Source organism: Comamonas squillarum, assembly GCF_025309455.1.
GTDB classification, from domain to species: Bacteria; Pseudomonadota; Gammaproteobacteria; order Burkholderiales; family Burkholderiaceae_C; genus Comamonas; species Comamonas squillarum.
In genome coordinates this window covers 1,982,688-2,207,543 of the sequence record NZ_CP104377.1, presented here as the reverse complement: position 1 = coordinate 2,207,543, position 224,856 = coordinate 1,982,688, and the positions used below count along the sequence as shown (strand labels likewise).

General features: G+C 64.4%; 215 protein-coding genes, 1 tRNA gene, 3 pseudogenes and 1 riboswitch (2 of these 220 running past the window's edge). Of the genes and pseudogenes, 116 read left to right on the top strand and 103 right to left on the bottom strand.

Annotated features, from left to right (window positions below):
* The 7 genes from N4T19_RS10345 to N4T19_RS10315 all read right to left on the bottom strand — a co-directional run.
* Positions 1-312 carry the 5' end (the start) of a sensor histidine kinase gene (locus N4T19_RS10345; protein WP_243419420.1) on the bottom strand. 537 nt of this gene lie to the left of the window's left edge, so the window shows 312 of its 849 coding nt (coding positions 1-312); its start codon is at positions 310-312; its stop codon lies beyond the left edge, outside the window.
* Positions 313-406: 94 nt separating this feature from the next.
* A complete protein-coding gene (locus N4T19_RS10340; RefSeq protein WP_116927133.1) occupies positions 407-1,423 on the bottom strand; it encodes an ATP-binding protein in 1,017 nt (338 codons plus the stop codon).
* Complete coding sequence (locus tag N4T19_RS10335; RefSeq protein WP_207788097.1) at positions 1,414-1,818, bottom strand: anti-sigma regulatory factor; 405 nt, start codon at positions 1,816-1,818, stop codon at positions 1,414-1,416. The genes N4T19_RS10340 and N4T19_RS10335 overlap by 10 nt, the downstream gene beginning before the upstream one ends.
* Positions 1,808-2,182 (bottom strand): STAS domain-containing protein, encoded by a 375-nt coding sequence (locus N4T19_RS10330; RefSeq protein WP_116927135.1) that lies wholly within the window; start codon positions 2,180-2,182, stop codon positions 1,808-1,810. Before N4T19_RS10330 ends, N4T19_RS10335 begins: the two co-directional genes overlap by 11 nt.
* Before the next feature lie 2 nt (positions 2,183-2,184).
* Positions 2,185-3,030 carry an STAS domain-containing protein gene (locus tag N4T19_RS10325; RefSeq protein WP_116927136.1) on the bottom strand — a complete coding sequence of 282 codons (846 nt, stop codon included), beginning with the start codon at positions 3,028-3,030 and terminating at the stop codon, positions 2,185-2,187.
* Between the two features lie 403 nt (positions 3,031-3,433).
* On the bottom strand, positions 3,434-4,066 hold the full coding sequence (locus tag N4T19_RS10320; RefSeq protein ID WP_260720141.1) for a LysE family translocator: 633 nt from the start codon (positions 4,064-4,066) through the stop codon (positions 3,434-3,436).
* Between the two features lie 92 nt (positions 4,067-4,158).
* Positions 4,159-4,995, bottom strand: coding sequence for a helix-turn-helix transcriptional regulator (locus N4T19_RS10315; RefSeq protein ID WP_260720140.1), 837 nt, complete (start codon positions 4,993-4,995; stop codon positions 4,159-4,161).
* Between the two features lie 305 nt (positions 4,996-5,300).
* Between N4T19_RS10315 and N4T19_RS10310 the strand changes: the two are divergent.
* From N4T19_RS10310 to N4T19_RS10280, 7 genes and pseudogenes are all read left to right on the top strand, one after another.
* A pseudogene (locus N4T19_RS10310) lies at positions 5,301-7,660 on the top strand (catecholate siderophore receptor Fiu).
* Positions 7,661-7,723: 63 nt separating this feature from the next.
* Positions 7,724-8,404 carry a Fe2+-dependent dioxygenase gene (locus N4T19_RS10305; RefSeq protein ID WP_260720139.1) on the top strand — a complete coding sequence of 227 codons (681 nt, stop codon included), beginning with the start codon at positions 7,724-7,726 and terminating at the stop codon, positions 8,402-8,404.
* Positions 8,405-8,535: 131 nt separating this feature from the next.
* On the top strand, positions 8,536-9,183 hold the full coding sequence (locus N4T19_RS10300) for a PepSY-associated TM helix domain-containing protein (protein ID WP_116927141.1): 648 nt from the start codon (positions 8,536-8,538) through the stop codon (positions 9,181-9,183).
* A 34-nt stretch (positions 9,184-9,217) separates the two neighbouring features.
* Positions 9,218-9,739 carry a DUF2271 domain-containing protein gene (locus N4T19_RS10295; RefSeq protein ID WP_116927142.1) on the top strand — a complete coding sequence of 174 codons (522 nt, stop codon included), beginning with the start codon at positions 9,218-9,220 and terminating at the stop codon, positions 9,737-9,739.
* A 33-nt stretch (positions 9,740-9,772) separates the two neighbouring features.
* The gene (locus N4T19_RS10290) at positions 9,773-10,573 is read left to right on the top strand and encodes a DUF4198 domain-containing protein (protein WP_116927143.1); all 801 of its coding nucleotides are present in this window, start codon (positions 9,773-9,775) and stop codon (positions 10,571-10,573) included.
* A gap of 201 nt (positions 10,574-10,774) precedes the next feature.
* A complete protein-coding gene (locus N4T19_RS10285; protein WP_116927219.1) occupies positions 10,775-11,761 on the top strand; it encodes an FAD:protein FMN transferase in 987 nt (328 codons plus the stop codon).
* Entirely contained in the window at positions 11,758-13,146 is a 1,389-nt protein-coding gene (locus N4T19_RS10280; protein ID WP_116927144.1) for a sulfite reductase subunit alpha, read from the top strand. The genes N4T19_RS10285 and N4T19_RS10280 overlap by 4 nt, the downstream gene beginning before the upstream one ends.
* Before the next feature lie 21 nt (positions 13,147-13,167).
* Here the strand turns inward: N4T19_RS10280 and N4T19_RS10275 are convergent, their stop codons facing one another.
* The gene (locus tag N4T19_RS10275) at positions 13,168-13,959 is read right to left on the bottom strand and encodes a VOC family protein (protein ID WP_116927145.1); all 792 of its coding nucleotides are present in this window, start codon (positions 13,957-13,959) and stop codon (positions 13,168-13,170) included.
* 31 nt (positions 13,960-13,990) lie between these two features.
* Entirely contained in the window at positions 13,991-14,557 is a 567-nt protein-coding gene (locus tag N4T19_RS10270) for an OsmC family protein (protein WP_260720138.1), read from the bottom strand.
* A 347-nt stretch (positions 14,558-14,904) separates the two neighbouring features.
* On the opposite strand from N4T19_RS10270, the gene N4T19_RS10265 reads away from it, so the two are divergent.
* The 12 genes from N4T19_RS10265 (at position 14,905) to N4T19_RS10210 (ending at position 29,003) form a co-directional block, all read left to right on the top strand.
* Positions 14,905-16,569, top strand: coding sequence for a TIGR04028 family ABC transporter substrate-binding protein (locus N4T19_RS10265; protein WP_409935173.1), 1,665 nt, complete (start codon positions 14,905-14,907; stop codon positions 16,567-16,569).
* Between the two features lie 34 nt (positions 16,570-16,603).
* Positions 16,604-17,548: an ABC transporter permease gene (locus N4T19_RS10260; protein ID WP_260720136.1), complete on the top strand. Its 945-nt coding sequence runs from the start codon at positions 16,604-16,606 to the stop codon at positions 17,546-17,548.
* A 2-nt stretch (positions 17,549-17,550) separates the two neighbouring features.
* Entirely contained in the window at positions 17,551-18,510 is a 960-nt protein-coding gene (locus N4T19_RS10255) for an ABC transporter permease (RefSeq protein ID WP_260720135.1), read from the top strand.
* Positions 18,507-20,150 (top strand): dipeptide ABC transporter ATP-binding protein, encoded by a 1,644-nt coding sequence (locus N4T19_RS10250; protein ID WP_260720134.1) that lies wholly within the window; start codon positions 18,507-18,509, stop codon positions 20,148-20,150. Before N4T19_RS10255 ends, N4T19_RS10250 begins: the two co-directional genes overlap by 4 nt.
* Positions 20,116-21,216 carry a putative FMN-dependent luciferase-like monooxygenase gene (locus N4T19_RS10245; RefSeq protein WP_260720133.1) on the top strand — a complete coding sequence of 367 codons (1,101 nt, stop codon included), beginning with the start codon at positions 20,116-20,118 and terminating at the stop codon, positions 21,214-21,216. The genes N4T19_RS10250 and N4T19_RS10245 overlap by 35 nt, the downstream gene beginning before the upstream one ends.
* A 20-nt stretch (positions 21,217-21,236) precedes the next feature.
* Complete coding sequence (locus N4T19_RS10240) at positions 21,237-21,905, top strand: CMD domain protein (RefSeq protein ID WP_260720284.1); 669 nt, start codon at positions 21,237-21,239, stop codon at positions 21,903-21,905.
* Positions 21,902-22,513: an alkylhydroperoxidase domain protein gene (locus N4T19_RS10235; protein ID WP_409935172.1), complete on the top strand. Its 612-nt coding sequence runs from the start codon at positions 21,902-21,904 to the stop codon at positions 22,511-22,513. The genes N4T19_RS10240 and N4T19_RS10235 overlap by 4 nt, the downstream gene beginning before the upstream one ends.
* Before the next feature lie 215 nt (positions 22,514-22,728).
* Positions 22,729-24,873, top strand: coding sequence for a tripartite tricarboxylate transporter substrate-binding protein (locus tag N4T19_RS10230; protein WP_260720132.1), 2,145 nt, complete (start codon positions 22,729-22,731; stop codon positions 24,871-24,873).
* Positions 24,874-25,078: 205 nt separating this feature from the next.
* Complete coding sequence (locus tag N4T19_RS10225) at positions 25,079-26,164, top strand: acyl-CoA dehydrogenase family protein (RefSeq protein ID WP_260720131.1); 1,086 nt, start codon at positions 25,079-25,081, stop codon at positions 26,162-26,164.
* A complete protein-coding gene (locus N4T19_RS10220) occupies positions 26,161-26,967 on the top strand; it encodes an ABC transporter ATP-binding protein (protein ID WP_260720130.1) in 807 nt (268 codons plus the stop codon). Before N4T19_RS10225 ends, N4T19_RS10220 begins: the two co-directional genes overlap by 4 nt.
* A gap of 39 nt (positions 26,968-27,006) precedes the next feature.
* Positions 27,007-28,227 carry an ABC transporter substrate-binding protein gene (locus N4T19_RS10215; protein ID WP_116927155.1) on the top strand — a complete coding sequence of 407 codons (1,221 nt, stop codon included), beginning with the start codon at positions 27,007-27,009 and terminating at the stop codon, positions 28,225-28,227.
* Positions 28,224-29,003, top strand: a complete 780-nt coding sequence (locus tag N4T19_RS10210; protein ID WP_232539415.1) for an ABC transporter permease — start codon at positions 28,224-28,226, stop codon at positions 29,001-29,003. Before N4T19_RS10215 ends, N4T19_RS10210 begins: the two co-directional genes overlap by 4 nt.
* Positions 29,004-29,038: 35 nt before the next feature.
* On the opposite strand, the gene N4T19_RS10205 is transcribed toward N4T19_RS10210, so the two are convergent.
* The 8 genes and pseudogenes from N4T19_RS10205 to N4T19_RS10170 form a co-directional block, all read right to left on the bottom strand.
* Complete coding sequence (locus N4T19_RS10205; protein WP_409935202.1) at positions 29,039-29,797, bottom strand: ATP-binding protein; 759 nt, start codon at positions 29,795-29,797, stop codon at positions 29,039-29,041.
* Positions 29,798-29,824: 27 nt separating this feature from the next.
* A pseudogene (locus N4T19_RS10200) lies at positions 29,825-31,132 on the bottom strand (histidine kinase dimerization/phospho-acceptor domain-containing protein); the annotation flags it as partial.
* Between the two features lie 151 nt (positions 31,133-31,283).
* Positions 31,284-32,120 carry a response regulator transcription factor gene (locus tag N4T19_RS10195; RefSeq protein WP_116927157.1) on the bottom strand — a complete coding sequence of 279 codons (837 nt, stop codon included), beginning with the start codon at positions 32,118-32,120 and terminating at the stop codon, positions 31,284-31,286.
* A 502-nt stretch (positions 32,121-32,622) separates the two neighbouring features.
* On the bottom strand, positions 32,623-32,787 hold the full coding sequence (locus N4T19_RS10190) for a hypothetical protein (protein ID WP_165841228.1): 165 nt from the start codon (positions 32,785-32,787) through the stop codon (positions 32,623-32,625).
* A gap of 62 nt (positions 32,788-32,849) precedes the next feature.
* The gene (locus tag N4T19_RS10185) at positions 32,850-34,055 is read right to left on the bottom strand and encodes a low temperature requirement protein A (RefSeq protein ID WP_260720129.1); all 1,206 of its coding nucleotides are present in this window, start codon (positions 34,053-34,055) and stop codon (positions 32,850-32,852) included.
* 27 nt (positions 34,056-34,082) lie between these two features.
* Positions 34,083-34,352 carry a hypothetical protein gene (locus N4T19_RS10180; protein ID WP_116927159.1) on the bottom strand — a complete coding sequence of 90 codons (270 nt, stop codon included), beginning with the start codon at positions 34,350-34,352 and terminating at the stop codon, positions 34,083-34,085.
* 238 nt (positions 34,353-34,590) lie between these two features.
* The gene (locus N4T19_RS10175; RefSeq protein WP_116927160.1) at positions 34,591-35,367 is read right to left on the bottom strand and encodes an SDR family oxidoreductase; all 777 of its coding nucleotides are present in this window, start codon (positions 35,365-35,367) and stop codon (positions 34,591-34,593) included.
* Positions 35,368-35,568: 201 nt separating this feature from the next.
* A complete protein-coding gene (locus tag N4T19_RS10170) occupies positions 35,569-36,492 on the bottom strand; it encodes a LysR family transcriptional regulator (RefSeq protein ID WP_260720128.1) in 924 nt (307 codons plus the stop codon).
* 65 nt (positions 36,493-36,557) lie between these two features.
* Here N4T19_RS10170 and N4T19_RS10165 point away from each other — a divergent pair, with 65 nt between their 5' ends.
* The gene (locus N4T19_RS10165; protein WP_182343090.1) at positions 36,558-37,175 is read left to right on the top strand and encodes a LysE family translocator; all 618 of its coding nucleotides are present in this window, start codon (positions 36,558-36,560) and stop codon (positions 37,173-37,175) included.
* 16 nt (positions 37,176-37,191) lie between these two features.
* Here the strand turns inward: N4T19_RS10165 and N4T19_RS10160 are convergent, their stop codons facing one another.
* The 3 genes from N4T19_RS10160 to N4T19_RS10150 form a co-directional block, all read right to left on the bottom strand.
* Entirely contained in the window at positions 37,192-38,085 is an 894-nt protein-coding gene (locus N4T19_RS10160; protein WP_260720127.1) for an IPTL-CTERM sorting domain-containing protein, read from the bottom strand.
* Entirely contained in the window at positions 38,010-38,771 is a 762-nt protein-coding gene (locus tag N4T19_RS10155) for a hypothetical protein (RefSeq protein ID WP_260720126.1), read from the bottom strand. The genes N4T19_RS10160 and N4T19_RS10155 overlap by 76 nt, the downstream gene beginning before the upstream one ends.
* Before the next feature lie 179 nt (positions 38,772-38,950).
* A complete protein-coding gene (locus N4T19_RS10150; RefSeq protein ID WP_116927164.1) occupies positions 38,951-39,271 on the bottom strand; it encodes an FHA domain-containing protein in 321 nt (106 codons plus the stop codon).
* 287 nt (positions 39,272-39,558) lie between these two features.
* Between N4T19_RS10150 and N4T19_RS10145 the strand changes: the two genes are divergently transcribed.
* Positions 39,559-39,732, top strand: coding sequence for a hypothetical protein (locus tag N4T19_RS10145; protein ID WP_021026347.1), 174 nt, complete (start codon positions 39,559-39,561; stop codon positions 39,730-39,732).
* Positions 39,733-40,073: 341 nt separating this feature from the next.
* Here the strand turns inward: N4T19_RS10145 and N4T19_RS10140 are convergent, their stop codons facing one another.
* From N4T19_RS10140 to N4T19_RS10120, 5 genes are all read right to left on the bottom strand, one after another.
* A complete protein-coding gene (locus N4T19_RS10140; RefSeq protein ID WP_260720125.1) occupies positions 40,074-40,943 on the bottom strand; it encodes an anti-sigma factor family protein in 870 nt (289 codons plus the stop codon).
* Between the two features lie 2 nt (positions 40,944-40,945).
* The gene (locus tag N4T19_RS10135; protein WP_116927166.1) at positions 40,946-41,488 is read right to left on the bottom strand and encodes an RNA polymerase sigma factor; all 543 of its coding nucleotides are present in this window, start codon (positions 41,486-41,488) and stop codon (positions 40,946-40,948) included.
* 49 nt (positions 41,489-41,537) lie between these two features.
* On the bottom strand, positions 41,538-41,912 hold the full coding sequence (locus tag N4T19_RS10130) for a COG4315 family predicted lipoprotein (protein WP_116927223.1): 375 nt from the start codon (positions 41,910-41,912) through the stop codon (positions 41,538-41,540).
* A 153-nt stretch (positions 41,913-42,065) separates the two neighbouring features.
* Positions 42,066-43,613 carry an IPTL-CTERM sorting domain-containing protein gene (locus tag N4T19_RS10125; protein ID WP_182343082.1) on the bottom strand — a complete coding sequence of 516 codons (1,548 nt, stop codon included), beginning with the start codon at positions 43,611-43,613 and terminating at the stop codon, positions 42,066-42,068.
* 86 nt (positions 43,614-43,699) lie between these two features.
* Positions 43,700-45,568: an IPTL-CTERM sorting domain-containing protein gene (locus N4T19_RS10120; protein ID WP_260720124.1), complete on the bottom strand. Its 1,869-nt coding sequence runs from the start codon at positions 45,566-45,568 to the stop codon at positions 43,700-43,702.
* Between the two features lie 237 nt (positions 45,569-45,805).
* On the opposite strand from N4T19_RS10120, the gene N4T19_RS10115 reads away from it, so the two are divergent.
* From N4T19_RS10115 to greB, 5 genes are all read left to right on the top strand, one after another.
* Entirely contained in the window at positions 45,806-46,003 is a 198-nt protein-coding gene (locus tag N4T19_RS10115; RefSeq protein ID WP_260720123.1) for a hypothetical protein, read from the top strand.
* 183 nt (positions 46,004-46,186) lie between these two features.
* Positions 46,187-46,786 carry a TetR/AcrR family transcriptional regulator gene (locus tag N4T19_RS10110; RefSeq protein WP_116927170.1) on the top strand — a complete coding sequence of 200 codons (600 nt, stop codon included), beginning with the start codon at positions 46,187-46,189 and terminating at the stop codon, positions 46,784-46,786.
* On the top strand, positions 46,783-47,736 hold the full coding sequence (locus tag N4T19_RS10105; protein WP_260720122.1) for a Bug family tripartite tricarboxylate transporter substrate binding protein: 954 nt from the start codon (positions 46,783-46,785) through the stop codon (positions 47,734-47,736). Before N4T19_RS10110 ends, N4T19_RS10105 begins: the two co-directional genes overlap by 4 nt.
* The gene (locus N4T19_RS10100) at positions 47,733-49,244 is read left to right on the top strand and encodes an amidase (protein ID WP_182343078.1); all 1,512 of its coding nucleotides are present in this window, start codon (positions 47,733-47,735) and stop codon (positions 49,242-49,244) included. The genes N4T19_RS10105 and N4T19_RS10100 overlap by 4 nt, the downstream gene beginning before the upstream one ends.
* 98 nt (positions 49,245-49,342) lie before the next feature.
* Complete coding sequence (gene greB, locus N4T19_RS10095) at positions 49,343-49,903, top strand: transcription elongation factor GreB (RefSeq protein ID WP_116927172.1); 561 nt, start codon at positions 49,343-49,345, stop codon at positions 49,901-49,903.
* 81 nt (positions 49,904-49,984) lie between these two features.
* Here greB and N4T19_RS10090 read toward each other — a convergent pair whose 3' ends face one another.
* The 4 genes from N4T19_RS10090 to N4T19_RS10075 all read right to left on the bottom strand — a co-directional run bounded on the left by N4T19_RS10090 (position 49,985) and on the right by N4T19_RS10075 (position 54,099).
* Complete coding sequence (locus N4T19_RS10090) at positions 49,985-52,162, bottom strand: RelA/SpoT family protein (protein WP_260720282.1); 2,178 nt, start codon at positions 52,160-52,162, stop codon at positions 49,985-49,987.
* 166 nt (positions 52,163-52,328) lie between these two features.
* A complete protein-coding gene (gene rpoZ, locus N4T19_RS10085; protein WP_021026333.1) occupies positions 52,329-52,532 on the bottom strand; it encodes a DNA-directed RNA polymerase subunit omega in 204 nt (67 codons plus the stop codon).
* Positions 52,532-53,170: a guanylate kinase gene (gene gmk / locus N4T19_RS10080; protein ID WP_116927173.1), complete on the bottom strand. Its 639-nt coding sequence runs from the start codon at positions 53,168-53,170 to the stop codon at positions 52,532-52,534. The genes rpoZ and gmk overlap by 1 nt, the downstream gene beginning before the upstream one ends.
* A gap of 17 nt (positions 53,171-53,187) precedes the next feature.
* Positions 53,188-54,099: a YicC/YloC family endoribonuclease gene (locus N4T19_RS10075; RefSeq protein ID WP_116927174.1), complete on the bottom strand. Its 912-nt coding sequence runs from the start codon at positions 54,097-54,099 to the stop codon at positions 53,188-53,190.
* Between the two features lie 72 nt (positions 54,100-54,171).
* Here N4T19_RS10075 and N4T19_RS10070 point away from each other — a divergent pair, with 72 nt between their 5' ends.
* From N4T19_RS10070 to N4T19_RS10050, 5 genes are all read left to right on the top strand, one after another.
* Positions 54,172-55,164 carry a serine/threonine protein kinase gene (locus N4T19_RS10070; protein WP_021026330.1) on the top strand — a complete coding sequence of 331 codons (993 nt, stop codon included), beginning with the start codon at positions 54,172-54,174 and terminating at the stop codon, positions 55,162-55,164.
* Positions 55,161-56,000, top strand: coding sequence for a PP2C family protein-serine/threonine phosphatase (locus tag N4T19_RS10065; RefSeq protein WP_116927175.1), 840 nt, complete (start codon positions 55,161-55,163; stop codon positions 55,998-56,000). Before N4T19_RS10070 ends, N4T19_RS10065 begins: the two co-directional genes overlap by 4 nt.
* A gap of 145 nt (positions 56,001-56,145) precedes the next feature.
* Positions 56,146-56,781, top strand: coding sequence for a non-canonical purine NTP pyrophosphatase (locus N4T19_RS10060; protein WP_260720121.1), 636 nt, complete (start codon positions 56,146-56,148; stop codon positions 56,779-56,781).
* Between the two features lies 1 nt (position 56,782).
* Entirely contained in the window at positions 56,783-58,024 is a 1,242-nt protein-coding gene (hemW, locus tag N4T19_RS10055) for a radical SAM family heme chaperone HemW (protein ID WP_260720120.1), read from the top strand.
* Positions 58,025-58,312: 288 nt separating this feature from the next.
* On the top strand, positions 58,313-59,455 hold the full coding sequence (locus N4T19_RS10050) for an MFS transporter (RefSeq protein ID WP_409935201.1): 1,143 nt from the start codon (positions 58,313-58,315) through the stop codon (positions 59,453-59,455).
* 30 nt (positions 59,456-59,485) lie between these two features.
* On the opposite strand, the gene N4T19_RS10045 is transcribed toward N4T19_RS10050, so the two are convergent.
* The 7 genes from N4T19_RS10045 to N4T19_RS10015 form a co-directional block, all read right to left on the bottom strand.
* A complete protein-coding gene (locus N4T19_RS10045; RefSeq protein WP_260720119.1) occupies positions 59,486-61,831 on the bottom strand; it encodes a CHASE2 and HATPase_c domain-containing protein in 2,346 nt (781 codons plus the stop codon).
* 62 nt (positions 61,832-61,893) lie between these two features.
* Positions 61,894-63,597, bottom strand: coding sequence for a FecR family protein (locus tag N4T19_RS10040; protein ID WP_260720118.1), 1,704 nt, complete (start codon positions 63,595-63,597; stop codon positions 61,894-61,896).
* Between the two features lie 120 nt (positions 63,598-63,717).
* Complete coding sequence (locus N4T19_RS10035; RefSeq protein ID WP_116927181.1) at positions 63,718-64,425, bottom strand: response regulator transcription factor; 708 nt, start codon at positions 64,423-64,425, stop codon at positions 63,718-63,720.
* A gap of 157 nt (positions 64,426-64,582) precedes the next feature.
* On the bottom strand, positions 64,583-65,875 hold the full coding sequence (locus N4T19_RS10030) for a tryptophan--tRNA ligase (RefSeq protein ID WP_116927182.1): 1,293 nt from the start codon (positions 65,873-65,875) through the stop codon (positions 64,583-64,585).
* 51 nt (positions 65,876-65,926) lie between these two features.
* Entirely contained in the window at positions 65,927-66,580 is a 654-nt protein-coding gene (locus N4T19_RS10025) for a site-2 protease family protein (RefSeq protein WP_043339503.1), read from the bottom strand.
* 173 nt (positions 66,581-66,753) lie between these two features.
* On the bottom strand, positions 66,754-67,389 hold the full coding sequence (locus N4T19_RS10020) for an L-threonylcarbamoyladenylate synthase (RefSeq protein ID WP_182343066.1): 636 nt from the start codon (positions 67,387-67,389) through the stop codon (positions 66,754-66,756).
* Positions 67,390-67,446: 57 nt separating this feature from the next.
* Positions 67,447-68,334, bottom strand: coding sequence for a 3',5'-nucleoside bisphosphate phosphatase (locus tag N4T19_RS10015; protein WP_260720117.1), 888 nt, complete (start codon positions 68,332-68,334; stop codon positions 67,447-67,449).
* 275 nt (positions 68,335-68,609) lie between these two features.
* On the opposite strand from N4T19_RS10015, the gene N4T19_RS10010 reads away from it, so the two are divergent.
* The 5 genes from N4T19_RS10010 (at position 68,610) to N4T19_RS09990 (ending at position 72,165) form a co-directional block, all read left to right on the top strand.
* Complete coding sequence (locus N4T19_RS10010) at positions 68,610-69,449, top strand: transporter substrate-binding domain-containing protein (protein WP_243419416.1); 840 nt, start codon at positions 68,610-68,612, stop codon at positions 69,447-69,449.
* Between the two features lie 94 nt (positions 69,450-69,543).
* A complete protein-coding gene (locus N4T19_RS10005; protein ID WP_116927185.1) occupies positions 69,544-70,212 on the top strand; it encodes an amino acid ABC transporter permease in 669 nt (222 codons plus the stop codon).
* A gap of 1 nt (position 70,213) precedes the next feature.
* Positions 70,214-70,987 carry an amino acid ABC transporter ATP-binding protein gene (locus N4T19_RS10000; RefSeq protein WP_116927186.1) on the top strand — a complete coding sequence of 258 codons (774 nt, stop codon included), beginning with the start codon at positions 70,214-70,216 and terminating at the stop codon, positions 70,985-70,987.
* A gap of 18 nt (positions 70,988-71,005) precedes the next feature.
* Positions 71,006-71,476, top strand: coding sequence for an Lrp/AsnC family transcriptional regulator (locus N4T19_RS09995; protein ID WP_021026316.1), 471 nt, complete (start codon positions 71,006-71,008; stop codon positions 71,474-71,476).
* A gap of 8 nt (positions 71,477-71,484) precedes the next feature.
* Positions 71,485-72,165 (top strand): aspartate/glutamate racemase family protein, encoded by a 681-nt coding sequence (locus N4T19_RS09990; RefSeq protein ID WP_116927187.1) that lies wholly within the window; start codon positions 71,485-71,487, stop codon positions 72,163-72,165.
* 57 nt (positions 72,166-72,222) lie between these two features.
* Here N4T19_RS09990 and N4T19_RS09985 read toward each other — a convergent pair whose 3' ends face one another.
* From N4T19_RS09985 to N4T19_RS09975, 3 genes are all read right to left on the bottom strand, one after another.
* Positions 72,223-73,482, bottom strand: coding sequence for an NAD(P)/FAD-dependent oxidoreductase (locus N4T19_RS09985; RefSeq protein WP_116927188.1), 1,260 nt, complete (start codon positions 73,480-73,482; stop codon positions 72,223-72,225).
* 294 nt (positions 73,483-73,776) lie between these two features.
* Positions 73,777-75,492, bottom strand: coding sequence for a single-stranded-DNA-specific exonuclease RecJ (gene recJ / locus N4T19_RS09980; protein ID WP_116927189.1), 1,716 nt, complete (start codon positions 75,490-75,492; stop codon positions 73,777-73,779).
* Positions 75,489-76,409, bottom strand: a complete 921-nt coding sequence (locus N4T19_RS09975; protein WP_116927190.1) for a phosphoglycerate mutase — start codon at positions 76,407-76,409, stop codon at positions 75,489-75,491. The genes recJ and N4T19_RS09975 overlap by 4 nt, the downstream gene beginning before the upstream one ends.
* A 100-nt stretch (positions 76,410-76,509) precedes the next feature.
* On the opposite strand from N4T19_RS09975, the gene N4T19_RS09970 reads away from it, so the two are divergent.
* Genes N4T19_RS09970 through N4T19_RS09955 form a run of 4 tightly spaced genes read left to right on the top strand, consistent with a single transcriptional unit; the run spans position 76,510 to position 79,832 of the window.
* Positions 76,510-77,766, top strand: a complete 1,257-nt coding sequence (locus N4T19_RS09970) for a lipoprotein-releasing ABC transporter permease subunit (protein ID WP_182343055.1) — start codon at positions 76,510-76,512, stop codon at positions 77,764-77,766.
* The gene (gene lolD, locus N4T19_RS09965) at positions 77,759-78,442 is read left to right on the top strand and encodes a lipoprotein-releasing ABC transporter ATP-binding protein LolD (protein WP_116927192.1); all 684 of its coding nucleotides are present in this window, start codon (positions 77,759-77,761) and stop codon (positions 78,440-78,442) included. The genes N4T19_RS09970 and lolD overlap by 8 nt, the downstream gene beginning before the upstream one ends.
* 18 nt (positions 78,443-78,460) lie before the next feature.
* Positions 78,461-79,333 carry a TatD family hydrolase gene (locus N4T19_RS09960; RefSeq protein ID WP_260720116.1) on the top strand — a complete coding sequence of 291 codons (873 nt, stop codon included), beginning with the start codon at positions 78,461-78,463 and terminating at the stop codon, positions 79,331-79,333.
* Positions 79,326-79,832 carry a DNA-deoxyinosine glycosylase gene (locus N4T19_RS09955; protein WP_260720115.1) on the top strand — a complete coding sequence of 169 codons (507 nt, stop codon included), beginning with the start codon at positions 79,326-79,328 and terminating at the stop codon, positions 79,830-79,832. Before N4T19_RS09960 ends, N4T19_RS09955 begins: the two co-directional genes overlap by 8 nt.
* On the opposite strand, the gene N4T19_RS09950 is transcribed toward N4T19_RS09955, so the two are convergent.
* Complete coding sequence (locus N4T19_RS09950; protein ID WP_116927195.1) at positions 79,811-80,104, bottom strand: DUF2798 domain-containing protein; 294 nt, start codon at positions 80,102-80,104, stop codon at positions 79,811-79,813. The two genes, N4T19_RS09955 and N4T19_RS09950, sit on opposite strands and share 22 nt — an antisense overlap.
* Positions 80,105-80,330: 226 nt before the next feature.
* On the opposite strand from N4T19_RS09950, the gene N4T19_RS09945 reads away from it, so the two are divergent.
* The 11 genes from N4T19_RS09945 to N4T19_RS09895 all read left to right on the top strand — a co-directional run bounded on the left by N4T19_RS09945 (position 80,331) and on the right by N4T19_RS09895 (position 94,158).
* Positions 80,331-81,116: a spermine/spermidine synthase domain-containing protein gene (locus N4T19_RS09945; RefSeq protein ID WP_182343047.1), complete on the top strand. Its 786-nt coding sequence runs from the start codon at positions 80,331-80,333 to the stop codon at positions 81,114-81,116.
* Positions 81,117-81,460: 344 nt separating this feature from the next.
* Positions 81,461-83,224, top strand: a complete 1,764-nt coding sequence (locus N4T19_RS09940) for a GspE/PulE family protein (RefSeq protein ID WP_116927227.1) — start codon at positions 81,461-81,463, stop codon at positions 83,222-83,224.
* A gap of 255 nt (positions 83,225-83,479) precedes the next feature.
* The gene (locus tag N4T19_RS09935) at positions 83,480-83,968 is read left to right on the top strand and encodes a tripartite tricarboxylate transporter TctB family protein (protein ID WP_116927197.1); all 489 of its coding nucleotides are present in this window, start codon (positions 83,480-83,482) and stop codon (positions 83,966-83,968) included.
* 14 nt (positions 83,969-83,982) lie between these two features.
* Positions 83,983-85,497, top strand: coding sequence for a tripartite tricarboxylate transporter permease (locus N4T19_RS09930; protein WP_116927198.1), 1,515 nt, complete (start codon positions 83,983-83,985; stop codon positions 85,495-85,497).
* A 172-nt stretch (positions 85,498-85,669) separates the two neighbouring features.
* Positions 85,670-86,167 (top strand): sigma-70 family RNA polymerase sigma factor, encoded by a 498-nt coding sequence (locus N4T19_RS09925; protein WP_260720114.1) that lies wholly within the window; start codon positions 85,670-85,672, stop codon positions 86,165-86,167.
* Between the two features lie 60 nt (positions 86,168-86,227).
* Entirely contained in the window at positions 86,228-87,382 is a 1,155-nt protein-coding gene (locus N4T19_RS09920) for a FecR family protein (RefSeq protein WP_260720113.1), read from the top strand.
* Positions 87,383-87,469: 87 nt separating this feature from the next.
* Complete coding sequence (locus tag N4T19_RS09915; protein WP_260720112.1) at positions 87,470-89,947, top strand: TonB-dependent siderophore receptor; 2,478 nt, start codon at positions 87,470-87,472, stop codon at positions 89,945-89,947.
* Positions 89,948-90,224: 277 nt separating this feature from the next.
* Positions 90,225-90,875 carry a DUF4198 domain-containing protein gene (locus N4T19_RS09910; protein WP_260720111.1) on the top strand — a complete coding sequence of 217 codons (651 nt, stop codon included), beginning with the start codon at positions 90,225-90,227 and terminating at the stop codon, positions 90,873-90,875.
* A gap of 125 nt (positions 90,876-91,000) precedes the next feature.
* A complete protein-coding gene (locus tag N4T19_RS09905) occupies positions 91,001-92,308 on the top strand; it encodes a DUF3422 family protein (protein WP_260720110.1) in 1,308 nt (435 codons plus the stop codon).
* A 77-nt stretch (positions 92,309-92,385) separates the two neighbouring features.
* Positions 92,386-93,258: a DMT family transporter gene (locus N4T19_RS09900; protein ID WP_260720281.1), complete on the top strand. Its 873-nt coding sequence runs from the start codon at positions 92,386-92,388 to the stop codon at positions 93,256-93,258.
* 72 nt (positions 93,259-93,330) lie between these two features.
* On the top strand, positions 93,331-94,158 hold the full coding sequence (locus N4T19_RS09895; protein WP_260720109.1) for an SDR family oxidoreductase: 828 nt from the start codon (positions 93,331-93,333) through the stop codon (positions 94,156-94,158).
* Between the two features lie 359 nt (positions 94,159-94,517).
* Here the strand turns inward: N4T19_RS09895 and N4T19_RS09890 are convergent, their stop codons facing one another.
* Both N4T19_RS09890 and N4T19_RS09885 read right to left on the bottom strand, forming a co-directional pair.
* Positions 94,518-95,381 (bottom strand): DUF2076 family protein, encoded by an 864-nt coding sequence (locus tag N4T19_RS09890; protein ID WP_133248199.1) that lies wholly within the window; start codon positions 95,379-95,381, stop codon positions 94,518-94,520.
* 123 nt (positions 95,382-95,504) lie between these two features.
* Entirely contained in the window at positions 95,505-96,407 is a 903-nt protein-coding gene (locus tag N4T19_RS09885) for a DMT family transporter (RefSeq protein ID WP_260720108.1), read from the bottom strand.
* A gap of 113 nt (positions 96,408-96,520) precedes the next feature.
* Between N4T19_RS09885 and N4T19_RS09880 the strand changes: the two genes are divergently transcribed.
* From N4T19_RS09880 to N4T19_RS09870, 3 genes are all read left to right on the top strand, one after another.
* Positions 96,521-97,501 (top strand): quinone oxidoreductase family protein, encoded by a 981-nt coding sequence (locus tag N4T19_RS09880; protein ID WP_260720107.1) that lies wholly within the window; start codon positions 96,521-96,523, stop codon positions 97,499-97,501.
* A gap of 101 nt (positions 97,502-97,602) precedes the next feature.
* Entirely contained in the window at positions 97,603-98,454 is an 852-nt protein-coding gene (locus N4T19_RS09875) for an NUDIX hydrolase (protein ID WP_260720106.1), read from the top strand.
* Positions 98,451-99,728, top strand: a complete 1,278-nt coding sequence (locus N4T19_RS09870; protein WP_260720105.1) for an NAD(P)/FAD-dependent oxidoreductase — start codon at positions 98,451-98,453, stop codon at positions 99,726-99,728. Before N4T19_RS09875 ends, N4T19_RS09870 begins: the two co-directional genes overlap by 4 nt.
* A 3-nt stretch (positions 99,729-99,731) precedes the next feature.
* Here the strand turns inward: N4T19_RS09870 and N4T19_RS09865 are convergent, their stop codons facing one another.
* Entirely contained in the window at positions 99,732-100,379 is a 648-nt protein-coding gene (locus N4T19_RS09865) for an aspartate/glutamate racemase family protein (RefSeq protein ID WP_260720104.1), read from the bottom strand.
* A 9-nt stretch (positions 100,380-100,388) separates the two neighbouring features.
* Positions 100,389-101,816, bottom strand: a complete 1,428-nt coding sequence (locus tag N4T19_RS09860; RefSeq protein WP_021027198.1) for an MFS transporter — start codon at positions 101,814-101,816, stop codon at positions 100,389-100,391.
* A gap of 26 nt (positions 101,817-101,842) precedes the next feature.
* Between N4T19_RS09860 and N4T19_RS09855 the strand changes: the two genes are divergently transcribed.
* Complete coding sequence (locus N4T19_RS09855) at positions 101,843-102,052, top strand: hypothetical protein (protein ID WP_182343031.1); 210 nt, start codon at positions 101,843-101,845, stop codon at positions 102,050-102,052.
* 178 nt (positions 102,053-102,230) lie between these two features.
* Here N4T19_RS09855 and N4T19_RS09850 read toward each other — a convergent pair whose 3' ends face one another.
* The 20 genes from N4T19_RS09850 to N4T19_RS09755 all read right to left on the bottom strand — a co-directional run bounded on the left by N4T19_RS09850 (position 102,231) and on the right by N4T19_RS09755 (position 124,854).
* Complete coding sequence (locus N4T19_RS09850; protein WP_133248201.1) at positions 102,231-102,467, bottom strand: hypothetical protein; 237 nt, start codon at positions 102,465-102,467, stop codon at positions 102,231-102,233.
* Positions 102,468-102,688: 221 nt separating this feature from the next.
* Positions 102,689-103,120, bottom strand: coding sequence for a GNAT family N-acetyltransferase (locus tag N4T19_RS09845; RefSeq protein ID WP_116927212.1), 432 nt, complete (start codon positions 103,118-103,120; stop codon positions 102,689-102,691).
* 150 nt (positions 103,121-103,270) lie between these two features.
* On the bottom strand, positions 103,271-103,975 hold the full coding sequence (locus N4T19_RS09840; RefSeq protein WP_116927213.1) for an NYN domain-containing protein: 705 nt from the start codon (positions 103,973-103,975) through the stop codon (positions 103,271-103,273).
* Between the two features lie 51 nt (positions 103,976-104,026).
* The gene (locus tag N4T19_RS09835; RefSeq protein ID WP_133248202.1) at positions 104,027-104,284 is read right to left on the bottom strand and encodes a hypothetical protein; all 258 of its coding nucleotides are present in this window, start codon (positions 104,282-104,284) and stop codon (positions 104,027-104,029) included.
* A gap of 128 nt (positions 104,285-104,412) precedes the next feature.
* Positions 104,413-105,258: a MurR/RpiR family transcriptional regulator gene (locus tag N4T19_RS09830; RefSeq protein ID WP_182343029.1), complete on the bottom strand. Its 846-nt coding sequence runs from the start codon at positions 105,256-105,258 to the stop codon at positions 104,413-104,415.
* Between the two features lie 89 nt (positions 105,259-105,347).
* Complete coding sequence (otnI, locus tag N4T19_RS09825; protein ID WP_260720103.1) at positions 105,348-106,157, bottom strand: 2-oxo-tetronate isomerase; 810 nt, start codon at positions 106,155-106,157, stop codon at positions 105,348-105,350.
* Positions 106,158-106,223: 66 nt separating this feature from the next.
* Positions 106,224-106,910 carry a class II aldolase/adducin family protein gene (locus N4T19_RS09820; protein ID WP_260720102.1) on the bottom strand — a complete coding sequence of 229 codons (687 nt, stop codon included), beginning with the start codon at positions 106,908-106,910 and terminating at the stop codon, positions 106,224-106,226.
* A 20-nt stretch (positions 106,911-106,930) separates the two neighbouring features.
* Positions 106,931-108,202, bottom strand: coding sequence for a 3-oxo-tetronate kinase (gene otnK / locus N4T19_RS09815; RefSeq protein WP_260720101.1), 1,272 nt, complete (start codon positions 108,200-108,202; stop codon positions 106,931-106,933).
* Positions 108,199-109,122, bottom strand: a complete 924-nt coding sequence (ltnD, locus tag N4T19_RS09810; protein WP_260720099.1) for an L-threonate dehydrogenase — start codon at positions 109,120-109,122, stop codon at positions 108,199-108,201. The genes otnK and ltnD overlap by 4 nt, the downstream gene beginning before the upstream one ends.
* A gap of 100 nt (positions 109,123-109,222) precedes the next feature.
* On the bottom strand, positions 109,223-110,587 hold the full coding sequence (locus N4T19_RS09805; RefSeq protein ID WP_182343021.1) for a GntP family transporter: 1,365 nt from the start codon (positions 110,585-110,587) through the stop codon (positions 109,223-109,225).
* Positions 110,588-110,880: 293 nt separating this feature from the next.
* On the bottom strand, positions 110,881-112,959 hold the full coding sequence (locus N4T19_RS09800; protein ID WP_260720097.1) for a catalase: 2,079 nt from the start codon (positions 112,957-112,959) through the stop codon (positions 110,881-110,883).
* 338 nt (positions 112,960-113,297) lie between these two features.
* Entirely contained in the window at positions 113,298-114,338 is a 1,041-nt protein-coding gene (locus N4T19_RS09795) for a hypothetical protein (RefSeq protein WP_232539410.1), read from the bottom strand.
* A gap of 248 nt (positions 114,339-114,586) precedes the next feature.
* On the bottom strand, positions 114,587-115,291 hold the full coding sequence (gene pdeM / locus N4T19_RS09790) for a ligase-associated DNA damage response endonuclease PdeM (protein WP_116925787.1): 705 nt from the start codon (positions 115,289-115,291) through the stop codon (positions 114,587-114,589).
* Between the two features lie 11 nt (positions 115,292-115,302).
* Entirely contained in the window at positions 115,303-117,921 is a 2,619-nt protein-coding gene (locus tag N4T19_RS09785) for a ligase-associated DNA damage response DEXH box helicase (protein ID WP_260720095.1), read from the bottom strand.
* Entirely contained in the window at positions 117,914-119,629 is a 1,716-nt protein-coding gene (locus N4T19_RS09780) for an ATP-dependent DNA ligase (protein ID WP_260720093.1), read from the bottom strand. The genes N4T19_RS09785 and N4T19_RS09780 overlap by 8 nt, the downstream gene beginning before the upstream one ends.
* Complete coding sequence (locus tag N4T19_RS09775; protein ID WP_260720091.1) at positions 119,626-120,660, bottom strand: ligase-associated DNA damage response exonuclease; 1,035 nt, start codon at positions 120,658-120,660, stop codon at positions 119,626-119,628. Before N4T19_RS09775 ends, N4T19_RS09780 begins: the two co-directional genes overlap by 4 nt.
* A gap of 202 nt (positions 120,661-120,862) precedes the next feature.
* The gene (locus tag N4T19_RS09770) at positions 120,863-121,462 is read right to left on the bottom strand and encodes an SLATT domain-containing protein (protein WP_260720089.1); all 600 of its coding nucleotides are present in this window, start codon (positions 121,460-121,462) and stop codon (positions 120,863-120,865) included.
* Complete coding sequence (locus N4T19_RS09765) at positions 121,463-122,770, bottom strand: SMODS domain-containing nucleotidyltransferase (RefSeq protein WP_260720087.1); 1,308 nt, start codon at positions 122,768-122,770, stop codon at positions 121,463-121,465. It abuts the gene before it with no gap.
* A gap of 425 nt (positions 122,771-123,195) precedes the next feature.
* Positions 123,196-123,963 (bottom strand): FadR/GntR family transcriptional regulator, encoded by a 768-nt coding sequence (locus N4T19_RS09760; protein ID WP_260720086.1) that lies wholly within the window; start codon positions 123,961-123,963, stop codon positions 123,196-123,198.
* Positions 123,964-124,287: 324 nt separating this feature from the next.
* Positions 124,288-124,854, bottom strand: coding sequence for a fasciclin domain-containing protein (locus N4T19_RS09755; RefSeq protein ID WP_260720084.1), 567 nt, complete (start codon positions 124,852-124,854; stop codon positions 124,288-124,290).
* A gap of 258 nt (positions 124,855-125,112) precedes the next feature.
* Between N4T19_RS09755 and N4T19_RS09750 the strand changes: the two genes are divergently transcribed.
* From N4T19_RS09750 to N4T19_RS09740, 3 genes are all read left to right on the top strand, one after another.
* Complete coding sequence (locus N4T19_RS09750; protein ID WP_260720082.1) at positions 125,113-125,685, top strand: DUF3455 domain-containing protein; 573 nt, start codon at positions 125,113-125,115, stop codon at positions 125,683-125,685.
* Between the two features lie 64 nt (positions 125,686-125,749).
* Complete coding sequence (locus N4T19_RS09745; RefSeq protein WP_260720081.1) at positions 125,750-126,328, top strand: sigma-70 family RNA polymerase sigma factor; 579 nt, start codon at positions 125,750-125,752, stop codon at positions 126,326-126,328.
* The gene (locus N4T19_RS09740) at positions 126,325-127,074 is read left to right on the top strand and encodes an anti-sigma factor (RefSeq protein ID WP_260720079.1); all 750 of its coding nucleotides are present in this window, start codon (positions 126,325-126,327) and stop codon (positions 127,072-127,074) included. Before N4T19_RS09745 ends, N4T19_RS09740 begins: the two co-directional genes overlap by 4 nt.
* A 105-nt stretch (positions 127,075-127,179) precedes the next feature.
* Here N4T19_RS09740 and N4T19_RS09735 read toward each other — a convergent pair whose 3' ends face one another.
* The 4 genes from N4T19_RS09735 to N4T19_RS09720 form a co-directional block, all read right to left on the bottom strand.
* Complete coding sequence (locus N4T19_RS09735; RefSeq protein ID WP_260720077.1) at positions 127,180-127,956, bottom strand: ABC transporter permease; 777 nt, start codon at positions 127,954-127,956, stop codon at positions 127,180-127,182.
* 20 nt (positions 127,957-127,976) lie between these two features.
* On the bottom strand, positions 127,977-128,807 hold the full coding sequence (locus N4T19_RS09730; RefSeq protein WP_260720076.1) for an ABC transporter ATP-binding protein: 831 nt from the start codon (positions 128,805-128,807) through the stop codon (positions 127,977-127,979).
* A 57-nt stretch (positions 128,808-128,864) separates the two neighbouring features.
* Positions 128,865-129,893 (bottom strand): ABC transporter substrate-binding protein, encoded by a 1,029-nt coding sequence (locus N4T19_RS09725; RefSeq protein WP_260720074.1) that lies wholly within the window; start codon positions 129,891-129,893, stop codon positions 128,865-128,867.
* A gap of 75 nt (positions 129,894-129,968) precedes the next feature.
* Positions 129,969-130,994, bottom strand: a complete 1,026-nt coding sequence (locus N4T19_RS09720) for an ABC transporter substrate-binding protein (protein ID WP_260720072.1) — start codon at positions 130,992-130,994, stop codon at positions 129,969-129,971.
* Positions 130,995-131,248: 254 nt separating this feature from the next.
* Here N4T19_RS09720 and N4T19_RS09715 point away from each other — a divergent pair, with 254 nt between their 5' ends.
* The gene (locus N4T19_RS09715; protein WP_116925799.1) at positions 131,249-131,902 is read left to right on the top strand and encodes a flavin reductase family protein; all 654 of its coding nucleotides are present in this window, start codon (positions 131,249-131,251) and stop codon (positions 131,900-131,902) included.
* 51 nt (positions 131,903-131,953) lie between these two features.
* Here the strand turns inward: N4T19_RS09715 and N4T19_RS09710 are convergent, their stop codons facing one another.
* Both N4T19_RS09710 and N4T19_RS09705 read right to left on the bottom strand, forming a co-directional pair.
* Positions 131,954-132,268, bottom strand: a complete 315-nt coding sequence (locus N4T19_RS09710) for a hypothetical protein (RefSeq protein WP_133248133.1) — start codon at positions 132,266-132,268, stop codon at positions 131,954-131,956.
* Positions 132,269-132,394: 126 nt separating this feature from the next.
* A complete protein-coding gene (locus N4T19_RS09705) occupies positions 132,395-133,450 on the bottom strand; it encodes a LacI family DNA-binding transcriptional regulator (RefSeq protein ID WP_260720071.1) in 1,056 nt (351 codons plus the stop codon).
* A gap of 116 nt (positions 133,451-133,566) precedes the next feature.
* Between N4T19_RS09705 and N4T19_RS09700 the strand changes: the two genes are divergently transcribed.
* The 5 genes from N4T19_RS09700 to N4T19_RS09680 all read left to right on the top strand — a co-directional run bounded on the left by N4T19_RS09700 (position 133,567) and on the right by N4T19_RS09680 (position 139,853).
* Entirely contained in the window at positions 133,567-134,586 is a 1,020-nt protein-coding gene (locus N4T19_RS09700; RefSeq protein ID WP_116925802.1) for a TRAP transporter substrate-binding protein, read from the top strand.
* 36 nt (positions 134,587-134,622) lie between these two features.
* Positions 134,623-136,509 (top strand): TRAP transporter large permease, encoded by a 1,887-nt coding sequence (locus tag N4T19_RS09695; protein WP_116925803.1) that lies wholly within the window; start codon positions 134,623-134,625, stop codon positions 136,507-136,509.
* Between the two features lie 126 nt (positions 136,510-136,635).
* The gene (locus N4T19_RS09690; protein WP_182342991.1) at positions 136,636-137,175 is read left to right on the top strand and encodes a VOC family protein; all 540 of its coding nucleotides are present in this window, start codon (positions 136,636-136,638) and stop codon (positions 137,173-137,175) included.
* Between the two features lie 30 nt (positions 137,176-137,205).
* Positions 137,206-138,483, top strand: a complete 1,278-nt coding sequence (locus N4T19_RS09685) for a ribulose-bisphosphate carboxylase large subunit family protein (protein ID WP_260720067.1) — start codon at positions 137,206-137,208, stop codon at positions 138,481-138,483.
* Between the two features lie 5 nt (positions 138,484-138,488).
* Positions 138,489-139,853, top strand: a complete 1,365-nt coding sequence (locus N4T19_RS09680) for a four-carbon acid sugar kinase family protein (protein ID WP_260720065.1) — start codon at positions 138,489-138,491, stop codon at positions 139,851-139,853.
* A gap of 113 nt (positions 139,854-139,966) precedes the next feature.
* On the opposite strand, the gene N4T19_RS09675 is transcribed toward N4T19_RS09680, so the two are convergent.
* The 6 genes from N4T19_RS09675 to N4T19_RS09650 form a co-directional block, all read right to left on the bottom strand.
* Positions 139,967-142,270: an NADP-dependent malic enzyme gene (locus tag N4T19_RS09675; RefSeq protein ID WP_260720064.1), complete on the bottom strand. Its 2,304-nt coding sequence runs from the start codon at positions 142,268-142,270 to the stop codon at positions 139,967-139,969.
* A 103-nt stretch (positions 142,271-142,373) separates the two neighbouring features.
* Positions 142,374-143,861: a nucleobase:cation symporter-2 family protein gene (locus tag N4T19_RS09670; protein ID WP_260720062.1), complete on the bottom strand. Its 1,488-nt coding sequence runs from the start codon at positions 143,859-143,861 to the stop codon at positions 142,374-142,376.
* A 270-nt stretch (positions 143,862-144,131) separates the two neighbouring features.
* Entirely contained in the window at positions 144,132-145,403 is a 1,272-nt protein-coding gene (locus tag N4T19_RS09665; protein WP_260720060.1) for a M20/M25/M40 family metallo-hydrolase, read from the bottom strand.
* Positions 145,400-147,175: a 2-oxo-4-hydroxy-4-carboxy-5-ureidoimidazoline decarboxylase gene (uraD, locus tag N4T19_RS09660; protein WP_260720058.1), complete on the bottom strand. Its 1,776-nt coding sequence runs from the start codon at positions 147,173-147,175 to the stop codon at positions 145,400-145,402. The genes N4T19_RS09665 and uraD overlap by 4 nt, the downstream gene beginning before the upstream one ends.
* A gap of 67 nt (positions 147,176-147,242) precedes the next feature.
* The gene (gene puuE, locus N4T19_RS09655) at positions 147,243-148,202 is read right to left on the bottom strand and encodes an allantoinase PuuE (RefSeq protein ID WP_116925810.1); all 960 of its coding nucleotides are present in this window, start codon (positions 148,200-148,202) and stop codon (positions 147,243-147,245) included.
* The gene (locus tag N4T19_RS09650; protein ID WP_182342983.1) at positions 148,199-148,876 is read right to left on the bottom strand and encodes a GntR family transcriptional regulator; all 678 of its coding nucleotides are present in this window, start codon (positions 148,874-148,876) and stop codon (positions 148,199-148,201) included. The genes puuE and N4T19_RS09650 overlap by 4 nt, the downstream gene beginning before the upstream one ends.
* 92 nt (positions 148,877-148,968) lie before the next feature.
* On the opposite strand from N4T19_RS09650, the gene uraH reads away from it, so the two are divergent.
* Together uraH and N4T19_RS09640 are read left to right on the top strand one after the other, a co-directional pair.
* A complete protein-coding gene (gene uraH / locus N4T19_RS09645) occupies positions 148,969-149,319 on the top strand; it encodes a hydroxyisourate hydrolase (RefSeq protein WP_021027040.1) in 351 nt (116 codons plus the stop codon).
* Between the two features lie 211 nt (positions 149,320-149,530).
* Entirely contained in the window at positions 149,531-150,115 is a 585-nt protein-coding gene (locus N4T19_RS09640) for a BPSL1445 family SYLF domain-containing lipoprotein (protein ID WP_116925812.1), read from the top strand.
* Between the two features lie 85 nt (positions 150,116-150,200).
* Here N4T19_RS09640 and N4T19_RS09635 read toward each other — a convergent pair whose 3' ends face one another.
* The gene (locus N4T19_RS09635; protein ID WP_232539408.1) at positions 150,201-150,773 is read right to left on the bottom strand and encodes a hypothetical protein; all 573 of its coding nucleotides are present in this window, start codon (positions 150,771-150,773) and stop codon (positions 150,201-150,203) included.
* A 63-nt stretch (positions 150,774-150,836) separates the two neighbouring features.
* On the opposite strand from N4T19_RS09635, the gene xdhC reads away from it, so the two are divergent.
* From xdhC to N4T19_RS09620, 3 genes are all read left to right on the top strand, one after another.
* Positions 150,837-151,652, top strand: coding sequence for a xanthine dehydrogenase accessory protein XdhC (gene xdhC, locus N4T19_RS09630; RefSeq protein ID WP_260720053.1), 816 nt, complete (start codon positions 150,837-150,839; stop codon positions 151,650-151,652).
* Between the two features lie 339 nt (positions 151,653-151,991).
* Positions 151,992-153,230: a urate hydroxylase PuuD gene (locus tag N4T19_RS09625; protein WP_260720052.1), complete on the top strand. Its 1,239-nt coding sequence runs from the start codon at positions 151,992-151,994 to the stop codon at positions 153,228-153,230.
* A 158-nt stretch (positions 153,231-153,388) separates the two neighbouring features.
* Complete coding sequence (locus N4T19_RS09620) at positions 153,389-154,777, top strand: GntP family permease (RefSeq protein WP_116925814.1); 1,389 nt, start codon at positions 153,389-153,391, stop codon at positions 154,775-154,777.
* Positions 154,778-154,852: 75 nt separating this feature from the next.
* On the opposite strand, the gene N4T19_RS09615 is transcribed toward N4T19_RS09620, so the two are convergent.
* Positions 154,853-155,053: a hypothetical protein gene (locus N4T19_RS09615; protein WP_116925815.1), complete on the bottom strand. Its 201-nt coding sequence runs from the start codon at positions 155,051-155,053 to the stop codon at positions 154,853-154,855.
* Positions 155,054-155,273: 220 nt separating this feature from the next.
* Positions 155,274-156,827: a fumarate hydratase gene (locus N4T19_RS09610; protein ID WP_021024731.1), complete on the bottom strand. Its 1,554-nt coding sequence runs from the start codon at positions 156,825-156,827 to the stop codon at positions 155,274-155,276.
* A gap of 341 nt (positions 156,828-157,168) precedes the next feature.
* Between N4T19_RS09610 and fumC the strand changes: the two genes are divergently transcribed.
* Together fumC and N4T19_RS09600 are read left to right on the top strand one after the other, a co-directional pair.
* A complete protein-coding gene (gene fumC / locus N4T19_RS09605) occupies positions 157,169-158,560 on the top strand; it encodes a class II fumarate hydratase (protein WP_116925816.1) in 1,392 nt (463 codons plus the stop codon).
* A 97-nt stretch (positions 158,561-158,657) separates the two neighbouring features.
* The gene (locus tag N4T19_RS09600) at positions 158,658-159,512 is read left to right on the top strand and encodes a hypothetical protein (protein WP_260720048.1); all 855 of its coding nucleotides are present in this window, start codon (positions 158,658-158,660) and stop codon (positions 159,510-159,512) included.
* A gap of 1 nt (position 159,513) precedes the next feature.
* Here N4T19_RS09600 and N4T19_RS09595 read toward each other — a convergent pair whose 3' ends face one another.
* Positions 159,514-160,698 (bottom strand): MFS transporter, encoded by a 1,185-nt coding sequence (locus N4T19_RS09595; protein WP_260720046.1) that lies wholly within the window; start codon positions 160,696-160,698, stop codon positions 159,514-159,516.
* A 109-nt stretch (positions 160,699-160,807) separates the two neighbouring features.
* Positions 160,808-161,839, bottom strand: coding sequence for a GlxA family transcriptional regulator (locus N4T19_RS23270; RefSeq protein WP_182342975.1), 1,032 nt, complete (start codon positions 161,837-161,839; stop codon positions 160,808-160,810).
* Between the two features lie 204 nt (positions 161,840-162,043).
* Here N4T19_RS23270 and N4T19_RS09580 point away from each other — a divergent pair, with 204 nt between their 5' ends.
* Positions 162,044-162,961 (top strand): Dyp-type peroxidase, encoded by a 918-nt coding sequence (locus tag N4T19_RS09580; RefSeq protein ID WP_116925817.1) that lies wholly within the window; start codon positions 162,044-162,046, stop codon positions 162,959-162,961.
* A gap of 4 nt (positions 162,962-162,965) precedes the next feature.
* Here N4T19_RS09580 and N4T19_RS09575 read toward each other — a convergent pair whose 3' ends face one another.
* The 6 genes from N4T19_RS09575 to N4T19_RS09550 form a co-directional block, all read right to left on the bottom strand.
* A complete protein-coding gene (locus N4T19_RS09575) occupies positions 162,966-163,442 on the bottom strand; it encodes a DUF2269 family protein (RefSeq protein ID WP_260720043.1) in 477 nt (158 codons plus the stop codon).
* On the bottom strand, positions 163,442-163,849 hold the full coding sequence (locus tag N4T19_RS09570; protein ID WP_182342971.1) for a DoxX-like family protein: 408 nt from the start codon (positions 163,847-163,849) through the stop codon (positions 163,442-163,444). Before N4T19_RS09570 ends, N4T19_RS09575 begins: the two co-directional genes overlap by 1 nt.
* Positions 163,846-164,775: an NAD-dependent epimerase/dehydratase family protein gene (locus N4T19_RS09565; protein WP_260720041.1), complete on the bottom strand. Its 930-nt coding sequence runs from the start codon at positions 164,773-164,775 to the stop codon at positions 163,846-163,848. Before N4T19_RS09565 ends, N4T19_RS09570 begins: the two co-directional genes overlap by 4 nt.
* Positions 164,776-164,817: 42 nt before the next feature.
* Complete coding sequence (locus N4T19_RS09560; RefSeq protein WP_182342967.1) at positions 164,818-165,309, bottom strand: thiol-disulfide oxidoreductase DCC family protein; 492 nt, start codon at positions 165,307-165,309, stop codon at positions 164,818-164,820.
* A gap of 84 nt (positions 165,310-165,393) precedes the next feature.
* The gene (locus tag N4T19_RS09555; RefSeq protein WP_116925821.1) at positions 165,394-165,954 is read right to left on the bottom strand and encodes a GbsR/MarR family transcriptional regulator; all 561 of its coding nucleotides are present in this window, start codon (positions 165,952-165,954) and stop codon (positions 165,394-165,396) included.
* A 134-nt stretch (positions 165,955-166,088) separates the two neighbouring features.
* Positions 166,089-166,613, bottom strand: coding sequence for an FKBP-type peptidyl-prolyl cis-trans isomerase (locus N4T19_RS09550; RefSeq protein WP_021027081.1), 525 nt, complete (start codon positions 166,611-166,613; stop codon positions 166,089-166,091).
* Positions 166,614-166,666: 53 nt separating this feature from the next.
* Here N4T19_RS09550 and N4T19_RS09545 point away from each other — a divergent pair, with 53 nt between their 5' ends.
* The 3 genes and pseudogenes from N4T19_RS09545 to N4T19_RS23345 form a co-directional block, all read left to right on the top strand.
* Positions 166,667-167,815, top strand: a complete 1,149-nt coding sequence (locus tag N4T19_RS09545; protein WP_260720038.1) for a cupin domain-containing protein — start codon at positions 166,667-166,669, stop codon at positions 167,813-167,815.
* Positions 167,815-168,339 carry a hypothetical protein gene (locus N4T19_RS09540; protein ID WP_260720036.1) on the top strand — a complete coding sequence of 175 codons (525 nt, stop codon included), beginning with the start codon at positions 167,815-167,817 and terminating at the stop codon, positions 168,337-168,339. The genes N4T19_RS09545 and N4T19_RS09540 overlap by 1 nt, the downstream gene beginning before the upstream one ends.
* A 200-nt stretch (positions 168,340-168,539) precedes the next feature.
* A pseudogene (locus N4T19_RS23345) lies at positions 168,540-168,753 on the top strand (hypothetical protein); the annotation flags it as partial.
* Between the two features lie 433 nt (positions 168,754-169,186).
* Here the strand turns inward: N4T19_RS23345 and bamC are convergent.
* Positions 169,187-170,293, bottom strand: a complete 1,107-nt coding sequence (gene bamC / locus N4T19_RS09530; RefSeq protein WP_116925991.1) for an outer membrane protein assembly factor BamC — start codon at positions 170,291-170,293, stop codon at positions 169,187-169,189.
* 38 nt (positions 170,294-170,331) lie between these two features.
* Positions 170,332-171,228: a 4-hydroxy-tetrahydrodipicolinate synthase gene (dapA, locus tag N4T19_RS09525; protein WP_116925824.1), complete on the bottom strand. Its 897-nt coding sequence runs from the start codon at positions 171,226-171,228 to the stop codon at positions 170,332-170,334.
* Positions 171,229-171,503: 275 nt separating this feature from the next.
* On the opposite strand from dapA, the gene lgt reads away from it, so the two are divergent.
* The 7 genes from lgt to N4T19_RS09490 all read left to right on the top strand — a co-directional run bounded on the left by lgt (position 171,504) and on the right by N4T19_RS09490 (position 179,310).
* Positions 171,504-172,334, top strand: coding sequence for a prolipoprotein diacylglyceryl transferase (gene lgt, locus N4T19_RS09520; RefSeq protein ID WP_116925992.1), 831 nt, complete (start codon positions 171,504-171,506; stop codon positions 172,332-172,334).
* A 102-nt stretch (positions 172,335-172,436) separates the two neighbouring features.
* The gene (locus N4T19_RS09515) at positions 172,437-173,225 is read left to right on the top strand and encodes a transporter substrate-binding domain-containing protein (protein ID WP_182342961.1); all 789 of its coding nucleotides are present in this window, start codon (positions 172,437-172,439) and stop codon (positions 173,223-173,225) included.
* 300 nt (positions 173,226-173,525) lie between these two features.
* Positions 173,526-174,194, top strand: a complete 669-nt coding sequence (locus N4T19_RS09510; RefSeq protein ID WP_116925826.1) for a GntR family transcriptional regulator — start codon at positions 173,526-173,528, stop codon at positions 174,192-174,194.
* Complete coding sequence (locus N4T19_RS09505; protein ID WP_260720032.1) at positions 174,191-175,669, top strand: malonyl-CoA decarboxylase; 1,479 nt, start codon at positions 174,191-174,193, stop codon at positions 175,667-175,669. The genes N4T19_RS09510 and N4T19_RS09505 overlap by 4 nt, the downstream gene beginning before the upstream one ends.
* Before the next feature lie 193 nt (positions 175,670-175,862).
* The gene (locus N4T19_RS09500; RefSeq protein WP_116925828.1) at positions 175,863-176,879 is read left to right on the top strand and encodes a Bug family tripartite tricarboxylate transporter substrate binding protein; all 1,017 of its coding nucleotides are present in this window, start codon (positions 175,863-175,865) and stop codon (positions 176,877-176,879) included.
* A 16-nt stretch (positions 176,880-176,895) separates the two neighbouring features.
* Complete coding sequence (locus N4T19_RS09495; RefSeq protein ID WP_116925993.1) at positions 176,896-177,687, top strand: enoyl-CoA hydratase/isomerase family protein; 792 nt, start codon at positions 176,896-176,898, stop codon at positions 177,685-177,687.
* A gap of 66 nt (positions 177,688-177,753) precedes the next feature.
* Positions 177,754-179,310 carry a malonate--CoA ligase gene (locus tag N4T19_RS09490; protein ID WP_116925829.1) on the top strand — a complete coding sequence of 519 codons (1,557 nt, stop codon included), beginning with the start codon at positions 177,754-177,756 and terminating at the stop codon, positions 179,308-179,310.
* 110 nt (positions 179,311-179,420) lie between these two features.
* Here the strand turns inward: N4T19_RS09490 and N4T19_RS09485 are convergent, their stop codons facing one another.
* Both N4T19_RS09485 and fnr read right to left on the bottom strand, forming a co-directional pair.
* The gene (locus tag N4T19_RS09485) at positions 179,421-179,864 is read right to left on the bottom strand and encodes a universal stress protein (RefSeq protein WP_021027068.1); all 444 of its coding nucleotides are present in this window, start codon (positions 179,862-179,864) and stop codon (positions 179,421-179,423) included.
* A 149-nt stretch (positions 179,865-180,013) separates the two neighbouring features.
* A complete protein-coding gene (fnr, locus tag N4T19_RS09480; RefSeq protein ID WP_116925830.1) occupies positions 180,014-180,736 on the bottom strand; it encodes a fumarate/nitrate reduction transcriptional regulator Fnr in 723 nt (240 codons plus the stop codon).
* A 151-nt stretch (positions 180,737-180,887) separates the two neighbouring features.
* Between fnr and hemN the strand changes: the two genes are divergently transcribed.
* Positions 180,888-182,270 (top strand): oxygen-independent coproporphyrinogen III oxidase, encoded by a 1,383-nt coding sequence (hemN, locus tag N4T19_RS09475; protein WP_260720030.1) that lies wholly within the window; start codon positions 180,888-180,890, stop codon positions 182,268-182,270.
* Positions 182,271-182,290: 20 nt separating this feature from the next.
* Here the strand turns inward: hemN and N4T19_RS09470 are convergent, their stop codons facing one another.
* The 3 genes from N4T19_RS09470 to N4T19_RS09460 all read right to left on the bottom strand — a co-directional run bounded on the left by N4T19_RS09470 (position 182,291) and on the right by N4T19_RS09460 (position 184,196).
* Positions 182,291-183,112 (bottom strand): sulfite exporter TauE/SafE family protein, encoded by an 822-nt coding sequence (locus N4T19_RS09470; protein WP_116925832.1) that lies wholly within the window; start codon positions 183,110-183,112, stop codon positions 182,291-182,293.
* A 449-nt stretch (positions 183,113-183,561) separates the two neighbouring features.
* The gene (locus N4T19_RS09465) at positions 183,562-183,981 is read right to left on the bottom strand and encodes a cell division protein ZapA (RefSeq protein ID WP_116925833.1); all 420 of its coding nucleotides are present in this window, start codon (positions 183,979-183,981) and stop codon (positions 183,562-183,564) included.
* Complete coding sequence (locus tag N4T19_RS09460) at positions 183,981-184,196, bottom strand: PspA/IM30 family protein (protein ID WP_021027064.1); 216 nt, start codon at positions 184,194-184,196, stop codon at positions 183,981-183,983. Before N4T19_RS09460 ends, N4T19_RS09465 begins: the two co-directional genes overlap by 1 nt.
* Before the next feature lie 39 nt (positions 184,197-184,235).
* Positions 184,236-184,480: riboswitch (cobalamin riboswitch) on the top strand.
* An 84-nt stretch (positions 184,481-184,564) separates the two neighbouring features.
* On the opposite strand from N4T19_RS09460, the gene N4T19_RS09455 reads away from it, so the two are divergent.
* The 15 genes from N4T19_RS09455 (at position 184,565) to cobT (ending at position 199,292) form a co-directional block, all read left to right on the top strand.
* Complete coding sequence (locus N4T19_RS09455; RefSeq protein WP_409935170.1) at positions 184,565-186,463, top strand: TonB-dependent receptor domain-containing protein; 1,899 nt, start codon at positions 184,565-184,567, stop codon at positions 186,461-186,463.
* A gap of 22 nt (positions 186,464-186,485) precedes the next feature.
* Positions 186,486-187,907, top strand: a complete 1,422-nt coding sequence (locus tag N4T19_RS09450; RefSeq protein ID WP_260720027.1) for a cobyrinate a,c-diamide synthase — start codon at positions 186,486-186,488, stop codon at positions 187,905-187,907.
* 10 nt (positions 187,908-187,917) lie between these two features.
* Complete coding sequence (locus N4T19_RS09445) at positions 187,918-188,505, top strand: bifunctional adenosylcobinamide kinase/adenosylcobinamide-phosphate guanylyltransferase (protein ID WP_260720025.1); 588 nt, start codon at positions 187,918-187,920, stop codon at positions 188,503-188,505.
* A gap of 11 nt (positions 188,506-188,516) precedes the next feature.
* The gene (locus N4T19_RS09440) at positions 188,517-189,503 is read left to right on the top strand and encodes an ABC transporter substrate-binding protein (protein WP_260720023.1); all 987 of its coding nucleotides are present in this window, start codon (positions 188,517-188,519) and stop codon (positions 189,501-189,503) included.
* A gap of 77 nt (positions 189,504-189,580) precedes the next feature.
* Entirely contained in the window at positions 189,581-190,558 is a 978-nt protein-coding gene (locus N4T19_RS09435; RefSeq protein ID WP_313900091.1) for a FecCD family ABC transporter permease, read from the top strand.
* On the top strand, positions 190,558-191,376 hold the full coding sequence (locus N4T19_RS09430; RefSeq protein WP_260720020.1) for an ABC transporter ATP-binding protein: 819 nt from the start codon (positions 190,558-190,560) through the stop codon (positions 191,374-191,376). Before N4T19_RS09435 ends, N4T19_RS09430 begins: the two co-directional genes overlap by 1 nt.
* A gap of 63 nt (positions 191,377-191,439) precedes the next feature.
* Positions 191,440-192,009, top strand: coding sequence for a cob(I)yrinic acid a,c-diamide adenosyltransferase (cobO, locus tag N4T19_RS09425; protein WP_260720018.1), 570 nt, complete (start codon positions 191,440-191,442; stop codon positions 192,007-192,009).
* A gap of 22 nt (positions 192,010-192,031) precedes the next feature.
* Complete coding sequence (gene bluB / locus N4T19_RS09420; protein ID WP_260720016.1) at positions 192,032-192,733, top strand: 5,6-dimethylbenzimidazole synthase; 702 nt, start codon at positions 192,032-192,034, stop codon at positions 192,731-192,733.
* Positions 192,730-193,824, top strand: a complete 1,095-nt coding sequence (gene cbiB, locus N4T19_RS09415) for an adenosylcobinamide-phosphate synthase CbiB (protein ID WP_260720015.1) — start codon at positions 192,730-192,732, stop codon at positions 193,822-193,824. Before bluB ends, cbiB begins: the two co-directional genes overlap by 4 nt.
* Positions 193,817-194,818: an aminotransferase class I/II-fold pyridoxal phosphate-dependent enzyme gene (locus N4T19_RS09410; RefSeq protein WP_260720013.1), complete on the top strand. Its 1,002-nt coding sequence runs from the start codon at positions 193,817-193,819 to the stop codon at positions 194,816-194,818. Before cbiB ends, N4T19_RS09410 begins: the two co-directional genes overlap by 8 nt.
* 52 nt (positions 194,819-194,870) lie before the next feature.
* Positions 194,871-195,656, top strand: a complete 786-nt coding sequence (locus N4T19_RS09405) for a HipA family kinase (RefSeq protein WP_116925996.1) — start codon at positions 194,871-194,873, stop codon at positions 195,654-195,656.
* Entirely contained in the window at positions 195,643-196,047 is a 405-nt protein-coding gene (locus tag N4T19_RS09400) for a DUF3037 domain-containing protein (protein ID WP_116925842.1), read from the top strand. Before N4T19_RS09405 ends, N4T19_RS09400 begins: the two co-directional genes overlap by 14 nt.
* Complete coding sequence (locus tag N4T19_RS09395; protein ID WP_260720011.1) at positions 196,044-197,498, top strand: cobyric acid synthase; 1,455 nt, start codon at positions 196,044-196,046, stop codon at positions 197,496-197,498. Before N4T19_RS09400 ends, N4T19_RS09395 begins: the two co-directional genes overlap by 4 nt.
* A gap of 124 nt (positions 197,499-197,622) precedes the next feature.
* Positions 197,623-198,060 carry a hypothetical protein gene (locus tag N4T19_RS09390; protein ID WP_021025181.1) on the top strand — a complete coding sequence of 146 codons (438 nt, stop codon included), beginning with the start codon at positions 197,623-197,625 and terminating at the stop codon, positions 198,058-198,060.
* A 149-nt stretch (positions 198,061-198,209) separates the two neighbouring features.
* Positions 198,210-199,292 (top strand): nicotinate-nucleotide--dimethylbenzimidazole phosphoribosyltransferase, encoded by a 1,083-nt coding sequence (gene cobT / locus N4T19_RS09385; protein WP_260720009.1) that lies wholly within the window; start codon positions 198,210-198,212, stop codon positions 199,290-199,292.
* A 16-nt stretch (positions 199,293-199,308) separates the two neighbouring features.
* Here cobT and nth read toward each other — a convergent pair whose 3' ends face one another.
* Both nth and N4T19_RS09375 read right to left on the bottom strand, forming a co-directional pair.
* Positions 199,309-199,962 carry an endonuclease III gene (nth, locus tag N4T19_RS09380; RefSeq protein WP_116925845.1) on the bottom strand — a complete coding sequence of 218 codons (654 nt, stop codon included), beginning with the start codon at positions 199,960-199,962 and terminating at the stop codon, positions 199,309-199,311.
* A gap of 60 nt (positions 199,963-200,022) precedes the next feature.
* Positions 200,023-201,060 carry a lipoprotein N-acyltransferase Lnb domain-containing protein gene (locus N4T19_RS09375; protein WP_116925846.1) on the bottom strand — a complete coding sequence of 346 codons (1,038 nt, stop codon included), beginning with the start codon at positions 201,058-201,060 and terminating at the stop codon, positions 200,023-200,025.
* 160 nt (positions 201,061-201,220) lie between these two features.
* Here N4T19_RS09375 and N4T19_RS09370 point away from each other — a divergent pair, with 160 nt between their 5' ends.
* From N4T19_RS09370 to N4T19_RS09360, 3 genes are all read left to right on the top strand, one after another.
* A complete protein-coding gene (locus tag N4T19_RS09370) occupies positions 201,221-202,417 on the top strand; it encodes an aminotransferase-like domain-containing protein (RefSeq protein WP_116925847.1) in 1,197 nt (398 codons plus the stop codon).
* Positions 202,418-202,508: 91 nt separating this feature from the next.
* Positions 202,509-202,724, top strand: coding sequence for a SlyX family protein (locus tag N4T19_RS09365; RefSeq protein ID WP_116925848.1), 216 nt, complete (start codon positions 202,509-202,511; stop codon positions 202,722-202,724).
* Positions 202,725-202,896: 172 nt separating this feature from the next.
* Positions 202,897-203,460 (top strand): DUF2721 domain-containing protein, encoded by a 564-nt coding sequence (locus N4T19_RS09360; RefSeq protein WP_116925849.1) that lies wholly within the window; start codon positions 202,897-202,899, stop codon positions 203,458-203,460.
* A gap of 40 nt (positions 203,461-203,500) precedes the next feature.
* Here N4T19_RS09360 and N4T19_RS09355 read toward each other — a convergent pair whose 3' ends face one another.
* The 3 genes from N4T19_RS09355 to N4T19_RS09345 form a co-directional block, all read right to left on the bottom strand.
* The gene (locus N4T19_RS09355; protein ID WP_116925850.1) at positions 203,501-204,868 is read right to left on the bottom strand and encodes a hypothetical protein; all 1,368 of its coding nucleotides are present in this window, start codon (positions 204,866-204,868) and stop codon (positions 203,501-203,503) included.
* Positions 204,865-205,851 carry an ABC transporter ATP-binding protein gene (locus tag N4T19_RS09350; protein WP_260720005.1) on the bottom strand — a complete coding sequence of 329 codons (987 nt, stop codon included), beginning with the start codon at positions 205,849-205,851 and terminating at the stop codon, positions 204,865-204,867. Before N4T19_RS09350 ends, N4T19_RS09355 begins: the two co-directional genes overlap by 4 nt.
* A 130-nt stretch (positions 205,852-205,981) precedes the next feature.
* Complete coding sequence (locus N4T19_RS09345) at positions 205,982-206,884, bottom strand: HTH-type transcriptional regulator ArgP (RefSeq protein WP_116925851.1); 903 nt, start codon at positions 206,882-206,884, stop codon at positions 205,982-205,984.
* Positions 206,885-206,954: 70 nt separating this feature from the next.
* Here N4T19_RS09345 and N4T19_RS09340 point away from each other — a divergent pair, with 70 nt between their 5' ends.
* The gene (locus N4T19_RS09340; RefSeq protein WP_182342947.1) at positions 206,955-207,617 is read left to right on the top strand and encodes a LysE/ArgO family amino acid transporter; all 663 of its coding nucleotides are present in this window, start codon (positions 206,955-206,957) and stop codon (positions 207,615-207,617) included.
* Between the two features lie 269 nt (positions 207,618-207,886).
* Entirely contained in the window at positions 207,887-208,318 is a 432-nt protein-coding gene (locus N4T19_RS09335) for a hypothetical protein (RefSeq protein WP_260720003.1), read from the top strand.
* A 56-nt stretch (positions 208,319-208,374) separates the two neighbouring features.
* Here N4T19_RS09335 and N4T19_RS09330 read toward each other — a convergent pair whose 3' ends face one another.
* Positions 208,375-208,641, bottom strand: coding sequence for a DUF3820 family protein (locus N4T19_RS09330; RefSeq protein WP_116925997.1), 267 nt, complete (start codon positions 208,639-208,641; stop codon positions 208,375-208,377).
* 206 nt (positions 208,642-208,847) lie between these two features.
* On the opposite strand from N4T19_RS09330, the gene N4T19_RS09325 reads away from it, so the two are divergent.
* Positions 208,848-209,636, top strand: coding sequence for a MetQ/NlpA family ABC transporter substrate-binding protein (locus N4T19_RS09325; RefSeq protein ID WP_021025165.1), 789 nt, complete (start codon positions 208,848-208,850; stop codon positions 209,634-209,636).
* A 180-nt stretch (positions 209,637-209,816) separates the two neighbouring features.
* Complete coding sequence (locus N4T19_RS09320; RefSeq protein ID WP_260720001.1) at positions 209,817-211,118, top strand: UDP-N-acetylglucosamine 1-carboxyvinyltransferase; 1,302 nt, start codon at positions 209,817-209,819, stop codon at positions 211,116-211,118.
* 77 nt (positions 211,119-211,195) lie between these two features.
* Here N4T19_RS09320 and N4T19_RS09315 read toward each other — a convergent pair whose 3' ends face one another.
* On the bottom strand, positions 211,196-212,107 hold the full coding sequence (locus tag N4T19_RS09315) for an EamA family transporter (protein ID WP_260719999.1): 912 nt from the start codon (positions 212,105-212,107) through the stop codon (positions 211,196-211,198).
* Between the two features lie 101 nt (positions 212,108-212,208).
* Here N4T19_RS09315 and N4T19_RS09310 point away from each other — a divergent pair, with 101 nt between their 5' ends.
* Positions 212,209-212,682: an Lrp/AsnC family transcriptional regulator gene (locus N4T19_RS09310; RefSeq protein ID WP_260719997.1), complete on the top strand. Its 474-nt coding sequence runs from the start codon at positions 212,209-212,211 to the stop codon at positions 212,680-212,682.
* Positions 212,683-212,721: 39 nt separating this feature from the next.
* Here N4T19_RS09310 and N4T19_RS09305 read toward each other — a convergent pair whose 3' ends face one another.
* A complete protein-coding gene (locus N4T19_RS09305) occupies positions 212,722-213,474 on the bottom strand; it encodes a hypothetical protein (RefSeq protein ID WP_232539404.1) in 753 nt (250 codons plus the stop codon).
* 320 nt (positions 213,475-213,794) lie between these two features.
* Between N4T19_RS09305 and thrS the strand changes: the two genes are divergently transcribed.
* The 10 genes from thrS (at position 213,795) to N4T19_RS09255 (ending at position 224,697) form a co-directional block, all read left to right on the top strand.
* Positions 213,795-215,726 carry a threonine--tRNA ligase gene (gene thrS / locus N4T19_RS09300; RefSeq protein ID WP_116925857.1) on the top strand — a complete coding sequence of 644 codons (1,932 nt, stop codon included), beginning with the start codon at positions 213,795-213,797 and terminating at the stop codon, positions 215,724-215,726.
* An 86-nt stretch (positions 215,727-215,812) separates the two neighbouring features.
* On the top strand, positions 215,813-216,430 hold the full coding sequence (gene infC / locus N4T19_RS09295; protein WP_021025159.1) for a translation initiation factor IF-3: 618 nt from the start codon (positions 215,813-215,815) through the stop codon (positions 216,428-216,430).
* A 245-nt stretch (positions 216,431-216,675) separates the two neighbouring features.
* Positions 216,676-216,879, top strand: coding sequence for a 50S ribosomal protein L35 (gene rpmI, locus N4T19_RS09290; RefSeq protein ID WP_021025158.1), 204 nt, complete (start codon positions 216,676-216,678; stop codon positions 216,877-216,879).
* A gap of 26 nt (positions 216,880-216,905) precedes the next feature.
* Positions 216,906-217,265: a 50S ribosomal protein L20 gene (gene rplT, locus N4T19_RS09285; protein ID WP_021025157.1), complete on the top strand. Its 360-nt coding sequence runs from the start codon at positions 216,906-216,908 to the stop codon at positions 217,263-217,265.
* 143 nt (positions 217,266-217,408) lie between these two features.
* Positions 217,409-218,464, top strand: coding sequence for a phenylalanine--tRNA ligase subunit alpha (pheS, locus tag N4T19_RS09280; RefSeq protein WP_021025156.1), 1,056 nt, complete (start codon positions 217,409-217,411; stop codon positions 218,462-218,464).
* 150 nt (positions 218,465-218,614) lie between these two features.
* Positions 218,615-221,068 (top strand): phenylalanine--tRNA ligase subunit beta, encoded by a 2,454-nt coding sequence (gene pheT / locus N4T19_RS09275; protein ID WP_260719994.1) that lies wholly within the window; start codon positions 218,615-218,617, stop codon positions 221,066-221,068.
* Between the two features lie 22 nt (positions 221,069-221,090).
* Complete coding sequence (locus tag N4T19_RS09270; protein ID WP_021025154.1) at positions 221,091-221,417, top strand: integration host factor subunit alpha; 327 nt, start codon at positions 221,091-221,093, stop codon at positions 221,415-221,417.
* 112 nt (positions 221,418-221,529) lie between these two features.
* Positions 221,530-221,961, top strand: coding sequence for a MerR family transcriptional regulator (locus N4T19_RS09265; protein WP_116925859.1), 432 nt, complete (start codon positions 221,530-221,532; stop codon positions 221,959-221,961).
* An 18-nt stretch (positions 221,962-221,979) separates the two neighbouring features.
* A tRNA-Pro gene (locus N4T19_RS09260) sits at positions 221,980-222,056 on the top strand.
* 205 nt (positions 222,057-222,261) lie between these two features.
* Positions 222,262-224,697, top strand: coding sequence for a DNA polymerase II (locus N4T19_RS09255; protein WP_260719992.1), 2,436 nt, complete (start codon positions 222,262-222,264; stop codon positions 224,695-224,697).
* An 87-nt stretch (positions 224,698-224,784) separates the two neighbouring features.
* Here the strand turns inward: N4T19_RS09255 and N4T19_RS09250 are convergent, their stop codons facing one another.
* Positions 224,785-224,856, bottom strand: partial view of a bifunctional aspartate transaminase/aspartate 4-decarboxylase gene (locus tag N4T19_RS09250; RefSeq protein ID WP_116925861.1) — the end only. Its footprint extends 1,530 nt past the window's final position; only the last 72 of its 1,602 coding nucleotides appear in the window; its start codon lies off the right edge, out of view; its stop codon occupies positions 224,785-224,787.

The following is a 224,856-nucleotide window of genomic DNA, read 5'->3' as shown; positions in this document are numbered from 1 at the left end:
CAGGTCCAGCAGGTCGTTGACCATATCGGCAAACTCGGCCGAGGTCGTCTGGATGAAGCGGACCTGTTTTTGCTGCTCTTCCGTCAGGGGCCCGTCGACCTGGTCTTGCAAAATGCGTGCAATGCTCTGGATCGCCCCGATGGGGGTGCGGAACTCGTGGCTCATATAGGCCAGGAAGCGGCTTTTCAGCTCGGTCGCCTGGCGCAGATTGTCGGCCTGGGCATCGAGTTCGGCATACAGCGCCAGCACCCCCCGGTTGGTCTCATCGAGCTCGGCGCGCAACGCTTCCACCTCGGCCTGGGTGGCTGCCATCGCGTGTGCAAGCTCGCTCTCGGGCGCCGGCGCAGCGGAGGTGGCGCCATGCGGTGCGCTGTCTTGTCGGCTTATGTCATTCATTCGTGCCCTCTCAGTCTGCACGGCGCACGATCAGCACGGTCACATCGTCCCGGCCACGGCCATAGTCACGCAGCAGCACCGCCGCTGCCAAAGCCGGGTCACGCCCGAGCAAGGCGGTGATGGCATCCGGGGACCAGCGGGACTGCAAGCCATCGCTGTGACACACCACGATCGCGTGTTCGGGCCAGGCCATCGTCGTCACCTCCACCTGCCGCATCTGCACGCCCACAGTGCCGTTCTGTACCAGCACCGAGCGGTTGTAAATGCCGCTCATCACCCGAATGGCGACATTGCCCGCCCCAGCCGCCAACAAGCTGTTGGCAGCCGCATCCAGCTGCAGACAGCTGATCGCTGCGCCGCGCGTCATGCGCAGAACCTGGTGGGCTTGTTCCAGGCCAGCCTTCATCTCGGCAAAGGGTTGCCTGGCAAACAAATCAACGGCAGCCTCAGAGGCCTCTGCAGCGAGCACGCCGTGCCCCAGGCCATCAGCCACCAACAAGGCGGCACGCTGTCCATCCAGGGCTATCGCCCAGGCATCGCCGCAGACCACCTCGCCCGGCGCCGGCAGCGCCATCGCTGCCACCCGGAACGCGCGCGCGCTCGGGGGCTGGCTCGAAGGCGGCCGAAAGCGCGCCAGCACCACCGTGCCCTTGTCCATGTCTGAATGGATGTCAAAGTCCGTGGCCAGCCGCTGCACGGCGCCCAGGCCTGTGCCGGGCGTGCCTCCGGTCGAATAGCCGTCGCTCATCGCCAAAGGCAGGTTGCCGATGCCCGGCCCGCTGTCTACCGACACGATCTCCAGCTCCGGCTGCGCGCCCTTGCGCGTGGCAATCCATAACTGGCCCTGGCGTGCGTGCTTGCAAAGATTGCTGCCCAGCTCGTTGACCACAATCGCAGCCTGGCCCGCCAGAACCTCGTCAAAACCCAGATCCTGGCACAAGGCGGCTGCATGGCGTCTGGCTTCACCCACGCAGCTGGGGTCGTCGATCGGAAACGACCGGTGGCTGGTGCCTCTGATTATTTCCATCGGGTCACGCTCACACAGGTGCCAACACCGACGGCCGATTCCAACTCGAACTCATGCACCAGTCTTTTGCTGCCCGACAGGCCCAGGCCCATGCCGTTGCCCGAGGTCCAGCCGTCTTTGAGCGCCAGATCCAGGTCGGCAATGCCTGGGCCCTGGTCGCGGAAGCGCAGGCGCAGCCCTTGTTTGATGCCATCGGTCAGCAACTCCCATTCCATCTCGCCGCCGCCGCCATAGACCACGGTGTTGCGTGACAGCTCACTGGCTGCGGTGATCATCTTGGTCTGGTCCACCAGCGAGAACTTCAGCTGTACGGCCAATTTGCGCACCACTTGGCGGCTGGCGACGATGTCGGCTTCTACACGCAAAGGCACTGAGCCCTGTGTTTCATTCGACACGGTGGTCTCCATCGGAGGCCGCTTCCAGCAGCGCCATGCCCCGGCTGACGTTGAGCGCGGTTCTGACGCCGTCCAGCGACATGCCCAGCTCCACCAGCGTGATTGCGACGGCTGGCTTCATGCCGACGACCACGGTGGTGGCATCCAGGATCTGGCCAATGCCCGAGATGGCGGCCAGCATGCGCCCGACAAACGAATCCACGATCTCCAGCGCCGAGATATCGATCAGCACGCCATTGGCGCCCGTCTTGGAGATCTGTTCGGCCAGGTCATCCTGCAGCGCCATGGCGGTCTGGTCTTCCATGTCGATCTGGATGGTGACCAGCAGGGTCCGCCCCATGCGCAAAATAGGAATGCGATACATGGTCAAACGCCTATCTTGGTCTTGGCAACGGTATAGCCATTGCGCTTGAGCGCCAGCGACAAGGCGTCAGCCAAGGTGGCCTTGGTGGTGACCGATTGCAGATCAATGCCCAGGTGAACGATGGTTTGCGCGATTTGCGGACGGATGCCGCAGATGATGCAGTCGGCGCCCATCAGGCGGATGGCCGACACCGTTTTGAGCAGGTGCTGTGCCACCAGCGTGTCCACGGTGGGCACGCCGGTGATGTCGATGATGGCCAGCGACGATTCGGTCTCGACGATGCGCTCCAGCAGCGATTCCATCACCAGCTGGGTTCTGCTTGAATCGAGCGTGCCAATCATGGGCACTGCCAGCACGCCCTCCCAGAGCTTGATGACCGGCGTCGACAGCTCCAACAGGTCTGCCTGCTGGCGCGAGATCAACTGCTCGCGCGTGCGCTGGTAGGCATCCACGGTCCACTGCGCCATGCCATCGACATGGAGCGACACGCTGGAGATGGCATCGAGCAAGCCTTGTGAGTCGGCAGACAGTGCGCGCTGCAGGGCGTCGAACACCGGCTGCTTGAGCCCCAGCACAAAGGCGCTGGTATTTCCTGCCGTGCTGCCTTGGGCAGCGCGAGAGGCAGACAGGCTCTCCAACACGTTCTTGAGTGCCTGCCAAGCACTGGAGCCCGAGTTTTGTGCGTCGTTGGATTGGAGGGCGGGCAAGAAGGCGGTGAAAATCTCGGTCGCCTCGGCTCGCACCTTGGCCGAGGCCTGGGGCCCGTTGGTTGCCAGAACCCAGTTGTCAAGAATGGAGGATTTCTCCCGCTCCAACAACCCAACCAAAAACTGCTGATTTGTACTCACGGAAACCCCCTAGCGTATGTGAAGTGCGTTTATATCTGTAACAATTATGAGGGACTGTGCCAGCCTGCAAAGCCTGCGCGGCGCACGCGGATGCATGTCGGCGCTTTGGCTTACAAGCGCTAGGGGTGCCCAATAGCGCGGGGCCCACAAGAAACATTCCGGGGAGTGCTTACAGCGCGCATATTCCCGGTGGACGGACACGGGCCAGCCACCGGTCATCGCGCGAAGGCCATCAGCGCAGCCCTGCGTGCGCGGCCTGCCTGGCAAGCCCAAGTTCCGTTCGGCGGCGATTCCCGCCGGTGTAGCCGCTCTAGGAATGCCGCATTGCGCGATCAACGCCGTATGCGCGAATTCATTGTTCGGTGGCCGGACCCATGTCAGCGCTTGGATGGCCGAGTGGCCATCAACGCAGCCACAGCGCCGCGATCACCCCCAGGGCCAGCACGATCAGCACCCCACCCGAGATGCACTCCAACCACGGCAGCGCCCGCGCAAAGCGCCGCAGCACCGCCGGGTTGCCGATCAGCGCGGCAATCAGCAGATCCCAGAGCAGCACGATGCTGAACATCCAGCTGCCATACGCCAGCTTCCAGCCCACGCTGGCATGCGGGCCCGTCAGCATGGCCGCCAGACTGGCGTAGAACAGCGCGTTCTTGGGGTTGAGGATGCCTGAGAGAAACCCCATGCAGGCAGCGCGGCGCCAGGTGGTGGCAGCTGAGGCCGCCCGGCCCGGGCTGGCCACGACGCCCAGCGCACTTTTGCCCGCATGGCGGATAAACAGCAGGCCCAGGTAGAGCAGATAGCCGCAGCCGGCCATCTGCAGCAGGGTGAACAGCCGGCTGCCCGGCTGGAGCACGGCGACACCGGCAAAGGCGGTGGCGATAAACACGCCATTGGCCAAGGCGATACCGAGGCAGGCGGCGCCAGCGCTGCGGCAACCGCTGGCCAGCGAGGTGCGGGCGATCAAAAAGAAATCAGGACCGGGGGAGAGCAGCGCCAGAAAATGGACGGCGGCGATCAGGAAAAACTGTTGCATGCAAAGGGGCCAGGCGGGTGATGGCCTTGCATGGTGGCGGCTGCCGACTGCCTTGTATTGAACGAAATTGCAGCGGTTGCTATGGGCTACGACTAATGAGCCTTACGAAAGCAGCCCGGCGTGACGCCCGTATGCGCCTTGAACACCCGCTGAAAATGCGCCTGGTCGGCAAAGCCCAGTTGCTGCGCCACCGCGGCGATACCGTCCGGCCCGCGCAGCTGCTGCTTGGCCAGATTGATGCGGTGGTTGAGCTGCCAGGCATGGGGCGCCATGCCTGTTACTTTGCGAAAGGCGCGGATGGTCTGGTAGCGGCCCATGCCTGCCAGATCGGCCAGCTGGTCCAGCGGGATGCTGGCGCAGGGACTGGTACGCAGGCAGTCTAGCGCCGGGCGGATCTGCCGCGCCAATTGCGTTGGCACCGCTGGGGCGCAGATGTGCAGGCCTTGCTGGCTGTCGAGGTCGCCGATGAACGCGATCAAGCTGGCCTCCTTGTCGGCCGCTTCTGCCTGTGAAAACAGCAGGGCATTGAGCTGGCAAAAGCGCGCGTAGCGGGCCGGGTCATTGACGATGCGCACTGGCTCGTTGGCCATGCTGGCCGGGTCGACGTATTCCTCGCGCAGCGCCTGCAGCCAGCTGGCATCGAGGTGCAGAATCTGGTAGCTCCAGGCGGCATCGGGCGCAGGGTTGCAGGCATGCACGCGCTCGGCCGGCACAAAGACCAGCGCGCCAGGTGATAGCCGGACGGGGCCGGCCTCGGCCCCTGTAAAGACGCTGTGGCCGCCATCGACCGCGCCAATGGAAAAGCTCGGGTGGTGGTGCGGCTTGTAGCAGGCCCGGCTCTGGCTGGCGCGGCGGCTTTCCACAAAGGGCAGGGCCGGGTCGCGCCAGAACGCCTGGGGTGCATTGCTGACTGGCGTTGTGGAGGACATGCAAGGGCTTTGACAGGGTCAGGGGGCAGTCAGCCGGGATTCTCGCATGGCCGCGCCCAGCCCCACCGCAGCGCCTGCCGCCCCCGTGCGATGGAACGACTGACGTCGTCAGCAGCGATGTCGGGTCAGCGGCCTGTTGCCACTTCGCGACAGAAGACGGGGTTTGCCGAAAGCAAAGTGAAATTAGTAACGAGAATCGTTATCATTGCGAGTTAGCGCTTGCTCATCTTCTGCGGTGTGGACGGGTATTTCCGATCCAAGCCGATGGATCTGCAAGCGTTTTGTTTACTTTGCTTTCCTCGTTTATGACAACACAAACCTATATCAAAAGTCGCAAACATGGTGCTCCCGTTCCTGCCCCCAAGGCCGGTCTGGTGGCAGCGACTGCCATCGCGGTACTGGGCATGCCGGCTTTGGCGCAGAACGCACCCGCACCGACCGTGACGCTGAAAGAAGTGACCGTGGAGGCACCGCGGGAGACCGGCTATGAGCCCAGCCAGCTGTCCTCGCCCAAGTTCACCCAGCCGCTGGTGAACACCACGCAGACGATCTCGGTGGTCAAGGAACAGGTCATGAAGGAGCAGGGCGCCACCACCCTGACCGAAGCGCTGCGCAATGTGCCGGGTGTTGGCACTTTCTACGCGGGCGAGAACGGCAACACCAGCACGGGTGATGCCATCTACATGCGCGGCTTTGACACCTCGAGCAGCATCTATGTGGACGGTGTGCGCGACGTCGGCGCGCTGTCGCGCGATGTGTTCAACACCGACCAGGTCGAAGTGACCAAGGGCCCCGCCGGCACCGATTACGGCCGCAGCGCGCCCACTGGCGCGATCAATATGGTCACCAAACAGCCCAACATGACCGACAGCTTTGGCGGCTCGCTGGGCTTTGGCAGCGGCAGCTACAAGCGCAGCACCATCGATCTGAACCGCAGCCTGAGCCACGAGAATGGCACGGCATTCCGCCTCAATGCGATGGTGCAGGATGCCGGGGTCGCCGGCCGCGACCAGGTCAAGAACGACCGCTGGGGCCTGGCGCCATCGTTCGCCTTTGGTCTGAACACCGATACGCGCGTCTTCCTGAACCTGCTGCACGTCAAGCAAAGCAATGTGCCCGACGGCGGTGTACTGACCATGGGCCTGCCCGGCTACAGTGCGCCCGACCGCAGCAACTATCCCGGCTATCGCAGCTTCCTGAACAGCGCATCGCGCGTGGATTCGAGCAATTTCTACGGCACGGCCTCGGACCACGACGATGTGACCGCCGACATGGTCACCTTGCGCCTGGAGCATGACATTGCACCGGGCAGCACCTTGCGCAACACCACGCGCTGGGGGCAGACCAAGCAGGATTACCTGCTGTCGGCCTTCATGGCGACCGGCTATTCGCAGAACGCCACCACCGGCGCCTGGACGCCGGGCTCCTTGCTGACGCCCAATCCTGCGGATCCCTCCACCTGGACGATGTCGCGCAACATCAATACAAGGACCAGGTCAACCGCATCCTGACCAACCAGACCAACCTGACCACGGCTTTTGCGACCGGCTCGGTCAAGCACAGCCTGAGCACCGGCCTGGAGCTGACGCGCGAGGAGCAAACCAATTACGGCCTGGCGACGACGGGCGTGGTGCCCACCGTCAGCATCTACCACCCGGATTCCAGCGTGTCGCTGCCGTCCTATACGCGCAACGGTGCGGACAGCAAGGGCACGACCGACACCGTCGCGCTGTATGCCTTTGACACCTTGCAGTTCAATGACCAGTGGCAAGCCAACATGGGCCTGCGCTGGGACCACTACAAGACCAAGTACAACGCAATGGCCGTGTGCACGGCGACCTCCACCACCCAGCCTTGCGGCGCGAACCCGGCTGGCACCGTGGTGCCCACCACGTCGGATGGCCTGCAGGCTTCGGGCAATCTGCTGAGCTGGAAGGCCGGCCTGCTGTACAAGCCCGCACCCAATGGCAGCGTGTATGTGAACTATGCGCTGTCCCAGCAACCACCGGGCGGCAGCAACTTCACGCTGTCTGCGGTGGGCAACAATGCCGGCAATCCCAACCTGGCCCCACAAAAGGCCAAGACGGCGGAAGTGGGCACCAAGTGGGAGCTGCTTGACAAGCGGGTGCTGCTGACCGGCGCACTGTTCCGTACCGAGATCACCAACGAGATCGTGACCGACTCGGACGGCTCGGTGAACCAGACCGGCAAGAAGACGGTACAAGGCCTGGAGCTGGGCGCCACCGGCCAGATCACCCCCGCCTGGGGCGTGACTGCGGGCTACACCATCCAGAACACCAAGGTGGCCACGGGCGCCAACGTGGCGCAGGACGGTTCCAGCGGCCTGACCTACACGCCCAAGAATGCGCTGTCGCTGTGGAGCAGCTACCAGTTCTCCTCGGGCCTGACCATCGGCGGTGGTGCACGCTATTCCAGCGGCCTCAAGCGCGGCACCGATGGCGCCGTGGGCACGCCCAACTTCACCGAGTCCTACTGGGTGTTTGACGCACTTGCCAGCTACCGCATCAACAAGAACGTGGACATCCAGCTGAACGTCTACAACCTGTTTGACAAGCGCTATGTGGCAGCCATCAACAAGAGCGGCTACCGCTACTTCCCCGGTATTCCACGCTCGGCGCGCGTGACGGCGAACTTTAGTTTCTAATTCGTCTTTTTGGGTACCAGCCCCGCGTCTGCCGGGGCTTTTTTTCATGGAGGAGCTCTAACCATGATGCTGCACATTCCCCATGTACTCACGCGCGACGAGGTGGCCGCCATGCGCGCTGCCATCGATGCGGCCGACTGGATAGACGGCCGAGCCACCGTTGGCAGCCAGGGCGCGCAGGTCAAGCGCAACCGGCAACTGCCCGAGACCTCACCGGTGGCGCTGGAGCAGGGGCGCATCATCGAACGCGCGCTGGCGGCCAATACGCTGTTCTTTCAGGCCGCTTTGCCGGCGCGCACGATGGCGCCGCTGTTCAACCACTATGCCGAAAGCGAAACCTATGGCCTGCATGTGGACGGCGCTGCGCGCCGGGAGGCCGGACAGGCGCAGTGGCTGCGCACCGATGTGTCCTCGACCTTGTTCCTGTCGGACCCCGAGGACTACGACGGCGGCGAGCTGGTGGTGGTCGATACCTACGGCACGCACGAAGTCAAGCTGCCTGCCGGCGACCTGATCCTCTACCCCTCATCCAGCCTGCACCGGGTCGAGCCGGTTACGCGAGGTGAGCGGGTCAGCTCGTTCTTCTGGACCCAGAGCCTCGTGCGCGATGATGCGCGGCGCACGATGCTGTTCGAACTGGACCAGAGCATCCAGCGGCTGCGCAACCAGCTGGGCGAGACGGAAGACACCGTCGCCCTGACGGGCCACTACCACAACCTGCTGCGCATGTGGGCAGAGACCTGAGCTCTGCCCATGTCTCCACTGGGTAAAGTATTTGAAAATGAGAGTCATTAGCATTTATTTTCCTTAAAATCCCTGCTTTTGCCCGGCGCAGGCATTCCCCTCTGCCGGGTCCGAAACCTGCCTCTCTCCGCATGAAAGCCAACGCGTCTTCCTCCTCGCAGCGGGCCTACTGGCTCAAGACCTTGCATGAATGGCACTGGGTCAGCTCCGCCATCTGCCTGGTGGGCATGCTGCTGTTTGCGGTGACGGGCTTTACGCTCAACCATGCCGGACAGATAGAGGCCAAGCCGACCGTGGTATTGCGCGAGGGCAGCTTGCCCGCGCCGCTGCTGCAGGGCCTGCAGCAGGCTGCAACGCGCCACAAAGAGGGCGCAGACGCAGCCCAGGCGCTGCCCGCCGACGTGCAAGGCTGGCTGCGCGCCGAGCTGGGCGCCGACACCCGGCAGCGCGCGGTGGAGTGGAATGAGGATGAGGTCTATGTGGCCTTGCCCCGGCCAGGCGGTGATGCCTGGGTGCGCATTGCGCTGGGCGATGGGCAGGCCGAGCATGAATCCACCGACCGGGGCTGGATCTCCTACTTCAACGATTTGCACAAGGGCCGCCATGCCGGCCTGGCCTGGACCTGGTTCATCGACATTTTTGCGGGCGCCTGCCTGGTGTTCTGCATCACGGGTTTGTTCATCTTGCAGATGCATGCCGGCCGCCGCCCGATGACCTGGCCCATGGTGGGCCTGGGGCTGCTGGTCCCGGCGCTGCTGGCGCTGCTGTTGGTGCACTGACCCCACCCACACCGACTTTTTCTGAGGAGAGCACATGACAAGCACTGTTTCGCGTTTCACCGTGGCCTTGACGGCGGTGGCTGGGCTGCCGGCCGTTGCCGGTGGGCTGAATCTGGGGGTGGAGCTGCCACGCCTGGAGGTGGCCGAATACCACCGCCCCTATGTGGCCGTCTGGCTGGAGCGCGCCGATGGAACAGTGGCGGCCAACCTGTCGGTCTGGTACGAAGTGAAAAAGCGCGATGCCGAAGGCGCCAAATGGCTCAAGGACATGCGCCAGTGGTGGCGCCGCACAGGCCGCGAGCTGAGCGTGCCCATCGATGGCGTGACCCAGCCGACCAAGCCGGCAGGCAAGCATGCGCTGTCGTTCTCCGAAGGCAGCAACCCGCTGCCCAAGCTGGAGCCGGGCCAGTACAAGCTGCAGATCGAGGCCGCACGCGAAGTCGGTGGCCGCGAGCTGCTGAGCATTCCTTTTGAGTGGCCCGCCAAGCAGGCCACCAGCCTGTCGGCCCAGGGCAAGACGGAGCTGGGCGAGATCAAGCTCGAACTCAAGCCCTGATCCACCACACCTACATTTTTGAGGAGAGTCCCCATGTTTTCTGCCACCCGTATTGCCGCCGCGCTGGCGCTCGGCTGCGCCGCCATCGGCGCCCAGGCCCACAGCGTCTGGATGAAGCCTTCGAGCACCGTGCTGTCCAAGGCGGACTGGGTCACGGTCGATGCCGCCGTGTCCAATGACATGTTCTTCTTCAACCACCGCCCGCTGGGCCTGGACAAACTGGTGATCACGGCGCCCGATGGCAGCACGGTGGAGCCCAAGAATGCGCACAAGGGCGAGCTGCGCAGCGTGTTTGACCTCAAACCCGAGCAAGCGGGAACCTACCAGCTGGCCATCGTCAACAGCGGCGTCATGGGTTCCTACAAGGATTCGGCCGGCCAGATGAAGCGGCTGCGCGGCAGCGCCGACGAGATCGCCAAGCAGATCCCCGCCGATGCCAAGGAAGTGCGCGTCGCAGAAAGCATCAGCCGCATCGAGACCTTTGTGACCATGGGCAAGCCCAGCCCGCTGCGTTTGAGCGGCAAGGGCCTGGAGCTGGTGCCTGTGACCCACCCCAACGATCTGGTCACCGGTGAGGAAGCCACCTTTGCCTTCCACGTCGATGGCAAGCCGGCTGCCGATGTCGAAGTGGTGCTGGTGCCCGATGGCAAGCGCTATCGCGATGCCGTCAACGAGATCAAGCTCAAGACCGATGCCCAGGGCCAGGTCAAGGTCAAGTTCCCGACGGCCGGCATGTACTGGCTGGACGCCGACGTCAAGGACGACAAGACCTCGACCCCCATCGCCAAGGAACGCCGCCTGGCCTATGTCGCGACCTTGGAAGTGCTGCCTTAAGGCGCAGTGGCCGGTGACTGCACAACGGGCATGCGCCAGGCTGAACGCGGAGCCGCTGTGAGCACGGCACCGCGCATCCACTATGGCGCCGGCATCTGGCAGATCCCCCAGGCCCAGGCCAGGGGGGAAGGCCAGCTGGCCCCGGCAAGCCCTGCGCTGGCCGGCCACTCCTTTGCATCCCCCGCCTGGAGGGCGCCTGCGATGCACCATGCGCAGGATGCCAGCCTGCACCGCCTGCAGGGCGCGACGATGGGCACCACCTGGTCGCTGCGCCTGGCCAACCCCGACTACGCCCCGCTGGCGCCGGTACAGGCGCTTGTGCAGCAAACGCTGGAGGCCGTCATCGCGCAGATGAGCAACTGGGAGGCGGACTCCTGCCTCTCGCGCTTCAATGGCGCCGCTGCAGATACCTGGCACGCGCTGCCCCTCGAGTTGGCACAGGTGCTGGATGCGGCCCTTTACTGGGCCCGCGCCTGCGATGGCGCCTATGACCCGACCGTCGGCGCGCTGGTGTCGCTCTGGGGCTTTGGCCCGCGTGCAGACCCGCACGCGCCGCACAGCGGCCAGCCACCTGCGCAGGCCGCTATTGACCGCGCGCTGCAGGTCTGCGGCCACCAGCGCCTGCAGTGGCAGCCGCAGCTGCGGCGATTGCTGCAGCCCGGTGGCCTGCAGCTGGACCTGAGCGGCATCGCCAAGGGCTATGCCGTCGACTGGGTCGCCGAGCGCTTGCGCGCCGCGGGCTGGCAGCATGCGCTGCTGGAGATTGGCGGAGAGATTCGGACCTGGGGGCACAAGCCCGGCGGACAGCCTTGGCGCGTGGCCGTGGCGGGTGTGGCCGGCGATGAGCCGCTGGCGGTGCCGCTGGTCGATGGCGCGCTGGCCAGCTCGGGCGACCACTGGCATGTGTTCATGCATGGGGGCCGGCGCTTTTCGCACAGCTTGGATCCGCGCACCGGCCAAGCAGTGGCCCATGCACTGACCAGCGTGACCGTCTACCACGACGAATGCATGCATGCCGATGCGCTGGCCACCGTGCTCACGGTGCTGGGGCCCGAGGACGGCTGGCAGTTTGCGCTGCAGCAGCAGCTGGCGGCCGTCTTTCACAGCCATCCCGATGCCGGGCAGCCGCAAGGCCTGCGCCGGATGACGCCGGCCTGGCAGCAGCGTTTTGCAGGCAGCATGCAGTGATGATCGATTGGATAGCAAGCCCTGCGCGGGTGGCAGGTGCCGCCGCCTTGGTGGCTGGATATACGCTCTTGTGCGCCGCTGTGGCCGGGCGCTTGTGGCGCCAGCGCCGGGCCGAGCGCCAGGAGCAGCTCGCGCTGCAAGCGGGTACGCAGCAGGGCGCGCCGGTGCTGGTGGCCTATGCCAGCCAGACCGGCCGGGCCGAGGCCCTGGCGCATGAGACCGCGCGCGTGCTGCATGCCGGCGGCTGCGCGGTGCAACTGCGGCCGGTGCAGGCGCTGCGCCTGGCCGACCTGCAGGCCTGCGCGCAGAGCCTGTGGCTGCTGTCCACCACCGGCGAGGGCGATGCGCCCGACGACGCGCTGCCATTTGTGCGCCAGGTGCTGGAGCAGGCGCTGCCGCTGCCCGGGCACAACGCCCATGTGCTGGCGCTGGGCGACAGCGAATACGCCGCCTTCTGCGCCTTTGGCCTGCGCGTGCAGCAGTGGCTGCAGCAGCAAGGCGCCAAGGCCGATGTGCTGTGCATGGACAACGGGGATGAGGCCAGCTTGATGGCCTGGCAGGGCCAGACGGCCGAGTTGCTGCAGTCGCTGACCGGCCAGGCCGGCGATGGCTGGAGCCAGCCGGAAGCCGCCCAGCCCTGGGTGCTGCGCCGCCGCCAGTTGCTCAACCCCGGCAGCCAGGGCGGCCCGGTGTACCTGCTCGACTGGCAGCCGCAGTCGGGCTCGTTGCCGCTTTGGGAATCCGGCGACCTGGTATCGCTGGCGGTGCCGGCCGATCCGCAGCGCAGCCGCGATTACTCCATCGCCTCGGTGCCCGAAGATGGCTGCCTGCAATTGCTGGTGCGCCAAAGCAGGCGTGCCGATGGCACACCGGGCCTGGCATCGGGCTGGTTGTGCGAGGGCATGGCCGTGGGTGATGTGCTGCCGATGCGGCTGCGTGCGCACAGTGGATTCAGGTTGGGTGACAACGCCGAGCGCCCTTTGCTGCTGATCGGCAATGGCACCGGCTTGGCAGGGCTGTGCAGCCATATCCGCGCGCGCATGGTGCAAGGGCGCTCTGACCAGTGGCTGGTGTTTGGCGAGCGCCGTGCTGATGAGGATGCGCTGCTGGACGCACAACTGCAGCAGTGGCTGGCCGCTGGCCAGCTGGAGCGCCTGGACCGCGCCTGGTCCCGCGATGCCACCGACCCTTGCTATGTGCAGCAGTTGCTGGAGCGCCAAGCGCAGCGCCTGCGCGACTGGGTCGCGTGCGGCGCTGCGATCTATGTCTGCGGCAGCCAGCAGGGCATGGCGCAGGGCGTGGATGCGGTGCTGCGCCAGGTTCTGGGTGCCGCGGAGGTGGATGCGCTGGCGCTGGCCGGGCGCTACCGGCGTGATGTGTATTGAGAGCTCGTCTGGCTTGACAGCTTAGGCGGTGGCCAGGCTGCTGTTGGCCTTGCTCGCCGGCTCCGTTTTCTCAAACGCAATGGCTGCCCCATGCGCCAGCTTGGCAGCAGCCTGGTCCCAGCTGCCCGTGCCACCCTTGAGCGCAATCACGAACGGCCCTTCGCCCTTGCTCTGCAGTTGCGGCGCCGTCTGCGTCAGCTCCAGCACGCTGTTGCCCAGCGCAATCGTGGCGCTGCTGCCGCCGTCAGCCGCGTGGATGTGCGCGCCATCGCCCAGCAAGGCGCGGTAGCGCTCCAGGCTTTGCAGCAGGTCGCTGACGGCGACGGTCAGGCGCGCCACACCGGTGGCGCCGTTGGCATGCTGGCGCACTTCACCTTCGGGCACGCGCAGCTTGCGTGGTGTGATGTCGCCGCAGAGGAAGGGCAGGTCATGCGTGTGCGGGCGGCCGGTCTGCCATTGCAGCTTTTCGCCATCGGGGCGCAGGCGGCCGCCATCCAGCGGGCCTTGCAACTCCAGGCCGCGCGCCTTGGCCGCAATAATCACCTCGGCGGTGCTGGTGGGCAGCAGCGCAAAGTCGATGATGCCTTCGCCATGCTGGTCCAGCAGCTGCCACCAGCGGTCCTGCGGCGCGGGGCTGCGCCAGGCGATCAGCTCGAAATAGGCGCCGTCCTCAAACACCACCAGCGCATTGTGGGTGGGGCGGCCGGGGTGTTCACCGCCGCGCACAACGGTAAAGCCAAGGGCCGCGTAGTCGTCAATGGTTTTGTCGAGGTCGTGGACCGCGATCACGATGTGGTCAAGTGTCAGTGCCATGGGAGATATCCGTAAAAGGGGAGGAGGGGAATCAGGCCGCTTGCTTGTGTGTCTGGGCCAGCGAATCGCTGTGCTCGACGGTGGCGCGGATGGTCTGCGGCTGGCGCAGCAGGTTCAGGATTGGGCAGGTCTGCTCGACGGCGGCAAACAGCGCATCGATGTCGGCGCGCGGCGCGGGCGAGTCGATATGCACGGTGTAGGCAATGTCGTGGGGCCATACCGGCGTGGCCTCGTGGCCGGGCTTGCCCGCGCGCGGGTCGATCACGCCGCTCACCTCCACCTCCAGGCTGGTCAGCGGCACCTGCTGCGCCGATGCCTGGATCAGAGGGATATGGGTGACGCAGCTGCCCAGCACACCCAGCTGCAGCTCGGGCGAACTGGGCCCCAGGTTGTAGCCGGCAAAGCTCGGCGGGCTGTCGCTGATGACCTGGTGCTCGCGGATACGGATGCGGCGCACGCCGCTGCGCCCTTCGGCGCTCACGGTGGCACGCTGGGCCGTGGCCTGGGCCGTGCCGGCATCGATCTGGGCATCGCGGGCCAACACGGCGCCGCGCTTTTCAGCCAGGTAGTCATTCAAGGTAGCAGGGCTTGCACTCATGGAGTCTCTTGGAAATGTGCTGCATCGGCGGGAGGTGATGCATGCCGAAGACCATTGTTGGTGTTGAGAGCCTGCGCGTGAACTGCGCAGATCGCATGTGCATATGCAGCCGCTGCGCATGTGCTTATGCGCAAACCCTCTATGCGGCGGCGGGCCTGGTGGCCGCGCGCTTCCTTGGTTTGCGCATATCGATGCTCCGAAAAATACCTTCTCGCCACGCGCCAAATGCCTAGCATGACAAACCCAGATGGCGGCATTTCCAACAAAGGTGCTGCTGGCCGGTGGCCGCGGTTGGCGCGCCGGAGCAGGCAAGGTTGCCCGATGGTTAGCGAGGGTGGTGTGTGGTGGTGAAAGCAAATAAATTCAAAAAATTGGCGCTATGGAGTGCGGCGCTGCTGGCGCTGGGCGGGCTGCTGTCGGCCTGCTCCAAGAACGAGGGCGTGGCCGAGGCCAAGACCGATACCGGCCCTGCCAGCGGTGGCGCGCTGGTGTACCTGGAGCAGCAGGCGCATACCAACCTCTACCCGCCAGCCGGTGGCTTCTATCCCAATGGCGGCGTGCTCAACCAGATAACAGACAAGCTCACCTACCAGGACCCCAAGACGCTGGAGATCCAGCCCTGGATTGCCAAGAGCTGGACCATCAACGACACGGCCACCGAGTTCACGTTCGAGCTGCGCCCGGGCGTGACTTTCTCCGACGGCACGCCGCTCGATGCAGCAGCGGTGGCCAAGAACTTTGACACCTATGGGCGCGGCAATAAGGCGCTCAAGCTGCCGGTGTCTGAGGTCATCAACAACTACGAGCGCAGCGAGGTGCTGGGCCCGCTGACGGTGAAGTTCTATTTCAGCAAGCCCTCGCCGGGCTTCCTGCAGGGCACCTCGGTGATCGGCTCGGGCCTGGTTGCTTTGCAGACGCTGGAGCGCCCGTTTGACGAGCTGGGTGACGCCACCAAGATCATTGGCTCGGGCCCCTTTGTGGTGGCGAGCGAAACGCTGGGCAAGGAGCTGCTGCTGTCGGCCCGCAAGGACTACAGCTGGGGCCCTGCGCAGCTGGCGCACCAGGGCCGCGCGCGGCTCGATGAAGTGCGCTTTATCGTGACGCCGGAAGACAGCGTGCGCATTGGCGCGCTGCTGTCGGGCCAGGCCGGCGTGATCCGCCAGGTGCAGGCCTATGACGAAAAGCGGGTCGAGGAGCAGAAGTTCGTCATCTACGCGCCGTCCACGAGGGGCGTGAACAACAGCATTGTTTTCCGCCCCGACAACGCGCTGGTGGCAGATCTGAAAGTGCGCCAGGCGCTGCTGCACGCCACCAATACCCAGGAGGTTGTGCAGACCCTGTTCTCGCACAACTACCCGCAGGCCACCTCGGTGATCGCGGCCAGCGCGCAGGGCTATGTCAACCTGGCGGGCAAGCTGGCCTACGACCCGCAAAAGGCCCAGCAGCTGCTGGACAGCGCGGGCTGGACGCCCGGGCCCGATGGCATCCGCCAAAAGGACGGCCGCGCGCTGGTGCTGGCCGCCTACGATTCGCTGCCCCAGCCGCAGAACAAGGAAACCCTGCAACTGGTGGCCCAGCAGTGGGGCAAGGTGGGGGTCAAACTGCAGGTGCTGAGTGGCGATGCCGGCGTGCGCGTTGTCGACAACCTGGACCCGGAAAAAACCCCGGTCGCCCCCGGCATGGTGGGCCGCGCCGATCCCGATGTGATCAAGAGCAACTACTACCCGACCAACCGCAACGTGCTGCTGCAGCAAGGCGGCGTGAGCCAGAAGGTCAAGGGCTTTGTCGATCCGCAGCTCAATGGCTTGCTGGAGGCGATTGCCGCGCAGACCGATACGCAAAAGCGCCTGGCGCTGACGGCCGAGGTGCAGAACTACCTGATCGACCAGGCCTATGTGATCCCCATTTTTGAAGAGCCGCAGGCCTTTGCCGCAGCCCCCTGGGTGCGCGAGGTGGGCTTTGAGGCGGTGGGGCGCCCGAGCTTTTACAGCACCTGGCTGGCCAAGCGCTAAGGCGCAGCCCCGCTGAGCGGCAAGGAGCATCCCGATGTCCTTCTATCCCTACCTGGCCCGGCGCAGTGCCCAGGCGCTCTTGGTGCTGTGGGCGGCGTTCACCGCGTCCTTCGTGCTGCTGCAGCTGCTGCCGGGCGATGCGCTGCTGATCAAGTTCTTGAGCCCCGAGCTGGGCCTGGGCCCGCAGGAGGTGGCCGACATCCGCGCCGCCTATGGCGCGGACCAGCCCGTGTGGCAGCAGTACTGGCACAGCCTGACGGGCTTTGTCAGCGGCAACTTTGGTTACTCGCTGCAGGCGGGCGTGCCGGTCAGCCAGGGGCTGGCCACCAGCCTGCCGCCCACCTTGCGGCTGGCGGGCCTGGGCTTTGCCTTGGCGCTGGTGCTGGCCCTGGTGCTGGCGCTGCTGGCCCAGTTGGCACCCTGGCGCTGGCTGCGCGGCGCGCTCTATGCGCTGCCTTCGGTGTTTGTCTCGGTGCCCGTGTTCTGGCTGGGCATTGTGCTGATCCAGCTGGTCTCGTTCCGCCTGGGCTGGATCCCCGTGATCAACCCCGGTAAATGGCAGGGCCTGGTGCTGCCGACCTTGACCTTGGCGATCCCCATTGCCGCGCCGCTGGCGCAGATCCTGCTGCGCAATGTGGACGAGGTGCTGACCCAGCCCTTTGTGGCCGTGGCCCGCGCCAAGGGCGCGCCGCGCCTGTGGGTGCTGCTGCGCCATGTGGCCGGCAACGCTGCACTGCCGATGCTGACGATGGCCGGCGTGCTGTTTGGCGAGCTGCTGGGCGGCGCCGTCGTGACCGAGGCCGTCTTTGGGCTCAATGGCCTGGGGAGCCTCACGCAGCAGGCTGTCGGCAACCAGGACAGCGCCGTGCTGCAGGCGGTCGTGGTCATCTCGGCCACCGCCTTTGTTTTGATCAATCTGGTGGTGGACTTGCTCTACCCGCTGTTCGATCCGCGTTTGCGCAACCGTTTGGGAGTTTGACCATGTCTGCAAGCACTTCATCACCCGCCGGCCTGGGGGCCCTGGCCGCCGAGCCGGCCCTGTTGGGCGCAGCCCGTGGCGCTGCCAGTGCGGCGGTGCAGGCGCCGCCGCAGCGGCTTGCCGCGCCGCGCCGCGCTGCGATCTTTGCTGCCGCCTTGCAGCGCCTGCGCGCCGCACCGCTGGGCCTGTTGCTGGCCTGGGGCGTGCTGGCGCTGGTGGCCTTGTGGGCCATCGCACCGGGCCTGTTTACCAGCCACAACCCGGTGCTGGGCATGGCCGGCCAGCAGCTGCAGGCGCCCAGTGCCGCCCACTGGCTGGGGACGGACGCGCTGGGCCGCGACAGCTATGCCCGCCTGGTCTATGGCGCGGTGCATTCGCTCAGCGGCGCCTTTGTGGCCGTCAGCGTGGGCCTGGTGCTGGGCAGCTTGCTGGGCCTGGTCGCAGGCGCTACGGGCGGCTGGGTGGAGGATGTGGTGATGCGCATCGTCGATGTGCTGCTGTCGGTGCCCTCGCTGCTGTTGTCGCTGTCGGTGATCATCATCCTGGGCTTTGGCACGGTGAACGCGGCGCTGGCCGTGGGGGTCGTATCGGTGGCCAGCTTTGCGCGCCTGCTGCGCTCGGAAGTGGTGCGGGTGCGCCGCTCAGACTACGTGGAGGCAGCGCTGGGCAGTGGCGGGCGCTTTGCGGCTGTGCTCTGGCGCCATGTGCTGCCCAATTCACTGACCTCGGTGATCGCGCTGGCGGCGCTGCAGTTTGGCTCGGCCATTCTGGCCATCTCCACCCTGGGCTTTCTCGGCTATGGCGCGCCACCGCCCACGCCCGAATGGGGCTTGCTGATTGCCGAAGGCCGCAACTATATCTCCACCGCCTGGTGGCTGACGGCAGCGCCCGGCCTGCTGGTGGCAGCGGTGGTGCTGGCGGCCAACCATATCAGCGCCGATCTGACCCGGAGGCGCGCATGACGGACACTGCCATTCCCGTTTTGCAGGTGGAGAACCTGTCGATCGCCTACCACGATGGCCAGGCCGAGCAGCGCACCGTGCACGAGGTCTCGTTCTCCATCGCCGCCGGTGAGGTGCTGGCCCTGGTGGGCGAGTCCGGCTCGGGCAAGACGACCACCGCCCAGTCCATCATGGGCCTGCTGGCCGACAACGGCCGGCTGCAGGCCGGCAGCATCCGTATCAACGGCCAGGACGTGGCAGGCTGGTCGCAGCGCCAGCTGCAGGCGCTGCGTGGCAAGGTGGTTAGCTTGATTCCGCAGGACCCGACCACCTCGCTGAACCCGGTGCGCACCGTGGGCGACCAGGTGGGCGAGATGCTGCGCCTGCATGGCTGGCGCGACAAAAAGCAGATTGCCCAGCGCGTGCTGGAGCTGCTGCACAAGGTAGGGCTGTCGCAGCCCGAGCTGCGCGCGCGCCAGTTTCCGCATGAGCTCTCGGGCGGCATGAAGCAGCGCGTGCTGATCGCCATTGCGATTGCGCTGCAGCCAGCGCTGATCATTGCCGATGAACCGACCAGCGCGCTCGATGTGACGGTGCAGCGCCGCATTCTGGACCTGATCGACGACCTGCGCCGTGAGTTTGGCACTGCTGTGCTGCTGGTCACGCACGACCTGGGTGTGGCTGCCGACCGTGCCAACCGCCTGGTCGTTCTGCAGGCCGGCCGCATCCAGGAGCAGGGGCCCACGGCCGATGTGCTGCGCAATCCGCAAAGCCGCTATACGCGCCAGTTGCTGGCCGATGCGCCATCGCTGGGCCATGTGCCGGTACGCGCGCCCCGGGCCGTGGATGCCGAGCCGGCGATTGTGGTGCGCGATCTGGTGCATGAGTTTGCGGTGGCGGGCCAGCGCGGTCTGTTCCGCGCGGTCGATGGCATCTCGTTCGAGGTGCCCCGGGGCAGCACGCATGCGATCGTTGGCGAGTCCGGCTCGGGCAAGACCACGACCATCCGCGACGTGGTCGGCTTTGGCAAGCCCACATCGGGCAGCATCATGGTGGAGGGCGTGGATGTGACGGCCTTGCGCGGAGAGGCTTTGCGCCAGTTCCGGAAAACCGTGCAGCTGGTCTACCAGAACCCGTTCAGCTCGCTCGATCCGCGCCAGAGCATCTACGCGATCATCGAAGAGCCACTGCTGAACTTTGAGCGCCTGGCGCCTGCCGAGCGCGAGCGCCGCGTGCACGACATGCTGGCGCGCGTCGGCTTGCCGCAAGCGGTGCTGACGCGCCGGCCACGTGCGCTCTCGGGCGGCCAGCGCCAGCGCGTGGCCATTGCCCGGGCGCTGATTCTGCAGCCCCGCGTGCTGGTGCTCGATGAGGCCGTGTCCGCCCTCGATGTGACGGTGCAGGCGCAGATTCTGGCCTTGCTCGACCAGCTCCAGCGCGAGCTGCAACTGACCTATCTCTTTATCTCGCACGACCTGGCCGTGGTGCGCCAGATTGCCGACACCGTCTCGGTGCTGCAGGGCGGCCGCCAGGTCGATGCCGGGCCGGTGGACGAGGTGTTCTCGCGCCCCGGCAGTGCCTATACGCGCGAGTTGATCGCCGCCATTCCCGGAAAAAAACACCAGCATGAACCCGAGCCCCTCTCACAACTCGCCGCCTAGAAAACGTCTGGGCTTTTTCAGCCGCCTGCTGGACCAGGCCAGCGCGGCCGAGCGCTACCGCCTGGTGACCGCGCAGATCCAGCATGCCGAAGCCCATGGCTTTGACACGGCCTGGGTCGCGCAGCACCACTTTCATGAAGCCGAAGGCGGCCTGCCTGCACCGCTGGTGTTTCTGAGCCATGTGGCCGCGCGCACGCAGCGCATCCGCCTGGGCACCGGCATTGTCACCTTGCCGATGGAAAACCCGATCCGTGTTGCCGAAGATGCGGTAGTGCTCGATCTGCTCTCGGGCGGCCGGCTGGAGTTTGGCGTGGGCACCGGTGGCACGCCGGAATCCTTTAGCGCCTTTGGCTTGCGCAGCGAAGACCGCGCCCGCATCTATGCGCAGCACCTGGCCGTGCTGCGCAATGCCTGGGCAGGGCTGCCGCTGCCCGGGGGTGATCGTCTTTACCCCGCCGGGCCCCAGCTTTTGTCACGCATCTGGCAGGCCACGTTCTCGGCCGCCGGGGCCGAGCGCGCTGGCCTGGCTGGCGACGGGCTGATGCTCTCGCGCACCCAACCGCGCAGCGCCGAGGCACCGCATGCCAGCTTGGCCGATATCCAGAACCCCTTGATCGACACCTACCTGGCGGCATTGCCGGCAGGTGCCGCGCCGCGCATCCTGGGATCGCGCACCCTGTTTGTGGCCGAGGACCGCCAGCGTGCCTTGCAGCTGGCCGAGCTGGGCCTGCGCCGCAGCCTGGCGCGTGCAGCGGCTGCCAACCCGGGCGGCCCGGCCAGCCAGTGGGGCCCGGATGCACCGCTGGCGCAGCTGCTGGCCGCCTACGACGTACATGTGGGTACGCCCGATGAGGTGATTGCCTCGCTGCGCGCCGACACGGCGCTGGCGCGGGCGACCGATATCTCGTTCCAGGTGCATTCGATCGACCCGCCGCATGCCGACATCCTGCGCTCGATCGCGCTGACCGCGCAGTATGTGGCGCCTGCACTGGGCTGGCAGCGCGAAGACGCACTGGTGCCACCTGCGGCCGCCTCTTATCCCCTGCCAATACCGGCGCTGGCCTGATTTTTTGGAGTGATGACTTGATGACTTCTGCATGGAACCCATCGCCTGGCGATGATGTGATTGACCAGCTCGCCGGCATAGCGCCGGGCAGCCACCTGGATGCCGTGCGCCGCCACCGCCTGCAGGCGCGCGAGCAGGCCCAGCAAAGCTTTCTGGCGCTGTTGGCGCCGCGTGCGCCGCTCAGCAGCGATTGGCCGTTGGCCGAGCGCCTGGCCGTCGCCGCCTTTGTGGCCGGCCTGCACCAGCAGCCGCAGGTGCAGCGCTTTTACCGCGATGCGCTGGCGGCCCAGGCCAGCCTGGCGCTGGGCAAAGCCATTGACGCCGAAGTGGCGCAAGGCCTGGCCCGTGGGCCTTACGGCCAGTACCCGCAAGGCCCTTTGAGCGCCGAAGACCAGGCCGGCCCGGTCTATGCGGTAGGCGCAGAGGCACGCGCGGTGCTGGGCGAGCGGCTGTCCGCTGGCCTGGCGCATGCGCATCTGCTGGTCTTCCACCCCGGCGACGCCCAGCCCGCGCATCTGCAGGCCTTGCTCGATGCCGGCTGGAGCGAGAACGACATCGTGGTGCTGTCGCAGCTGGTGTCGTTCCTGGCCTTTCAGATCCGCGTGGTGGCGGGCCTGCGCCTGTTGCAGGCGCATCCTGCTCCAGCGGCTTCTGCCCAACAACCCACCGCCGAGGAGAGCGCGGTATGAGCAAGCACACATTGAACTACCCGAACAGCACCGCGCCCCAGGTCTTTACCCAGGCCCAACTGGACTGGCTGCCCTGGATCGAGCCGCTGCCCGAAGCCGAGCTGACCCCACGCCATATCGAAGGCCTGGTCGATGCATCGCGCGCCAAATCGCCGTACTTTCGGCTGCTGGCGCGCGATCCCGACACCCTGGGCGCGCGCACCCGCACCGACAAGGACATCTTCTACAACCCCGAGGCAGGCTTGCCCCGCGCCGAGCGCGAGCTGGCCGCTGCCGCCACCTCTCGCCTCAACGGCTGCATTTACTGCGCATCGGTGCATGCACGCTTTGCCTCGCATTTCTCGCGCCGCGAAGACGATGTGCAAAAGCTGCTGGATGACGGCGTACAGGCCGATCTGGGGCCGCGCTGGAACGCGATTGTTGCCGCCTCGGTTGCGTTGACCGAGACGCCGCTGGCGCTGGATGCTTCGCATATCGATGGCCTGCGCCAGGCCGGGCTGGATGACTATGCGATTGCCGATGCCTTGCAAGGCGCCGCCTTCTTCAACTGGGCCAACCGGCTGATGCTGAGCCTGGGCGAGCCAGCGCTGGAGACGGCGCCGGCCTAGAGCGGCCAAGCAGCTTGAAAAGCCCTGGGAGGAGGCGCAGCGCCACCCAGGGTTTTTTCTTGGGACGGTTGCCGCCGGGCGGCAGAAGAAAAAGCGCATACTTTGGCGCTGTATCCCTTTTAGTCCATGGCTGCCATGCTCTTTCCTCTGCATCCTTCCAGCGGCGGCATACCGCAGCAGCGACCCGTGCCCAGGCGGCGGGCCAGGGGCTCGGTATGAGCGCCTTGCAAGTCTTGCGTGCCTGGCTGGGGTTGCTGGCACTCAGCCTGGGCCTCGCTTGCGCCCAGGCTGCGCCGCCCGACTACCAGGATCTGTATGCCCACCCCGAGCGCGCCATGCCGATGCAGCAGCACTGGCAGATGCAGCCGGTGTCGTCGTCTGCGCCACCCTGGGCAGAGATCTTCATGTTCCAGATCCGCTTTGATCCCCGCCTGGTCGATCGCCTGCGCTGGCTCAGCCTGAACCCCGACCCCGACATGGCACTGGCCCCCGCCTTGTTCGATGCCCTGGACGGCCGCACGCTGTTTCTGGCACCGTCCGCGCGCAGCCTGTGCGATGGCCGCTGGCAGGTGGTGCGGGTCGAATCCATCAGCAACTCCAGCGTCAACAAGGTGCTGCAGCCCGCTACCAAGGTCTGGCTGGTGCAGCACAAGCCAGGGGGCACACTGGAGGCCACAACCGCCTATGGGCGCCTGGATGCGCAGGGCCATTGGGCCGTGCCGCCGCTCACCTGCGACGGCAGCACCACCAATGTGGTGTTCTCCGCCGATGCGCTCGCCTATCTGAGGCCGGACGATGCCCAGCCCCTGCCCTCGGACCTCCAGCTGGACCTGGTGTATGCGCAGCCGGGCCTGCGCGATGCCCGGGGCCGCTGGCTGGCGCCGGTGCCGCCCAGCGATATAACGACCGCGCATTGGATGGACTACAAAAAGCAGATCATCACGCCCGGCTCGGGCGGCTCAGGCCTGATCGATCCGCAAGGGCGCATGGTGATTCCGTTCATCTTTGGCGACCTGCCCGATGCGACGGCGCAGCGCCGCATCCACCTGTGCAGCAACGCCGGGCTGCGCCTGCTGCGCGACGCCCGAACGCCCCGGGTGTGCCGCTGGCAGCGCCTGCAGCGCAGCCAGGGCGGTGAGGCGCTGCGCCCCGTGTTGGATGCTGCGAGCGGTCGCTGGGGCTACCAGAATGCGCGCGGCCAGTGGGCGATTGCGCCGCAGTTCCACGAGGCACGCCGGTTTCGCCATGGCTACGCGGTGGTGGCGGCGCCGTTTGCCGATGACTGGCGGCCGCCCGGCTGGCAAGACGCGTGGCCGATGGTCCGGCAGTACTGGCGCATGGGCCGCTACTGGGTGGCTGAGGCACTGGTGCGCAATCCATCGACTGCCGGGCAGTGGGCCATCCGCTATGGCCTGATGAACGATGCCGGCCAATGGCTCGCGCCGCAGGCGCAACTGCCGCTGCAGATCACCGTGCCATCGCCCGCCGGTGGCCGCAATGGCCACTATGCCCAGATGCTGGCCGCCCATTTGCCGGCGCTGCTGGGCCGCCAGGTCGAGGTGACACATCTGCCCGATGCCAGCGTGGCCGACTACGAACGGCTGGCTGCCCAAGGCGGCAACCGCCAGCTGCTGTTTACGGCCATGACCCTTCCGCGCGGCGGCATCCCGGGCCTGCACCAGGGGCCTCCCATCGATACGGCGCTGCGATCGCTGCAGCCGGTGACCTTGGTCGCGTCGCAGCCCATGGTGCTGGCCATCGACAGCACCCAGGCCGATGCGCTGGGCATCCATAGCACCGATGATCTGCTGGCCTACGCCCGTGCCCACCCGGGCCGGTTGCGGGTGGGCACGGGTGAGGATGGCTGGATCGGGCAGCTGGCGTTGGCCCAGCTGCTGGCGCGCAGCGGCGTGGACCTGCAGCGCGTGGTCTTCCCCGGCAGGTACCCCGACTCCGATGTGGTGACGAAGGCGCATGCGGTGGAGCTGGTGTTGGCGCCTGTGAATGGCGTAGCCACCGCAGTGCGGCGCGGCCAGCTGCGGGTGCTGGGCACCACGGCCTACCCGGCCCATCCGCAAAGCCTCGATGGCATTACCTGGCCCACGCTGGGCGCCCATGCCTTGCTGGCCGGTTTGGCGGTCTACGACCACTTCATACTCTGGGCCGCTGCCAACTCTGATCCCGCCACCAACCGCGAACTGCAGCAGGCCATCGCCCAGCTGCTGGCCAAGCCCGAGGTTCAGCAGCAGCTGCAAGAGATCCAGGCCGTGGGCGGCGGCGGCTCGCCCGAGAGCCTGCTGGCGCTGGAGGCGCAGATGCGCGAGCAATGGCTGCGCGCCCAGGCCTTGACGGCGCCGTGAGTGTGATGCAGCTGCGATTGGTCAAATAAGCCTATAAGGCAGTTGCGTTAGACTGCAGCATCCTCGCGCGGGGCCTGCCCGCGCTCCCACCATGACTTTTTGCCGGTCCGGCGACTGACCATGCGACGGATGCTCTCCAACCGCTCTCCTGGGCGGGCTGCGGCAGCCGGTGTGTCTGAGACGACCGTGCGGGCCTCCCAACACGATGAGCACTTCCTCCCCCTTGCTGACCGACAGCGCAAGAACCGATATCGCACAGCGCGCCTATGTGCTCGATACCCAGGCCGAGCTGGCCAGCACCGTGCTGCCGATGCTGGCCCACCATGACCTGCTGCGTACCGGCCTGCCGGTCGCACAAGGAGGGCTTGGTGGTGATGTGCGCGATGCCATTGCCGCGATCGCGGAGGTGGCCAGCCTGTCGCTGACGACGGCCTTTGTGTTCTGGAGCCAGCGCGCCTTTATCCATTACCTGCAAGCCAGCGGCAATGAGGCCGCGCGCGAGCGCTGGTGGGATGCCTTGCTGCGCGGCGATATCGCCGGGGCGGTGGGCCTCTCCAATGTGATCAAGTTCCTCTCGCGCATCGAGGCCTTGCAGGTGCAGGCCAAGCCACAGGCGCAAGGCTGGTGCCTCGATGGCGTCCTGCCTTGGGTCTCCAACGTGCGCAGCCAGGGTTTTGTCGTGGCTGTCGCCGTGCAGCCCGAAGGTGGCGGCCTGCCGATGGTGATGGCGCTGGAGAGCGGGCTGCCTGGCCTGGTGCGCTCGCCCGATCTGGACCTGCTGGGCATGCGCGCCAGCAATACCGCAGCGCTGCAGCTGAACCAGGTGACGGTGCCAGCGCATGCGCTGCTGGCCCAGGCCGGGCCGCCCTACCTGAAGGCCGCGCGCCCAGGTTTCTTGGGCATGCAATGCGCGCTGTCGATCGGCCTGGCGCGGGCCGCGCTGCAGGCCGCTGCCCAGGGGGGTGGCGCGCGTGGCCCCTTGCACGGACGGGTGGTGGAGGCGCAGAAGCTGCTGGGCCAGATCGAGGCCGAGCTGCTGGACGGTGTGCTGGGTGACCGCTGGGTTGCTGATGTCAGTCCCTTGTTTGCATTGCGCATGCGCCTGGCGGGCCTGGTGCAACAAGCGCTGCAGCTGGAGCTGCAAGCCACCGGCGGCCGCGCCTATCTGCAGGACCAGCAGCCCGATTTTGGCCGCCGCTGGCGCGAGTCGGCCTTTATCCCGATCGTCACGCCCAGCCTGACGCAGCTGGAGGGCGAGCTGGCCCAGCATGCCGCGCAGGTGTCGGCATGACGGCAGCCCTTGCACACCGCCAGGCCTTGCAGGGCCGGGGCCTGGCCTATGGCTACCGGGCCGGTCAGCCGGTGTTTGCCGGTATCGATATCGATATCGACAGCCAGGAGATTGTGGCGCTGCTGGGCGGCAGTGGCTGCGGCAAATCGACCTTGCTGCGCACGCTGGCGGGGCTGCAGCCGCCCGATGCGGGAACCCTGCAGTTTCTCGATGCGCCTTTGCGGGCGCCGCACCCGCGCGCGGCCGTGGTGTTCCAGCAGGCCAGCCTGCTGCCCTGGCTGAATGTGCAGGACAACGTGGCCTTTGGCCTGGACTTCAAGCACCAGCCCCAGGCCACGCAACCGGTGATTGCGCAGCGCGTGCAGGCCAGCATCGAGGCCGTGGGCCTGCGCGGCAAGGAAAAGCTTTTTCCGGCCCAGCTCTCGGGCGGCATGGCCCAGCGGGCGGCGCTGGCCCGGGCGCTGGCGCGCGAGCCGCGCCTGCTGCTGGCCGATGAGCCTTTCTCGGCGCTCGATGTGCTCACCCGCAGCGACATGCAGGCGCTCTTGGTGGAGGTCGTGCACCGCTGGCATACCGCCGCGCTCCTGGTCACCCACGATATCGACGAGGCCCTGCTGGTGGCAGACCGGGTGCTGCTGATGGGCAGCACACCCGATGTGCAAGCCGGCGCTGGCCGCATTGTGCAGAGCTGGCGCATCGACATTCCGCACCCACGGCGCATGGACGACGAGCGCGTCGCTGCGATGCGGCTGGAGATCTTGCATGCATTGCAAAGCCTGCGCGGGCAGGCCACGGCCGTCTGACAGACCTGAGACACCCCCCAACGACGAGGAGAGAGAACCATGACTTACCAACACATTTGCGCCTCCAGCCACTGCGACTGCGGCATCAGCCGGCGCGACTGGCTGCGCATTGCCGCCATCAGCGGCGCAGCGGCCACGCCTTGGCTGCGCGCGGGCGATGCCTTCGCACAAAAGTTCAAGGGCGACGATGTGCCCGTGCGCATCGGCTACCTGGCCATTACCGATGCCACCCCGTTCTTTGTGGCGCACAGCCGCAAGCTGTTTGAGGCCGAGGGCCTGCAGACGGAAAAGCCGCGCCTGTTTCGCAGCTGGGCGCAGCTGATCGAGGCCTTTATTGCCGGCCAGGTGAACGTGGTGCACTTGCTGTCGCCCACCACCTTGTCCGTGCGCTACGGCTCCAAGTTTGGTGCCAAGGTGGTGGCCTGGAACCATATGAGCGGCTCGGCCATCACGGTGGCCCCCCACATCAACAATGTGGCCGATCTGGCGGGCACCACGTTTGCGATTCCGTTCTGGTACTCGATCCACAACATCCTCATCCAGCAGGTGCTGCGCAAGAACGGGCTCACGCCGGTCAGCAAGCCCAAGGGCACGGCGCTGGGCGCCAAGGAGGTGAACCTGGTGATCGTGCCGCCCGCCGAGATGGTGGCCGCGCTGGCCTCCAAATCGGTGTCCGGCTTTATCGTGGCCGACCCGTTCAACGCGGTGGCCGAGACCATGGGCGTGGGCAAGGTGGCGCGCTTTTTGGGCGATATCTGGAAGGACCATGCCTGCTGCCTGGTGACCTTGTCCGAGCGCGACATTGCCGAGCGCCCCGAATGGGCCCAGCGCGTGACCACGGCCATCGTCAAGGCGCAGCTGTGGACGCGCGACCACATGGGCGAGACGGCCGAGCTGATGTCCAAGGACGGTGCCAACAAGTACACGCCGCACCCGCTGCCGGTGCTGCAAAAGGTGTTTGACCTGAAGGACTTCGAGCAGTACCGCGCCAAGGGCGTGCTGCAGCACCCCGAGTGGAACCAGCGCCGCATCGATTTCCAGCCCTATCCCTTCCCCAGCTACACGCAGGAGCTGGTCAAGGCCATGCAGGGCACCTTGATGGAAGGCAATGTGGACTTTATCCGCGAGCTGGATCCGGCCTTTGCTGCCAAGGACCTGGTCGATGACCGCTTTGTGAAGCAGGCGCTCAGCCAGGTGGGTGGGCTGAAGGCCTTTGGCCATGCCGATGACTTCAGCCGCAAGGAAGTGATCGCCGCATGATGCAGGCTGGCAAACGCTGGGCGGCGCGCCTGGCCTGGCCGCTGCTGGGCATGGCCATCACGCTGGCGCTGTGGGCGGTGGCGGCCCGGCATCTGTCCGATGTGGAGGCCATCCGCGCCGCCTTTGCGCCGCAGGCAGGGCTCCAGGCGCTGGTGCATCTGCTGGGCAGTGGCGAGCTGTGGCCGCATATCCGCATGAGCCTGGAGCGCATTGCCATTGCGCTGGCCCTGGCGCTGGCCATCGGTGTGCCGCTGGGGCTGTGTCTGGGGCTGTCGCCGCTCTTTGCGCGCATCAGCGGGCCCACTTTTCAGTTCTTGCGCATGGTCTCACCGCTGTCGTGGATGCCGCTGGCGGTGATGGCGCTGGGCGTGGGCGAGGCACCGGTGATTTTCTTGCTCAGCTTTGCCACCGTCTGGCCCATCATGCTCAACACCGCCGCTGGTGTGGCTGCGCTGGACCCGGCGTGGATGCGGCTGGCGCACAGCCTGTCGGCCACGCGCTGGGAGACCATTGCCCGCGTGGTGCTGCCCGGCTGCATCAGCCATATCCTCACCGGCTTTCGGCTGGCGGTGGGCATTGGCTGGATTGTGCTGGTGCCCGCCGAGATGCTGGGCGTCTCCAGCGGCATGGGCTATTTTGTGCTGGACACGCGCGATCGCCTGGCCTACGACGAGCTGATGGCCGGCATTGTAGTCATCGGCTGCCTGGGCTTTGTGCTCGACTGGCTGGCCCGGGCCCTCAGCAGCCGCTGGACGCAGCGCGGCCAGCAGGGCTGAGCGCCTGCCCAGCCGCTGCCAGCCGCAGCTCCTAATCAGTGCGGCGCGCTGCTGGCGACGCGCTTGCTGCGCAGCGCCAGTTGGTGGATGCCGGCAAAGTCAAATTGCTCGAGCCGGTCCAGCAGCTGGGCGGTGAACAGCGCATGGGCTGTGTGGTCGGTGTGGCGGTTGATCCAGCCTTCGATATCGGTGAGGCGCCCATGCAGGGCCAGCTCGGCGAGCTCATCGAGCGCTGCATCGCCAGGGGTGGCTATCGCAGCGACGGGCGCCAGCGCTGCGCGGGCCGGCTGCCCCGGCTGCGCGGTGGCCGCTGCGCCGCCGCCGTCGATGATCGGCACGGACAGCTCAAAGGAAAAAGTGGTGCCCTGGCCGGCGGCGCTGCTCACCTCCAGGCTGCCGCCCATCGCCATCAGAATGCGCTGCGAGATGAACAGGCCCAGGCCCGTGCTGCCGCCCTCGGCCTGGATTTGCTGGAAGGCATCAAAGATATCGGGCTTTTGGGCCAGGTCGATGCCGATGCCGGTGTCGGCCACGGCCACATGGAGCACGCAGAACTCGCCCTCCTGGCGGGCGTTGACCGACAAGGTCACGACGCCATCGCGGGTGAATTTGGCGGCGTTGGACACCAGGTTCAGCAGCACCTGCTGCAGGCGCTTGCCGTCCATCGCCATGCGCCGGGGCAGGGCGCCGCTGACATGGCTGTGGAAGTGGTTGTTCTGCTGCGAGCACAGTGAGACGGCGTAGTCGGAGATGTCGTCCAACAGCGCCTGCAAATCGAGGGGCGCGGGGCGCACGGCCAGCGGTTGCAGCTCGGACTTGGCATATTCCAGCAGCTCGTCGATCAGGTCCAACTGGTACTTGACACTGCGCTGGATGGTCTTGACCAGGCCCTGCTGCTTGTCCGGGGCCTCTGTCAGTAGCAGATCCGAATAGCCCTTGATCGTTGCGAGCGGCGCGCGCAGGTCATGGCCGATATAGCCCAGCACTTCCACCTTCTGGCGCTCCTTGGTTTGGGCATCGCTCAGCGCCGTGCTCAGGTCGGCATTCAGGGCCGACGTGACCATGGCCGCGTACTTCTCATCCTGGCGGCGCACCACCATCTGGCCCAGGATATGGCAGGACAGCAGGATCAATACCGTACCGACAGCGGCGACCAAAATGGCGGTCCACAGGTGCTGCTCGCGGATGGCCGCCAGGGGCTCCAGCGACGCCAGGGTCAGCAGCTGGTATTGCCGGTTGTTCAGCGGCTGGCGCTTCATCACATAAGGCGTGCCGTCGATCAGCCATTGACCCTCCATGCCTTTGGCCGCGATGGGCTGGATGTCCATGGCATCACCGAGTTCTTCGCCGTCCTCATCGTCCGAGGGGTGCAGCACGCCGGCGGGCAGCATGGCCGCCACATTGCGCAGCATGAAGGGCTCGGACGAGCTGGTGGTCACGCGCCCCTGGCGGTTGACGATCAGCGCAATATGCCGGCCGGTCAGGTAGTGCGCCATATCGGGCGCATCGAACTTGACGGTGACGGAGCCCTGCACGACATCCTGGGCATCGTCGATGCGGCTGGCGACAAAGTAGGATGGGGTCTTGTTGATGCGCGCAATACCAAAGGAATGGCCGCTGCCATCGCGCAAGGCATTGTTCAGGTAGATGCGGCCCGAGTAGATCATGCCGACGATGCTGTCGGGTGCAGCCCAGTTGCTGGCCGTGATCGTGTCGTCGGACAGGTTGTTCTGGTAGATGCGGGCATAGCGCAGGTCGGCCCCCAGCGCGTCCATGAAGTCGCCTACCTTGCGCACCAGCGGGTCGGTGGTGAACTGGGCCGCGCGCTGCTGGCGGGTCAGCGCTTCGAGGCCTGGCGGGTCCTCGCGGTAGCGCGTGGCCAGCTCAATCACCTGGCTTTGGCTGGCCACCATATTGGCCACGCTCACCATCTGGGTAAAAAGCCGGTCGACCACGCGCGCCGTGGTCTCGGCTTCGTAGGCGGCGCTGGAGGCCTGGCTCTGGGTCCACTGCGTGGCCACGCGCTGCGATAGCCACCAGCCCAGACCTGCCACCAGGCAGAGCCAGAAAAGCACGAGCGCAACGGTGGCGCGGCGCACCAGGGGCAGCATCTCCCGGCCGCGTTTCATCGCAGCGGGTGGATTGCTGGCAGCAGCGCTGCTTGGGTCAGCGAATGGCGAAGGCGGGGCAGGTATGTCCATGGTTTTGATGATGCGCAGAGTCAGGTAGCACAGGCCACGGGTGCAGGTCACCGATGCCGAGGTGGGTAGGGCCCAGGCCTCAACGGAACTTGGAAGCGACCAGGTTTTGCAGCACCTGGGGATCGGCCTGGCATTCGCTGCGCAATTGGGTGGGCGATTTTTGCCAGAACTTCTTGAACTCGGTGGAGAAGTTGGCCGAGTTCAGATAGCCCACTTCCAGCGCCACATCGGCAATGCTCAAGGTGCTTTGGGCCAGCATCAGCGCAGCTCGGCGCATGCGCTCCTGGCGGATGAATTCAAAGGCCGACAGGCCGTCGCTGGACTCGAACACCATGTTCAGGCGCCGCATGGACAGGCCCAGGCTGGCGGCGACGTCCGAGCTTTTCAACTCGGGGTTCTGGATATTGCCCAAAATGTATTCGGTCGCCACCTGCTTGAGCGTGAGGTTGGCCGGAGACTGGCTTGGCGGCGCGGCGGCTCCGTCTGCCTGCCCGTCCGGCCCATCCTGGCCTGGCGGCAGGTTGTGCCGGGCCAGCATCAGGTGGATGCGCACGCGCTCCTGGATCTCTTCGACGAAAAAGGGCTTGGTGATGTAGTCCACGCCACCGGCGCGCAGGCCCGAGAGCCGGTCGTCCTGCTCGATGAGGGCCGACAGAAAAATGATCGGAATGTGCTGGGTCGCCGGGTTGGTCTTGAGCAGGCGCGCGATCGTGATGCCGTTGCGCCCAGGCATGCGCACATCGAGCAAGATCAAATCGGGCAGCAGCACCGCAGCCCGCGCATAGCCTTGGTCGCCATTGAGCGCGACGCTGACCCGGTAGGAGGTATTGCGCAATGCGGCGACCAGCAAACGTAGCTGGTCTGGATCATCGTCCACGATCAACACATGTGGAGACTGGATATCTGCATTGCTCATAGCTTCTGTAGAACCTTGATACACCTTTAACGGTTGTCAATTGTCACACATGGGGTCTGGTGTCTTGCTTGTTTGTTTTAAATCAATGTTAACTCCAGCATCCATGATAGGAGCTTCACAACGCCTGCGAAAACGGGGTTTGGCTCTATGAGTACGCCTGTTTTGGTCGCTTTTCGCTGGTTTTTTTTAAATGTCTTTGGTATGTTTTAAATTTCTTGAGCTTTATAGATCAATTGGATAACAAAAAATGTTACCTATTTCCAGTCCTGAGGGGGCCGTGCCGATCTCAGCGCTGGCCGAGGCGCGGGTGGGCTGCTTGCAACGGGGCAGACGCTGCAAAACCGCTGACGAGCAGTTGGGCAGGGGGCGGCATCCCACCCCCAACGCATCCTTTGCTGGCGAGCCTGTGTGCTTGGCCCAGCGAGGGCTTGCACGATCGGGCGCATGCCACTGTCGCCCGCTCCCGTGCCCAGGTCAATGCGGGGGCTTTTGCACAGGGCCCCTAGTGGTGGCCATGCTCGGCGACCGTGCCAAGGCGCTGGCGACGCTTGGCCGCATGGGTGTCCCACAGCGCCACGCCCAGGATGAGCAGTGTCGTCAGCCAGCCCAGCACCAACAGATTGCAGACTTGGCCTAGAGTCACCAGCACCAGCACCAGCAGCATCAAGGCGCCCCGCCAGTGCGACGCGGGGGGCGCGCTATAGACCGTCTTCTTATAGATGGCACTGCCTAGTGGTAGCCATGCTCGGTGACCGTACCAAGGCGCTGGCGACGCTTGGCCGCAAGGGTGTCCCACAGCGCCACAGCCAGGACGAGCAGCGTTGTCAGCCAGCCCAGCACCAACAGATTGCAGACCTGACTCAGAGGCACCAGCACCAGCAGCATCAATGCGCCCAGCCAGTGCGATGCGGGCAGCGCGCCATAGACCGTCTTCTTGTAGATCGCACTGCCCAGCAGGTAGATGGCGGGACCGGCGAGCAAGATGGCGATCTGCGGCGCCGCAGCGAGCGCATGGGGGTGTGCCAGCACCAGGTCGTTGCCCACCGCAGAGGCAATCACCCCGGCGATCAAAATGGCGTGCACATAGTGGAAGTAGGCGCCAATGCGGCCCGGATCAGCGGCGCGGGTGATGGCCTCGGTGGCATCCTTGCTGGAGGTGCCAAAGTACAGCCACCACATCGCCAAGGTGCCGATAAAGGTGGCGCCCAGCGCCATCAGCACATCCCACTGCCAGGTCTTGGTATCGGCCAGCGTGGCGCCGCTGGCCAGCAGCGTCTCGCCCAGTGCCACGATCACGAACAGCTGGCAGCGCTCGGCCATGTGGCCGCCCTCGATGGTCCAGTCCTGCGTCTGGCTGCGGCCCAGGCCCGGCAGCGCAAAGCCGAACATCGGTGACACATACTCGCACAGTACGGCCACCAACCACAAAAGCAGGCGCAGTTGCGGGTCCGCCAGCCCTCCCGCAATCCAGAACACGGCAGAAATACAGACCCAGCCGAGCATGCGGCGGAAGTTGTGTGCCAGCGGGTGCCAGGCCGGCAGCTGCGACCAGATGAACGCGGTGCGTCCCACCTGCATGGCCACATAGGCCAGCGCAAAGACCAGCCCGCGCTCGGCAAAGGCTTCGGGAATGCTGGAGGCCATCAGCAAGCCCAGCAGCATGGTGGAGAACAGCATGCCGCGGATGCGGGTTTTCTGCGGGTCGAACCAGTTGGTGACCCAGCAGGTGTACTGCCAGCCCAGCCAGACGGCAAACCAGAGCACCAAGGTCTGTGCCACGCCCATGAAGCTCAGATGGTGCAGCAGCTCATGGCTCAGCTGGGTGACGGCAAACACATAGACCAGGTCAAAGAAGAGCTCTTCATAGGTCACGCGGGCGTGGTGACCGTCACGCTGGCGCAGCAAGGGATGGGAAAAGGCGGGAGTTATCGGCATGGCAGATCTGCAGTGGCTGGCAGGCCCTCAGGCCTGCGAGAGGATGCGGGTGACAAAGGCGGCCAGCAGCACTGGCACCATCAGCACGATGAGCAGGATCAGCGCTTCGTCGCGTACGCTGTAGCCCGCCTGGGTGACGCCGACCCACATATTGGTGCAGGCAATGAGCAGCCACACCGGCATGAACAGCTTGGCCGCCACCACCATGCCTGCCGTGCTGGCCGACCACAGCCAGCCAAACAGCACAAACACGGCGAGCAGCAGCAGGCCCCCGCCCGTGACCATCAGTACATGCATATAGAAGCTCTCAAAGATTTAGGAATCATGGCGGCGCTGGTGCACAGCAAGACTGGCGCTGCAAACCCATTGCCCGTGGAGGTACAGGGATAGGCATCAGCGACACCGCGTTTTGTGGCGGGCCATAGCCCTAGCCTCAGCCCCGCAAGACCAAGCCCGCGTTGCGACCCAGGCCGGCGCCAGCGCTGCTCTTGGGCGCCTGCCATGCAGCGCGCGGCAGGCACCCAGCCAGCATCTTTTACTTCGTGGTGTAGCCGCCGTTGATCAGGATCGTCTGGCCGGTGATCCACCAGCCATCGGTGACCAGATGGCGGATAAAGGGCACGACATCCTCGATATCGGTGAGGCCCGTATTGCTGAAGCCCGACAGCGCAGCGGCTGTCTTGTGGTAGGCCACCGCATCGGCCCCTTCTGCGGGGTAGAAGAAGTTGGTGTCCATGGGGCCGGGGCCGACGGCAGTGACCGAGATCCCGCGTGCGCCAAACTCCTTGGCCGCTGCACGGGTGTAGTGCTCGACAGGTGCCTTGGTGCCGGCATAGGACGAGTAGAACGGGGTGAAGGCCCCCAGCAGCGAGGTCACCAGCGTGACGATCTTGCCGTTGTCATTGAGGTGCAGGCCCGCTTCCTTCAAAAAGAAAAACGCCGCCTTGCTGTTGGCATTGGACATCTCGTCGAACTCGGCCTCGGAGATATCGACCATCGGCTTTTTGAGCACCTTGCCGACGGTGTTGATGGCGATATCGGGGCGGCCCAGTGCCGCCACCGTGTCTGCAAACAGCTTTTGTACGGCAGCTGCACTGTTCAGGTTGCCTTGCAGTGCGATGGCCTTGGCGCCCAGCTTCTCCACCGCTGCCACGGTGGCCAGTGCTTCATCACGGCTGGCGGCGCTGTTGTAGTGGATGGCTACAGCTTTGGCGCCTTGGCCGGCCAGATCGCGGGCAATCAGGCCACCGAGGTTTTTGCCTCCCCCTGCAATCAGAACGACTTTGTCTTTAACGGTGTGGGCTTTGCGCATGCTGCATCTCCAAATGAGTGATGGGAATCGATGGGTATCACAGTGGAGATTTTTATTGCCTTATTCAATCGTCTGAATTTGCAAAACGGATGAAGCTTTTGCTAAAACAGCGATTGGTCATTGATTTTTTGTATGCAAGGACCATGGCGTTCATCCGGGGCTTGCCGGCAATGCGCGCTGAATGGCCATGGCCCGAACGGGCTAGGCCATGGATCGCAGCCACGCCAGCAGGTGGTGCTGCACACTGCCTGGCAGCAAGGCATGGGGCGAGAGCAGGCAATACTGCGAGCCGTCCTCGACAAAGCCCAGTGGGGCGACGAGCAGACCGTGGTTAATGTCGTCCTGCACCAGATGCCAGGGGCCAATGGCGACCCCGAGCCCGGCAATGGCCGCTTGCAGGCTGAAGTAGAAATGCTCCAAGCTTTGCCCAGTGGCTGCGGGCAGCGGCCGGCCCGTGGCCGCGCACCAGTCCCGCCAGGCGCCAGGGCGTGTGCGGGTATGCAAGGGCACGGCCTTGGCTTGGAGTGCCGCGCTGCGCGGGCCCGTACGGAACCAGGCCGCTTGCTTGTCCGGGCGGCAAACCGGGCCGATACGTTCTGCAAACAGGGGCTCGGCATGGCAGCCTGGGGGCCAGGCAAAGTCATCCCGGCGAATAGCGAGGTCGATACCGCTGGCAAAGGAGAAGGGGCCGCCACCGGCGACCAGGTGCAGCTCCAGCCTGGGATGGCGCGCCTGGAAATCCGGCCAGCGCGGAATCAGCCAGCGCATCAGCAAGGTGGGCTCGCAGGACAGCACCCAGCGCCGCTGCTGGCGCGCGCGGGCGCGCAGACCGGCAATGCCCTGGCGCATCAGATCCAGCCCCTGGCTCACGGCCTGGGCCAGTGCCCGGCCCTCCGCCGTGAGAAAGACGCGCCGGCTGCGCCGCTCGAACAGCGCCAGGCCCAGGTCGTCTTCGAGCAGCCGCACGGCGCGGCTGACGGCGCCATGGGTGAGGTGCAGCTCGTCTGCAGCGCGGCTGAAGTTCTCCAGCCGGGCGGCGGCTTCAAAGCAGCGCAGCGCCAGCAAGGAGGGCAGGCGGCTGTCAGTGAATGGTGAGTCTGGCTCACCATGGCTGTCAGAAATCATCGTTTTTCATGGCGCAGTATTGCAGGCACCATGCGTGCAGTTGTTACTGTTGCACAGGATACGCGATGACCGAATTGTTAGCTGTTATCACCATCACTTTGCTCGCTGTCATCAGCCCGGGGCCCGATTTTGCGATGGTCACGCGCAACAGCCTGCTGCTGTCGCGCCGCGCCGGCGTGCTGACCGCTGTGGGCATTGGCTTGGGCGTGCTGGTCCATGTGGCCTACACCTTGCTGGGTCTGGGCCTGCTGATCCAGCAGTCGCTGTGGCTCTTCAACGCGATCAAGCTGCTTGGCGCGGCCTATCTGGTCTACCTAGGGGTAAAGATGCTGCGCAGCCAGCCTGCGAATGCTTCGGCCGAGGAGGCCCTCGCGCCGCTGTCCGATAGGGCGGCGCTGCGCACAGGTTTTCTCACCAACGCGCTCAATCCCAAGACTACCGTTTTCATGGTGAGCCTGTTTTTGCAGGTGGTGCAGCCCCAGACGCCACTGGCGCTGCAGCTGGGCTATGGCCTCTTTATTTCGGTCGCGCACATGGCCTGGTTCAGCCTGGTGGCGCTGTGCTTCTCGGCGGGCGCTGTGCGCAGCCGCCTATTGGCGACGCGCCACTGGATCGACCGCGCGTTTGGTGGATTGCTGGTCGGCTTTGGCGTGTTGCTGGCGCTGTCGCGCGGCACGCGCTGAGCACGCGACCTGGCCATCAACGCGTGTAGCGGTGGCGGCGCTGGCGTATTCCGAACCATCCCAGCAGCACTGCCAGCAACGAGAGACTGTATGCGCCCAGCGTTGGTACTGGTGTGGGCGTTGCCGCCACGGCATTGGGCGGCGCGGACACGCGCACGGTGGCCGTCGCGCAGACCGCCTGGTTGGGCGCTGCCAGGCAGATGTTGTACTGGTAGCTCACCGGGCTGGTCAGCCCACCCGCAGGCGGCACATAGGTGCAAACGCCGGCTGTGCAGCTGACGGTGCCCGCCGTGGGTGGCGTGACGAGGGTGACGGAGGCCGGTTCCACCACCCCACCGGTGCTGCTGTCGTTGGTGGCCACCGGCGTTGCAGCGCTGGCGGTGTTGCTGGTCAAGGTCACCCCATCGTCCTGCGCTGTGATGGAAGGGGGGACCAGCGAGAGATCTGCCGTGTTGTTGGTGCTGATCGGATCGGCAGGGCTGCCTGCTTGGGGCTGTGCGGTCACGGTATGCGTGCTGGCTGCCGTGATGCCCGGGCTAGTCCAGGTCACGGTATAGACGGCAGTCTCGCCAGAATTCAAAGCTTGAACCACGGCGCTGATGGGACCACTGCCCGAAGCGGTGGTGCAAGGCGTGCCAGAAGGCTGCAATGTGCAGGACCAGTTCGCGGTTGCGCCATTGGCCGTCGTTGGCAAGGGGTCCGACACGACGGCGCGGGTCGCGTCGGGGCCGTTGTTGTAGACGTTGAAGCTGTAGCCGTAGTTGTTCTGGGCGCCCGCGGGCACGGCGGCGACGGCGCTGGCACTGACGATGATTTCTGCCAAGGTCTGGCGGCTCATCGTGAACAAGGTGTCGTCCCAGGATGCGCGCCCATCGGTATTGGCTGACGTGCGGTACAGGTAAAAGCGCAAGGCGTAGGGGGTGCCGGGTTGCAGCGTGATGCCGGGGCCAGGGCCGTCCGGCGGGGGGGGACCAGTTGGAAATCACCACCGGACACCGTGCTGACATCGTCTATCTGCTGCACCAGCGTGCCGACCGGACTGCCGCCAGCGTCGACGACGTAAGCGGCATAGCCAAAGGCGCGCGGATGCGCGTTGTTGTTTAGGTTCCAGCGCTTGGCCGTGACGACCGTATTGACATAAAACAACGCCGCAGATGCTGTCGCATCCGCATACTGCATCGTGCCGGTGGTGAACGGGAACTCGATGTACTGCTGGGCGGCTATTGCCGCAGCGGCCGTATTGTTCGCAAGGCCGGAGTTGACCTGAAAATCGGGGTAGATGGGGTCGGGGCTGGCGCTCAAGCCTGCGCCAAAGCGCTGCGGGCCCGTGCTCGACAGGAATGTGCTGTCATGCGTGGGGCCCGAAACCGGCGTGGCGCCCGTACTGCCTTCTGCCGAACCTGGATACCAGTCCTGGGTCAGCGTGCCTGGCGGGCGATTGCTCGTCCAGCCTGCGTCCCCGCTGTCGATGCCGGAATCAGTACTGCGGGCAAACACATACTGCTGCACTACGCTGGGACCCGCTGCGCTGGCAAGCCATAAGGCGCCGATGCACGATACAGACTGGTTTTTTGCACGAGCAAACAGAGATGGCATGGTCGGATCCTTGGGGCAGCAGGGACCCTCGTTGATTTCTCAGCCTGTCGTGGAAAAATAGAACATGTGGATGGTGTTGAGAAAGGCTGCTGACCACCTGCGTTGAATCTGCCAGGCGGTGGCCTGTGCCTGCGCTGGACCCAGCCCCGTTGGCCAGTAGCAGCAATCGCTGGCGGCGATCATGCGGCATCAGGGGGCGGAGCCGCCGATCCCTTCTGGATGTAGATCTCGATCGGCCCCACTGTCACCCGGTCGCCTGTGTAGAGCACCTGGCGCTTGACCTTGGTGCCGTTGACGAAGATGCCATTGGTGCTGTCGTGGTCCTCCACCACCAATACCCCGATGTAGTAGCTGAATGCGCCATGGTCCCTGCTGACACCCTGGTCATTCAGGCGCAAACCACAGCCCTGACCACGGCCAATCAGGGTCTGACCTTTGCCCAGTCTGAGCTGGCTGGGCGATGAAGATTGGGGTGATCGAACCTGGATAAGCGCTGGCATGGAAAACCTCCCACCGTGGAAGGCCAACCTGGGAAAACAGACCCTGGTGGCTATCTTGAGACCAGGGATTCTGTATGAAATTATTGAAATGGATTGTCAGCAATCTCTAACCTGGGCCGCTGCAGATCGGTGTGGCCAGTCCGTGGAATTTCTGCGTTTTGTTTGCAATTAATTACAACCATGACGGCGCCGAACCGGGCCGGTGGCTTGACTTTGCGCAAGCAAGGCTTACATTCTTAAATCATTGACTGAATCGATTGAAAAGTCTTTTGTGAAAGGAGTTGGGTATGCAAAACCAGCCATCATTTCCGATGCTGACCATGCCGACTCGTCCGCTGGTGGCCCATCGCGGCGAGAAAGCGAAGCGCTATGTGCCTTCGGTCTCCACCGACATCAGCAAGACTTTCGAGAAGTACCGCCGGCTGGCTGCGATGCAGCATCCCAAGCCCCTGGGGGATTGATTCGGTTTCCAGCCGCGCGCATGTGGCTCACTCCCAGTCCCACAGACGTATTGCATGCGCCGCCTGCAAAGGCAGCGGCTTTATTACAGCAAAACGCCCCAGCCTGATCGCCCGTTGGCAGCATCACTGGCGGCTGGCTCTGAGCGCAGCATCTGCAGGCTGTGTCCCTGCGCGGGCGGCAGATTTCTGCCCGCCTTATCGGCACAAAAATGGGCTGCCCAGCGGGCGACTGCGGCTCGTGCCCAAAGGCCGGGGGGGCGTGCGCATGGTTCTCGCCCTGGCGATGCAAAGGACGGAGGCTATTTGGATGGTGTCGCAGTTGGCAGCGATGGTGCGGCCATTCAGTCCTGCTGCAGATGCTGGTAGACCGCCTGCGAAACACGCATCAGCTCGGCCCGGTCGGCATCTGCCGCTAAGGCGTAACCCAGGTGGTTCTCCACCCAGTAGAAGACGTTGACAGGGCCGTCCTGGCCAAACTTGAACTGCGCATCGCTCTGGCTGCTCACCTCGCGGGTCACATACAGGGTCAGGCGCAAGCCCGCCTCGGTCTCGTACATGAATTGCGCCACCGGCCCGCTGTCGCCGGGCAGCAGGCGGCCGCCCATCAGGCGGTAGCCCAGCGCATTGAGTGGCGGTGGGCGCACCTGGGTGCCCATGCGCTTGGTCAGCCAGGTGACCAGCGCCTGCTCCTGCTCGGCGCCAACCTCCACCGGGCGCCGCACATCGGGGCTGTAGACCACATGGGCAATCGCGGCGCGCTGGGCAAAACCGCTCAGGGCGCTGCCGCTGGCAGGTGGCAGCGGGGGCTGGGCGGGTCGCGGGCTGTGGGCTGCGGGCTGGCCCGCCATCGCGAGCTGGACGGCCTTGGCATCGACTGCGCCGCGGATCGACCAGGCGGCACCGGCGCTGATGACCGCCACCAGCACGCCGGCGGCCAGGCTGCGCCAGGGCAGGCTGCTGTGTGTGGGGCGCAGCGGCAGGCCCATCGGCAAGGGCTCGTCCATCACGGGGGCCAGCATCTCGCGCAGCCGCGCATTCTGCTGCAGCCAATCCTGCACCCGGGCGCGCTCTTCCGGGTGCTCGTGCAGGTAGTGCTCGACCTGAAGGCGGCGTGCGCTGGGCAATTGCTGGTCCACATAGGCATGCAGATCGGCTTCGGTCACCGGCGGCATGGGACTGGCGTCCAGGGCTTGGAGGTTGGGCTGGTCCATGGTCACTTCACCCGTTGAATTCTTTGCGCTGCATGGCTGACTTTGTCCTGCTCCTTGCGCTGGCTGGGACTGGCCATCTCGTCGCGCAGCCGTGCGCGCGCCCGCGACAGCCGCGACATCACCGTGCCCAGCGGCACGCCGGTGATCTGTGCCACCTCCTGGTAGCTCAGCGCCTCAACGCTGACCAGCAGCAGCACCTCGCGCTGCTCGGGCGGCAGGCGCTGCAGCAGCCGGTCGAGGTCACGCACTTCCAATGCATCGGTCTGCTGGGCCCGCTGGGGCAGCTCAGGCAGCTCGTCGCCTGCGCTGTCTTCGGGCCGGCTGCGCTGGGCGCGCAGCCGGTCGATGAAATGGTTGTGCATGATGCCGAACATCCAGGCGCGCAGCTCATTGCGCTTTTGCCACATCGACAAGCGCGACCAGGCGCGCTCCAGCGTGTCCTGCACCAGGTCATCGGCGCGGTCCGGGTCACTGACCAGCCCGCGCGCATAACGCCGCAGGCTGGGGATGCAGGCCACAATCTCCGCTTCGTCCTGTGCGCGCATGGGGGCAGTGGGGTCCGGGGTGAGGAGGGGAATCAGCAGCAGCCAGCGCTTACTTGACGACGTGCCAGACGTCCTTGAAGTTGTCGCCCGTGGCGTCGCCAGCCTTCTTGTCTGCAGTATAGGTATAGAGCGGCTTGCCCTGGTAGGCCCACTGCTTGCTGCCGTCGTCGCGGGTGACGATGCTGTAGTCGCCTTCGGGCTTGGCATCGGCCGCCGCAGCATGGGCAGGCCACAGTGCGATGCAAGGGCCGTTGCACATGCTCTTGTTGCTGCCGGCCACATCCTTGTCAAAGGTGTAGAGCGTCATCCCGCTGGCATTGACCAGCATGCCATGGGCCATCTTGGCCGCTGGCTCAGCCTGGGCCAACGGGGCCAGCAGCGCGGCCAGAGACAGAGCGATCAGGGATGCATAAGGGGTTTTCATGGTGACCATCTTTCAAGGTTGGGTGGAGGAACACCTCTGTAGACGGATGGCCTGCCGGGATTATTCCCGGCATGCTGAGAATTTTGATGGCGCGCAGTTTGCGCTGGTCTGGAGCGCTGAGGCGACGCCCAATCTTCAGACCTTATGGACCGCTTATAGCGACCAGGCCTTGAACCGACCACGGCCCCGCGCCATGCCCAGCAGTGCCAGCAAGGCCGACAGCGCCAGAAGACCCCAGGTGCCCAGGCCAGGAACAGGCGTCGGCGTTGACGCCACGGGCGCTGCCGTGATGGTAATGCTGAAGCTCTGCGTTGCGGTATGGACAGCCGCCGCCTTATCAAAGGACTGTTGCGCGCTTACGCTGTCCGTGACCGTGATGCTGAACTCTTCCGTCTGCACCGTAGTGGGCGTTCCGCTGATCACGCCGGTATTGGTGTTGAGACTGAGGCCTGCAGGCAGGTTACCGCTGAGTGCAAAGCTGTAGGGGAGCAAGCCACCACTGACTTGTATCGGTGCGTTGTAGTTCTGGCCTATGGCGCCTTGGGGCAAAGTAATGGTGGGACCGGCGCCAGAAAAGAGCAAATCTGCGCTGGGGATGACGGCAACGCTTGCAGCTGAGGCGGCGCTGCCGCCGCCCAGATTCTTGGCCACCACCGTAAAGGTGTAGGGGGTGCCGTTGGTCAGACCGGTGATCAGGCAGCTTGTCGACACCGATGTGCAGCTGCCCTGGGGCAGACCCGTCACAACATATTCCGTGATGGCCGAACCATTGTCTGCAGGTACGGACCAGCTCAGCTCTACCTCTGCATTGCCTGCAACGGCCGAAGTGATGGTCGGGGCATCAGGAACCGGCGCTGCTGCAACAAGCGTATTGTTGGATGTGCCGACGATGCCGGGGACGACTGTATCTGTAGCTACGATAGTTTGTGTACCTGTGGTGAGGAATGTTGCCGAGAATGTGCTCTGGCCATTCACCAGTGTTGCACTGGCGGGCAGCGTCGCAGCTGCATCCGAGCTGGAAAATTGCACCGTACCGGTATAGCTCGGCACTTGGTAACCTGCGGCATCGACGGCGGTCACGCTGAAATCGAGCGCCGTGCCTTGGGTTGCGGTGGCAGGTGTTTTGACGGCAAGGCGGCTGGCGGGGCCTACGACTTCGTAGTGGATGGCACCGTTCCAGACCCGAGGTTGGTATACCGCTCCCGTGTTGTTGGTAAAGGGGTATTCCATACCGCCTCCCTCGAAAAATGACAACACACTGTCTGAAGCAAAAAGCGCTCCCACATTGCTGCCATCGCTGTAGTTCAAGCTGACTTCGGTTGATGTGGAGGTGATATAGAACGCATATGTCTGATTGGCAAGCAGGCTTAAAGGGGTGTCCAGTGCTACCGGTACACCTGTACCTGACACATTTGCCGATACCGGTCCTGTTTGCAGCAAGGTCCAGTCAGCAGGCGAATTGGCATGGCCTACCCAGGTGCCGATCCTGTAGTAGATTTCATAATCCGTATTTCCCATCGGCGACATATCAAACTGCGTAATGGCAATGGCCTGGTTGGCCATGACATCGAACATATTGCCTCGATGGTTATTGCCTGCGTTATACGTGGTCGTCAGTGTGGCTGCATGGGCAAGCGCAGTACATAAAAGTGCGATGAGAAAAAGCGATGCGCGCCGCAATATGTGAAGGGATGTGTGCATGGCAAGGGCCTGGTCAAAATGGTCGGTGGTGGTCGAAGTGGTGAAGAGATGGCAGCAAGCCACCCCGTTGGGGTGGCTTGCTGCGCTTATGCGCCAGGGCGTCTGCGAACTGCAGTGAGTCCGACAAGTGCCAGAAGGGCGGACAAACTGAGTGCGGCCCATGCGGATAGCGTAGGCACCGCCGTGGGCACTGCTGCCACAACGGATTGGACAAAGGCTTCGCTCTGGAGTGCGGGGTAGTTGGCATCGCCGCTGTAACTGGCAACGAGGCTGTGCGCTCCCGCAGTAGCAGGCAGTACGGCAGTGATGGTGGCCGTGCCATTGACGAGTGCAGCACTCCCCAGCGATGTGGAGCCGTCCAGGATCTCGACCGTTCCCGTGGGCACTGGCGCTGCTTTTGCCTGCAGAGCAGCGGTCTTGTTGGGATCAAACGTCACCGATACGGTGAACGTCACGCTCTGACCTGGCTGTGAAGGGTTTTGGCTGGAGCTGATGCTGATGCCCGATCCACCTTGAGCGACAGCGACCGTCTGTTGCACCTGGGGAGCGTCGCTGTAGTTGGCGTTGCCCAGTTGGTTCGCTTTGATGCTGCAGTTGCCGGCGCCATTGAAGGAGACCAGGTTGCCGCTGATGCTGCAGACTGACAGGCTGCCGCTGTCGATCGAGAAGCTAACGGCGTTGCCAGAGGCGCCACCATCGGCTGAAACGGTATAGCTGCCGCCTACCTTGGCATTGGCGGGGATGAACGAGCTGAAGCTGATGGTCTGCGCTGCCTTGTCAATGGTGACGTTCTGAGACTGGGACGGCGCAGCTTTGTAGTTCACATCTCCAGCTTGTTGTGCGACGAGTGTGCAGATGCCGCCACTGTTGATGAAGACATTGGTGCCTGCCACCGTACAGACCGCTGGCGTGCTGCTGTCATAGTTCACGGGCAGGAAGGAGCTTGCACTTGCCTGAGGATTGATCGAGAAGCTGCCCCCGGGTGTGTACAGCTGGCTGGCAGGGCTTTGCGATGGGAAGCTGATGGATTGCAATCCCTGTTCCACAGAGATGGAATAGGGCTGGGCTCCCGAACAACCGCTCGCATCGTTCGCCGTGACCGTGAAGTTGGCGGCTCCGGAGGCTGTGGGGGTGCCGGAAATGGCGCCGCTGCTCGACAACGTCAAACCTGGTGGCAGTGCCCCCGAGGTGACGGCGAAGTTTGGAGCGCCCAGCGCGCCACTCTGGCTGAGTGTGGTGCTGTAGCTTTGGCCCACGCTGCCTCCAGCAAGGGCGCCCGCAGGCGTCAGCACGACAGAAGGGCATACATAGGGCGTATAGCTCACAGTGTCGATGCCGATGTAGTCAGAGTTCGTTCCGGACAAACCGCCACTGGTGACGAAATAACGGAAGGCCATGCGTGAGGACGTGGGGGCTGGCAGGCCCGAAACGGTGACGGAGTACTGCGTCCAGGTGGTTGGATAGACCCCCAAGGTGAGGCCAGGGTTGACACTCATCAGCAGCGTCGTGAAATCACCTACGCCAGTGCCGCTGCCGACATTTGTGCTGGCCCCATTCGTGCTGAGGCGCACTTCCAGGCGATCGGCGTAGGTGTCCGGGGAGGGCTTTCTTGTATAAAAAGTCAGCACATCGCCGTTGCGTATGGTTCGATCAGGCATGAGCAGCCAATTGCTGATCGTTCCGACACTGCCAGTGTTGTTGTAATTGGCCCCGATGTACGCATTGGCCGCGCCGCTTTGTGCGTCAAAAGGACCACCTGCAGTGGGCGGATTGCCTTGAAACCAGCCGGTGGACCCGACACCCACGCTGGCATTGCTCATTACCCATCCGCCACTAGCCAGGGTGTTGATGTCGTTAAAAGCTTCTGTAAACGCCTGAGCATGTGCACTGTGGTGCACCCCTATGGAAACCAATGCTGCAAACGCTCCCGCACATAAAAACTGGTTCACGGCCATTTAGTACACCTTCATAAGCTTTTTACATATGTTGACATTTAAATGTGCGATGTGTGCGAGACGGTGTCAATCCCTGAAAGTGGTGATAGAGCTCACCCTAGTGCCTTCGATGGCGATATAAAAATACTGTATATTCATACAGCATTTTCGATAAACTGGCTAGGCTTGATGTCGCCATCCGGCAGCAGCTGTAAACGAAGCTCTGCGTTGGCTGCCCACAAGAAGAGAGGAGTTCGCATGATTGAAGTAGCCCATGACAACCTGAGCGATGCCTGGGAGGAGGAAGACGGTGCTGCCGCGTTGCCGCAGCTGGCCGCCGCGTCGGTGTTTCGGCAACTGGCGCACAAGCATGGCTTGCTGGCGCCGGGTGAAGAGGCCAGCCCGCAGATGCAGGCGTTTCTGGCCGAGCTGGCGGTGCTTCCGAATCTCTTTTGAGGCCGGTGCGCTGTTGGGCAAGCGGCCATCACTGCGCATTTTGACAAGGAGGAAGAGGGGCCTCATCCCTTTGATGCAGCGCGGATAGACCGCAGACTTGGCGTCTCTCTCTCTCCTAGGCCAAACCCGGATGTCTGCCAAATTACATTACACGCATAATGTATTTCAGGAGACCCCCCTGTTGTGCCCAACCTGCATCAGATCAAAAGTGAACAGACGCGTGAGCGGCTGATGGATGCTGCGCTCGAGGTGATGCAAGCCAAGGGGCTTGCGAGCCTGTCGATGCATGAGGTGGCCCGTATCGCGGGCATGACGACCGGAGCGGTGCAGCACCATTTCCCGTCCAAGGCCGCGCTGATGCTGCAGATCATTGAGCGGTTGGTGCAGCAGATCGACACCGACGACAGTTTCTGGCCAGCGCCGCACTGGCCCCTGCAGCGGCGCGCCGACCACTTTGTGCAACAGGCCTGGCGGCGGCTGTATGGCCAGCCCCGCTTTGCGGTGGCCTGGGAGGCCTACCTAGCAGTGCGTGCCGACGCCGCGATGGTGGCGCATATCCAGGCCGCACGCGCCCCGATCAACGACAAGCTGCTGCTGCGCATGCTGCGCAGCTTTCCCGAATGGGCCGGTGGGCCCGCCGCTGAAGCGCGCTTTCAGCTGGTGCTGTCCTGCCTGCGCGGCCTGGGCGTGCTCGCGCCGTTCTCCAGCCCGGCTGCGATTGAGCAGCAACTGCAGCAGCTGTCTGTCCTTCTTCAATCTTTTTCCAGCGAGGTGACCCCTTGATCAGAGCAACCCTTCTTGCCTGTGGCCTGTCGGCCTGGGCCCTTGGCGCCGCCGCCCAGACCCCGCTGCAGGTGATCGCGCAGCAACCGCCAGGCAGCGGATCGGACGCGATGACCCGCGCCTGGGGCGAATGCACCGGGCGGCTGATGGGGCGGCCGGTGGTTGTGCAGAACAAGCCCGGCGCCAACGGTATCCTGGCCATCAACTACCTCAAGGGCCAGCCGGCCGATGGCGCGTTTGCCATGACCATCGGCATGTCGCAGATGACGATCACGCCCTATGTGCACCAGCAGGTGCCCTATGACCCGCTCAAGGACTTTGCCGGTGTCGCGATGATTGGCTCATCGCCGCTGGTGCTGGTGGTGCCGGCGGGCGCGGGCATCCACAAACTCGCCGACCTGGAGAAGGTCGCCAAGTCCCAGGCCGGCGGGCTGAACTTTGGCTCGCCCGGCAAGGGCAGCCCCGCGCATTTGCTGACCACGGCGCTGACCGATGCGATGCACTGGCCCGCCACCCATGTGCCCTTTGTCGGCGAGAGCGCGGGCCTGACGGCCTTGATGGGCCAGCAGATCCAGGCGATGACTCTGGTGTTGAACACAGCCGCGCCCCAGGTCAAGGCCGGCAAGCTCGTGCCGCTGGCGATTTTCGCCGGCCAGCGCTCGGCGGTGCTGCCCGATGTGCCGACCATTGCCGAGGCCGGTGGGCCGGCCGTGCTGGCGCGGCCGTCATGGATTGCGGTCGTGGCCAAAAAGGGCACGCCGCCGGAGGTGGTCAAGGCCTTGAACGACGCGACCAACCAGTGCTACAGCGACCCGGTCTATGCCAACAGCATGGACAAGATGGGTGTGACCTTGATGCGCAGCCAACCTGCCGATGTGCTGGGCTTTGCCGAGCGCGACATCGCTGTCTGGAAGCCTTTGATCGACAAACTGGGATTGGCCACACAATGAGTTTGGTAGAACACAGCGCCGTCGAGCTGCGCAGCCTGATCCAGAGCCGGCAGATCTCGCCGGTCGAACTGCTCGATGACTGCATCGCCCGCATGCAGGCGCTCAACCCGGCGGTCAATGCGCTCTGCGCCACCGATTTTGAGCGTGCCCGTACTGCCGCCCAACTGGCCGAAGCGCAGGTGGGGCGGCGCAGCCAGCTGCCGCTCTTGCATGGCCTGCCCTTGGGCGTGAAGGACTTGCAGGCCACCGAAGGCCTGCTGACCACCAGCGGCAATGTGCGGCTGCGCGGCCATGTGCCGGGCAAGGACAATGCGTTCGTGGCCCGGCTGCGCGGCCAGGGCGCGATCGTGACGGCCAAGACCAACACGCCCGACATGGGCGCAGGTGCCAACAGCCGCAACCCGGTCTGGGGCGCTACGGGCAATCCCTTCAACCCGGATCTGAATGCCGGGGGATCATCGGGCGGCTCGGCCGCGGCGCTGGCCACCGATATGTTTCCGCTGTGCACCGGCTCGGACACCGGCGGCTCGCTGCGCATTCCGGCGGCGCTGTGCGGCGTGGTCGGCCTGCGCCCCTCGCCGGGCCTGATCGCCAATGACGACCGGCCGCTGGGCTGGTCGGCCATCTCGGTGCTCGGCCCCATGGGTCGCGATGTGGCCGATACCGCGCTGATGATGCAGGCCAGCATGGGCCCGCACCCGATGGATCCGCTGAGCATGGGGGTGAGCCATGCGCCCGTCTGGCCCGTGCCCGAGATGGACCTGCGCGGCCTGCGCGTGGCCTATACCGAGGACTTTGGCACCTGCGCGGTCGACCCGGTGGTGCGCCGTGCCTTTGCAAAGCGCGTGCAGGCCTTGGCCGGTGAGGTGGCCTGCATGGACGCCTTGCCCTGGAACCTGGAAGAAGCGCACCGCTGCTTTGACATCATCCGCGCCGAGAGCTTTGTCGCCGCCTTTGCCGATATCTACCGCACCGCCCCCGAGACCCTGGGCCCGAATGTGCGGGCCAATGTCGAGATGGCTGCGAGCATCAGCCTGGGCGACCGGGCCTGGGCGCATCTGGCGCAGACGCGCATCCAGCGCATGTTCCAGCGCACATTCGAGCAATACGACCTGGTGCTGGCACCGGTGACTCCCCTGTCGCCCTTCCCCTGGCAGCAGCTCTATGCGCAGGAGGTGGAGGGCAAGACCCAGCGCAACTACTACGAATGGCTGAGCCTGACCTATGTGGTGACCTTGGCGACCAACCCTGCGCTGTCGCTGCCCTGCGGCCGTGACGAGGCGGGCATGCCTTTTGGCCTGCAGATGATTGGCCCGTTGCACCAGGACGGGCGCCTGCTGGCGATGGCGGCGGCAGTCGAAAAGCTGGGCCTGCACAACAGCGACTTTGCCCGCCCCCGCCCCGACCTGGCAGCACTGGCCCAGCCCCGGCCCGCGCTGCGCAGCATCGTCACCCACCCGCCAGAGCTGGGTGGTGCTGCGCAGGCCAACGTGGGCCAGGCGGTGTAAGCAAAGCGGCCTCCCCTGAGACGGCAAGCCTGCCACGGCAGTGGCAGGCTTTTTTCTTTCTAGTGGGAGCCTTCGCCAATCTTTGTTTAAATAGCAGGATGAACAAGGCCTTTACCAAAGAGACAGACAACGACGACGATGATGACCTGCCGCAGCTGCCCAAGATTGCTGGCGGCAAGAACTACATCACGCCCGGGGGCTACCGCGCGCTCGAGCAGGAGCTGCTGCAACTGATCGATGATGAGCGGCCCAAGGTGGTGGAGGTGGTGCACTGGGCGGCGAGCAATGGCGACCGCTCGGAAAACGGCGACTACCTGTATGGCAAGAAGCGCTTGCGCGAGATTGACCGGCGTATCCGCTTTCTGACCAAGCGCATGGAGGCGGCCGAGGTGGTGGACCCGGGGGTGCACCACGGCAGCGACCAGGTGTATTTTGGGGCGACGGTGCACTACTGCGACCAGCATGGCAGCGAGGAGTCGATCACCATCATGGGCATCGACGAGGCCGATGCCAGCCGGGGCCAGGTCAGCTGGGTGGCCCCGATTGCGCGGGCGCTGCTCAAGGCCCGCATTGGCGATGAGGTGCAGCTGCCCACGCCCGGCGGGATGCGGGTTTTGGAGGTGCTGGGTGTGCAGTACCCGGAGCCGGGGACCTCTTGAAATAGCCCGTTCTCAAAATACAAGCACGCCTTTAAGGCGCGCTGTTGTTGGGGGGCTGTCCCGATCGCTATCGGGAGGAGCTCAGGCGACGGGCAGCACCCGGTGCGCACGCAGCACATAGGGCAGCTTGACCAGCTGGCGCAGCAGCAGCTCAACCTGGGCACGGTCCTTGACGGTCAGCACAAAGCGCAGCGCCATCGTGTCCATCGCCACTTCGTCATCCATCGTGATGTGGGTGATGTCCGAGCCCATGGCGGCAATCTCGGCGGCAATCTTGCCCAACACTCCCTTGCCATTGTTGATGGTGACGACGACGCCGGTGTCGAACTCGCTGGCGGGCTCATCGGCCCATTCCACATCGACAAAATGCTCGGCATCCTTGGCCAGCAGTCGCTTGCAGACGGCGCACTGGGCGTTGTGCACCACGAGGCCGGCATTGCGGTCCAGGTGGGCGGCAATCGGGTCGCCCGGCACGGGGCGGCAGCATTTGGCGTATTTGACAGCGGCATTGGGTGAGCCATCAAGCACCAGCGCTGCGGTGGCGGTGCTGGCGCCGGTCTTGAAGCGCTCCTGGCTCAGCAGCACAGCGTCCGGCCGCTGGCCTTGCTCGGCCAGCAGGTCCACCACCTGCTTGGCGGCAAACACGGCAATGCGCTTGCCCTGGCCGATGTCGTTGAACAGCTCCACCTTGTTGCGCGCTTCAAGGCGGGTGAGCAGGCTGTCCCAGACGGCCTTGTCTTCGGGCAACTGCGAGATGCCTTCGGCCCGCATCGCCTGCAAGAGCAGGCGCTCGCCCAGCGCAGCGGTCTCGTTCTGGCCCTGGGTCTTGAGGTAGTAGCGGATCTTGGACTTGGCGCGGCCCGTGCGCACAATCGTGAGCCAGGAGGGATGGGGCGCGGCATCGGGCGAGGTCGAGATCTCGATCACATCGCCGCTCTTGAGCACGGTGCTCAGCGGCACCTGCTCGTTGTTGATGCGCGCGCCTTGCGTGCGCTCGCCCACATTGGAGTGGATCGCGTAGGCAAAGTCCAGCACGGTCGCGCCCCGGGGCAAGGTGAGCATCTGGTTCTTGGGCGTGAACACATAGACCGAGTCGGGGAACAGGTCCACGCGCACGTTGTCCCAGAACTCATGGGCGTCGTGTGTCTCATCCTGGATGTCGAGCAGCGACTGCACCCATTTGTTGCCCAGCTGCTCGCCGTTGGGCATGGCCCGCGCCTGGATCATCCAGTGTGTGAGCACGCCGTACTCATCGACCAGGTTCATGTCTTCGGTGCGGATCTGGAAATCCATGCTCACGCCCGAGGGGCCGACCAACGTGGTGTGCAGCGACTGGTAGCCGTTCGACTTGGGGTTGGCGATGTAGTCGCGGAATTTGGAGGGCACGGGGCGGAACACCTGGTGCAGCACGCCCAGCGCGGTGTAGCAGTCGATCAGGTTGGGCACGATGACGCGCACTGCGTACGAGTCGGTCACCTGGGCAAACGACAGGCGCTTGCCATCCATCTTCTTGTAGATGGCGTAGAGTGTTTTTTCCTGGTTGCCCAGGCGGATCTTGATGCCGGATTTGGCAAAGGCCGAATCGACCTCGGCATGGATCTTCTGGACCACGTCCTTGCGCCGGTTGCGCGAGCGGCCCAGCGCCTTGACCAGCGTGTCATGGCGCCAGGGGTAGAGGTGCTTGAAGGCCAGGTCCTGCAGCTCGCGGTAGACCCGGTTGATGCCCAGCCGGTTGGCAATGGGCACATGGATCTCCATGGTCTCGGTCGAGATGCGTCCCCATTTGCTGCGCGGCATGTCGGACATGGTGCGCATGTTGTGGGTGCGGTCAGCCAGCTTGACGAGGATGACGCGCACATCGCGCGCCATCGCCAGCAGCATCTTGCGGAACGACTCGGCCTGGTTCTCTTCGCGCGAGTTGAACTGCAGCTTGTCCAGCTTGGTGAGGCCATCGACCAGCTCGGCCACCGTGTCGCCAAACTGGCGCGCAATGTCATCACGGGTGACGCCGCAGTCCTCCATCGCGTCATGCATCAGCGCGGCCATCAGCGCCTGGGCGTCGAGCTTCCAGCTCGCGCAGATCTCGGCGACCGCAATGGGGTGGGTGATGTAGGGGTCACCACTGCTGCGGAACTGGCCGGTGTGGGCCTTGGCTGCGAAATCAAAAGCTTCTTCGACCAGGGCCAGATCTGCTTCACCGAGGTAGTCGAGCTTCTCCAGAAATTCGGCGTAGGCACTCACCACTACCGGATACGACATGGCAGGCTTGGCTGCGGCGGTAGCGATGACGCCAGAGACTTGGGCGGGTGCGGAGGGGATGGACACGGACTTCACGCCTTAACTGTAGCGTGCGATGACAAATTTGTGTGAATACCAAGAAAAATGGCACCGCCATTCGGTGCCATTTTGTTGCATAAGCAGGGGCTTAGCCGGGTACTTTTTTCAGCATTTCCAGGCCTACCTTGCCTGCAGCGATTTCGCGCAGCGCGGTCACGGCCGGCTTGTTGCGGCTTTCGATTTTGGGCGTGTGGCCTTGGCTCAGCATGCGGGCGCGGTAGGTAGCGGCCAGAACCAGTTGGAAGCGGTTAGGGATTTTGTCGAGGCAGTCTTCAACGGTGATGCGGGCCATCAGGAGTTCTCCAGGGTAACAGGGATGTCGAGTGACGAGAATATTTCGCTGCGAACACGCTTTTGGGCCGAATAGCGCAAGCGTTGTGAATGTACAACGGCCTTCAAATCGAACAAAGCGCGCTCGAACAATTCGTTAATTATAACGAAGTCGAATTTGTGGACCTGCGCCATCTCCTCGCGCGCGTTCGTGAGGCGCTTTTCGATGACGTCGGAGGCGTCCTCGCCGCGGTTCTCCAGGCGCGAGCGCAGCTCTTCCCAGCTGGGTGGCAGGATGAAGATCAGCACGGCGTGGGGGAAGCTTTGCTTGATCTGCAAAGCGCCCTGGTAGTCGATCTCCAGCACGATATCGGTGCCCTTGGCCAGGCGCTCCTCGATGGCCTTCTTGGAGGTGCCGTAGAGGTTGCCATGCACATTGGCCCATTCGACAAACGCATTGGAGGCAATCATGCGCTCGAAGTCATCGCGCGAGGCGAAGTAGTATTCGCGCCCATGCTTTTCCTGGCCACGCGGCGAGCGCGTGGTGTGGGAGATGGAGCGAAAGACTTGCGAGTCGAGCTCGAGGAGGGCCTTGACGAGGGACGACTTGCCCGCGCCGCTGGGGGCTGAGACGACAAAGAGGTTTCCGGGGTATTCCATAGAGAGACTCTGGCTTCTTATTCGATGTTTTGCACTTGTTCGCGCATCTGCTCGATCAGGACCTTCATGTCCACGCTGATGCGGGTCAGATCCAGCGCAGCGGACTTGGAGCCCAAGGTGTTGGCCTCGCGGTGCAGCTCCTGGATCAGAAAGTCCAGGCGCTTGCCGATATCGCCACCCTTGGTCAGCAGGCGGCTGATTTCTTCCAGGTGCGAGCGCATGCGGGTGAGTTCTTCGGCCACATCGATGCGGATCGCAAAGGAGGTCGCTTCGGTCAGCGCACGGTCCTGGGCCGCTTCGGGCGAGACGCTGCCGGCGCTCAGCGCCATCGCTTCTTGCCAGCGCTCCAAAAAGCGCTGCTTTTGCTGTTTGACCAGCTCGGGGATCAGGGGCTCGGCCTGTTCGGCCAGTTGGCGCAGCTGCTTGATGCGGTCTTGCAGCATGTCGGCCAGGCGCTTGCCTTCGCGTTGGCGGGCGTCGAGCAGGGTCTTGAGGGCTTGCTGGCACAGCGCGGCCACATTGTCGGCCCAGTTCTCGGGCAGCTCGATGCTGCCGCTGCCGCTCAGGCGTAGTACTTCTGCCACAGTGAAGGGCTGGGCCGTTGGCATCCAGGCCTTGACGGTGTCCTGGAAGCTGCCCAGCTGCTGGAGCAGGCGGGGCGAGGCGACGGGCACGCTGGAAGCCTGTTCACTGTTGATCAGTACACGTACTTCCACCTTGCCACGCTTGAGACTATTATCTACCAGAGAGCGTAACTGTGGTTCGCAGCTTCTGAGATCTTCCGGAAGCTTGAAAGATAAATCGAGAAAACGGCTGTTAACCGAGCGAATTTCCAGTCCGACGCGCCAGAGGGAGGGAGCATTGTTGTCACCGTCAGGTGGGATGCTTTGCTGGACAGAGGCATAGCCTGTCATGCTGTAAACTGGCATAGGACTGTATGAGGTTGCTTGCAATCGCGCTCATTATCAGGCTTCTCATATACCTGCGTTGTTCATCAAACTATGTCAAAAGTAAAGCCTGCGCCGCTACCAGCCAATACCGTCATCGGTGGCTACCGGATCGTGCGGCGCATATCGGCGGGGGGGTTCGGGGTGGTCTATCTGGCGCTGGCGCCCGATGGCCAGCAAGTCGCCATCAAGGAGTATTTGCCGTCCAGCCTGGCCACCCGTGCGCCGGGGTCGCTGTCGCCGAGCATCGAGCCCGACAAGCTGTCGCTGTACCGCCTGGGCCTCAAGAGTTTCTTTGAAGAGGGCCGCGCGCTCGCCCAGATCTCGCACTCCTCGGTCGTCAGCGTATACAACTTCTTCCGCGAGAACGACACCGTCTACATGGTGATGAACTACCTGCAAGGGGCCACCTTGCAGGATTTTGTCGTCACCGCCCGCGATCTCAAGGAAGCCAAGGTCTTCCGCGAGTCCACGATCCGCTCGCTGTTCGACGAGGTGCTGCGCGGTCTGCGCATCGTGCACCAGCACAAGATGCTTCACCTCGATATCAAGCCGGCCAACATCTTCATCACCGACGACAACAAGGCGGTGATGATCGACTTTGGCGCTGCCCGCGAGGTGCTGAGCAAGGAGGGCAACTTTGTCCGCCCCATGTACACGCCCGGTTTTGCCGCGCCCGAGATGTACCGCCGCGATATGTCGCTGGGCCCCTGGACCGATATCTATGCGATCGGTGCCTGCATCTACGCCTGCATGCAGGGTATTCCGCCCAACGATGCGCCCAAGCGCCAGGAAAAGGACCGCCTGAGCCTGGCCATGTCCAAGGTGCGCGGCGTGTACTCGGACAACCTGATCGAGCTGGTGGAGTGGTGCATGGCGCTTGACCCCCAGGCCCGGCCCCAATCGGTGTTCCTATTACAAAAAGAGCTGGCGCGCGAAGACGAGCGCCGCTATACCAAACTGAGCGTCTCCGAGAAGGTTCGTATGTCGATTGATTCGCTGGTCAGCGATACCAAAAAGCGCGTGGGCGGAGGCCAAACCAAATGAAGTTCTCGGTCTTCCAGCTCAGCCGCAAGGGCGGGCGGGAAAAAAACGAAGACAGGATGGGGTATAGCTATACCAAGGAAGCCTGTCTGTTTGTCGTGGCCGATGGCATGGGAGGGCATCCGGAAGGGGAAGTGGCCGCACAACTGGCCTTGCAGACGGTGTCGCTGGATTTTCAGCGCCTGGCGCGCCCCAAGCTGGAAGACCCGGCCGAGTTCCTCGAGAACGCGCTGCTCTCGGCGCACCACAACATCCTCAAGTACGCGATTGCCAACAATATGGATGACCCGCCACGCACCACCTTGGTGGCCTCGGTGGTGCAGGATGGCAATATCTGGTGGGTGCATTGCGGCGACTCGCGCCTCTACCTGGTGCGCAGCGGCAAGGTGCTGGCGCGCACGCGCGACCACTCCTATATGGAGCTGCGCGGCTCGGGCGTGACCAGCATCAACCCCGACCGCTTCAACCGCAATGTGCTGTTCACCTGCCTGGGCAGCCCCTCGCGTCCGTTCTTCGATGTGGCCGGCCCCACCGAGATGCACCGCAGCGACCGCATCATGCTGTGCTCCGACGGCCTCTGGAGCAGCGTCTCCGAGACCGTGATTGCCCGCGAGCTGGCCAACAAGTCGGTCTCGCGCGCCATTCCCGACCTGATCGATGCCGCGCTGCGCAAGGCGGGGGCGACCAGCGACAACGTCACGGCCGTGGCGATGGAGTGGGAGATGCCCGGTGCCGAGCGCTTTGAATCCGAAGACCCGGTGAGCGACACCTTGCCGCCAGCGCCTGACCCTGAGGCTGGTGACCAGGCACCGCCCAAGCCCGACGCCCCGGCCGCATAAGCCCGGCACGCACTGCGTTTTGTCGCTGGTCCGATAATTCAGCCTGTCCTGGCATGGCGGCGCAAGGCCGCCAGGCCTGTTTTTACCGTTCTCAAAAAAGCAGCGGGCTGCCCGGGGATCCCGGCGCAGCCGCTGGTGCCGACCCATGAAAATCGTTCTTGCTTCCAACAACCAGGGCAAACTCGCCGAGCTGCAGGCCATGTTCGAGCCCCTGGGCGTGAGCCTGGTGCCCCAAGGCGCGTTGATGGAGGGCGAGGCGCCCGAGCCTTATGGCACCTTCCTGGAAAACGCCTTGAGCAAGGCCCGCTTTGCCGCCGAGCGCACCGGACTGCCCGCGATTGCCGATGATGCCGGCCTGTGCGTGGCAGCCTTTGGCGGCCTGCCCGGGGTGGATACCGCCTACTACTGCACGCAGTTTGGCTACGACAAAAGCGATGCCAACAATGTGCGCGCGCTGCTCGAGCAAATGCAGGGCGTCACCGACCGCCGCGCGGCCATGGTGAGCACGCTGGTGGCGGTGCGCCACCCCAAGGACCCGGAGCCGCTGGTGGCCGTCGGCCGCGTGGCCGCCGAGATCACGACCGAGCCGCTGGGCGAGGGCGGCTTTGGCTTTGACCCGGTGCTGCTGATTCCCGCACTGGGAATGACCTTTGCGCAGATGGCCACCGAGGTCAAGCATGCGCACAGCCACCGGGGCCGCTCCTCGCGCCAGATGATGGCACTGCTGCGTGACAGCTGGCTGACCGGCGCGCCGATGGTGGCCGCTGCCCCCAAGGACTGAGATGGCGGTGCATATTCCGCTGCAAGCGGCGCAGCCTTCTGAGCAGGTGGTGCAGCGCGACATCCAGCATTACATGCGCCCGGGCACCTTGCAGCTGCCCAGCTTGCCGCCGCTGTCGCTCTATGTGCACCTGCCCTGGTGCATCAAGAAATGCCCGTACTGCGATTTCAATTCGCACGAAGCGCGGGACGGCCGCCATGCGGTGCCCGAGGAGCGCTACATCGATGCGCTGATCGCCGACCTGGAGCAGGCCCTGCCGCTCATCTGGGGGCGCAGCATCCACAGCATTTTTCTGGGCGGCGGCACGCCCAGCCTGTTTTCGCCCGAGTCGATTGACCGGCTGATCTCGGCCATTCGCGCCCGCCTGCGCGTGGACGCGGGTTGCGAGATCACGATGGAGGCCAACCCTGGCACCTTCGAGAAGGACCGCTTTCGGGCCTTTCGCGGCGCGGGCATCACCCGGCTGTCGATTGGCGTGCAGAGCTTTGATGACCGCTTTCTGGAGGCCATTGGCCGCGTGCACAATGGCGCGCAGGCGATGGCCGCCGTCGAAGAGGCCGCCAGCAGCTTCGAGACCTTCAACCTCGACATCATGTATGCCCTGCCAGGCCAGACCGCCCAGGACCTGGCGCGGGACCTGGACAAGGTGCTGGGCTTTGCGCCGCCGCACATCTCGATCTACCACCTGACCATCGAGCCCAACACCTTTTTTGCGAAGTACCCGCCCGCCGTGCCCGAGGACGATGTGGCCTATGCCATGCTTGACCAGATCACCGCGCGCACGGCGCAGGCCGGCATGCAGCGCTACGAGGTATCGGCCTATGCCAAGCCCGGCCACGCCTGCGTGCACAACAGCAACTACTGGCTGTTTGGCGACTACCTGGGCATTGGCGCGGGCGCCCACAGCAAGCTGAGCTTTGCACACCGCGTGGTGCGCCAGGTGCGGCTGCGCGACCCGGCCCGTTACATGACCCAGGCTTTGCAGGGCAATGCACTGGCGCAGGACGACGAGGTCAAGCGCGCCGATCTGCCGTTTGAGTTCATGCTCAATGCGCTGCGCCTGCGCGAGGGCTTTGCGCTACAGGACTACCTGGACCGCACCGGTCTGCCGCTCAGCTCCATTGCCAAGGCCTTGCACGAGGCCGAGGCCAAGGGCCTCGTGAAGCTGGACTTTCAGAAGGTCACCCCCACAGAGCGTGGTTTTGACTTTCTGAGCGACCTGCAGGAGCTGTTTCTGGCTTGAATCTTCCACAGGAGGCGGTCATTTTTTACCGACTAGTCAATATGTGGACTGCGCTGCCCCTACGCAGAGCGTATAGATATCGCGCACAATAGCGCCCGCTGCTGAGCAACCATGCCGCCGTCTGTGCGGCATTTTTGTGCGCGCAGCTGTCATAACACCTACTACAAAGCGCTTGTCATGTCTTCTTCCGCCGCCGGGTCTGCCGCTTCAGGCACTGCCTCTCCCTCGTCCGATACCGTCAACCGCTATGGCTGGAAGGCCCTGGCCGGCTCGGCCGTGGGCTACGCCATGGACGGCTTTGACCTGCTGATCCTGGGCTTCATGCTCAGCGCCATCCGCGAGGACCTGGGACTGACCACGGCCCAGGCCGGCTCCCTGGTCACCTGGACCCTGATCGGCGCAGTGCTGGGCGGCATTGTGTTTGGCATGCTCAGCGACCGCTATGGCCGCATCCGCGTGCTGACCTGGACCATCGTGCTGTTTGCGGTGTTCACCGGGCTGTGCGCGTTTGCGCAGGGCTACTGGGACCTGCTGATCTACCGCACCATTGCCGGCATTGGCCTGGGCGGCGAGTTCGGCATCGGCATGGCGCTGGCGGCCGAAGCCTGGCCTGCGCGCTACCGGGCGCGGGTGTCGTCCTATGTGGCGCTGGGCTGGCAGGTGGGCGTGCTGGGCGCGGCCTTGCTCACCCCCTTGCTGCTGCCCCATATCGGCTGGCGCGGCATGTTCCTGGTGGGGGTGATCCCCGCCTTTGTGGCCTGGTTCATCCGCAACCGCCTGCATGAGCCCGAGGTGTTTGTGCGCAGCCAGGAGAAAAAGCAGTCGGTGCTGCAGTGCTTCAAGCTGCTGGTCAAGGACCGCGCCACCACCCGCATCAGCGTTGGCATTGCCGTGCTCACCTCGGTGCAGAACTTTGGCTACTACGGCATCATGATCTGGATGCCCGCTTTCCTGGCCAACAAGCTGGGCTTCAACCTGACCAAGTCCGCGCTGTGGACGGCGGTCACCATCCTGGGCATGATGGCCGGCATCTGGATCTTTGGCCAACTGGCCGACCGCATCGGCCGCAAGCCCAGCTTTTTGCTGTTCCAGGCCGGTGCGGCGCTGATGGTGCTGTTCTACTCGCAGCTCAATGATCCCCTCACCATGCTCTGGGCGGGTGCGGTGATGGGCATGTTCGTCAACGGCATGATGGGCGGCTTTGGCGCGCTGATGAGCGAGGCCTACCCGACAGAAGCACGCGCCACCGCGCAGAATGTGCTGTTCAACATTGGCCGCGCTGTGGGCGGGGCAGGCCCCGTGGTGATTGGCGCGATTGCGGCGCAGTACTCTTTCCAGATGGCCATTGGGCTGTTGGCCGCCATCTATGTGCTCGATGCGTTGGCGACGGTGTGGTTGATTCCCGAACTCAAAGGCAAAGAGCTGCACTGAGCGCTGCCGCCCAGCCTGTGACAGCGCCAGCTAGCGCGGCTCCTGCTGCGTGCCCGGCGCCTTGGGCAAATGCAGGCTGAAGCACGAGCCCTCGTTGACGCCGCTGGTCACATGGACAAAACCCTGGTGGCGCAGCACCACGGTTTGCACAAAGCTCAGGCCCAGGCCAATGCCCGAGATCTGCGGCTGGCTGTTGTGGTGAAAGCGCTGGAAGGGCTGGAAGAGCTGGTTCAACTGCTCCTGCGTCATGCCAAAGCCCTGGTCGCGCACCTCCACCCGCCAGTACGCGCCATCATCGGCAATGCTGGCCTCCACCGCCGTGCCGCTGGGGCTGTACTTGATGGCGTTGCTGAGCAGGTTGACAAAGCAACGCTGCAGCAAGGAGCGGTCGCCAAAGCAGGCGATATCGGTTTCGGCCGCCTCCAGGGCCCCGGGCAGGTAGCGCACCTGGATCTTTTTCTCCGAGGCCTTGGCCCAGCAGTCGTCCACCGCCTCCTGCAGCAGCACATCGAGGCTGAGCAACTGGGGCTGCATGGCCTGCGACTGGGCCGAGGCCAACTGCACAAAGCTCTCGGCCATCTCCAGCGATTGGTGGGCCAGGCGGTTGATCTTCTGGTGCAGCTCGGCCTCGCTCATCTGGCCGGGGAACTCCTTGTACATCTCCAGCAAGGTGATGATCGAGGACTGGGGCGAGCGGAAATCATGCGAGATAAAGCGCAGCGCCTGGTCGCGCTGCTGCTGGGCCTTGTGCAGCTCGGTCAGGTCCACCAGCATCAGCAGCCAGCCCGCAGGCGCTGGCGCGCGGAAGGCCTCGGCCAGCAGCAGCCAGGCATGTTCTTCGCGGTCCAGCACCTCGCATTCGGCCGGCAGCGCGCGCAGCTGCTCGGCATTGGCAAAGGACAGCACCTGGCCCGAATCCTTGATGCGCATGCCGCTCAGCGCCGACTGGATCGCGATCAGGCCCTGGCTGGGCATGCCCAGGTTTTGCAGGTAGCGCACCGCTGCAGCATTGTGCAGGCTGACCATGCCCAGCGGATCGACCACAAAGGTGGGCGAGGGGATCTGGCGCAGCGTATCGCGCACAAAGCCATGCATCTGGCGCAAGGTGTCGGTAGCGGTCTCCACGGCCTTGATGCGCCGCTCCAGAAAGTCATCCATCAGCATGCCGCTGCGCTGCGGGGCGCTGGTGGTATCGAGCGCGGCGCGCAGGTTGTGCATCTCCTGCTGCAAAAACCGGGCCGCTGCACTCAGGCGCCGCCAGCTCCAGATGGGGTAGATGACCAACAGGCCCACCAGGGCCGCGCCGGGCGCCAGTTGCAGGCCGGCAAAGCTGCGCAGCGCCAGGCACAGCAGCAGCAGCAGCGCTGCCGCGGCAATCTGGGCGATCAAACCTGCCATGGGGCCCAGCAGCGCAATCGCCATCAGGGCCAGCACGATCGCTCCCAGATTGACTGCCAGATTGGCGCCGGTCGGCAGCGCATGCACATGCTGGTCCGACAGCTGCGAGTCCAGCGCATGGGCAATCAGCTCCACCCCTGCAATATGCCGGGATGCGGGCCGGGCGGGGCTGGCAAAGTAGTCGCCCAGGCCCGAGGCCGTAGCCCCCAGCAGCACATACTTGCCGCGAAAGCTGTCTTCGGGGATACGCCCGGCCAGCACATCTTCGGCCGAATACAGCGTGTAGGGCCGGTCACCGCGGGCAAAGTTGAACATCTCCGGCGAGCGCTGCTCCCACTGCTCGCCGGGCTCGGGCGGGCGGGTGCCCTGGCACAGCGGGTGGCTCTGGCCGCTGGCGCAGAGCATCGCAATGCTGAAGTGGGGCCAGGGCCCGGTGTTCTCACCCTGCGCACCAAAGTAGCGGCGTATCACGCCGTCATCGTCGACAGTCACATTCACATGGCCCAGCTGGCGCGCGGCTTGGCGCAGGCTGGCCAGCGGCAGCTCGGCGCCAATGTCCACATTGGCCATGCGCCAGTCCACCGGCAGCACGACATTGCCGGCCTGGGCAATCGCCTGGGCCAGTTGGGCATCGTCGTCGGGGTGCTGCCTGTCGGGCTCGCTGAACAGCACGTCCACGCCCAAGGCTTTGGGGTGCTGGGCGGCAATGCGTGCGATCAGCTGCGCATGCACGGCGCGGCTCCAGGGCCAGCGCCCCACGCTTTGCAGGCTGGCATCATCAATGGCGACGATGACGATGTCATCGCGCGGCTCCGGTGCGCTGAGCCAGCCGGTGATGTCCTGCACAAAGGTGTTGATGACGCGGGGCTGCTCGCGCAGGCTGGCCCAGGCCACCAGGCCCAGCAGCAGGGCCGACAGCGCCAGCCATTCCAGCCAGCGCAGTTGCGTTCGGCTCAGCGAAAAGGAAGGGGCAGCCATGCGCTAGGGAATGGACGGGGGGTCAACGCGGTCATGCGCATGGGCAGGGGCCGCCGTGCCCCTTACCTCGGGCTGAGCACCGATTTGCCGTCACCGGTTTTGAGCACGCCACCAGCACCGGTCAGAATCGCCGGCTCGACGGGCAGCTTGCGCGGGGCCGAGTAGCGGCTCTTGAGGCCGGACGGGTCCAGCACCTGGATGCGCACATAGTAGTCACCCGGGGGCAGGCTGTCCGATGCCCATTGCGGGGTATCGAGCGCGAAGGTGCGGGCATCGGTGAAGCTGTCATCAGAGGCCAGCTGCAGGTTGAAGCGCTGACCGGCTTCAGCAGGCCAGGACAACTGCAGCTGGTTGGGGTTGTTGGACTCGGCAGGGCTTAAGGCGTCGGCGCCCAGGGTCGGCGGGTTGCTGCCGGTCTTGAAAGCCTGGGGCTGTGCAAACGGGCCCTGGTCCAGGCTGCCATCGGCGAGCCTGCGCACACTGGCCACGCGCCAGAAATAGGAACCCACGCCCAAACCGGACGCACTGGCCTGGCAGTTATCGACGACGCCGCTGTCTTGTAGCGGGGTGCTGAAGTCCTGGCTGGCAGCGACCTGGATGCGGTAGCCCACAATGCCCGGGCCGCCTTCGGTGCACAGCAGCTCGCCGTCCGCCAGGCCAATGAGGCCGCCGGGGGCCGGGTTGGCGTAGAGCGGAGGCACCGGTGTAGCCTTGACCTTGATGGCCTGGACTGCCGGTGTGCCCGGGATGTCCTGGCCATCGATGGCACGGGCGCTCATGTAGTAGGTGCCATCGGCAATGGCGTCGAACTTGAACGTGGGGCTGGAATGGCTTTGCTGAAGCACCACGCGCGCGAGCTCTGGATCCAGGGCCAGAATCACACCGTATTTCTGGGCCTGTGGCACCTCGCCCACCTGCAAAGTCAGAAAATTAGCGTCCTCAAACACTGGCGGATTGGCCTGCAGGCTGGGCGCTGGCAGCAGCGCCACCGTGGGCCCGACCTGGCCGCTGCGGGCCACGGCCACCCCTTGGCCAGCCTGTACGCGCGCCTGCTGCGCCGCCTGGCGGCCCTGGACCTCGACCACCCCTTTGTCGACAGCGGTGATGGCCTTGCCGGAGTCGGAAATGCTGACGGAGAACACGGTGCCGCGCACGCTGGTGGTGGCCATCGGGGTCTTGATCTCGAACTTGCGTTTGCGGCGCTGGTCCATCACCGGCGTGACATGCGACTCCAGCCCGCCGCGGCTCAGGTCCAGCACCGACTGCTGCTCCTCGGTGCGGCTGTTCTTGCGCAATTCGCTCAGTTTGAGTTCGGAGTTTTCGTTGATGCGCACCGAGCTGCCATCGGCAAAGCGCAAGGTCACAAAGCTGCCAGCCGGCACCTGCAGCTCGTCGCCCTCGGTCAAGATGGTGCCCGAAGCTGCACTTTGCCAGTCGCCACCGGCCAGCGGCGAGCGCACGCGCGCCACGCCCTTGACGTGGCTGATCGTCACCTCCTGGTAGCCCACCATGTGCGCGGGGATGACGATCACCGAGCCAATGGGCAGGCGCAAAGGGTCCTTGACGCCATTGAGCGTGCCCACGGCGCGCCACTGCTGCGGGTCCTTCAGGTAGCGCTTGGCCACGGCCTCGAGCGTGTCACCGCTGATCACCGTGTGGCGGATGTCGGGCAACTGGTCTGCCGATGCCGCCAGCGCGAGACCAGGGGCGGCCACGCCAAAGGCCAGCAAAACGGCAGCAGAAAACGGCAGACGAGAAAGAAACAAAATGGCTCTCCTTACAGCCAGGCCATGGTGCCTGGCAGGGCCGCTGCATGCGGCAGAGTAAATACGGCCAACACGTGTGGCGTGTTGGCCGTAAACCGCGCTGCATGCAACAGCAGAAATTTATTCAGGCTGTGTCTCGGACAGCGGTTTGACGGCCTCAAACCGGTAGCCGACGCCATAGACTGCCGTGATGATGAAACCGTTCTCCGGTCGCAGATCGAGCAGCGTGCGCAGCCGCGATACATGGGTATCGAGCGAGCGCGAGATGACATCGGAGTTCTGGCCCCAGATGATTTCGCGCAAATGGTCGCGCGACAGCAGGCGGCCCATGTTCTGAAACAGGAACAGCGCAAGGTCGTACTCGCGGTTCTTCAGCTCGACCAGCTTGCCATCGACCTCCAGGGCCCGCGAATCGGAGAGGAACTTGTAGCGGCCAAACTCCAATACGCCCTTGGTGGCAGCCGGGTAGGCGCGGCGCAGCAACGCGCGCACGCGCGCCACCAACTCGGCCACCCGCAGCGGCTTGATCATGAAATCGTCCGCGCCAGACTCCAACCCCTCAACAATGTCGGCCTCACCATGGCGGCTGGTGATGAAGAGCACCGGCAACTCCTGGTTGACGTTCTCTCGTATCCAGCGCACCACCTGCGGACCCGTGGTGTCTGGCAGCTGCCAGTCCAGGATCAGCAGGTCATAGGTCTCGCGGCGCATGTCCTTGATCAGAGAGGCGCCAGAGGAATGGGTTGTACAGGCGTGGCCCTCCGCCTCCATGGTTTTGGAGAGCATATCCAACACCACCAGATCATCATCCAGTGCCACAATTCTCATAACAGCTCACTCCCACTAAGCTCAATAGCTTGCTTTTATTTGATAGCTCAATAATAAAAGCAAATTGAATCACCGGCTCCACACTGCGTTAAACGGGGAAATTGCCACGACGGTGACAGCTTCAACAATTGGTTGCAAATGCAGTATAGGCAGTCTCTTAACTCTCGGCTATCTCTTTCAACGCCAACTGCACATCCGACAGCGAAAAGCCGTCGCCCAATTGCAGGTTGTCCATGGCGTCTTGTAGATTCTGCGGCGCAGCCTGCAAATGGGCAATCATGGCGCCCGCATCCCGGGGGGCATCAAAGCCCTGGCTTTGCAGCAGCAGCCCGCCATCGGCGCGCACCAGTTTGAAATAGAACTTGCCGTCCTTGTCGCGGTACTGCTTGAAAGCAGCGCCGCCTTGCTTGGCCGCAGCCTTGGGCGTAGCGGCCGTGCTGGCTGGCGTCAGTGGCCGCAGGCCAACAGCCGCACGTAACTTGTGTAGTAAAGGGCCCGAATATGCACGCGCCTTTTGTGCGCCGCTTTGCAAAATAGCTTCCACTTCCTGGGGATGGGCCATCAGGTAGTTGTAGCGTTCACGCAACGGGGCGAGCTCCCGGTCAATGCATTCGAACAGCAGGGTCTTGGCCTCGCCCCAGCCAATGCCATCGGCATAGGCCTGGCGCAGGGCTGCGGTTTCCTCTGCGCTGGCAAAGGCCTGGTAGATCTGGAACAGCGCCGAGCCTTCCACGTCCTTGGGCTCGCCCGGTGCACGCGAGTCGGTGACGATGCTGCCGATCAGCTTCTTGAGCTGGGCCTGGGTGGAGAACAGCGGGATCGTGTTGTCGTAGCTCTTGCTCATCTTGCGGCCGTCAAGGCCGGCCAAGGTCGCCACGTTGTCGTCCACCGCCGCCTCGGGCAGCACGAAATGCTCGCCATACAGGTGGTTGAAGCTCGATGCCATGTCGCGCGCCATCTCGATGTGCTGGATCTGGTCGCGGCCCACCGGCACCTTGTTGGCGTTGAAGGCCAGGATGTCAGCGCCCATCAGCACCGGGTACATGAACAGGCCCGCAGTCACGCCGTCATCGCCGTCCTTGCCGGTTTCGGCATTCTTGTCCTGCGCGGCCTTGTAGGCGTGAGCCCGGTTGAGCACGCCCTTGCCGGTAACGCAGGTCAGAAACCAGGTCAGCTCGGGAATCTCGGGGATGTCCGACTGGCGGTAGAAGGTGACGTGCTCGGGGTTCAGGCCTGCGGCCAGCCAGCTGGCGGCAATCTCCAGCGTCGAGCGGTTGACGCGCTCGGGATCCTGGCACTTGATCAGCGCGTGGTAGTCGGCCAGAAAGTAGAAGTTCTCCACATCGCCTGCGCGGCTGGCAGCGATGGCCGGGCGCATCATGCCAGCGTAGTTGCCCAGGTGGGGCGTTCCCGAAGGGGTGATACCAGTGAGATAACGTGTCTTAGTCATAACTATCCATCAATATGCTTTGCGGTGCTGCACGGCAGTGGGGCCGGGCGATCAGCTAAAGGGCATCAGCACCACGCTGACCACAGCGTAGCCCAGGCTCATCAGGGGGCGCATCCAGAAGGTGCTGACGACGCCGGCAATCACCAGACCCATGACGATGAAAAAGCCATAGGGCTCGATCTTGGAGACGGCCACCGCCTGCTTGTAGGGCAGCAGGCCCACCAGTACCCGGCCGCCATCGAGCGGGGGCAGCGGAAACAGGTTGAAGGCCCACATCACGAGGTTGACCAGCACCCCCGCCTGCGCCATCTTGAGGAAAAAGCGCTCATCGACGCCGGAGGCGACCAAGATGCCGTAGACCAGCGCCCACAGAAGGGCCTGCACAAAATTGGTGGCCGGGCCGGCCAGTGCCACCCAGATCATGTCGCGCTTGGGGTTGCGCAGGTTGCCGAAGGCCACGGGCACGGGCTTGGCATAGCCAAACACAAACGCGCCCGAGGTCATGAAATACAGCATCAGCGGCATCAGGATGGTGCCGATAGGGTCGATGTGCTTGAGCGGGTTGAGCGTGAGGCGGCCCAGCATGGCGGCGGTGTTGTCACCAAAATGGCGCGCAGCATAGCCATGCGCTGCCTCGTGCACAGTGATGGAAAACAGCACAGGCAGGGCGTAGATCAGAACGGTTTGTATCAGGTCAGCGTTCACGGAATGGGCAGTGGTCAAAGGGGAGGAGGGCGCGCCGCAGCGCACCAGGCAGAGGCGAGCCTATCAGATTTGCCAGTGGCCGCTGCCAGGCCATGGCAATGGCCGTGGCAAACGATTGCGCGGCCCGGGCAGGCAGCCCTGGTGCGGCGCTGCTGCCACCAGCCAGTATGGGGCTACAGGCCCAGCTGCGCCAGCGGGCCGCGGCCCTCGCGCACCACCACGGGCGAGCCGCCGGTGCCCATCGGCGTCAGGTCGACAATCGTCGTGGGCTCGAGCGGGCAGGGGCCGGCGTTGACGACCAGCTCGATCTGCGATTCAAAGCGCTCGCGGATCTCCTCGGGGTCGTTGAGCGGCTCGGTCTCGCCCGGCGGGATGAGGGTGGTGGACAGCAGCGGCTCGCCATGCAGCTCCAGCAGCATCAGCAGGCCCTTGTTGTCGGGCACGCGCAGGCCGATGGTCTTGCGCGAAGGGTGGCTGATGCGGCGGGGCACTTCCTTGGTGGCGTCCAGAATGAAGGTGAAGGGCCCGGGCGTGCCCAGCTTGAGCATGCGGAACTGGTGGTTGTCCACCATCGCATAGCTCGACAGTTGTGACAGATCGCAGCACAGCAAGGTCAGCATGCGCTTGTCGTCGATCTGACGAATGCGGCGCAGGCGGTCGACCACCTGCTTGTTGTCCAGCGCGCAAACAAAGGCGTAGCTCGAATCGGTGGGCACGGCCAGGATGCCGCCGTCCTTGAGCATGGCGGCGGCCTGCTTGAGCAGGCGCGGCTGGGGATTGTCTGGGTGAACCTCGAAATATTGGGCCATGGTGTTGCTGTTGCTTTTGTTATCGTGGGGCTGCCGTGCGGCTGCAGGGCGCCTGGATCAATGGGCAAGGCCCTGCGGCGGTGGGCGGGGGTGCACAATGCGCCCCTCCAGCGCCTGCCAGACGGGTTGCACCCCGCTGGGAAGCGGGGGCAGGGCACCAAAATCGGTACCCGATTCCCCCGGGCTGTGAAAATCGCAGCCACGCGAGGCATAAAAGCCAAAGCTCTTGGCCATGTCCGCGTAGGTGGTGTATTCATGCGGAAAGTGGCTGCCGGTGACCACTTCCACGCCTTGGCCGCCATAGTCCTTGAAGGACGAAAACAGCGCATGCTCTTCGCCGCCATTCAAGTGGTAGCGCGCCGGGTGGGCAATGACGGCCATGCCGCCCGCTTGCACGATCCACTGCACCGCATCCTGCAGCCGGGCCCAGCGGTGGGGCACAAAGCCGGGTTTGCCTTCGACCAGGTAGTGGCGAAACACCTCGGCCGGATCGCGGCAGACCCGCGTATCCACCAAAAAGCGCGCAAAGTGCGTGCGCGAGATCAGATCGGGGTTGCCCACATAGCGCAGCGCGCCCTCATATGCGCCACCGATACCCACTTTTTCCAGGCCAGCGGCCATGTCGCGGGCGCGTTGTTCGCGGCCACCGCGTGTGCGGGCCAGCCCGGCGCGCAAGCCGGGGTGCTGCCAGTCAAAGCCCAGCCCTACGATGTGCACCGTGGTTTCGCCAAAGCTGACCGAGATCTCCACGCCGCTCAAAAATGCCAGCTGCTGCTGGGCGGCAGCGGCGCTCGCCCGGTCCAGGCCGCTGACCTCGTCATGGTCGGTGAGCGCCCACAGCTGCACACCGCGCTCGCGCGCACGCTTCGCCAGCGCTTCCGGGCTCAGGGTGCCGTCGGAAAACGTGGAGTGGCAGTGCAGATCGGCGTTCAGCATGTCTGGCATGAATTTGGCTAGGGGAATAGCGGACCATTGTAGGCCGCGAGCCGCGCCCAGCGTGTCAGACCCGGCGCAGCATCCTGGGGAATGCGCGGTTTTCCGGCGTCTGCTGTCTCTGAAATGTCAGTATTAACCCTTAAATTGTCATTGTTTCGCCGATTTGACGAAAATAACAATGCATCTCGACGTTTTGTGTTTTTTACTAGGGTTTTTAACAGGAATACACTGTCGGTTTTTCACGGTCGCGCAGCCCGTTCTCGCTGCGTCTAGAGGATACGTAGATGTTTTCTGTCAAAAAGTGGATGGGTGCAGCCGCCTTGGTGGTCGCAGGTGTATCGGTGGCTGGCGCGGCCCTGGCGCAAAGCGGTGAGTCCACGATGGACCGCGTCAAGCGCACCAAAGAGCTGCGCGTGGGCACCGTTGCGGGTGCGATCCCCTACTTCAGCAAGGACCTGGTGACGCAGAAGTGGGAAGGCTTTGGCCCTGACTTTGGCGAGAGCCTGGCCAAGAAGCTCGGCGTGAACGTCAAGTTCGTCGAGACCACCTGGGGCAATGCCGTGCTGGACCTGCAGGCCAACAAGATCGACCTGATGTTCGCGATGGCCCCGACCCCCCAGCGCATGGAAGTGGTCAACTTCTCCAAGCCCTTGCTCAACAACACCTTCACGGCCGTCTGCAAAAAGGGCCATGCCCCGGTGCAGACCTGGGAGCAGCTGAACAACCCCGATGCCAAGGTGGTGGTGGATATCGGCTCCAACCAGGACCAGTTCGCCACCCGCGCGCTGCCCAAGGCCAATATTTCGCGTCTGGAGAGCTCGGGCGCGGCGACGATGTCGGTGCAAACCGGCCGCTCCGACTGCCAGGTGCTGGTGGTGCTGCTGTCGCAGCCACTGGTGGCCAAGCGCCCCGATGTGGGCACAGTCTATGTGCCAACGCCGGTCGAGACGGCCAACACCAACGTGGGCCTGCGCAAGGAGCCGAACAAGGACTTCGAAAACGCTGTCAATGCCTGGCTGGATGAAGCCCGCTCCAAGGGCGAGATCCAGTCCGTGGTGCTCAAGAACATGGAAAAGCTCGCTGGCGTCAAGGCCGATTCCTTCCCCAAGGAAGTCAAGTTCTGATGGTTGGTCCACATGGGCGTGGTGCCCATGTGAAACACCCCGGTTGCAGCCGCGTGCTGCCTCCGGGGTGTATGCGTTAAAGGTAGATTGATTTATGTACGAGTGGGACTTTAGTTTCCTGTGGAAGTACCGCATGCTGCTGGTCGGCGGCGTGGGCTACACCTTGCTGTTCACGGTGATCTGTATCCTGGGGGGCCTTGCGGTCGGGCTGGTTGCTGGCCTGGGGCGCCTGTCGAGCAACAAGATCGTCACGGCGCCGCTGCGCGCCTTTGTCGAGGTCTTCCGCTGCACGCCGGTGCTGGTGCAGCTGGTGTGGTTCTACTACGCGCTGCCCGTGCTCACCGGCATCGAGATGAGCGCGCCCGTGGCCGCTGCGCTGTGCCTGTCGCTGTACGGCGGCGCCTTCTATTCCGAAATCATCCGCGGCGGCATCATCTCCACCGATATCGGCCAGACCGAAGCGGGCCAGGCCATTGGCATGACGCGCGGCCAGGTGATGCGCCGCGTGATCCTGCCCCAGGCTTTCCGCAAGATGATTCCGCCGCTGGTCAACCAGTCGATCCTGCAGCTCAAGAACACCTCGCTGCTGATGGTGCTGGCCGTGCCCGATCTGCTCTACCAGGGCCAGGTGATCGCGCATGACACCTACCGCCCGCTGGAGGTCTACACCTTCATCGCCATCACCTATTTCGTGATTCTTTTCCCTGTGACCTTGTGGGCCAAGCGCCTGGAGCACGGCACATCGGCCGGCAAGGAGGCCTGAGATGCAAGACCAACCGCTCATTTGTATTCGTGGCCTCAAGAAATCCTTTGGCAAGCTCGATGTTCTCAAGGACATCTGCCTGGATGTGAACCGGGGCCAGGTGGTGGCGCTTATCGGGCCGTCGGGCTCGGGCAAGTCCACCTTGCTGCGCTGCATCAACCTGCTGACCGTGCCCGATGGCGGCGACATCCGCGTCGATGCGCAGTCGCTGGCCTTCAGCGGCAAGCAGACCCAGCTGCCCAAGGACAAGGTGCTGGCGGGCTTTCGTGCACGCACCGGCATGGTGTTCCAGCATTTCAACCTGTTCCCGCACATGACGGTGCTGCAAAACGTCATGGAAGGCCCGCTCACGGTGCTGCGCATCAGCAAGCCCGAAGCCCAGGCCCGCGCTACGGCCCTGCTGCAAAAGGTGGGTCTGGCCGAGCGCGCGCAGATGATGCCCGACCAGCTCTCGGGCGGCCAAAAGCAGCGCGTGGCCATTGCCCGCGCGCTGGCCATGCAGCCCAGCGTGATGCTGTTTGACGAGGCCACCTCCGCGCTCGACCCCGAGCTGGTCGGCGAGGTGCTCCAGGTCATCCAGTCGCTGGCGCGCGACGGCATGACCATGATCCTGGTGACCCACGAGATCGCCTTTGCCCGCGAGGTGGCCGACAAGGTCGTCTTCATGCGCGATGGTGTGGTGGTTGAGGAGGGCCCGCCCGCGCAGGTGATCGACAACCCGCAGCACGAGGCCACGCGCAGCTTTCTGGGCCGCATCATCGGCCACACCGCCTAACCAGCAGGGAGGAGAACCATGGATTTTCGACTCGACGATATTGACCGCAAGCTGCTGGCACTGTTGCAGGCTGACGCCCGCGAGTCCACGGCCAAGCTGGCGCGCAAGCTCAACCTGGCGCGCACGACGGTGGTTGCCCGCATTGCGCGCCTCGAAAAAGAAGGCGTCATTGCCGGCTACGGCGTGCGCCTGGGCTCCAAGCTCGAGCAGTCGGCCGTGCGCGCCTACTGCGGCATCAGCGTGATGCCCAAGACCGCCCAGGCGGTCATGCAGGTGCTCGAGAGCATCCCCGAGGTCGAAGAGGTCTCGGCCGTCTCCGGCCAGCATGACTACATGATCTTTTTGCGCTGCGACTCCAACGAAAAGCTCGATGCCTTGCTCGACCGCATCGGCCTGATCGAAGGCATTCGCCAGACCTACACCTCGGTGGTGCTGAGCCGCAAGATCGACCGCCGTGGCGCACTGCCGGCGCTGCCCCTGCTCGACTGAACCTGCCCATGTTGCCCGCCACTGCCTCTGTGCCTTTCCTCGGCATCCTGATGCTCGACACCCAGTTCCCGCGCCCGCCCGGGGACATCGGCAACCTGCAGACCTGGGCAGCGCTGGGCATCCCCGTGCAGATGCACAAGGTGCAAGGCGCCTCGCCCGCCAAGATCGTGCGCGAGGCCGATCCCCGCTTTGTGCAGCCCTTTGTCGATGCGGCCCGCGCAATGCAGGCGCAAGGCGCGGCGCTGATCACCACCAGCTGCGGCTTTCTGGCCGCCTACCAGGAGCTGCTGGCCAGCAGCGTCGATGTGCCCGTGGTCAGCTCCAGCCTGCTGCAGTGCGCGCAGCTGCCCCGGCCCGGTGTGGTCACGATTGCCGCTGCCAGCCTCACGCCGCGCATTCTGGCTGCCGCAGGCGTGCCCGAAGGCACCCCCGTGCAAGGCGTGGCGCCGGAGGGGGAATTTGCCAGGCGCATTCTCGGCAATGAATTGGAGATGGACATCGCCCAGGCCGAGCGCGATGTGGTGGCCGCTGCCGTTGCACTGTGCCAGGCCCATCCGCAGCTGGGATCGATCGTGCTGGAGTGCACGAATATGCCTGTCTACCGCGATGCCGTGGCGCGCGCCACCGGGCTGCCAGTGCATGATGTGGTGAGCCTGCTGGCGCAGCGCTGGGCGGCGCTGCCCGCCTGATTCTGGCCAGGCCTGAAGCGCCCGGCCATGCGGCCCGGGCGTAATTGCAGAAGTTCTTTAGCCCTTGAGAAAACGCTCGGCGCGGAACGGGCGCACATCGACCGGTGCATCGTCGCCGCGCATCAGCGCCGCCAAAATCGCGCCCGTGCCCGGCCCGGTGCTAAAGCCGATGTGCTGGTGGCCAAAGGCCAGCCAGAGGTTGCGCTGGCCCGGCATCGCGCCAATGATGGGGCGGCTGTCGGGCAGGGTGGGGCGGCTGCCCATCCAGGGCGCGGGCTCCAGCGCCTGGCCCATGTCGATCGCCTCGCGGGCAGCGGCTTCGGCCAGGCCCAGCTGCACCGGGTTGGCGGGGGCGTCGATATCGGTCAGCTCCACGCCACTGGTCAGGCGCAGGCCTTGCTCCATCGGGCTGAGCACATAGGCGCCGGCGGTGTCATAGACCGGGCGCGAGATATTGCAGGACGCGGGCGGCGCAAAGTGCATGTGGTAGCCGCGCTCATAGGCCATCGGCACCTTCACGCCCAGGGTCGCCATGAACTGTCGGCTCCAGGGGCCCAGCGCGACTACCACGCGGTCGGCCTCCAGGCCATCGTGCGCACCATCGGCGCGGATGCGCCAGCGGCTGCCGGCCAGCGGCTCGACGGTCTTGATGCGCGCCTGCGCATACTGGCCGCCCTGCTTGCGGAACAGCTCGGCATAGGCCTTGACGACGTCGCCAGGGCTGTCGACCGACCAGCTGTCCTTGATCCACAGCGCGCGCTCAAAAATCGGGTTCAGGGCCGGCTCCAGCTGGCGGATGTGGTCGCGCTCGAGCACCTCGGTGGCCACGCCGAAGTGCGCCATGCGCTCGCGCGCCAGCGCGCCGCCGGCAAAGGCACTGGACTGGCGGTAGAGAAACATCCAGCCGTTGTCGCGCATGCGGTGGGCCGCGCCGCTGGCGCGCAGCAGCTGGGCATGCTCGTTCATCGACAGGCGGATGAGGCTGTCGAGCGCGGTGGTGGTTTCCTCAAACACCTGGGTGCGGGCCTGGGCGACAAAGCGCGCGGCCCAGCCCAGGTTCTGCAGCAGAAAGCGGGCCTGGTAGCGAAAGCCGGCGCTCTGGTTTTTCAGCAGCACCGGCAGGTTGCCCCAGAGGCTGGGGTTGTTGAAGGGCATCAGCGAGCTGCGCGCGATCACCCCGGCGTTACCGTACGAGGTCTCTTCGCCAGGGGCCAGCCGGTCCAGCAAGGTGACGCGAAAACCCTTTTTCTGCAGCGCCAATGCGCTGGCAACGCCCACCATGCCGGCGCCCAGCACGGCCACGGAAATATTGCTCATGGAATGTCTTGGTGCTTCACAGCCATCTAGAAAGTATCTAGCCTATGACTGATATTAAATTAACAATCAAACCCATGGGGTGGCCGAGTACTGGCGCCCGGGCCCGTGCCGGACTGGAAGGCCAGCCCGTCCCGCCGTGCACCCCATGGTCAGAATGCCAGTGCAACACGGATCTTGTGCACGGGCGACTGCGGCGCGTATTTTAGAAAATTACGGTGACTCAGGTCTTCCGCATTCGCGCTATTTCCTTAACTTTTAGTAAAGTCTTGCGGCCCCTCAAATCCCCGGCCCCGCTCAGCTGGGCAGCTGCGCGCCTTCGACCAGGAACTGCAGCTTGCGCTGGCCCTGCCATTCATTGATGTCCAGCCGGTAGGCCAGCAGCACCTTGGCCGGCAGTGGCTCGGTATGGCCAAACCAGATGCCGTCCACCATCTCGCCATGGTGGCGCAGCTTCAGCGACAAATGTTTTTCCCCCACCAGGCGCTGGCTGACGATCTCCAGCTCTTCGCTGAAGGTGGGCGGCGCAAAGCCCTGGCCCCAGACCTGGCTGTTGAGCGTGTCCACGGTCTCGGCATGGCGAAACTGCACCGGCAGCGGGCCATCGGTCTCCAGCTGGCGGGTGAGCGTGCGCTCATCGAGCCATTCCTGCGCAACCTGGGCGAGGGCCTGCTCAAACACCTCGAAATCGTCCAGCGCAATCGTGCAGCCCGCCGCCATCGCATGGCCGCCGAACTTGATCAGCACGCCTGGGTGGCGCTTGGCCACCAGGTCCAGCGCATCGCGCAGATGGAAGCCGGGGATCGAGCGGCCCGAGCCCTTGAGCTCATGCTCATGGCCCGGTGCGCTGCTGGCGGCAAACACAAAGCTTGGGCGGTGCAGCTTGTCCTTGATGCGCGAGGCAACGATGCCCACCACGCCTTCGTGGAAGTCCGGGTCAAACACGCTCACAGCCGGTGGCGGCTCGGTGCCTTCTTCAAACAAGGCCTCTGCCAGCAGCATCGCGTGCTCGCGCATGCCCGTCTCGATATCGCGGCGCTCGCGGTTGATGGCGTCGAGCTGGCGCGCCAGGGTGTCGGCCAGCAAGGTGTCGTCGGTCAGCAGGCATTCGATGCCGATGGTCATGTCGGCCAGGCGCCCGGCGGCATTGATGCGCGGGCCCAGCGCAAAACCAAAGTCAAAGGTGCTGGCGGTGGCCGCGCGCCGGCTGGCGGCCGAGAAGAGTGCGCCCAGGCCAGGGGGCATATGGCCGGCGCGAATGCGGCGCAGGCCCTGGGCCACCAGGCGGCGGTTGTTGGCATCGAGCTTGACCACATCGGCGACGGTGCCCAGTGCCACCAGCGGCAGCAGGCTGTCCAGGCGCGGCTGGGCCATGTCGGCAAAGGCACCGCGATCGCGCAACTCAGCGCGCAAGGCCATCAGCACATAGAACATCACGCCGACACCGGCCATGGCCTTGCTGGCAAAGCTGCAGCCAGGCTGGTTGGGATTGACGATGGCATCGGCCGCCGGCAGGGTGGCTGCCGGCAGGTGGTGGTCGGTGACGATCACCGTCATGCCCAGCGCCTTGGCGCGGGCCACGCCGTCCACGCTGGCAATGCCGTTGTCCACGGTCACCAGCACCTGCGCGCCTTGCTGGTGCACGCGCTCGGCAATCGCTGCCGTCAGGCCATAGCCATCGACCACGCGGTCGGGCACCAGGTAGCTGACCTGCTGGGCGCCCAACATGCGCAGGCCGCGCAGGGCCACTGCGCAGGCGGTGGCGCCGTCGCAGTCGTAATCGGCCACGACGCAGATGCGCTGCTGGCGGCCAATCGCATCGGCCAGCAGCAGCGCCGCCTCGCGCGTGCCCAGCAGGCCAGCGGGCGGCAGCAGCTGCGCCAGGCCATCGTCCAGCTCAGCAGCGGCCTGCACACCGCGCGCGGCAAACAGGCGGGCGAGCAGCGGGTGCACGCCTGCCTGCTCCAGCGCCCAGACGGTGCGCGGGGGAATATCTCGGGCCAGAATTTTCATAAAGAACTTAGAAGCGCCATGGGCTTGGTCGGAGCCAGCCATTGCTTGATTTGGGGTAGCCAGCCGGGGGCCGGGGGCGCCAGCGTGATGGCATTTTTCTCGCCGCACAGGCTGATCTGGCTCCACGCGGTGGAGGCCAGTGTCGCATCCAGCTGCTGCCACTGCTGCTGCCAGCTGCGCCAATCCCCCACCAGGGCGCTGTCGCGCAGCGTGGTGTTCAGCACCGGCGTCTGGGCGGGCAGCTGGTAGCCGGCGGGCAGGGCGCCAGCGCCATGCACCCAGAACGAATTGATGGGCGCGCGGCCACTGGCCTCGCGTGCGTCGCTGAAGGCATGGGTGTAGAGCAGCATCTGCATCTCGGTCTGCAGGCGCTGGAGTACCGCCGCTTGGGCCTTGTCGGGCAGCCAGGGCCGCACATCGCGCAGCGCAATGCGGTCGAGCGCCGCAGTATCGAGCTGCGCAAACACGGGGCCACGCGCCAGCCAGCGGTCGGGCCGGTCGTAGACCAGCGCAATGCCGTCTTCGCTGAACCAGGGCGCCATGATGGCCAGCAGGCTGCGCGATTCGTCCTCGCTCATCTGCGCGGCAGAAAGGTCGCTCATGCGCACCTGGTCGGGCGAGATCTGCCAGTGGCAGGGCGAGAGAAAGGCCCAGGCGGCATCGCCCGGCGCCTGGCCGTTTTGCAGTTGCTGCAGGGCAGCCCAGGGTGTGGCTTTGGGTGGCAGGCCCAAAGCCTTGGCCAGCACACGTTCATGGGGCGGGGCAAAATCTTCCAGCGCGCCGTTGTCGCTGGCGCTGACAGACCACCGCTTGAGCAGGCGTTGCAGGTTCGGCAGGGGGAGCGCCTGCAAGGCTTGCTGGCAGCCCGGCTCGTCCGTGGCTGCGTAGGAGATGATCAAATGCTGGTTTTCCGACATGGGTCTATTGTCGGCGATGCCACAATGCGGTTTGCGGTGCAGTGGATTAAGGTGCTGTATTTGCCGAGCGGATGCACGAAATATATTTTTAGAACGATTTATGCAGATTCCCTATGAATTGGCGCTGGGTTGGCGCTACACCCGTGCGGGCCGTGCAACCCGGCGCAACGGGTTTATTTCGTTCATCTCGGGCGTGTCCATGCTGGGCATTGCGCTGGGGGTGGCGGCCTTGATCATTGTGCTGTCAGTGATGAACGGTTTTCAAAAAGAGGTGCGCGACCGCATGCTCAGCGTGGTCTCGCATATCGAGATCTTCACGCCCGGGGGCGACGCCTTGCCCGATCCGGCCCGCACCATTGCCGAGGCCAAGGCCAACCCGAACGTGATTGGCGCGGCGCCCTTTGTCTCGGCCCAGGCGCTGGTCGCCCGCGGTGAGGACATGCGCGGCGCCTTGCTGCGCGGCATTGACCCGGCGCTCGAGCCCGAGGTCACCGACATGACCACCGGCATCGACCAAAGCAGTTTGCAGGCGCTCACACCAGGCAGCTTCCATGTGGTGCTGGGCTCGGAGCTGGCGCGCATTCTGGGCGTGGGCCAGGGTGACCAGGTCACCTTGATCGTGCCCAGCGGCCAGGTCACACCAGCGGGCACCGTGCCGCGCCTCAAGCAGATGCAGGTGGTGGGCACCTTCAATTCCGGCCACTACGAGTACGACTCCACCCTGGTGCTGATGCACCATGAGGATGCCGAGCGCCTGTTCCGCCTCGAAGGCCCGACCGGCGTGCGCCTCAAGCTCAAGGACCTGCACCAGGCCCCCGAGGTGACCCAGCAGCTGGCCCATAGCCTGAGCGGCCACCTGCTGATCCGCGACTGGACGCAGCAGAACAAGACCTGGTTTGCCGCCGTTCAGGTTGAAAAACGCATGATGTTCATCATCCTGACGCTGATCGTTGCCGTGGCCGCGTTCAACCTGGTGACCACCTTGGTGATGACGGTCACCGACAAGCGCGCCGATATCGCGATCCTGCGCACCCTGGGCGCGAGCCCGCGCAGCATCATGGGCGTGTTTGTCGTGCAGGGCGCGCTTGTTGGTGTCATCGGCACCCTGGCCGGCCTGGGCCTGGGCCTCTTGGTGGCCTGCAATATCGATGTGATCGTGCCCGCCATCGAGCGCGCACTGCACACCAGCTTCCTGCCCAAGGACATTTACCTCATCAGCCAGATGCCCAGCGAGCCCCAGCGCAGCGATATCGTGCCGATTACCGTCATTTCCCTGATCCTGGCCTTTGTGGCCACCCTGTATCCCAGCTGGCGCGCCAGCCGCGTGAACCCCGCCGAGGCGCTGCGTTATGAATGATTCGTCCATCGTCCTGGAGGCCTCGGGCCTGACCAAGCGCTTTACCGAAGGCCTGCTCGATGTGCAGGTGCTCCATGGCATCGATCTGCAGGTGCGCGCCGGCGAAACCCTGGCCATTGTCGGCGCCTCGGGCTCGGGCAAATCCACCTTGCTGCACTTGCTCGGCGGGCTGGATGCGCCCAGCAGCGGCACGGTCAGCCTGCACGGCCAGCGGCTCGATACGCTCAGCGCCAGCCGCCAAGGCGAGCTGCGCAACCAGCACCTGGGCTTTATCTACCAGTTCCACCATCTGCTGCCCGAGTTCAGCGCGCTGGACAACGTCGCGATGCCGCTGCGCATCCGCCGCCTGCCCTATGCCGAATGCGCCGAGCGCGCGCGCGACGTGCTGGCCTCGGTGGGCCTCAAGGACCGCGTGCTGCACCGCCCCGCCGAGCTCTCGGGCGGCGAGCGCCAGCGCGTGGCCATTGCGCGCGCGCTGGTCACCCAGCCCGCCTGCGTGCTGGCCGATGAGCCCACCGGCAACCTGGACCGCGCCACCGCAGACACCGTGTTTGCGCTGATGCTGCAGCTGGCGCGCGAGCGCGGCACGGCCTTTGTCATGGTCACCCATGATGGCGAGCTGGCCCAGCGCTGCGACCGTGCGGTGCGCATGGTCAACGGGCGTTTTGAAGCCTGAGAGCGCTGCTGAGGCCGCATGCCTTTCTGGATTGACACCCACTGCCACTGGGATGCGCCCGAGTTCGATGCCGACCGCGATGCACTGCGCGCCGCTGCGCAAGTGACCGGGGTGGCGCATTGCGTGATCCCGGCGGTGGAGCGCAGCAACTGGGCCACCGTGCGCGAGCTGGCCCAGCGCTGGGGCGACAGCTATGCGCTGGGCATCCACCCGCTCTACACTGGCCGCGCGGCCGAAGCCGACATTGACGCCTTGGCCACCATGCTCGAAGACTGCCAGGCTGACCCGCGCCTGGTCGCGATTGGCGAGATCGGCCTGGATTTTTTTGTGCCTGGGCTCGATGCCGAGCGCCAGACCTGGTTTTACGAGCAGCAGCTGCAGCTGGCGCGCCGCTTTGACTTGCCCGTGATCTTGCATGTGCGCCGCTCGTCGGACCAGCTGCTGCGGGCGCTGCGCCGCTGGCCGGTGCAGGGCGGCATTGCGCATGCCTTCAACGGCAGCCTGCAGCAGGCGCAGCAATTTATCGAGCGCGGCTTTGCGCTGGGCTTTGGCGGCGCCGTCACCTATGAGCGCGCGCTGCACCTGCGCCGCCTGCTGCAGCAGCTGCCTATGGAGGCCATCGTTGTCGAGACCGATGCACCCGATATTCCGCCGCACTGGCTCTACACCACCGCCGAGCAGCGTGCCCCCGGCCAGGCCCAGGGCCGCAACCAGCCGGCCGAGATTCCGCGCATTGCGCAGGTGATGCGGGCGCTGCGGGCCGAAGCCCATGCCGATGAGGCCCTGACAGCGACGGACTGGCAGCTGGCCACCAGCGCCAATGCCGCAAGGGTGCTGCCAAGGCTGCAGCCTTTGCTGCCCGGCGCCGATGGGGGATCGCCGCATGGCTGATGCGCTGCTGTGCGGTCTGGCCCCGGTTGTGGGGCCGGGCACCAAGGTCGTGATTCTGGGCAGCTTCCCCGGTGTGCAGTCCTTGCAGCTGCAGCAGTACTACGCCCATCCGCGCAACCAGATGTGGCCGCTGCTGGCGGCGCTGTGGCCCGCGCACCCGCAGCCCGCCGCCTATGCCCAGCGCTGCGCCTGGCTGCTGGCGCGGGGCCTGGGCCTGTGGGATGTCTATGCCGCCTGCGAGCGCGAAGGCAGTCTGGACACCAGCATCCGCCATGCCCAGCTCAATGACTTTGTGGCGCTCCAGCAGCAGTGCCCGCAGCTGGTGGCTGCCGCCCACAACGGCGGCGAGAGCTTTCGCCATGCGCCCCGGGTGCAGGCCGTGCTGGGCCTGCCCAGCTACCGGCTGCCCTCCAGCAGCCCGGCCAACGCCTCATGGAGCTTTGAGCGCAAACTGGCCGGCTGGCGCGAGGTGATGCATCACTGTGGACTGCTGGCCTGAGCGCTTGCAGCAGCAACGCTTGCGCGCGCAGGGCTTGGAGAGACGGGGCTGCCGCCGACCATGCGCCATGACAGGCGCTGCACTGCAGGCGCCAGCAGCACCACGATCGTGAATGCCGCTGGCCAGGACAGCAGGTAGGCATGCAGCCAGCGCGAGAGAAAATCCCCGACAAAGCCCAGATTCAACCAGGTGACCCAGGCGGTCATCAGGCCCGAGAGCAGCATGGACATGATGACGGAGGACAGAAAGCGTTGTTTGAGAGCGTTGGACATCAGCGAGCCAGAAAAAACAATGCCGCAGTCTAAAGCGATGCATCGCCTGCCAAGTGCCTCACCGTGGTCTGCAAGCGACATTGCCTATCTATGGCAATCGTTTATTTCGAAATAACTATGAATGGCTTTCAAGGAGCGCATGCTGCCTTGTCCCGATCCGCTCCCAGGCTGGCGGGCCAGGGTTATGCACTGAGCCGGGCAGGACAACGGCTGATAATCCCACCCCATGACGACGAAAAGAAAATCTCCGCAGGCGGCCCAGCCGCTGCCCGAGGTCACGATCTCCGACTTTGACGGAGCCCGCTACCTGCACCTGGGCACCCCTTGGGTGCAAGGCTCGATGCGCATCAAGAAGCCTTTTGATATCGACCTGGAATATGTGCAGCGCATGATGGCCTGGCTGCTGCTGGTGGACTGGCCCACAGTGCCCGAGCGCCGTGCGATGCAGCTGGGTCTGGGGGCTGCGGCTGCGACCAAGTTCTGCGCGCAAAAGCTGGGCATGGCCAGCACCACCGCCATTGAGCTCAATCCCCAAGTGATCACCGTCTGCCGCCAGTGGTTCAAACTGCCGCCCGACAGCGACAAGCTCCAGGTTGTGCTGGGCGATGCGGGCGTGGAAATCCAGAAGCCCCAGTACCTGCAGACTGTTGATGCGCTGCAGGTCGATCTGTATGACCACGAGGCCGCAGCGCCCGTGCTCGACAGCCCCGACTTCTACCAGCACTGCCGCAACCTGCTGACCGAGGACGGCTGCATGACCGTCAACCTGTTTGGCCGCACCAACAGCTTTGCCCGCAGCCTCGCCCATATCCAGGAGGCCTTTGGCCCCGAAGCGGTCTGGCGCTTTGCGGCGACCAAGGAGGGCAACACCGTGGTACTGGCCCAGCGCATGGCCAGCCGCCCCAGCCGCGAGCTGCTCAGCCAGCGCGCCGACCAGGTGCAGCAGCAGACGGGCTTGCCGGCGCTCAAGTGGTTAAAGGTTTTTAAACCTGTGCAGCCGGTCGCCGCCTGACTTTACGCAGCGAGTCTCGGTCATTCAGGTATAAAGCCAGAAGACAAAAAATACCGAGGGAATAAACCATGGCAGCGCCTGACCAGCCAAGCAAACACCACAAGAGCCGGGGCGATGCCTTACCCGGCGATACCGCCGTCAAAAGCCGCTCGTCCAGTGGTGCGGGGGGCAGTGGTTCGTCCGGTGCTGCGGCGCCGATCCGGCGCTCGGCGGTCTTTGTGCCTGGCAAGGTGGACGAGGGCCCTGCGCCGTCCCAATCCACGGGGCCGGCCTCGGTGCCGTCCACACCCAACGGGTCGGGCCCGGCCTCGGCGCCACAAGCGCGCAGCGGCCTGCCTGCGCTGATGCAGCGCGGGCTCGAGCTGACCCAGATCATCAACTGGCTGCAGGCCGATGGCTGGATCAGCTCCGAGCTGGCCCAGGCCACCATCAACCGCTGCAGCCACGCGGCAAGCAGCCAGCACCCGATCGTGCGCCTGGCCAGCGTGGTGGTGCCGCGCCAGCAGGACGGCAAGGCGCTCGATGTAGAACTGCTCACCGAGTTTGTCGCCAAGCACTGCGGCCTGCCTTATTACAAGATCGATCCGCTCAAGGTCGATGCCGCCAAGGTGGCTGAAACCATGGGCGCGCCCTATGCGCAGCGCCACGGCATCCTGCCAGTGCAGGTCACCGCCCACGAGGTGGTGATTGCGGTCAAGGAGCCCTGGATTGACGAGTGGGTCAGTGAGGTGGAGCGCCAGGCGCGGCGCAAGGTGCGCCGGGTGCTGGCCAACCCCAAGGACATCGACCGCTACCGCAGCGAATTCTTTGCGCTGGCCAAATCGGTCAAGGCCGCCAGCAAGCTGGGCGGCTCGCTGAGCTCACTGGGCAACTTCGAGCAGCTGGTCGATCTCAGCAACACCAACCAGCAGTTCGATGCCAATGACCAGGGCATCATCCGCCTGGTGGACTGGCTGTGGCAGTTCGCGTTTGCGCAGCGCGCCAGCGATATCCACCTGGAGCCGCGCCGCGACCAGTCGGTGATCCGTTTTCGCATTGACGGGGTGCTGCACAAGGTCTACCAGATGCCGCTGGGCGTGCACAACGCCATCGTCTCGCGCGTCAAGCTGCTCGGCCGCATCGACGTGGTGGAAAAGCGCCGCCCGCAGGATGGCCGCATCAAGACCCGCAACACCTTGGGCGACGAGGTGGAAATGCGTCTGTCCACCTTGCCCACCGCCTTTGGCGAGAAGATGGTGATGCGGATCTTTGACCCGGAAAACACCGTCAAGGACCTGTCGGCCCTGGGCTTTACCGCCCATGATGCGCAGCGCTGGGAGCAGCTGGTTGAGCGCCCCCACGGCATCATTTTGGTCACCGGCCCGACCGGCTCGGGCAAGACCACCACCTTGTATTCCACGTTGAAGCGCCTGGCCACCGAAGAGGTCAATGTCTCGACCGTGGAGGACCCGATCGAAATGATCGAGCCGGCATTCAACCAGACCCAGGTGCAGCCAGCGCTCGATTTCAGCTTTGTCGAAGGCCTGCGCGCGCTGATGCGCCAGGACCCGGACATCATCATGGTCGGCGAAATCCGCGATCTGGAAACCGCTGAAATGGCGGTGCAGTCTGCGCTGACCGGCCACCTGGTGTTCTCGACCCTGCACACCAACGATGCCCCCAGCGCCATCAGCCGCTTGATGGAGCTGGGCGTGCCGCCCTACCTGATCAATGCCACCTTGCTGGGCGTGCTGGCCCAGCGCCTGGTGCGCACGCTGTGCCCGCAGTGCAAGCAGCCTGACGAAGCGGCATCGACCGACGCACTGACCGCCGCCATCCAGCCCTGGAAAATCAAGCGCGACTACCGGCCCTACAAGCCGGTGGGCTGCGAAGAGTGCCGCGACACCGGCTTTCGCGGCCGCATGGGCCTGTACGAGCTGCTCACGGTCTCTGAAGCGCTCAAGGACCAGGTGCATGCCTCGCCGTCGATGTCGGTACTGCGCCGCCAGGCGGTGAAGGACGGCATGCACCCGCTGCGGCTGGCCGGCGCCCTGCGCGTGTCCGAGGGCCTGACCACCATCGAAGAGGTGATGGCCAACACCCCCCCCATCGAGATGGGCGACCGCTAAAAAACCGGCTGCATCGACCACCACCAGCGGACATGGTGGCGTTGCGCCGGCAGGGACTTACCCTTGTCACTGCACGCGCTTGAGCAGCTTTTCATGCTGCGCAAACCCGCGCCCAGCTTGGGTTTCGGCGCTGTACGCACTGGTGTCACCCTAGGGGTTTTCCTGTGTGGAATCGTAAGTGGAATCCACATGCGTCAGCTGGCCGTCAGCGTTGACAATGCGCTGCATCCCTAAAATTGTTTGGAGACAAAGGTAATGAAGCTCAAAAGCCAGAAAGACTTCTGGGCGGGCATCATGTACATGGCAGTGGGTATTGGGTTCGCCGTCGGCGCCCAGAACTACTCGATTGGTACAGGTGCTCGCATGGGTCCGGGGTACTTCCCGTTGATTCTCGGCGTCCTGCTGACGCTGATCGGTGCGGCCGTGGCCTTCAAGGGCCTCACTGCCGGCCCCGCTGGCGGAGACCCGATCGGCAAATGGGCATGGCGACAAGTGTTCTTCATCTTGCTGGCCAACTTTGCCTTCGGCATCTTGCTGGTGGGCGTGCCCAGCATCGGCATCCCCGCGATGGGCCTGATCGTCGCCATCTACGCACTGGTCTTCATCGCCAGCATGGCTGGTTCCGAGTTCCGTGCCAAGTCGGTCTTCATTCTGGCCACCATCCTGGCCATTGGCAGTTACGTCGCTTTCGTGTGGGCACTGAACCTTCAGTTCCCCGTGTGGCCTAGCTTTATTACCGGTTAAAAGGGGCCAGGACCATGGAATTGTTTGACAACCTGGCCACCGGTTTCGGTGTTGCCTTTACCTTTCAAAACCTGATTTACTGCTTTGTCGGCTGTCTGTTGGGTACCCTGATTGGCGTGTTGCCTGGTATCGGCCCGGTGGCCACCATCGCGATGCTGCTGCCTGCCACCTACGCACTGCCTCCCGTGGCAGCGCTGATCATGCTGGCCGGTATTTACTACGGCGCCCAGTACGGCGGCTCCACGACAGCGATCTTGGTGAATCTCCCGGGAGAGTCATCGTCCGTCGTGACCGTGATTGACGGCTACCAGATGGCCCGCAAGGGACGCGCCGGTCCGGCACTGGCGGCAGCGGGCATTGGCTCGTTCTTCGCCGGCTGCGTGGGCACCGTGATTCTGGCTGCCTTCGCGCCTCCACTGACCGAAGTGGCCTTCATGTTCGGCCCTGCCGAGTACTTCTCGCTGATGACCCTGGGCCTGATTGGCGCCGTGGTGCTGGCGTCGGGCTCGCTGCTCAAGGCCGTGGGTATGATTGTGCTGGGTCTGCTGCTGGGCCTGGTGGGTACCGACGTGAACTCCGGCGTGGCCCGTTACTCCTTTGACATTCCTGAGCTGACCGATGGCATCGACTTCGTCGTGATCGCCATGGGTGTGTTCGGCTACGGTGAAATCATTGCCAACCTGTCCAAGCCTGACGATGAGCGCGAAGTGTTTGCTGCCAAGGTGACTGGCCTCATGCCCACCAAGGAAGACTTCAAGCTGATGTTCCCCGCGATGCTGCGCGGTACGGCTCTGGGCTCGGCCCTGGGTATCTTGCCCGGTGGCGGCGCGATGCTGTCGGCTTTTGCGGCCTACACGATCGAGAAGAAGACCAAGCTGCGTCCTGGTGAAGTTCCTTTCGGCCAAGGCAATATCCGTGGCGTGTGCGCTCCAGAATCGGCCAACAACGCCGGCTCGCAGACCTCGTTCATTCCACTGCTGACCCTGGGTATTCCGCCCAACGCCGTGATGGCGCTGATGGTGGGTGCGATGACCATCCACAACATCCAGCCTGGTCCCCAGGTGATGACCAGCAACCCAGAACTGTTCTGGGGCCTGATTGCCTCGATGTGGATCGGTAACCTGATGCTGATCGTTCTGAACCTGCCGCTGATCGGCGTCTGGATCAAGCTGCTGACCGTGCCTTACCGCTGGTTGTTCCCCTCGATCGTGCTGTTCTGCGCTGTCGGTGTGTACGGCACCAACAACAACAGCTGGGACGTGTGGATGGTGGGTATCTTCGGTTTCGTCGGCTATGTGTTCCACAAGCTCGGTACCGAGCCGGCTCCCTTGCTGCTGGGCTTTATCCTGGGCCCGATGATGGAAGAAAACCTGCGCCGTGCGCTGCTGCTCTCGCGCGGTGACTGGTCGGTGTTCGTCACCCGCCCCATCTCTGCCGGTCTGCTGATTGCTGCTGCGATCTTGCTGGTGGTGGTCTGCTTGCCAGCGGTGAGCAAGAAGCGCGAAGAGGCCTTCGTCGAAGAAGAATGACCGCCCGCAGCGCTGCTGCAAGACTGACAAAGGCACCTTCGGGTGCCTTTTTCCATTTCAGCGGCCCAGGAATGCTGCGGCTTATCGGTGATAATGAGAGTTATTCCCATCTGAGAGGCGGAAGCCGGACCACTGATGGAGACCTTGGCTTTCCATGGGGCGATGCCCGTTCGTGCTTGAGCGCTATTACCGAGAACTGCTGAACTTCTGCCTGCGCAAGGTCAGAGACCGCGACACTGCGGCCGACCTGGCGCAGGAGAGCTATGCGCGCGTGCTGGGCATGCAGCGCGCCGGCAAGGTGATCGAGCAGCCGGCCGCCTTGCTCAAGCAGGTGGCGTTGAACGCCAAGATCGACCTGGACCGGCGCGCCCAGCTGCGCCAGCACGAGGACATCGATGCGCTGGACGAGGCCCTGCAGCCGGCCAGTCCCCAGCGCCTGCAGCCCGAAGCGGTCTATGCCTCGTCGCAAACCGTACAGGCCTACCTGGCCACCATTGATGCGCTGCCGCCGCGCTGCCGCGAGGCTTTTTGCATGTACCTGTTCGACGAGCTGTCCAACCAGCAGATCGCCGAGCACATGGGTGTCTCGGTCAGCATGGTCAACCAGTACATCAGCCGTGGCAAGATCGCCTGCGCCGCCCGCAAAAAGGAGCTGGACCTTGGTGACTGATCCAATCCGGCGGGGGGCCGACATGCAGTTTTTCTGCGCCCAAGCGTCTATAACTTTGAGATGAGCCGTTTTTCCACCTCGCCCTCCCGTGCATGTGCCCCGTCTGTTGACGAGGCGGCGGAGCAGCGCGCGCTGCAGGCCTTCTTTGGCGACCAGGACGCGGTGGATGTGCAGGCCGCGCAGTGGCACACCCGCCAGGAGCAGGGCCTGAGCGCGGGCGAGCAGGCGGCGCTGGCGCAATGGCTGCAGGCGAGCGCTGCGCATGCCCAGGCCTGGGCCCGGATCGATGCGGGCGTGGCCAGCTTGCGTGCGCTGCCCACAGCAGCGGTGGCCCAGTGGCGTGCCAGCCAAGCGGCGAGCCCACCCGCAGCCGCTGCCGCAGTGCCAAGATCCGCACCCGCATCCGCACCCGCACCCGCCAAGCCAGCGCCGGTCCGCCCCCTCACATGGCTGCAGGCGCTGCTGCCCGGCCCGCGTGGCCTGGCCTTGTGCGCCGTGCTGCTGGTGGCGCTGGGCCTGGGCTGGCAGCAGTGGATGCAGCCGGTCTACAGCGCGCACTATGTCGTCCAGCGCGGCCAGCACCAAAGCCTGCAGCTGCCCGATGGCACTACCTTGGAGCTCGATGCCGAGACCGAGGCGCAGGTGCGCCTCTACCGCGACCGGCGCGAAGTTCAGCTGGCGCATGGCCAGGCGATGTTCATCGTGGCACCCGATGCCAGCAAGCCTTTTGAAGTGCAGGCCGGCCCGGCCCGCGTCAGCGTGGTGGGCACCCGCTTTGCGGTGCGCTACCGCCAAGACGGCGTTGACGCAGGTCAGGTGCGGGTCGAGGTGCAAGAGGGACGGGTGCGCGTGGCCGCCGTGCACAGCCCCGCCACCGCACTGCTGCTGGGCGCCGGCCAAACCACGCAGGTTGCAGGCGATGGTCTGCTGGCCCCCGTGGGCAGCGTAGCCCCTGACAGCGTGGGCCTGTGGCGCAAGGGCTTGCTGCGCTTCGACCACACCCCGCTGGCCCAGGCCTTGCAGGAGATGGAGCGCTACGGGCCTACCGGCCTCATGGTGCGCGACCCCGCTGTGGCGGCGCTGCCCCTGGGCGGCAGCTACGCGACGGCCAGGCCGGCCGAGTTGGCCCATATGCTGACCCTGGTGCTGCCGGTGCGCCTGGTGCCCGGCACGGAGGGCCGCGCCGAAATCGTCGCAAAGTCCGAAAAAAAATAATTCAGAAAATGCAAAAAGCGGGGTGCAGTTATGCGCCTGCAGTGCGTCATAAAAGGTAATGAGATTTATTTACTGCATTGCCTGACCATGTCCAAACCCCGTTTGTCCTTCCGCTCTCCCTCCCGCTCCACTGGCGCATCGGTTGCCACCATGGCCCGCTTCCATCCTGCACCGTTGGCCCTGGCCGCCGCATTGGCGCTGGCGATGCCGCCCGCCGCGTATGCGCAATCTGCCACGCCCGCCCACCAGGCGAGCAGCCTGTCGATTGCGGCCCAGCCGCTGGGCTCCGCACTGCAGGCGCTGTCCGCAGCCACGGGCGTGTCCATCGGCTTTGCGCCGGCGCTGGTCGAGGGCAAGACGGCGCTCGCCGTCTCCGGCACGCTCACGCCGCAGCAAGCGGCCGAGCGCCTCTTGGCCGGCAGCGGCCTGATGGCGCTGCGCCAGGGCGAGGCCCTGGTGATCAAGGCGACGCCCTCGGCTGGCGACACCAGCACCTTGCCCACGGTGACGGTGACCGCACAAGGCGAGCGCAATGCGACCAGCGAAGGCTCGGGCTCGCTGGCGGCCTCGGCCGTCAGCCTCAACAAGGGTGACCAGGCGCTCAAGGACATTCCGCAGTCCATCAGTGTGGTCACGCGCAAGCAGCTCGACGAGCAAGGCATCACCGACTTGCGCGATGCGATGAACAAGGTCACCGGCACCATGGGCGTGCAAGGGGTGGGCCAGGGCATGGTGCTGTCCGCGCGCGGCTTCCAGATCGATGCCTGGCAGTACGACGGTGTGGCGATTCCGCGCAACCACTACTCGCTGGGCAACTGGGGCACCGAAGGCATGGTCTTCTATGACCGGCTGGAAGTGCTGCGCGGTGCCTCGGGCCTGCTGCAGGGCACGGGCAGCCCGGGCGGCGCCGTCAACCTGGTGCGCAAGCGCGGCCAGCGCGAGAAGACCGTCACCGTCACCGCCCGCGCCGGCTCCTGGGACCGCTATGGCCTGCAGCTCGACGCCGGTGGCCCGCTCAATGACGAGGGCAGCTTGCGCGGCCGCCTGGTGGTGGACGAGTCACGCGGCCACTCCTTTGTCGACTATGTGAATGAGCGCACACGCTCGCTCTACGCCGCATTGGATTACGACATCAGCCCCGACACCACGGTAGGCTTTGGCGTCAGCCAGCTCGACAGCAAGGGCCGCCCCTTCATCATGGGCCTGCCGCTGTATGCCGATGGCAGCATGACCGACCTGCCGCGCTCGACCTTCACCGGCTCTGACTGGAACCGCTCGAACGTCAAGCAAACGACGGTCTATGCCGACCTGAGCCACCGCATCAACAACGACTGGAAGCTCAAGGTCTCGGCCCTGCATGTGAGCGAGCAGAACGCCTCCTTGCACCAGCGCATGACCGGCAAGGTCGAGCCCGATGGCAGTGGCGTGACCTATGACAACTGGTACACCGACTTCGACCTGAAAAAAGTGGCCTTCGATGCCTTCATCAACGGCCGCTTTGACCTCGCTGGTTTCCGTAACGATGTGACCGTAGGTGCCAACTATTCCAAGTACCGCTCCAACGATGTCTATGCCCGCACCTTCACGGCGGGCGCGAATCTCTTTGACATCGACCACCACCGCCCTGAGCCCACCCTGGACAGCCTGCTGGCCGCCGGTGGCCGGCAATGGAAGTCGGCCTACGATGTGCGGCAAAAAGGCATCTATGGCAGCTTGCGAACGCGGCTGACCGAGCCGCTCACCGCGATTGTGGGCGCTCGCACCAGCTGGTATGACTCGCTCTACACCAATGCGGTCACGGGTGAACGCCAGGTCACCACCACGTCTGCAGAGATCACCCCCTATGCCGGCCTGGTGTATGCACTCACCCCCGAATGGTCGCTGTACGGCAGCTACACCAGCGTGTTCGAGCCCCAGTCCGAGCGCACGGTCGATGGCAAGGTGCTCGACCCGATCACCGGCACCAACTATGAACTGGGCATCAAGGGCGAGCTGATGAACGGCAAGCTCAACACCTCGCTGGCCCTGTTCCGCTACGACCACAAGAACCGGGCGGTCAACGACCTGGCCTCCGGCTTTGCCTGCGACGGTTGGTACTGCTCGACCTCGGCCGGCAAGGTGCGCAGCCAGGGCGTGGAGGCCGAAGTGAGCGGCGAAGTGGCGCGCGACCTGCAGGCCATGGTGGGCTACACCTTCAACACCAGCAAGTTCCTGAATGACCAGACCAACCAGGGCCAGGTCTTCAGCACCTGGACGCCCAAGCACATGCTGCGCGCCTGGTTGTCCTACCAGCTGCCGGGCGATTGGAACCGGCTGAGTGTGGGCGCTGGCGTCGTGGCGCAAAGCCATACCTTGAGCTATGACCGCTCCTTCAAGGTTGCGGGCAACACCATCACCAGCCTGCGCCTGGCCTACCAGGCCACGCCTGAGGTCAGCGTCGCCCTCAACGTGAACAACGTGTTTGACAAGCACTACATCCTGCCCGGCTTTGTCGGCTACACCGGCGGCACCTATGGCGATCCGCGCAATGCCATGTTGACCCTGAAGTACACGCCCAAGCTGTGATCGGTCGCTGAACTGCCCAGCTGCAGTGGCAAAGCCTGGCCTTGGTCCAAAAAACGGCAGGGTTCAGGTTTTGCACCACGCAAACTGCGTTAGGCTGCGCGTTGCGATCCGCAAGCGGGTGGGCGGGCCATGCAGGGAACCACCCACTACAGCTTGCACCGGGGCCTGCAACCAGTGCCCCAGGCGATTGCCAACCAGAGCCAGCCATTGCCGGCCCATGCCCCGCGCATGCGGCAGGGAACCCGCCAGCCAGCCATTCAGCCCAAGAGGAGGAGCCATGTCCAAGAACAACCAACCATCCACCCTGTGTCGCCCGCTGCTGGCGGCGGCCCTGGCCGTTTCGGCCAGCTTCGGTGCCGCGCTGCCAGCGCATGCCGATTACCTGTGGCTGCAGACCGAGAACGGCCAGACGCGCGCCCACGTGGGTGAGCTGCACAAGGCGCCAGGGCCGCTTGGCGAACTGAGCGAGCCGCGCCAGGTGGTGGCAGAAGGCAAGAGCGTGCCGCCATCGGCCGACCCCTATGTGCTGACCCAGGCAGAGGGCGCCCCGGCCGACCAGCGCTTTGCCGCGACGCGTGCGGGCAGCGATGGCGTGCTGACCTACTACCAGGCCCGCTTTGGCCGCCAGGAGACCAAGGCCGTCAATGACCTGGAGCTGGTGCCCACCACGCCCCAGGGCAACACCTACCAGCTGATATTCAAGGGCCGGCCCGTAGCGGCCAGCCAGGTGAATGTGGACACCAGCGAAGGCTGGCGCCGTGTGCTGGCCCCCGCCAAGGATGGCACTGTGAGCTTTACGCCGTCGTTCCCCGGCCTCTACGTGCTGGAGGTCACGGCCCGCGTCAACAACGGTAGCGTCAAGATCGATGGCAAGCAGTACGACGAGGTGCGCCACACGGCGACTCTGAGCTTTGAGGTGCCGCAGTAACGCGGTGATTCCCCGCAGGGGCAGGCGCGCCGCTTTTATCGGGCGCCTGCACAAGTATTGGCTTGGCACGACAATTGCAGCAGTTCGACGGCTTGCCGTCTGGTGTTTGCCGCTTTTTGTCTTTCATGAAAAACCTGCCTCTGCTGCAGCAGCACGACCTGCGCCGTGCGCTGCACAACGAAGTCCATTCCCGCCCCCCTGAAGCCCTGCCCGATAACACCGCCGTGTTCTGCACGGTGATGTGGGCCGATGCCGCCGAGCGCGCGGCCAGCCGCCAGTGGCTGCACCAGCTGCTGCGCGATCTGCAACTGCCCGTGCCCGATGCCGAGGCCAACCACCTGCGCCTGGACCTGGGCAATGGCCGCCTGCGCTGGGAGCTGCACACCGAATTTGTCTCCTGGACCTGGATGGTGCCCATCCGCTCCGAAGCGCTGGACGAGGCCGAGCTGCCGTCTGCCAGCGACCTGGTGCCCGCCCAGTGGCTCGCCGGCCTGCCCGGCCGCTGCCTGCTGGCGATGAATGCCTGGGTGCTGCCCGCGTCCCCCGCGCTGGAGAAAAAGGTCGAGCAACGCTGGCTGTACGAGGACAAGCTGGTCGCCTCCAAGGCCTCCGACCAGAAGGCGCAGGTCTATACCGATTTTTCCATCCATTCGGATGGCGCATCGCGCCTCTTTGTGCTGAACCAGGGCCTGTCGGCCGCGCGCAATGGGCGCCTGGTGCAGCGCCTGCTGGAGATCGAGACCTACCGCATGGCCGCCTTGCTGGGCCTGCCTGCGGCGCGTGAGACCATGGAAAAGCTCGCCAGCACCGAGACTGAGTTGGCCGAGCTGTCCGCCGCCATCCGCAGCGCGGGCGCGGCCAGCGAGCCGCAGCTGCTCGACCAGCTCACGCGCCTGGCCGCGCAGGTCGAGAGCCAGTATGCCGCCCACCATTCTCGCTTTTCGGCCAGCAGCGCCTACTTTGCGCTGGTGCAGCAGCGTGTGGGTGATATCCAGGAGACGCGCCTGGGCAGCTACCAGAGCATCGGCGACTTTATGGACCGGCGCCTGACCCCCGCGCGCAACACCTGTGTGTCGGCCCACCAGCGGCTCGAAGCGCTGTCCCAGCGCGTATCGCGCCTGAGCAACCTGCTGCAGACGCGGGTCGATATCAGCCAAAAGCAGGGCCGCCAGGCGGTGCTCAAGGCGATGAACGAGCGCCAGGGCCTGCAGCTCAAGATGCAGTCCACGGTCGAGGGCCTGTCGGTCGCGGCCATCACCTACTACATCACCGGCCTCATCAGCTACCTGGCCAAGGGCCTGCAGAAATGGGGGTGGCCTCTGTCGCCAGAAACGACGGCGGCGCTGGCCATCCCGGTGATAGGCTTGGGCGTCTGGTGGTCGATTCGCCGCATGCACCACCGTTTGTTCCATGGGTCGGCGCACCAGCACTGACTGGTTCTTGGAGAGTTATCTTGTCTGTTTCTGTTGCACCGGCTGCGGTGCTCACGCCCAGTGTGCGCCGCGCCGGCATGGTCTGCGCCGTGGTGGGCGCCATCGCGTTCAGCGGCAAGGCCATCATCGTCAAGCTGGCCTACCGCCATGGGGTCGACGCGATCACCTTGATCATGTACCGCATGCTGTTTGCGCTGCCGCTGTTTGTCATCATGGCCTGGTGGGCCGGGCGGGGCAAACCGGCGCTGTCGCTGCGCGACTGGCTCGCCGTCATCGCGCTGGGCTTTTGCGGCTACTACCTCTCCAGCTACTTGGATTTTGCCGGGCTGAGCTATATCAGCGCGGGCCTGGAGCGGCTGATCCTCTACCTCAACCCCACCTTGGTGCTGGCGCTGGGCTGGCTGCTCTACCGCAGGGTGGCCAGCGGCCGCCAACTGCTGGGCCTGGCCATCAGCTATGCCGGCGTGATGCTGGTGTTTGGCATGGAGCTGTACACCCATGGCGCCGGCCAGCAGGTGGGCTGGGGTGCTAGCTTGGTGTTCCTGAGCGCCGTGAGCTATGCCGTCTACCTGGTCTACAGCGCTCAGTATGTCAAACGCCTGGGCGCGCTGCGCCTGGTGGGCCTGGCCACCAGCTTTGCCTGCCTGTTCTGCATTGCGCAGTTCTTGCTGACGCGGCCACTGCAGGCCGCGCAGGTGGATGCGGCCGTCATCTGGCTGTCTGTCCTCAACGCCACCTTGTGCACTGCCGTTCCCGTCTTGCTGGTGATGCTGGCCGTTGAGCGCCTGGGCGCCGCCACCGTCGCGCAAACCGGCATGATCGGTCCGCTCTCGACGATCCTGATGGGCGTGTGCCTGCTGGGCGAGCCGCTGACGCCGGTGATGGTGGCCGGCACGGCCTTGGTGCTGACTGGCATCTATGTGTTCACCCACCAGGCTAAAAGACAATAAAGGGCATGTCCAGGCGCCTGAGCGCAACTGCCATTTGTGACATAGCATCGATACCCACAAGGAGATTTGAATATGGATTTTGGAATTGCCAACAAATGGGCACTGGTCTGTGCGGCCAGCAAGGGCCTGGGCCGTGGTTGCGCGCAGGCGCTGGTCAATGAGGGCGTCAATGTCGTCATCAACGCCCGCGGCGAAGAAGCGCTGAAGGATACCGCCCGCCAGCTCAAGGTGATGGCCGCGATGTGGGCCGCAGCAGCGCCTGGCCGCGTCGCGCCCCAGGTGATCGCCGTGGCCGCAGACATCACCACCGAAGCCGGTCGCGCTGCGGTGCTGAATGCCGAAGGCGGCCCGGGCCAGCGCTTTGACATTCTGGTGAACAATGCGGGCGGCCCGCCACCCGGTGATTTCCGCGACTGGGACCGTGAGGCCTGGATCAAGGCGCTGGACGCCAACATGCTCACCCCCATTGTGCTGATCCAGACCTTGATCGACGGCATGGCCGAGCGCGGTTTTGGCCGCATCGTCAACATCACCTCCAGCTCCGTCAAGGCCCCCATCGATATCCTGGGCCTGTCCAACGGCGCGCGCAGCGGCCTGACCGGCTTTGTCGCAGGCGTTGCACGCAGCCCCATTGCCGGCAAGGGCGTGACCATCAACAACATCCTGCCGGGCAAGTTCGACACCGACCGCATTGCCGCCACGATCTCGGCCACCGCCAGCAAGACCGGCGAGAGCGAAGCCGACATCCGCGAGGCGCAGCAAAAGCAGATTCCTGCCGGCCGCTACGGCACCGCCGATGAGTTTGGCGCGATCTGCGCGTTTCTGTGCAGCCAGCAGGCGGCCTATATCACCGGCCAGAACATCCTGCCCGACGGCGGCTCCTACGCCGGTACGTTCTAAGAACCTGTTCAAAGTCTCTACGCAGCCGCGTTGGAGTGCAATCGGGATGAGTTCGAAGCGATGGTCCGCCGCTTGCACCGGGGTGCAAGCAAGGGCCAGCGCGAAGAAATCGCCCGATTTCACTCCAACCCGTAGGGACAGTGGCTTTGCGGCCGCCCGGGCAGGGGCGGTCTGCGGCGTTGCAGCGCTTGCCAATAGCTGGCTATTGGCTGCGCACTGCGCCTAGCATCCCATCCCGCAAAGACACTGTCGCGGCGCGAGGAGACATTGAACAGGTTCTAAGCGCCCGCACCCACCAAGCAAAACCGCCCGAGCAGCTGCCCGGGCGGTTTTTTGATGTCTAACGTTCTGGCCGGCGATCAGGCCTGGTCATCGTCAAAGAAATCAAAGCCATCGTCCCCGCCGTCATAGTCCGCCACGTCCTGGCTGTTGCTATCACTGCTGCCGCTGCTGCTGTCCGTATCCGGCATCCAGCGGTTGGCCGCCGCGTCCACATGGTCGCGCCCGGCTTGCTGGGCGAGCTGGTCCAGGCCACCGTTGTCGCCGCTGCCGCTGCCGCTGGTGTTGGCCGTGCTGGCGCTGTCTGCAGCCGGGCTGCTGCTGGCCGCATGGCTGGGGTTGGCCGCCGCCTGCGCGGGGTTGCTCCAAAGGTGGCTCAGACCATTGAACAGCAACATGCCACCCGCCACACCGGCGGCAGAGGCAGCGGCCTGGCCCAGAAAGCCGCCCGCTGCCGACCCCGCCGAGGGCTGCGCAGGCATGGGGGCGGGCGCTGCCGGGGTGGCTGCTGCCGGGGCCGCGCCAAACCAGCGCCCCGTGCTGGCCGGGGCTGGCGTATCGCCATAGCCTGCGGGCGCAGCGCTGTTGGGCGGATAGCTGGGGGCATAGCCAGCGGGGCTGCGGCTGGCCAGGTTGGCATCCGGGCTGCGGCCAAAATGCGTGTCCAGCCCGGCACCTAAGAAGCTGGAACTGCCGCCAGACGGTTTAGCGGCAGCAGCCCGGGCCTCGACCAGTTGCGCCTGCAACTGCGCCTCTTGCTGCTGGGCCTGTTGCAGCGCCTGCTCCAGCAGCAGGCCGCGCTGGGTCAGCCAATAGAGCGCATCGGGGGTTTGCTGGGCCTGCTGGCGTACCCAGGCTTCTGCCTGGCCGTCCTTGGGCTGGCCATCCAACTGGCGCAGTTGCTGGAAGAGGTTCTCAATCAGGGTCTGTTCTTGCGCGTTCATCTCGGCATCCTCGCAGGTGGTGGTGTCACCGCATATGGGATGCACTGTGCGCTTGCGCAAGGGCGCCAGTGTGAAGCGCGCGTTCTATCCGTAGCAGGTTGTAAACGCCTGGGCCGGCCCGCATCAGGCCCGGCGCGACGAAATCACAATCCCGGCGACCACCAGCACAAAGGCCGCCGCATGGTAGAGGCGGGGCGGCTCGCCCAAAAAGGCGGCCGACAGCACGGCAGCAAACAGTGGCGTGAGGTTGGTAAAAAAGCCCGCCACCGTGGGGCCCACGCGCTGCACGCCCACGCCCCAGCAGCGGTAGGCGACCAGGGCCGGGCCAATGACGATATAGGCAATGGCCCAGAGCAGGGTGCTGTTGATCTGCAGCTGGCTGGCGCCCACGGCCCATTCGCCAGCAGCAAACAGCCCGGACCAGAGCAGGCCAAAGGTCAGCTGGGCCATCAGCAGCAGCGCCCAATGGCTTTTGATGCCGGCCGGATCGGGGGTACGCACCAGCAGCCAGCTGTAGAGCGACCAGCAGGCGGTGGACAGCAGCATGAACAGATCGCCCGGCACCAGGCGCAGTTGGGTCAGCTGCTGCCAGCTGCCATGGCTGAGCACCAGCAGCACGCCGCTGACCGAGAACAGCGCGCCCAGCATCTGCGGCCGCGTGATGCGGGTCTGGAAGAACAGCGCGCCAAAGGCCATCATCCACAGCGGCATGCTGGATGCCACCAGGGTCACATTGATGGGCCCCGAGGTCTTGAGCGCCATGTACTGGAAGGCGTTGTAGCAGCCAATGCCCAGCAGGCCGATGATGGACCAGCGCTTCCACTGCGGCCACAGCGGGCTGCCCCGGCGCAGCAGCGGGTAGGCCAGCGGCAGCATGATCGCAAAGGCCAGCAGCCAGCGCACAAAGTTCAGCAGCATGGGGGAGACCAGCTCGTGCACCAGCCGGCCCACGACGGCATTGCCCGCCCACATCAGCGGGGCGGCGGTCAGCAGCGCCATGGTCGACGGTGTCAGTTTTTGTTGCATCGCGTGACTGTACATCCCCGTGACAGCAGCCGGTGTGAAAGCGTGGCAGCATGGTGACTGACGGCACCAAGCACCTACCCAGAACCTATCTCAGTTCACACAGGAGAATTCCCATGTCTTTGGCAGTACAGATTGCGCGCAATGGCGGACCCGAGGAGATGAAACTGGTCGACGTGGATGTCGGCGCCCCTGGCCCCGGCGAAGTGCGCATACGCCACCATGCCATCGGGCTCAATTTCATCGACGTCTACCAGCGCACGGGCCTCTACACCCTGCCGCTGCCTTTGAACCTGGGCATGGAAGGCGCCGGTGTCGTCGAGGCCGTGGGCGACGGCGTGCAGCACCTGCAGGTGGGTGACCGCGTGGCCTATGCCAGCAACCCACCGGGCAGCTACAGCGAAGTGCGGGTGATGCCCGCCGCCTATGTCTGCCAACTGCCCGACAGCATTGATTTTGAAACCGGCGCGGCGATGATGCTCAAGGGCCTGACGGCCCAGTACCTGCTGCACCAGGCCAAGCCGGTTGAAGGCCTGCATGCGGGCGACTTTGTGCTCTTCCACGCTGCGGCAGGCGGCGTGGGGCTGATCGCCTGCCAATGGGCCAAGGCGCTGGGCCTGCGCCTGATTGCGACCGCTGGCTCCGCAGAGAAATGCCAGCTGGCGCTGGCCCATGGCGCCGAGGTCGCGATCAACTACCGCACGGAAAACTTTGCCGAACGCGTCAAGGACATCACCGGCGGCAAGGGTGTCAAGGTCGTCTATGACTCGGTCGGCAAGGACACCTGGGATGGCTCGCTGCAATGCCTGCGCGCCTTTGGCCTGATGGTGTCGTTTGGCAATGCCTCCGGCCCGGTTCCGCCATTTGCGCCGGCCATCCTGGCAGCCAAGAGCCTGTATGTCACGCGCCAGGGCCTCTTTACCCACCTGCGCTCGCGCGAGGCCTGCCAGGCCATGGCCAATGACCTGTTCGCCGTCGTGGCCTCGGGCCAGGTCAAGATCCATATCGCGCAGCGTTTTGCGCTGTCCGAGGTGCAGGCCGCGCACCGCGCGCTGGAGGCACGCCAAACCACGGGCAGCAGCATCCTGCTGCCCTGATGGTCCCGTAGCCGATGTCCGCATCGGGTTTTGGGCGGGGGCTGGCAGCCCCCAGGCGCAGATGGACTAACATCCATCTGCTTTTATTTTGATAGTGCACCATGACCCGTGTTTCTCCCCCGCTGTTCGCGCCCGAGCCGCCCACCTGGCTGGCTGCTGCGCGCAGGGCCATGCAGTCGCCGCCGCGCAAGCCCCGGCTGCCGCTGTGGGTCAACGGCCAGGCGGTCGGCTCCCTGGTCGAGCATTTTCTGATCGACACCGGCATCGCCGGGCGCCTGGGCGGTGATGCACTGCTGTCCAAGCGCGAGCGCTCGGGCACGGCGGTGTGGCTGCTTGAATCACCCACGCAGGACGCGACGGCGCTGATGGGCCGCCTGGCCGATGCGCTGCGCGATGCGGGCCGCATTGGCCCCTGGCGCAACGAGCAGCTGGCCGTGCAGGCGGTCGATGGCAGCCTTATCGGCACCGTCGAGCGCGGGGCGGTGCGCGTGCTGGGCATTGCCACCTTGGCCGTGCACCTGGTGGGCATCGCGCCTGATGGGCGCCTGTGGGTGCAGCAGCGCGCGGCCAACAAGGCCAACTACCCGCTGCACTGGGACACCTTGATGGGCGGCATGGTCTCGGCCCAGGACAGTTTGGACCAAGCCCTGGCGCGCGAAACCTGGGAAGAGGCCGGCCTGCAGATTACTGACTTGCAGGGCCTGCGCCATGGCGGCGTGCTGCGTTTTCGCCAGCCCGACAGCGATGGCGGCGACGACCTGGGCTATATGTACGAAGACATCCACTGGTATGCCGCCACCGTGCCCGAAGGCCAGGTGCCCCGCAACCAGGATGGCGAAGTGGCGCAGTTTGCGCTGTGGCAGGCCGCTGAGGTCCAGCAGCAGCTGGCGCAGGCACGGTTCACGCCCGAGGCCGCCTTGGTCTGGGCCGGTTTTGCAGATTGGATGACATGACAGAGACAGTGAACAAGCAGGGCGCCCCGGTGCAGGCACCCAAGCAGGTGGTGGTGGTGGGCGCCGGTGTGGTCGGCGTAGCTACCGCCCTGGCGCTGCAAAGCTATGGCGTGGCCGTCACCTTGATCGACCGGGGCGAGCCCGGCATGGAATGCAGCTATGGCAACTCCGGCGCGATCAGCCCCGGCTCGGTCGCGCCGCTGGCCCTGCCTGGCATCTTGAAAACCGTGCCCGGCATGCTGATGGACCAGGACGGCCCGCTGTCGATTGGCTGGAAGCACCTGCCCAAGGCGGCGTCCTGGCTGGTGGCCTTTGCGCAATCGGCCGAGCCCAAGCGTGTGGCTGCGGCGGCAGAGCGCCTCAACGACCTGTACCAGGGCGCCGTCGATGCGCATGCGGCGCTGGCGCAGAACCTGGGCGTGTCCGAGCTGTTCATGCGGCGCGGCCATCTGCACCTCTACCCCGATGCCGATTACGCGCAAAAGGATGCCACCGGCTGGCAGCTGCGCGCCAAGTATGGCTACCAGGTCGAGGAGCTGGACCGCGCCGGCATCGAGGCGCTCGAGCCCCATGCACCCCAGGGCTATGCCCATGGCCGTTATCTCGCCGACCACGGCACCATCCTGAACCCGCTGCGCTATGTGCAAAGCATGCTGCATGCCTTTGTGCAGCGCGGCGGCAAGCTGGTGCAGGCGGAGGTCAAGGCCATCCGCCCCGATGACAAGGGCTGGGCCGTGCGCACGGGCGATGCCGCGCTCGATGCGCAGCGCTGGCCGCATATCGTCGTGGCCGCTGGTGCCTGGGCGCCTGCATTGCTCAAGCCGCTGGGCATGCTGCTGCCGATCGAATCGCAACGCGGCTACCACGCCCAGTTTGCCGGTGCCCAGCACCTGGTGGAACGCACCGTGGTGCTGGCCGACAAAAAGGTGTTTATCGCGCCGATGGAAGGCGGGCTGCGCGTGGGCGGCACGGTCGAGATCGCTGGGCTGAAGGCCCCGCCCAACCCGCGCCTCGCAGCGGGCATCGAGCGCATGGCGCGCGAGGCCTTCCCGGCGCTGGCAGGCCTGGAGGCCCAGCACTGGATGGGCCACCGCCCCTGCCTGCCGGGCTCCGTGCCCATCGTGGGCCATATCGATGCGATCCAGGGCCTGTGGCTGGCTGTGGGCCATGGCCACTTGGGCCTGACCGGCTCGCTGCCGACGGCCCAGCGCATAGCGACCGGCATGTGCGGGCCACAGGCGCTGCCGTTTTGGCAGTTGCGCACTGCCGGATAAATCTCAACCCATCAGCTGGGCCAGCCTGCGCACCGCCGCCGGTATCGGCGCAATCACCGGCAGATCCAGGCGCTCGGCCAGCGCAATGGCGGCCTGGCCCAGCGGGCCGCCGCCAATGATCACGGCCTGCGCGCCATCCTCGTCCACACAGCGCTGCACAGCTTGGGCCAGTGCGGCTTCCAGCGCCTGCGCATCACCACTCAAGGCGCGCGGGTCGCCCTCGGTCAGGCGGATGCCGGTGTAGAGGTGTGCCAAACCCACGGCAGCCACGCGCCCGGCAATCGGCTCCTCCAAATCCGGCGTCACAGTGGCCACACCAAAGCGCCGCCCGCCGCTGACCGCCTCCAGCATCGAGGCCTCGGCAATGCCGACGACGGGCACGGCGCTCAAGGCGCGCAGCCGCTCCAGCCCTGGGTCGCCAAAGGCGCTGATGATGACACCGGCGCAATCGCTGGGCGCCTCGCGCCAGCAGTCTTCTACCTCCAGCGCGGCTTGCGCCAGCTCGGTCGCGTTGACGATCATCAACGGGCCCTTGCCGGCGGTGCGCGGCAGAATCTGCCACGGCGCGGGCGCCGAGAGCTGGGCAATGTCGGCCATCATCGCAGTGGTGGCCTCGGAGGCATTGGGGTTGATCAGCAGGATTTTGGACATGCAGCAAAACTAGGATTGGGCCGTGGCAGGCGTGCCAGCCAGCGGCTCGGCATCGGGGGAGCGGCCATAGGTCTCGGGCACGCATTGCACGCTGATGATGAAAATCAGGTACATCGCAGCGGCCAGGCCAAACACGCCGCCCAGGCCAAAACCATCAAACAGACGGCCGGCTACCAGCGGCATCAGCGCACCGGCGGCCGTGCCGGTGGCGAGGATGAAGGCGGTGCCAAAGGCGCGCACACGGGTGGGGTAGAGCTCGGGCGCATAGATCCAGATAGTAGTGTTGAGCAGCAGCACAAAGAACTGGAAGGTAGCCCCAGCAATCAGCAGCACCACAATGCTCTTGGCGGCAAAGCCAATCGTGAGCGCCGCCAGGCAGGCGCAGATGGCGCCGGCGGTCAGCACCCGTTTGCGCGGAAAGTGAAAGCCCAGCGCTGATGCCGCAATCGCGCCCAACAGGCTGCCGCTTTGCATCACCATCGTGAACAGCAGGCTCTTGGACATGCTGTAGCCCAGGCCCACCAGAATCGTCGGCATCAAGGTCAGCACCGAAATCTGCGCGCCATAGGTCATCCAGATGGTAATGCACAGCGGCACCGTGCGGCGGCCGAGCGCGCCCCGGAAAATCTCGGTGATGCGCACCTTGATTTTGGCCGCCGTGGTGCTGGCGCCGTCATCGCTGATATAGGGATGGGCGGCTTGCGCGGCGCCCGCCAGCTTGCCCGATGCCAGGCGCGTCAGCACGGCATTGGTCTCGGCAATGCGGCCTTGCGACAGCAGAAAACGTGGCGTCTCGGGGATATAGCGGCGGTAGAACGCAGCCAGCAGCGCCGGCACCATCAGGCAGACAAAGAGCCAGCGCCAGCCGTTGTCGCCGGGGAAGATCCAGAACACCAAGAGGCCAAAGGCGGGTGCCAGAAAATTGCCCAGCCCGCCCGCGCCCACATTGACCAGACCGACCGCTGTGCCCCGGAACTTGGACGAGCAGAACTCGGACAGCATGGTGACCGCAATCGCAATCTCACCCCCCAGGCCAAAGCCCACCACCGCCCGGCCCAGCGCCATCACCGCCAGATTGGGCGCCATCGCGCAGATGCCCGCACCAATCGTGAACAGCAGCAGGTCCACCGTCAGCATCACGCGCCGGCCATAGCGGTCTGCGATATAGCCCGACACGATGCGGCCAATCGCCGCGCAGGCAAAGGTCACCGAGTTGAGCATGCCGATGTCCGACGCCGTCAACCCCCATTGCTCCTTGAGCATGGGCCCGATGATGCCGACCGCGTTCTGCTCGAAGCTGTCAAACAGGCAGCCAATCAGGATCAAAAAGATGATCGTGTGGTGCGAGCGGGTCACCCCAATCTTATCCAGGGCCTGGTCGAGTTCGGCCACCTTGGGAGAGTCGGGTGCAGAGGAAAGTGCAGGTCCACCAGCCATTGAAAGCTCCTTGAGAAGAGTCGTGCTTGCTCGATTCGGATCGCTGCGCCAGTGTTGGGCAGTTCATCGAAGTTTGGTATAGGTATTTCACTAATATGGTGCATATGAAATTGAAATTTCATGCACCAGCCAGACAAAGCAAGCAACGTGCCATCTATCTCGGTATCGGGGAACAGGGCGGTGGTGGTGGTTTTCTCAAAGCAAGGGTGCAGCTAGCTGCTGCGCCGGCGGCGTAGGGAGCCACGAAGAGAGAGGCTGCGATCCATGAGGTGAGGGCTGGTTGCGTCAGGGTGCAATCACCGTAGCCCCAGAGTTGTAGCGACTGGCCTGCTGAGTGACAGTGTTCGTGCGAACGGTTTGAAGGGGCTTTTGACTGTCTCTGAACGACCTACAGTAGTCATGCGTTCTGACTAGCTAAATGCTATCTTTTTTTAAAGCAAGGATGCTCTTTCCCTTCTCTGGATTTTCGGGCGAAAAACACTGCTGCGAGCCATCCTGAGAATCAATGAACAACCTTCCACAAGATCCACATTGCCACATCGTGCGGGCTGGCGTCTGGACTATTTTTCTTGCGTGCATGTATGCATCGTCTTTGCTTAATTTGCCGCTGAAAATTGAATCAATGATTGCACTATCGAGAGTGTCAAACACATCGAGCCAGCCTTGATCAGGCGTTATGTGTGCTTTGTTGGGTAAGCAGTCCGTACCATCAACAATGAACGAACCACAGAGGCATCGAATTTTCAAAGTAGAGCCTTGCGCTAGTGTTAGCGGAGTATTTTTTTCTGAATGTTAGATCGCAGTCGGCAGACTGTAAATTGCCGATGTGCTAACGTCGCAGACCGACGCTCAGCAGATATTGAATACGCCGCTCAGTTTTTTGAATTATATATATTTGGAGAGTATCGTTCCATATATGTATCTGGATATAGCGGGGATGTAAATCCATATTCCTTATATAAGCCATGGGCGTTGCTGGTGGCTAAAGTGAAACGCCGTAGCCCCTGAAGTAGAGGATGAGATAAAACAGCTCTCATTAGAGCTTTACTATAGCCGTTCCCCCGGCATTCAGGAATAACGAAAACATCAACAAGATTGGCAAATGTCGCGCTATCCGTGATGACGCGACAAAATGCTACTTGTCGATTTTCTATATAGCCCCCAAAGCATAGAGAGTTGTCAATTGCTTTGCGCAATAATTTCAGTGGGATATTCTTGGCCCACGGAGTTTCAGTGGAAAGAAAGCTGTGAATCAAAAGGATATCCAGCTCTTTCTTGTCGGTTGAAATGCGTAAATCTTTCATGATTGAATACCTCGTCAGCGCATGTCATATTGGTTGTCAGCTTCTGGCTGGAGGACTAGACCACCACCGCAAGAAAATTAGCTGCAGACTTGCTTATTCATTTGCTCTTGCATTGTGGGCTTCTTGCCGATTGTGGCGTCGTAAATCTAACTACTTTAGCCGAAGCTCAACGTGCACAAATTCGGTTGAGTCTGGAGCATCTCTGACTTCAAGGTAAGACTGCGTGCGAACCAAGTCGCTAAGCTTTTTAAAGCCGTAGTTACGTGGATCGAACGAGGTATGCGTCTTTCCTAATAGGCTACCCACGGTTGCTAGTCGGGACCATCCGCTATCGCGTGTGGTTTCTCGAATTGCGTGAACAAGTAGCTCCTTCAGGTCAGGGACGTCGGCGACTTTTGCATGGGCTGTTGGTTCTGCGGTAGCCTTTAAAACCTCGAAAAAAATGAACTTGTCGCACGCGGCAATGAACGGCTCCGGAGTTTTTCGCTCACCCATGCCATAAACAACCTTACCTGCTTCGCGCAAGCGAGTTGCAAGTCTTGTGAAGTCACTATCACTTGAGACAAGGCAAAAGCCATCTACGTTTCCCGCGTACAGCAGGTCCATCGCGTCGATGATGAATGCGGAATCGGTTGAGTTCTTGCCTTGGGTATAAGAAAACTGCTGAATAGGTTGAATCGCGTGTTTGTGAAGATGTGCCTTCCATCCAACAAGATTTTGCGTCGTCCAATCACCGAAGGCGCGCTTAACTGTCGCGATGCCGTACTTGGTAACTTCCTCTAGTACTTCCCTCGCCACAGAACTTGAGGCGTTGTCAGCATCAATTAGAACCGCGAGTCTTGCCGTATCGGTCATCTCAGAACACCTTCATATAGAAAAATAAAAACCAGAGTTAGCTATTGGCCGTTACCAGTACCTATCGTACTTGGCAGTCCATCCATCGTAGATCGTGTAGGTTATTGGAAAAATCTGCTCTTCGAGCACGCCCAGATGTCGAGCTAGACGGGCCTCTGTTTCCTGTCCTTCGCGTTTCATGTTCAGGTTGAATTTCACTGTCTCATCGCCACAGAACACAGCAAACGCAAAACCGCCGGCCATGTAACCCGGAAAAATGAGACCTGAAGGCATGCGTGTTTCCGCGCCAACATAGGGTCCGCGAACCATACCCGCCTCCGCGGTGGCCAGGTAAGGTCACCTTGTTTCTGGCATCCAGCTGCAAAACTGTGTTGTTGGTCGCAAACAGTACGACGCCCTAGCGGCTGCTGCACAAAACAGGAGCGTCCTGCAAGCCATCAAAACTCCTGGTGCTGCTCATGCTGCTGCTCAATGGCCGCCAGGCGCTTGCGGCCCGGCGCGCCGGCTGCCTCCAGCACCATGGTAGCCAGCAGGTCGCAGACGGCCATCACGGCCACATGGTTGTCCAAAAGGCCTGAGCCATGGCAGTCGCACTGGATGGACCAGGTGGCAGCGGCGTAGTGGGGGGAGGCCTGGTCGCTGACCAGCAGCACAGCAGCGCCGGCCTTGCTGGCAGTGGCCAGCAGTGCGGCCATCTGGCGGGTCTGGCGGCGCATGCCAAAGATGATGACGCAGTCGTTTTTGTTGAGGCTGGCGGTGTACTCGGCCAGCGTTTCGCCGGGGCCGGGCAGGCTGATGACCTGGGGCACCACCTGGATGATCTGCCAGCGCAGGTACTGCGCAAACGCGTGGCTGCTGCGGCTGCCAAAGATGAGCACCTGGCGCGCGGCGATGATGGCCTGCACGATCTCGCTCAGCTGCGGCTCACTGAGCTGGTCCAGGGTGTTGATCAGGTTGGCGAGCGAGCGCTCGCGGTGCGTGGCCAGCATCTGCCCGCGCTGGAACGCCTCGGTGGCCGACTGGAACAGCGGCGAGCCGCTTTGCTTGTCCTCACGCACCTGGCGGCGCGCTTCTTCGTAGTTCTCATAGCCGAGGCGCCGGATAAAGCGGCTTACCGTCGAGGGCGACACCTTTGCCAGTTGGGCCAGCTCATTGCCGGCATAGCTGGCCAGCTCGCCGGGGAACTCCAGCACAAAGTCGGCCAGTTGCCGCTCGGTGGCGGGCAGTGCCTGCAGGTGCTGGCGCACCCGCTGCAAAAAGGATTCGGTCGCTGGTGGTCGCATCGCAGGGCGGCGGGCCGGGAGGCCTGCGGCTAAAGGGGGATGAGGGGATTCTAGGCCACCCCATCCACCACGGGGGTGCGTCGAGCCGCTTACTCAGCCTTTGCCAGATAGGGCTTGAGCCAGCCCAGGCCATCGCTGGTGGCATGGGGCGCTGCGCCGCGCGCGGGCTTGTACTCGCAGCCAATCCAGCCGTCCCAGCCCAGGCTGTCCAGCAGCGCAAACAGATAGGGGTAGTGCAGCTCGCCCACATCGGGCTCGTGGCGCTCGGGCACGCCGGCAATCTGGATATGGCCGACCTGGCCCGTGGGCAGGTACTGGCGGATCTTCATCGCCAGGTCGCCCTCGACGATCTGGCAGTGGTAGAGGTCCATCTGCACCTGCACATTGGCGGCGCCAATCTCGGCCACCAAGGCATGGGCCTGGTCCTGGCGGCTCAGGAAGAAGCCGGGCATATCGCGGCCATTGATGGGTTCGAGCAGAATGCGTACATCCTGCGCTGCTGCATGCTCGGCCGCATGGCGGATATTGGCGATGTAGGTGGCGCGCACGGTAGCCGCATCCACGCCCGCGGGCACCAGGCCGGCCATCACATGCAGGCGCGGGCATTGCAGCGCTTGGGCGTAGCGCAGCGCCTGTGCAATGCCGTCGCGGAACTCGGCCTCACGCCCGGGGATGCAGGCGATGCCGCGCTCGCCCCGGTCCCAATCGCCCGGCGGCGCATTGAACAGCACCTGCTGCAGGCCTTGCTGCTGCAGCAAGGCTGCCAGCTGCTCGGGCGCGTAGGCGTAGGGGAAGAGGTACTCGACGGCCGTAAAACCATCGTGGGCGGCGGCGGCAAAGCGGTCCAGAAAGTCCAGGTCGTTGTAGAGCATGGACAGGTTGGCAGCAAAACGGGGCATGGGTGATTTCCAAAAAAGGGGCGGCCGGCAGGCAGAGGGTCAGTGCACGGCAGGCAGGGTGTGGTTTTACCAGTGCGCGCCAAAGCTTTGGCGCAGCTCGTCAATCTGGGCCTCGCTCAGCGGCGCGGGTGGCTGCTGGCGGCACTGGTTCCAGAGCAGGGCGGTCTCTTCCAGCTCTTCCAGTGCGGCCATCGCGGCAGCCGGGCTTTCGTGCCAGACATTGGGGCCCAGGCGCGCCAGCATCACCGCGCGGATCGGCCGGCCCGCTGCTGCGTACTGCGCAATCGCCTCGGCCACGGCCTGCGCCGCATCGGGCGAGCCGGGGCGGTGGTAGGGGATATGCGGCACGCGGCCCACCTTCATCACAAAGTAGGGGGTCAGCGCGGGCAGCAGCTCGGCGGCGGGCACCACCCCGGGCACAGCAGTGGCTTGCAGCGAGCAGGCCACCAGCTGGCGGCTGTGGGTGTGGATCACGCAGCCGGCGGGCGTGGGCGTATTGGCGCTGGCCTCGTAAATGCGCCGGTGCAGCACGATGGTCTTGCTGGCGCGGTCACCGCTCAGCTGCTGGCCTTGCAGATCGAGCTTGGCCAGGCGCTCGGGCACCAACTGGCCCAGGCTGGCATCGGTGGGGGTGATCAGGTAGCCATCGGCCAGGCGCACGCTGATATTGCCGGCGCTGGCATGCACATAGCCGCGCTGGTACAGCGATGCTCCTACCCGGCAGATCTCGGCGCGGGCGCTGGTTTCATCCATAAAGACCATGGTGTTCAGCCTTACAAAGCGGTGAATGCCTTGGTGAAGAAGTCGGTGCTGCCAAAGTTGCCCGATTTGAGCGCGATGTGCAAGCCCTCCGGCGCTGCAGCGCTGGCCGCATGGCACCAGGGCACGCCCGGGTCAATCTGGCCGCCGATGCGCATCTGTGCAATGCCCAGGGCCTGCACGCAAGCGCCTGATGTTTCGCCACCGGCCACCACCAACTGCCGCACGCCCAGCTCCACCAGGCCGCGCGCAATGGCGGCCAGCGTCTGCTCGACCAGTGCGCCGGCCTGCTCCACGCCCAGCTGGGCCTGGATGCTGCGCACATCGTCGGGCTCGGCGGTGGAGTAGACCAGTACCGGGCCGCTCGCTAGATGGGGACGCGCCCAGTCGAGCGCCTCGCGCACCACATCGTCACCAGCGGCCATGCGCAGCGGCTCGATCGCAAGTGCCGGGCGGCCGCTGGCGATAAAGTGCGCCACCTGGGCATTGGTCGCCACCGAGCAGCTGCCCGACACCACCGCCTGCAGGCCACTGGCCGCTGGCAAGGCGGCAGCCTGGTTGCTGGGTTGCAGGCCAAAGTTGGCAGGCAGCGCAATGGCGACGCCAGAGCCAGCGGTCACCAGCGGCAGATCCGCCAGCGCCGAGCCCATGCGCAGCAGGTCGTCGTTCGATACCGCGTCGACAATCGCGATGCCCACGCCGTCGGCCTTCAGCGCCGCAATGCGGCTGCGGATGGCGTCCGCCCCCTGGGCGACTACGCTGTGGTCAATCAAGCCCACCTTGCGCCGGGTCTGCGACTGCAGCACGCGCACCAGGTTGGGGTCAGTCATGGGGGTCAGCGGGTGGTTCTGCATGCCGCTTTCGCTCAGCAGCACATCGCCGGCAAACAGATAGCCTTTGAAGACGGTGCGCTTGTTGTCGGGGAACGCAGGTGTGGCGATGCTGAAGTCGCTGCCCAGCGCATCCATCAAGGCCTCCGTCACCGGGCCGATATTGCCGGCCGGCGTGCTGTCAAAGGTGGAGCAGTATTTGAAATAGATCTGCTGCGCGCCCTGGCCCTGCAGCCAGCGCAGGGCCTCCAGGGACTGCGCCACGGCCTGCTCAGCGGGGATGGTGCGCGACTTGAGCGCCACCACCACGGCATCCACCTCGGTATCCAGCGGGCCCGTAGGCACGCCAATGGTCTGCACTACGCGCATGCCGGCGCGCACCAGGTTGTTGGCCAGGTCGGTGGCGCCGGTAAAGTCATCGGCAATGCAACCCAGCTTCAAGGCAGCGCCGCTCATCGCTGGCCTCCGTCGTTGGCAGCTTGGGGGAGGGTGATGCCGGGGAAGATCTTGATCACGGCGCTGTCATCTTCCTTGGCGTAGCCGGCAGTCGATGCCTGCATGAACATCTGGTGCGCAGTGGCCGCCAGCGGCAGCGGAAACTTGCTGGCGCGCGCGGTATCGAGCACCAGGCCCAGGTCCTTCACAAAGATATCGACGGCCGACAGCGGTGTGTAGTCGCCCGCCAGCACATGGGCCATGCGGTTTTCAAACATCCAGCTGTTGCCGGCGCTGTGGGTGATGACCTCGTAGATCGCGGCAGCATCCACGCCTTCGCGCAGGCCCAGGGCCATGGCCTCGGCCGCTGCGGCAATGTGTACCCCTGCTAGCAGCTGGTTGATGATCTTGACCTTGCTGCCCGCGCCCGCCTTGTCGCCCAGGCGGTAGACCTTGCCAGCCATCGCATCGAGCACATCGCCCGCGGCCGCATACGCCGCGGGCGTGGCCGAGGTCATCATCGTCATCTGGCCCGCTGCCGCCTTGGCCGCGCCGCCGGAGATCGGGCCATCGACATACAGCACGCCGCTCTGGGCCAGGCGCGCCTCCAGCGCGATCGACCAGTTCGGGTCCACCGTGGAGCACATCACAAAGGTGCTGCCGGGGCGCATGGCGGCAGCGGCGCCATGCTCGCCAAACAGCACGGCCTCGGTCTGCGCAGCGTTGACGACGACCGACACCACCACGTCGACCTGGGCGGCCAACTCCGCCGGGTGGGCGCAGGCCACGCCGCCGGCGCTGGCAAAGTTGGCCGCTGCGCCAGGGCGCACATCGCAGACATGGACCTGGTAGCCCCGGTTGCGCAAGGTTTGGGCAATGCCCAGGCCCATCGCGCCCAGGCCGATGACGCCCACCTTGGCGTGCTGTGCTTGTGTAGTCATTGGAGATGCTCCCGTGAATCAGAGATAGAGAATGCCCGGCCGGGGGCCGGGGCACAAGAATGCAAGTGACAAATAGCCAAGCGGCAAGCGAGGCTGCGGATCAGGCCACCAACGCCCAGACCAGGCAGGTCAGCGCAAAGCCAGCGACGCCCAGCACGGTCGTCAGCACCGTCCAGCTGCGCAGGCCATCGGCCACGCTCAGGCCCAGGTAGCGGGTCACGATCCAGAAGCCCGAGTCATTGACATGCGACAGCCCCAGGCCGCCAAAGCCAATGGCCACCGTCAGCACGGCGACCTGCACGGCGCTGTAGCCGCCGCTGTGGATGCTCTCGGCCAGCAGGCCGCAGGTGGTGAGAATGGCCACGGTTGCCGAGCCCTGCGCGGCGCGCAGCGCCAGCGAGATGATGAAGCCCAGCAAAATCAATGGCAGCCCCGTGCCCGCCAGCGCCTGCGACAGCGCCGAGCCAATGCCGCTTACCGTCAGCACCTTGGCAAACACGCCACCGGCGCCGGTCACCAAAATCACCGTGGCCGCTGCGGGCAGGGCCGATTCCATCACGTCATTGGTGCGCTTGCGCGTCCAGCCCAGTGGACGCACCAGCAGCACAAAGGCCAGGCCAATCGCGACCATCAGCGCAAAAATGGGCGCGCCGGTAAAGGCCAGCAAGTCGCGCAGTGCATGGCCCTTGGGCAGCATCGTCGCCGCCGTGGTGCCCAGCATGATGAGGGCGAGCGGCGCGAGGATCAGGGTCAGCACGGCGCCCACGCCGGGCAGCTTGGCCGCAGGGGCATCGGCCGCATCACCGCTGCCAAAGTTGCGGAACTGGGCCTGCGCATCGGGCAGCATCGCGTAGTCGCGGCGGTTGAGCAGGCGGCCCAGCCACTGAGCCACAAAGGCCAGCGGAATGCAGATGCCCAGGCCAATGACCGTGATCCAACCCACATCGGCCGACAGCACGGCCGCGCCGCCCACAATGCCCGGGTGCGGTGGCACCACCACATGGGTGGCCAGCATGATGCCGGCCACCGGCAACCCGTACTTGATGGGGTTGACGCCTGCGGCCTTGCAAAAGCCATAGATGATGGGGATCAGGATGATGAAGCCCACATCAAAGAACACGGGGATGGACAGCACCAGTGCCGCCGCGGTCAGCGCCGCAGGCACGCGCTGGGGCCCCAGGATCTGCGTAAAGCGCTGCGCCAGCGTATTGGCCCCGCCCGAGACCTCTATCATGCGCCCCAGCATGGCGCCCAGCGCCACCAGGATCGCCACTGAACCCAGGGTGCCGCCCATGCCCGAGATCAAGGTGGGGATGATGTCGGCCAGCGGCACCCCTGTGGCCAGCGCCACCAGCAGGCTGACCAGCATCAGCGCGACAAAGGCATGGATTTCGAAACGGATGATGAGTAGCAACAGCGCAGCAATGCTGGCGCCCGCAATGCTCAGAAGGGCAATGGTCGTCATGTGAAGGACTTGTCTCGTTGACTCGTTAGAAGAACTCCTGAGACCCTTGAATCGCAGGAGACTGGTATGGTTATCATACAAATTTTGCCGGATCATAGCATTGCTTTCGCAGTGCTTTGGTTCGCACTTTCCCCGAGAAATTCTGGGGTTTTTGAGAGGCGTGGGGATGCCGCTGCGCGCCGGTGACACGCATAAAAAAGGCGCCGCAGCTTTCACTGCAGCGCCTTTGGTTCGGCGTCGACCACGGTGGGCCCAAGGCCCAGGCCTCGGCGATCTAACCCGCCACTAAGGTATCAAGCCAAGGTACGCAACGTTGGCTCGCGCTCCCAGAATCGGGTCTTGGCACCGGCAATAAAGCCGGCCACATCCTTGGGGTCAAACACGCCTTCATCGGGTTTCACACCGGCGGCATCCAGGATCAGATGCGTGGCCTTGCAAGCGGCAATGGCTTTCAGATGCCCAAAGGCATCGCGGAACCAGTCTTGCGCCGCGCTGTCCTTGCTCAGCATCTCGCCCGATGCCATCGGGATCACCGAGGCGACCGCATCGAACTGCGCCGATGGCGCGCCGGCCAGCTGCGCGTCGGCGGCGATGTGCTTGCCATCGCTCAAGGTCGCTCCACCAATCTTGGGGGCGATGATCTTGACCATCGCCTTCTCGGCCAGGATCGCTTTTTGCAGCGCGGCCACATTCTCGGCGTTGGAGCCATCGTCCACCAAGATCGCCACGCAGCGGCCTTCCAGGGTCGGCTTCATGCGGTCGATGATGCGCAGCGCAGGGCTGGGCGGCAGGTCCTGCACGGGCACCGCCGGCTTGGCCGGTTTGGGCAGCGCAGCCAGGCCCAGGCCCTTGGCCACGCGCTTACCCAGGTCGCTGTCAATCACCAGCAGATGGGCGACCATCGCTTCGCGCACATGGGGCGTCTGCACCTTGGACAGCTCAAACACCAGCGCCGAGGCCATATGCGCCTGTTCTATCTCGCTCTGGCTGGTGTAGAACAGGCGCGCCTGGCTGTAATGGTCGGCAAAGCTTTCGGGGCGGATGCGGCTCTTGGCATCGGCCTCCGACGGTTGCGCAAACGAGCGGAAGCCCTGGGCGCGCGATTCGCGGGGCGAGTTCGGGTCCAGGCTCGATGGCTCATAGGCCACACGGCCCTTGGGCACCTGGGTTTGCATATGGCCATCGCGCTGGGTGTGCGCAAACGGGCACTTGGGCGCATTCACGGGGATCTGCGTAAAGTTCGGCCCGCCCAGGCGCGACAGCTGCGTGTCCAGGTACGAGAACAAGCGGCCTTGCAGCAGCGGGTCGTTCGAAAAATCAATACCGGGCGGCACATTGGCCGGGCAAAACGCCACCTGCTCGGTCTCGGCAAAAAAGTTGTCCGGCCAGCGGTCCAGGGTAAAGCTGCCGATCTTGGTGAGCGGAATCACTTCTTCCGGAATGATCTTGGTCGGGTCCAGGTGGTCATAGGGCAGGGCATCGGCTTCTTCCTGCGTGAACAGCTGCACAAACAAATCCCAGGCGGGGGCATGGCCGGCCTCGATCGCTTCGAACAGGTCACGGCGGTGAAAGTCGTTGTCGGCCGCTTGCAGCTTGGCCGCCTCGTCCCACACCGTCGACTGGATACCCAGCTGCGGGCGCCAGTGGAACTTCACAAAGGTGCTCTCGCCCTGGTCGTTGATGAGGCGAAAGCTGTGCACGCCAAAGCCTTCGATGGTGCGCAGGCTGCGCGGAATGGCGCGGTCGCTCATCGCCCACATGATCATGTGCATCGACTCGGGCATCAGCGAGATGAAATCCCAAAACGTGTCATGCGCCGAAGCAGCTTGCGGAAAGCCCCGGTCCGGTTCCATCTTCACGGCGTGCACCAGGTCGGGGAACTTCATCGCGTCCTGGATAAAGAACACCGGGATGTTGTTGCCCACCAGGTCCCAGTTGCCTTCCTCGGTGTAGAGCTTGATCGCAAAACCGCGCACATCGCGGGGTGTATCGACCGAGCCGGCGCCGCCTGCCACCGTGGACATGCGCGCAAAGATCGGCACCTTCTTGCCGACTTCGGTCAGCACCTTGGCCGTCGTGTATTTCTTCAGCGAGTGGCTCAGCTCAAAGTAGCCATGCGCTGCCGTGCCGCGTGCATGCACGATGCGCTCTGGAATGCGCTCGTGGTCAAAGTGGGTGATCTTCTCGCGCAGCACAAAGTCTTCGAGCAGGGTGGGGCCCCGATTGAAGGCGCGCAGCGAGTTCTGGTTGTCGGATACCGGAATGCCTTGCTGCGTGGTCATTACCGGGTGGCCGTCACCGGCCTGCTCGTGCAGCTCGCCCCCAGCGCCTTGGGTGGGGGCTGCGGACGAAGTCGTTTTGCGGGTGGTCATCGTGGATCTCCAAGTTAGGGTGGCAGTGCATGTCTGCCGGTGGGCTCAAGCCTTCAAGGATGACCGCTGCGCGGCAGCGCGCTTGTAGGCGTTTGGAGGGCTTGGCTGTATGCGTACTCCGAGCAGCTCGCCCGCCTCCTGTGTCAGTGGGGCGCAAAAAAGGCCGCTGGTGGGCGGCCTGGGTGTCTTGGGGGGCTGTTCTTAGTGGAAGAACAGCGCAATCAAAATGATGATAGGGATTGGTACGCCAATCAGCCACAGCAGGATGGATCGCATGGTGGTTCCTTTCTAGGTTTGCCCGTGGGCAAAGGTTGTGTTCAGGTCAGGTCGATGGTCAATTACGCGTCGCGCTGGCGGCCGCCAAAGGTGGCAGACAGGCTGCCCACAAAGGCCCCGATCAGCAGCACCACAAACATCCACAGCAGCGAGTAGGCGGTGGCCTTGCGGGCTTGCTCGGCCGCTTGCTTGGCCTTCACTTCGGCGTCCTGCGCAGCTTGCTTGGCCTTGTCGATCTGTTGCTTGACCTGGTCGTAGGTGGCCTGCACCTTCTTCTCGGACTCTTCCTGGCTCATGTCGGTGCGCTGTGCCACCAGGCGGCCCAGGTACTGGCGGTCGTCATTGGACAGCGAGCCAGCTTGCAGCGAGTGCACAAACACGGTGCTCATCTCGCTGGCGTCATCGGCGGCGGAGCGGGCCTTCTGGGCGGCGTTTTGCGCGCTGTCCTTCATGTCCTGCTTTTGCTGCTCGGTGGGGCCGCCTTGGCGCAGCAGGCTGTTGATCCAGTAGTTCAGGTCCGAGCCCGATTCGCTGGCCTTGCCGACGGTGGCACCGGCAGCGCCGGTGATGGCAGCAGACGCTGCTCCGCCGATGGCACTGGTCGCACCGCTGGCGGCGCCGCCCACGATTTGCGCAGCGCTGGTCGCCACCGCACCGGCTGCCTTGGCCGTGCCCGAGATGGCGGCACCGGCCAGCGACCCGGCCACTGCGACCATCAGCATCGTGGCCAATGCCCAGGCCAGAAAGCCGTGGGCGGTGTCGCGGAAGTACACCTCATCGGTGTGCACCCCTTGCCACTTGGTGCGCAGGCGGCCAGCAATATAGCCACCGACACCAGCGGATGCCAGCTGGGTGAACACCAGCCAGGCCACCGCGCCCCAGCCAATGGTGTCGCCATCGGCGCCCCGGCCGGACCAGACCGACACCGACGACAGGCCCAGCCCGACGCCGAGCATGAACAGCAGCAGCGACAGCACCGCTGCAGCCAGCGCACCGGCAAAAATGGCGGCCCAGGAGACCGCGCTTTCACTGTGGCCCGCGATAGCGCGTGGTACGGCGCCAGCGACGACACGGTCGTCTTCTACGTATGTGGTGGTAACCATTGCTATTCCTTGTTAGATAAGGCTTTCATTCTGCTTTTGGGGCTTGAAATTCTTGTAGTCCAAATGCCGTCCTACCCGTGCGAGCTTGGCGGTTTACCGCATCAGCCGATCTGCGCAAAGGCACACCTGGCTTGGTGGTAGGCCTGTACATGGCGCAGAACCGACGCGAAAAACCAGGTGATAACGAGACACCAGAACAACGCCAAGGGCGGCAGCGGCGGGCGCAGCCCACGCAGCGAATCGGGCCGCTAGTACACCGCCACCGGTGCATGTCCCTCGTCGGCAAACAGCCAGGCATGCAGCGGCTGCACGGCCATCGGCCCAGAGCCGGTGAACTCAGAAAACGCCGGCAGGTTCAGGTAGGGCGCAGAGTAGGCCAGGCAAGGCAGGCGCTTGCGCAGCTGTGGCACGCGCATGGCAGGGTGGATATGGCCGTGGATATTGAGCGCAAAGTGGTGCACGCCCGGGCCCATGGGCTCATGGCTCATCAGCACCTGGTGGCGCACCAGGTGGGTGTGCACGTCATCGAGCAGCAAGGCTTCGGTCTGCAAGAAGCGGTCATGGTTGCCACGTGTCAGGCTAAATCGGGTTTTGAGGTTGGCGCGCCGCAGGTTCTGCCACAGCTGAAAGGTGTCTTCGCCAATAAAGCGGCCATGCACAAAGTCGCCCAGAATCACCAGCTCCTGGGGCTGCCATTTCTGCAAGACCTGGTGCAGGCGCAGCAGGTCTTGCCGTTGCACTTCCAGCGGCACGGCCACGCCTCGGCGCCGGAAGATATCGCTCTTGCCCAGGTGCAGGTCGGCAATGATCAGCAAGCTCTCCTGGGGCCAGAACAGCGCCCGCTCTGCCAGTACTAAAAACTCCATGCCGGCAATGCTGGCGGCAACATGGTCCTGGGGCGAGGGGGAGACTTGAATCGGGGAGAAGAGCTGGGCGGAATGCGTACCTGCCATTAAGAACGGTCCTATGGTTGCCGGGAGCGGCGCGCGCGGCGGGCCGCTCCCTGGGTCGGGGCGCCCGGGTGGGCGGCCTGTCGGTGGTGGGTGTCGCCAAGGCTTTGGCGCTCTTGCTGCGCGGCCATGCGCCGCACCTTGTCCTGCCAGGTCTCATTGCTGAGCTGGCCACGAAAGCTCTCCGCCCACAGCCCAAACGAGAACGGCGTGTGTTTGGCCGGAAAGCGCAATGCGATCTGCCGCCCTGCAATGCTGGTCAGCAGCCTTTGCATGGTTGGCAGGTGCAGCTCCTGGTCCAGCGCCTCTTGGCGGGCCTGGCGCAGCAGCAGGTGCTCGGGGTCGTACTTGCTCAGCACATCAAACAGCAGGCTGGCCGAGACCTGCAATTGCCGGTCGCTGGCGCGGCTTTTCTTGCCCGGCACCTTGGACTGCACCAGGCCGGCAATCTGTGCAATTTCCTTGAAGCGCTTGCGTGCCAGCTCGCTGAAGTTCACGGCAGAGCGCAGATCGGTATCCAGCCCGTCGAGTTGAAATATCTCTGACCAGTCCACCGCATTCGCGTCGATGGGCAAGGTGGGCTGGATCATGAGCCCGATCTCATTGCAGGCCCAGGCAAAGGTATTGGCTTGCCGATGCGCCAGGCGCGTGGCAATCAGCACCGCCAGCCCCTCATGCGCCACCCGGCCGGCAAAGGGGTAGACAAACAGCGGCGCCGCCTTGCCCGCCTGGGGGGCTTGGGTTTGGCCCACCTGCTCGATCAGCAGTTGGTCGGCATCTGGCACCAGCGAGCGCTGGCTTTGCAGCTGCAGCAAGGGCTGCAGCCATTGCAGCTCGCGCGCATGCGGTGCGTCATCGGCGGCAGGGCTGGCAGCGGCTTGGCTCAGCAGCTGCTGCATACGTTCGCCCAGGGATGAGGACATCGGCATCAGCGATCCCGCCCAGGCGGGCGTCAGCAGGCCCACCTGGGCACTGCGGCGCACCCAGGCGGTGTTGTTCTCCAGCCGCACCAGCACCAGGCTGCGGCCGGCAAAGTTGAATACATCGCCAGCGTTCAGGCGCGCGATAAACGCCTCTTCAACCGAGCCCAGCCGCGCGCCGCGCAGGTACTGCACATTGACTGCCCCATGCGCAGTGATCGTGCCAATCGACATGCGGTGCATGCGCACCACGCCGGTGTTGGCTGGCTGGCACAGGCCATCTTCGCAATGCAGGCGCTCGTACTGCGGGTACTGCACGAGCGAATCGCTGCCATGCTCCAGAAACGCCAGCACCGCCTGCCACTGGGCATCGCTCAGATCACGAAAAGCTGCGGTGCGCCGCACCTCGGCCAACAACTCCGGCGGCCTGAAGCCCCCCGCCAGCGCCGCGCTCATCGCATGCTGGCTCAGCACATCAAAGCACAGGCGCAGGGGCTCGCGCCGCTCATACACCTGGGCCTCGGCCAGCTCGCGCACGGCGGCAAACTCTGCGAGGTCCATCGCCTGGGTGGCAACGGCTTCCACATGCACGGCAGCACCAGGCCGGTGCTTGGCACGGCCGGCGCGCTGCACCATGCGGGCCACAGACCGTGCCCCGCCAATCTGGATCACGCGCTCGACTGCCGGGAAGTCCACGCCCAAATCCAGGCTGCTGGTCGCCACCACGCAGCGCAGGGTGCCAGCGCGCAGGCGCTGCTCCACCGACTGCCGTACGCCCTGGTCCAGCGAACCGTGGTGGATCGCCAAGGTCTCGGCATCTTCCGGCCATATGCTCGCCAGCGCCGTGTGCCACAGCTCGGCCTGCGCGCGGGTGTTGGTAAACACAATCGTGCTGGGCGCGCTGAACACCAGCTTGGCCACCTCGCCCAAATTGGCCAGGCCCAAATGCCCCGCCCAGGGCATGCGCGTGCCCAGCGGCGGCGTGATGCTGTGCAGATGAAAAGGCTTGGGCCGCATGTCCTGGACCAGCGCCGGCTCCTTCACCTGCCAGGCGCTCAGCAGCACATCGCTGGCCTCTGCCAGGTTGCCAATCGTCGCCGACAAACCCCAGACCTGCGCGCCAGGTGCCAGCGCCTGGATGCGCGCCAGGTTCAGCTGCAGCAGCACGCCGCGTTTGCTGGGCAAGAGCTCATGCCACTCATCCACCACGATGCAGCGCAGCTGGCTGAACTGCTCGCGGCTGCGCTCATGGCTCAGCAGCAGCGCAAGCGACTCAGGCGTTATCACCACCAGCTGCGCCTTGCCGGTATCGGTCAACCGCTTGTCGCGCGATGTGGCGTCGCCGGTGCGCATCGCCACTTGCCAATGGGGCAGCACGGCTGCTACCGGGCCGGTGATGCGTTCGCGGGTATCGCTAGCCAGCGCGCGCAATGGCGTCACCCACAGCATGCGCGGGCCATGGCTGGCACGCCCTTCAGGCGTCTCGGCCTCGGCCATCGCCTGCATCAAAGGCCCGCCCAGCGCCGCCAAGGTTTTACCCCGGCCGGTGGGCGCCGATACCAAACCGCTGTGCCCTTCGGCATAGGCGCGCCAAGCCTGTTGCTGGAAGACGGCCGCGCCTATGTCCTGCTCCTTCAACCAGTCGCGCCAGCGCTTGGCCGCGCGCTGCATCGCGCGGCCGCTGGGGGCCGTAGTTTGGTCCAGATCAGCCATCGGCCAGCTCCAGCAAGGCGCTCAATTGGTCGGCATCTTGCGCGGTCTTGTCCTCGCGCCAACGCAAGATGCGCGGAAAGCGCACTGCCACGCCCGATTTGTGGCGGGTGGAGCGGTTCACGCCTTCAAAGGCAATCTCAAACACGAGGCTGGGCGTAACTGAGCGCACCGGCCCAAAGCGCTCCACCGTGTGGCTGCGGATCCATTTGTCCAGCCGCAAAATCTCTACATCGGTGAGGCCCGAGTAGGCTTTGGCAACAGGCACCAGCGCATCGCCGCTCCACACGGCAAAGGTGTAGTCGGTGTGCAAGGTGCTGCGGCGGCCGCTGCCGCTTTGGGCATAGATCAGCACCGCATCAATGCTGAACGGGTCCACCTTCCACTTCCACCAGTCGCCCCGGCGCCGGCCTTCCTTGTAGGGCGATGCCAGCGCCTTGAGCATCAACCCCTCGGCGTTTTGCTCCGCAGCAGAGTTGCGCAGCGGGGGCAGGGCATCCCAGCTGTCAAACGGCAACTGCGGCGATATGCCCAGCGCGGGCAAGTCGGCATGGTGGATGATCCGCTCCAGCTTGACGCGGCGCTGCTCCAGCGGCTGGGAGCGCAGGTCGTCGCGTTCAAACTCGAGCAGGTCGTAAAACAATATGCGCGCTGGCACCGTCTGCATCAGCTTGGGCGAAGGCTTGCGCTTTTGGATACGGCTTTGCAGCGCGACAAAGCCCAGCGGCTTGTTCTGTTCGTAGTCCCAGGCCAGCAATTCACCATCGAGCACCATGTCGCTCGGTAGCAGCGCAGCAGCAGTCTCCAGCTCGGGAAAGCGGCCATCCAGCCGTTCCTCGCCGCGCGACCACAGGTAAGGCGCATGGCCCTGGCGCCGCACCAGCTGCACGCGGATGCCATCCCATTTCCATTCAGCCAGCCAATCCTTGGGGTCGCCCAGTGCCGCTGGCTCTTGCGGCAGCGGGGAGGCGAGGTAGAAGGGGTAGGGCTTGTCCAGCAGCTGCGCGCTGGTGTCCGGGTCCATCAAGGCCTCATAGGCCTGGGCGCTGGGCAGCCATTCGCCCACCATGCGGTGGGCCATATCGGCGGCAGATATGCCCACCAGGGGCGCCAGGCTGTTTTGCAGGCTGCGCTTGTTAACGCCTGCGCGCAGCGATCCGGTCAGGAGCTTGTTAAAGACCAGGCGCGAAGGCGTGTCCAGCTGCTGCCAGGCTTGTTGGATCGCGCGCTTGCGCTGCTCGGTATCGGCGGCCACCAGCGGCAGTAAAAATTGCTCAGTCCATTCGTCCAGACGGCTGTCGTTGTCGGGAGGCTTGAAGGTTGCGCCCAGCAAGGAGGCATGCCAGGGCGCATCAGCATCGGGGGCCACGGCAGCGCCGGGCGCAGCCACCAGCTCAGGGTGGTTGGCGCTTTGCTTTTGCCAGGCCGCCACCAAGAGCGACAAGGTCTCCGCCAAATCGCCCACCTGGCGGTAGCTCTCTTCCACCAGCCACAGCGGCAGGGCGGTCAGCTCGCTCACCCAGCTGCGCAGCTCGGTGGTGGTGGCCAGCCGGTTCTTGCCGGTGTTGACCTTGCCGCCGCTCAGCACATACACGGCCCAGGTCGCTTCGGCCGCAGTGGCGCCGGCAAAGTACTGCTGCAGGGCGAGCTCGCGGTCGCGTGTGCCCGAGGCCTCGTCCAGCAACTGGTACAGCGCCACAAAGCGGTTCATTCGGCCGCCTCCTCTTCATCGCCATAGGCGGTGCGCAGCCGCTCCGCCTGAATCCCCAGGCTCTGCAGGTAGGGGATCAGCGCATCGGTATTGCCATGGGTAGCCAGCACCCGCTGGGCGCCGCTTTCGGTAATCGTGTCGACGAGTTCCTGCCAATCGGCATGGTCCGATATGACAAAGCCGCGCTGCATATTGCGCCGCCGCCGGTTGCCGCGCAGCAGCATCCAGCCCGAGGCAAAGCCTTGCTCCACCTGTTTAAAGCGCTTGAGCCAGGCGGAATCTTGCGCGGAGGGCGGTGCCAGCACCATCCGGCCGGCAAAGTCGGTATCGGTGGGCACATCGGCCACCATCTCGGTGGCGGCTAGCGCAATACCCGCCTGCCGGTAAATATCGGTGCCGCGTGCCATCGCACCATGCAGCAACACGGGTGCATCCAGCTTGCCAGACAAGCCCGCCAGCACCCGCTGGGCCTTGCCCAGGCTGTAGGCATACAGCACTGCCGCCTTGCCCTGCGCCTTGCAATGCGCCACCCAGCGCTCAATGCGCTCTACCTCATGGGCCATCGTGGGCCAGGCGTACACCGGGTAGGCAAAGGTCGCCTCGCAAATCAGGGTGTCGCAGCGCAGCAGCTCAAACGCCTCGCAGGTCGGGTCTGGCTCGCGCTTGAAATCGCCGGTAAACACCCATACCGCATCGCCGTGCTGCACCCGCACCTGGGCGGAACCAAGAATGTGCCCCGCCGGGTGCAACGACACCTGCACTTCCCCCATCGTGATGGTCTGCCCAAACGGCAGCGCATGGATGTTCTGCTCCCCCAGCCGCCAGCGAAGAATGGGTTCGCTGGTTGTGCTGCAGTAGTACTCGCCCATCCCCACATGGGCATGGTCCGAGTGGCCGTGGGTGACAAAAGTGCGGTGTACCGGCTTCCAGGCATCAATAAAAAAATCCCCAGCCGCGCAGTACAGACCTTTGTCGGTCAAGGTGATGACGTCAGCGGGTGGGGCATTGGCAGATGCAGAAGCAGCGAGCATGGGCAAATTCTGCGGCTGCGGGGGTGGGGGCGGGCGTCAGAGTTTGCCTTGTTGGGGTGCGGGAGCGTGGGGGCGAGATTCGTGCACGTTCTCGGGATGCGGTGATTGCTGAAATTGCTATTGGATTGATTTAGTAATAACGGAAAGTTATTCTTAGCTCAGCATTTTTTAATGTGCTTGGGTATGTGGAGGTAATAAACGTTCATGCACACCCGTAAAATAATTTGAGTTTTGGTATTAATGATGTTACCAGTACCAATACGGCTAATATTAATGCTATGTAACCGCTTAGTGGTATTTTGTCTCTAAAAAAACGAAAGTTTTTTTGTTTGTGGATCCAATCAATTTGTAATTGCCAAAAAAATTTATAATGCGCATACCAATCACTAAATAATATTTGTTTTGATATAGTTGCGTTGTAATATTTTGATTCTATTTCTTTAAGTTCTTTAATGTAATCGTCGAAATTTGTTTGATTTGAGCAATTGACTTTTAGGTATAGTTGGCGAAGTGCATTATATAATTTCCTAAGTTCAATGCCAACTTCTTCGTAATTAGATTTCTTTTCGTCATACAGTGCAATATACAAGCCAATCACGCCAATTATGACAAAAGTGGCTGAATAAAATTTATCCGCCAATGAATCAAATATCAAAGCATATACACCGAAGGCAATCGATATGAAACCAATCCAACCAGGTGTCTTGGTTACTATATCGAAAGTCGCGAAATGCTTGCACGAACCAAAACCGACGTTGTATCCGGTTTCAGCGATATCATTGAGTAAATTTTCTTTATTCATTTAATTTTCGCTAATTGGTACATCAATTCGACCCTTCGCTACAACCACGTTGTCTTTTACCGCATAGCACTCAACAATGTGCTCTCCTGAAAATGATGTTGATTCTATTTTTTCGTGTTTTCCATCATCTTTGATTATTTGCCCTCTGATGCAGTCCTTAGCTTTTGCTTTGGGTCCTCGGTTCAATACTTTCCAATAAATAGAATATGGCTCTGGAGTGTCGTTATCACTAATATAGAACTTTAAATCTTTTTTAATGGATAAGGGCATTCTTCTTTGTAAAAATGAATTCAGTAGTGCAGGTTGAAAGCCATTTTGACTCACTGTGCACTCTAATTGAAGGTTGTATCGAACATCAACTGGAAACCTATCATCGATGAATTCTTCCGTATTTCTGTATTGAGAGAGGGATTTTGCGATATACGCTTCGGTGACCAAAAGAACCTTGGAAGGAAAGCGACGACCAAATATTTTTTTCCATTTTTTATTGGCATCTTTATCTTCGCTTATCGATGCTTCGATTGCTTCTAAAGATAGGTTGTATGCATTTTCTGCTGCTTTTCTAAAATCTTTTTTTACCTTGACGTGCTGCCCACTTCCTAGAGCTCCATATCTATCTTTTTTTGGCTCTTCAGAGAGATATTTGAAAAAATCTCGGCACATGTGATCGTAATACATGTAGCTTTTGTCATTGTAGTCGTTCGTGCTTCTCAGGAAATTATGCGCTAACGTATCAATTAACAGGCCTCCCATCCCGACTCCGTGATAATTTTTCCATGCTCTGGTCATTTTGCATAATCTGCGAAGGTTATTATTCTTTTCTTCATTAAAATCCTTCATGGCACGTATTTCTTCGCGTGGTTTAGTTATTTTCCACTTTCCGCCACTATACGTGTCTGGGTATTTAAAGCTTCCATCATCTTGTTCAAAAACTGGCTGTACTTCCACGTGAAAATCATTGTAGGTAACGCAAACTACCAAGCGATCTTTTTTGATATTGGTTGACGAATATCTTGATTTTATTGCATCTTTAACATCATCTAAGATTTTGGATTGTCCTCCGGGTACATTGTATTCTTGCCACTTCCCCTTTGGCATAATATACAGCATATCCAGATCTGATATTCCATCAATAGCTGTCCATCGACCATATGATCCCACTTGCAAACAGTTCACTTTTTTTGATTCTGTGTCACGAAATTTTTTATTTAGTGCGGATGTGATTTCCCCATACCGGAGTTCAATTGTCTCGTGGTTCTTTACGGAGAGATTGATTAAAAACTCTTTGAAGGTTTCTCCAACTTTCAATTGCTGACTCCCATAATTACGAAACAGATGTAACTGATAGTGTATATGATTTCGCCTCATCAAGCATCACATGTTGGCCATGTGAACGTCTCGCAACGTTGAATCTTAAAGCACTAAGTTACGTAGCACATGCCACTAAGCTAGGTAGTCCAAGCCCGGTCATGACGTCTCAGCCCGAGTGTTACACTTAGATTCGATGGGTTTGCAAATGACTGATTCGCTGCACCCCCTGTTTCTAGAGTGCATTACGTGTTGTGGAGATGGACTACTTTCCTTTAGCTGCCCGTTCGAAGACTTCTATCGAAATTTTGGGACAGCAGGTATTGGGTCTTCACCATGGCAGTAGGCTGAGAAGTTAACCGGAATGTCAGCAAAGCGGCATTGAAAGCAAGTAAGCTAAATTTTTCAGGACCAAGGTGCGCGAGTCACGCCTTCCCCCCCAACAACACCCGAGCCAACCGCTCCCCATCCTGCCGCCAAAACGCCGGATCCGCCTGCCGGATCCGGTCAATCGCGTTATTCATATGCGCTGTCGCAGCCGCCCGCGCAGCCGCCGGATCCCCCGCCTCAATCGCCTCCACAATCCGCGCATGCTCTTGCGTCACGGCAGCGGCAAAATCCTGCCGCCGCGCCTCATTGGCGCGGGTAATGCGCGTGGCACCCGCCAGCACCTGCGACAGGTAATCCAAAGTACTGAGCAGAAAAGGGTTGCCGGAGGCCTGGGCGATGACGCGGTGCAGGGCGACGTCTTCGGCTACACCGTCTTTGCCATCGGCTACGGCTTTGGCCAAGGCCTTGACGCCAGCGCGGATGCGGCGCAGATCGGCGGTGCTGCGGCGGGCGGCCGCTAGTTCTGCCACTTCGGCCTCTAACGCGCGGCGTACTTCTACGATTTGGATAACGGCCTCTTGCGAGGCGGCATGGCCTTTTTCCAGATCGAGCGGTTCAGCCCGGGGGGCTTGCACAAAGACGCCGCTGCCTTGGCGCGAGGCGACCAGTCCGCTGGATTTGAGGCGGGACAGGGCTTCTCGCACTACGGTGCGGCTCACCCCAAACTGCGCGACCAGCAGCAGCTCTGTGGGCAGGCGGTCGCCCGGTTGCATGTGTCCTTGCCGAATGCTGGCCTCCAGCGCCTGGGCCACTTGGTCGGCGAGGGAGTTGGCGGCCTTGACGGGCGTGAAGGAGATCGGCATGCGTGGGCAGGAGCTGGTTGCTGGGAGTGGGCGCTGGCTGCTGCCAGGCCGCAAGATGGCGCTTACTGTACTCCAGCCCAGGGGCGGCGCCTGCGCCTTAGGCGCAATGGATGGCTATGCCGTGTTTTTGGACAAAAGGCGCGCTGCTTTAGATGCAGTGGCTACACCTGCCGCAGCGGGGCCATCTGCTTGCACCCGGCCTGTATATGCCAGCACGCAAACGCCAAAGCTGCAGGCCCATATCGGCGGCCTGCAGCGGGGTGCCTGGTGGCTACAGCCCTGCATGCACTGCAGTGGCTGCGGCCCCATCAGCGGATGCCAGCCTTATTTAGGCAGCAGCACCTTGTCGATCACATGGATCACGCCATTGGATTGGTAGACATCGGGGATGGTGACGGTGGCGGTGCCGCCTTTCTCGTCCGTCAGCATGACCTTGGAGCCTTGGGCTTTGGCCACCAAGGTACCGCCGCTGACGGTCTTGATGCTGGCCATGCCTCCGCCATCCTTGATCATCTTGCTGATCGCTGCGGCATCCCACTTGCCTGCCACCACGTGGTAGGTCAGCACGGTGGTCAGCATGGCCTTGTTTTCAGGCTTGAGCAGGTTGTCTACCGTGCCGGCGGGCAGGGCGGCAAATGCTGCATTGGTCGGGGCAAACACGGTGAAGGGTCCGGGGCCCTTCAGCGTATCCACCAGGCCCGCTGCCTTGACTGCTGCCACCAGGGTGGTGTGGTCCTTGGAGTTGACGGCGTTGTCGATGATGTCCTTGGTGGGCAGCATGGGCGCGCCGCCCACCATCACGTCTTTGGCGATCGCCGCCATGGAGGTGCTTGCCACCATGAAAGCCATGCCATAAGAGACCAGTTTGCGCGTACTTTGGATCGAGGCCATGAGATGCTCCTTGCGTGTGGATGAACAGCCGAAAAAACGTTGCGGCTGTTTGGAATACGCAGCGGATGGCGCAGTGGATTCAACAAATCTAGAAATAGTTTTGCAAAGAGGTGAAGCAGGGGAGTGATGCAGGGTGCGCAAAAAAATTCTGCATCCACTGCATCCAAACATGCCACAGAGGACTAGTACTACTAACAGCACACACCAAACAGCGCTGTTTTTACTCCCGTCCTGTCCCCCTAACTTAGGAGAACTCGTATGTTGACCTCTCGCACAGCTCCCCGTATCGCCGCCATCGCCACCGCAGTGGCCTCCCTCGGCCTGCTCACCGCCTGCGGCTCGATGCATAAAAAGGACATGGCTTTCTCGCAGGCTTCGCTGCCAGCAGAAATCCAGGTGCCAGCCGGCCACAAGGTGGCCTGGGAGACAGTGGGTAGCGGTGACATCACCTACGAATGCCGCGACAAGGCCAATGCCCCCGGCCAGACCGAGTGGGTGTTTGTGGGCCCCGATGCCGTGCTGAAGGACCGCGCTGGCAAGACGGTGGGCCGCTACTATGGCCCACCCGCTACCTGGGAAGCGAATGATGGCTCCAAGCTGACGGCAACGCAGCTGGCCGTGGCGCCATCGGGTGCCGGCAATCTGCCCTACCAGCTGGTGAAGGCCAACCCTGCAATGGGCAGCGGTGCACTGGTGGGCGTGAGCCATATCCAGCGCGTGGCCTTGAAGGGCGGTGTGGCACCGGCTGACAAGCCTTGCACGCCAGCACAGAAGGGCCAGAAGGCGGTGGTGCAGTACCAGGCTGACTACATCTTCTGGAAGCCTATGTAAGTTTCTGTGCGGTAGCGGCTACACTCGAAGAAGGACGTCTTGCTCCTTCTTCCCCTAAATCTCCATGCCGCCAGCCGCTTTTGTGACCGACGACAGTTTTGACCATGCCTTGGCGCTAGAAGCTTGCGCACGTGGCGACCGCCATGCGCTGCAGCGTATCTACGAGCATGAATCGCGTTATCTGCTGGGGGTGGCCTTGCGCATAGTGCGCAACCGCGCCGCAGCCGAGGATGTGCTGCACGATGCCTTTGTGGCGATCTGGAGCAAGGCCCACAGTTTTGATGCGGCGCGTGGTGCGGCTAGAGGCTGGATCTATAGCATTGTTCGGCATGCCGCATTGAACCGAGTGCGCAGCAGCGCCCGCGAAAGCACACTGGATGAGCCGACCGCCGCTGCCTATGAGGCCAGCGCCGCGATGGCTGCCTGGCAGGAAGAGGGCGATGCCCTGGACCGCCAGGCCCAACTGGGCCGCCTGGGCCAGTGCCTCGAAGGGCTAGAGCCGCAGCGCCGTGAATGCCTGCTGCATGCCTATGTAGATGGCTGCAGCCACAGTGAGATTGCAGCGCGGGTGCAAGCCCCGCTGGGAACCGTCAAAGCGTGGATACAGAGGGGCCTGCGCGCCCTGCGGGAATGCATGCAATGAGCGCCGATACCAACAACCATTTGCCGCCCGATGGCGACAGCCCGGACGACCTGCAGACGCTGGCCGGCCAGTATGTGCTGGGCACGCAGGATGCTGCAGAGCGCCGCGCAATCGAAGAGCGTCTGCAGCATGACCCGGAGCTGCGCGCCGCCGTGGATGCCTGGGAACAGCGCCTGCAACCCTTGACAACTCTCGCCCCACCGCAAGAGCCGAGCCCTGGCCTGTGGCCGCGCATTACCGCCAGCCTGTGGCCCGCAGCCGAGCCGCAGCGCGCCGCCGCCGCAGTGCCGCGCCGTTGGTGGGATTGGGACAGCCTGGCGCTGTGGCGTGGCCTGGCCGGCAGCGGTTTTGCAGCCGCTGCGGTGCTGGCCGGTGTGCTGGTGCTGGGCCCCGCCCCTGCGCCTGGCCCCGCCCGCTACTTTGTGGTGCTGGCTGCGCCGCAAAGCCAGGCCCCTGGCTGGCTGGTGCAGGCCCAGGCGGCTGACCGGCTGCGCCTGGTGCCGCTGGGCTCCGATGTGGTGCCGGCCGAGAAATCCTTGCAGTTCTGGACCAAGGCCGATGGCTGGAGCGCCCCGGTGTCGCTGGGCCTGGTCAAACCGGGTGAAGCGATTGAGGTGCCTGTGGACAAGCTGCCGCCGCTGCAGCCCAACCAGCTGTTTGAGTTGACCCTGGAGCCCGCAGGTGGATCGCCGATTGGCAAGCCGACGGGGCCGATCCAGTTCATCGGCCGTGCGGTGCAGATCTAGCGCGAGTCCATTCCAAAGCACAAAGGGGCCTTCATAGGCCCCTCTGCTTTGGTCTGCCTGATTTCGGCAGATATCGACTGGGATCGGCAGATCAGCGGCACCGCATTAGCGGTTGTCACCACCCCGGTGCGCCCATGCGGTGGTCCGCTTCTCAACAAAGCTGAACAGCTCATACATCACCATGGCCATCGCACCCACCACCAACAGGCCCGCAAAAGCCAGGCCCATTTGCATGGAGGAGCCCGCAGAGATCAGCAGGTAGCCAATGCCTTCGTTGGCGGCGGTCATCTCGGACACGGTGGTGCCGACAAAGGCGAGGGTGATGGCAACCTTGAGCGAGCCGTAGAAATAGGGCAGCGAGCGGGGCAGGCCGACCTTGATGAGGACATCCCAGCGTTTGGCGCCCAGCACGCGCAAGACGTCTTCCAGCTCGGGCTCCAAGGTCGCCAGGCCGGTGGCGATGTTGACCATGATGGGGAAGAAGCTGATCAGAAACGCGGTGAGGATGGCCGGGCCAATGCCGATGCCAAACCACACGACGAGAATGGGCACAAAGGCGGCCTTGGGCAGCGCGTTGAAGGCGGTCATCAGCGGGTAGACGGCGGCGTAGGCCAGGCGCGAGCTGCCAATAAAAAAGCCCAGCAAAACACCGACGACGATGGCCACGCCAAAGCCTGCCATCGTCACCCAGAAGGTGCGCCAGGCATGCGCGGCGATGACGGCGTGGAACTCCAGAAACTGCTGCCAGATCAGCAAGGGGCTGGGGAAGATGAACTCCGACACCTGGAAGGCCGAGCAGATGATTTGCCAAACGATGACGACGGCCGCCAGCAGCAGCCAGGGCGACCAGCGTTCGAGCTTGGGGTTGTTGAGCTTGTACATAAGTGAATGGGCCTGGGCGCTTACTGGTTGATCACGGTGCCGGTCTTGCGCATCGCGCCGATGTGGCCGCGCAGCTCATGCACGATGTCGCTGAACTCCTTGGTGTAGGTCAGCTCCAGATCGCGCGGGCGGGGGATGTCGATATGGCGGCGCACCACAAAGCGGCCGGGGCTCTTGCTCATCACATAAATGGAGTCGGCCAGGAACACCGATTCGCGCAGGTCATGCGTGACGAGGATGACGTTGAACTGCTGCTCGGCATGCAGATCGCGCAGGATGCACCAGAGCTCTTCGCGGGTGAAGGCATCGAGGGCGCCAAAGGGCTCGTCGAGCAGCAGCATCTTGGGCTCGTGGATCAGCGCGCGGCAGATGCTGGCGCGCTGCTGCATGCCGCCCGACAGCTCCCAGGGGAACTTGTCCTCATAGCCCGCGAGGCCGACCTTTTGCAGCAGGCGGCGGGCACGCTCTTCGTACTCCTGGCGCCGGGCCTTGAACTGGCTGCGGTGGGGCTCGACGATCTCCAGCGGCAGCAGCACATTGTCGACCGTGGTACGCCAGGGCAAGAGCGATGGCGACTGGAAGGCCATGCCCGATATCTTGAGCGGGCCGGTGACGGGCTGGCCATCGATGCGGATCTTGCCAATGCTGGGCATGCGCAGGCCGGTGGCCAGCTTCATGAAGGTGGATTTGCCGCAGCCCGAGGGGCCGACGATGGCGATGAACTCGCCACGGCGCACTTGCAGGTCAATGGCTTCGACAGCGAACTGGTTCTTGGCCTGCAACTCGTCGTTGTAAGCCAGCCAGACATCGCGAAACTCAACAAAGGCAGGGTCTTGGAGGGAGGCCGTCATAGGGTGCAATCGTCTTCAAAAGGGCAGGGCGCGGGCAGCGCCCTGCAGGCGGCGGGATCAGCGCTTGGGGAGGATGTTCAGCTCGGCAGCGCTGGGCAGAAAGCTGCCGTTCCACACTGCTTGGGCGGGCACGGGGTTCTTGGTTTCGTAGGCCTTGGCGACCTGCTCGGCCATCAGGCCCAGGCGCTCGGGGCGCAGCTGGCCAAAGCCTTCTTCGCGCGCGCCCTTGCTGTCGATGGCGGTGTCGATGGTGAGCTTGAGGCGCTTCACCTCCAGCGGCACATTGACCAGGCCATCCTTGGCCTTGAGCGAGGCAATGGCGGCCTGCGGATCGGCAATCGCTTCCTTGGCGCCTTTCGCAAACGCCTTGAGGAAGGCGCGCACCGCTTCGGGCTTCTCGGCAATCAGCTTGGGGCTGGCGATGATGACATTGCCGTAGAGCTGCACGCCATGGGTGGCATAGGGCAGCACCACCACGTCTTCGGCCTTGATGCCACGCGCTTCCAGGTTGAGCAGGCTGGTGAAGGTGTAGCCGGTGACGGCATCCAGATCACCACGCACCAGCATGGTTTCGCGCAGCGGTGGGTCCATCGTCGTCCACTGCACGGCGCCCACGCCATTGGCTTGCGCAAAGATTGGGAAGGTGCGGCGGCCTGCGTCAAAAATCGGCGCGCCCATCTTCTTGCCGGTCAGGTCGCTGGCCTTGGTGATGCCCGATTTCTTCAGTGCCATCACCGATGCTGGCGTGGTGTTGTAGATCACCATGATCGCGACCGGTTTGATCGGCGCATCGGGGTTGTTGGCATGGAACTCCATCAGCGCCGCCAGGTCGGCAAAGCCCAGGTCATGCGTGCCCGAGGCCACGCGCTGGATCGCGCCCGCGCCGCTGGCAGCTTCCACCGTCACATCCAGACCTGCCTGCTTGAAGTAGCCCTTTTGCTCGGGGTGCACAAAGAGCGCGGCCGGGCCTTCAAAGCGCCAGTCGAGCTGGAACTTGAGCGGCGTCAGCGGCTGGGCCAGGGCGCTGCAGGTGCTGGCGGCGGCCAGCAGGGCGAGGGATGCGTGGAGGAAGCTGCGTTTTTTCACGGGGAGGTCTCGTCAGGTGGTGGGGGATCGGTGAAAGGGAGCGGGGCGATGCGGTGTGCTCAGCTGGTGGATGGCTTACTTTTTCGGGAGCACATCCAGCACGGCGGCGGGCGGCAGAAAGCTGCCGTTCCAGACGACTTCTGCCTTGACGCGGGTCTTGGTGCCATAGGCATCGGAGACCTGGGCGGCCATCAGGCTCAGGCGGCTGCTGTCGAGGCGCCCAAAGCCTTCCTTGCGGGCGTCGGCGCTGTTGATGACGGTGTCGATCGCCAGCTGCAGGCGGCGCGTTTCCAGCGCCACATTGGCGATGCCATCACGCGCCTTGACGGACTGGATCGCCTGGGCCGGGTTGGCGATCACGCCCTTGGCGCCCTGGGCAAAGGCGGTCAGGAACTTCTTGATCGCCTCGGGCCGCTCCTGGATCATCTTGGGGCTGGCGATGATCACATTGCCGTAGAGCTTGACGCCATAGTCGGCGTACTGCATCACCACCACATCGCTGGCCTTGGCGCCGCGCGCCTCCAGGTTCAGCAGGCTGGTAAAAGTAAAGCCGGTGATGGCATCGACATCGCCGCGCACCAGCATGGTTTCGCGCAGCGGCGGGTCCATGGCGGTCCAGGCTACGTTGCTCACGCCATTGGCCTTTTCAAAAATGGGGAAGGCCTTGCGGCCGGCATCGAACACCGGCGCGCCCAGCTTCTTGCCGCTCAGATCGGCCGGGGTCTTGATGCCCGACTTCTTGAGCGCCATCACCGAGGCGGGCGTGTTGTTGTAGACCACCATCACGGCGACGGGCTTGTTGGGCGCGTCGGGGTTGTTGGCATGGAACTCCATCACCGAGGCCAGGTCGGCAAAACCCATGTCATAGGTGCCCGATGCCACGCGCTGCACCGCGCCGCCCGATCCATTGCCGGCATCCACGCTCACATCCAGCCCCTGGGCCTTGAACAGGCCTTGCGCGACCGGCTGCAAAAAGAAGGCGGCAGGCCCCTCAAAGCGCCAGTCGAGCTGGAACTTGATGGGCATATCTGCCGCCTGGGCCGCACCCCAGGACAGCGCCAGAGCGGCGACGGTGGTCTTCAGAAAACTGCGCTTGTGCATGGGGAGCCTCCGATGTTGCATACAAGGTCGTTTGCAAGATCGGTGCCAGTTTGTAAGCCCCTGTATTGGCGTGCGTAGCTGCACCAGCCTGGTGCAAATGCCAGGTGATGCAGCTGTGGCGTGCACGCGCAGATGCATGGCCGCGCCTCTGCTTGGTGCAGCTTGTATACATGCTTGGTCGGCTACTGGGGCGGCGCCGCCCCGGCATGGCAATTGCAAGCAAAATGCGCCATTCAGACGATGAGAAAGCGCCCATGACCGAGATCGACTTTGCCCAGCTGGGCACCTACGAACGCTACAAGCTGATGGCCAGCCTGATCGTGCCGCGCCCCATAGCCTTGGTGACGACCCTGGGCGCCGACGGCACCGTCAACGCCGCGCCTTTTAGCATGTTCAACATGATGGGCGAGGACCCACCGGTGGTGATGCTGAGCGTGAACAAGCTGCAGGACACCGCGCAAAAGGACACCGCCACCAACATCCTGCGCGACAAGGAGTTTGTGGTGCACATCGCCGACGAAGCGATGGCCGCCGCGATGCACCGCTGCGGCGACCGCCTGGCCCCGCACGAGAGCGAGCTGGACCACACGGGCCTGACAGCCACCCCCTCCCAAAGCGTGCGCCCCCCACGCATCGTGCAAGCCCCCGTCGCCTTCGAATGCTTGCTGCACGAAACCTTGGAAACCGCGAGCCGCTATGTCTTTATCGGCCGCGTGCAATGGCTGGCCGTGCGTGACGGCCTGGTCGACACCGAAAAATGGCGGGTGCGCCTGCAGGAGTTCTTCCCCGTAGGGCGCTTTGGCGCGAGCTTCTACATCAACTGCCGGGAACGCTTTGCGATTGAGGCGGGGGAAGGGCTGGCGGGGGCGCAGGGTAGCGCTGCAAGTACGGCGATTGATGAGATGTGACGGAGCCGACCGGCGCGTTGGGATCGATTGGTTGCGGGAATGGATAGATCCCTAAAACGCTTGCACAAACAGAACCTCGCGCTGGATACGGGACACCTCGGCTTCATGGAAAGGGAAGACATGGTAGCCGCAGTGTTCGGTGAACACTGCAATCGCGAACTTCCGCGCATTGACCACATGGAATGCGTGTTCGAACTGAACAAACGAGCCGTCCATCAGTTTGATGTGCAAGCTTCCGTTCGATGGAAAGTCTGCTGCGCCCAGGCCCTTTTGCTGTATTTCTTCAACAGAGCGGCCAAGGACAGGGGCTAGGTCTTCAGCCCATTCAGTGACAAGCTGTTGGGCCAAGCGCGGTACAGGATGCATGTCATTCCTTGGGTTGGGGGAGGCGGGGGATTCCGCTGAAGTGCACTTGGGAGTGGATTCTAGCTACAGGAGGTATGTGAGTTAGGTACGTGCTTGGCGCGTGTACCGCAATGGGGACCCCGCCCATCAAGGCAAATTCTCCCGAAAAATAACCTGACTCCGCACAATGTCCACCGCCGTCATCGTGTCGAGCTGGTCGCGCAGATTGCTGAACATGCGGATGCAGCTCATGATGATGCCCAGGTGGCTTTGGGTGATGACGGCGTCCATGGTGCCGTTGATCAGCAGGGCGCGGGTGTCGGGGGTGAGGCCGTGGCCGATGAGGACGACCTGGTGCTCGCGGCCGGCCTCCTGCAGCGCGCGGCCTACGCCATCGGATGAACCGCCGATGTTGTAGATGCCAGCGATGTGCGGGTGGCGCTGCAGCAGCTCCTTGGTTTGCTGGTAGTTGCGGGAGGAGTCGTCATAGCTCTCGCGCAGGCCCAGGATCTGCATGTCGGGGAACTGCTCGGCATGCAGTTGCAGAAAACCGCCCTCGCGCTCCTCATGCGCCAGGTAGCTGCGCGATCCTGCGATCAGTGCGATTTGCGCATCGCGGCGCTGGCTGCCGATAAAGCGGGCCAGCAGGTAGGCAGCGGTGCGGCCGGCGGCCCGGTTGTCCAGCCCCACGTAGGCGATGCGGGCGCTGTTGTCCAGGTCCGAGATGACGGTCAAGGTGGGTACGCCCCGGTCTGCGAGTTGCTGCACCGCTTCGCGCACGGCCGGGTGCTCGATGGCCATGAAGGCGATGCCCTGCACGCGCTTGCCCAGGCGCAGCAAGGTGGCGGCCAGCGCTTCGGGGTTGAAGCTCTCGACATATTCCACCTGGCATTTCACATTGAACGGCGCCTGGTGGCTTTCTGAAAAGCCAATGGTGTCGCCGAGCATACGCAGGTAGGGGTTCTGTCCCTGGGGCAACACAAAGGCCAGCTTCCAGGGCGCGGATTGGGGCGCGGCATCGGCCAGGGCATCGGGCAGGTAGCCCAGGGCCTGCGCGGCCTGGCGCACCTTCTGCACGGTGATGGGGCGCACGCCGGGGCGCTGGTTCAGCACCCGGTCGGCGGTGGCGGTAGACACGCCCGCCAGGGCGGCCACGGTCTTGAGCGTGAGGCGCTGGCTAGGCACTGCGGGGTTATGGGGCATCAAAAAACATCAGATTCAATCATTTTGTGCGTTTGACTATAGCAAGTCGTTTGCATATCTTCCAGTATGAGATCTGTGCCATTACATCAATTCAAATCAAATACTAGGAGACAAGCATGACCGAACTCAGCCGCCGTTCCCTCATCAAGGGACTGACCGCCCTGCCTGCCGCGGGCATGGTGTCGGGCTTTCCATTGATCGCCCGTGCGGCCGAGTTCTCGCTCAAATACGGCAACAACCTGCCGCTCAGCCACCCGCTCAACGTCCGCGCGCAAGAGGCGGCCGACCGCATCCGCAAGGAAACCAATGGCCGCGTTGAGCTGGCCATCTACCCCAACAACCAGCTGGGCGGGGATACCGACATGCTGGCGCAGGTGCGCTCGGGCGGTATCGATTTCTTCACACCGTCCGCGCTGGTGATTGCCACCTTGGTCCCGGCAGCGGCCATCAATGCGGTGGGCTTTGCGTTTACCAACTACGACCAGGTCTGGAAGGCCATGGACGGCCAGCTGGGTGCGATGGTGCGGGCCGAGATTGCCAAGCGCAAGCTCTATGCGTTCGACAAGATGTGGGACAACGGTTTCCGTCAGACCACCAGCAGCAAGGGCGCGGTGCAAAGCGCCAAGGACATGGATGGCCTCAAGATCCGCGTGCCGGTGAGCCCGATGCCGATTGCGATGTTCAAGGGCCTGGGCGCTGCGCCGGCCAGCCTGCAGTTCTCCGAGGTGTACTCGTCGCTGCAGACGCGCATTGTGGATGCGCAGGAGAACCCGCTGCCGATCATCCAGGTGGCCAAGCTGTACGAGGTGCAGAAGTTCTGCTCGCTGACCAACCATATCTGGGACGGCTACTGGTTCATTGCCAATGGCCGCATGTGGGAGAGCCTGCCAGCCGACCTGAAGAAGATCGTGGCCACGGCGATCAACGATGCCGGCATGGCGCAGCGTGCGGATATCAGCCAGCTCAATGCCTCGGTGCAGGCCGATCTGGCCAGCAAGGGCCTGCAGTTCAACCAGCCCGATGCGGAGAGCTTTCGCGCAGCGCTGCGCAGCTCGGGCTTTTACAAGGATTGGCAAGGCCGCTTTGGCAAGGACGTGTGGAGCCTGCTCGAAGGCGCCGTTGGCAAGCTCGCTTGAGCGCTGCTCTGATTCACGCCCTGAAAGAGCATTGCCATGTCCCACCCTGCAACCCCCGCGCTGGCGGGGCACTCTGCTGCGCCGCCCGACAACGCCTTGGCCTCGCTCGCGCGTGGCGTTGACCGTGGCCTGGGCGCCATCGTCGAGACAGCGGCCGCTGCCTTGGTGCTGGCCGAAATCATCGTGCTGTTTGCCGGCGTGGTGGCACGCTATGTGTTCCACCAGCCGCTGGTCTGGTCCGATGAGCTGGCTTCGCTGATGTTTCTGTGGCTGTCCATGCTGGGCGCCGTGGTGGCGCTGCGCCGGGGCGAGCACATGCGCATGACGGCCTTTATCAACAATGTGCGGCCAGGCCTGCGCGCGGCGCTGGAGGCCTTTGCGCTGGCCGCATCGCTGGCCTTTTTGCTGATGGTGCTGGGCCCCGCCTACGAGTACGCGGAGGAGGAGGCCTTTATCACCACCCCGGCGATGGAGCTGAGCAATGCCTGGCGCGCCGCAGCGCTGCCGGTGGGCATGGGCCTGATGGCCGTGGTGGCCCTGCTGCGCCTGCTCACGCAGACGACCTGGCAAAAGGCGCTGGCGGCGGTGGCCATGGTGGCTGCGCTGGTGCTGCTGTTCTGGCTGTGCCAGCCGCTGTTCAAGAGCCTGGGCAAGTTCAACCTGGTGATCTTTTTTGTGCTGGTGGTGGCGGGCACGGTGTTTGCCGGTGTGCCGATTGCGTTCTCGTTTGCGCTGGCCACCTTTGGCTACCTGGCGCTGACCACCCGCACACCGCTGGTGGTGATGGTGGGGCGCCTGGATGAGGGCATGTCGCACCTGATCATGCTGGCGGTGCCGATGTTCATTTTTCTGGGCTCGCTCATAGAGATGACCGGCATGGCCAAGGCGATGATCCAGTTTCTGGCCAGCTTGCTGGGCCGCGTGCGCGGTGGGCTGTCCTATGTGCTGATTGGCGCGATGTACCTGGTATCGGGCATCTCGGGATCGAAGGTGGCCGACATGGCGGCGATTGCGCCGGTGCTCTTCCCCGAGATGAAAAAGCGCGGCGCCAAGGAGGGCGATCTGGTCGCGCTGCTGTCGGCGACGGGCGCGCAGACCGAGACCATTCCGCCGTCCATCGTGCTGATCACGATTGGCTCGGTCACCGGCATATCGATTGCCGCGCTGTTTACCGGCGGCATGTTGCCCGCCGTGGTGCTGGGCGCTGCGCTGTGCTGCGTCGTGTGGTGGCGTTACCGCAAAGAGGATCTGGGCGGTGTGGAGCGCTTTAGCGGCAAGCAGATTGGCCGCTTGCTGGTGATCGCGCTGCCGGCGCTGGCCTTGCCCTTTGTGATCCGCGCCGCGGTCGTGGAGGGCATTGCGACGGCGACCGAGGTCTCCACCATCGGCGTGGTCTATTCGGTGCTGGTGGGCCTGTTCATCTACCGCTGCTTTGACTGGCGGCGCCTCAAGCCCATGCTGGTCGAGACCGCTTCGCTGTCGGGCGCGATCATGCTGATTGTCGGCTGCGCCACTGGCATGGCCTGGGGGCTGACGCAGTCGGGCTTCTCGTCGGACCTGGCCAAGGCGATGACCAGCATGCCGGGCGGCAGCTGGGGGTTCCTCGCGATCTCCATCGTCTGCTTCATCGTGCTGGGCAGTGTGCTCGAAGGCATCCCCGCCATCGTGCTGTTTGGCCCGCTGCTCTTCCCCATCGCCAAGGAGGTGGGCGTGCACGAGGTGCATTACGCAATGGTCGTGATCTTCGCGATGGGCATTGGCTTGTTTGCGCCGCCCTTTGGCGTGGGCTACTACGGCGCCTGCGCGATCAGCAAGGTCAACCCCAACGAGGGCATTCGGCCCATCGGCGGCTACATGCTGGCGCTGTTTGTCGGGCTGCTTTTTGTCGCGGCCATTCCCTGGATTTCTACCGGATTTTTATAAGCGGACTGCGGCCCCAAGGCCACCCGGCCAGCTTCCCGGCCTTGGTCTGCATCGCGTGCACCCACGTGAGGCAGCGCCCATGCCACCAACGCAACAACCAACTTAACAACAAACGAAAGACAAGCTATGAGCCGCTTTTTGGGAGAAATCCGCCAGCTGGGCTATGTGGTCGACGACATCGAGGCCGCGATGCAGTACTGGAGCGAGACCTTGGGCGTGGGCCCCTGGTTCTACAACCCGCAGGTGCCGATCGAGAACTACCAGTACGCAGGCGAGCGCTACCAGCCGCACAACTCGGTGGCGCTGGCCAACTCGGGCTTTGTGCAGGTGGAGCTGATCCAGGTGCGCAACGATGTGCCGTCGATGTACCGCGATTTTCTGCGCGCGGGCCGCACGGGCCTGCAGCATGTGGCGTACTGGACTACCGATTACGACGCCGATCTGCAGCGCTTGCTGGCGCAGGGCTTCAAGCCGCAGATGAGTGGCGAGGTGGGCAAGAACGGCCGCTTTATCTACTTTGACACCGAATACCACCCGGGCACGGTGATCGAGCTGTCCGAAGTGATGGGCCCCAAGGGAAAGATGTTTGATCTGATCCGTGCGGCCTCCCAGGACTGGGATGGCCAGAACCCCGTGCGCCCTTTCCCTGACCTCAACACCCTGTGATGGCCGGCCCGCCCTGGGCCTGGAAATGCGATGAAATCTACCCATTTTGAAGCCAGCTACCTGATCGAGACGCCGCTGGCGCCCGAGGCCGTGGCCGAGGTGATGGCTGGTGAGCAATCCTGCGGCACCTTTACCCGCGTGGCCGGCGAGACCGATGACCTGCGGGCACGCGCGCGTGCCCAGGTGCTGCAGGTGCAGCCGCTGGGCACGGTGGAGCGGCCCAGCCTGCCCAATGCCTGGCTGGCGCGCCAAGGCTATGGCGCGGGTGCGAACTGGCAGCGTGCCCGCGTGCGCATCGCCTTCCCCATCGCCAATGTGGGCGCCAACCTGCCCACCTTGGCCGCCACGGTCAGCGGCAATCTGTATGACCTGGGGGAGGTATCGGGCCTGCGGCTGGAGCGCCTGGATCTGCCGCCGGACTACCGTGACCAGTTCGATCTGCCGACCATGGGCGTGGCCGGCACGCGGCGCAGCATTGGGGCCAGCGCGGGCGCGATGGTGGGCACCATCATCAAGCCCAATGTGGGGCTATCGGCCCAGCAGACGGCCGACCTGGTGCGGCAGCTGTGCGACGCGGGTGTGGACTTTATCAAGGACGATGAGGTATCGGCCAACCCGGCGCATGCGCCGCTTGAGGAGCGCATTCCTGCCGTGATGCGCGTGATCCGCGAGCACCGGGAGCGCACCGGCAAATGGGTGATGGTGGCCTTCAACATCACCGATGAGACCAGCGCCATGCTGCGCCATGCCGACCTGGTGCAGCGGGAGGGCGGCAGCTGCGTGATGGCCAGCATCAACTGGTGCGGGCTGTCGGGCATCCAGAGCCTGCGGCGCCACACGCCCTTGGCGCTGCATGCGCATCGCAATGGCTATGGTGCGCTGTCACGCGACCCGATGCTGGGCATGGGCTACCAGGCCTACCAGACCCTGTGGCGCCTGGCCGGTGTGGACCATGTGCATGTGCATGGCTTGCAGGGCAAGTTTGCCCAGCCCGATGCCGAGGTGGTGGAATCGGCGCAAGACTGCCAGCGGCGCCTGTCTGCCGCGCAGGATGACCGCGTGCTGCCGGCGTTTTCATCGGGCCAGTGGGCGGGCACGGTGCCTGCCACCTGGGCGGCGTTGCAGAGCGATGACCTGCTGTTCATGTCGGGCGGCGGCATTCTGGCCCATCCCGATGGCCCGGCTGCCGGCGTAGTGAGCATTCGCCAGGCCTGGGCTGCCGTGCGCGAAGGCAGCAGCCTGGACGACTATGCTTGGCATGCGCCAGAGCTGGCGCGCGCACTGCAGTTTTTTGGCAAGCGCGGATAGGCCACATGCTGGACACCTTGCTGCGCGGCCAGCCCGCCGTTGTCTGGTATGGCGATGACTTTACCGGTGCGACCGACACCCTGGCCACGGTGGCGCAGGCCGGCCTGCGATCTCTGCTTTTTCTGGATGTGCCGACCGAGGCCCAACGGGCCAAGGCCGGGCCCCTGCAGGCTATTGGCATTGCCGGTGCCGCCCGTAGCCTGCCGCCGGCCGCAATGGCCGAGGTGCTGGCGCCGGTGGCGCAGTTCATGGCCGCCAGCGGCGCGCCGCTGCTGCACTACAAATGCTGCTCCACCTTTGACAGCGCCCCGCATGTGGGCAGCATTGGTGCGGCCGTGGCGGCCTTGCGCAAGGTGGCGCCCGCATCGCCTGCGGTGATCGTTGGCGGCCAGCCCAATATCGGGCGCTTCTGCGCCTTTGGCAATTTGTTCGCGCAGGCGGGGCCGGGTGGTGCGGTTCACCGTATTGACCGCCACCCCACCATGCGGCATCACCCCGTCACCCCCATGGACGAGGCCGATCTGCGCCTGCACCTGGCCAGGCAGGGGCTGGCCGATATTCGGCTGCTGAGCACGCGGCAGCTGGAGCTGGCGGGTGCCGATACCGAGGTGCTGCTGCGCTGGATGCAAGCGCAAGAAGCGCGAGAAGGAGAGTGCCCTTCGCCGGATGCCTTGCTGATCGACCTGGTGCACGAAGCCCAGCTGCCGCAGATTGGCGCGCTGCTGTGGGCACGCGCGCAGCAGTCGCCGTTGCTGGCCGTGGGGCCCAGCGGCGTGGAGCAGTGCCTGATAGCAGTCTGGCGCCAACTGGGGTTGTTGGGGGAAGTGCCAGCGGCTGAACCGCTGGCGCCCGCGCAGGGCCCGGTGCTGGTGCTGGTGGGTAGCTTGTCGCCGGTCTCCCGCCAGCAGATCGCGGCCAGCCAGCAGTTTGACAAGCGGGAGGTGGATGTGGGCCGGCTGTTGGCCGAGCAGGGCTATCTGCCCGCCTGTGCGGCCCAGCTGGCCCAGGGTCTGCACGAGGGGCGCCCTATGCTGGCGCACACCAGCCGACCCGATCAGACCCTAGACGCCGCGACCACGGCAGCGGTGGCACAGCGCAGCGCGCAATTGCTGGCAGAGACCTTGCGCCTGATGGCGGCACAGGGCCAGCCCCTCAAGCGCTTGGGCATTGCGGGCGGCGATACCTCCAGCCTGGCGACGCAGGCGTTGGGGCTGTGGGGGCTGGCCTTCCACAGCACCCTAGCGCCCGGAGTGACCATGAGCGTGGCACGCAGCGATGATGCGCGCATCGATGGGCTGGAGCTGATGCTCAAAGGGGGGCAGATGGGCGATGCGCAGCTGTTCGACCGGCTGGTGACGGGGCCGGGCTGAGAGGCGCCTGGGCTGAGGTGCAGACGTAAAAAAGCCCCAGGCGCGGTGCCTGGGGCTATCTTTTTATGGGCTGTGCAGCGCAAGCAAAGGCGCGGCGGGTGCCGCGCCAGCGCTTACTTGCCTTCCTTGCGCGCTTGGGCTTGGGCGGCGACCAGGGCCGTCATGTTGACCACGCGGCGCACGGTGGACGATGGGGTCAGCACATGGGCGGGGGCCTCGCTGCCCAGCAGGATCGGGCCGATGGTGGTGCCATGCGAGGCGGTGGTCTTGAGCACATTGAACAGGATGTTTGCGGCGTCCAGGTTCGGGCAGATCAGCACATTGGCCTCACCGGTCAGGCTCGACTCGATCAAGGTGCGCTCGCGCACGTGTTCGTCCAGCGCGGCATCGCCATGCATTTCGCCATCGCATTCGATGTCGGGGTTGGCAGCGGCAAACAGGTCGCGGGCAGCGCGCATCTTGAGCGCCGACTTGCGGGTGGACGAGCCGTAGTTGCTGTGCGAGAGGAAGGCCACCTTCGGGGGCAGGCCAAAGCGCTGCACCTCTTGCGCGGCAAGCTTGGCGATCTGGGCCAGCTCTTCGGCGGTCGGATCTTCGTTGATGTAGGTGTCCGCGATAAACAAGGTGCGGCCTTCCAGCATCAGCGCATTCACGGTGGCCAGGCGGTTGGCGTCGGTCTTGTGGCCGAGCACGTCTTCGATATGGCCCAGGTGACGGTCAAAGCGGCCCATCACGCCGCAGAGCATCGCGTCGGCATCGCCCAGGTGCACCATCAGTGCGGCGATCACGGTGTTGGAGCGGCGCACGGCAGACTTGGCCACCTCAGGCGTGACGCCATTGCGGCCCATCAGCGCGTGGTAGGCCTCCCAGTACTGCCGGAAGCGCGGGTCGTCTTCGGGGTTGACGATGTCCACATCCTTGCCCAGTTGCAGGCGCAGGCCGGCCTTGGCAATGCGCGCTTCGATGACCGCAGGGCGGCCGATCAGGATGGGCTTGGCTAGGCCGTCGTCCACCGCCACTTGCACGGCGCGCAGCACGCGCTCGTCTTCGCCTTCGGCGTAGGCCACGCGTTGCACATTGGCTTTGGCTGCTGCAAAGACCGGGCGCATGAACATGCTGGTCTGGTAGACGAAGCGGGTGAGGTTCTCACGGTAGGCTTCGATGTCCTCGATCGGGCGTGCTGCCACGCCGGACTCTTGCGCAGCCTTGGCCACGGCGGGCGCAATGCGCAGGATTAGGCGCGTGTCGAACGGGGTGGGGATCAGGTAGTCGGGGCCGAACTTGAGCTCCTTGCCCTGGTAGGCGGCGGCCACTTCGTCGCTCACGTCCTGCTTGGCCAGCGCGGCAATTTCGCGCACGCAGGCCAGCTTCATCGCTTCGGTGATCTTGCTGGCGCCGCAATCGAGCGCGCCACGGAAGATGTAGGGGAAGCACAGCACGTTGTTGACCTGGTTCGGGTAGTCCGAACGGCCGGTGGCGATGATGCAATCGGGGCGAACGGCCTTGGCCAGCTCGGGGCGGATTTCTGGCTCGGGGTTGGCCAGTGCCAGGATGATGGGCTTGTCGGCCATGGTCTTGACCATGTCGGCGGTCAGCACGCCGGGAGCCGAGCAACCCAGGAACACGTCAGCGCCGTTGACCACGTCGGCCAAGGTGCGGGCCTCGGTCTTTTGCGCGTAGCGCGCCTTGGACGCGTCCAGGCCACCGGGGCGGCCGTCATAGATCACGCCCTTGGAGTCCACCATGAAGATGTTCTCGCGCTTGACGCCCAGGCCCACCATCACATCGACGCAGGCAATGGCAGCAGCACCGGCGCCAGAGACGGCGATCTTGACGTTGCCGATCTGCTTGTCGACCAGCTCCAGGCCGTTGAGCAGCGCGGCGCTGGAGATGATGGCCGTGCCGTGCTGGTCGTCATGGAACACCGGAATGTTCATGCGCTTGGACAGCTCTTGCTCGATGTAGAAGCACTCGGGTGCCTTGATGTCTTCGAGGTTGATGCCACCCAGTGTGGGCTCGAGGCTGGCGATGATGTCGATCAGCTTGTCCGGATCGCGCTCGGCCAGCTCGATGTCAAACACATCGACGCCAGCAAACTTCTTGAACAGGCAGCCCTTGCCTTCCATCACCGGCTTGCTGGCCAGCGGGCCGATATCGCCCAGACCCAGCACGGCGGTGCCGTTGGTGATCACGCCCACCAGGTTGCCGCGCGAGGTGTAGTCAGCCGCCAGGCTGGGATCGGCTTCGATGTCCAGGCAGGGGTAGGCCACGCCTGGCGAATAGGCCAGCGACAGGTCACGCTGGTTGGACAGCGGCTTGGTCGGGGTGACGGAGATCTTGCCCTTGCTGGGGCTGCGGTGGTATTCGAGTGCGGCTTCGCGCAGTGCCTGTTCGGCGGCGGACAGTTGTTGTGCCATAAGAGTGAGTCAATCCAGTGTGTACCAAGCGGATGATAAAGGCGCAGGCCCACCCCTAGGGGGCAGTGGGCCTAAGTTTCGATGCTGCACCGCAGCAATCTTGTCAGTGGGCATCTGCTTGCTGCGCAGCCTTGATGATCTGGGCCTGGTCGAGTTTGGCGCCGTTGAAAAACAGGTTCAAGGCGACGGCACAGATGGAGGCGAGCAGGATGCCCGATTCGATCAGCGGGTGGATGGCATGGGGCATCCATTGGCGGAACTGCGGTGCAATCAGCGGAATCATGCCCACGCCAATGGACACAGCAACGACCATGGCGTTGTAGCGGTTATGGCGAAAATCCACATTCGACAGGATGCGGATGCCGGTGGCGGCCACCATGCCGAACATGACCAGACCGGCGCCGCCCAGCACCATCGTGGGCAGCGATTCGACCAGCGCGCCCAGCTTGGGCAACACGCCCAAAATGATCAGGATAAAGCCGCCGGCCACGCAGACAAAGCGGCTCTGGATGCCGGTGACTGCCACCAGGCCCACGTTTTGCGAGAAGCTGGTGTAGGGGAAGGTGTTGAAGATGCCGCCCAGCAAGGTGCCCAGGCCATCGGTGCGCAGGCCCCGGGTCAGGTCGGCGGGGGTCACTTCCTTGTTGGTCATGTCACCCAGCGCCAGGAACATACCCACCGATTCGATCATCACGACGACCATCACCAGGGTCATCGTCAGGATCAGGATGGGGTCGAACACCGGCATCGCGATCTCGAACGGCATGACAAAGTCAAACCACTCGGCATGCGCGACTTTTTCATAGGTCATCAGGCCCATGGCCGAGGCCACGATGGCGCCGATGACAATGCCGGCCAGCACCGCAATATTGGTCATGAAGCCCTTGGCAAACTTGGTGATCAGCAGGATGGAGACGAGCACCAGCGCGGAGATGCCCACGCCGCTCAGGTCGGCATAGCGGGGGTTGGGCACGGACGGCAGGATGGCCAGGCCCTGCGGGATGGGCGGCAGCGCCGAGCCCGGCGCACCGGCGGCCATCTGGGCACTTTGCAGCCATTTGACATGCTCGGGGTTGGGCACGGAAGGCGCCGTGGGGCCGACCGGGTTGCCAAAGATCCAGTTGATGCCCACGCGCATCAGGCTGATGCCGATCACCGTGATGATGGTGCCGGTGACGACCGGCGGGAAGAACCGCAGCATGCGGCTGACCAGCGGTGAGATCAGGATCGATATGACCCCCGCGCCGATGACCGAGCCAAAGATGAGGCCCGCGCCATAGACGCCTCCTGTGGTCTGCGCCATCGAGATCATCGGCGCCACGCTGGCAAAGGTCACGCCCATCATCACCGGCAGCTTGATGCCAAACCAGCGGGTTGCTCCCCAGGCCTGGATCAAGGTGACCAGGCCGCAGACGAAGAGATCAGCAGAGATCAGCTTCGCTATCTGGTGCGAGTCGAGGTTGAGTGCGCGCCCTACTATCAGCGGTACCGCCACGGCCCCCGCGTACATGACCAGCACATGCTGCAAGCCCAAGGTGGTGAGGCGCCCCAGGGGCAGCACCTGGTCGACGGGGTGTTTGTCAGACTGCATCTTTATCACTCCTCATGCGGGGAATTTCTGACCAGAAAAGCCAGTGTTATGTCTTAAAAATCCATACAAAAAGTGTATACACATGCGCTGATGGCGCACCCCCCTGATTACCCTCAAGCCGCCACCATGCGACGGGGAGTGGCCGGTTGGATGCGCGTGGCTCGTTCACAAAAATGCCTGCCGCCACATGCAAAACCGCCCCCAGGCGCGGGGCCTGGGGGCGGTGGATGTAAAAACCGCTGAGGCGGCGCAGCCGGGCGCCGCGTTGGATCAGGCCAACAGATCGACCAGCGAGCGGGCGATGACCTTGGTGGCGCGGCGCAGGTCTTGCAGGTCCAGGCGCTCGTCGGCGCGCTTGGCATGGCTCTCCAGCACGGTGCGGGGGCCGGCGCCGTAGATCACGCCGGGAATGCCGCGCTCCACATAGAGGCGCACATCGGTGTAGAGGGGGGTGCCCACAGCCGGGGGCTTCTCGCCAAACACGGCTTCGCCATGGGTCTGGATGGCATCGACCAGCGGCTGGTTGCCCGCCAGCGGCGTCATCGCATTGGCCAGCAGCAGGCGCTTGATGTCGATGCGCACGGCGTCGTCACCCTGGTAGCCGCGCTCGCTGTTGAAGCGCTCCACCGCCTGGGCAATGACCTGGCGGATATGGGCTTCGACCTCGACCGGGTTCTCCTCGGGGATCATGCGGCGGTCGATCTTGAGCAGCACCTTGCCGGGGATCACATTGGTGTTGGTGCCCCCTTCAATGCGGCCAATGTTCAGGTAGGGGTGCTTGATACCTGCGACTTTGGAGCTGACCTTTTGGTAGGCAGTGTTTTCCGCATACAGGTCGTTCATGATCGCGGCGGTGGCCTGCAGCGCATCCACGCCGGTGTGGGGCACGGCGGCGTGGGCCATCTTGCCGTGCACGGTGATCTCCATCTGCAGGCAGCCGTTGTGGGCGACGACCACTTCGTAGCTGAAGCCGGCAGCAACCATCAGGTCAGGCTTGGTCAGGCCTTTTTCGAGCAACCAGCCGGGGCCCAGCAGACCGCCAAACTCTTCGTCATAGGTAAAGTGCAGCTCCACCGCGCCCTGGCTGGGCTTGGCCACGGCCTCCAGTGCGCGCAGCGCGTAGGTGAAGGTGGAGAAATCGCACTTGCTCACGGCAGCGGCGCGGCCGTAGAGCTTGCCGTCGACAATGCGGGCGCCATAGGGGTCATGGCTCCAGCCCTCACCGGGCGGCACCACATCACCATGGGCGTTGAGCGCAATGGTGCGGCCCGAGCCGGCCGAGCCAAAGGGGCGGCGCACGATCAGGTTGGTGATCGAGGTCATGCCATAGGCCTCGACATCGGCCTGGGGAACAACATGCTTTTCTGCGGTGTAGCCCATGGCCTGCAGCAGCTCGGCGGTGCGCTCGGCGTGCGGTGTGTTGTCGCCCGGCGGCGTGTCGGTAGGCACTTGCACCAGCTTCTGGAAGAACTGCACCTGCTCATCAAAGTGCTGGTCAATCCAATGGTCCAGGGCGGCGTAGGTGGCGTTGTTCGTGGTCATACGGTTTCGTTTTCTAGTTGTTGAAGGACGTGGCTGAAGCTGTCGATCGCCAGCTGCATGTCATCGGCGGTCGAGGACTCCAGCGGGTTGTGGCTGATGCCGCTGTTGATGCCGCGCACAAAGAGCATGGCCTGGGGCATGATCTCGTGCAGCTTCATCGCATCATGGCCGGCGCCGCTGGGCATGCGAAACAGCGGCACGCCCTGGGCGGCGACGGCTTTCTCCCAGCGCTGCTGCCAGGCGGGCGCGCTGGGGGCCGCTGCGGCTTGCATGGTTTGCTCGGCGCGGTAGCGCAGGCCGCGCTTGTGCGCAATCGCCTCCAGTTGGCCCATCACATCGCGCACCAGCGCGTCGCGCTGCGGATCGGTGGGGGCGCGCATGTCGATGCTGAACTTGCACTGGCCGGGTACGACGTTGATCGAGCCGCTGGGCACTTCGAGCATGCCGACGGTGGCGACCGAATCGCCATCTTGCGCGGCGCGCTGCTCGGCATACAGCATCAGCTCGGCCACGCCACAGGCGGCATCGCGGCGGCGGTCCATCGGCGTGGTGCCGGCATGGCTGGCCATGCCCACCATCTCGCAGACATAGCGCGAACTGCCGTTGATCGAGGTGACGATGCCCAGCGGAATATCCAGCTCGGTCAGCACCGGGCCCTGCTCAATGTGCACCTCGATAAAGCCGAGGTACTGTGAGGCATCGCGCTGGATCTTGGGGATGTCGTCAATGCACAGGCCGGCATGCTGCATGGCTTCGCGCATCGTGATGCCGGCGGCATCGGCCTGGTCCAGCCACTGCGGGTTGAAGTGGCCGATCAATGCGCCCGAGCCCAGGAAGGTGGCCTTGTAGCGCTGGCCTTCTTCCTCGGCAAAGGCCACCACTTCGATGCCAAAGGGCAGGCGCTTGCCGGCGCGGTGCAGCTCGCGCACGCAGGCCATCGGCACAAAGATGCCCAGGCGCCCGTCGTACTTGCCGCCGTTGCGCACGGTGTCGTAATGGCTGCCGGTGAGCAGGTACTTGCCGCCTTCCTGCGCGGGGCGGTAGCGGCCCACGACGTTGCCGACCGCATCGATCTCGACCTCGTCAAAACCGCTGTCGCGCATCCAGTGGCTGATGCGCTGGGCGCAGGCGCGGTGGGCATCGGTCAGGTAGGTGACGGTGAGCTGGCCTTTTTCGGCAAAGCCCTCGTCGCTGTGCTGGGCCAGGCGCTCCTGCCAGTCCCAGACATCATTGCCCAGCACCGGCTCGTAGCCGAATTTGTCGTTCAGGCGGATCTCGGCAATGCGGTGGATGTTGCGCAGCGCCTCGTTGCGCTCGAAATCGGGGTGGTGGTTCAGGCGCCGCGCAAAGGTGGCGATGATCTCCTGCTTAGTGAGGCCCAGGCCCCGTGGCCCGCGCACCGCCAGGATGAACGGAAAACCAAAGCGGGCGTTGTAGTCCGCATTGAGCTGCTGGATCTGCGCGAACTCCTCGGGCGTGCATTGCGTCAGGCCCGCGCGGTTTTGCTCCAGCGTGGACTCTGCCGTCAAGGTGTTGGCCACCATGGCCTTGCCCGCCAGCTCCGGGTGGGCGCGGATCAGGGCCAGCTGCGCATCGACCGGCGCCTGCGCCAGCACGCGCACCATCGCGTGCTTGAGCTGGGCGAGCGAGGCAAAGGGCCGCTGGGCCAGCGCGGCTTGGGCAATCCAGGGCGAGTGCTCGTACAGCCCATCGAGCATGGCCAGCGCCGCTTCGGGCGTGGCTTGGTTGAGTTGTTCCAGGGTCAGGGCCATGTGTTTCCTATCGAATGAATGGGGTACTAGCGCTTCTTTTCGCTCGGGCGCGGCGCTGTGTCATCTTTCAAAGCGTGGGGGCGGGAAAGTGCTCGGCCCAGTGGCGGGCAATGTCGATGCGGCGGCAGACCCAGACGTTCTGGTGCTGCTGGATGTGGTCCAGAAAGCGCTGCAGCGCGGTGATGCGGCCCGGGCGGCCCAGCAGGCGGCAGTGCATGCCGATGCTCATCATCTTGGGGCGGTTCTCGCCGGCGGGGTCACCTTCGGCGTACAGCACATCAAAGCTGTCCTTGAGGTACTGGAAGAAGGGATCGGCGTGCGAGTAGCCCTGGGGCAGCGCAAAGCGCATGTCGTTGCAGTCCAGGGTGTAGGGAACGATCAGCTGGTGCGCGGCGCTGCCATCGCTCTTGCCGACCTTCATCCAGAAGGGCAGGTCGTCGCCGTAGTAGTCGCTGTCATAGGCAAAGCCGCCAAAATCGGCCACCAGGCGGTGGGTGTTGGGGCTGTCGCGGCCGGTGTACCAGCCCAGGCCGTGGGTGCTGCGGCTGCCGTAGAGGCTGTGGAAGATGTCCATCGCCTGCTGCATATGGGCGCGCTCGACCTCTTCGGGCGTATTTTGGTAATGCACCCATTTGAGGCCGTGGCAGGCCACTTCATGGCCCAGATCGGAAAACGCCTGGGCCAGTTCGCGGTGTCGCTGCAAGGCCGTGGCCACGCCAAACACCGTCAGCGGCAGGCCGCGCTTTTCAAACTCGCGCAGCAGGCGCCAGACGCCGGCGCGCGAGCCGTATTCATAGATGCCATCCATGCTCATGTGGCGGTCCGGGTAAGAGGCCGGGTTGAACATCTCCGAGAGGAACTGCTCGCTGCCCGGGTCGCCGTGCAGCACATGGTTTTCGCCGCCTTCCTCGTAGTTCAGCACAAACTGCACGGCAATGCGTGCGCCCTGGGGCCACTGGGCATGGGGCAGATCGCGGCCGTAGCCGATCAGGTCGCGGGGGTAGGGGGTGGTAGCGTCGTAGGTCATAGCGTGATCGAGGACAGAGCCATGGATAAATCGTTGCTGGGAATCTCGCGTTCGAACTGCAGGCCTTGCTCCACATGCTCCAGGTGCGCGATCATCAGCTGCACGGCGCCTTCGGCATCCTTGCGGGCGAGGGCCTGCACAATCTCTTCGTGCTCCTCATGGGAGTGGGCGGCGGCGCTGGCCGACTGGTACATCAGGGTGATCAGCGCGCAGCGAGAGATCAGATCGCCCAGCAGCTGGGCCAGCACATCGTTGCCCATCAGCTCGGCCATGCGCACGTGGAAGTCGCCCAGGAGTTCGGTGCGCTCGGTGACATCGGCGCGGTGCACGGCGGCGGCTTCCTGGCGCACATGCTCGCGCAAGACCTTGATCTGCTTGGGCGTGACGGTCTTCACAAAGCTGCGGGTCATCTGCGCTTCGAGCATCTTGCGCACGGCAAAGACCTGGCGCGCTTCGGTGACGGACGGGGTGGACACAAAGGCGCCGCGTGCCGGCTCCAGCGTGACCAGGTGGTTTTGCGACAGCTGGAACAGCGCCTGGCGCACCAAGGTGCGCGATACGCCAAAGTGGTCGGCGAGTTTTTGCTCGGCCAGCTTGGTGCCCGGCAGCAACCGGTGCTCGACGATGGCACGGGTCAGGGCTTGGGCAATGGTGGACGTTGAGGTGGATTCCATGTCAGGATAGTAGGCCGAATGACAAAAAGTGTATACACTTTTAGTGCACATCACCAGTCCGATCTTACCCAGAATCATCAGGAGATTTACCTATGGGCCTGAGCACCCACGTTCTCGATACGATGCACGGCTGCCCCGCTGCGGGCATGGACATTGCGCTGTACGCCACCGATGGCGGCGAAGCGCGCCTCATCCGCCGCGAAACCCTGAACCACGACGGCCGCACCCAGACCCCGTTGTTTGACAATGCGACGCTGCGCCCCGGCACCTACCGCCTGAGCTTTGAAGTGGCGGCCTACTTTGCCGCCAAAGGCGTGGAGCTGCCCAGCCCCAACTTTTTGAACCAGGTGAACCTGGACTTTGGCGTGGCCCATGCGGACCAGCACTACCACGTGCCGCTGCTGGTCAGCCCCTGGAGCTATTCGACGTACCGGGGGTCTTGAGGCGGGGCGAGGGCGGGTGGGGCATTGGGGTAGGCGGCTGCCCTTGACCTGTCTCAAACGCGCATCGCCAAAACTGTAGGCCGAAGCCGCAAGTTGCGGCTGCGGCCTTCCAGCGTCATCGGGGATGGCTACTATTTGCTCCTAGGCGCACCGCAGGATTCACAGCGGTGCCAACCTGATCGATATAACAGCAAATTTCATAGGAGTAGGTATGCAACGTTTTTCCATGCGCACCCTGGGTGTCGCCGCTGCAGTGGTTGCCGGCGCTCTGTCGATGGCGGCCTGCACGGTCACCAAGCCTGAAACCAGCAATGCGCCTCGTGCCGATGAGACGTCGGTAGACGCCCGCGCCAACGCCGCGCTCGAGCGCCTGTACCAGACCGCTCCTGGCTCCAAGGACCTGGTCGCACGCTCCAAGGGCGTGCTGGTGTTCCCATCAGTGATTGGCGGCAGCTTTGTGGTGGGCGTGGAGCACGGCCGCGGCGTGCTGCGCGTGGGCAGCCGCAGCGACAGCTACTACAGCACCACGGGTGCGTCGATCGGCTGGCAGGCCGGTGGCCAGTCCAAGGCCGTCATCTATGTGTTCAACACGCCTGAAGCGCTGGCGAAGTTCCGCGACAGCAATGGCTGGTCGGTGGGTGCAGATGCCACCGTGGCCGCAGGCCGCGTAGGCGCCAATGGCAGCATCGACACCACCTCGGCCCAGGCCCCGGTGACCAGCTTTGTGCTGAACAATGCCGGCCTGGAAGCGGGCGTGTCGCTGCAAGGCGCCAAGATCACCAAGATCAAGGAATAAAGCAGCGCCTACAGCGCCTGCAAAGCAGAAACCGGCCAGCAGGCCGGTTTTTTTTGCGCTTGTCGCACCTGTCCTATGCCAGCCTTTATTGCTGGCCTTCGCTCAAGGTATGCAGCTGGAACTTGCCCGAGGCATCCCAGAGCCAGGTCTCGGTGTAGGAGACCATGACCTCGCCGTGGCGCAAGTGCTGGGGGGCGGGAAAGGGCGCAGCGGCCTGCACCAGCGCCTCGATCAGTGGCGGCACCTCCTGGGCCTGCGCGGGCTCGCGCATCCAGTTCATGTCCTGGATATGGCCGTCTTCGTCGAGCAAGAGCTCCAGCACGCCAATGGCATAGAGCATGGGCGGCAGCATGCCAGGGTAGATGCGATCGGCGTAGCGTTCATACAGGTGCTGGGCACACTGCTTGCGGTAGGCCTCGTCGGCGACCGGGTTGAGGACGGAGTCCTGCCCATCGGCTTGCGGGGACCATTGGGGCATGCGCGCGCCGGGCAACTGGGTCAGCACCGAGAGATAACTGTCCTGGTCGTCCTCCTGCTCGGCGGCATGGGGCGGCTTGGCGCTGCCCCTTGCCTGTGCAGGTGTTCGCGACGGGTGCGGTATACGAAAAAGCGTATGCCAAAGTCGTGACAGCAGGGAGGTGGAGGGTCGATCGCTCATGGTACAAATCCGTCTATAGCGGACCTGCAGTATGGCAGGCCGATCTTCATCATGGAACAAGGCATGCCCGTTCTGCAGCAATTATTGGCGCGCCTGGCGACGCAGGAGGCCTGTCTGGTACAGGTGGCGTCGACCCAGGGGTCGGCTCCGCGCGATGCCGGCGCCTGGATGGCCGTGTTTGCGCAGGACCAACTGGGCACGATTGGCGGTGGCCACCTGGAGTGGCAGGCCGCCAACAAGGCCCGCAATCTGCTGGCCAGCGGCGGCGCCCCGCAGAGCGAGCGCTTTGCGCTGGGCCCGCGCCTGGGCCAATGCTGCGGCGGTGTGGTGCATCTGCGTTTTCAGCGGATTGGACAGGCTGACCGCGAACCGCTGGCGCAGCAGCTGGCGCCCGAGTGCAGCCCCGTGGCGGTGTTTGGCGCGGGCCACGTGGGCGCAGCGCTGGTGCAGGTGCTGAGCAACCTGCCTATGCGCATCACCTGGGTGGACAGCCGCGAGGCGCTGTTTCCGGACGCGTTGCCTGCCAACGTGCAGACCGAGTATTCCGACCCCATCGAGCGCGCGGTGGCTGACCTGGCGCCGCGCAGCAGTGTGTTCATCCTCACCCACGACCACCAGCAGGACCTGCAGATCACCCAGGCCTGCCTGCAGCGCCAGCGCAACAGCGGCGATCTGGACCTGATCGGGCTCATTGGCAGTGCTACCAAGCGTGCCAGCTTTGCGCACCGGCTGGCCGAGCGGGGTTTTGCCGATGCGGAGTTTGCCCGCATCACCTGCCCGATCGGCCTGCCGGGCATCCGGGGCAAGGCGCCGGAGGTGATTGCCATTGCGGTGGCCGCGCAGCTTTTGCAGCATCTGCAGCGAACGCAGCATGCCTGATGTGGCTTGCCCCCCGGGCAGGAGCCATGCATGCGGTGTAGAGGCCACCTGCAGCGGGTTTGCTGCGTTGCATCAGGGTTTTATCTAGGGGGTGTGCAGCTTTTTGCCGACCTTTGGGTGGCAGAAATTGCATACACTTTGAGTCTACAAAAGGTCGCAGCGGTGCCCCGGTCATCCCGATGATGGCTGTGGATTGCGGCCTGTCTGCTGCTCAGATCGCCCGCCGTGGTGAGCAGGTTCAACAAGTGGCCGGTGCCTCCACGCTGGCTGCTTGATGAGGAGAGCGGGCATCACCCCTCCCTCGCACTGGCAGACCCCACGCTGCCAAGGATGAGAGCAATGGAAGGCTATATCCTCGATTGGGCGAACCTGTTGTTGCGCTGGCTGCATGTGATCACAGCCATTGCCTGGGTCGGTTCGTCGTTCTATTTTGTGTTTCTCGACAGCAGCCTGACCCCGCCCGAAGACGAAGACCTGAAAAAGCAGGGCGTCAGCGGCGAGCTCTGGGCCGTGCATGGCGGCGGCTTCTACCACCCTGTCAAGTTCAATGTCTCGCCGCCCAAGCTGCCCGACCACCTGCACTGGTTCTACTGGGAGAGCTACACCACCTGGCTGTCGGGCTTTGCGCTCCTGACGGTGTCCTACCTCTGGAACGCCAATATCTACCTGGTCAACCCGGCCGACCCCAATGCGATGAGCGCGCCGCTGGCGGTGTTCACGGCGCTGAGCTTTCTGGCGGTGTTCTGGCTGCTCTATGACGGCATCTGCCGCGTGTTTGGTTTCAAAAAGCATGGCGATGCGATTGTGGGCGCCATGGTGCTGGTGCTGGTCTGCATTGCCGCGTATCTCGCCTGCCATATCTTCCCGGGCCAGGCAGCCTTCTTGCTGATGGGCGCGATGCTGGCCACCTCGATGAGCGCGAACGTGTTCTTCTGGATCATCCCGGGCCAGCGCACCGTGGTGCGGGCGCTCAAGAATGGCGACCCGGTCGACCCCATCTACGGCAAACGCGGCAAGCAGCGCAGTGTGCACAACACCTATTTCACGTTACCGGTGCTGTTTGCGATGCTGTCCAACCACTACGGCTGGCTCTACAACCAGAAGTACAACTGGCTGGTGCTCATCGGCATGATGTTTGCCGGCGCGACCATTCGCCAGTTCTTTGTGCTGCGCCATGGCCACAAGCTCGGCCGCAACAAGCACCCCTGGCCCTATGCACTGATCGGTGTGCTGGTGATTCTGGGCGTGATCGCCTGGCTGCGGCCCGGCCCCAAGCCCGCAGCAGCCGCTGCGCCCGCATCGGCCCCTGCGAGCCAGCCCGCAGCTGGCGCCGTGCCCTATGGCGAGGTGGCCAAGGTGTTTGCCCAGCACTGCGTGCTGTGCCACAGCGCCACGGGCCTGGCGCAAAAGAATGTGAAGCTCGACAGCCCCGGCGAGGTGGCCCAGCACACCCAGCAGATCTACCAGCAGGTGGTGGTGCTGCGCAAGATGCCCTTTGGCAACCCCGAGGGGTTGAGTGCCGACGAGCGCGATCTGGTCAAGCGCTGGTTTGAATCCGGCGCCTCTACCGCGCCTTGATGGCGGGTGGCAGGGGGCGGGGCAGGGCCCCCGCCCGCCGAAATCCGACTACAGCCTGGGGTGGCTGATCGGCGTAGGATGGGAGGGTTGGGGCATGCCCTAGCCCCTCTTTGCGGTGGGTGGCTGGGGATGCGTGTCACAAATCCACATCTTCTCGCATGTCAAATTTCGATATCCAATTGCTGCTGACCGCCTTGGTGAGCGTGCTGGTGCTGGTGGCGCTGATTGTTTCGCGCATCCGCATGCACCCCTTGCTGGCCTTGCTGATCGTCTGTATCGGTGTGGGCTTTGCCACCGGCATGGCGCCGGGCGACATTGCCAAGAACATCACCAACGGCGCGGGCAAGACCCTGGGCGCGGTCGGCGTGGTGATTGCCTTGGGCGCGATGCTCGGCAAGATCCTGGCCGACTCGGGCACCACCGAGCGCCTGGCCAGCGCCATTCTGCGCCACACCTCGGACCGCATGATCCCCTGGGCGATGACCCTGGTAGCCTTCATCATCGGCATCCCGATGTTCTTCGAGGTGGGCCTGGTGGTGATGCTGCCGCTGATCTTCAGCGTGGCGCGCAAGCTCGAGAGCCGCGAAAACTTCAAGGGCTCGGCCTATGTCTATGTGGGCGTGCCGGTGATTGCGGCACTCGCCTCGATGCACGGCATGGTGCCGCCCCATCCTGGCCCGCTGACCGCGATTGCCACGTTGAAGACCACGGTCGGCCCGACGATGCTCTACGGCTTTTTGGCCGCCTTGCCCGCGATGGTGCTGGGCGGGCCGCTGTACGGCGCCTTCATCACCCCGCGCATGACTACCCGGCCTGAGCAGGCGCTGCTCGACCAGTTCACCGAAGCGAAGCCCGACAGCGGCAAGGACCAGCCGGGCATCGCGATGGGCGTGCTGTCTGCCCTGCTGCCTGCGCTGCTGATGCTCGCCCATGCGCTGGCCGAGATGGCCTTGCCCAAGGGCTCGGCCCTGCTGCAGGTGGCCAGCTTTCTGGGCAACCCGCTGATTGCAATGCTGCTGGGCGTGCTGTTTGCCGCCTTCACCCTGGTCTACCTGCGCGGCGGCGATGCCGAAAAGCTGCGTGACACCCTGGGCGCCAGCCTCAAGCCGATTGCCGGCATCATCATGATCATTGCTGGCGGCGGCGCTTTCCAGCAGGTGCTGACTAGCGCCAAGGTGGGCGACGCCATCGTGCACCTGACGCACCAGTTTGCATTTCCGCCGCTGGTGCTGGGCTGGCTCATTGCGATGCTGCTGTCGGTCTCGACCGGCTCGGCCACCGTGGGCATCGTGGGTGCGGCCGGTTTGCTCGCGCCGCTCGCCGCTGCCGACCCCAGCCTGAACCTGCCTTTGCTGGCGCTGTCGATTGGCTGCGGCTCGCTGTTCTTCAACTATGCCAACCATGCCGGTTTCTGGATGGTCAAGGAATCCTTTGGCATGACCATGGGGGAGGCAACGCGCACGATCACCGTGGTGCAGTCCATCGTCTCGTTTGTGGGCCTCTTGATGGTGCTGCTGTTCAACACCTTGCCGGCGCTGGGCGGCTAGCGCCTTTTCCCATAAGCAAAAGGGCCGCAGCAGCAATGCTGGCGGCCCTTTTTGTTGCGCCCAAGGGCGCGGCGCTCAGTCGGCCGGCTTGTCTTGCGCAGGCGCGCCGCTGCTGTCCGCGCCGGTCGCTGGCTCCTGCTCGGGGGCGTCGCCATCAGCGCCATCAGGTGTGTCCGAGGCATGCCCGCTGGCCTTGCGCAGGGCTTTTTCTTCCTTTTTCTTCTTCTTTTCCAGCTCACGCTGGCGCTTTTCATACTGGTAATTCGGCTTGGCCATGTTTTTTGTTCCTTATCGGTGTGCAGCCTCCACCATACAGCATGCGCCGTACTCGGGGCGCCGCCATAGGATTGTTTGAAGGCCGCGATGGGTAAAGTAGGCGGTTTGGGGGCCTGGCCGAGGCGGTCAGGATGTCGGCACTGCTCCCACCGGCTGGGAATGCGGGGAGCGGGCAGCAAAAAACCGCCCGAAGGCGGTTATGGGGAGCGGTGCCGGCCGATCAGGCGCCTGCCACTTCAATGCCCTTGAATTCACCGGTGGCGATCTTTTCCTTCCAGATCGCCGGGCCGGTGATATGGGCACTGGTGCCGCCGGCATCCACGGCCACGGTCACGGGCATGTCGACCACGTCGAATTCATAGATCGCTTCCATGCCCAGATCGGCAAAACCGACCACCTTGGCCTGCTTGATGGCCTTGGAGACCAGATAAGCGGCGCCGCCCACGGCCATCAGGTAGGCCGACTTGTGGTTCTTGATCGCTTCGATGGCGACCGGGCCACGCTCGGACTTGCCGATCATCGCGATCAGGCCGGTCTGCGACAGCATCATGTCGGTGAACTTGTCCATGCGGGTGGCGGTGGTCGGGCCGGCGGGGCCGACGACTTCGTCACGCACCGGGTCCACCGGGCCCACGTAGTAGATCACGCGGTTGCTGAAGTCGACGGGCAGTGGCTCGCCCTTGGCCAGCATGTCCTGGATGCGCTTGTGCGCAGCGTCGCGGCCGGTCAGCATCTTGCCGTTGAGCAAGAGGGTGTCGCCCGGCTTCCAGCTGGCCACTTCTTCCTTGGTCAGCGTGTTCAGGTCCACGCGCTTGGACTTGTTGTAGTCTGGCGCCCAGTCGATCTTGGGCCAGGTGTCCAGCGATGGGGGATCGAGGTATACGGGGCCGGAGCCGTCCATCACGAAATGGGCGTGGCGGGTGGCGGCGCAGTTGGGGATCATCGCCACGGGCTTGGAGGCCGCGTGCGTGGGGTACATGTTGATCTTGACGTCCAGCACGGTGGTGAGGCCGCCCAGGCCCTGGGCGCCAATACCGAGGGCATTGACCTTCTCGAACAGCTCCAGGCGCAGCTTTTCCACCTGGTCGAGCTCGGCACCGCTGGCAGCTTTTTGCTGCAGCTCGTACATGTCGAGGTCTTCCATCAGGCTTTCCTTGGCCAGCAGCACGGCCTTTTCAGCGGTGCCGCCAATGCCGATGCCCAGCATGCCCGGTGGGCACCAGCCCGCGCCCATGGTCGGCACGGTCTTGAGCACCCAGTCCACAATGCTGTCGCTGGGGTTCATCATGATCATCTTGGACTTGTTCTCCGAGCCGCCGCCCTTGGCCGCCACGGTCACATCCAGCTTGTCGCCTGGCACGATCTGCACATTGATGACGGCAGGCGTGTTGTCCTTGGTGTTCTTGCGGGCGAACTGGGGATCGGCCACCACGGAGGCGCGCAAGGTGTTGTCGGGGTGGTTGTAGCCCCGGCGCACGCCTTCGTTGATCGCGTCTTCCAGGCCCATCGTGAAGTCTTCCCACTTCACGTCCATGCCCACCTTCAGGAACACGTTGACGATGCCGGTGTCCTGGCAGATGGGGCGCTGGCCGGTGGCGCTCATCTTGGAGTTGGTCAGGATCTGGGCCATCGCATCCTTGGCCGCCGGGCTTTGCTCGCGCTCATAGGCCCGTGCCAGGTGCTGGATGAAATCCGGTGTGTGGTAGTAGCTGATGTACTGCAGGGCGCCCGCGATCGAGTCGATCAGGTCCTGCTGACGGATGGAGGTGGTCATCGTGCTTGTGGGGTGGGTTTTGGATTGCGCAAGGCTATGGTGCCGTTGGCGCTCGGTATCACGGGGGCAATTATCGGCCTTTCGCCAGGCCGGTGGTGGCAAATGCCCGATAAGTCTTCTAGAAGACTCAGGTGTCGAGATGGTGCAAGAGCATGCGCCCAGTATGGCTGCTTGATGCAGATGAGAACGGCTGTCATTGCCTGCGTTAGGATGCGATGCTGCGCCCGCTTTGCCGCAAAGCGGGCGGCATCCTATTTACGAATCCTGCGGCCCACCAGCCACATGCTTACCAGCCAGACGAGCCGCGTTGCAATTGTTGAGATACAAGGAGTGATCCAGACATGACAGCTACCCGCCAGGAAAAAGACACCTTCGGCCTGATCGACGTGCCGGCCGACAAACTCTGGGGTGCCCAGACGCAGCGCTCGCTGCAGAACTTTGACATCAGCGGCGAGAAGCAGCCCGGCGAGATCATCCACGCGCTGGCGCAGGTGAAAAAGGCCAGTGCCACCGTCAACCACGCGCTGGGCCTGCTCGACGAGAAGAAGGCCAAGGCCATCAATGCGGCGGCCGACGAGGTGATTGCCGGCCAGCACCCCGATGAGTTCCCGCTGGTGGTCTGGCAGACCGGCTCGGGCACGCAGACCAATATGAACGTCAACGAAGTGCTGGCCAACCGCGCCAGCGAGCTGCTGGGCGGCGAGCGCGGTGAGTCGCGCCTGGTGCACCCCAATGACGAGGTGAACAAAAGCCAGTCCAGCAACGACGTCTACCCCACCGCCATGCATGTGGCCGCCGTCACCGCCATCGAGCGCAAGCTGCTGCCCGCGCTGGAAAAGCTGCGCCGCACCCTGCAGGCCAAGAGCGAGGCCTTCAACGACATCGTCAAGATCGGCCGCACCCATTTGCAGGATGCGACGCCGCTGACCCTGGGCCAGGAGATCTCCGGCTGGGTGGCCCAGCTCGAACACGGCGCCAAGCACATCAAGTCGGCGCTGCCCCATTTGTATGAACTGGCGCTGGGCGGCACGGCTGTGGGCACGGGCCTCAACGCCCCCAAGGGCTATGCCGAGGGTGTGGCCCAAGAGCTGGCCAAGCTGACCGGCTACCCCTTCATCACCTCGCCCAACAAGTTCGAATCGCTGGGTTCCTGCGACGCGCTGGTGTTTGGCCATGGCGCCCTCAAGACGCTGGCCGCCAGCCTGATGAAGATCGCCAACGATGTGCGCTGGCTGGCATCGGGCCCGCGCAGCGGCCTGGGCGAGATCTCCATCCCCGAGAACGAGCCGGGCTCGTCGATCATGCCGGGCAAGGTCAACCCCACGCAGTGCGAAGCGATGACCATGCTCTGCGCCCAGGTGTTTGGCAATGACGCGGCGATCAACGTGGGCGGTGCCTCGGGCAACTTTGAGCTCAACGTGTTCCGCCCCATGGTGGCGCACAACTTCCTGCAAAGCGTGCGCCTGCTGGCCGATGGCATGGTAAGCTTCAACGACCACTGCGCCGTGGGCATCGAGCCCAACCGCGAGCGCATCACCGAGCTGGTCAGCCGCTCGCTGATGCTGGTGACCGCCCTGAACACCCATATCGGCTACGACAAGGCGGCCTATATTGCGAAGAAGGCGCACAAGGAAGGCAGCAGCCTGCGCGATGCGGCCGTGGCCAGCGGCCATGTGACCGCCGAGCAGTTTGACCAGTGGGTCGTGCCCGAGCATATGGTCGGCAATCTGTAAGCGCCAGCCAGACGCACTTGACCGTTCCAGGGCCCGCATGACTGCGGGCCTTGTGCTTTTACACTGGCGGTTTCTGCCTTTTCCCTTTGGACCATTCATGCCCTCAGCGCCCATGCAGTCGTTGACCGCCAACTCCCAGCCAGGTGAAGGCTTGGTGGTCGGTGGCCTGGATATCCATGTGCTGGCCCAGGCGCTGGGCGTGCCGGTGTTCCAGACTCCCTGGCATATGCCGCAGTACGAGTTGGGCGAGCAGGGCGCCTGGCGGCTGCTGCGCGGCGGCATGGGGCTGGACAGGGGTTACTACAGCGGCAGCTGCGTCTATGCGGGCTCTACCGCGCTGTTGCGCCAGAACGCACAAGGCGGCTGGGATACGTGGATGTCGCTGTCGCCTTTCGAGATCGAGAGCCAGGAGCTGGCCTGCCGCCATGCGCATGGCCACACGGTGGTCATGGGCCTGGGGATGGGATGGGTGACGGCCAATATAGCGCTGAACCCGTCCGTGGAGCGGGTCACCGTGGTCGAGCGTGATCCAGAGGTGATCGCGCTGTTCCAGCGTATGCAGGTGCTGGAAGGCTTGCAGGCAGATGTCGCCGCCAAGATTCATATTGTGCAAGCCGATGCGCTGCAGTGGCGCCCGGCGCCGCAGCAGCCGGTGGACTTTCTGTATGCCGATATCTGGCTGCAACTGGCCGAGCCCCAGGCGCTGGCCGAAGTGCGGCAGATGCAGGCAAATGTGCAAGCGACGCAACTGTACTTTTGGGGCCAGGAGTGGGTGCTGGCTGCTTCTTTGCAAGCACTGTGGGGCAGCCCAAGTTGGTCCCCTGCATTGGCAGACGCTTTGACCGCCACGCGCCTGCCCTTGCTCACCGCCGTGGACGGCGGATTTGCCCCCTGGGTGGAGCGCATCTGGCGTGAGCGCCTGGCACGCACGCCTGCTTCAAGCATTCGGTGATCTAGGCCCGCGCCCGCGCCGCCCAGGCCGAGCGGCTGCCTTGCCAGGCCAGCAGCGCCAGGGTCAATAGCATTGCCACATTCACGGCCTGCCAGCCCAGGGTCTGGATCAGCACGCCGCAGCTGAGCGACATCAGTGCGGCGCTGCCGTTGTTGCTCCACTCCATCATCGGCTGGGCCTGGGGGCGCTCCTCGGGGCTGCAGGCCTGGTTCAGCAAGCTGGTGCCGGCGAGGATCATCAGGTTCCAGCCGGCGCCCAGCAGCAAGGAGCTGAGCAGGAACGGTACAAATTCCGTGCCGATCAGCGCCACGCCTGCGCTGGCGGCCAGCAGCGCCGCGCCCAGCCAGGCCAGGCGCCGCGCGCCAAAGCGGTCCACCGCGCGGCCCGCAAACAAGGACGGCGCAAACATGCCCAGCACATGCCACTGGATCACCTGGGTGGAGCTGGCCAGCGAGTGGCCCGCGCCATGCATGGCCAGCGGGGTGGCGTTCATCACCAGCACCATCAGCCCATGGCCGCAGGCGCTCAGCACAATGGCCTGGCGCAGCGCAGGGCGCTGCCACAACTGGCGCCGCGAGATGGCGGGCTGGCCAGCAGCCTTGGCCTGCATCGGCAGGTGCAGGCGTGGCGGCAGGCATTGCAGCAGCGCGCAGGCCAGCAAGGCGAGCACCGCAATCGCCAGGTAGGCGCCGGCCAGCGGTGTGGCCAGGGCGCCTGCGGTGTGGATGGCCAGGCTGGGGGCGAGCAGGGCGGCCGCCATGCCCCCTGCCAGCACCCAGGCTGCGGCACGGCCGCTGTGCTCGGCCGGCATGCCGTCCAGCGCGGTGAAACGGTAAAAACCGGCCGAGGCCTGGTAGCCACCCAGCAGCAGCATTGCCAGGCAAAACAGCCCAAAGCTCGCCTGCACCACCGCCCAGGCCGCCAGCAGCCCCGCTGCGACCCCCAGCAGTGCGCCACCCTGCAGGCCCCGGGCGCGGCCATGCCGCTGCATCCAACGGGCCAGTGGGACAATCGACAGCAGATTGCCCGCCACCAGCAAGGTCAGCGGCACCGTGGCCAGCACCGGCCAGGGCGCCAGCTGCCGGCCCACGAGGCCAGTGAGGGCGATGCCGATGATGGAGCAGGACCAGTACAGCGCTTGCGCGATGCTGAGGGTGAGCAGTTGGGGATGGCGTTGGAGCAGCATGGGCGGTGATTTGGGAATAACGGGGCGTGTGGGTGCTGCCGGGCAGCATCGGCTGTCCGGATCGCATGGTTTGGGCGGGAGGATTCAGCCGCTTAGTGGCGGGCGCTGGTTAACCCACGCCAAAGCGCTCGGCAAAGGCCTGGGGGCTGACGGCCAAGGTCTTGTGAAAGCTGCGGCGCAGGTTTTCCGGGTGGCCAAAGCCGCACAGCTGCGCCACCGTGGAGACGGAGGCCTGACGCTGGCTGAGCAAGGTGGTGGCGGCCTGCAGCCGCACCCGTTCCACATAGCGGGCCGGCGTGGTGCCCAGCTCTTGCTGGAACACCCGCGCCAAGGTGCGCGGCGGCAGGCAGGCCTGCGCGGCCAGCTGCTCCACACCCAGGCGCTCGCCCAGGTGGCCGGGAATCCATTCAAGCAGGCCAGCCAGGCGCGGCGCCTGCGTGGTCTCGGCTGCCAGCAGTGGGCTGAACTGCGCCTGGCCGCCGGGCCGGCGCACAAACATCACCAGGTGGCGGGCGACGGCCAGCGCCATGCTGCGGCCCAGGTCGGCTTCGACGAGGCTCAGCGCCAGGTCGATGCCCGAGGTCACCCCCGCCGATGTGAAGATATGGCGCTGCTGCGGATGGCTGGCATCAAAGGTGTGCAGCCGGTCGCCATCGACCTGGATGGGGCGCTCCATCGCCGCGAGCTCGGCCAGGCGGCACCAGTGGGTGGTGGCAGGCAGGCCATCGAGCAGGCCGGCGCGCGCCAGGATCAACGCACCCGAGCACACCGAGCCCAGGCGCTGCACCTGGGGCGCCGTGCGCTGCAGCCATTGGCGCAGGCCGCTGTGGTGCTGCACATCGACCACGCCATCGCCCCCCGGCACCAGCACCGTGCTGTTGGCGCCCGGGCGCAGCTGGCCCAGGCCCTCGGTGGCGATGGTCTGCAAACCGCAGGACAAGGTCACCGGCCCGGCCTCCAGCCCGGCAAAGACCAACTGGTAGAAGGCAGGCAGGCCCTGGCGCTGGCGCACATCGTTGGCGGTGGCAAACACCTGCATGGGCCCGGTGATGTCCAGGCTCATCGCGCGCGGGTAGGCAATGCAGATGACGTGGTGGCCGGGCTGGGCGCTGTGGGCGGCGGTGGTGCGGGATGGAGACATGCGCACAGTGTGCATGCAGCGCGATGTGGCAGCAATGACATTGATCGCACAGATTCTGCCAAGCTGCGGCTCAAGCGCAACAGCTATGGGGGTGATTGGGCAATGCAAACGGACAAGCGCGGAGTTTGTAGGACAGCTGCGCGACAATAGCCGATTGCCATCCAACCGCCAAGACGCAGCGGCTCAGCTGCGCGTCCCCAAATAATGACCGCTTTGAACCAACCCGGAATCCTGCTGGCGCTGCCAGCTGCCAGCCGCTACCAACTCTGGAAACTCTCGGGCGACGCCCCGGCCGTGCGCGCCGCGCTGGCGCGCCTGCAGCAATGGGCCGATGGCGAGCAGGCTGTCGTCTGCATTGGCCAGCCGGTGGCCGATCTGCTGGGCGTGCAGGTGCCGGGCCTGCGCAATTTTCCGGCCATCAACGGGCCCCAAGGCCCGCTGGCGCTGACGCCCCATGCGCTGTGCCTGTGGCTGCGCGGCAATGACCAGGGCGATGTGCTGCGTCTGTCGCGCGAGGCCGCTGCGCTGCTGGCGCCGGCCTTCAGCCGCGAGAAGGTGGTCGATTGCTTCCGCCATGGCTGGAACGGCAAGGACGCGGTGCGCGATCTGACCGGCTATGAAGACGGCACCGAAAACCCCCAGGACGATGACGCCGTGCATGCCGCCATTGCCGATGGCATGGGCCCGGGGCTGGATGGCGGCAGCTACTTTGCCGTGCAGCAGTGGCTGCATGACATGGACGCCTTTGCCCGCATGAGCGCCTTGCAAAAGGACCACATGATTGGCCGCCGCCTGAGCGACAACGAGGAGCTGGACGACGCGCCCGAGTCGGCCCACGTCAAGCGCACCGCGCAGGAGAGCTTCAGCCCCGAGGCCTTTATCCTGCGCCGCAATATGCCCTGGTGGAAGGTGCAGCCCGATGGCAGCGACGCCGTGGGCGCCATCTTTGCCGGTTTTGGCCGCAGCTTTGAGGCCTTTGAGGCGCAGATGCGCCGCATGGCGGGCGAGGAAGACGGCATTGCCGACGGCCTGTTCCAGATGTCCAACCCGGTCACCAATGCCTACTACTGGTGCCCGCCGATGCGGGACGGGCGCATTGATCTGCGCGCGCTGGGTTTGTAAAACGCTAGTTCCAAAGCGTGGGTTTGTTGACCATCAGGTAGTACACGCCCAGCATCGCCACAAAGGCCGGGTAGCCCAGCGCCTCCCAGCGCCCGGCCAGGCGGCGGTATTCGTCGGGCAGCGGCTGGCCTTGGGCATCGGCGTTCGCGGCCAGGCGGGCCATGCGGATCTGCATGGCCACCACCGGCAGCCAGCACAGGCCCGCCGCTACATACAGTGCCATCGACAAGAGCAGCCAGGGCGTGTGCCAGGGCCAGCCGGCCATCACCATCATTGCCCAGCCGCTGAGTGGCTGGATGATGACCGCTGGCGTCGTGAACCACCAGTCGGCCCGCACCACCAGGCGGCTGACCACCGCCTGGGCCGCCACATTGCCGCTGCGGTTGGCAAAGAACATATAGAACGCCGAGCCAAAGCCGGTGCCGACCATCAGCACGCTCGACAGGATATGCAGGGTTTTGAGCAGCAAATAGGTGTTCATCATCGGCTCCGTCCGTCGCGGGCGCTGCTTTGCCACAGCAGCCACAGCGCAGCGGCAATCGGCAGGTTCTTGGACAAGGGGCCCAGCGGGTGCAGCCACAGGCTGGGCAGCAGGGTGGTGGCGGCCAGGGTCATCGCCAGCATCGCTGCCAACGATGCGGCATAGGCCCTGCGCCCGGGCCGGCACAGCAGCCACAGACCCAGCAGCAGATCCAGCGCAGCGCCGCCGCCTATCAGCCAGGCTTGCAGGCGAGGATCAGCAATGCCGCCCGCTACCAAGAGCGCGGTGCTGTCGCCCTGCCACTGCAGCCAGCTGGCTGCGGCCGTCCAAAGCCAGACGGCGACCAAGCTCAGGCGCAATAGCTGCAAGGGCTGCTGCATGGGCTGAGCGCGGGGCGGGGTGGTCATGCGCGGCTTTCGGGCGATGGGTGGGCTGCCGGGTTGCGGATCAGGGCCAGCATCTGCGCCGGATCGGTGGGCGCACGCCCCAGCCACTGGGCCATTGGCGCGGGGTCGCAGCAGTTGTCCAGCGATGCCAGTTGCAGTGAGACACTGCACCAGGGGCTGGTGGGTACTGCATCGCCCAGGCGTGCACTGGCCTGGGTGGCCCAGCCGGGCAGGCGCAGCTGCAGCGCCTTGCTGCGGCCCGCTTGCTGGCGCAGGCTGTCAATCATCTGCGCCATGCTGAGGCGCTGGGGCCCGCCCAGCAGCACAACGCCGGTGGTGGGCGATTGCAGCAGCCGCACCATCACCTCGGCCAACTCGTCAACGGCGACCGGCTGCATCAGGCGCTGCTGCATCACCGCTGGCAGCACCAGCACCGGCAGCAGCGCCAGGCGCATGAACAGCTGGGTGCTGGCGCCTTGCGCGCCGATGACGATGCTGGGCCGCACGACGATGCCTTCGAGCTGGCCCTGCGCGGTCAGCGCCAGCAAATGGGCATCGGCCGCACGCTTGGTGCGGGCGTAATCGGTGTCGTTGCTCTCCACCCCCAGGGCCGAGAGCTGCATCACGCGCCGCACGCCCGCCTGGGCGCAGGCATCGAACAGCGCTTGCGGGCTGGTCTGGTGCAGCGCCTGCAATGATGCGCCGTTGGGCCCGGGCTGGTCGCGCAGGCTGCCCACCGCGTTGATGACCATGTCCACGCCTTGCAGATAGGGCAGCCAATCGGACGGCTGCTGCATCTTGCCAAACTGCAGCGGCGGCTGCGAGCGCCTGCTGGCTGCGATAACCCGCAGGCCCAGGGCGCGCAGCTGGCGCGCCAGCGCCTGGCCGATAAAGCCCTGGCCGCCGCAGAGCAGGACGGTGGGTTGGGGAGCATTGGGGGTATGCATGGTCTCTCCTGATGGTCAAGGGCGTTGGGGGTTGCAGCGCGTTTAGCGCGGGCGGTCGATGTCGCAGGCATCGCTGCCGCGTGCGCAGGCCTCGCTGCGCGCTGCGGCCTGCCGGGCCTGGCGCCGTACGGTGCATTGCAGGCCCTGCTCCAGTACCCAGGCCATCGGGGCCAGCGGCAGGCGGTAGCGGTTGCGGGCCAGCAGCGGGTAGAGCGTGTCCAGTGCACCGGCCACCAGCGGCAGCCCGGCCAGCCGGGGCACCCAGTCCCAGCCCACGCCCAGGTAGGCGCGCGTCAGGCAATCGACGCCGGTGTAGACCTGGCCGTCGGCCCCCACGCCATGGATGGACTGCATCAGCGCGGCCTTGTCGGCCGGGGCCTGGCTCAGATCGGCGGTGCTGGCATCGACAAAGAGGAGCTTGCCCGCGCGGTTGCGCAGCATCAGATGGCGCATCTCGGCATTGCACATGCGGCAGCTGGCGTCGTAGTAGATCGTCAGCGGAAACTGGGTGGCAAAACTGTCACGGCGGGGCATATGCTGTCCTTTCAATATTTCTGTCAAAACAGAAATAAATGGGTCAAAAAAAGGCCGGTGCCTGTCGGGCGCGGCCGCTGTGTCTCAGGGTTTGCTCAGCGCCTCGGGCTCCTGCGCGGCAGGTGTGCCACGCACAAAGCGCTGCACGGTCGCGCCCAAGGTCAGGATCTTGTCCAGCGTGGCGGGCGAGAGCCGCAGCATCTCGTCGCTCCAGGCGCCCAGCTTTTGCATCAGCTCCAAGGTCGCCAGGATACGGTCCTGGCCATCGGGGCTTTCGCGGGCAAAGTCGGGGCTGTTGACCAAGGACTGCAGCAGGCGGGTGGTGGGGTCGAACTCCCGCTCCTTGCGCTCCCGCACGATGGTTCGGAGGAGCTCCCAGACATCGACACTGGTCTCGAAATAGTCGCGCCGGTCGCCCAGCACATGCGTCACCCGCACCAGCTGCCAGGATTGCAGCTCCTTCAAGCTGTTGCTGACATTGGAGCGCGCCACATTCAAGGTCTCGCTCAGCTGCTCGGCATTGAGCGGCTTGCCCAGCACAAACAGCAGCGCATGGATTTGCGAGACCGTGCGGTTGACGCCCCACAGCGATCCCATCTCGCCCCAGTGCAGCACAAATTGTTGTTGGATGTCGGTCATTTGCATAGGTGAATTCTAGGGCTTCATTTATTTCTGTCAAGACAGAAATTAAGATGCAATAAAAAGGCCATCGCGGATGGATGGCCTTGGTTTGGGTTGTTTTGCTGGCGGTCTGGTGACAGATGCAGCCAGCGCCGTGCTCAGTGCAGCAGGTTATTGCCTGGCGCCTGGGGTTGCACGCGGAAAAAGCCGGTGCCGCAGGTGCCCGTGCCGATCTCTTCTTCGGTCGCCTCGCGCACGGCAGCCACCTGGATGTCCAGGCGAATGGCGATGCCGGCCAGCGGGTGGTTGCCGTCCAGCACCACATGCTCGGGGTAGAGCTCGGTGACGGTGTAGATCATGTCGCGCGGCGCATCGGGGTTGGTGCCCTGGGGCAGAGCATGGCCTTCGATGGTCATGCCTTCTTCCAGATCGGCGGGGAAGAGCGCGCGCGATTCCAGAAAGACTTTTTCTTCGTCGTAATCGCCAAAGGCATCTTCGGGCTCCAGGTGCAGCTGCACGCGGCTACCGACGGTATGGCCTTGCAGCGCCTGCTCCACGCGCGCCAGCAGATCCTGGCCTCCGACCAGGAATTCCACGGGCTCGTCGAGCACATCCAGGGTCTCGCCCAAAGTGTCTTTCAGCGTCCAGGTCAGTGCGACCACGCATTGATCAATGATTTCCATAGGACAATTGTCGCAGTTTGGGCCCGGGCGCCCAGAGGATTACCGAGAAAGCCATGCAAATCGAACAAGCACTGCCTCTGCTGGGGGGCATCTCCCCGGCCCAGTTCATGCGCCGTTACTGGCAGAAAAAACCACTGCTGGTGCGCGGCGCCGTCAGCGACTGGAAGGACCTGCAGCTGCCGCTGCCGCGCAGCGAGCTGTTTGCGCTGGCCGGCGAGGAGGGCGTGGAGTCGCGCCTGATCCAGCACAAGGCGGGCGCGTGGACGGTCAAGCACGGGCCCTTCAGCCGCCGTGCCATCCCCTCGCTCAAGACGCCGGAATGGACCTTGCTGCTGCAGGGCCTGGATCTGCACAGCGATGCTGCCCATGCGCTGCTGCAGCGCTTCGCCTTTGTGCCGGCCGCGCGCCTCGATGACCTGATGGTGAGTTACGCCAGCGATGGCGGCGGCGTGGGCCCGCATTTCGACAGCTATGACGTGTTCTTGCTGCAGGCCCATGGCAAGCGCCGCTGGCGCATCGGCAAGCAAAAGAACCTGGCGCTGAAGGACGGCATTCCGCTCAAGATCCTGGCCGAGTTTGAAGCGCAAGAGGAGTATGTGCTCGAGCCCGGCGACATGCTGTACCTGCCGCCGCGCTACGCGCACGACGGTGTGGCCGAAGGCGAGTGCATGACCTACTCGATCGGCTTTCGCTCGCCCGCGCAGCAGGAGCTGGCCGGCGAGCTGCTGATGCGCATGTCCGAGAGCGACGAGATGGACGAGGTCAACGCCAAGGCCGCCTCGCCAATCTACCAGGACCCCAAGCAGACGGCGGTGCAGGCGCCCGGCGCGATACCGCCTGCGATGCTGGACTTTGCCCGCGCGGCCATCGAAAAGCGCCTGGCCGAGCCGCTGGCGCTGGACCGTGCGCTGGGCGAGGCGCTGACCGAGCCCAAGGCCAATGTCTGGTTCGAGCCCGAAGACTCGCCCGCCATGCTCGAAGCCGTGGCGCTGGACCGCAAGACCCGCATGGTGTACGACGAACACCATGTCTTCATCAATGGCGAGAGCTACCGCGCCGCAGGCCGTGACTTCAGCCTGATGAAGAAACTCGCCGATGGCCGCCACCTGGACCGGCGCGACATCAGCGGCGCCAGCGACGATGCCTTGCAGCTGCTGTCGCAGTGGTGCGAGGACGGCTGGGCCCACGCGGTGCCGCAGTGATGGCCAGCGCCAGCCCAGCCCCCGCAGCATCGCAGCCTGCAGGCGGCCTGAGTGGCCGTTTTGAGGGCCGGGCTGCGTTCGATGCGCAGGTGCTGCATTTTCTGCAGCAGGCCGCGGTGCAGGGCTGGCGCCAGGTCATCGTCGCCGACCTGGATTTTGCCGACTGGCCCTGGGGCAGCGCCGATGCGGTGGAGTTGCTGCACCAATGGGCGCGCCAGGGCGGGCAGATGACGGTGCTGGCCCACCGCTTTGACCGCATGGTGCAGCGCCACCCGCGCTGGGTGCAATGGCGCAGGACCTGGGACCACCGCCTGCAGTGCCGCAGGCTGCTCAGCCGCGACGAGGCGCAGGTCCCCAGCGCGCTGTGGTCGCCCCAGTGGGCCGTGCAGCGTCTCGATGCGGCGCGCTGCGTGGGCGTGGCCAGTGCCGAGCGCAGCGCCATCGTGCCCTTGGGCGAGCGCCTGCAGGAGTGGATCCGCTCGGCCAGCACGCCGGACTTTGCCACGACGGTGCTGGGTTTGTAGGCCATTGTTGACAAGCGTGTCTTTCGTTGCTGCGCGGCAACGAAAGACATACGCCTGGCATAGTCAGCCAGACCGGGTAATCCCTATAATTCATTTCAGACGCTCAGGCGTTAATTACTTTGTGCTACGCACTCTTGGCCCGGGCGTTCTGTTTGCCCTGGCCCGTTCCACAAAAATCCACCGTCGTTAGGAATATCCAAATGAAGAAATCCCTTGTTATCGCATCGTTGATGGCTGCTGTTGCTCTGGCTGCTTGCGGCAAGAAGGAAGAAGCTGCTGTGCCCGCACCAGCACCTGCGCCCGTGGAAGCGCCAGCACCTGCACCGGCACCTGCTGTTGAAGCTGCCAAGGATGCCGCCAACGCTGCAGCTGACGCTGCCAAGGACGCTGCTGCCGATGCCAGCGCTGCTGCTTCGAAGGCTGCCGACGCTACCAAGGAAGCTGCTGGCAATGCCGTCGATGCGACCAAGGACGCAGCCCACAACGCTGCTGAAGCCGCCAAGGACGCAGGCGCCGCTGCTGCAGACGCTGCCAAGTCGGCTGCTGACGCTGCTGCCAACGCCGCTACCGCTGCCAAGGAATCGGTGAGCAAGTAAGCGCTGAGCCGCTGGCCTGGTGGATGCCGGGCCTGCGCTGCAGACTTGCATGAACGAGCCCGTGCTTTGCGCGGGCTTTTTTATTGGCGCGCGCGGGTGCATTGCGAGCAGCCGCTGGCATGGCTCTGAAGTCAATGTCCTTGGCTGCCCACAGTCCATTCCATAGCCCGCGCCCATGAAAAAAGCCACTGCGGCTGCGCAGTGGCTTCGGGGGTGTTGCGGTACACGGCCAGGTCAGGCCGCGCAGCGCATCACTTCATGTCGTCTGCCAGCACCTTCAGAATGCGCTGGGCATTCGCCGAGGTGTCGGCCTTGCCGCTCTCGTTGAGCACGGTGACATTGCTGGTGTTGGCTTCGCTCTTGACCTGGATGCGGTACTTGATCGGGTCCGGTGCATCCGGGTTGCGGTTGAAGATCTTGGCAAAGAAACCGTCGGGCTTCTTGTTCAGATCGGTCGGGTCGATGTAGCGCACAAAGTACACGCCCTGGCTGCGGTCGCGGTCCTCAACGGTAAAGCCCGTGCGGTCCAGCGCCAGGCCCACACGGCGCCAGGTGCGGTCAAACGGATCGCTGACCTGCAGCACGGGCGAGCCATCGGCAGCGGTCGCGATCTTGGAGGTGCTCACAGGGGCCAGCGGCGCTGCGGCAATCGCCTTGGACTGCTCTTCGCTCACGCCCAGCTTGACCATGATGCGGCGCAGGAATTCGGTTTCCAGCTCTGGATCGGCCTTGCGCGGCTGCCAGATAGTGCTGTCCTTTTCCTTGTTGGAGTAGACCTCTTCCATGCCGCGGTGGCTCACGTAGATTTCGGTCTTGCCATCGGGGCGGCGCTCGATGCGGGTGCGGAACTTGTCCTGCTCGCCGGTCGAGTAGATCGAGTCAAACACCTTGCCAATGGAGCGGCGGATGAAATCCTGCGGCAGCTTGGCGCGGTTTTCGGCCCAGTCGGTTTCCATGATGCCGATGTCGGGGCGCTCGATGGTCAGCGCAAAGCCGCTTTCCTGCCAGAAGTCCTTGACCGGCTCCCAGACCTTGTCTGCGGGGCGGTCGATGACCAGCCAGCGCTGGTTGCCATCGCGCTCGATTTGCACGTCGCCAATCTGCGACGCGGCGGTGTTGGCCGTGCCCTTGGGGGCCGCATCCTTTTGCACCTGGTAGGCCGCAGCCGAGACCGTGCCGCCAGGCACGACATAGCGCGAGTCCTTGGACAGCTGGGTCAGGTCCGGGGGGACTTCCAGCGTTGGCCCCTTGGAGGCGCTCTTGTAGTCGATCTTGTCGCCTTCGAGAATATTGCCGGTACCGCAAGCGGCCAAAGTGACAGACAGGCTCAGCACGCTGAGTTTTGCGAGGGAATTCACGTTCAAATCCTTAACAGAGGCAACGCGCGGGTGTTGCTTTAGAGCAAGGAGGCTCCGCGCATTGCAGCTTCCACCGTGCCATGCAGACCGGCGGAAAGCTCGGTCATCGGCAGGCGCAGGGTCGGGCCACACAGGCCCATCTTGTTGGCCGCCCACTTTACCGGAATGGGGTTGGCCTCCAAGAAGAGGGCTTTATGCAGCGGCAGCAGTTTATTCTGAATTTCCATAGCCCGACCAACATCCTTGGCAATTGCCGCCTGGCATAGCTGGCTCATCAGGCGTGGCGCGACGTTGGCGGTGACGCTGACATTGCCGTGTCCGCCGCACAGCATCAGGGCCACGGCGGTGGGGTCATCGCCTGAGTAGATGCCAAAGCCGGCTGGCGCATCCTTGATCAGCCACTGGGCGCGCTCGATGTTGCCGGTCGCTTCCTTGATGCCGACGATGCCGGGCACTTCGGCCAGGCGCAGCACCGTGTCGTGCTGCATGTCGGCCACGCTGCGGCCCGGCACGTTGTAGAGGAAGATGGGCAGGTCGCCCACCGCTTCGGCAATCGCCTTGAAGTGCTGGAACTGGCCTTCCTGGGTCGGCTTGTTGTAGTAGGGCACGACCTGCAGCTGGCTGTCGGCGCCCACGCTCTTGGCGTACTTGGCCAGCGTGATGGCTTCGTGGGTCGAGTTGGCGCCACAGCCGGCCATGATGGGCACGCGCTTGTTGGCCTGCTCGACGGAGACGCGGATGATCTCCATGTGCTCTTCGACGGTGACCGTGGGCGACTCGCCCGTGGTGCCCACCACACCGATGCAGTTGGTGCCTTCGGCGATATGCCAGTCGATCAGTTTTCGCAGGCTTGCATAGTCCACGCTGCCATCGGCATGCAGGGGGGTGATCAGGGCAACAATACTACCGGTCAATGGAACACTGGTGGAAGTCATAGCGTGGAATGGAAGCTGGATGGAAGATTCTAGCGGGGGCTGGACTGCCGCCGCCGCAGGCAGTATAGCGCGCCCAGCAGCAATTGCTGTCATATTGATTGCAAACACGTTTATTGTTTGGTCATTTTGAATGTCTTGTAGCAGTTATTTGGTTAATTTGACGTAAATTTTGGGGTGATGGCTTGATATCGATTGTGTAATCGAATGCGCATGGGTGCGGGTAAGTCCTGTGGCTCCCACTGGGGATGGCGCTGCCTGCCGTGAACTGCGGCACAATGCCTGCCATGCTGATGTATCCCCAATTTGACCCGATTGCCATCAAGCTCGGCCCGCTGGCCGTGCATTGGTATGGACTGACCTATCTGGTCGCCTTTGGCCTGTTTTTGTTCCTGGGCATACGCCGCCTCAAGGACCAGCCCTTTGCCTCGGTCACCACGCCCACGCGCTGGCAGCGCAAGGATGTCGAGGACATTCTGTTCTATGGCGTGCTGGGCGTCATCGTCGGCGGCCGCCTGGGCTACTGCCTGTTCTACAAACCCGCTTACTACCTCAGCCACCCGCTGGAGATCTTGGCCGTCTGGCAGGGCGGCATGAGCTTTCATGGCGGCCTGGTGGGCGTGATCGTGTCCATGGTGCTGTATGCCAAGCTCAAGGGCCGGCCCTGGCTGCAGGTGGCCGACTTTGTCGCGCCCTGCATCCCGCTGGGCCTGGCCTCGGGCCGCGTGGGCAACTTCATCAATGGCGAGCTCTGGGGGCGCTTCTCAAGCCCCGATCTGCCCTGGGGCATGGTATTTCCGCAAAGCGGCTCGATGCTGCCGCGCCACCCCTCGCAGATCTACCAGTTCCTGCTCGAAGGCGTGCTGCTGTTCGTGGTGATGTGGCTGTACTCGCGCAAGCCGCGTGGCGAGGGCCAGGTCGCTGGCGTCTTTCTGATTGGCTACGGCCTGCTGCGCTTTATTGCCGAGTACTTCCGCGAGCCCGATGACTTTTTGGGCCTGCTGTCGCTGAACCTGAGCATGGGCCAGTGGCTCAGCCTGCCGATGGTGCTGCTGGGGATTTACCTCTGGAGCCGGGGCCGCAACCAGCCGGTGTTGACGACGGCCTAAACCGCGTATCCCCTGAATTTATAGGGCTATACTGATCAGCCGCTGTGCCGGATTCCTCTGGCACAGCGGCTTTGTTTTTTGTCTGAGCGGAGATAGGACGATATGACCAAAAAATGGGTGCTGGGCCTGGTGGCCGGTGTGTGCGTGCTGGGCAGTGCAGCGGTGTCTGCGCAGCAGGCCTTGCCCGATCTGAAAGTGGCCGTGGACCTGAGCTATGAGCCCTTTACCTACAAGCTGCCCACAGGCCAGCCCGCCGGTTTCGACGTCGACATCGCCAACGCGCTGTGCGCCCAGATCAAGCGCAAGTGCGTGTTTGTCGAGCAGGTCTGGGACGGCATGATCCCCGGTCTGCAGGCCAAGAAGTACGACGTGATCATCAGCTCGATGGCCAAGAACGAGGACCGCGCCCGTGTTGTGGACTTCACGAACAAGTACTACCACACCGGTGCGCGCATCGTGATGCCCAAAGGCTTCAAGTACACCGGCCCCGAATCACTCAAGGGCAAGAAGATTGGCGTGCTCAAGGCCAGCATCCAGGAGAAGTGGGCGCTGACCTACCTCAAGCCCGCAGGCGCCGATGTGGTGTCCTACCCCGGCCGTGACCCGGTCTACCTGGACATCAATTCCGGCCGCCTGGACGGCTCGGTCGCCGACAGCGTCGAGATCGCCTACGGCTTTTTGAAAAAGCCCGAGGGCCAGAACTTTGAGTTTGTCAGCGACACCTTGGTGGACAAGAAGATCTTTGGCGAAGGCGCCAGCATTGCGATGCGCAAGGGCCAGCCCGAGCTGAAGAAGTCACTCAATGATGCGATTGCCGCCATCCGCGCGGACGGGCGCTACAAGCAGATCGCCGACAAGTACTTTGACTTTGACCCTTACGGCAAGGACTGAGAACGCAACGTAGTTCGCAGCGGCAGGGGGCGTGGCCCCCACCAATGACGCAAGCAGGCCTGGAGCAACCGGTGCCTGCTTTTTTTGTGTCCGCAAAGCGGGAGGGTAAGCGTTTGCACCGGTAACAGTGGTCGCGGGGTATGAACCGGGTGTTAACACGGGGGCCAAAATGCGCTGTAATTTCTCATAATTACAGCATTGCACCGTTGATTCGGCCCTCTGAGTCAGAGTCAATGCCAGAGCCAACCTGAGATTTTGGCGCGGACGGTGCAGAACGACTTTTTCCAAAGGAGTGAGCGGATGGCGGTTGCCGGACAGTCCTTGCACGACACGGTGGCGATCCAGGTGCGTGACCTGATCTTTGCCGGCACCTTGGCGGCGGGCGAGCTGCTCGATGAAAAGGCGCTGTGCGACCAGCTCTCCGTCTCGCGCACGCCGCTGCGCGAAGCGCTCAAACTGCTGGTCTCCGAAGGGTTACTGCGCCATGAGCCGCGGCGTGGCTGCTTTGTCGAGACCGTGACCGAGCGCGATCTGGACGATATCTTTCCGGTCATTGCGCTCTTGGAAGGGCGCGCCGCGTACGAGGCCACCAAGAAACTCAGCAGCGCCGACCGCGCCGTGCTCGATGTGATGCACGAGCAGCTGGCCCACTACGCCGAGGCGGGCGATATCGCGGCCTACTACCGCATGAACCACCAGATCCATGAGGCCTTCATCACCCTGGCCGACAACCGCTGGCTGGCCCAGGCCATTGCCGATCTGCGCCGCATTTTGCGCCTGGCGCGGCTGCACCAGCTGCGCGCGCCGGGCCGCCTGCAGGCCAGCTTGCAGGAGCACCTCGATATCTATGCCGTGATGCTGACCGGTGACGCCGATGCCGCCGAGCAGACCATGCGCAACCATTTGCTGCAGCAGCGCAAGGCCCTGCTGCGCACCACCCCCCTTTCACTGTCAAGGATTGCTTTATGACCACCGCTACCGAAACTTCGCCCGCTACCGCGGTGGACAGCGCCGCCAACAACTGGCTGCAAAAAAGCGCGGCCTGGCTGCGCTCGGTCGGCATTCCTACCGAGTTGGGCAGCAGCAGCGCTGCCGAAGGCGAGCGCAGCACCACCGAGCGCCTCAAGGCCACCTTGCGCCGGGGCAATGAGGCGCTGTCGCCGCGCGAGTTGCGCCGCCTGCTGGCGGACCTGCAGGCCGTGGGTGCCAGCGAGGTGAGTGACGCCGAAGGCGGGCGCCTGGCCGAGCCGGTGATGCAGTGGTATGCCGCCGCCCAGCCCGAGCAGCGCCTGGACTGCTGGCGCCTGCTGTGCGAGCAGTTCATGCCCGATGTGACCAAGATCGGCCAGGCGCGCCAGCGCTACGAAGACGCGATCGGCACCGCCAGCATGGCCGCTGCCGAGCGCCACCTGCGCAAGGCCTTGCAGACCCCGCGCATGCGCCTGTTTCAGCGCTTTGCGGTGCCCGCGCAGGGCATGCGCTTCTTGCTCGATCTGCGCGCGCAGATGCTGCCCCAGCTCAAGAGCCAGGAATGGCTGGTCGCTGTGGACGCCGATCTGGAATACCTGTTCTCGACCTGGTTTGACATCGCCTTTTTGGAGCTGCGCAGCCTCAGCTGGGATTCGCCCGCGTCGCTGCTCGAAAAACTCATCAAGTACGAAGCGGTGCATGACATCCGCAGCTGGACGGACCTGAAAAACCGCCTCGACAGCGACCGCCGCTGCTACGGCTTTTTCCACCCGCGCCTGCCCAACGAACCGCTGATCTTTGTCGAGGTGGCCCTGGTCGACAAGATGTCGGACAGCATCGCGCCGCTGCTGGACGAGGCCGCTGCCGCAGCCGATGTGAACAAGGCCAGCACGGCGATCTTCTACTCGATCAGCAACACCCAGACGGGTTTGCGTGGCGTGAGTTTTGGCGATTCGCTGATCAAGACCGTGGTCGAGCAGTTATTGCAGGAGTTTCCCAAGCTGCGCCAGTTCGCCACCTTGTCGCCGATACCCGGTTTTCGCAGCTGGCTGGGCAAGAACGCTGGCGAGGTCTGGGAGGGCGCCGACAAGCGCCTGCGCGCTGAGCTGGGCAAGGCGCTGGACAAGGCCGAGCCGACGGTGGACGACTGGATGGCCGCGCTGGAGCAACCGGGCCAGTGGCAGGCGGGCGATGCGGCCGCCAAGCTGCTGCTGCATGCCGCTGCCCGCTACCTGGGCAAGAGCCTGGTCAAGGACAAACCGGTGGACCCGGTCGCGCGCTTTCACCTGGGCAATGGCTCGCGCGTCGAGCGCCTGAACTGGGCGGGCGATACCTCGGCCAAGGGCATCAAGCAGTCCTATGGTTTGATGGTGAACTACCTGTACGACTTGAAGCGCCTGGACAAGCACCGCAATGCGCTCGCCCAGGGAAAGATTCCGGTGTCATCGGGCATTGAGGCGCTGGCCAAGGTCTGAACCTGTTTTTGAGGATGGCAGGCCAGCATCGCGCCCCCGGGCGCTGCGCTGGCCTGGAGAGAGCTGCAGGCCCCCATAGGGCCGCAGCCTGGGTGGTAGGCATTCTTTGCTGACCACCTAGGGCCTGAGCGTTGCTGTCGGCGCGCGCAGGCGGGTGTGCGTGGATCTTTAAAAATAACCGTTAGGAGACAAGATGACCAAGAGCAATACACCTTCCCCGTCCAGAAGACGAACTGTCCTGGGCCTGGCCGCTGGCATGGCGGGCAGCGCGCTGCCCGCCTGGAGCTGGGCCAGTGCGGCCGCTGCGCGCGACTGGCCGAGCAAGCCGGTGACCTGGGTGGTGCCCTTTCCTGCAGGGGGTGGCACCGATGCCTTTGCGCGGCCGCTGTCCTCGCAGTTCTCGAAAATCTCGGGCAAGACCCTGGTGATCGACAACAAGGGCGGCGCAGGCGGCACCCTGGGGGCCAGCTTTGCCGCGCGCCAGCCCTCCGATGGCTACCATTTCTTTATGGGCGGCACCCACCATGTGATTGCGCCCTCGGTCTATCCCCGGCTTGATTACGACATTCAGAAGGACCTGGTGCCGCTGGCCTTGCTGGCGACGGTGCCGCAGGTGCTGGTGGTCAACCCCAAGCGGGTGACGGCGGCCAATATGCAGCAGCTGCTGGCCCAGCTCAAGGCCAACCCGGGCAAGATGAGCTTTGCCTCGGCTGGCGCCGGCACCAGCCACCACCTGGCCGGCGAGCTGTTCAAGATCCAGAGCCAGACCGACATCCTGCATGTACCCTACAAGGGCGCGGGCCCGGCGCTGCAGGACCTGATTGCCGGCAATGTGGACATGCTGTTCGATGGCCTGGGCTCGTCGGCCGCGCATATCGCCGCCGGGCGCATCAAGTGCCTGATGGTCTCGGGCAGCCAGCGCAACCCCTCGCTGCCCGATGTGCCCTGCGCTGCCGAAGTCGGCTTGCCCGACTACAACGTGACCACCTGGTACGGCCTCTGGGCCATCAAGGGCACCTCGCCCGAGCTGCAGGCGCGCATGTTCGAAGAGGCCAAGCGCATGGGCGCCTCCGAAGAAATCAAGGCCATCTGGGCCAAGAATGGTGCGGAATATGGCAGCATGACGCAGCCGCAGTTTGCCGCCTTTGTGGCCGATGAGGTCAAGCGCTGGGCCGAGGTGGTCAAGGCCTCGGGCGCGAAGATTGAATGACAAGAGGAGCGAGATGATGGCGGGGCAGGTTCGTGTGCAATCGTGGGTGGCGGGCGAAGAGGCATCCCGCGCGCAGGCCGTGCGCGTGGTGCTGAACCATGCGGGCAAGCGCAATGCCATGTCGCGCGCCATGTGGCGCCAGCTGCGCAGCGTGTTTGAGGACCTGCAGCGCCAGCCCGGGCTGCGCTGCATCGTGCTGCAAGGCGAGGGCGAGGCCTTTTGTGCCGGTGGCGATATCTCGGAGTACGCCGACTTTCGCTTTGCCCCAGAGAGCCTGGCCGCCTTCCACGAAGGCGAGGTCTGGCCGGCGCTCAACGCCATGCTGCAATGCGATGTGCCGTTGGTGGCCGCCATTGAAGGCGCCTGCATGGGCGCGGGCGTGGAGCTGGCCAGCTGCTGCGACATGCGCCTGGCGGCCGACACCGCCCAGTTTGGCGCGCCGATTGCCAAACTGGGCTTTCCGATGGCACCCAAGGAGGCGGCGTTGGTGCTGAGCCAGGTGGGGCCTGCCAAGACGCGGCAGATGCTGCTGGAGGCAGCGCTCTTTGGCGCCGACCAGATGCTGGCCTCGGGCTTTTTGAGCCAGGTTCACCCCGCTCAAGACCTGCAGGCCCAGCTGGAACGCAGCGTGGCCCGCATCTGCGGCCTGGCGCCCCAGGCTGCCCGCATGACCAAGCAGCTGCTGCGTGCACTGGCCGAAGGCGATGCCCAGGCCCCGGTGCTGCAGCAGCCCTATGCCTATGCCGATTCGGCAGAACACCGCGAAGGCATTGCCGCCTTTGTCGACAAAAGAGCAGCCCAGTTTTGACCGTGCCTGCGCTGGCCACCGGCCGGGCCGCAGGCGCCAAGGAAACCACCAACCAAGTAGACAAACATGACCAACGACAACCTGTTCTGCGCCCTGCGCGCGGCCTTTCCTGAGGACCTCGATGCCATCGCCGTGGAGACCACGTCGGCCAGCGGTGAGCCGCTGAACTACAGCTGGCGCGATCTGGACCGCATGAGCGCGCGCATCGCCAACCTGCTCGATTCGCTGAATATTCCTTCCGGCAGCCGCGTGGCGGTGCAGGTGGAAAAGTCGGTCGAAGCGATGGCGCTATACCTGGCCACCTTGCGTGCCGGCCATGTGTTTCTACCGCTCAACACCGCCTACCAAAGCGCCGAGATCGAGTACTTTGTCACCAATGCCGAGCCGGCCGTTGTGGTCTGCTCACCGGCCAACTTTGGCTGGGTCTCCAAGATCGCCTTCCAGTGCGGCACGCAAAGCGTGTTCACCCTGGGCGATGACCGCAGCGGAACCTTGCTGGAGCGTGCGGTGCACTGCGCCGATGCACACACGCCTGCGCAGAAATCTGCCGACGACATGGCCGCCATCCTCTACACCAGTGGCACCACTGGGCGCAGCAAGGGTGCGATGCTCAGCCACGGCAACCTGCTGAGCAATGCCGTCATGCTCAAGGACTACTGGGGCTGGAAAAAGGGCGATGTGCTGATCCATGCGCTGCCGATCTTCCATGTGCATGGCCTGTTTGTCGCGATCCATGCGGCCTTGCTCAATGGCAGCAAGATGATCTGGTTTGCCAAGTTCGAGCCCAAGGCGGTGATTGCCGCGATGGCGCGGGCGACGGTCTTCATGGGCGTGCCGACCTTGTATGTGCGCCTGCTGGCCGAGCCGGGCCTGACCAAGGCAGCGGCCCAGCACATGCGTCTGTTCATCTCCGGCTCGGCGCCGTTGCTGATCGAGACCTTCCGCGACTGGCAGACCCGCACCGGCCACACCATCCTGGAGCGCTATGGCATGAGCGAGACCATCATGCTGGTCTCCAACCCCTACCAGGCCGATGCCCGCCATGGCGGCCAGGACGAGCGCCGGGGCGGCACGGTGGGCTTTGCGCTGCCGGGTGTGGGCGTGCGGGTGCAGGGCGATGACGGCCAGGCGCTGGGCGCCGACGAGATCGGCCATATCCAGGTGCAAGGCCCCAATGTGTTCAGCGGCTACTGGCGCATGCCCGAGAAGACCGCGCAGGAGTTCACTGCCGACGGCTGGTTCAAGACCGGCGACGTAGGCAAGATCGATGCGCGCGGCTATGTGACCATCGTCGGCCGCAGCAAGGACCTGATCATCTCCGGCGGCTACAACGTCTACCCGGCCGAGATCGAGGGCTTCATCAACGAACTGCCGGGCGTCGCGGAAAGCGCGCTGGTCGGCGTGCCGCACCCCGATTTTGGCGAAGTGGGTGTGGCGGTGGTCATTGCCAAGGCGGGCCAACCGCTCGATGCCGACGGCATCATTGCGACCTTGAAAAAGCAGCTGGCCAATTTCAAGATTCCCAAGCGCTGCTTTGTCGTGGGCGAGCTGCCACGCAACACCATGGGCAAGGTGCAAAAGAACCTGCTGCGCGACCAGTACCAGGACCTGTTCAAGGGCTGATGCGCCTATGGAGGCGGCATGCGCCGCCATGACAAAACCCTCGCGCTGTGGCCGCTCAGAAGCTGCCGCAGGCGAGGGTTTGCTATGGGGATGATGCGGTTATACGGCGATCAGCGCAGTACCAGCACCGGTATCGTGGCATGGGTCAGTACATGCTGTGTTTCGCTGCCCAGCAGCAGGCGCTTCAAGCCCCGGTAGCCGTGCGATGCCATGACGATCAGGTCGCAGTTTTCCTTCTTCGCCGTCTCCAGCAGCGCCTCGGCAATCATGTCGGACTTGATCACCAGGGTCTTGATGGGCACGCCGGTCGCGGCGCCTTCGGCCACCACCTTATCGACAATGCCTTGCGCTGCGCGTTCCCAGCCATCCTCGATGCGCGCAATGTCATCGGGGTTTTGCATGGTGCTGCCTTCGAAGTAGCTGCGCGGGTAGTTGGGCGAGATGTTGACGGCAGTCACCGTGGCATGGCTCAGCTTGGCAAGCGCCAGTGCGTGGCGCACGGCCTTCTCGGACAGCTCAGAGCCATCGGTGGCAAGCAGGATATGTTGGTACATGGCAGGCTCCTTTCAGGTCAGACATGGGGCAGGGCTGTGGGTGGCAGCCTTGCCGTGGATGCAACTCAGAGCATCGCCGCTTGCGGCTTGAGCGGATGTCGGATCAGACCGCGTTTGTATCCGCTGGCGGAGCGACTTGGAACAGGGTCTTAAGCCGAGCAGGCCTGGGTGTTGATCAGGCCCTGGAGCTTGTCGGTGTCCAGAATGCGCACATGGCGCTGCTTGACCTCGATGATGTTCTCCTCGGCAAACTTGGAGAAGGTGCGGCTGACGGTCTCGAGCTTGAGGCCCAGGTAGCTGCCGATTTCCTCGCGCGTCATGCGCAGGATCAGCTCATGCTGCGAAAAGCCCCGGGCATGCAAGCGCTGCACCAGGTTCAGCAAGAAGGCGGCCAGGCGCTCTTCGGCGCGCATGCTGCCCAGCAGCAGCATGACGCCATGCTCGCGCACGATCTCTCGGCTCATGACCTTGTGCACATGGTGCTGCAAGGCGGTCACCTCGCGCGACAGGTCTTCGAGCGAGGAGTAGGGCATCACGCAGACCTCGGCATCTTCGAGCGCAATCGCGTCGCAGGAATGGCGGTCGTTGACGATGCCGTCCAGGCCGATGATCTCACCCGCCATCTGGAAGCCGGTGACCTGGTCGCGCCCGTCTTCGGTGGCGATGCTGGTCTTGAAGAAACCGGTGCGTATCGCATACAAGGAGGTGAAGGTCTCACCGTTGCGGAACAGCGCGCTGCCGCGCTTGATCTTGCGCCGGGTGGCGACGATCTCGTCGATGCGCTCCATCTGTTCGGCCGACAGTCCCACGGGCATGCACAGCTCGCGCAAATTGCAGCTGGAGCACGCTACTTTGATGGAGTTGGATGTCATGTATCAATACCCGTGAACAACTATTCAGATAGGAACGACGTTCCTTGGATGGGCCTATTGTGCGTGCTGGCGCCCAGAGGCTTCTTGATGTACATCAAGGACGCGTGGCAGGCCTTGGGGCACATTGGGGCGTCCGCTAGGAAGAAGAACCATGATTTCCCTGACCCCCGAACTGCTGTGCCGTTTTGATGTTCCCGGCCCCCGTTACACCTCGTATCCTACCGCAGACCGATTTGTTGAAGCCTTTGCTGCGAATGAGTACAAGCTGGCGCTGGCGCAACGCGGCACCGGTCTGGCGGGCCGGCTGTCGCCGCTGTCCTTGTATGTGCATGTGCCGTTCTGCGCCTCGCTGTGCTACTACTGCGCCTGCAACAAGATCATCACCAAGCACGCCGAGCGGGCCGACGAATACCTGGATTACCTCGAGCGCGAGCTGGACCTGCAACTGGCCCATGTCAGCGCCCGCCCGACCATCAGCCAACTGCACCTGGGTGGGGGCTCGCCCACCTTCCTGACCGATGCCGGCCTCAGCCGCCTGATGGATATGGTCAAAGAGCGTTTTCATCTGCAGCCCGGTGGCGAGTACGCGATCGAGGTCGACCCGCGCACTGTGAGCGGCGAGCGCCTGCAGCACCTGTACCGGCTCGGCTTCAACCGGCTGAGCTTTGGCGTGCAGGACTTTGACCCGCTGGTGCAAAAGGCGGTGCACCGCGAGCAGCCCGCTGACCAGGTGTTTGCCTTGGTCGAGCAGGCGCGCGCTATCGGCTTTGAATCCATCAATATCGATTTGATCTATGGTCTGCCCCAACAAAGCCCGGCCAGCTTTGTGCGCACCATGGAGCAGGTCAACGCGCTGCGGCCCGACCGCATTGCGCTGTATGCCTATGCGCACCTGCCCGAGCGCTTCAAGCCCCAGCGCCGCATCCAGGCCCAGGACCTGCCCAGCCCCGCCGACAAGCTGGCGATGCTGGCCCAGGCCCTGGCGGCGCTGGAAGCCGCCGGTTATGTGTATGTGGGCATGGACCATTTCGCCTTGCCCGACGATGCCTTGGCGGTGGCCAAGCGCCAGGGCCGCCTGCACCGCAACTTTCAGGGCTACAGCACCCAGCCCGATTGCGATCTTATGGCGCTGGGCGTGTCAGCCATCGGACGCATTGGCGCCACCTACAGCCAAAATGCCAAGACCCTGGAGGAGTACTACGACCTGATCGACCAGGGCCAGATTCCCGTGGTGCGTGGGCTGGCACTGACGCGCGACGACCTGCTGCGCCGCACGGTGATCATGGGCCTGATGTGCCAGGGGTGCCTGGCGATTGAATCGCTGGAGCAGGCCTGGCTGATTGATTTTGCGCAGTACTTTGCCGCCGAGCTGGCCCAGCTGCGTGAGCTGCAGGAGCAGGGCCTGGTGCAGCTGAGCGACGAATCGATCAATGTGACCGAGCTGGGCTGGTACTTTGTGCGTGGCGTCGCCATGGTGTTTGACAAGAACCTGCAGGCCGACCGCAACCGGGCGCGCTTCTCGCGGATTATCTGAGGGCAGGGCGTGGGCAGGCCTCAGCCCTGCCAGGCCGCCAGGCTCTTGTAGAGCATGTAGAGCGCCAGGCACAGCAAGATGCCGCCAAAGATCTTCTTGAGCTGGCCCACCGGCAGCCGGTGCGCGGCGCGGGCGCCCAGCGGCGCGGTCAGCACGCTGCAGGTGGCAATGGCGGCCAGGCCGGGCAGCCAGATATAACCCAGCGAATGCGGTGGCAGCCCCTGCAGGTGCAGGCCGGCCACCATGAAGCCGATGACATTGGTGACCGCAATCGGAAAGCCCAGCGCCGAGCTCGTGGCTACCGCGTTGTGCATCGGCACGCTGCACCAGGTCATGAAAGGCACGCTGATGAAGGCGCCGCCCGCGCCCACCAGGCCCGAGAGGCAGCCGATCACGCCACCCGCAGCCAGCTGGCCGGCCGTGCCCGGCATGGCGCGCATGGCCTGGCTATTGGGCTTGCGGAACATGCGCAGTGCCGAGTAACCAATGAACAGGCCAAAAAACAAACCCAGGTAGCTGCCCTTGAGCACCGCAAAAATACCCAGGCTGGCCAGCAGGCCGCCCAGCACAATGCCCGGGGCCAGGCGTTTGACAAGGTCCCAGCGCACCGCGCCATGCTGGTGGTGGGCGCGCACGCTGGACATCGAGGTGAAGACGATGGTCGCCATCGAGGTGGCAATCGCCATCTTGATCGCCAGCTCCGGCGCCACGCCCTGGGTGCCCAGGATGTAGGTGATGAAGGGCACCAGCACCATGCCGCCGCCAATGCCCAGCAGGCCCGCCAGAAAACCGCCGATCAGGCCCAGAAACGACAGCGGCAGCAAAACAAGAGGATCAGTCATGGCGCGCAGTAAAAAGGCCACCTGAAACAGGTGGCCTGAAACCCCGCTGTCGCGGAGAGGAGAAGACAGGTTGGGCGGAGCCTGCCCGAAAAAATCAGGTGTTCGCAGCGGATCCACTGGACCGTCATCCTGAACCGGGGGTTCAGGTGGGCGAGGGCAACCTATCGTTGGGTTCATCTGACGCGAGACGATCACGCTCAATAGGTAATGTACCAAGCCCGTGCTCGTAGAGCATTGGTTCAAGGAACTATAAAGTCCAGCAGGGCTGCGAACGCTTTCATTGTAATCGCTCGCGCCTGCCGCACCCACCAAAACTGCAATTCAATGTGCCTGGATTGGTCAAAAAAGATAGCTGGTTAGCCAGATTGAGCAATGGGTGGCGTGATATTTTGCAGCCAGGCATTGCATGGCGCGGCAATCTGGTGTTGGCGCCTGCTCGCGGCAGTGCCTCAAGCGCTGGTGCCCAGGGTGTCGGCCGGTTGCGCGGGGGCCGGCGCCAGCGCCGCGTCCAGCCGTTGCATCACCGACTGCACACGGGGCGCATCCCAGTCCAGGCTCGCCTGGTCCCCAGGGGCGGTCTGGGCCTGGACCTCAACCATCGCGGCAGACTGCGCAGCAGCTTGCGCTTGCAGGGCGTCTGCGGTCTGGCTGAGCTGGCTGTTTTGCACTTGCAAATCAAGCAGGTCAAAAGCGACATTGAGGGCCGCCAGCACAGCGATGCGCTCGCGGCCACGGATCTTGCCCGCGTCGCGGATGCCGCTCATGGCCTCATCGACATGCTTGACGGCAGCCAGCAGACGTGCTTCCTGGCCTTCGGGGCAGCCCAGCATATAGCTTTGCTGCATGATGTGTACTTCCAGCTGTTTCATCATTCGTCCTGGTCAAAGGTCTTGGGCAGGCGTTCGATCAGTGCATCCACGCGGGCGCGGGCCGCTGTCAGGCGCGATTGGAGGGAGTCGCGCTCCTGGGTCAGGGTGGTGACTTGCTCTTGCAATTGGGCGTGGGCGCGTTGCAAAGCCTCATGACGGCTCAGCAGTGCCTCCACCCGCTCAAGCATCAGATCCATAGAAGGCGTAGTGGCCATAGAGAGACAGTCTTCTTAAGTGCGCAATGGGTTTAACGCTAAAATTGTACCCGTTGGTGCTCGCCCCAGTGGTTCACATGGGGGCAGTTCAACGGGAAGCAGGAGCGCCGCTTGTGCCCTACAAGCCTTACGCAACCTGCGCTGCCCCCGCAACGGTAAGCGATGGTTGGCTTTTGCGCCATCCACAGCCACCACTATGCCACTGAATACCTTGAACAAGTGTTTGGGAAGGCGTGTGCTGTGTCATCGCCAGCCCGGATACCGGCCAACAATAGTGGAGGCGCGTGGCTGAGGCCTTGCCGCGGCTTCCGTGTTCCCCATTGCCGGCGGGGAGGCTGGCGCGGGGTGGTTCATCACCAACTCAGTGCATGTTTTCCTCTGCTTTTTCGACACGCCCCTTCGCGCGTCCCGCGCTTGCGCCCCGCTCGCGCACCCTCCATACCCCCCGTTTTTTGGCCTTGGCCATCGCAGCGGCGCTGCCCCTGTTTGCGCTGCCAGCACAGGCGCAGCAGGCCCCAGCCGCCCTGGAAACAGAGGGTAAAAACCTGCAAGAGATGGTGGTGACCGCCAACCGCATCGAGCAGCCGCTGTCCGATCTGGTGGCCGACATGTCTATCATCGATGCGCAGACCATCGAGCGCCAGGGCCCGGGCAGCGTGGCCGATGTGCTCGCGCGCGTGCCGGGCATCCAGATTTCGCGCAACGGCGGGCCGGGCACGACGACCAGCGTGTTCATGCGTGGCGCCGATTCGCGCTTTACCGCTGTCTATGTCGACGGCGTGCGCATGGACTCGCAATCGACTGGCGGCGCCTCCTGGCAATCGATTCCGCTGGCGCTGATCGATCGCATCGAAGTGCTGCGCGGCCCGGCCGCTGCCGTCTACGGCTCGGACGCGATGGGCGGCGTAGTGCAGATCTTCACCAAGAAAGGTGAGGGCGCGCCCCAGCCCTATGTCGGCCTGGGCTTTGGCAACCGGGGCACGTTCACGGCCGAGGCCGGTATCTCCGGCGGCGCCGACGGCTGGGATTACGCGCTGGGTCTGAACCGCTCGCAGACCGATGGCTTCAATGCCCGCACCGTGGCCACCGCCAACCCAGACGAGGACGACTACCGCAGCAATGCGGTCAGCGGCCGCCTGGGCTACCAGCTCAACGGCCAGCACCGGCTCGAAGCCACCTTGCTGGCCAGCGATGTGAACTCGGGCTACGACAGCAGCCTGACCGAGGACGACCGCAGCCTCAACAAGATGTTTGCGCTGGGCCTGAACTGGCAGGCGCAGTGGACCGAGCACTACAGCACCAAGCTGCAGTTCAGCCAGTCGCGCGACTATTACGAGACCCGGCCCTCGCCCTACCAGACGGACACGCGCCTGCATAACTACCTGTTCCAAAATACCTGGCGCCTGGGCGTCCACACCTTGACGGCCGCACTTGAGCGGCGTGACGACGCGCTGACGAATGGCGGCATTGACCGCGACCGCCACCAGAATGCGCTGGCGCTGGGCTATGGCCTGAACTCCGGCCCGCACACGGTGCAGCTGAACCTGCGCCGGGATGACGACAGCGAGTTTGGCGGCAAGACCACCGGCAGCGCTGCCTATGGCTATGCCTTTGCGGCAAACTGGCGCGCCACCGCGACGGTAGGCACGGCCTTCCGCGCGCCCACGCTCTACCAGCGCTTTAGCGAATACGGCGACGCATCGCTGCAGCCCGAGAAAAGCCGCAATGCCGAGCTGGGCCTGCGCTGGGCGCAGGGTGCCGACAGCTTCTCGGCCACGGCCTACCGCAACCGGGTCACCAACCTGATCAACTTCTCGTCGCCCGGCAGCTGCGACAGCGCATTCGGCTGCTATGCCAATGTGGGCAAGGCACGCCTGGAAGGCATCACCTTGGCGGCCACGACCAAGCTGGGCGCGTTCAACCTGCACGGCTCGGTCGACTTCCAGAACCCGCGCGATACCGAAAACGACAAGCTGCTGGCGCGCCGCGCCAAGCGCTATGCCACCCTGGGCGCCGAGACGCGTGCAGCCGGTTGGACCTGGGCGGCCGACCTGCAGACCAGCGCCAAGCGCTTTGACAATGCCGCCAACATCAATGTGCTGGGCGGCTACACCTTGTTCAACCTGTCAGCGCAGACCGAGGTGGCCAAGGATGTGAACCTGATCGCCCGTATCAACAACCTGGCCGACAAGCGCTACCAGACCGCACGCACCTATGCCACCGAAGGTCGCAGCGTGTATGTGGGTGTGAAGTGGATGCCGCGCTGAGCGCAGAGGGGATAAGCCAGCCATGACAGACACGACGGTTCAGGACCGCCCAACGGCCGCTTGCGTGGCACTGCTGATTGCGGCGCCCGCATCGGGCCAGGGCAAGACCACGGTGACGGTAGCCTTGGCGCGCCTGCATGCCCGCCAGGGCCGGCGGGTCCAGGTGTTCAAATGCGGCCCGGATTTTCTCGATCCGCAGTGGCTGCGCCTGGCCAGCGGCCAGCCCGTGCATGCGCTGGACCGCTGGATGAACGGTGAAGTGGATGTGCGCGCACGCCTGTTTCAGGCCGCGCAAAGCAACGATGTGCTGCTGATCGAAGGCGTGATGGGCCTGTTCGATGGTGCCAACAGCGCGGCCGAGCTGGCCAAGTCGCTGGGCATCTCCGCTGTGGTGGTGGTCGATGCATCGGCCATGGCCGCTACCTTTGGCGCCATTGCCCATGGCTTGCAGCACTATGACCCAGGCCTGCAGCTGGCCGGTGTGCTGGCCAACCGCGTGGCCACTGCCCACCACGGTGAGATGCTGCGCAGCGGCCTGCGCGACCCGGCACTGTGGCTGGGCGCGATGCACCAGGTGAGCCTCGATGCTGCGAAACCGCGCGCCAACCTGCTGCCCGAGCGCCACCTGGGCCTGGTGGCAGCCCATGAGCTGCACGACGCTGCCGAGCGCCTGGATGCCGCCGCCGACGTGCTGGCGCAAACGCCGCTGGGCCAGCTGAGCTGGCAGGAGTGGCAGCAGCGCTGGACGGTGGCCTTTACCGCGCCTGCTGTTGCCGCCCCGGTGCCCGCCTGGCTGGCCGGGCGCCGCATTGCCGTCGCCCGCGATGCCGCTTTCAGCTTTATCTACACCGCCAATCTGGAATGCCTGCAGGCCATGGGCGCCGAGCTGGCCTTTTTCTCGCCGATCGCAGGCGACCGCCTGCCCGCCTGCGATGCGCTGTGGCTGCCTGGCGGCTACCCGGAGCTGCACCTGCCCGCGCTCAAGGCCAATGCCGGCTTGCAGCTGGATCTGCAGGCGCACCTGGAACAGCGCAAACCCGTCTGGGCCGAATGCGGCGGCATGGTGGCACTGGCCGAGGGGCTGACCGACCTGGACAGCCGCTGGCACAGCTTGTGGGGCTTGCTGCCAGCGCAGGCCGTGATGCACCAGCGCCTGGCGGGTCTGGGCATGCAGCAGCTGCTGACGCCCTGGGGCATGCTGCGCGGCCATACCTTTCACTATTCCAAACTGCAGAGTGAGGCCCTGGAAGTGGCGCGCAGCAGCCGCCCGGGCCAGGCGGCCGAGAGCGGCAAGGGCGAAGCCGTCTACCAGCAGGGCAGCATCCATGCGAGCTATTTCCATGCCTGGTTTCCCTCGTGCCCGCAGGCCGTAGCGGCCTTGCTGGGGGTGGACATGCCGGTGGTCGATCCGCAGGCCTGGCACCGTGAGGCGTTGAACGCCTAAGATGCGCGGCATGGATGACTCTCTTTTCCACGTTGATGGAGCGCCGCTGAAGCTCTTGCTGCTGGGCGGGCAGAAATCGGGCAAATCACGCCAGGCCGAGCTGCTGGCGCGCGCCTGGCTGCAGGCCGATGCCGGCCGCAGCGCCAGCCTGGTCGCCACCGGCACCGCGTATGACGCCGAGATGCACGAGCGCATTGCGCGCCACCAGCGTGACCGCCGCGCCCGCGTGCCGCAACTGGCCACCGTGGAGGCGCCGCGCGACGTCGCCCAGCAGCTGCTGGCGAGCAGCCGGCCCGAACACCTGCTGGTGGTCGACTGCCTGACCCTGTGGCTCACCAACTGGTTGATGCCGATGGAGACTCCTGCGCTTTCACCTGCGCAAGCCTGGCAGGTACAGTGCGATGCCTTTGTCGCTGCCCTGCAGGCCGCACCGGGGCCTGTCATTTTGGTCAGCAATGAGATTGGCCTGGGTGTCATTCCGATGGGCCGCGAGGTGCGCGCCTTTGTCGATGCGCTGGGTCTGCTCAACCAGCAAGCGGCAGCGGCCTGCAACCGCGTGCAACTGATGGCGGCGGGCTTGCCGCTGCAGATGAAATGATGGCCTTGTTGATGGCTCCCCGACCCCTTTTGCGGCAGGCACTGGCCCGTGTGGCGCTGATGCTCGCGTTGCCGATGGCCCAAGCTGCGCCGTCCGCCAGCGTCGATGAACTGCGCCTGCAACCCTTTGCCAATGCGCCGGTCTGGAAAGACCAGGACCTGGTTGCTCCCGTGGCCATCGTCGACGACCGGGGCCGCAAGGTCCAGCTGGCGCAACCACCGCAGCGCATCGTGAGTCTTCTGCCGTCGCTCACCGAGAGCACCTGCGCGCTGGGACTGTGTGAGCGCCTGGTGGGGGTGGACCGCTATTCGGACTGGCCCGCCTCGGTCAAGAAACTACCGGTGGTGGGCGGCGGTCTGGACCCGAGCGTTGAATCCGTGGTGGCGCTCAAGCCCGATGTGGTGCTGCTGTCCGATGCCTCCAAGGCGGCAGAGCGCTTGCAGGCCCTGGGCCTGAAGGTGGTGGCGCTCGATGTGAAGTCCAAGGCCGATATCCACCGCGTGCTGGGCACCCTGGGCCAGCTCCTGGGCGTGCCCCAGGCGCAGGGCGCTGACCGGGTCTGGCACGCGCTGGAATCGGGCATTGATGCGGTGGTGCGCGACCTGCCCGAGCGCACGCGCCATAGCCGGGTCTACTTTGAGGTGAGCCGCGGCCCTTATGCGGCCGGCCCCCAGTCCTTTATTGGCGAGACCCTGACCCAACTGGGCGTGGACAATGTCGTGCCCGCTGAGCTGGGCCCGTTTCCCCGGCTGAGCCCCGAGTTTTTGCTGCGCGCCCAGCCCGATGTGATCATGCTGGGCAACCGCAGCATGCAGGCTGCCACCAGCTACCCGGGCTGGCACAACCTCCAGGCCGTCAAGGCCGGGCGGGTCTGTGTGTTTACGGATGAAGAGTCGTATGCGATCGTGCGCCCAGGCCCGCGCATGGCCCAGGCGGCGGCGCTGATGGCGCGCTGCCTGGCCGACAAGGCACCGGGCAAGGCTGCGGTGGCGCGCTGATGGCTGCTTTTCCCACCTCAGCACCCGCATCCGCAGCGCAGCGCGAGGCGGCGCCCGGCCTGCGCCGCAGTGCCTGGCTGGCGCTGGTGCTGCTGGTGCTCAGCGCCTTGCTGCTGCTTGTCGGCGCCAGCGTCGGCAGCACCGGTTGGGAGAGCGTGTTGCGCATGCGCGACGACCCGACTTCCTGGCAGATCGTCGTCGATATCCGCCTGCCGCGCTCGCTGGGCGCCTGGCTGGCTGGTGGCCTGCTGGGCCTGGCGGGGGCTGTCGCTCAGGGCCTGTTTCGCAACCCGCTGGCCGATCCCTATTTGCTGGGCAGTGCGTCTGGCGCCTCGCTGGGCAGCGCATTGGGCCTGGTGCTGCTGGGCTCGTCCGTCACCAGCCTGAATCTGCTCTACCGCCTGGGCATGACCGGCATGGCCTTTGTGGGTGCCGCCTGCGCGGTGGCGCTGACGGTGGTGCTGGCGCGCAATGTGCAAAACACCTTGCGCCTGTTGCTGGCCGGCGTGATCGTGGGCGTGGTGCTGGGCGCCATGCGTGATCTGCTGGAGCTGCGCCACCCCGATATTCTGCAGGCGATGCAGGCCTTTACCCTGGGCACCTCGGCCTTTGTCGGCTGGGAGGGCTGCGCGCTGATGGCCGGCGTGCTGCTGGTCTGCGTGCTGGCCACCTGGTGCTGCGCCCGCCTGCTCGATGGCCTGACCCTGGGCGAGGCGACGGCCGCCAGCCTGGGCTTGCCACTGGCCCCGTTGCGCTATGGCCTGGTGGCCGTGCTGGCCCTGGCCACCGGCACCTCGGTGGCGCAGACTGGCCTGATCGCCTTTGTCGGCCTGGCCGCCCCGCACTTGGTGCGCAGCCTGGTGCAGGTGGGCCATGGCCGCAGCACCGTGCTGGCTGCCGCGATGGGTGGCGTGCTGCTGCTGGCCGCCGATATCTTGGCGCGCTGGCTGGTGGCCCCGCAGGAGCTGCCGGTGGGCGTGCTGACCGCCGCGCTGGGCGGCACTTACCTGCTCTGGCGCATGCACCGCAGCACCCGGTCGGCAGGGGGGCTGTGATGCAAACTCCGAACTCTGCTGCGCTGAGCGCCACCAATATCCACGCCGCTGTGCATGCAAGGCCGATTCTGCAAGGCGTCAATGCCCAGTTTGCGCAAGGCCGCTGGACCAGCATTGTCGGCCCCAATGGCGCGGGCAAATCCAGCCTGCTCAAGGTGCTGGGCGGTTTGTGGCCGGCGGCACAGCTGCAGGGCGAGGTAGCACTGCTGGGCAAGGATTTGCAGCGCTGGCCGCGCAAGCAGCGCGCCCAGGCGCTGGCCTGGCTGGGCCAGGGCGAGGTGGTGACGCAAGAGCTGACGGTGATGGATGTGGCCATGCTGGGCCGCCTGCCGCACCAGCCCTGGTTTGCAGCGCCCAGCCGCGAAGACCATGCGGTGGTGGAGCAATGCCTGCGCGCAGCCCATGCCTGGGACTGGCGCCACCGGCCGGTGGCCGAACTCTCGGGCGGCGAGCGCCAGCGCGTGCTGCTGGCCCGGGCCATGGCCGTGCAAGCCCAGGTACTGCTGATGGATGAGCCGCTGGCCAACCTGGACCCACCGCACCAGACCGACTGGGTGGACAGCATGCGGGCCTTGACCGCCCAGGGCATCACCGTGGTCAGCGTGCTCCACGAGATATCAGTGGCGCTGCTGGCCGACCATATGCTGGTGCTGCAGGCCGGCCGGGTGCTGCACCAGGGCCGCTGCGACGACCCGGCCACGCATGCCGCGCTGGAGGCGGTGTTTGACCACCGCATCCAGGTGCGTGCCATCGATGGCGTGTGGATGGCCTTGCCGCGCACCGCCACGGTAGTGCAAGCCCCTGAGCGCCTGCGCTGAATCCCTGTGAAGCCGGGCCTGGCCCAGTTTCCAAAGACACAACGACTCAACGAAAGACTTCCGATGCAGATTGAAACACCACCCAGCGAAAAGCCTTATGAAAAGCCCGAGGGCGAGCGCCGTGGCCTGGTGATCGTCAACACCGGCGATGGCAAGGGCAAGACCACGGCGGCCTTTGGCCTGGCGTTCCGCGCCACGGGCCGGGGCAAGGCCGTGAAGGTCTACCAGTTCATGAAGGTGCCGACCGCGCGTTTTGGCGAGCACCGCCTGTCTGAGAAGGTGGGCCTGCCGGTCGAAGGCCTGGGCGATGGCTTCAGCTGGAAGAGCCGCGATCTGGAGCACAGCGGCCAGCTGGCGCGCGAAGGCTGGGAAAAGGCCAAGGCAGCCATCCTCTCGGGTGAGTATTTCCTGGTGGTGCTCGATGAGGTCACCTACCCGCTGATCTACGGCTGGCTGCCCTTGCAAGAGGTGCTGGACACCCTGGCCGCGCGCCCCAAGGAGGTGCATGTCTGCATCACCGGCCGGCGCTGCCCGCAGGAGATCATCGATGCGGCCGACACGGTCACCGAGATGACGATGATCAAGCATGCGTTCAAGGCCGGCATTCCGGCGCAGCGCGGCATTGAAGACTGAGGCCCCGCAGCCGATTGCTGGCATGAGCGACTCCCACTCCGCCCCCATCAACGCTCCCACCATTGCCGCGACAGCCTTTAGTGAGGCTGAGCGCGCAGCGGTCTACCGCGCCATCCATGAGCGGCGCGACATGCGCCACTTTGCCGGCGGCCAGGTGGACGATGCCGTCCTGCTGCGCCTGCTGCGGGCGGCGCACCATGCGCCCAGCGTTGGCTTTATGCAGCCCTGGCGCTTTATCCGGGTGCGCGATGCGCAGATGCGCGGCCGCATCCATGCGCTGGTTGAAGAGGAGCGGCTGCGCACCGCCCAAGCCTTGGGTGCGCGCGAGGCCGACTTTATGCAGCTCAAGGTGCAGGGTGTGCTGCAGGCGGCCGAGGTGCTGGTGGTGGCCATGCCGCCGGGGCGCGAAGCCCATGTGTTTGGCCGCCGCACCTTGCCCGAGATGGATGTGGCCAGCACCGCCTGCGCGATCCAGAACCTGTGGCTGGCGGCGCGTGCCGAGGGGCTGGGGATGGGCTGGGTATCGCTGTTCGAACCCCAGGCGCTGGCGCAGCTGCTGGCCATGCCCGCAGGTGCGCATCCGTTGGCCGTGTTGTGCCTGGGCCCTGTAGAGGCCTTTTATGCCGAGCCCATGCTGCAGCAAGAGCGCTGGGCCAGCCGCGCGCCCTTGCAGGACATGCTGATGGACGGGTGCTGGCAGCCAAACCAAGGGACGCAGCCATGAGCGATGGCGGCCTGTGGTCGCTGGCACTGGCCGGTGGCAGCCCGCTGCTGCAACTGGTCCCGGCCTTGGCGGATGCTGGCCCTGCCGTGCCCTGGCAGGCGCCGATGGCGGCCTTGCTGGCGGTCTTGGTGGCCTTGCTGGTGGATCGGCTTTGGGGCGAGCCGCCAGTGCGGCTGCACCCTGTTGTCTATATGGGCCAGCTGCTGGGCATGCTGGGCCAGGGGATTGCGCCGCGCCAGGCGCTGGAGCGCGCTTACGGTCGCTTTGTGCTGGCGGCGCTGGCCTGGTGCATGCTGGCGGCGGGCGCCTGGCTGGTGTATGCGGCACTGCAGTGGCTGCTGCTGTTGGCGCCCTGGTGGCTGGGCGCACTGGGGGCGGGTCTGCTGCTCAAGCCCTTGCTGTCCTGGCGCATGCTGCGCAGCGAGGTGCTGGCGGTGGAGGCCGCGCTCGGCGAATCGCTGGACGCGGGCCGGGCCCGGCTGTCCTGGCTGGTGAGCCGCGATACCGCACAGCTCGAGGCAGCGACAGTGCGCGAGAGCGCGATCGAGACGCTGGCCGAGAACCTGAGCGACTCGGTGCTGGCGCCGCTGTTCTGGTTTGCCGTCGCCGGCCTGCCGGGTGCGGCGCTGTACCGGTTGGCCAACACGGCCGATGCGATGTGGGGCTACCCAGGCTGGCGCGGCCAGGGCGCTCAGCGCCGCCACTGGCAGTGGGCGGGCAAATGGGCGGCACGGGCCGATGATGTGCTGAACTGGCTGCCGGCCCGCATCACCGCAGCCTGGCTGGCCGCGTTGGCGGGCGGCCTGTCCTGGTCCGGCCTGCGGCGCGATGCGGCGGTCACGCCATCGCCCAATGGCGGCTGGCCGATGAGCGCGATGGCGCGGGCGCTGGGCCTGCACCTGTCCAAACCCGGTGTGTACCAGCTCAACCCGCAAGGCCGGCCTCCGCAGGCCCAGGATGTGCAGCGGGCGCTGGCCCTGGCGGGCCGGGTGGTGTGGGCACAGGCACTGTGCGCCTTGTTGCTGGCCCTGGGTTTGGCGGTAAAGATAGCAATCGCCTCGATGGCGCAAGGAGCATTGGCCCATGGCTGATAACGAGCATGGTGGCACCGACGCCTTGGGCGTGCCGGCGCATGATTTTTCCACCAACCGCAATGCCTGCGGCCCCTGCCCGGAGGCGGTGGCCGCCTTGCAGGCCGCACACCTGGCGCAGTACCCCGACCCGCACTACACGGCGCTGCGCCTGCAGCTGGCGGCCTTCCATGCAGTGGCGCCCGAGCGCTTGGTCATTGGCGGCAGCAGCAGCGAGCTGATCCACCGCCTGACCCAGCATGCGCTGCGCCAGGGTGCCACGCAGGTGAGCCTGCCCCGCTACTCCTATGGCGACTATGCCCAGGCGGCGGAGGTGTGGGGCCTGCGCAGCAGCACCCGCAATCCGACTTGGGGCGAAGGCCTGCACTGGGCCTGCGAGCCCTCCAGCCCACTGGGCCGTGCCGAAGATATTTGGCAAGCGTTGCCTGCAGACGCTAGCCACCATGGCCTGGTGCTCGATTGCGCCTACCGGCCGCTGTGGCTGGAGGGCCCTGCGCCGCCACGCGACATGGCCGCGCTGTGGCAGCTGTGGACGCCCAACAAGGCACTGGGCATGACGGGGGTACGCGCTGCCTATGCGATTGCACCTGAGGACACGGCACAGGCGCAGATTGATGCACTGCGGGCGCTGGCGCCTTCCTGGGTGGTGGGTGCCCATGGCGTGGCCATGCTGCAGGCCTGGGTGACGCCCGAGGTGCAGGCCTGGCTGGCCCGCAGTCTGGACACCTTGCGCCACTGGAAGGGCCGGCAGCTGGCGCTGTGCGAGCGCCTGGGCTGGGCGGTGCTGCCCGGCCACCAGGCCAATTACTTTGTCGCGCGCCTGCCGCTGGCGCAGGCAGACCTGCCCGCGCGACTGGCAGCATTGCGCAGCCAGGGCATCAAGCTGCGCGATGCCCGCAGCTTTGGCCTGCCCGGCCATGTGCGCCTGGGCGTGATGGCGCCGGTGGCGCAGGCGGCGCTGGCGCGGGTCTGGCTGTCGCTGGCAGATGCATAGCGAGGACATGCGGCAACCGCTACCATTTGGTATGGATTTACAAACTTTGCAACTGCGCACCGTCTTGGTCGAGCGCTATGTGACGCCGCTGCGCGAGGGCGGCTCAATGCCGGCCGTCGTCGAGGCGGACGATCTGGGCCTGTATGTGCTCAAGTTCCGGGGCGCTGGTCAGGGCGTGCGCGCGCTGATGGGCGAGCTCATTTGCGGCGGCATCGCCCGCGCGCTGGGCCTGCCGCTGCCCGAGCTGGTGCTGGCCCTGCTGCACGCCAAGCTCGCGCAAACCGAGCCCGACCCCGAGATCCAGGACCTGATCCGGGCCAGTGATGGCCTCAATGTTGGGCTGGATTACCTGCCCGGCTCGGTCAATTTTGACCCGGCCGTCGATGCGGTGAGCATTGACTTCGCCTCGCGCCTGGTCTGGTTCGATGCGCTGGTCAGCAATGTGGACCGCACGGCCCGCAACACCAATATGCTGATGTGGCAGCGCAAGCCCTGGCTGATTGACCACGGCGCGACCCTGACCTTCCACCATGCCTGGGATGGCACGGTGGCCGACCCGGCCAAGCCCTTTGCGCCGATTGCCGACCATGTGCTGCTGGCCCAGGCCAGCCAGCTGGCCGAGGTGGACGAGGCCCTGGCCGCACAACTGACCGAGCCGGTGCTGAGCGCCATTCTGGCCACGGTGCCCGACTGCTTTTTAGCCAAGGCGGCCGAGGACCGCAATAGCCCGCTGCTGGCCGATCCGCAGGCGCACCGCGCCGCCTATGTGAATTATTTTCTGGCCCGCCTGCAAGCGCGTGGCCGCTGGTTGCAAGGAGCCATCGATGCACGCGCATGATGTGTATGACTACGCTATCGTGCGCGTGGTGCCCCGGGTCGAGCGGGAGGAGTTCATCAACGCCGGCGTGATTGTGTCCTGCCAGCGCAGCGGCTATCTGCAGGCAGCGATGGCGCTCGATGAGGCGCGGCTGCTGGCGCTCGATCCAGAAGTCGATCTGCAGGCCGTCTACCGCCACCTGGGCAGCATTGTCGCTATCTGCGCCGGCGTGCCCGAGGCCGGGCCCATCGGCCAGCTGCCATACCGCGCGCGCTTCCACTGGCTGACGGCCAAGCGCAGCAGCATGATCCAGACTTCGCCCGTGCACACGGGGCTGTGCGCCGATGCGGGCTCGGCGCTGGAGCGCATCATGGCGCGCATGGTGCTGCCGCTGGGCAGCGTGCAGCGATGAGCGCGCGCTGCATCATGGTGCTGGGCACCAGCAGTGGCGCGGGCAAAAGCTGGGTGGCCACGGCGCTGTGCGCCTGGTACCGGGCCCAGGGCTACAAGGTGGCGCCCTTCAAGGCGCAGAACATGAGCAACAACGCCCGCGTGGTGGCCACGCCGGATGGCCAGTGGGGCGAGATTGGCACCGCCCAGTACCTGCAGGCGCTCGCCGCAGGCGCCGTGCCCGATGTGCGCATGAATCCGTTGTTGCTCAAGCCCGAGGCCGACGCGCGCAGCCAGGTGGTGCTGTTTGGCCAGGTGGACGAGGCGCTGTCCAAAATGCCCTGGCGCGGCCGCAGCCTCCAGGTGTGGCCGCAGATCGCGCAGGCGCTCGATGCGCTGCGCGCCGAGAACGATGTGGTGGTGATCGAGGGAGCTGGGTCGCCCGCCGAGATCAATCTGCACAGCAGCGACGTGGTCAATATGCGCGTGGCGCGCCACTGCGATGCGCATTGCCTGCTGGTGGCCGATATCGACCGGGGCGGGGCCTTTGCCCACCTCTACGGCACCTGGGCGCTGCTGCCGCCCGAGGAGCAAAGCCTCATCCAGGGCTTTGTGCTCAACAAGTTTCGGGGCGATGCGGCCTTGCTGGCGCCGGCGCCGCAGATGCTGCAAGACATGACTGGTGTGCCCACGGTGGCCTGCATTCCGATGCAGTTCCAGCACGGCCTGCCCGAAGAAGACGGCGTGTTTGACGACCGGGGCAGTGGTGGTGCCGGGCAACCGGTGCACACCTGCATCGCCATCGTCGCCTACCCGCGCATCAGCAACCTCGACGAGTTCCAGCCGCTGCTGCAACTGCCAGGCGTGCGTGTGGTCTGGGCCCGCACGCCCGCGCAGCTGAGCGATGCGGACTGGGTGATTCTGCCGGGCAGCAAGGCCACCGCTGCCGATCTGGCCTGGATGCGCCAGCAGGGGCTGGATGCGGCTGTCGCCCGCCATGCGCAGGCGGGCAAACGGGTGCTGGGCATTTGCGGCGGCCTGCAGATGCTGGGCGAGGCGCTCGTCGATCTGCATGGCGTGGACGGAAATGCCGCCGGCCTGGGCCTGCTGCCGCTGGTGACGTTGTTTGCGCAGCAAAAGAATGTGCAGCCCACGCGCCTGCTGCTGCCTGCCGTGCAGGCGCCCTGGCAGGCCTTGAGCGGCCTGGTGGTGACGGGTTATGAAATCCACCACGGCCAGACCGAACTGCGCCCCGACATGCAGGCCGGCGCCGCCCAGCCCGCGCAGGAGCTGCTGCCCGGCCTGCTGTGGCAGGGCGGGGCGCCGCAGGTGCTGGGTACCTATGTGCATGGCCTGTTCGAGAATGCCACTGTCATCCATGCGCTGTTTGGCCACGATGCGCCCAGCCTGGACCAGGTCTTTGCGCGCATGGCCCAAGGGGTGGGCGAGTGGTTTGGAGGCCGCCTACCCTGAGTGGGCGGGGCCTTTGCCTGTAGGCCAAATATTGCAAGCACTGGCGGATTGGGCCGATAGGGGCGCGCTTGCAGCGCAGGCATGCTGTTTGTGTTGCTTCCCATCACCGATAAGGATGATCGCTATGAAAAACATGTTCCGCCAGTCTTTGCAAATGGCCGCGATGGCCCTCGCGCTGGGTACCGCCGGCTATGCCAGCGCCCAATCGGCACCGCCCCCTCCACCACCGCCTGCCAAGCACATGAAGCCCATGCCGCATGGCCCGCACGGTGCCCACCACAAGCGCGGTGAAATGCGCGGCGATGCCCGCGCCAACGCCGATGTGGCCGAAGGCAGCTCTAACGCCCGCGAAGCGGCAGCCGCTCGCCAGGCCGCACGCCAGGGCCAGTTGACCGATCCGGGTTCCAGCTTCCGCGAAAACGCCACCGCACGCTGCGCCGTCTTCAAGACCGATGAAGACCGCCGTGCCTGCGTCGGCCGCGTGGCCCAGGGCCAGGACAGTGGCTCGGTGCAAGGCGGTGGCATCTTGCGCGAGTACACCTATACGGTGCCTGCCAAGTAAGCCGACTGATATAGTCCATCAACGCTCTGCCCAGCTTTTGCTGCGCAGAGCGTTTTTGCATGGTTTGTGCGCGCCGGGCTGCAAACCGGGGCGGGCAGCGCGATACTGGCGGCTTGGCGTATCACCGTGCCCCGTTCTCTAGCTTGACCATGTCCGAATCCTCGTTCTCCCCGCTCATCCCTTCCATTGCCTCGATTGAGGACGCCGCCTTTCGCCAGCAAGTGCAGCAGCTGCTGGACAACAAGACCAAGCCGCTGGGCTCGCTGGGCTTGCTGGAGGCCCTCGCGCTGCGCATCGCCTCCATTCTGGGTAGCACCCAGCCCCGTCTGGCAGACCCCCAGATGGTGGTGTTTGCAGCCGACCATGGCCTGGTGGCGCAGGGCGTTTCGGCCTACCCGGCCGATGTGACCTGGCAGATGGTGGGCAATTTTCTGGCTGGCGGGGCGGCGGTGAGTGTGCTCTCGCGTCAGCATGGCGTGGCGCTGAATGTGGTCGACTGCGGCGTGGCCCGCGCTTTTGAACCCCAGAGCGATGCGTTGCCCCCAGGCACGCCGCGCCTGTGGCTGCGCAAGGTGGCTCCGGGCACGCAAGACAGCAGCCTGGGCCCGGCGATGGACATGGCGCAGTGCGAAGCGGCCATTGCCAATGGCCGCGCGCTGCTGCAGGCCTTGCCCGGCAATGCCTTGCTGCTGGGTGAGATGGGCATTGGCAACACCTCGAGCGCGTCGCTGCTGTTGGCGCGGCTGTGCAACCTGGATGTGGAAACCGTCACCGGCGCAGGTACCGGGCTGAGCGGCGAGGGCGTAGCCCGCAAGGCCGCCGTGCTGCGCCGGGTGCTGGCGCGCCATGCCGATGTGCACGAGCCCCTGGCCGTGCTGGCCGCGATGGGCGGGCTGGAAGTGGCCACAATGGTGGGCGCGGTGCTGCAGGCTGCGCTGGAGCGCCGCGTGATCGTGGTCGATGGCTTTATCACCAGCGCGGCCGTGCTGGTGGCCTCACGCCTGCAGCCCGCCGTGCTGGAGCGCTGCGTCTATGCCCACCGCTCGGGCGAGCCCGGCCATAGCCACTTGCTGGCGGCCTTGCAGGCCCAGCCTTTGCTCGACTGGCAGCTGCGCCTGGGCGAAGGCTCGGGTGCGGCGCTGGCCTGGCCGCTGCTGGAGTCGGCCTGCGCGATGCTGCGCGACATGGCCAGCTTTGCATCGGCGGGTGTCAGCACCCAGAGCAACGCTTGATGCCTTGCCGCTGCGATCAGCGCAGCGCGCCTTGCGGTGGCGGTGTCTTGGGCGAGAAATCGCAGTAGCTGCTGACCAGGCATTCCCAGCAGCGCGGCTTGCGCGCCTGGCAGACATAGCGGCCCAGCAGGATCAGCCAGTGGTGCGAATCGACGGCATAGTCGTCCGGCACGCGCTGCATCAGCTGCTTTTCCACCTCCAGCGGGTTCTTGCCGGGCGCCAGGCCGGTGCGGTTGCTGACGCGGAAGATATGGGTGTCCACCGCCATCGTCGGCTGGCCAAAGGCCACATTGAGCACCACATTGGCGGTCTTGCGGCCCACGCCGGGAAGCGCTTCGAGCGCCTCGCGCGTATCGGGCACCTGGCCGCCATGGCGTTCCACCAGAATGCGGCAGGTTTCCATCAGATGCTTGGCCTTGCTGCGGTACAGGCCGATGGTCTTGATATAGCCCTCCAGGCCTTCCAGCCCCAGCGCCAGCATGGCCTGGGGCGTGTTGGCGACCGGAAAGAGCTTGCGGGTGGCCTTGTTCACGCCCACATCGGTTGCCTGGGCCGACAGCAGCACGGCAGCGAGCAGCTCGAACACCGAGGTGTATTCCAGCTCGGTCTGGGGCGAAGGATTGGCCGCCTTCAAGGTGGCGAAGAAGGGTTGGATATCAGCGGTTTTCATCGTGTTGTTGTGCAGGCTCGGCTGCCATTATCTGGTAAGGCCTGAGCCTGGGTCCCTGCATCAGGGCTGCAGCGGCGCCTGCGGCACGCCCTGGCGGATGGCGGCCGAGAAATCCTCACCCGGGCGCACTGCCTTGGCGCGGGCGTTGATGTGCGCGGCCTCATGGATGGCCTCAAAGTCATGCGGGCGGGCGAGGGCGCCCAGGCTGTCCACATACTGGGGCAGGTAGCCGCTGGCCAGCAGGCGCCAGTCCATCGGCAGGCCTGGCACGATGCGGCGCACCATCTCGAACACGATGGTGGTGCAGTTGGCAAACAGCGTGTGGTAGAACTGCGGCGTCTCGACCAGCGCATTGGCCTTGTCCACATAGGCGATGAACAGCGAGCGCATCGCAGCGCGCGGCATGGCGACGCTGTAGAGGTAGACCTCTTCCCCGCGCATATTGCTGCGCACGCGCAGGATGTCGTGCTCATCGGCGGCGACCAGGCTTTGCTCGAACTGCTTGAAAAAGCCGCCTACGGCCGAGAACTGCTCGCCGCGCTCCTTGCGGATCTCCACCGAGAAGGTCAGGTAGCGGCGCGGGCCCTTGCCATCGTCAAAGCCAAAGGACACCAGGGTGTGGGCAATGGCCGGCCCCATCCAGTACGAGGTGCTCATGTCCACCGAGACGAGCTGGCGCAGGTCATAGTTGCGGTCTTCCCAGCGCGGGGTCGCCTTGCTTGCGGTCTGCCAGTCAAAATTGCGCACATTGTGCAGCTGCACCAGGTCGCCCTGCACTGTGCCCGACAGCTGCTGGGCTACATCCGGCGCCCATTTGCGCGTGTTGGACGGCTGGATGCTGGCCCACCAGGCCAGGATGCCCGCCAACAGCAGACCATAGATCAGCAAACCCCGGGGCGCACGCTGCTGCCACAGCAGGAAGATGCAGTACAGGCCCACCCCCACCCAGACCCCCAGCAGCAGACCCCGGGCCGAGCCCGACTTGACCGACTGTGCCAGCTGAAACCACAGCGCCCCGCAGGCCCAGACAACGCCTGCGAGCATGAGCAGCGAGGCCAGCAATTTGACCAAAACAATAAAGAAAGCGGCGATGCGCATGGTGACAAAATCCTTTGGACCGCAAGCATAGTCGATAGGAGAGGCCAATGGCGGGCTCAGGGATGCCAGAGCGACGCATGGGGCCGGTAAAAAGTAGCAAAATGCCAAGGCGGCCGGTCGCTCGACCTGGCTGCGCTTTTTTGATTTGAGAGAACACTCCATGACACTGCGCTTTGCCTCCCGCCTCGACAATGTCGAGACGTCCGCCATCCGTGAACTGTTCAAGCTGCTGGGCAAGCCCGGCATCATCAGTTTTGCCGGGGGCTTTCCGGATGCAGCCATGTTCGATGTGGAAGGGGTGCGCGAGGCCGCCAATGCGGCGCTGACCGAGGAGCCGGGCGCCGCGCTGCAGTACGGTGCGACCGAGGGCTACCAGCCGTTTCGCGAGCAGATCGTCGGTCTGATGGCCGCCAAGGGCGTGCAGTCGCTGACGCCCGAGCAGCTCATCGTCACCACCGGCAGCCAGCAGGCGCTGGACCTGCTGGGCAAGACCATGATCTCGCCCGGCGACAAGGTGATCGTCGAGGGCCCGACCTTTCTGGCCACGATCCAGTGCTTTCGCCTCTACGGCGCCGAAGTCATCAGCGCCCCCACCGATGAGAACGGCGTCATCCCCGAAGCGCTGGAGCAACTGATCGCCGAGCATCAGCCCAAGCTGGTCTACCTGATCCCCACCTTTGGCAACCCCAGCGGCGCGCTGCTGAGCCTGGAGCGCCGCCGCCAGGTTCTGGAGATGGCCGTGCGCCACCAGACCCTGGTGGTCGAGGACGATCCCTATGGCGACCTGTATTTTGATGCGCCGCCGCCGCCCAGCATGCTGGCGCTGTCGGACAGCGTGCCCGGCAGCCGTGACTACCTGGCCCACTGCGGCAGCATGAGCAAGGTGCTCAGCCCCGGCCTGCGCCTGGGCTGGCTGATTGCGCCGGCCGAGCTGCTGGGCAAGTGCGTGATGTGCAAGCAGTTCAGCGATGCGCATACCAGCACCTTCAGCCAGGCCACCGCCGCCCAGTACCTCAAAGCCGGCCGCATGCCCGCCACCTTGGACCGCGTGCGCACCACCTACGCGGCGCGCAGCAAGGCCATGGGCGAGGGTCTGCGCAGCCAGCTGGGCGATGCCGTGCGCTTTGTGCAGCCGCTGGGCGGCATGTTCATCTGGGTGCAGCTGACGGGCGCCCGAGGCCAGGAGACGGACGGCAATGCGCTGGCCAAGCGCGCCATCGAGCAGGGCGTGGCCTTTGTGCCCGGCACGCCGTTCTTCGCGCAGAACCCCGATACCTCGACCCTGCGCCTGTCGTTTGCCACCGCCGATATCGCGCGCATCGAAGAGGGCATTGCCCGTCTGGCCAAGGCGCTGTAAGCGTTGTTGACACCCCAACGCCGGCATGTGCGCTGTCACATGCCGGCGTTATTCTTTGCCTCGCCCGCCCCGTTTTTAGCCAGGAGCCGCCATGTCCACCCTCGAACCCCTGCAGCAGCGCCTTGAAGCCTTGGAGATCAAGTCCGCCTATGCCGACGACCTGCTCGAAGAGCTGAACCTGACGATATACAAGCAGCAGCAGCAGATCGACCGCCTGCTGCACCTGGTCAAAGACCTGCAGCAGCGCATGCCCGAGACCGGATCTGTTGCGCCAGGTGCACGCGACGAGCTGCCGCCGCACTACTGAGCACACAATTTGCTGCAAATCAGCCCAGAAACAGGGCGGAAAAGGTATTAGGGTTTGCACCTATTTGGTGCGAGAATGTTGGCTTGAATTTTGCAGTGTTCATTGCAGGCGTTGCAGCCTGCACAAGGCGTGTGCTGCAGCGCAGTTTGTCCACCATCTCTGCCCTAACACCATGTCCATCGACGTCAGCAACATCACCCACAGCATCCAGCTGGCTGTGGCTCCCGTTTTCTTTCTCACCGGGGTGGCGGGCATGATTGGCGCCGTCGCCGGCCGGCTCGCGCGCATCATCGACCGGGGCCGCGTGCTCGAAGACCGCATGATGGCCTCCAAGGACGAGGACTATGTGCAGCGCTCCTTGCTGGAGCTGAACTTTCTGCGCCGCCGCGGGCGCCTGGCCAATCTCTGCATTGGTTTGCTGACCTTGTGCGGCGCGCTGATTGCGCTGACCATCATCTTGCTGTTCGTCGGCCAGACCACCAAGACCGAGATCGACGCCAACAGCTGGTCGCTGGCAGCCATGTTCAGCTTTGGCCTGGGCGTGGTCAGCTTTGTCTCGGCGCTGTGCTGCTTCATGGTCGAGACCATGATGGCCACGCAGCTGCTGAACTTCCATCCGCTGCGCCAGCCGGCCACGATTCCCTGCATGGCCGCGTCCCAGGCGGCTGCCGCTGCGGCCCCGCGCAAAGCAGGGGCCGAGCCCAGCCGCCACGATGCCTTCATGCCCCAGGCCTGAGGCTGGCAGCGGCCCGCCTTAGCAGGCGGTGGATAGGTGCCTAAAGCGCAAAGATATCGTCCTTCGCCGCGCTGCGGGGCGTGATGGCCTTGAGGCGCCACACCAGCGCTACGGCCAGCACGGCCAACTGCACCAGCATACCGCTCCAGGCGAGCCAGCCCAGCGCCGGCGCATGCTGGAAGTTGGACGACAGGCGCGGGTCAAAGGCGCCAAACAGCGGCTCGAACAGCGGCGCCAGCCCCAGTGACCAGAACATGGCCGGCAGCAGGGCGCTGAGCACAAAGACCACCAGCAAGGTCATGCCCAGCGGCGAGCGGCTGCTTTTGCGCAGCGAGAACACCAGGTAGATGCCGCAGTCGCGCAGCACATGCAGCAGCACCATGAAGGCCAGCGGGCCCAGTTGGGAGCGGTTGGACAGCGGGTCGGCATTCCACAACAGGTAGGCTGGCAGCAGCACCGCAAATGCCATGCACCAGCTGATCGGCCACAGTGGCATGTTCTGCCAAAAGCGCCGCCACTGGCCGTGCTGCGCGCTATAGAGCAGGGCGCGCCAGCGCTGCGCCACCTGGCTCTCGAGCGCAGCGGCGTAGTAGGTTACCAGCGCCAGCAGCAGCATGCCGGTCAGCGCCCGGCCGGTGCCGCTGGGCACCAGGCCCACGAGCAGCAGACAGCCCGCCGCATTGCCCAGCGCCCAGGCCCAGGGCGTGGTGGGCACCGACAGCTGCATGGACATGGCCCGCCACAGCGCCAGCAGACCCAGCAGCAAACTGGCGGCCGCGAAAATCAGCAGCAGCGCGCCCGAGCCCAGATGCAGGCCCCACCAGGCGCCGCCACCGTCACCGCCCAGCAGGCTGTCCAGCCCCACCACCAGGCTGCTGACGAGTTGCAGCAGCAGGAACACCAGCACCACCAGCACCCAGACATTGCGGCTCGTGGCCGGTTTGTTGGGATCCATGCTGTAGAGGCGGCTGGCCATCATCGCGCAGTGCAGCGCGCAGGCGCCCACAATGGTGAGGACGAGCACCAGCACGGTCTCGGCCAGCTCGCCCAGCCAGAAGCCGCACAGCAGGGCCGCTGCGGTGCACAGCAGCGCGCCATACCAGGCATAGCTGGGGCCGCCCAGCAGTTTGCCCCAGGCCATGCGCCAGGGGCCCATGGCGCTCATGCGCTGCTGGTCCCAGGTGCGTTCGTTCAGCTCGTCATTGATGCTGGACAGTGCGGTGAAGGTGCCCACGCAGGCGGCCAGCAGGCCTACCAGCGTCATCGCACCCTTGTGCAAATAAACCAGCGGCTGCTTGCCCTCGATCACAAACACGCAGATGGCCAGCATCAGCAAGATGGCCGGCATCAGCACCAGGCGCGCAGGGCTCAGCTCCAGGCTGAGCTGGCGGCGAAATTCCGGATTCATGGCCACTCCTTGGCAAACAGCGCTTGGGGATCAACGGGGGCCTCCAGGCTTTGCTGGTAGCGCTCCTGCAGGCTGGTGCGCGCCTCTTGGTAGCCCAGCACCTGCGCACCATGGGCCACGAGCTGCTGCAGCAGCTGCACGCGGGCAGCAGTGTCATGCGCAGGCATGCCAATCCACAGGATATGAGAGGCGCTGCCCTCACGGCCCGCACGCATATCGACCAGGCGGTAGCCAGCCAGTGCCAGCTCGGGCTGGGCGAGCGGCGCGGCCAGCTCCAGCTGCATCACCAGCTCGGAGGGCAGGGCGCCGATGCCGCCGGCGCCAGCGACCGCATTCAGGGGCCCGTGGCTGGTGATGCGGCCTTCGCGGATCGACAGGATATGGCTGCAGTACTCGTCGAGCTCGCTCAGGATGTGGCTGGAGACGACCAGGGTCATGCCCTGGGCCTGCAGCTGGCGGAACAGGGTCGAGAGGCTGCTGCGCGCTTCCGGATCGAGCCCGCTGGCGGGCTCATCGAGTAGCAGCACCTGGGGCTCATGGATGATGGCCTGGCCAATGGCCACGCGCTGGCGCTGGCCGCGCGAGAGATTGCGCGTGGCATGGCCCAGCTTGGCCGTCAGCGCCAATTGCTCGGCCACGGCATGCACGCGCGCGGTGGCTGCCTGGCGGCTCAGGCCCTGGCTTTCGGCGGCGTACTGCAGGCACTGGGCCACGCTCAGGGTCTCGTAGAGCCCGAAGAAATCCGACAGATAGCCCATGCACTGGTGGGCGCGGCGGGGCGCTTGCTGCACATCAATGCCTGCCACCCGGGTGCTGCCGCTCAGCGGCGCTTCCAGCCCGGTAATGCAGCGCAGCAAGGTGGATTTGCCCGCGCCATTGGGCCCCACCAAGGCGGTGACGGTGCCCGCCTCGATCTGCAGGCTCACGCCACGCAGCGCGCGGTGGCCGGGGTAGTCGACGATGAGATCCTGCACCTCAATCATGCTGTGCTCTTTCTAATGAAAACCATGGAGTCCTCCCTCTGCGGCAGCGCCCAGGTAGGCCGGTGCTGCCGCTGCCAGCATCATAGGCGCACCAGCCTGCGCCTTGCTGACAACCCCAGGGCAGCAAGGCTCAAGCCGCAGGCGTGAGCACGCGGCTGGCTGCGCGCATGACGCAGTCCGTCAACCGGGCCAGGCTGGTCTGCGCGCTGCGCGGCAGCGCCCAGTACAGCGGCACGTCCAGCGGGGTGTCGGGCACCAGCGGCACCAGGCTGCCGCGCGCGAGCTGCTCGGCAATCAGCACCGTGGGGTGCATGCCCCAGCCCATGCCGATCTCGCAGGCACGCACATAGCCCTGGTTGGATGGCAGAAAATGCCGGGGACCGCTGCCGCGCGAGGCCATGCCCTGGGCCTGCAGCCACTGGTCCTGCAGCCGGTCCTTGCGGTCAAAGGTCATGATGGGCGCCTGGGCCAGCGCCTGGGTGCTCACCCCGTCTGCAAAGTAACGCGTCATAAAGCCGGGGCTGGCCGCTGCCACATAGCGCATCGTGCCCAGCGGCCAGCTGTTGCAGCCCGGAATCTGGCCGCTGGTGCCGGTCACTGCGCCCAGCACCGCCCCTTCGCGCAGCGCCTGGGCGGTGTGGTCCTGGTCGTCCACGCGCAAATCCAGCAGCTCGTTGCCCGAGGCGGTGAATTCGGCCATCGCATCCATGAACCAGGTCGAGAGCGAGTCGGCATTGACAGCCAGCTTGATGGTGGGCGCGACCGGCGCGTCGGGCAGCAGATCGGGGTTGCTGCGGCGCAGGGCGTTTTCCAGCAAGGCCACCTGCTCGAGGTGCAGGCACAGACGCAGGCCGGCCTCGGTGCCGGTGCAGGGATTGCCGCGCTGCACCAGCACCTGGCCGCTGCGCTCCTCGAGCTGCTTGATGCGCTGCGACACCGCCGATGGGGTGACATGGAGTTTCTTGGCGGCGCGCTCGAAGCTGCCCTCGCGCACCACGGCCGCCAGCGCGGCCAGTCCCAGGTAGTCCAGCATTTAGTTTTGCTTCATTTGACTAAGATTGTTTAATTTTACTGATTTAGTGGTGCGCCGCACAATAGCCGCCATGTGGACAACAAGCATGACTTCTACCTGGCTGGCCGGTTTCACGGTCTGCCTTTCTTTGATCGTCTCGATCGGTGCGCAAAACCTCTATGTGCTGCGCCAGGCCGTGAGCGGCGAGCATGTGCGCGCCTGCGTCGCCTGGTGCGTGTTCAGCGATGCGTTGCTGATCGGTATTGGCGTGGCCGGCATGGCCCAGGTGCTGGGGGATTCGCCCACCCTGGCCTACTACCTCACCTTGGGCGGCGCACTGTTTTTGCTGGCCTATGGCCTGATGGCTCTGTGGCGCGCCGCGATGCCCGCTGGCGCAGCGCCTGCTGCCGATGGGGACGGTGCGCCGGCCACGGCGGCCCGGCGCGGCCTGTGGCGCGTGCTGGGTGCGCTGGTCGTCATCACCTTGTTCAACCCCCATGTCTACCTGGACACGGTGGTGCTGGTGGGCTCGATCGGCGCACGCCAGGACGGCAGCCTCAAATGGATCTTTGTGCTGGGTGCGGCCAGTGCGAGTCTCGCCTGGTTTGTGATGCTGGCCAGCGCCGGCCGGCGCCTGCAAACGCTGTTTGCCAAGCCCCAGGCCTGGCGCGTGATGGACGGCTTTACCGGCGTGATGATGCTGGCGCTGGCCTGGTGGGTATACAGCGGGCTCGGCAGCATCGCAGCGGCCTGAGCCAGGCGATAGCGGGCGGCGCCCAAGGTCTTGTAGATCAAGCCCTGCCGCTGGCTTGCTCTACAATATTTATAGCTGCGCGCTACGCATAACGAATAACCAAAGCCGAGCCATACCGCTGCAAGCCGTGCCTACAAGCACTTGAATTTGCAGCGTTTCCCCTCATGTACCCAGGGTAGGCAAGCAGGCACCCCGCCTGTGGCCCCGGCCTTTTATTTGGAAATTTCGTAGTGAACCCCTCTTTTCGCACCTCTGCATCCGTTCTTGCTTTGACCATTGCTGGTCTGGTTCTGCCAGGCCTGGCCCACGCCAAGCGCATGGGCGGCGGTGTCAAGCGTCCCGCAGCCACGCAAAAGGCGGCCCCTGCACCGGCAGCCAAGCCTGCGACACCAGCCGCCGCTGCACCCGCGGCCGCTCCAGCAGCGGCTGCAGCCCCTGCCGCTGCGGCACCGGCCGCCGCGGCACCGACCGCTGGCGGCTCCAGCATGATGGGCACCATGGGCGCAGCTGCCGTGGGCGCCGTTGCTGGCACGATGGCCGGCAGTGCCATGGCGGGCGCCATGGGCGGTGACAAGGGCAAGGAAGAAGCCGCTGCCAAGGAAGCCGAAGCCAAGAAGGCAGAGGCCGAAGCGGCGGCGCTGCAAAAGCAGGCCGATGATGCCAAGGCCAAGGCCGACGCAGCCCGCTCTGCCGTCAAGTAAAGCAGCTTCTCAACAACCTGAACCCACCCGCAGCTGCTGGGAGCCTGCGGGTTTTTTCATTTTCGCGGAGGCTGTCCAGCTGCCTGCCCGCTCGCCTGCAGGCTGGCGCGCAGAGGGTGCAGCAACTCGCCCAGGCCGTTGTGGTCGATCTCGTGCATCAGTGCCAGCAGCCGGCCCAGATCGCCTTTGGGAAAGCCCTCCCGCGCAAACCAGTTGAGGTAATTGCCTGGCAGGTCCGCAATGGCGCGGCCCTGGTACTTGCCAAAAGGCATGGGGGTGGTGAGCAGGCGCAGCAGCTGATCGGGGTCAAACGGGCTAGACATGGCCCAGAGCATAGCGCGGCCGGCGCCCGGCGGCTGCCCGGACTGTGGCTTTGGGCCATAAAGATCAATTTCTTTATAACCAAATCTCTTTATATTCTTTGATCGATATGCCAATCAAGGCTAGACTTGCACCATCTTGGTTCAGTCCCATCAAGAAAAAATCCATGTGTTGCCCGGGCTGGTCTTTCTCATCTGTTCAAAACACCATGTTCAAAAAAACGCTTTCCGTTCTTGCCATCGCGGCCTTGGCCGTGTCTGCCCACGCTGCTGATGTGGTGCTGAAAGTGGCGGCCTCGCCGGTGCCACATGCCGAAATCCTCAATTTCATCAAGCCCAAGCTCAAGGCTGAGGGTGTGGATCTGCAAGTGCGCGAGTTCAGTGACTACATCCAGCCCAATGCGGCGGTGGAAGACAAGCAGCTCGATGCCAACTTCTTCCAGCACCAGCCTTACCTGGACAGCTACAACAAGGACCGCAAGAGCTCGCTGGTGCAAGTGCCCAATGGCAAGGTGCATGTGGAGCCCTTTGGCGCCTACTCCAGCAAGATCAAGAACATCAAGGACCTGAAGGACGGCGCCACCGTGGCCATCCCCAATGACCCGTCCAACGGCGGCCGCGCCTTGCTGCTGCTGCAAAAGCACGGCCTGATCGAGCTCAAGGACGCCTCCAAGCTGACTTCGACGCCGCTGGACATCGCCAAGAACCCCAAGAAGCTCAAGTTCAAGGAACTCGAAGCGCCGCTGCTGCCGCGCGCGCTCGGTGACGTGGATCTGGCCCTGATCAACACCAACTACGCGATCGAAGCCAAGCTCAACCCCACGAAGGACGCGCTCTTTATCGAAGGCGCCGATTCGCCCTACACCAACATCATTGCCGCCCGTGCAGACCGCGCCAATGACGAGGCGATTGCCAAGCTGACCCGTGCGCTGCATGGCGACGATGTGAAGAAATTCATCCTGGAGAAGTACAAGGGCGCCGTCGTCCCCGCATTCTGATCGGCAAGTGAGCTGCCCTGGCAGGGCATAACACCATCCCGCACATTTTGTTGACGGGTATTTACAAAAGGCACTCCAACCGAGTGCCTTTTGTTGTTTTGGACGCTGTACCATGCAGGGTCGGCCCGGATAGCGCACACTGCCACGGGCCACTCCAGAATTCGCGACCTCCCCCCATCCATGTCCAAACTCATCGTGCACGGCGGCACCCCTTTGCAGGGCCGCATCATTCCCTCGTCCAACAAGAATGCCGTTTTGCCTGTGCTGTGCGCGACGTTGTTGACGGCCCAGCCCCTGGTGCTCCATGGCGTTCCGGACATCACCGATGTGCGCAAGATCCTGGACATCTTTGGCAAGCTCGGCTCGAGCGTGCAGATGGACTATGCCAGCGGCGTGCTCCAACTCCACCACCACGACACGCATTTTGATGCCTGCAAGCACCACCTGCCCGAGGAAATGCGCTCGTCCATCATGCTGGTGCCGCCGCTGCTGGCCCGTTTTGGCGTGGCGCGGCTGGAGGACAACGTCAAGGGCTGCACCCTGGGTGTGCGCGAGATCGATCCGCACATCGAGGTGTTCCGCCGCTTTGGCGGCCGCGTGGAGCATGGCGAGGGGTCGCTCATCGTGCGCTGCGATGGCCCGCTGCAGGCCACCCAGCACTGGCTCGACTATGCCTCGGTCACCACCACCGAAAACTTTGTGCTGTGCGCGGCCACGGCCAAGGGCAGCTCGGTGCTGACCAATGCCGCCTGCGAGCCGCATGTGCAGGAGTTCTGCCGCTTCATGGTGATGCTGGGCGCCAGGATCGAGGGCATTGGCACCTCGCGCCTGACGGTGCATGGCGTCGAGCAGCTGGGCGGCGGCGAGTTCCATTTTGAGGAAGACTTCCACGAGATCACCACCTTCTTGGCGTTGGGCGCGATCACCGGCGGCGATGTGCAGGTGCGCAACCGAACCCCCGACAACTTCCCGCTGATCGACCGCACCTTTGCCAAGTTTGGCGTGCAGATCGAGCACAAGGATGGCTGGTCGCGCGCCATCCGCAAGGGCCCGCTCAAGGTCGAGACGCCGTTTACCCGCAATGTGCTGACCAAGGTCGAGGCCGCACCCTGGCCGTACTTCCCGGTCGATCTGCTGCCGATCTTCATCGCGCTGGGTGTGCGCGCCGAAGGCAATGCGATGTTCTGGAACAAGGTCTATGACGGCGCCCTGGGCTGGACCGGCGAGCTGTCCAAGTTCGGTGCCCATGTGTTCTCGTCCGACCCGCACCGCATCGTCACGCTGGGCGGCAACCCGCTCAGCCCCGCCGTGGTGGAGAGCCCCTACATCATCCGCGTGGCCATTGCCTTGTTCATGGTTGCCGCCAGCATTGAAGGGCGCTCCGAGATTCGCAATGCCGCGCCGATCAAGCGCGCGCACCCGCGCTTTGTCGAGAACCTGCAAAGCCTGGGCGCCAAGGTGGAGTGGGCGGGCGAGAACTAAGCTGCTTCCATCCCAATACCCAAGCGCTTGCCGACTATGCGGCAGGCGCTTTTTTCATGGGCGGGTGGGTGGCGTGCTCAGGCGACGGCCTGGCCTTCGGTCTTGGGCGCTGCCGCCTGCGGCGGGGCAGAGGGCTTGGCCGTCAGCGCGCTGCCCATCGCTGCAAACATGATCAGTCCAATGGCTGACCACTGGGTTGCGGTTAGCAGCTCGCCCAGCACCAGCATGCCGGCAATGGCTGCAATGGCCGGCTCGGTGGCGAGCATGGTGGAAAAGGCCCCAGAGCTCAGACGCTTGAGCGCAAACATCTCCAAGGTGTAGGGAATGGCGCTGGAGACTGCGGCCACTGCCAGGCCATAGAGCAGGATCGAGGGCTGCAGCAGCTTGGCGCCGGCCTCGGCAATGCCAAAGGGCACCACCACAATGGCGGCAGTCAGCAGTGCCAGTGACACCACCATGCCGCCATGCATATGGCCGGCGCGCTTGCCCAGCACGATGTAGCCGGCCCAGCAGGCCGAGGCCAGGATCGCAAAGCACAGGCCCACCGGGTCGAGCGCGGCAGTCTGCACACCAAACATCGGCAGCACCAGCAGCAAAAACAGGCCCAGCGCCGCCAAGCCCAGCCAGACCAGATCGAGCAGCCGGCGCGAGGTCCACACCGCCACCGACAGAGGGCCGACAAACTCGATGGCCACCGTCACGCCAAAGGGCAGGCGCTTGATGGCCATGTAAAACAGCAGGTTCATGAGCCCCAGCACCACGCCAAAGATCGCAATCTGCCCCAGGTGCGCCTTGGTAGGCCCAAAGCGCCAGGGGCGCCAGATGAGCAGCAGCAGCAATGCCGAAAAGCCCACGCGCAACGCAGTAGTGCCCTGGGCGCCGACAACGGGGAACAGGTGTTTGGCAAAGCTGGTGCCCAGGCACAGCGCGCTGACCGAGCCCAATACGGCCAAGGAGGGCAGCAGCCGCTGCCAGAGAGAATCTTGCATGGCCGAGATAATATTGCAGTTGGGCGAAGTAAATTGCTCGAAAATTCGGTGCCAAATGCAAGTTTCGCTCTTGCTGCGCACTCCCCCTCCAGGCCCTCGCGATGAACGCTGAACTCGATTCCTTCGACTTGGCCATTTTGGCCATCCTGCAGCGCGACAACCTGCGCCCCCAGCGCGAGGTGGCCGAGCAGGTGAACCTGTCACCGGCTGCCGTGCAGCGCCGCATCCGCCGTCTGCAAGACAGCGGTGTGATTGCGGCCAATACCGCACAGCTCAGCCCCGAGGCGGTGGGCCGGCCGCTGACGATCTTTATCGAGGTGCAGCTGGTCAATGAGCTCGATGCGCTGACCCAGGGCTTCCGCGCCCGGGTGGCGGCTGAGACGGCGGTGCAGCAGTGCTATGCCGTCACCGGCCAGACGGACTACCTGCTGGTGGTGACTGCGGGTGACATGCAGGAGTACCAGGCGATCACCCAGCGGCTGTTTGACGGCGATCAGAATATCCAGCGCTTCAACACCTCGATTGCGCTGGCCACGCTCAAGCGCAGCCTGCATCTGCCGCTGCCCGCGCGATAAGCGCCAGGTTCAGTAAATGGGGCGGGTGAGGAGGGCGCGTTAATGCGCCACCGCCTGCACCGGCAGAAACTGCAGCAAGCTGCCGCCGGCCAGCCCCTGCACATAGCCAATCACCGCGCGGCGGTATTTCTCGGATACGACATCGGCCATCAGGTCATTGCGGGCAATCATCTTGCCAAATTCGCGCTCGAAGCTCAGGTTGCGCTCGCTGGCATTGAGCTCGTTGCTCAGCAGCATGGTTTGGCCATTGCCCAGCTTGCGGTGGGTGAGCATCCAGTTGGCAATCTCCAGGTTGCGCGACGCGTTGTAGACCGCCTGGGCATCAAGCCCATGGATCAGGTAGAAGGTGGTGCGGCCGCCATAGGCGGTGATCAGCATGTCGGCCGTGGCCCAGGTGAAGGCGGCCACCCGGTCGCCGGCAAACTCGGGCGCCAGCGCCATGCTCATGCCGGCAATGTCGCGTTGATCCAACAGTTCGGGCCAGGGTTGCTGGTTTTCGATCGCCTCGCGCACGGCCTTCATCGCCGCCTCGCGGTTGTCAAAACCGCCCTTGCGCCACTCCTGCGGATTGCGGCGGTAGAGCTTGTCCATCAGCACATACAGGCTTTGCAGGTTGGCGCGCATGCTCAAGGTGGCCATGCGGTTCACATCGGACTGGCCCCACTCCTGGGCCTGCATATCGCGTTCGGGGACTTTGCCACGGGTGGCGGGGGTGCTGGAGCAGCCCCCTTGCAGCAATAACGCAGCCAGGCAGGCGGACATTCCAACAGATCGGGCGTAGCGATAGGGCATATCTAATCGTCAAGGTCTGCTATCGTTTTGATTATGGCAAGCCCGTTGGCGCCCGGATTGCGGGAAGACCAGCAGATTGCATCAGAATGTGGGAAAATGACAGTCGTTTTAGATTCCATCCACTGGTAAGAGCGAGAAAGGCAACATCGGTTATGACACCGCGAACTACAACCACTTGGGGTTTGACTGGCCAGTAAGGCCGGTGGTTCGCGCCTGTACGACGATTTCGTCTCCTCACACCAAAGCGCGGACAAGCTCCGCGCTTTTTGCTTTTCTGGCAGCGCGGCTTGGTAAAAGCTCACGATTATTTAGGATTTCTCATGGTTCAAATTACGCTTCCCGATGGCTCCAAGCGCGACTACCCGGGCCCCGTGTCGGTGGCCGAGGTCGCTGCATCGATTGGCGCTGGCCTGGCCAAGGCCGCGCTGGCTGGCAAGGTAGGTCTGGGCGACAACGCCAAGGTGGTGGACACCAGCTTTGTCATTGACCGCGACATGCCGCTGTCCATCGTGACGGCCAAGGATGCCGATGGCCTGGAAGTGATCCGCCACTCCACCGCCCACTTGCTGGCCTACGCCGTCAAGGAGCTGTTCCCGGAAGCCCAGGTCACCATCGGCCCGGTGATCGACAACGGTTTCTACTACGACTTCGCCTACAAGCGCCCCTTCACGCCCGAAGACCTGGTGGCGATCGAAAAGCGCATGACCGAGCTGGCCAACAAGGACGAGCCCGTGGTGCGCCGCGTGCTGCCGCGTGACGAAGCCGTGGCCTACTTCAAGGGCCTGGGTGAGAACTACAAGGCCGAGATCATTGCCTCCATCCCCAGCAATGAAGATGTGAGTCTGTACCGCGAAGGCGCGTTCGAAGACCTGTGCCGTGGCCCCCACGTGCCCAGCACCGGCAAGCTCAAGCATTTCAAGCTGATGAAGGTGGCCGGTGCCTACTGGCGCGGCGACCACAACAACGAGATGCTGCAACGCATCTACGGCACGGCCTGGGCCAGCAAGGACGATCTGCAGCAGTACCTGACGATGCTCGAAGAGGCTGAAAAGCGCGACCACCGCAAGCTCGGCCGCGAACTCGACCTGTTCCACATCGACGAGCATTCGCCCGGCACCGTGTTCTGGCACCCCAAGGGCTGGTCGATCTGGCAGGAAGTCGAGCAGTACATGCGCAAGGTGTACCGCGACAACGGCTACCAGGAAGTCAAGGGCCCGCAGATCCTGGACAAGACCTTGTGGGAGAAGACCGGCCACTGGGACAAGTACCGCGAGAACATGTTCACGACCGAGTCGGAAAAGCGCGAGTACGCGCTCAAGCCGATGAACTGCCCCGGCCACATCCTCATCTACAAGCAAGGCATCAAGAGCTACCGCGATCTGCCGCTGCGCTTTGGTGAGTTTGGTGCCTGCCACCGCAACGAGCCTACCGGCTCGCTGCACGGCATCATGCGCGTGCGCGCCTTCACGCAAGATGACGGCCACATCTTCTGCCTGCCCGAGCAGATCCAGGCCGAGGTGACCGCGTTCACCGCGCTGCTGCAAAAGGTGTATGCAGACTTTGGCTTCACCAACATCCTCTACCGCCTCTCGACCCGCCCTGAAAAGCGCATCGGCAGCGACGAGAGCTGGGATGCGGCCGAAGCGGCGCTGGCCGAAGGCCTGCGCGCCTCGGGTTGCGAGTTCGAGTACCTGCCCGGTGAGGGCGCGTTCTACGGCCCCAAGATCGAGTACACCTTGAAGGACGCGCTGGGCCGTGAATGGCAGTGCGGCACCATCCAGGTCGACCCGAACCTGCCCGAGCGCCTCGATGCCGAGTTCGTCGGCGAAGACGGCGAGCGCCACCGCCCCATCATGCTGCACCGCGCGATCGTGGGCTCGCTCGAGCGCTTCATCGGCATCCTGATCGAGCAGCACGCCGGCGCGCTGCCCGCATGGCTCGCGCCCACGCAGGTGGCAGTGCTCAACATCACCGATGCGCAAGGCGCCTACGTGCAGGAAGTGGCCGACAAACTGCGTAAGGCCTTGCCCAGCCAAGGGCTGCGTGTGGTTACCGATCTGCGCAACGAGAAGATTACGTATAAAATACGGGAGCATTCGTTGCAAAAGCTGCCCTATATTCTTGTCGCTGGCGACAAGGAGAAGGCAGCCGGAGCCGTAGCAGTGCGCGCCCGGGGCGGGAAAGACCTCGGTGTGATGTCCATCGATGCATTCGTCGACTTGATTGCCAAGGACATTGCCGCTAAAGCCTAAGCAGCCTTTTTCTGGTTCGTCAAAGCTTTGGACAGCGTGGACTGCGTTTTGAGCAGCTACGCTGTCGTAGTTTTTAAATTTTTAGGGTGAAAGCCATAGCTACTGAATTCCGTGATCGCCGCCACCGCGAAGAACGCAAACACCGTCTGAATCGTGAGATTCAGGCACCAGAAGTGCGTCTGTCCGGTCCTGATAATGAACCGCTGGGCATCGTGCCGCTGATGGAAGCGCTGCGTATGGCCGGAGAGCTGGACGTCGACCTGGTGGAGATTGTCGCCACGGCCACGCCTCCGGTTTGCCGCCTGATGGACTACGGCAAGTTCAAGTATCTGGAGCAAAAGAAGGCGGCCGAGGCCAAGGCCAAGCAAACCGTCATCGAAATCAAGGAAATCAAGTTCCGCCCCGGTACTGATGATGGCGACTACAACGTCAAGATGCGCAATATCCGCCGCTTCCTGGCCGAAGGCGACAAGGTCAAGGTGACCCTGCGCTTCCGTGGTCGTGAAATCACCCACCAGAACCTGGGCATGGACCTGCTCAACCGCATCCGCGACGAGCTCGCCGACCTGATCCAGGTCGAGCAGTTCCCCAAGCTCGAAGGCCGCCAGATGATCATGATGATCGCTCCGGCGCGCAAGAAGCCCGGTGGCGCTGCAGCTGGCAAGCCGGTCGAGGGAAATTCCTCGCCAGTAGCCACAGCTTAAAGAAGCGGTTAGAATACTGGATTACCGACAAGCGGCTTAGGCCGCTTTCGGTTTTTAGCAGGGTAGCGGCAGTGCTTGCCTGAGTCTGGGGTTTCGGCTCTGGTGCTTAGGATAGGCGCAGCCAACACCTTGCGCATTGATAGAGTAGATCTAATCTAGGTCTGTCACAGAAGTGGCTCGGGGCCAAATCAAGTTTCATCATGGCGATGGAACGCCTCGCGAGCACAAACATAAGGAGCATTCACATGCCCAAAATGAAGACCAAAAGCAGCGCGAAGAAGCGTTTTCGCGTTCGTCCAGGTGGCACCGTCAAGCGCGGTCAAGCCTTCAAGCGTCACATCTTGACCAAGAAGACCACCAAGAACAAGCGCCATCTGCGTGGTGCAACCGCTGTGCATGAGACCAACATGGGTCACATGGCACAAATGTTGCCCGGCATGGGCCTGTAATTCACTGACGAACTAGGAGAAAACACATGCCTCGCGTCAAACGTGGTGTAACGGCACGCGCCCGTCACAAAAAAGTTCTGGCCCTTGCTAAGGGTTTCCGCGGTCGCCGTGGTAACGTCTTCCGCGTTGCCAAGCAAGCGGTAATGAAGGCAGGCCAGTACGCCTACCGTGACCGTCGTACCAAGAAGCGCGTGTTCCGCCAATTGTGGATCGCCCGTATCAATGCCGCTTCCCGTGAACTGGGCCTGACCTACAGCCAGTTCGCCAACGGTCTGAAGAAGGCTGCCATTGAAATCGACCGCAAGATGCTGGCCGATATCGCCGTGCACGACAAGGCTGCTTTTGCAGCTATCGTCGACCAAGTCAAAGCCAAGCTGGCTGCCTAAGGTCACGATCGGTAGTTACTGTTGATTTAGTAGCTGCTGGTGCACACACAGCAAGGGCTAGGGCTTGAAAAGGCGCTAGCCCTTGTTTTTTTATCGCCAGGCTGCTTTTTGGTGGCCCGGCATTACAGTCGATAAGAGTCGATATGAACGAGTTGGATTCTCTGGTCGAAAGCGCGCAGCAACTGTTTGCGCAGGCCCATACCCCCGCTGATCTGGAAAACGCCAAGGCGCAGTTTTTGGGCAAGTCGGGCAAGATGACCGAGCTCATGAAGGGCATGGCGCAGCTTTCCGTCGAAGAGAAAAAATCGCGCGGTGCCGCCATCAACGTGGCCAAGCAGGCGATTGAGGCGGCCTTGACGGCACGCCGCAAGGCGCTGGCCGATGCCGAGCTGCAAGCCCACCTCAAGGCCGAAGTGCTGGACGTGAGCCTGCCCGGCCGCCGCCGCGGCAGCGGTGGTCTGCACCCCGTATCCATCACGATGGAGCGCATCGAAGGCATCTTCGGCTCCATGGGCTTCGATGTGGCCGAAGGCCCCGAGATCGAATCCGACTGGTTCAACTTCACCGCGCTCAATACGCCCGAAGACCATCCCGCGCGCTCGATGCACGACACCTTCTATGTCGAAGGTGGCACCCAGCACGCGCCCAATCTGCTGCGCACGCACACCAGCCCGATGCAGGTGCGCCATGCGGTCCAGCACGTCAAGCGCTACCGCAACCTGATCGACGCGGGCCAGACCATGCCCGAGATCCGCGTGATCGCGCCGGGCCGCACCTACCGCGTGGACTCGGACGCCACCCACTCGCCGATGTTCCACCAGTGCGAAGGCCTGTGGATCGGCGAGAACGTGAGCTTCAAGGACCTCAAGGTCGTGTTCACCGACTTCTGCAAGACCTTCTTCGAGCAGGATGACCTGGTGCTGCGCTTTCGCCCCAGCTTCTTCCCGTTCACCGAGCCCTCGGCCGAGATCGACATCCAGTTCCAAAGCGGGCCGCTGGCCGGCCGCTGGCTGGAAGTCTCGGGCGCCGGCCAGGTACACCCCAATGTGGTGCGCAACATGGGGCTCGATCCCGAGAAATACATTGGCTTTGCCTTTGGCATGGGCCCTGACCGCCTGACCATGCTGCGTTATGGCGTCAATGACCTGCGCCTGTTCTTTGACGGCGACATCCGTTTCCTGTCGCAGTTCCAGTCATGAGCACGGAGCGGGCGGTGTTGCAGATCTGCAATGTGATCCCCAGCCCCCGGGCAGCATGCGCTGCCAGCCGCTCCCCATTGAAAAGCAAGAACGCCCGGCCTGCCGCTGCCCAAGACGGCGCAGCAGGCCTGAACGCCAAAGAGTCCGACTATGCAATTTCCTGAATCCTGGTTGCGCCAATACTGCAACCCGTCGCTGACCACCCAAGAGCTGGCTGATACCTTGACCATGGCAGGCCTCGAGGTCGAAGAACTCGACCCCGTAGCGCCACCGTTCACCGGCATCGTTGTCGGCGAGATCAAGGAAGCGGTGCAACACCCCGATGCCGACCGTCTGCGCGTCTGCCAGGTCGATGTCGGTGGCCCCGAGTTGCTCAATATCGTCTGCGGCGCGCCCAATGCGCGCGTGGGCATCCGCATCCCTTGCGCGACCGTGGGCGCCGAGCTGCCCCCCGGCGCGGACGGCAAGCCCTTCAAGATCAAGATCGGCAAACTGCGCGGCGTGCAAAGCTTTGGCATGCTGTGCTCGGCCAAGGAGCTGGGCATTACCGACGACCACGGCGGTCTGCTGGAGCTGCCCGCCGATGCGCCACTGGGCCAGAACGTGCGCGAATACCTGAACCTTGATGACACCTTGTTCACCCTCAAGCTCACGCCCAACCTGGCACACTGCCTGTCGGTCTATGGTGTGGCGCGTGAGCTGTCGGCGCTGACCGGCACGCCGCTCAAGGCGCTGTCCTTCCCGGCGGCGGCTGTGGCTTCGCAAGACAAGCTGCCCGTCAAGATCGAAGCGACCGACCTGTGCGGCCGTTTCTCCGGCCGCATCGTGCGCAACGTCAACACCCAGGTCAAGACCCCGCAGTGGATGGTCGACCGCCTGGCCCGTTGCGGCCAGCGCGCCGTCAGCCCCCTGGTCGATATCTCCAACTACGTGATGTTCGAGCTGGGCCGCCCCAGCCACATCTTCGATCTGGACAAGATCAGCGGTGGCCTGAGCGTGCGCTGGGGCAAGCAGGGCGAGACGCTCAAGCTGCTCAACGGCAACACCATCGAGATCGACGACTTCCCCAAGGTCGGCGTGATTGCGGACGCGCACGGCCTGGAGTCGCTCGCCGGCATCATGGGTGGCGATGCCACTGCCGTGTCCGACGACACCAAGAACATCTACATCGAAGCGGCTTTCTGGTTCCCCAAGGCCGTTGCCGGCCGCTCGCGCCACTTCAACTTCTCGACCGACGCGGGCCACCGCTTCGAGCGTGGTGTGGACCCGCAGTTCACCACCGAGCACATCGAGCGCATCACCCAGCTGGTGCTCGAGATCTGCGGCACGCCCGAGACCCAGGTGGCTGCCATGGACGACCAGCAGCCCAACATGCCTGCGCCCAAGACGGTGCAGCTGCGCGTGGCGCGTGCAGCCAAGGTCATCGGCATGCCGGTGACCCAGCAGCAGTGCCTCGATGCGCTGAACGGCCTGGGCCTGCCAGCCACCGTGGCGCAAGAAGGCGTGATCAGCGTGACCGCGCCTACCTTCCGCTTCGACATCAACCTGGAAGAAGACCTGGTTGAAGAAATCGCGCGGATGATTGGCTACGAGAACCTGCCCACCAGCAAGCCGCTGGCGCCGATCTCGCCCAAGCTGCGTGCCGAGAACTCCCGCAGCCCCTATGCCGTGCGCCATGCGCTGGCCGGCCTGGGCTACCAGGAGACGATCAACTTCAGCTTTGTCGAAGAAAAGTGGGAGCAAGAGCTGGCGGGCAACAGCCAGGCCATCAAGCTGCTCAACCCCATCGCCAGCCACCTGAGCGTGATGCGCTCGTCGTTGCTGGGCTCGCTGCTGCAGGTGCTCAAGTTCAATGTGGACCGCAAAGCTCAGCGCGTGCGCGTGTTCGAGCTGGGCCGCGTGTTCTTCAAGGACGACTCGGTCGCCGAGTCCGACACCACCGTCAAGGGCTTCCACCAGCCCATGCGCGTGGCGGGCCTGGCCTATGGCGCAGCCGACCAGCTGCAATGGGGCCGCAGCGAGACCAAGGTCGATTTCTACGACGTCAAGGGCGATGTCGAGGCACTGCTGGCGCCGCTCAAGCCGGTGTTTGAAGCGGCTGAGCACCCCGCGCTGCACCCTGGCCGCTGCGCCCGCGTGCTGCTGGACGGCAAGGCCATCGGCTTTGTTGGCGAGCTGCACCCCCAGTGGCGCCAGGAATGGGATTTGGCCCAGGCGCCAGTGATGTTCGAGTTGGCCCTCGATGCCGTGCTGGCACGCCAGGTGCCGGTGTTCGCACCGGTGGCCAAGCACCAGATGGTCGAGCGCGACATCGCTGTCGTGGTCAAGGAAACTGTCACCCACGCCCAGATCATGCAGGCCATCACGGCTGCCAGCGCAGGTGCTATCCTGCGCAGTGCCGTGCTGTTCGATGTGTTCCGGCCCAAGAAGCTCAAGGCGGGCGAAGAGGCCGCTGCCGGCAGCCTGGCCCAGGACGAGAAGAGCCTGGCCGTGCGTCTGAGCCTGGGCCATGACGAGCGCGCGCTGGAAGACACCGAGATCGAAGCGGCCGTGCAGGCCGTGGTCGAACAACTCACACAAAGCCTGGGTGCGCGTCTGCGCTGATCCCACACGCGAGGATTGCTATATGGAATTCACCGTTGAGAGCCTGGAACAACCTGCGCTGACCAAGGCGCAGCTGGCCGATATGCTGTTTGACAACATCGGCCTGAACAAGCGCGAAGCCAAGGACATGGTCGATGCCTTTTTCGACCTGATCTCGGAGAGCTTGATCAAGGGCGAGGATGTGAAGCTGTCGAGCTTTGGCAATTTCCAGGTGCGCATGAAGAAGGCCCGCCCCGGCCGCAATCCGCGCACCGGCGAAGAGGTGCCGATCGAGGCGCGCCGCGTGGTCACCTTCCATGCCAGCGGCAAGCTCAAGGATTCGGTGCAGGCCCCCGCCGACATGGAGTAACGCAGGCCCTGGGGGCGCGGCCGCCAGCAGTGCGTTGCACTGAAGGTCAAACCGTCGCCCGCTTTCGCCTATATGCAACACGGCCGCTTTCGCGGCTGTTTACAATTTGTCCATGGAAAAACAGCTGCCCCCCATCCCTGCCAAGCGCTATTTCACCATCGGTGAGGTATCGGTGCTGTGCGACGTCAAGCCGCATGTGCTGCGCTACTGGGAGCAGGAGTTCACGCAGCTGCGCCCGGTCAAGCGCCGGGGCAACCGCCGCTACTACCAGCACCATGAAGTGCTGATGATCCGCCGCATCCGTGAGCTGCTCTATGAGCGCGGCTTTACGATCAGCGGCGCGCGCAACCAGCTCCAGTCGCTGCCGCGCGGCCAGGCCATGCTCGATGCGCTGGAAGACGACAGCATGTTCGCACTGCAGGACGAAGGTGCTGATGTACTGGCTGCCGGCATGGCTGAAAGCGCTGAACCGCTGAGCTGGCAGCAGGCCGCGATCGAATTGCAAGAAATTCGTCGCATTCTTTCCGGAGACCCCGAAAACTAGGTATATAATTCAAGTCTTCGGAATGTAGCGCAGCCTGGTAGCGCACTTGCATGGGGTGCAAGGGGTCGCGAGTTCGAATCCCGCCATTCCGACCAAAAAGACAAGGACTTAGCTCGAAAGAGCTAAGTCCTTTTTCTTTTGTCCAAACAGGCTCTGGAGCCAACATCTGCCACCCATGTGCAGGCGCTGCGGCACGCCGGCGATATCATCGGTGCGCAAGCCCGCCGAGGCTTTCGGCGCTTGATGCCATCGCAGCGATGGCTGCGGTTTTCGCCCCTTTTTTGCTTAGCCTGATCTACCGTGCCCACCACCCCCCTCCAAGGATTCATCCTGACCCGCCATTGGCGGGACGCGGCTGCGGGCACCGAGATGGAGTACTGGCTGGCGACCGATGCCGGGCCGCTCAAAGTGCTGCTGACGCGGCAGGTCTCGGTGGCGTTTGTCGAGGCGCGGCACCGGGTGGTGGTGCAGACGCAGCTGCTGGCCATGCCCGGTATGGAGCTGCGCGAGCTGGCCCTCAAAAATTTTCAGCAGGAGCCGGTGCTGGGCGTCTATGCCACGCATTACCGGCAGTTGGGCAAGCTCGCGCGCGGCTTGAAGCAGCTCGATGTATCGCTTTTGGAAGCCGATGTGCGGCCCCATGAGCGCTATTTGATGGAGCGCTTTATCACCGCTGGCGTGCAGGTCGAGGGCGGACAGCTGCAAGGCAATACCGTGGTGGACTGCAGACTGGTGCCGGCGCCCGCCTACCGGCCTGCGCTCAAAGTCGTGTCGCTCGATATCGAAACCAGCCAGCACCAGGATCTGTACTCGATTGCGCTCGATGGCGTGGGTGAGCGCGTGGTGTACATGCTGGGCGATGCCCCGGTACCCGATGCCCCGGCGCCCGACGCACAGGCGCCCGACGCACCGGCGCTCGCTGCACCGGCAGAGCAGGCTGAACCCACCAGCGATTTCAGGCTGGTGTATTGCGCCAGCCGCAAGGCGATGATCGAAGAGCTCAATGCCTGGTTTGCGCGCCATGACCCCGACGTCATCGTCGGCTGGAATGTGATCCAGTTTGACCTGCGGGTGCTGCAAAAGACGGCGGATGATTGCGCCACCCCGCTGCTGCTGGGGCGCGAGGGCCGGCCCATTGCCTGGCGCGCGCACCCGGGCAAGCAGGACTACTGGTTTGCGCCGATGCCGGGCCGCGCGGTGATCGATGGCATCGAGGCCTTGCGGGCGGCGGTGTGGAGCTTTCCGTCATTCAGCCTGGAGAACGTGGCCCAGGCCTTGCTGGGCGAGGGCAAGGACATTGGCGACGAGTACGACAAGATGGCCGAGATCGAGCGCCGCTACCAGCAGGACAAGCCCGCGCTGGCGGCCTACAACATCCGCGACTGCGAGCTGGTGCTGCGCATTTTTGACAAGGCCCAGCTGCTGCAGTTTGCGATGGAGCGGGCGCATGCCACCGGCCTGCAGCTGGACCAGTTTGGCGGCTCGATTGCCGCGTTCAGCCACCACTACCTGCCGCGCATGCACCGCCAAGGTTATGTGGCGCCCAATGTGGGCGATGTGCGGGGCAAGTCTTCGCCCGGTGGCTATGTGCTCGATTCGCGGCCCGGCTTTTATGACTCGGTGGTGGTGCTGGACTACAAAAGTCTCTATCCGTCCATCATCCGCACCTACCTGGTCGACCCGGTGGGCCTGGCCGAAGGCCTGCATGCCAGCGATACCGCATCGCTGATCCACGGGCCGATGGACACACGCTTTTCGCGCGACAAGCACTGCCTGCCCGAGATCGTCACCACGCTCTGGCGCGCGCGCGATGAGGCCAAGCGCACGAAGAACGAGCCGCTGTCCCAGGCGCTCAAGCTGGTGATGAACTCCTTTGCCGGGGTGCTGGGCGCGACGGAATGCCGCTTCTTCAACCCAGCGCTGATCTCGTCGATCACCCTGCGCGGCCATGAGATGGTCAAACGCACCAAGGCGCTGGTGCAGCAGCGCGGCTACGAGGTCATCTACGGGGATACCGATTCGATCTTTATCTGGCTGGGGCGTGCTCACAGCAACCAGGAGGCCCATGCGGTAGCCACATCGCTGGTCAGCGATATCAATGCCTGGTGGACGCAGGGATTGCGCGAGCAGCAAAACCTCGAGAGCTTTCTCGAAATCGAGTTCGATACGCACTACAAGAAGTTCTTCATGCCCACGATCCGGGGCTCGGACGTGGGCAGCAAAAAGCGCTATGCGGGCCTGAGTGTGGATACCGATGGCAAGGAGGCCATGGTCTACCGGGGCCTGGAGATGGCGCGCAGCGACTGGACACCGCTGGCGCGTCAGTTCCAGGAAGGGCTGCTCTCACGGGTCTTTCAAGGTGAGCCCTACCGTGACTTTGTCATCGACTATGCGCAGGCGACCCTGGCAGGCAAGAAGGATGATTTGCTGGTCTACCGCAAGCGCCTGCGCCACCGGCTCGATGCCTATGTGGCCAACCTGCCGCCGCAGGTGCGCGCGGCCCGCATGGCCGATGACTACAACCGGCGCCAGGGCCGGCCGCTGCAGTACCAAAGCGGTGGCTGGATTCGCTATGTGATGGGCAAGAACGGGCCCGAGCCCTTGGAAGTGCGCCAGTCGCCGATCGACTACGAGCACTACCTGAGCAAGCAGCTGCAGCCGATTGCCGATGCCATCTTGCAGCCGCTGGGGGAGGACTTCAACGGCCTCACCTCGATGCAGCAGGAGTTGTTCTAACGGCCTGCTGCAGCCGCTGATGGGAGCTGGGGCGAGCAGCGCAGGGGGGGGCGGGCCTGCGCTGCCGCGTTGATGCGCCAGAGCGGCTCAGGGCTTGGCGGCTGACTGCGCCTGGAACAGCGCATACAGCTCGTCCACCATCTGGCGCAAGGCGCGGCC

Bases quoted from the DNA above. Each gene is read 5' to 3' on its own strand.
- N4T19_RS10340 (WP_116927133.1), bottom strand. From the start codon at position 1,423: ATGGAAATAATCAGAGGCACCAGCCACCGGTCGTTTCCGATCGACGAC.
- N4T19_RS10330 (WP_116927135.1), bottom strand. From the start codon at position 2,182: ATGTATCGCATTCCTATTTTGCGCATGGGGCGGACCCTGCTGGTCACC.
- N4T19_RS10320 (WP_260720141.1), bottom strand. From the start codon at position 4,066: ATGCAACAGTTTTTCCTGATCGCCGCCGTCCATTTTCTGGCGCTGCTC.
- N4T19_RS10315 (WP_260720140.1), bottom strand. From the start codon at position 4,995: ATGTCCTCCACAACGCCAGTCAGCAATGCACCCCAGGCGTTCTGGCGC.
- N4T19_RS10305 (WP_260720139.1), top strand. From the start codon at position 7,724: ATGATGCTGCACATTCCCCATGTACTCACGCGCGACGAGGTGGCCGCC.
- N4T19_RS10300 (WP_116927141.1), top strand. From the start codon at position 8,536: ATGAAAGCCAACGCGTCTTCCTCCTCGCAGCGGGCCTACTGGCTCAAG.
- N4T19_RS10295 (WP_116927142.1), top strand. From the start codon at position 9,218: ATGACAAGCACTGTTTCGCGTTTCACCGTGGCCTTGACGGCGGTGGCT.
- N4T19_RS10290 (WP_116927143.1), top strand. From the start codon at position 9,773: ATGTTTTCTGCCACCCGTATTGCCGCCGCGCTGGCGCTCGGCTGCGCC.
- N4T19_RS10285 (WP_116927219.1), top strand. From the start codon at position 10,775: ATGCACCATGCGCAGGATGCCAGCCTGCACCGCCTGCAGGGCGCGACG.
- N4T19_RS10275 (WP_116927145.1), bottom strand. From the start codon at position 13,959: ATGGCACTGACACTTGACCACATCGTGATCGCGGTCCACGACCTCGAC.
- N4T19_RS10270 (WP_260720138.1), bottom strand. From the start codon at position 14,557: ATGAGTGCAAGCCCTGCTACCTTGAATGACTACCTGGCTGAAAAGCGC.
- N4T19_RS10260 (WP_260720136.1), top strand. From the start codon at position 16,604: ATGTCCTTCTATCCCTACCTGGCCCGGCGCAGTGCCCAGGCGCTCTTG.
- N4T19_RS10255 (WP_260720135.1), top strand. From the start codon at position 17,551: ATGTCTGCAAGCACTTCATCACCCGCCGGCCTGGGGGCCCTGGCCGCC.
- N4T19_RS10250 (WP_260720134.1), top strand. From the start codon at position 18,507: ATGACGGACACTGCCATTCCCGTTTTGCAGGTGGAGAACCTGTCGATC.
- N4T19_RS10245 (WP_260720133.1), top strand. From the start codon at position 20,116: ATGAACCCGAGCCCCTCTCACAACTCGCCGCCTAGAAAACGTCTGGGC.
- N4T19_RS10240 (WP_260720284.1), top strand. From the start codon at position 21,237: ATGACTTCTGCATGGAACCCATCGCCTGGCGATGATGTGATTGACCAG.
- N4T19_RS10235 (WP_409935172.1), top strand. From the start codon at position 21,902: ATGAGCAAGCACACATTGAACTACCCGAACAGCACCGCGCCCCAGGTC.
- N4T19_RS10230 (WP_260720132.1), top strand. From the start codon at position 22,729: ATGAGCGCCTTGCAAGTCTTGCGTGCCTGGCTGGGGTTGCTGGCACTC.
- N4T19_RS10225 (WP_260720131.1), top strand. From the start codon at position 25,079: ATGAGCACTTCCTCCCCCTTGCTGACCGACAGCGCAAGAACCGATATC.
- N4T19_RS10220 (WP_260720130.1), top strand. From the start codon at position 26,161: ATGACGGCAGCCCTTGCACACCGCCAGGCCTTGCAGGGCCGGGGCCTG.
- N4T19_RS10215 (WP_116927155.1), top strand. From the start codon at position 27,007: ATGACTTACCAACACATTTGCGCCTCCAGCCACTGCGACTGCGGCATC.
- N4T19_RS10210 (WP_232539415.1), top strand. From the start codon at position 28,224: ATGATGCAGGCTGGCAAACGCTGGGCGGCGCGCCTGGCCTGGCCGCTG.
- N4T19_RS10195 (WP_116927157.1), bottom strand. From the start codon at position 32,120: ATGAGCAATGCAGATATCCAGTCTCCACATGTGTTGATCGTGGACGAT.
- N4T19_RS10185 (WP_260720129.1), bottom strand. From the start codon at position 34,055: ATGCCGATAACTCCCGCCTTTTCCCATCCCTTGCTGCGCCAGCGTGAC.
- N4T19_RS10180 (WP_116927159.1), bottom strand. From the start codon at position 34,352: ATGCATGTACTGATGGTCACGGGCGGGGGCCTGCTGCTGCTCGCCGTG.
- N4T19_RS10175 (WP_116927160.1), bottom strand. From the start codon at position 35,367: ATGCGCAAAGCCCACACCGTTAAAGACAAAGTCGTTCTGATTGCAGGG.
- N4T19_RS10170 (WP_260720128.1), bottom strand. From the start codon at position 36,492: ATGATTTCTGACAGCCATGGTGAGCCAGACTCACCATTCACTGACAGC.
- N4T19_RS10165 (WP_182343090.1), top strand. From the start codon at position 36,558: ATGACCGAATTGTTAGCTGTTATCACCATCACTTTGCTCGCTGTCATC.
- N4T19_RS10155 (WP_260720126.1), bottom strand. From the start codon at position 38,771: ATGCCATCTCTGTTTGCTCGTGCAAAAAACCAGTCTGTATCGTGCATC.
- N4T19_RS10150 (WP_116927164.1), bottom strand. From the start codon at position 39,271: ATGCCAGCGCTTATCCAGGTTCGATCACCCCAATCTTCATCGCCCAGC.
- N4T19_RS10145 (WP_021026347.1), top strand. From the start codon at position 39,559: ATGCAAAACCAGCCATCATTTCCGATGCTGACCATGCCGACTCGTCCG.
- N4T19_RS10140 (WP_260720125.1), bottom strand. From the start codon at position 40,943: ATGGACCAGCCCAACCTCCAAGCCCTGGACGCCAGTCCCATGCCGCCG.
- N4T19_RS10135 (WP_116927166.1), bottom strand. From the start codon at position 41,488: ATGCGCGCACAGGACGAAGCGGAGATTGTGGCCTGCATCCCCAGCCTG.
- N4T19_RS10130 (WP_116927223.1), bottom strand. From the start codon at position 41,912: ATGAAAACCCCTTATGCATCCCTGATCGCTCTGTCTCTGGCCGCGCTG.
- N4T19_RS10125 (WP_182343082.1), bottom strand. From the start codon at position 43,613: ATGCACACATCCCTTCACATATTGCGGCGCGCATCGCTTTTTCTCATC.
- N4T19_RS10120 (WP_260720124.1), bottom strand. From the start codon at position 45,568: ATGGCCGTGAACCAGTTTTTATGTGCGGGAGCGTTTGCAGCATTGGTT.
- N4T19_RS10115 (WP_260720123.1), top strand. From the start codon at position 45,806: ATGATTGAAGTAGCCCATGACAACCTGAGCGATGCCTGGGAGGAGGAA.
- N4T19_RS10100 (WP_182343078.1), top strand. From the start codon at position 47,733: ATGAGTTTGGTAGAACACAGCGCCGTCGAGCTGCGCAGCCTGATCCAG.
- greB (WP_116927172.1), top strand. From the start codon at position 49,343: ATGAACAAGGCCTTTACCAAAGAGACAGACAACGACGACGATGATGAC.
- N4T19_RS10090 (WP_260720282.1), bottom strand. From the start codon at position 52,162: ATGTCGTATCCGGTAGTGGTGAGTGCCTACGCCGAATTTCTGGAGAAG.
- rpoZ (WP_021026333.1), bottom strand. From the start codon at position 52,532: ATGGCCCGCATCACCGTTGAAGACTGCCTCGACAAAATCCCTAACCGC.
- gmk (WP_116927173.1), bottom strand. From the start codon at position 53,170: ATGGAATACCCCGGAAACCTCTTTGTCGTCTCAGCCCCCAGCGGCGCG.
- N4T19_RS10075 (WP_116927174.1), bottom strand. From the start codon at position 54,099: ATGCCAGTTTACAGCATGACAGGCTATGCCTCTGTCCAGCAAAGCATC.
- N4T19_RS10070 (WP_021026330.1), top strand. From the start codon at position 54,172: ATGTCAAAAGTAAAGCCTGCGCCGCTACCAGCCAATACCGTCATCGGT.
- N4T19_RS10065 (WP_116927175.1), top strand. From the start codon at position 55,161: ATGAAGTTCTCGGTCTTCCAGCTCAGCCGCAAGGGCGGGCGGGAAAAA.
- N4T19_RS10060 (WP_260720121.1), top strand. From the start codon at position 56,146: ATGAAAATCGTTCTTGCTTCCAACAACCAGGGCAAACTCGCCGAGCTG.
- hemW (WP_260720120.1), top strand. From the start codon at position 56,783: ATGGCGGTGCATATTCCGCTGCAAGCGGCGCAGCCTTCTGAGCAGGTG.
- N4T19_RS10050 (WP_409935201.1), top strand. From the start codon at position 58,313: ATGGACGGCTTTGACCTGCTGATCCTGGGCTTCATGCTCAGCGCCATC.
- N4T19_RS10045 (WP_260720119.1), bottom strand. From the start codon at position 61,831: ATGGCTGCCCCTTCCTTTTCGCTGAGCCGAACGCAACTGCGCTGGCTG.
- N4T19_RS10035 (WP_116927181.1), bottom strand. From the start codon at position 64,425: ATGAGAATTGTGGCACTGGATGATGATCTGGTGGTGTTGGATATGCTC.
- N4T19_RS10030 (WP_116927182.1), bottom strand. From the start codon at position 65,875: ATGACTAAGACACGTTATCTCACTGGTATCACCCCTTCGGGAACGCCC.
- N4T19_RS10020 (WP_182343066.1), bottom strand. From the start codon at position 67,389: ATGGCCCAATATTTCGAGGTTCACCCAGACAATCCCCAGCCGCGCCTG.
- N4T19_RS10015 (WP_260720117.1), bottom strand. From the start codon at position 68,334: ATGCCAGACATGCTGAACGCCGATCTGCACTGCCACTCCACGTTTTCC.
- N4T19_RS10010 (WP_243419416.1), top strand. From the start codon at position 68,610: ATGTTTTCTGTCAAAAAGTGGATGGGTGCAGCCGCCTTGGTGGTCGCA.
- N4T19_RS10005 (WP_116927185.1), top strand. From the start codon at position 69,544: ATGTACGAGTGGGACTTTAGTTTCCTGTGGAAGTACCGCATGCTGCTG.
- N4T19_RS10000 (WP_116927186.1), top strand. From the start codon at position 70,214: ATGCAAGACCAACCGCTCATTTGTATTCGTGGCCTCAAGAAATCCTTT.
- N4T19_RS09995 (WP_021026316.1), top strand. From the start codon at position 71,006: ATGGATTTTCGACTCGACGATATTGACCGCAAGCTGCTGGCACTGTTG.
- N4T19_RS09990 (WP_116927187.1), top strand. From the start codon at position 71,485: ATGTTGCCCGCCACTGCCTCTGTGCCTTTCCTCGGCATCCTGATGCTC.
- N4T19_RS09985 (WP_116927188.1), bottom strand. From the start codon at position 73,482: ATGAGCAATATTTCCGTGGCCGTGCTGGGCGCCGGCATGGTGGGCGTT.
- recJ (WP_116927189.1), bottom strand. From the start codon at position 75,492: ATGAAAATTCTGGCCCGAGATATTCCCCCGCGCACCGTCTGGGCGCTG.
- N4T19_RS09975 (WP_116927190.1), bottom strand. From the start codon at position 76,409: ATGTCGGAAAACCAGCATTTGATCATCTCCTACGCAGCCACGGACGAG.
- N4T19_RS09970 (WP_182343055.1), top strand. From the start codon at position 76,510: ATGCAGATTCCCTATGAATTGGCGCTGGGTTGGCGCTACACCCGTGCG.
- lolD (WP_116927192.1), top strand. From the start codon at position 77,759: ATGAATGATTCGTCCATCGTCCTGGAGGCCTCGGGCCTGACCAAGCGC.
- N4T19_RS09960 (WP_260720116.1), top strand. From the start codon at position 78,461: ATGCCTTTCTGGATTGACACCCACTGCCACTGGGATGCGCCCGAGTTC.
- N4T19_RS09955 (WP_260720115.1), top strand. From the start codon at position 79,326: ATGGCTGATGCGCTGCTGTGCGGTCTGGCCCCGGTTGTGGGGCCGGGC.
- N4T19_RS09950 (WP_116927195.1), bottom strand. From the start codon at position 80,104: ATGTCCAACGCTCTCAAACAACGCTTTCTGTCCTCCGTCATCATGTCC.
- N4T19_RS09945 (WP_182343047.1), top strand. From the start codon at position 80,331: ATGACGACGAAAAGAAAATCTCCGCAGGCGGCCCAGCCGCTGCCCGAG.
- N4T19_RS09940 (WP_116927227.1), top strand. From the start codon at position 81,461: ATGCAGCGCGGGCTCGAGCTGACCCAGATCATCAACTGGCTGCAGGCC.
- N4T19_RS09935 (WP_116927197.1), top strand. From the start codon at position 83,480: ATGAAGCTCAAAAGCCAGAAAGACTTCTGGGCGGGCATCATGTACATG.
- N4T19_RS09930 (WP_116927198.1), top strand. From the start codon at position 83,983: ATGGAATTGTTTGACAACCTGGCCACCGGTTTCGGTGTTGCCTTTACC.
- N4T19_RS09920 (WP_260720113.1), top strand. From the start codon at position 86,228: ATGAGCCGTTTTTCCACCTCGCCCTCCCGTGCATGTGCCCCGTCTGTT.
- N4T19_RS09915 (WP_260720112.1), top strand. From the start codon at position 87,470: ATGTCCAAACCCCGTTTGTCCTTCCGCTCTCCCTCCCGCTCCACTGGC.
- N4T19_RS09910 (WP_260720111.1), top strand. From the start codon at position 90,225: ATGTCCAAGAACAACCAACCATCCACCCTGTGTCGCCCGCTGCTGGCG.
- N4T19_RS09905 (WP_260720110.1), top strand. From the start codon at position 91,001: ATGAAAAACCTGCCTCTGCTGCAGCAGCACGACCTGCGCCGTGCGCTG.
- N4T19_RS09900 (WP_260720281.1), top strand. From the start codon at position 92,386: ATGGTCTGCGCCGTGGTGGGCGCCATCGCGTTCAGCGGCAAGGCCATC.
- N4T19_RS09895 (WP_260720109.1), top strand. From the start codon at position 93,331: ATGGATTTTGGAATTGCCAACAAATGGGCACTGGTCTGTGCGGCCAGC.
- N4T19_RS09890 (WP_133248199.1), bottom strand. From the start codon at position 95,381: ATGAACGCGCAAGAACAGACCCTGATTGAGAACCTCTTCCAGCAACTG.
- N4T19_RS09885 (WP_260720108.1), bottom strand. From the start codon at position 96,407: ATGCAACAAAAACTGACACCGTCGACCATGGCGCTGCTGACCGCCGCC.
- N4T19_RS09880 (WP_260720107.1), top strand. From the start codon at position 96,521: ATGTCTTTGGCAGTACAGATTGCGCGCAATGGCGGACCCGAGGAGATG.
- N4T19_RS09875 (WP_260720106.1), top strand. From the start codon at position 97,603: ATGACCCGTGTTTCTCCCCCGCTGTTCGCGCCCGAGCCGCCCACCTGG.
- N4T19_RS09870 (WP_260720105.1), top strand. From the start codon at position 98,451: ATGACAGAGACAGTGAACAAGCAGGGCGCCCCGGTGCAGGCACCCAAG.
- N4T19_RS09865 (WP_260720104.1), bottom strand. From the start codon at position 100,379: ATGTCCAAAATCCTGCTGATCAACCCCAATGCCTCCGAGGCCACCACT.
- N4T19_RS09860 (WP_021027198.1), bottom strand. From the start codon at position 101,816: ATGGCTGGTGGACCTGCACTTTCCTCTGCACCCGACTCTCCCAAGGTG.
- N4T19_RS09845 (WP_116927212.1), bottom strand. From the start codon at position 103,120: ATGAAAGATTTACGCATTTCAACCGACAAGAAAGAGCTGGATATCCTT.
- N4T19_RS09840 (WP_116927213.1), bottom strand. From the start codon at position 103,975: ATGACCGATACGGCAAGACTCGCGGTTCTAATTGATGCTGACAACGCC.
- N4T19_RS09835 (WP_133248202.1), bottom strand. From the start codon at position 104,284: ATGGTTCGCGGACCCTATGTTGGCGCGGAAACACGCATGCCTTCAGGT.
- N4T19_RS09830 (WP_182343029.1), bottom strand. From the start codon at position 105,258: ATGCGACCACCAGCGACCGAATCCTTTTTGCAGCGGGTGCGCCAGCAC.
- otnI (WP_260720103.1), bottom strand. From the start codon at position 106,157: ATGCCCCGTTTTGCTGCCAACCTGTCCATGCTCTACAACGACCTGGAC.
- N4T19_RS09820 (WP_260720102.1), bottom strand. From the start codon at position 106,910: ATGGATGAAACCAGCGCCCGCGCCGAGATCTGCCGGGTAGGAGCATCG.
- otnK (WP_260720101.1), bottom strand. From the start codon at position 108,202: ATGAGCGGCGCTGCCTTGAAGCTGGGTTGCATTGCCGATGACTTTACC.
- ltnD (WP_260720099.1), bottom strand. From the start codon at position 109,122: ATGACTACACAAGCACAGCACGCCAAGGTGGGCGTCATCGGCCTGGGC.
- N4T19_RS09805 (WP_182343021.1), bottom strand. From the start codon at position 110,587: ATGACGACCATTGCCCTTCTGAGCATTGCGGGCGCCAGCATTGCTGCG.
- N4T19_RS09800 (WP_260720097.1), bottom strand. From the start codon at position 112,959: ATGACCACCCGCAAAACGACTTCGTCCGCAGCCCCCACCCAAGGCGCT.
- N4T19_RS09795 (WP_232539410.1), bottom strand. From the start codon at position 114,338: ATGGTTACCACCACATACGTAGAAGACGACCGTGTCGTCGCTGGCGCC.
- pdeM (WP_116925787.1), bottom strand. From the start codon at position 115,291: ATGGCAGGTACGCATTCCGCCCAGCTCTTCTCCCCGATTCAAGTCTCC.
- N4T19_RS09785 (WP_260720095.1), bottom strand. From the start codon at position 117,921: ATGGCTGATCTGGACCAAACTACGGCCCCCAGCGGCCGCGCGATGCAG.
- N4T19_RS09780 (WP_260720093.1), bottom strand. From the start codon at position 119,629: ATGAACCGCTTTGTGGCGCTGTACCAGTTGCTGGACGAGGCCTCGGGC.
- N4T19_RS09775 (WP_260720091.1), bottom strand. From the start codon at position 120,660: ATGCTCGCTGCTTCTGCATCTGCCAATGCCCCACCCGCTGACGTCATC.
- N4T19_RS09770 (WP_260720089.1), bottom strand. From the start codon at position 121,462: ATGAATAAAGAAAATTTACTCAATGATATCGCTGAAACCGGATACAAC.
- N4T19_RS09760 (WP_260720086.1), bottom strand. From the start codon at position 123,963: ATGCCGATCTCCTTCACGCCCGTCAAGGCCGCCAACTCCCTCGCCGAC.
- N4T19_RS09755 (WP_260720084.1), bottom strand. From the start codon at position 124,854: ATGGCCTCGATCCAAAGTACGCGCAAACTGGTCTCTTATGGCATGGCT.
- N4T19_RS09750 (WP_260720082.1), top strand. From the start codon at position 125,113: ATGTTGACCTCTCGCACAGCTCCCCGTATCGCCGCCATCGCCACCGCA.
- N4T19_RS09745 (WP_260720081.1), top strand. From the start codon at position 125,750: ATGCCGCCAGCCGCTTTTGTGACCGACGACAGTTTTGACCATGCCTTG.
- N4T19_RS09740 (WP_260720079.1), top strand. From the start codon at position 126,325: ATGAGCGCCGATACCAACAACCATTTGCCGCCCGATGGCGACAGCCCG.
- N4T19_RS09735 (WP_260720077.1), bottom strand. From the start codon at position 127,956: ATGTACAAGCTCAACAACCCCAAGCTCGAACGCTGGTCGCCCTGGCTG.
- N4T19_RS09730 (WP_260720076.1), bottom strand. From the start codon at position 128,807: ATGACGGCCTCCCTCCAAGACCCTGCCTTTGTTGAGTTTCGCGATGTC.
- N4T19_RS09720 (WP_260720072.1), bottom strand. From the start codon at position 130,994: ATGCACAAGCGCAGTTTTCTGAAGACCACCGTCGCCGCTCTGGCGCTG.
- N4T19_RS09715 (WP_116925799.1), top strand. From the start codon at position 131,249: ATGACCGAGATCGACTTTGCCCAGCTGGGCACCTACGAACGCTACAAG.
- N4T19_RS09710 (WP_133248133.1), bottom strand. From the start codon at position 132,268: ATGCATCCTGTACCGCGCTTGGCCCAACAGCTTGTCACTGAATGGGCT.
- N4T19_RS09705 (WP_260720071.1), bottom strand. From the start codon at position 133,450: ATGCCCCATAACCCCGCAGTGCCTAGCCAGCGCCTCACGCTCAAGACC.
- N4T19_RS09700 (WP_116925802.1), top strand. From the start codon at position 133,567: ATGACCGAACTCAGCCGCCGTTCCCTCATCAAGGGACTGACCGCCCTG.
- N4T19_RS09695 (WP_116925803.1), top strand. From the start codon at position 134,623: ATGTCCCACCCTGCAACCCCCGCGCTGGCGGGGCACTCTGCTGCGCCG.
- N4T19_RS09690 (WP_182342991.1), top strand. From the start codon at position 136,636: ATGAGCCGCTTTTTGGGAGAAATCCGCCAGCTGGGCTATGTGGTCGAC.
- N4T19_RS09685 (WP_260720067.1), top strand. From the start codon at position 137,206: ATGAAATCTACCCATTTTGAAGCCAGCTACCTGATCGAGACGCCGCTG.
- N4T19_RS09680 (WP_260720065.1), top strand. From the start codon at position 138,489: ATGCTGGACACCTTGCTGCGCGGCCAGCCCGCCGTTGTCTGGTATGGC.
- N4T19_RS09675 (WP_260720064.1), bottom strand. From the start codon at position 142,270: ATGGCACAACAACTGTCCGCCGCCGAACAGGCACTGCGCGAAGCCGCA.
- N4T19_RS09670 (WP_260720062.1), bottom strand. From the start codon at position 143,861: ATGCAGTCTGACAAACACCCCGTCGACCAGGTGCTGCCCCTGGGGCGC.
- N4T19_RS09665 (WP_260720060.1), bottom strand. From the start codon at position 145,403: ATGACCACGAACAACGCCACCTACGCCGCCCTGGACCATTGGATTGAC.
- uraD (WP_260720058.1), bottom strand. From the start codon at position 147,175: ATGGCCCTGACCCTGGAACAACTCAACCAAGCCACGCCCGAAGCGGCG.
- puuE (WP_116925810.1), bottom strand. From the start codon at position 148,202: ATGACCTACGACGCTACCACCCCCTACCCCCGCGACCTGATCGGCTAC.
- N4T19_RS09650 (WP_182342983.1), bottom strand. From the start codon at position 148,876: ATGGAATCCACCTCAACGTCCACCATTGCCCAAGCCCTGACCCGTGCC.
- uraH (WP_021027040.1), top strand. From the start codon at position 148,969: ATGGGCCTGAGCACCCACGTTCTCGATACGATGCACGGCTGCCCCGCT.
- N4T19_RS09640 (WP_116925812.1), top strand. From the start codon at position 149,531: ATGCAACGTTTTTCCATGCGCACCCTGGGTGTCGCCGCTGCAGTGGTT.
- N4T19_RS09635 (WP_232539408.1), bottom strand. From the start codon at position 150,773: ATGAGCGATCGACCCTCCACCTCCCTGCTGTCACGACTTTGGCATACG.
- xdhC (WP_260720053.1), top strand. From the start codon at position 150,837: ATGCCCGTTCTGCAGCAATTATTGGCGCGCCTGGCGACGCAGGAGGCC.
- N4T19_RS09625 (WP_260720052.1), top strand. From the start codon at position 151,992: ATGGAAGGCTATATCCTCGATTGGGCGAACCTGTTGTTGCGCTGGCTG.
- N4T19_RS09620 (WP_116925814.1), top strand. From the start codon at position 153,389: ATGTCAAATTTCGATATCCAATTGCTGCTGACCGCCTTGGTGAGCGTG.
- N4T19_RS09615 (WP_116925815.1), bottom strand. From the start codon at position 155,053: ATGGCCAAGCCGAATTACCAGTATGAAAAGCGCCAGCGTGAGCTGGAA.
- N4T19_RS09610 (WP_021024731.1), bottom strand. From the start codon at position 156,827: ATGACCACCTCCATCCGTCAGCAGGACCTGATCGACTCGATCGCGGGC.
- fumC (WP_116925816.1), top strand. From the start codon at position 157,169: ATGACAGCTACCCGCCAGGAAAAAGACACCTTCGGCCTGATCGACGTG.
- N4T19_RS09600 (WP_260720048.1), top strand. From the start codon at position 158,658: ATGCCCTCAGCGCCCATGCAGTCGTTGACCGCCAACTCCCAGCCAGGT.
- N4T19_RS09595 (WP_260720046.1), bottom strand. From the start codon at position 160,698: ATGCTGCTCCAACGCCATCCCCAACTGCTCACCCTCAGCATCGCGCAA.
- N4T19_RS23270 (WP_182342975.1), bottom strand. From the start codon at position 161,839: ATGTCTCCATCCCGCACCACCGCCGCCCACAGCGCCCAGCCCGGCCAC.
- N4T19_RS09580 (WP_116925817.1), top strand. From the start codon at position 162,044: ATGACCGCTTTGAACCAACCCGGAATCCTGCTGGCGCTGCCAGCTGCC.
- N4T19_RS09575 (WP_260720043.1), bottom strand. From the start codon at position 163,442: ATGAACACCTATTTGCTGCTCAAAACCCTGCATATCCTGTCGAGCGTG.
- N4T19_RS09570 (WP_182342971.1), bottom strand. From the start codon at position 163,849: ATGACCACCCCGCCCCGCGCTCAGCCCATGCAGCAGCCCTTGCAGCTA.
- N4T19_RS09565 (WP_260720041.1), bottom strand. From the start codon at position 164,775: ATGCATACCCCCAATGCTCCCCAACCCACCGTCCTGCTCTGCGGCGGC.
- N4T19_RS09560 (WP_182342967.1), bottom strand. From the start codon at position 165,309: ATGCCCCGCCGTGACAGTTTTGCCACCCAGTTTCCGCTGACGATCTAC.
- N4T19_RS09555 (WP_116925821.1), bottom strand. From the start codon at position 165,954: ATGCAAATGACCGACATCCAACAACAATTTGTGCTGCACTGGGGCGAG.
- N4T19_RS09550 (WP_021027081.1), bottom strand. From the start codon at position 166,613: ATGGAAATCATTGATCAATGCGTGGTCGCACTGACCTGGACGCTGAAA.
- N4T19_RS09545 (WP_260720038.1), top strand. From the start codon at position 166,667: ATGCAAATCGAACAAGCACTGCCTCTGCTGGGGGGCATCTCCCCGGCC.
- N4T19_RS09540 (WP_260720036.1), top strand. From the start codon at position 167,815: ATGGCCAGCGCCAGCCCAGCCCCCGCAGCATCGCAGCCTGCAGGCGGC.
- dapA (WP_116925824.1), bottom strand. From the start codon at position 171,228: ATGACTTCCACCAGTGTTCCATTGACCGGTAGTATTGTTGCCCTGATC.
- lgt (WP_116925992.1), top strand. From the start codon at position 171,504: ATGCCTGCCATGCTGATGTATCCCCAATTTGACCCGATTGCCATCAAG.
- N4T19_RS09515 (WP_182342961.1), top strand. From the start codon at position 172,437: ATGACCAAAAAATGGGTGCTGGGCCTGGTGGCCGGTGTGTGCGTGCTG.
- N4T19_RS09510 (WP_116925826.1), top strand. From the start codon at position 173,526: ATGGCGGTTGCCGGACAGTCCTTGCACGACACGGTGGCGATCCAGGTG.
- N4T19_RS09505 (WP_260720032.1), top strand. From the start codon at position 174,191: ATGACCACCGCTACCGAAACTTCGCCCGCTACCGCGGTGGACAGCGCC.
- N4T19_RS09500 (WP_116925828.1), top strand. From the start codon at position 175,863: ATGACCAAGAGCAATACACCTTCCCCGTCCAGAAGACGAACTGTCCTG.
- N4T19_RS09495 (WP_116925993.1), top strand. From the start codon at position 176,896: ATGGCGGGGCAGGTTCGTGTGCAATCGTGGGTGGCGGGCGAAGAGGCA.
- N4T19_RS09490 (WP_116925829.1), top strand. From the start codon at position 177,754: ATGACCAACGACAACCTGTTCTGCGCCCTGCGCGCGGCCTTTCCTGAG.
- N4T19_RS09485 (WP_021027068.1), bottom strand. From the start codon at position 179,864: ATGTACCAACATATCCTGCTTGCCACCGATGGCTCTGAGCTGTCCGAG.
- fnr (WP_116925830.1), bottom strand. From the start codon at position 180,736: ATGACATCCAACTCCATCAAAGTAGCGTGCTCCAGCTGCAATTTGCGC.
- hemN (WP_260720030.1), top strand. From the start codon at position 180,888: ATGATTTCCCTGACCCCCGAACTGCTGTGCCGTTTTGATGTTCCCGGC.
- N4T19_RS09470 (WP_116925832.1), bottom strand. From the start codon at position 183,112: ATGACTGATCCTCTTGTTTTGCTGCCGCTGTCGTTTCTGGGCCTGATC.
- N4T19_RS09465 (WP_116925833.1), bottom strand. From the start codon at position 183,981: ATGAAACAGCTGGAAGTACACATCATGCAGCAAAGCTATATGCTGGGC.
- N4T19_RS09460 (WP_021027064.1), bottom strand. From the start codon at position 184,196: ATGGCCACTACGCCTTCTATGGATCTGATGCTTGAGCGGGTGGAGGCA.
- N4T19_RS09455 (WP_409935170.1), top strand. From the start codon at position 184,565: ATGTTTTCCTCTGCTTTTTCGACACGCCCCTTCGCGCGTCCCGCGCTT.
- N4T19_RS09450 (WP_260720027.1), top strand. From the start codon at position 186,486: ATGACAGACACGACGGTTCAGGACCGCCCAACGGCCGCTTGCGTGGCA.
- N4T19_RS09445 (WP_260720025.1), top strand. From the start codon at position 187,918: ATGGATGACTCTCTTTTCCACGTTGATGGAGCGCCGCTGAAGCTCTTG.
- N4T19_RS09440 (WP_260720023.1), top strand. From the start codon at position 188,517: ATGGCTCCCCGACCCCTTTTGCGGCAGGCACTGGCCCGTGTGGCGCTG.
- N4T19_RS09430 (WP_260720020.1), top strand. From the start codon at position 190,558: ATGCAAACTCCGAACTCTGCTGCGCTGAGCGCCACCAATATCCACGCC.
- cobO (WP_260720018.1), top strand. From the start codon at position 191,440: ATGCAGATTGAAACACCACCCAGCGAAAAGCCTTATGAAAAGCCCGAG.
- bluB (WP_260720016.1), top strand. From the start codon at position 192,032: ATGAGCGACTCCCACTCCGCCCCCATCAACGCTCCCACCATTGCCGCG.
- cbiB (WP_260720015.1), top strand. From the start codon at position 192,730: ATGAGCGATGGCGGCCTGTGGTCGCTGGCACTGGCCGGTGGCAGCCCG.
- N4T19_RS09410 (WP_260720013.1), top strand. From the start codon at position 193,817: ATGGCTGATAACGAGCATGGTGGCACCGACGCCTTGGGCGTGCCGGCG.
- N4T19_RS09400 (WP_116925842.1), top strand. From the start codon at position 195,643: ATGCACGCGCATGATGTGTATGACTACGCTATCGTGCGCGTGGTGCCC.
- N4T19_RS09395 (WP_260720011.1), top strand. From the start codon at position 196,044: ATGAGCGCGCGCTGCATCATGGTGCTGGGCACCAGCAGTGGCGCGGGC.
- N4T19_RS09390 (WP_021025181.1), top strand. From the start codon at position 197,623: ATGAAAAACATGTTCCGCCAGTCTTTGCAAATGGCCGCGATGGCCCTC.
- cobT (WP_260720009.1), top strand. From the start codon at position 198,210: ATGTCCGAATCCTCGTTCTCCCCGCTCATCCCTTCCATTGCCTCGATT.
- nth (WP_116925845.1), bottom strand. From the start codon at position 199,962: ATGAAAACCGCTGATATCCAACCCTTCTTCGCCACCTTGAAGGCGGCC.
- N4T19_RS09375 (WP_116925846.1), bottom strand. From the start codon at position 201,060: ATGCGCATCGCCGCTTTCTTTATTGTTTTGGTCAAATTGCTGGCCTCG.
- N4T19_RS09370 (WP_116925847.1), top strand. From the start codon at position 201,221: ATGACACTGCGCTTTGCCTCCCGCCTCGACAATGTCGAGACGTCCGCC.
- N4T19_RS09365 (WP_116925848.1), top strand. From the start codon at position 202,509: ATGTCCACCCTCGAACCCCTGCAGCAGCGCCTTGAAGCCTTGGAGATC.
- N4T19_RS09360 (WP_116925849.1), top strand. From the start codon at position 202,897: ATGTCCATCGACGTCAGCAACATCACCCACAGCATCCAGCTGGCTGTG.
- N4T19_RS09355 (WP_116925850.1), bottom strand. From the start codon at position 204,868: ATGAATCCGGAATTTCGCCGCCAGCTCAGCCTGGAGCTGAGCCCTGCG.
- N4T19_RS09350 (WP_260720005.1), bottom strand. From the start codon at position 205,851: ATGATTGAGGTGCAGGATCTCATCGTCGACTACCCCGGCCACCGCGCG.
- N4T19_RS09345 (WP_116925851.1), bottom strand. From the start codon at position 206,884: ATGCTGGACTACCTGGGACTGGCCGCGCTGGCGGCCGTGGTGCGCGAG.
- N4T19_RS09340 (WP_182342947.1), top strand. From the start codon at position 206,955: ATGTGGACAACAAGCATGACTTCTACCTGGCTGGCCGGTTTCACGGTC.
- N4T19_RS09330 (WP_116925997.1), bottom strand. From the start codon at position 208,641: ATGTCTAGCCCGTTTGACCCCGATCAGCTGCTGCGCCTGCTCACCACC.
- N4T19_RS09325 (WP_021025165.1), top strand. From the start codon at position 208,848: ATGTTCAAAAAAACGCTTTCCGTTCTTGCCATCGCGGCCTTGGCCGTG.
- N4T19_RS09320 (WP_260720001.1), top strand. From the start codon at position 209,817: ATGTCCAAACTCATCGTGCACGGCGGCACCCCTTTGCAGGGCCGCATC.
- N4T19_RS09315 (WP_260719999.1), bottom strand. From the start codon at position 212,107: ATGCAAGATTCTCTCTGGCAGCGGCTGCTGCCCTCCTTGGCCGTATTG.
- N4T19_RS09310 (WP_260719997.1), top strand. From the start codon at position 212,209: ATGAACGCTGAACTCGATTCCTTCGACTTGGCCATTTTGGCCATCCTG.
- N4T19_RS09305 (WP_232539404.1), bottom strand. From the start codon at position 213,474: ATGCCCTATCGCTACGCCCGATCTGTTGGAATGTCCGCCTGCCTGGCT.
- thrS (WP_116925857.1), top strand. From the start codon at position 213,795: ATGGTTCAAATTACGCTTCCCGATGGCTCCAAGCGCGACTACCCGGGC.
- rpmI (WP_021025158.1), top strand. From the start codon at position 216,676: ATGCCCAAAATGAAGACCAAAAGCAGCGCGAAGAAGCGTTTTCGCGTT.
- rplT (WP_021025157.1), top strand. From the start codon at position 216,906: ATGCCTCGCGTCAAACGTGGTGTAACGGCACGCGCCCGTCACAAAAAA.
- pheS (WP_021025156.1), top strand. From the start codon at position 217,409: ATGAACGAGTTGGATTCTCTGGTCGAAAGCGCGCAGCAACTGTTTGCG.
- pheT (WP_260719994.1), top strand. From the start codon at position 218,615: ATGCAATTTCCTGAATCCTGGTTGCGCCAATACTGCAACCCGTCGCTG.
- N4T19_RS09270 (WP_021025154.1), top strand. From the start codon at position 221,091: ATGGAATTCACCGTTGAGAGCCTGGAACAACCTGCGCTGACCAAGGCG.
- N4T19_RS09265 (WP_116925859.1), top strand. From the start codon at position 221,530: ATGGAAAAACAGCTGCCCCCCATCCCTGCCAAGCGCTATTTCACCATC.